Source organism: Rhodococcus sp. NPDC056960, from assembly GCF_042674125.1.
Lineage (GTDB): Bacteria > Actinomycetota > Actinomycetes > Mycobacteriales > Mycobacteriaceae > Rhodococcus_F.
This window is the reverse complement of sequence record NZ_JBHURF010000001.1, coordinates 1-228,741: the sequence shown is the minus strand read 5'-3', so window position 1 is coordinate 228,741 and position 228,741 is coordinate 1. Positions and strand designations below refer to the sequence as shown.

Sequence of the window (228,741 nt, the reverse complement as noted above, 5' to 3'; positions counted from 1 at the left end):
AGCGCCTGCCCATCGAACCGATCTCGCAGGCGTCCGCCCGCCAGCGTTCCGGACGCTGCGGCCGTGTGGCCGAAGGCATCTGCATCCGGCTCTACTCCGAGGAGGACTTCGAGGCGAGACCGGCGTTCACGGAACCGGAGATCCTGCGCACCAACCTCGCGTCCGTCATTCTCCAGATGACCGCGCTCGGCCTCGGCGACATCGCCGCGTTCCCGTTCGTCCAGCCGCCGGACCCGAGGGCCGTCCGCGACGGCATCGGCCTGCTCGAGGAACTCGGCGCGATCGAACGGAAAGCCCAGAACGAGCAACCCGTCCTCACCGCGGTCGGACGCGAACTCGCGCAGATCCCCGTCGATCCGCGGATGGCCCGGATGCTCGTCGAGGCGCACCGCAACGGCTGTCTGGCCGAGGTGCTCGTCATCGTCTCCGCCCTGTCGATCCAGGACGTGCGGGAACGTCCCGCCGAGTTCCAGCAGGCGGCCGACGAGAAGCACGCTCGATTCACCGTCGAGAATTCCGATTTCCTCGCGTTCCTCGAACTGTGGAAGTACCTGCGCGAGCAGCGGAACGAGCTGTCCTCCAACCAGTTCCGGAAGATGTGCCGCAACGAGTTCCTGCACTGGCTGCGGATCCGCGAATGGCAGGACCTGCACGGTCAGCTTCGTCAGATCACTCGCGGGCTCGGTTGGAACACCAGCGACACCCCGGGCGGCGAAGCGGCGATCCACCAGTCCCTGCTCGCGGGCCTGCTGTCGCACATCGGACTGCGCGAGGGCGACAAACGCGACTTCCTCGGGGCCCGGGGAAGCCGCTTCGCGGTGTTCCCCGGCTCCAGTCTGTTCAAGAAGCCGCCGCGGTGGGTCATGGCCGCCGAACTCGTCGAGACGTCCCGCCTATGGGCGCGGATGTCGGCCCGGATCGAACCCGAGTGGGCCGAGAAGCTTGCCCCCCATCTCGTGAAACGTACGTACTCCGAACCGCACTGGTCCTCCAAGCGCGGCGCGGCCATGGCCTATGAACGCGTGACGCTGTACGGGATTCCGCTCGTCGCCCGGCGCGCGGTCACCTACAGCACCATCGACCCCGAGACGTCGCGTGACCTGTTCATCCGCCACGCGCTCGTGCAGGGCGAATGGCAGACGCAGCACGCGTTCTTCCACGCCAACCGCGCGCTCCTCGACGATGTCGAGGAACTCGAGCATCGTGCCCGCCGGCGCGACATCCTCGTGGACGACGACACCCTCTACGACTTCTACGACCGGCGCGTCGGCCCGGAGGCAGTCTCGGCCCGGCATTTCGACTCCTGGTGGAAGGTCGCCCGCCGAACGACGCCCGACCTCCTCACGTTCACGCAGGCGACGGTCGTCAACGCCGAATCGGCCACGGTCCTCGGCGGCGCCTACCCCGATGCATGGCGTCAGGGCGACATGCAGTTTCCCCTCACGTACCAGTTCGAGCCGGGCAACGAGGACGACGGAGTCACGGCACGGATCCCGATCGCCCTGCTGGCGGGCCTGCGCCCGGTCGGCTTCGACTGGCTCGTCCCCGGCATGCGCGTCGAACTCGTCACCGCCCTCATCAAGACTCTCCCGAAGACCCTTCGCCGACAGGTCGTTCCGGCGCCGGACTTCGCGGCTGCGGCGCTGGCGGCCGTGAAACCCCGCTCCGAACCGCTGACCGCCGCGATGGCACGCGAATTGTCCCGGCTCGGCGCGTGCCGCATCGATCCCAAGGACTTCGACGTCACCGCTCTCCCCGATCACCTGCGGATGACGTTCGCCGCCGTGGACGAGAAGGGCGCCGTCCTCGGCCGGGACAAGGACCTCGTGTCGCTGCGCAAGGCGCTCGCCCCCCGCGTCCAGGTGGAAGTCGCGAAGGCGGCGTCGAATTCGGAGCGCCCGCCCGCACTCACGTGGACCCCCGCCACCCTCGGTTCCCTCGAGGCCACCGTGACACGCGAACTCGGCGGCCAGAAGGTCACCGGCTACCCCGCTCTGGTCCCGGAAGGTGACGGTGTCGCCGTCCGCGTCCTCAGTACCGCTTCCGCTCAACGAGCCGCGATGCGCGCCGGGACGCGCCGGTTGCTGCTCGCCGCCGTTCCCACCCAGGCGAAAACGGTCACGTCCGGTCTGAGCAATGCACAAAGGCTGGCGCTCGGGCAGAACCCCGACGGCAGCCTCGACGCCCTGATCGACGACTGCCGCAACTCCGCAGCCAACCAGTTGATCGCCGCACACGGCACGCCGGTGCGCACACCGGACGAGTTCGACGCGCTGGTGAAGACGGCGCGCGCGGAGATGGCCCGGGACGTGGCGGTGCTCCTGCGACTGGTGGCGCCGGTGCTGGAAGCGGACCATCGGCTGGCCGTCGTCCTGGACCGCGCCACCGGTGAGGCCGCCGACGACGTGCGGGAACAACGGCAGTCGCTGCTCTTTCCCGGATTCGTCGCCGACATCGGCGCGACTCGCCTCCGCGAACTGCCCCGCTACCTCACTGCCGCAGTCACCCGTCTCGAAGCGTTCCCCGGGAGCGCACTCCGCGACCAGAAGGGGATGGACACCCTCGACCGGGTGTACGCCGACTACGAACGCATGCTCGCGGCGCTACCGGAGGAGCGACACAATTCGCCGGAAGTCGACGCGATTCACTGGATGATCGAGGAACTGCGGGTCAGCCTGTTCGCCCAGACACTCGGCACGCCTGTCCCGGTCTCCGAAAAGCGTGTGACGAGCGCCATGCAGAAAGTGCGCTGACGGGCAGGCTCAGGCTTCGTCGCGGGACTCGCGGTGTTCGCGTAGTTCTTTGATCTCGCGGGCGAAATCCTCTGCGGACGAGAACGACCGGTACACGGACGCGAAGCGCAGGTACGCCACCTCGTCCAGATCACGGAGCGGACCGAGGATCGCGAGACCCACCTCGTTGCTCGGGATCTCCGCCGATCCCGAGGCGCGGACTGCGTCTTCGACCTGCTGGGCAAGAAGATTCAGCGCGTCGTTGTCGACCTGCCGGCCCTGGCAGGCTCGGCGCACGCCGCGCACCACCTTCTCGCGGCTGAACGGTTCGGTGACACCGCTGCGCTTGACCACCGACAGGACCGCGGTCTCGACGGTAGTGAATCGGCGACCACACTCGGGGCACGACCGGCGGCGGCGGATGGCCTGCCCTTCGTCGGCTTCTCGCGAATCGACCACACGTGAATCGGGGTGCCGGCAGAACGGGCAGTGCATGGCGATTCCTTCGTCGTAGCCGTCGTGGCCGCAACTGTTCGCCTCCCCCGATGGCGAACCGACGAAAACGGATTCACGCAGCGGATGCACGATCTCGACGCGACCACACGCAGTGGTGGGACTGACAGCATCCGAGACTACTCGTCCGTTCGATGGGACAGTCATGCAGCGCCTCCCCCGTCATCGGGTAGCGGACGAGGGAACGATCAGATTCTGCCCCGGGTGCAGCGCCGAATTGGACATGGCGTTCAGCTCCATGATCCGCTCGACCACCTGTGCCGCCGGCAGATCCGGCGCGACACGTCCGGCGATGGCGGCCAGGCTCTCCCCCTGCTGCACCTGCACGACCTCCGTGGCCGCCGAGTCGCCCACGCTGTCGGTGGTGGCCAGCTGCGCCAGCCCGACGAGCCCGCACAACACACCGGCAGTGATCACGACGCTCGCCAGAACCATCCGCCAGCCGACGTCGTTCGCCCCGCGGCGATGATCGGCACGCGAGACGCCCACGTGAGTGGGCCGGTACTCGACGGCACCGGACGACGGACGCCGCAGGTCGTACCCCGGCCCACGCCGGCGCGGCACGGTCCGGTACGGGCGTGCGGCCCCGGATCGCACGGCACCCCGGTCGAGCGCCTGCCGGTCCAGCACCGTCTGCCGGTTCACTACTGTCTGCCGGTTCACCACTGCCCGCCGAGGGAGAACTGCGTTGCTCATCGGTACCTCCGCTGTTCGTAGCCGATATCAGATCCGGGCTTGTCCGATCCAGGGTTGCCAGATCCGGTGTGGGATCCGATGTCGGATCCGTTCGCGACCCGGCAGGAGTCCGATCCGGCCGGGTGTTCGATCACGCGTTCGAAAGAACACATGTTCGATTTCTACCACGGCGGTCCGACAAAGTCTCTACTTCTCGCGACACGTGTCGAACAGATGTTTGATACTCCGAGGAAACAGGGATAGATTCGTGTCACGCGGCACAGCAGTCACATGCGACCCAGACCGGCAAGATCACACACAGACGGAGGCACCTCGCCATGAAGGACCACAGCTCGACCGACGGTTCGACTCCACGTGTGAGCGGTGGCGCCGCCGCCGGGTTGACCGACCGGCAGCGCCGTGTCCTCGAGGTGATCCGCACATCCGTGAACGAGCGCGGCTACCCGCCCAGCATCCGTGAGATCGGCGATGCCGTGGGGCTCACCTCCACGTCGTCCGTCGCGCATCAACTGCGCACGCTCGAGAGGAAGGGTTTCCTCCGACGGGATCCCAACCGTCCGCGCGCGGTGGACGTGCGCGGTCTCGACGAGGTGGCGGCAGGCGCCGCGGCCAACGCGGCAGGCGCCGCGGCCGGCACCGCCGGGTCGGCCGCGGTCAAGTCCGGCACCGCGGGCTCGCCCCTGCCGGAGCCCACGTTCGTCCCGGTCCTCGGCCGGATCGCCGCCGGCGGCCCGATCCTCGCCGAGGAAGCGGTCGAGGACGTCTTTCCGCTTCCCCGCGAACTCGTGGGCCAGGGCTCACTGTTCCTGCTCAAGGTCGTCGGGGAATCGATGATCGACGCCGCGATCTGCGACGGCGACTGGGTGGTGGTCCGTCAGCAGAACGTCGCGGAGAACGGAGACATCGTGGCGGCGATGATCGACGGCGAGGCCACGGTGAAGACGTTCAAGCGCACCGAGAACGAGGTGTGGCTGATGCCGCACAATCCGCTGTTCGATCCGATCCCCGGCAACGACGCAGTCATTCTGGGCAAGGTCGTCACGGTCATGCGCAAGATCTAGCCTGTCCGCCCGCAGACGCGAAAAGGCCCCACGGCGAGATCGCCGTGGGGCTTTTTCGCATCGCGCCTCGTCAGAGATTGAGTCCGCGCCCGATGATCTCCTTCATGATCTCGGTGGTGCCGCCGTAGATCGTCTGGACACGAGAATCCATGTACGCCTTGGCGATCGGGTACTCCTTCATATAGCCGTAGCCGCCGTGCAACTGCAGGCACCGGTCGATCAGCCGGACCTGCGCCTCCGTGGTCCACCACTTGGCCATGGCCGCTTCCTGTACCGACAGCTTCTCGTCGTTGAGCATCTCGATGAACTTGTCGACGAGGACGCGGACAGCCGTTGTCTCGGTGGCGAGTTCGGCGAGCACGAAGCGCGTGTTCTGGAAGCTGCCGATCGACTTGCCGAATGCCTTGCGGTCGCGGCAGTACTGGATCGTCATGTCCAGCGCCGACTCCATTGCGGCGGCGGCCACCACGGCGATCGACAACCGCTCCTGAGGAAGATTCTTCATCAGGTAGAGGAATCCCATTCCCTCCTCGCCGAGGAGGTTGGCAGCGGGGACACGGACATCGGTGAAGCTGAGTTCGGCGGTGTCCTGTGCCTTCATCCCGATCTTGTCGAGGTTGCGGCCCCGTTCGAAGCCCGGCATGTCTCGTTCGACGACCAGGAGACTGAAACCCTGGGCGCCCTTGTCGGGATCGGTGCACGCGACCACGATCACGAGGTCGGCGTTGATGCCGTTGGTGATGAAGGTCTTGGAACCGTTGAGAACCCAGTCGTCGCCGTCGCGCACGGCCCGTGTCTTGATGCCCTGGAGGTCACTGCCGGTTCCCGGTTCGGTCATCGCGATGGCGGTGATCAGCTCGCCCGATGCGAAGCCGGGCAGCCAGCGCTGTTTCTGCTCCTTGTTGCTCAGTTCGAGCAGGTAGGGCGCGACGACATCGTTGTGCAGGGTGAAGCCGATCCCGCTGTACCCGCCGCGGGTTGTCTCCTCGGTGATGATCGCGTTGTATCGGAAGTCTCGCACGCCGCCGCCACCGAATTCCTCCGGCACGGCCATTCCGAGGAATCCCTGCTTGCCTGCCTCGACCCACAGGCTGCGGTCGACGATGTTCTGCTCTTCCCACGCGGCGTGGTTCGGCTCGGCGTGCTGTGCGAGAAACTTGCGGTACGACTCCCGGAACAGTTCGTGCTCCGGTTCGAACAGGGTGCGCTCCACGCCGACTCCTCGTATCAACTGTCTGTTACGTTTCGTTCGAGATACGTCTCGTTCGACGGTAGAGGCGAGGATCTGCGGGGTGAATGACCCAGGTGATCGGGATTCGTGACCCATCCGGTCACGGTGTCAGGGCTTGCGGAACCCCGCGAGCCAGCGCATCACCGGGTAGGCGACGAGGATGCCCACCGAACCCCACGCGATGCCACCGAGTTCGACCGACCCGATCGTCAGCGTCAGGTCGCCGATGCCGGCGACGAGCGCGGCCGCGACCACGGTGAGGTTCACCGGGTCGGTGAAGTCCACCTTCGCATCCATCCAGATGCGTACCCCGAGGACGCCGATCAGGCCGTACAGCACGAGGGTGGCACCGCCGATGACGCCGTTCGGCACGGTGAACACGAGGGCGCCGAATTTCGGTGAGAACGCGAGAACCACGGCGGTGGCGGCCGCCACCCAGTAGGCGGCGGTGGAGTAGACCCGCGTCGCGGCCATGACTCCGATGTTCTCCGCGTACGTGGTGGTTCCGGAGCCGCCGCCGAACCCGGCGAGGGTGGTGGCCAGGCCGTCGGCGACGAGGGCGTCACCGGCGACGTCGTCGAGGGAGCGGCCCGTCATGGCCGACACCGCCTTGACGTGACCGACGTTCTCGGCGATCAGGACGATGACCACCGGCAGGGTCAGTGCGATCACGGACCACTCGAACGTCGGTCCCCGCAGCTCGGGCACCCCGAACCAGGCCGCGTCCCGCAGAGCCGTCACGCGCTCGTCGGCGAGCCCGCCGGTGACGGCGGCGAACACCCAGCCGACGACGACACCGACCAGGATGCCGAGGCGTCCCAGCAACCCCGGACCGAGGACCGTCACGAGCAGGATCGCCAGCAGCGTCACCCCGGCTATCAGCGGCTGCGATTCGAACGAATCCACCGCGGTGGGTGCGAGATTGAGTCCGATCAGCGCCACCACGGCACCGGTGACGACGGGTGGCATGACCGCGTCGATGACCCGTGAGCCTGCCAGTTTCACCGCGATACCGACCAGCAGCAGGAGCACGCCCGCCGCGGCCACACCGCCGAGTTGGGCTGCGGCACCGGAGCCCTGCGATGCGGTCAGCGGTGCGATGAACGCAAACGACGAACCGAGATAGCTGGGGATGCGGCCGCGCGTGATGAGCAGGAACAGCGCCGTCCCGATTCCGGAGAACAGCAGCGTCGTCGTGACCGGGAACCCGGTGATCGTCGGCACCAGGAGGGTCGCGCCGAACATCGCGATGACGTGCTGCATCCCGATTCCGACGGTGCGCGGCCAGGTGAGCCGCTCACCGGGAGCCACCACCTCACCCTCGCCGATCCGCCGGCCGTCACCGTGCAGCGTCCACCCGAAGGCTTTCGTCGGGGCGGACGGGTCGGTGGAGCCGCCGGGGGCGTCGGTTTCTTCTTTCGTCACAGTTGGCCAATAGTAGGGACTGTCTGGGAGTTTCGCGCCTTCTGGACGTGATCCGACGAACGTCGGAGGCTACGCGCCCAGAACGCGCACCGCCGCGGCGCGCGCCTCGGCGGGATCGCTCGTGGTGAGCACGTCCTCGGCGGCACGACGGCACTCGTCCAACGACACCGTGCCGACCTTCGCGCCCACGCCCGAGACGGCGGCACCGGCACAGGAGAGCGACGTGACACCGAGCCCGATCAGCACGCAGGCGAGCAGCGGGTCGGCGGCCGCCTCACCACACACACCGACCGGTTTGCCCGCGGCGACGCCCGCCGCGGCCGTGCGAGCGACGAGCGCGAGGACGGCCGGCTGCCAGGGGTCGGTGAGCGACGCCAGGTCGGACGACATCCGATCCGCGGCCATCGTGTATTGCGCCAGGTCGTTGGTGCCGATCGACAGGAAGTCGACGTGGCGCAGCAACCGGTCCGCCAGCAGCGCGGCGGCCGGAACCTCGACCATCACTCCGGGGACGAGACCGCGGGCGCGGACCTCGGCTCCGAACGATTCCGCCTCGGCGGGAGTCGAGATCATCGGTGCCATCACCCACGGCTGCGACTGCGTCTGCTTCGCCGCGGCGGCGATGGCGTCGAGCTGCCGGCTGAGGATGCCCGGGTTCTCGTCGGCGATCCGGATTCCGCGGACCCCGAGCGCCGGATTCGCCTCCTCGGCGTGGTTGGCGAATCGCAGCGGCTTGTCGGATCCCGCATCGAGGGTCCGGATCACCACCTTCTTTCCGGCGAACGCGTCCAGCACCTCACCGTAGATCTCGGCCTGCTCGTCGACGCCGGGCTCGGAATCGCGGTCCAGGAAGCACAACTCGGTGCGGAACAGGCCCACACCTTCGGCGGCGGTCGCGCTCGCCGACCGCGCGCCGGCCCCGTCCTGGACGTTGGCCAGGATCGACACGGAGTGACTGTCGCTGGTGCGGCCCGGCCCCTCCCACGACTGGATACGGAGTCGTTCCGCGCGCCCGTGTTCCACCGCGGCGCGGGCCTCGACCGGGTCGGGTTCCAGCACCAGTTCGCCCGCGGAGCCGTCGAGAAGCACGGGGGTGCCCCCGGCCACGGACTCGAGGTCACGCACCGCGACGACGCACGGGATTCCCAGTTGCCGCGAGATGATCGCGGTGTGGCTCGTCGGGCCGCCGAGGATGGTGACGAGACCGACGATCAGCTCGGGATCGAGTCCGGCGGTGTCCGCGGGCGCGAGATCCTGCGCGCAGAGAATCGACGGGGTCGCCGGGACCGGGATACCCGGCTCGGGCAGACCCAGGAGTTCCGACACGACCCGGTCGCGGATGTCGCGCAGGTCGGTGACCCGTTCCGCCATCAGCCCACCCATCTTGGTGAAGAGGGTGGCGAACTGCTCGGTGGCGTCGGCGGCCGCTTCGTCGGCGGGGGCGCCGCCCGCGATCAGCTTCTGCGCCGCACCGAGCCAGCCGCGGTCGGCGGCCATCGCCGCGTTGGCCTGCAGGACTTCTGCTGCGGCACCGGACACGGTCGATGCGCGGTCACGGAGCCGCTGCGAGACCACCGCGGCAGCTTCCTCGAAGCGGACCTTCTCCGCGTCCCGCGATGCTTCGTCGATCCGGGCAGACCCCGGCGCGACCTCGGGCCGCGGAGCCGGCCAGATCACCGGCGCGTAGGCAATGCCCGGTACCACCGGTGTACCTCGCACGATTTCACGGTCTTCGGTCATCGGGTCCTCCTGGCCGGCTCGTTCTGTCTTCACACAGTCGGAAATGCGAATCGACTATGTGACGGAGATTACTCTCAACTCTTGACATGTCAACACACTCGGGCGTAAAACAACATGACACAACATTTCGTGTGATGCAGACCATAACGGATTGCGTCACCGAACACTTCATCGACGAGACCAGGAACGGGGACACGGTGTATCCGGAAGAACGCCAGCAAGCGGTCACCACGCTGATCTCGCAGCGGGGACGCATGTCGGTCGCGGACCTGTCCGACACCTTCGGCGTCACCACCGAGACCGTGCGCCGCGACCTCGCCCTGCTCGAACGTCTCGGTCACGTCCGCCGAGTGCACGGCGGCGCGGTGCCCGCCGGTTCGCTCACCGTCACCGAGCCCGGCATGACAGAGCGCGACCACACCCGCGCCGAGCAGAAGGACCGGATCGCGAAGCGCGCCGCCGCATATCTTCCGCCGTCCGGCGGCAGCGTGTTGTTCGACGCGGGAACCACGACGGGGCGCATCATCCCGGAACTTCCGGCCGACCTCGACCTCACCGTGATCACCAACTCCGTCCCGATCGCGGCCCGGCTCGCGGGCCTCAACTCGGTGACGCTGCACATGCTGGGCGGCCGGGTGCGCGGGATCACCCAGGCCGCTGTCGGCGAGGAGGCGCTGCGCATCCTCGACGTGCTCCGCGTCGACGTCGCGTTCATCGGTACCAATGCGCTCAGCGTCGGCCACGGCCTGTCCACGCCGGACACCGAGGAGGCCGCCGTGAAACGCGCCATGGTCCGCTGCGCCAACCATGTCGTGGTGGTCGCCGATTCGTCGAAGGTGGGCCGCGAGCACCTCGTGAGCTTCGCGCCCATTCACAGCGTCGACATCCTCGTCACCGACGCCGAGATCAGTTCCGCAGACCGAGCCCACTTCCACGACCAGGGAATCGAGGTGGTGATCGCATGATCGTCACGCTGACCGCCAATCCGAGCATCGACCGCACCGTCAACCTGGTGGGCCGCCTCGAACGAGGCACCGTCCTGCGCGCGGCCGCAACCCACAGCGATCCCGGCGGCAAGGGCGTCAACGTCGCCCGCGCACTCACGTCGGCCGGTGTCGCCGCCGTCGCGGTGCTTCCGGGAAACGAGGGAGATCCGCTGCTCACCGCGCTGTCCGAGCACAAGATCGACTACGTCACCGTGGCGATGTCCGGAGCGGCACGCACCAACATCACCATCACCGAACCCGACGGCACCACCACCAAGATCAACGAACCCGGCGTGACGATGTCGGCCGCATCCCTCGCCGATCTCCAGTCGGAGATCATCGACCGCGGGTCCCGTGCCGAGTGGGTCGTGCTGTCCGGTTCACTGCCCCCCGGCATTCCCACCGACTGGTACGCCACCCTCGTCGAGGCGCTGCGTGCCTCGTCGTGCCGGGTTGCCGTCGACACGTCGGATGCGCCACTCCTCGCACTCGCGGAACGATTTCCCGCGGCCGCCCCCGACCTCGTCAAGCCCAACAGCGAGGAACTCGCACAACTCACCGGCGCCGACGGGCAGTTGCTCGAGGAGTCCGCACTGCGCGGAGACCCGACGGCCACCGCCCACGCGGGACGGCAACTGGTGGACCGCGGGGTCGAAGCCGTCCTCGCCACCCTCGGCGCCGCAGGGGCGGTACTCGTGACGGAGGCGGGCGCGTGGTGGGCCACGCCACCACCGATCGTCGCCCGCAGCACCGTCGGCGCCGGCGACTCGTCACTCGCGGGGTATCTGACCGCGCACATCTCCGGTGCACCGCCCGCCGACTGCCTCCGATCCGCCGTCGCCTACGGCAGCGCGGCGGCAGCACTACCCGGAACGACCCTCCCGACTCCCGAACACGTCGACCTCGACGCCGTCACTGTTACCGCCCTCAGCTCCCCCGCCCCCGATCCGGCCTGAACCAGAAGGAAACACCATGTCTCACTCGACACCCGACCGCGATTCGGGGCCGCAGATCATCAGCGAAGATCTGATCTCCCTGGACACCGACCTCGGAGCCTCCAAGGACGACGTGATCTCCGCGCTCGCCCGGCGTCTGGCCGACGCCGGTCGCGCCACGGACGCGGACGCTCTCCGCGACGCCGCGCTGGCGCGTGAATCACAATCGGCGACAGGCCTTCCCGGCGGGATCGCCATCCCCCACTGCCGTTCGGAAGCCGTCGCGGCGGCGTCGCTCGGGTTCGCCCGGCTCGCCCCCAAGGTCGACTTCGGCGCCCCCGACGGGCCCGCAGATCTGGTGTTCCTCATCGCCGCACCCGAGGGTGCCGGCGCGGAGCACATGAAGCTGCTGTCCTCGCTCGCCCGGGCCCTGGTGCGCCCCGCGTTCGTCGGCGCGTTGCGTGACGCGAAGTCGCCGGCCGAGATCGTCACCCTCGTGAACGACGTCCTGGCCCCCGCACCGGCACCCGCCGCGGCGGGATCAGCAGCAGCACCCGCGGCGGCGGCCGCAGCTCCGGCTCCGAAGCCCGAACCGGTCACCCCGCCCCCGGCCGCCGCGAAGGCACCCGAGCCAGAAGAGGGGCCCAAGCACATCGTGGCGGTCACGGCCTGCCCGACCGGCATCGCCCACACCTACATGGCCGCCGACTCCCTCGTCGCCGCCGGTGAGCGCGCAGGCGTGGTCGTCCACGTGGAGACGCAGGGTTCGAGCGGCAGCACGCCGCTGCCCGCCGGAGTGATCGCGGGCGCCTCCGCCGTCATCTTCGCCACCGACGTCGGGGTAAAGGGCAAGGAACGATTCGCGGGCAAGCCGGTGGTGGCGTCGGGCGTCAAACGCGCGATCAACGAGCCGGACACGATGATCACCGAGGCGCTGCGTGCGGGCCTGAACCCGTCCGCGGCCACGGTGGATGCGGGCAGCGCGGCCGGCGCCGCAGACGAACCGGCCGGGTCGATCGGCTGGGGCACCCATTTGCGTCAGGTTCTGCTCACCGGTGTGAGCTACATGATTCCGTTCGTCGCCGCCGGCGGTCTGCTGATCGCCCTCGGATTCCTGCTCGGCGGATACGAGATCTCGGGGCCGGCCAAGGACATCGTCCTCAGCAATTCGCTGGGGAACCTCCCGGACGGCGGCCTGACGACATACCTGGGTGCGGTGCTGTTCCAGCTGGGTTCGCTGGCATTCAGCTTCCTCGTCCCCGCCCTGGCCGGTTACATCGCCTTCGCCATCGCCGACCGACCCGGCCTCGCACCGGGCTTCACCGCGGGTGCTGTCGCGGTGTTCGTCGGCGGCGGTTTCATCGGCGGCCTCGTGGGCGGCCTCATCGCGGGTGCCGTCGCCCTGTGGATCAGCCGGATCCCGGTGCCGCAGTGGCTCCGCGGTCTGATGCCCGTCGTGATCATCCCGCTGTTTGCGACACTGATCGTCGGTGCGCTGATGTTCCTGGTTCTCGGCCGTCCGCTGGCGGCGATCACCAACGGCCTCACCGACTGGCTGAACGGACTGTCCGGGAGCTCCGTCATCTTCCTGGGCATCATCCTCGGCCTGATGATGTGCTTCGACCTCGGCGGCCCGGTCAACAAGGCCGCATACGCGTTCGCGGTGGCCGGCCTCAACGTCAACGATCCCGCCTCGCTCCGCATCATGGCGGCCGTGATGGCCGCGGGCATGGTCCCGCCGCTGGCCATGGCGCTCGCGTCGACCGTCCTGCGTCCCAGCCTGTTCAGTGAGGCGGAACGGGAGAACGGCAAAGCAGCCTGGCTGCTCGGCTCCGCGTTCATCTCCGAGGGCGCCATTCCGTTCGCCGCCGCCGATCCTTTGCGCGTCATTCCCTCGATGATGGCCGGCGGCGCCGTCACCGGCGCTCTGATCATGGCGTTCGATGTCACGCTCAGCGCACCGCACGGCGGAATCTTCGTCTTCTTCGCCATCGGCAACCTGCTGTGGTTCCTGGTGTCGCTGGCCGCCGGTGTCGCCGTCGCCGCACTCTGCGTCGTCGGTGCCAAGGAATTCATCAAGCCCGGCGCGTCCGACGCCGAACTCGACCCCGACGTTGCGACAGTCGCAGCGTAAGAGAAAACAGATCGACCCGCTCGACCCGCATCAACCCACCGACAGAGGAGAGAGTCCATGCCCAGCACCACAGTCGCCGTCGGTTCGTCCATCGGCCTGCACGCCCGTCCCGCCGCCGTCATCGCCGAAGCGGTCGCCGCCGCCGGTGTGCCCGTCACCCTGGCCGTGGCGGACAGCGAACCGGTGGACGCCGGCTCCGCGCTGCTCATCATGACGCTCGGCGCCACCAAGGGCACCGACGTCACGGTCACCAGCGACGACGCCGACGCCGTCGAGAAGGTAGCCCAGTTGGTCGCGGCCGACCTCGACGCCTGACCGGCTCCCGGCCGTCAGCTGGTGAGACCCAGCTGACGGCCGGTCCAGTCCATCTCCCGTTCGAGCGCGGCTCCCCACGTGGCACCCTCGTGCCCCCCGGGGAGCTCGTAGTACCGCACGTTCAGACCGGCCGCCCGCGCGGCAGCGAACATCCGCTGCTGCTGCGGGCGGTATTCGTCGTCGGTGGCCCCGGCGACGAACACCCCGGTCAGTTCCGGGAACTGACGGGTCTTCAGCAGATCGACCGGATTGACCGCCGCGAAGGCGCGCTCGTCACCAGCGAAGGTCGCCGCGACCGTCCCGGCGTGATCGCCCAGCGAGGGCTCGTCCTGGCCGAGGAAGTCGAGAAAGGTCGGGAAGATCTGCGGATAGTTCACCGCGAGCTGGATCGAACACGTCCCCCCGTAGGAGAATCCGCCGATCGCCCATTGCGCCGGGTCGTGGGACACCTGCAGGGTCTGCTCGATCCACGCGGGGACGTCGTGCGCCACGTATGTGGCGGCGTTTCCCAGCGCCGAGTCCAGGCAGAGGGGGTTCGCGTCCTGCGACCCCAGTGCATCGACCACCACGACGACGGGCGCGAGGCCGTCGTGGCGCGCCGCGTACGCGTCCACCGTCGACGCCAGCCGGCCACTGCTGAACCAGTCCTGCGGCCGCCCCGGCTGTCCGGCGATCATCACCATGACGGGGAGCACCGCCCGAGGTGACGTCAAATATGCCGGCGGCAGATACAGCACCGCGGGTCTGGCCGGGAAACCGGATTCGGCGCCGGGAATGTCCACTTCCGTCACCACCCCGGACCGGGGTGTGCGGACCGGTCGCGTCCAGTCGGAGTCCATCGGAACTCCCGACTGCACCGTGGGCTGGAACCCGGGAACGTCACCGAACGCGACGGGCGCGACCACCGCCTGCGGACGGTGTCCCACCAGCGACCCGACGGTCGGGAACGCGCCGAGCTGCGCATTCACCTGTCCCGCCGCGGCGGCGGCGACTACGGCGGACGCCACGGCGGCCACCACCGCACGCCGCGTTCCGGCGTTCCGGAGCCGAAGCGCGGCGAGAGCGACGACGGCCACCGCGAGCCAGATCCAGACGTATCCCGCCGGTGGCAGCTGATTGGGAAGCGGCCGGTACGCCGCCCACACGGCCCCCGCGATCACGCCGGTCACCGGAACCGCCGCGGCCGCGGCGCCGAGAATCGGCAACCCAGCGCGACGAGCGGTCGCGGCGAGCGCCGCGCCGATGCCCGCCAGAGCGGCCACGGTCAGCGCGACTTGGGCGCGACCGTGCTCGAGCGACAGGTGGGAGATACGTGACAACAACTCGTGGACCTGCACCGGCCCAGTAAACACTCCGCAGGGGCGGTCGAAAGAATCAGGCTCGCAACATTTCTCGCAAATCAGACCTATCGGGCACGACGGCGGAGCGCGACGGCGAGGATCGTCCCCAGCACCACCACGGCGCCGGCGACGCCGATTCCCCACACCGTTCCCGGCGCGTGCTCCGACACCTCGTCGGCGACCGACTGCGCCCGGGCATGCTCCTGCACCCGGGCCACCGCGCCCGGCAGCACCTGGATCGGCGGAAGCGGACCCTCCCGCGCCTCGGACGCGATCAACAGGTCGCCGGTCTCGGTGAACGCGACCGACTCCCCTTGTGGCTGCTCCGGCACGTGCGCGCGCACCACGGGACCCGCGGCGAACGCCGCGGCCACATCGCCGTCCGGCGCCGAGAACAGGAACACGTCGGAGTAGCTGCGGACGGCGGCGACGGTCCCGTCCGCGGACACCGCGCCGCCGGTGAACATCGTCGAATGCAGGGCTGGGGCGGTGGTGCCGCTGCCGGTCGTTGCGTTTTCGGCGCCGTTCGTCTCCGAGACGTCGAGTGTTCCCACCTTCTCGAGCGGGGTCGGACCGGGACTCGCGAGTTGGCCCACCGCGACCCCGCCTGCGGGCCGGTACACGTTGCCCGCCCCGAACACTTCCTTCGTGACGACGATCGGCGTGCCGTCGCGCTGGACGAGTACGGTCTCCGCGTCGTGGGGGCCGTCCGGATACGTCAGCCGGTGCAGTTCGCCCGCACCCGTCACCCGGTCCATCGCGATCAGGGCCACCGTGTCACGTCTGCGCCCGTTGTCTCCGGTGTCGGCCAGCCACAGCCGCCCGTCGGGACCGGACGCCGCGTCCTCCACGTCGTAGGGGTCGATCGGCAGCGGAAGCCACCGCTGCACGGCGCAGTTGCCGTCCATCACGGCGACGGCGCGATCGGAACCGCTGTCACCGACCGCATACAGAAGCCCTCCGGCGGAGACGAGCCCCGACAACTCCTCCAGCGAGGCCTCGTCCGGAGTTCCGACCGCGGAATCGTCGGGTGTGCAGAGTGGACCGAATTCCGACGCGTCGACGGTGGTCTGATCCCGGAAGAACGGCTCGGCGGATCCCACACCCGCCGCGGCGATCGGGGCGCACGCCGCGAGGACGGTGACCGCCACCCGGGCAGTCCACCGCGAGGGGTCAGGCACTGCCGTTGTACTGAACCAGTGCCGACGCCAGCGCTTCGGGCACCCGCGCGTGGACGCGCGTGCCGTCTTCCTCGTGGGACGAGTCGAGTATCTGACCGTCCGAATGAATTCGCGCCATCAGGTCTCCCCGGTTGTACGGGAGGAGAACGCTGACCTCGATCTCCGGACGGACCAGGACGTCGCTGAGATGCGCTCGCAACTCGGCGATGCCTTCTCCGGTCCGCGCGGAGACGAACGACGCACCCGGGAGGAGGCCGCGCAACTGCGTCAGCGTGACGGGATCGGCCGCGTCGATCTTGTTCACCACGATCAGTTCCGGCGGCGCCGCGGCGTCGTTCTCCCGGATCACCTCCGTGATGACCTCGTGGACCGCTTTGATCTGATCCGTGGGCAGCGGATCGGAGCCGTCGACGACGTGCAACAGCAGATCGGCGTCCGTCACTTCCTCGAGCGTCGAACGGAACGCCTCGATCAGCTGCGTCGGCAGGTGCCGCACGAATCCGACCGTATCGGTCAGGATGTACTCGCGGCCGTCGTCCAGCGCCGCCCGCCGGGTGGTGGGATCGAGGGTCGCGAACAGGGCGTTCTGCACCAGCACCCCGGACCCGGTCAGCGCGTTCAGCAGGCTCGACTTGCCGGCGTTGGTGTATCCGACGATCGCGATCGACGGTGTCTCGCTGCGCAGACGCCGGGTGCGTTTGGTGTCGCGGGCGGCCTTCATGCCCTTGATCTCGCGCCGCAACTTCGCCATCCGCTCGCGAATACGACGGCGATCGGTCTCGATCTTCGTCTCACCGGGACCACGCAGACCCACGCCGCCGTTGCTGCCGGCGCGACCACCCGCCTGCCGGGACATCGATTCACCCCAGCCGCGCAGTCGGGGCAGCATGTACTCCATCTGGGCCAGCGCCACCTGCGCCTTGCCCTCCCTGGACGTCGCGTGCTGGGCGAAGATGTCGAGGATCAGGGCCGTGCGGTCGATGACCTTGACCTTGACGACCTTCTCCAGAGCGGTCAGCTGCGCGGGCGTGAGCTCACCGTCGCAGATGACGGTGTCGGCGCCGGTGGACAGGACGACCTCGCGGAGTTCGTCGGCCTTGCCGGACCCGATGTAGGTGGCCGCGTCGGGTTTGTCCCGACGCTGGACGAGGCCTTCGAGGACCTCGGATCCGGCGGTCTCGGCCAGGGCCGCGAGCTCGGCCATACTGGATTCGGCCTGCGCCGCGGTGCCCTGCGTCCAGACCCCGACGAGGACCACGCGTTCGAGGCGCAGCTGCCGGTATTCGACCTCGGTGACGTCGGTGAGCTCGGTGGAGAGCCCGGCAACTCGGCGCAGCGCGCTGCGGTCCTCGAGTTGCATCTCGCCGACCGATGGGCGCCCGTCGTCGTAGGCGAACTCGGTGGAGTCGGAGATCGGCGATTCTTCAGTGCGATGTGTTTTCGTCATACACCCTCATGATCCCACGGAATGACGAGGTCATGCACGCGCATTTCGCGCAGGGCGATCACGCGAGGCCGTTCCACCAGCCGTCGTCGAGGTTCCCGGACGCCACCAGGACCGACGGTCCGCGCAGCGTCGCCCGGCCGGCGGACAGCGTCACGGTGACCTGACCACCGGGAATACGGACCTTCACTTCACCGGAGTCGGCGCCGTCGAAGCGCAGCGCAGCGGTGGCCGCGGCGACCGTGCCGGTGCCGCACGACCGTGTCTCGCCGACTCCGCGCTCGTGCACCCGCATGTCCACGGCCCCGGATTCGATGCGGGTGAGGATCTCGACGTTGACGCCGTGCGGGAAGAAACCGGGATCGAAGCCCGGCGCGGCCGTCAGGTCGAGGGCCGACAGGGACGCTGCGGTGAGATGCGCATCGACGCAGGCGAGGTGCGGGTTCCCGACGTCGATGCCGATCCCGTTGAAGACCTTGCCGTCGAGGGTCGCGGCGCTGGTGCCCAGATCGCGGACCACCCCCATGTCGACGGTGACCTCGCCGAATGCGCCGTCGGCCGAGTGCACGATCACCGGTTTGCCGCCGGCGCGGCTGCCGACGACGAACTCGTCGCGCGTCTCGAGGCCCGCCGACCGGAGATAGTGGGCGAAGACGCGGACACCGTTGCCGCACATCTCCGCGATCGACCCGTCGGCGTTGCGGTAGTCCATGAACCAGTCGTCCTCGGACGTGCCGTCGGGGAGCTCGGTGAGTACACCGGCCGCGGCCAGCGCACCGGCCTTGGCGACGCGCAGGATTCCGTCGGCGCCGAGTCCGCGCCTGCGGTCGCACAGCGCCGACACACGGGGGGCGGACAGATCGATGCGGACGTCGGGATCCGGGAGGACCACGAAGTCGTTCTCGGTGCCGTGTCCCTTGCTGAAATCCATGCGCACCACTCTATCCAACGGTCTACGGGGTGCAGCTCATCTACGCTGCCGGGCGATTTCGTAGAGGGCGACGGCGCCGGCGGAGGGGGCTCCGAGCGAACTCGCGGCACCCCCGATCGGGATGTTGACGACCGTGTCGCATGCTTCTCGCCACGCGGCGCTCATTCCGCGGGTCTCGTTGCCGATCACGAGGACGGTGCCACCGCCGAAGTCGTGGGCGTCGATGGTGACGGAACCGGTCTCGTCCGTCCCGACGATGTGCAGGTCGGTTCCGGACGTCCGCCGGGTGTCGCGGAAGGCGAGTACGTCGTCGACGGACGACACCGTGACGACGGGCATCGCGAAGAGGGAGCCGGTGGAGGCCCGGACGCTCCGGGGGTCGAACGGGTCGGCGCCGTGACCGACGACGACGACGGCGTCGGCTCCGAACGCGTTGGCCGAACGGACGAGGGTTCCCAGGTTTCCGGGCGAGGTGGGCCGGTCGAACACGACGATCAGGGGTACCGACTGCAGCCGCAGGTCCTTCAGCCGCGGGGCCCGTGTCTTCGCGACGGCGATCAGTTCCGGCGCCGTGGTGGTCTTCTCGCCCAGCTCGGCCATCAGTTCGGCGCTGACACCGATCTGTTCGACGGAGCGGGAGGCGAGCAGTTCGCGTGCCCAGTCGGACAGCGGAGGTCCGTCGATGCGGTGCAGCAGCGATTCGATCGGCCAGTCGTTTTCCAGCGCGAGGTTGAGCGGACGCACACCCTGGATCAGGAAGCGTCCCGCCTTCGTTCGTTTGGCACGATTGGTGAGGTACGACTGCCATTGCTGAAACTTCGCATTGCGGCTCGTCACCATCAGGGACGAGACCGGGCGGTTACGTCCGGACGGGGTGCGGCTCATCGTTCTCCCAGTGTTCGATTCTCGCCCAGGGTGCGGATCACGATGTCCGCGAGGTCGGGGGCGCGTCCGTCGACCCACCGGATGCGGGGGTCGCGGCGGAACCACGACCGTTGCCTGCGGACGTAGCGCCGGGTACCGATGAACGTGCGTTCCTGCGCCTCGTCCAGGTCGTATTCGCCGTCGATCCACGCGAGCACCTGTGCGTATCCGATGGCCCGGGGTGCGGTGACGCCCTCGCGCAGTCCCACGTCGATCAGCCCGCGCACCTCGTCGACGAGTCCCCGTTCGAACATCAGCCGGGTGCGGAGCCGGATCCGGTCGTCGAGTTCGGCCGTGTCGCGGTCGACGCCGACGATGTGTGCGCCCCATCGCGGTTCGCCGATGTGCGGGGCGGACGCCGCGAACGGCTTGCCGGTGATCTCCACGACTTCGAGGGCCCGGACGAGGCGCCTGCCGTCGGTGGGGAGGATCGACGCGGCGGCGTCGGGGTCCACCTTCTTCAACTCGGCGTGGACGGCCGCGACTCCGTGGTCGGCGAGGACGGCTTCCCACCGGGCCCGCACCGACGCATCGGTGGCGGGGAAGGCCCACTCGTCGAGCAGCGACTGCACGTACATCATCGATCCGCCGACGATGACCGGCACGGCGCCGCGGGCGGTGATCGCCTCCACGTCGCGGACTGCGGCCTGCTGATAGTTCGCGACGGTCGCCGTCTGCGTCACGTCGAGCACGTCGAGTTGGTGGTGCGGGATTCCGCGGCGTTCGGGCGGGGGGAGTTTGGCGGTGCCGATGTCCATGCCCCGGTACAGCTGCATCGCGTCGATGTTGACGATCTCGCCGCCGAGCCGTTCGGCCAGGTCCAGCGCGAGATCCGATTTTCCGGTGGCGGTCGGTCCGACGACGGCGATCGGGGTGGGTGACGTCACGGACGCCACTCCCCCACGTGGTAGCCGACGCCGTACGGAGCCGCGCTGTACAGCGTCCGGCAGGTCGTGGGCGGTCTGCCGAACACGCCGGCGAGCACCTGCCACGGGACTCGCCCGCCGATGCCGAGGACCGCGCATTCCGCGGCGTCGAGGGCCAGCAGCGCGTCACGGTCGCCGGAGTCGAGGGCCGCGTCGAGCCTGGCCTGCACTCCCTCCGCCCGTGGGTCGAACGCGCCGGGCGCCTTCGCCGTGAGGGTGTTCGCACCGTCCGCGACGATCACCAGCCCACGCGGCTCGGGGTCACGGTCGAGTTCGGAACGCAGTTCCGCGCCGTACGCGGAGCACTGCGCCGGAGTGAGGTCGGCGGCGAGGATCCGCGCGTCGACGACGGCGTCGGGCGCGCACGTCCCCCGGATCCATCCCGCCGTCAGCGCCGCCAGCGGCAGGTCGGGGTCGGGCTCGCCGGCCGGACCGGGCCGCAACGCGACCCGTACGTCCACGCCGTAGCCGCGATAGGTGCCCTGGGCGCCGGGCGGCACCTGCACCGCGGCCGGCGCCGCTCCGACCGCCACCCATTCGGTGGAGAGCGCCGACAACGCCTTCGCGACCGCCTGCACCGCGTCCCGCAGCGGCGCCGTCTCCGCGGCCGCCGACCCGGTCAGTTCGGGGACCAGGAGCGGGGGTGACGGCACGAGGATGGCGGCAGTGAACACACGCGACACGCTAGTCGACCGGCGGCGGCGGCCCGACATCCGATTCGGGCGCCGCCGTCAATCGGTACCAACGCGGACCGTCCGACCTGATTCAATAGTCCACAGGGCCCGTACCGGGTTGAATGGAGCCAGCACCCGACCCGGGTCGTATGGAGCCAGTATTGCGTTTCAGGCAGCCGTGACGCGCGGCAGAGATGAGGAACCGATGACCGACAGCAGCGACGCGAAGCCCGCCGTGGAGCCTGCCGCTCAGCAGCACGACACACCGAAGCCCAGCGTCCCGAAGCCCGGTGCAGCCGCCAAACCGAATGCACCCAAGCCCCACCCCACACCGACGCACGCTCTCTCCGCCCCCGCCGTCGCCGCACCCCCACAGAGCGATCCGAGCAAGTTCGGCCGGGTCGACGACGACGGCACCGCCTGGGTCACGACCGCGGACGGGGAACGGCAGATCGGCTCGTGGCAGGCGGGAGACGCGGCGGAGGGTCTGGCGCACTTCGGTCGGCGCTTCGACGACCTGGCGACGGAGGTGGCGCTGCTCGAAGCCCGGCTCAGTTCCGGCGCCGGCGATGCGAAGAAGACCAAGGCCGCCGCGATCGCGCTCGCCGAATCCCTCCCGACCGCCGCGGTGATCGGTGACATCGATTCGCTCGCGGCCCGTCTCGACGTCATCGTCGCCGGCTCCGACGAGGCCGCCGCCCACGCCAAACACGAGAAGGAACTGTCGCGGCAAGCTCACACCGAACGTAAGGAAGAACTCGCCGCCGAGGCCGAGCACATCGGCGCCGAATCCACGCAGTGGAAGGCGGCCGGCGACCGGTTGCGCGAGATCCTGGACGAATGGAAGACGATCCGGGGGATCGACCGGAAGGTCGACGACGCCCTCTGGAAGCGGTATTCGAAGGCGCGGGAGGCGTTCAACCGTCGTCGCGGTGCGCACTTCGCCGAACTCGATCGTGAGCGCGCCGCCGCGAAAACGAAGAAGGAAGAACTCGTCGCCCGGGCCGAGGCGCTGTCCGACTCCACCGATTGGGGTCCCACCGCAGGCGCGTTCCGGGATCTGCTCGCCGAGTGGAAGGCCGCCGGGCGCGCGCCCCGCGAAGCCGACGACAACCTGTGGAAGCGGTTCAAGGGCGCCCAGGACGTGTTCTTCGCGGCCCGCAACGCCGCGTCCTCCGAACGCGACGCCGAGTTCGAGGAGAACGCGGTCGCCAAGGAGGAGTTGCTGAAGAACGCCGGTCACATCGATCCGTCCAAGGACATCGACGCCGCACGGGCGGCCCTTCGCGACCTGCAGGAGAAGTGGGACGCCATCGGCAAGGTTCCCCGCGAGCGGATGCACGACCTCGAGGGCAAGCTGCGGGCCATCGAGAAGCGCGTCCGCGACGCCGCGGACGAGGAGTGGCGTCGCACCGACCCGGAGGCACTCGCCCGGGCTGCCCAGTTCCGTGAACGGGTCTCCCAGTTCGAGGAGCAGGCAGCCAAGGCCACCGCTGCGGGCAAGACGAAGGACGCCGAGAGCGCCCTCGCGCAGGCCAAGCAGTGGCGGGAATGGGCCGAGGCGGCCGAGGGCGCCGTCAGCGGCCAGTAGTCGCGACCGCTAGCCGACGTTCCAGTCGCCGCGTCGCTCCGCTTCGGCGGCAGCGGCGCGGCGTTCCTCTTCCGCGGCCAGTTGCAGCGCGGTCCGGCTCCAGACCACCTTCAACCAGTGGAACGTGAGCACGATGACCGTGAGCCAGCCGATGATCAGCCCGATTCCCGGTCCTGCCGCCTCGACCCCCGGCGCCGGCGTCTGCCGCGACCAGATGGCGAGCATGCCGAACACGATCGACACCGCGGTGCCGGCCAGGGCCACCCAGGCGAGGGCCCATCGGCGGGTGACGAGGGCCAGCATCGACACCACGACACCGAAGACCACCTCGAACCACACGAACAACCGTGACGGCAGGGCGATCGTCTCGGCCTGGGCGTCGTCGCCGTACACGAGGACCTCCCAGCCGTTGGCGACGCCGGAGTGCGGCAAGGTGAGCGAGCCGAGGAGCACCACGACCGCGATCGCGACGACGAGTGCACGCGCGCCGGGGTCGATCTCGCCGGCCACCTTCTTCTCGGCGTCGTCGAAATCCTTCAGGTAGCTCTCGATCGGCTCGTTCTCGTCACTCGGACCGGTGTCACCGGGCCGGTGTCCGTCGTTCCGCTTGTCGTCGGACGAGGAGGTCATGCGTTGCATCCCATCTGAGCGGGTAGTGGTGCGGGCGCACCGATCTGCGGTAGTCCGAGCCCGACGCCGATCGGCGGAGTCTTGGGGGTGACGCCCTTCTCGAAGGAGTCCCCCGCGCGGGTGCGGCGGTGGGTCAGGACCGGGGTGTCGGCGACGAGGTGGTGCGGGGCGGCGGCGCTGACGACGATCGTGACGACGTCGCCCGGCCGGATGTTCCCGTCGAGGTTTCCCTCCGGCCGGAAGTGGACGAGCCGGCCGTCGCGGGCGCGGCCGCTCATCCGGGCGGTCTCCGCGTTCTTGCGGCCCTCTCCGGCCGCGACGAGCAGTTCCACCTCGGCTCCGACGAGCTTCTGGTTCTCTTCGAGCGTGATGGCTTCCTGCAACGCGATGAGACGCTCGTACCGTTCCTGGACCACGGCCTTGGGCAGCTGTTCGTCCATCTCCGCCGCCGGGGTGCCGGGCCGCTTCGAGTACTGGAAGGTGAAGGCACTGGTGAATCGCGCCTGCCGGACGACGTCGAGCGTGTCCTGGAAATCCTGCTCGGTCTCACCGGGGAAGCCGACGATGATGTCGGTGGTGATCGCCGCGTGCGGCATCGCGGTGCGCACCTTCTCGATGATCCCGAGGAACCGCGACTTCCGGTAGGAGCGGCGCATCGCCTTGAGCACGCGGTCCGAACCGGACTGCAACGGCATGTGCAGCTGGGGGCACACATTGGAGGTCTCGGCCATCGCCTCGATGACGTCGTCGGTGAACTCGGCCGGGTGCGGAGACGTGAAGCGGACACGCTCGAGGCCGTCGATCTCGCCGCACGCGCGCAGCAGCGCGGCGAACGCCCCGCGGTCGCGGGGCTGGTCCGGGTCGGCGAAGGACACGCCGTACGCGTTGACGTTCTGTCCGAGCAGCGTGACCTCGACGACGCCTTCGTTCACCAGCGCCTGCACCTCGGCGAGGATGTCGCCCGGGTGGCGGTCGACCTCCTTGCCGCGCAGCGCGGGCACGATGCAGAACGTGCACGTGTTGTTGCAGCCGACGGAGATGGACACCCAGCCGGCGTACGCGGACTCTCGCTTGGCGGGCAGCGTCGACGGGAACGCCTCCAAGGCGTCGAGGATCTCGACCTCGGCCCGCTGGTTGTGGCGGGCCCGGTCCAGCAGGGCGGGGAGCGAACCGATGTTGTGGGTGCCGAAGACGACGTCGACCCACGGCGCCTTCTTCACGACGACGTCGCGGTCCTTCTGCGCCAGGCACCCGCCGACCGCGATCTGCATGTCGGGGTTCTGTTCCTTGGCCGGCGCCAGATGACTCAGGTTGCCGTACAGCTTGTTGTCGGCGTTCTCGCGCACCGCGCAGGTATTGAAGACGACGAGGTCCGGCGCCTGCCCGGTTTCCGCCTTCGTGTAGCCCGCGTCCTCGAGCAGCCCCGACAGCCGCTCGGAGTCGTGCACGTTCATCTGGCAGCCGTACGTGCGCACCTCGTAGCTGCGGCGAGGGTTCTGGTCGATCGTGTCCACGTATGCCAGGGTACGGCCCGCGCCAAATCGCCTCGTCGCGGCCGGTGTGCGCCAGGACACACGGTCGACGCCCGACAGTAAAGTTTCCGTGACATCCCGAGGATTCTCGGAGCAAATGGCAGGCCCACCCGCCCCCAGCACATAGGGTCATCGACTATGACGCAAGCCGACGACGCGACGCCGACACCCTCCACGGGCGCGGCCCCGTCCATGATCTCGATGAAATCGGTGAACAAACACTTCGGCGCCCTCCACGTCCTGCAGGAGATCGATCTCGAAGTCCCCCGCGGGCAGGTCGTGATCGTCCTCGGACCGTCCGGCTCGGGGAAGTCGACGCTGTGCCGGACCATCAATCGGCTCGAGCCGATCGACTCCGGCGAGATCGCCGTGGACGGCAAGGTGCTGCCCGCCGAGGGCAAGGCGCTGGCGGCACTGCGCGCCGACGTGGGCATGGTGTTCCAGTCGTTCAACCTGTTCGCCCACAAGACGATCCTCGAGAACGTGATGCTCGCACCGGTCAAGGTGCGGAAGAAGAGCAGCGCCGACGCGAAGACCAAGGCCTACGAGCTTCTCGAGCGTGTCGGCATCGCCAATCAGGCGGACAAGTATCCGGCGCAGTTGTCCGGCGGCCAGCAGCAGCGGGTGGCGATCGCCCGCGCGCTCGCCATGGATCCCAAGGTCATGCTGTTCGACGAGCCGACGTCCGCACTCGACCCGGAAATGGTCAACGAGGTTCTCGATGTCATGACCTCACTCGCCAAGGAAGGCATGACCATGCTCGTGGTGACCCACGAGATGGGCTTCGCCCGCAAGGCGGGCGACCGGGTCCTCTTCATGGCCGACGGCCAGATCGTCGAGGACTCCGAACCCGCCACCTTCTTCACCGCTCCCAAATCGGAGCGCGCGAAGGACTTCCTGGGCAAGATTCTCAGCCACTGACCTGCACGGGCGCCACCCCGGCGCTCGGTCGGTCCACCGTGCTCCACAGGCAACAACCGTCATTTTCAATGGGAGGAACTCGATGAGGATCAATCGCTCGATTCGTGTGGGAATCGGCGTCATGGCGCTCGCCGTCGTCGCATCTGCCTGCGGCGGAGGTGAGGAGAAGAGCGCGTCCCAGAGCGCGTCGGAGGGCAAACTGACGGTCGGCATCAAGTACGACCAGCCTGGCCTCGGGTTGCGCAACCCCGACGGATCCTTCAGCGGTTTCGACGTCGAGGTCGCCGAATACGTGGCAGGCAAGCTGGGCGTCGCCCCGGAGAACATCCAGTTCAAGGAGTCCCCGTCGGCTCAGCGCGAGACGCTGATCCAGAACGGCGAGGTCGACTACATCGTCGCCACATACTCGATCACCGACGCCCGCAAGGAGAAGGTCGACTTCGCCGGCCCGTACTTCATTGCCGGACAGTCGCTCCTGGTGAAGTCCGACAACACCGACATCACCGGACCCGATTCGCTCAACGGCGGAAAGAAGCTGTGCTCGGTCACCGGCTCCACCCCCGCGCAGAAGGTCAAGGACCAGTACGCGCAGGACGTGCAGCTGCAGGAGTTCGACACGTATTCGGCGTGCGTCGAGGCGCTGCGTAACGGTGCAGTCGACGCCGTCACCACCGACGACATCATCCTCGCCGGCTACGCGGCGCAGTACCCGGGCGAGCTGAAGGTGGTCGGCCAGCCGTTCACCGAGGAGCGCTACGGCATCGGCCTGGCCAAGGGCGACGACGAGACCCGCGCCAAGATCAACGACGCCATCGAGGCGATGATCGCGGACGGCTCGTGGGCGCGCGCGTTCAACGAGACCGTCGGCGCGTCGGGCTACCCGATTCCCGCCCCGCCGACCGTCGATCGGTACTGAGCAACTCACGCATCCGGGTCGGACGGCTCCCCTCCGGGGAACCGTCCGGCCCGTTCGACACCAACCACCGGTGACCTGGGGAGACGGTAAGTGGACCTACTGAGCAAGTACGGCGATCAGCTGATCGACGCGTTCTGGACGACGGTGCAGCTCACCGTCTTCTCGGCCGTCGGTGCTCTGATACTCGGCACCATCCTGGCGGCCATGCGGGTGTCGCCGATCCCCGTCGCACGGGGCGTCGGCACGGCCTACGTGACGATCTTCCGCAACACTCCCCTGACCCTCATCATCATCTTCTGCTCGTTCGGCCTCTTCCAGACGATGGGCGTCAAGCTCGCCCCCGAGCAGTCGCCGACCTTCTTCGAGCAGAACAACTTCCGGCTCGCCGTACTCGGACTCAGCGTCTACACCGCGGCCTTCGTCTGCGAATCGCTGCGGTCCGGCATCAACACCGTGCACGTCGGACAGGCGGAGGCCGGCCGGTCGCTCGGACTCACGTTCTCCCAGAACCTGCGCCTGATCGTGCTTCCGCAGGCGTTCCGGGCGGTCACGGCTCCGCTCGGCAGCGTGCTGATCGCCTTGACCAAGAACACGACGATCGCCTCGGTGATCGGCGTGGCGGAGGCATCGCTGCTGATGAAGGAAATGATCGAGAACGAGGCGGCAATCTTCGTCGTCGGTGGCATCTTCGCGCTCGGATTCGTGATCCTGACCCTGCCGATGGGGCTCCTGTTCGGCTACCTGAGCAAGCGATTCGAGGTTGCACGATGAGCAATTCCGCCACCGTCCTCTACGACGCGCCGGGTCCGAAGGCGAAGAACATCTATCGCCTGATCTCCGTCGCCGTCGCCGTCGTCTTGCTGGGAATCGGCTACCTCGTCTACGCGGCCCTCGACGACAAGGGACAGCTGACGTCGGCGAAGTGGGATCCGTTCACCGAGTCGACGTCGTGGACCACCTATCTGATCCCCGGTATCCGCGGCACCCTCGTAGCCGCCGCCGTGTCGATCCTGTTCGCGCTGATCCTCGGCGCGATTCTCGGCATCGGCCGCCTGTCGGACCATCGGCCGGTCCGATGGGTCGCCGGCGGGATCGTCGAACTGTTCCGCTCCATCCCGGTGCTGATCCTGATGATCTTCTCGTACCAGCTGTTCGCCGAGTACGAGGTCTTCAAATCGAAGTACCTTGCGCTCGCCGCGGTCATCGTCGGCCTCACGCTGTACAACGGCTCGGTGATCGCCGAGATCGTCCGGGCCGGCATCAACTCGCTGCCCAGGGGGCAGAGCGAGGCAGCCATGGCGCTGGGCATGCGCAAGAGTCAGGTCATGCGCACCATCCTGCTTCCGCAGGCCGTCACGGCGATGCTCCCCGCGATCATCTCGCAGATGGTGGTGGCCCTGAAGGACTCCGCGCTCGGTTACCTCATCGGCTACGTCGAAGTGGTGCGCTCCGGTCAGCAGCTCGGCGCGTTCTACGGCAACTACCTGCCCGCCCTGATCGTCGTGGCGATCATCATGATCGTGCTCAACTCCACCCTCACCGTGGTCGCGACCAAGGTCGAGAAGCGGCTCCGCGCCGGCAAGAAGGGGGGAGGCGGCCCCAAGGGCGCCGGCCCCGAACTGCCGGCGGTGTCGGTTCCGGGTATGGACATCACCGACAAACGGTTGATGTGACGTTCGCTTTGCACGAGCGACACGGTCGGACGGGGCCACCGCCCCGTCCGATCGTGTCGGTTCAGATCTCGTCGAACACGTCGTCGGTGTCCGTTCCGGCCCGATCGAGTTGCTCCTTGATCACCTCGAAGGCCATGCCCTGAGGGAACCCGCGGCGCGCCAGCATCGACACCAGGCGTCGCACCGCCCGGTCGCGGTCGTCCGCGGACACCGTGCGCAGCTTCTTCGCGACCAGTTCCGTGGCACGCGCTCGTTCGTCGTCGCTGTCGATCTGAGCGAGCGCCTCGGTGGCATCGTCCTGACCGATGCCCTTGCGGCGCAGTTCCAGGGCGAGCGCACGTTTCCCCTTGCCGGAGTACGTGTGTCGTGAATGCACCCACTGCTGGGCGAAGTCGGCGTCGTTGACGAGGCCGACCTCGGTGAGGCGGTCGAGTACACGCTCAGCGATGTCGGCCGAATAACCCTTCTTCGCCAGCCGCTCGGACAACTCCGCCCGACTCCGGGCACGGTCCGTCAGGAGACGCAGGCAGAAATCCTTGGCCTGCGTCTCCGTTCCACCTTCGCCCGTAGGACGCATGGCGGCGCCTTAGAATTCGACCGGGGCTGCGTCGTCCGTGGCAGCCGTGACGTCGGCGCCGATTCCGAGCTTTTCCTTGATCTTCTTCTCGATCTCGTCGCGGATGTCGGTGTTCTCCAACAGGAACTTGCGGGCATTCTCCTTGCCCTGCCCCAGCTGATCGCCTTCGTAGGTGTACCAGGAACCCGACTTGCGGATGAACCCGTGCTCGACACCCATGTCGATCAGCGAGCCTTCCTTGCTGATTCCCTGACCGTAGAGAATGTCGAACTCGGCCTGCTTGAACGGCGGCGCGACCTTGTTCTTGACCACCTTGACGCGGGTGCGGTTTCCCACGGCGTCGGTGCCGTCCTTGAGGGTCTCGATCCGCCGGACGTCGAGGCGCACGGACGAGTAGAACTTCAACGCCTTACCACCGGTGGTGGTTTCGGGGGAACCGAACATGACGCCGATCTTCTCGCGCAGCTGGTTGATGAAGATCGCGGTGGTGCCGGAGTTGCTCAGCGCACCGGTCATCTTGCGGAGCGCCTGGCTCATCAGGCGCGCCTGGAGACCCACGTGACTGTCGCCCATCTCGCCCTCGATCTCGGCACGCGGAACCAGTGCGGCCACGGAGTCGACCACGAGGATGTCGAGGGCGCCGGAGCGGATCAGCATGTCTGCGATCTCGAGCGCCTGCTCACCCGTGTCGGGCTGCGACACCAGGAGGGCATCGGTGTCGACACCGAGCTTCTGGGCGTAGTCGGGGTCGAGTGCGTGCTCGGCGTCGATGAAGGCCGCGATGCCGCCGGCCGCCTGAGCGTTGGCGACCGCGTGCAGGGCCACGGTGGTCTTACCCGAGGATTCCGGGCCGTAGATCTCGACGACACGGCCGCGGGGCAGTCCGCCGATACCGAGGGCGACGTCCAGCGAGATGGAGCCGGTCGGGATGACGGCGATGGGCTGACGGACACCTTCGCCCAGGCGCATCACCGAACCCTTGCCGAAGTTCTTGTCGATCTGCGCCAGCGCCAGGTCGAGCGCCTTGTCTCGATCGTGTGCCTGTGGTGCCATCGTCGTCCCCATTCTCGAGTCTCATCAGTGATCTGCGGTCAGATTAGATCCAGGTACCGACAAGAATCGTGACCACCGAACATCTCCAGCATAGGGGAACGTGTGTTCGATAGATATGACCGGCCCGATCGACACGCCGGCTTTCTATCGTCGCTTCGGCGGGACGTCGAACTCGACGCACAGTTCCCGCCACACCTCGCGGGGTTCCCGGCCGTCCTCGATCGCCTCGGCGGCAGTCTTGCCACCGAGACTGAGCAGCACATGGTCGACGAGCAGCGCATCGCCGCGCATCTGCCCGAATTCGTCGCGGACGAGTTGGTGAAATTCGGTCAATCGCACACGACCACGCTAGCCGAACCGCAGGCCCAGGTCTCACCGCAGCGCGTCGCGGCACACCTCCACCGGATCGGCGACCTCGACGATGCTCCGCGCGGCCCGCTGCGCGGCGTCGACGTGAGCACCGTTCGAGAGCACCTGCTCCACCGCGTCGCGGAGGGCGTCGGCACTCGGGGGCCGCACCACGAGGGCGCTCCCCTGCCGCGCGGCCCGATTCGCGAGTTCCCACTGATCTCCGCCGCCGGGAACCACCACGGCCGGGACACCCGCCAGCAGCGCCTTCGCGAGCATTCCGTGGCCCCCGCCGCAGACGACGACCGAGGCTTCGCGCAGCATCGCGTCCTGGCGGCCGAGTCCGGCTCGCGCCCAGGACGGAACGATGCGCGGCGCCCCCTCCAGAATCGACGCGACCACCCGGACGCCGGCCCCGTCGAGCCCGGCCAGCGCGGTCTCGAGCATCCCCTCGGCGCCGGTGAATGCGGTCGAGGGGGCCACCATGACCAGCGGGTCGGTGCCGTCCGGCGCCGCCAGCACCTCGTTCGTGGGTTCCCACAACAGTGGTCCCACCACGTGCGCCTCGGCAGGCCAGTCCGGCCTCGGGACCTCGAGCGCGGGGAGCGTCGCGATCAAGCGGCGCACCGGTCCCGGGTCCGTCGCCGGCAGTCCGACACCGATGCGGGCCTCCGAGCGTTGCCGCTCACCCTGCCGGATCGACCGGGCCGTCGCGGTGCGCATGAGCGTGTCGCGGAGCCTGCCACGGAGACCCTCCCCCGGCGCCAATCCGCTTCCGATGGGCGGCAGACCCCGGGACGGGGCGTACAGCGGGTGCGGCGACAATTCGACCCACGGGATCCCCAGCCGCTCGGCGGCCATGCCGCCACCGGCGGTGAGGATGTCGGAGACCACGAGGTCCGGTTCCATTGCGCGCAAGTCGGGCAGCAATTCGGTGGAGATGTGCGCGGCCCGGGCGTGAATGCGCGCGCCCGCGTCGAGGTCGTCGTCCGTCGGCCGGGGCGCGAGACCTTTCAGCAACTCGGCAGACACGCCCGCCGCCCGCGCGGGCTCGATCCACCGTGCGCCGGTATACAGGACCGGATCGTCGCCTGCCGCCAGGAAGGCGAGGCACAACGCAAGGGCGGGAAAGGCATGTCCGGGATCCGGCCCGGCGACCACGGCGACTCGCACGAGCACAGGGTGTCACACGGTCGGCGTCACCGTTTCTCGAACACGGCTTCGGCGGCATCGAGGGACCGCGCCCGGTCGGCGGGGACGAGACCGATCCGGGTGCGACGGTCGAGGAGGTCGTCGACGTCGAGTGCGCCCTCGTGCGTCACCGCGAACTCGAGTTCGGCGCGGCTGACGTCCACGCCGTCGGCGATCGGCGCCAGCAGTTCGGGGCCGGCGGCGGCGATCAGCGCCGCTTCCGTTCCGAAGCGAGCCAGCAGCGTCGGCGGGGCCGAAACGTTCCGCAGCGCTTCGGGTGTCGCGGCGCCGACGAGCGGGAGGGCACGCGTCCGGCACCGGCCCGCGTCCAGCCCCGCCACCTCCACGGCGGCGTCGACGGCGTCCTCCGCCATCTTGCGGTAGGTGGTCAGCTTGCCGCCGACGACACTGACGAGACCCGTGTCCGACCGGAGGATGGCGTGGTTGCGGGACAGGTCCGCGGTCGACCCGTCCCCGGTGTCGAGCAGAGGGCGCAGACCCGCGAAGGTGCCGAGGACGTCCGCGCGGGTCAGCGGATCCGCGAGCGCGGTGTTGACCGTGTCGAGCAGGAAGTCGACCTCCTGCTCGGACGCCGCCGGGACGTCCGGTACCGGGCCCGGTGCGGCCTCGTCGGTCAAGCCGAGGTACACGCGGCCGAGCTGCGCGGGCAGCGCGAAGACGAAGCGATTGGTCTCACCGGGAATCGGGACAGTGAGCGCTGCGGTCGGGTTGCCGAGTCGTTCGGCGGGAAGCACCAGATGTGTGCCGCGGCTGGGCCGCAACGTGATGGCGGGATCGATCTCCCCCGACCACACACCCGCGGCGTTGACGACGGCGCGCGCCCGGATGGGCAGCTCCGAACCGGTCAGCTCGTCGCGCAGCGTCGCCGACGTTCCGGTCACGTCGTATGCACCCGTTCGCGTGAGCATCTTCGCACCGAAGAGCGCGGCGGTGCGGGCGATCGCGACGACGAGCCGGGCGTCGTCGATCAGCTGACCGTCGAACGCCATCAGTCCGCCCCGCAGGCCCTCGCGCCGCACGGCCGGGGTGAGTTCGACCACCCGGTCGGCCCCGACGGTGCGCGACCGCGGCAGGACCGCCGACGGCGTGCGCGCGCCGGCCCGCAACAGGTCGCCGGCCAGGAACCCCGTGCGGACGAGGGATTTCCCGAACAGGGTCGTCGAATCGAGCACCGGGACGAGCTGGGGCAGGGCCCGGACGAGATGGGGGGCGGTGCGGGTCATGAGGATTCCGCGTTCGACCGCGCTCTCGCGAGCGATCCCGACGTTGCCCGACGCGAGGTACCGCAGTCCGCCGTGGGCGAGCTTGGAGCTCCACCGGCTGGTTCCGAAGGCGAGGTCCCGCTTCTCGGCCAGCACGACGCGGAGGCCACGCGACGCGGCATCCAGCGCGACGCCGGCTCCGGTCACGCCTGCGCCGATCACCAGCAGGTCTACGGCTGCGCCGCCGGACAGCTCGTCGAGCTCGCGTGCTCGTCGTGCAGCATTCAGCGCCGACGATCGTCTCGTCGGCGGGGTGTACGGGTGGTTCACCGGTCTCCTCGGGTCGTCGGCTGTTCGTCGGCGGCGTCCGGCGCCAGGTAGGCGCTGACGGCGTGTCGGAGTTGTTCCGTCAACGCGTCGCCGGGAAGTTCCTCCGCCACCATCACTGCCGACTGGACCGCCGACTGCGCGATGAGCAGCACCATCGTGGCGATCTGACGGCTCTCCCCTGCGCGAATGGAACCCTGATGTTGACCTGCCGACACCGCGACGGCCACCTGGTCGATGATCGCCCGCTGGCTGGTACCGAGCCGCTCCAGGATGTACGTGGTGAACAGTTCCTGATCCGAACGCAGGATCTTCACGAACAGCGGATGGGTGCGCACCTCGGTGGACACGCGCACCACGGCGTCGACCAATTGGCGGTGGACCGACTCCTCGGCGGAGAATTCGGGCATCACCGCGGCGATCTCGCGGGTCATGAGATCGGCGACCACTGACCGCGTATCCGCCCAGCGACGGTAGACGGTCGGCCTGCTGACGCCGGCGCGCCGGGCGACCTCGGCCAGGGTGGTGCGGCGGAGACCGAAATCGAGGATGCACGTGCGGGCGGCGTCGAGAATCGAGTCCTCGACGCTCGCCGGGCTGTCGTCACGCGCTGGAGAATTACGAATAGACATTGTGTGTAACACCGTAACGCATGAATCCCCCACCGGCACCCGAAGCCCATACCGCATGGGACCCGCCACCCCTCGCGTCGGGGATTCGACCGGTGGCGGCAACTGGAACGCGCGTTGACGGGACGAGTGTCGAGGTCAGACGCCGACCGTCCGGGACACCTGGATTATTCGATTAATTATGCTGTTCCGTCACGGCCCGATTCTTTACCGATGTAGAGCAGGCGGTCCCGCCGTGCGGGCCCCGTCAGCTCCGCGTGATGTCCGACTTGTCGCCGGATCCGGACATCGCCTTGATCAGCAGGTAGACACCGAACACCACGGCGCTCACGACGAGGATCCAGAACAAACCCTTGACCAGTGCACCGACCACCGCCAGTGCAATCCAGATCACCGCAACCGCCAGAACAATCTTCCAGAACATGATGTCCTCCACTCACGTCTCCCCGATCGATTTCTGCGCCCGACATCTGGTCGACCCCACTTATCGGGTACGCACACAAGCCTGACACGACGGAGGCAGTAAATCACCAGGTCAGCGCAAAGATCAGGGAAAGATCAGGGTTCTCCCCCACTTCCCGGGCCGAGTGCGTCACGGCGGCATGGAGCGCTGTCAGCGGTAGCGGCGGACGATGTCGTCGATCTCGCCGAGAGCGGCCGCGAGGCCGGCGAGCTTCTCGGTGGCCGACACCAGTTCGGCACGTTCGTAGGCCAGTTCGCCGACGGCGCTCGCCGTTCCGGGGACGGCGACCTCGGCGGCCGCGGCCACCAGTTGTTCGAACTGCTCGACCCCGTCGTCGAGTTGCGCGGCGGCGGAGCCTATCGCGCGGTGGAGCGGCTCGGCTGCCGCCCGACTCCCCCTCGCCGCATCCTCCATGGAGGTGATGTCGAGCGCGACCGCCTGCAGCGCCGCTGCCGCGGAACGCGCCGTGGTGTGGGTGTCTTCAATGTCTTCGCCGCTGATGGTTCCGGAGCGGGACAGCACACCCAGGATGCCGTGCAGTGCCCGCTCGCTGTGCACGAGCCGCTCCATCGATTCCCTTGCGGCCGAGGACGGCGCCGGCAGCACACGGCGCGCCGGCAGCCCCGGCGGCAGGGTGACGGCGTCGAGCTTGCGGTAGCGGCTGACGGCCAGCACCGCCGGAACCGCGAACACGACAGCGCCGCCACCGGCCATCAGCATCGACCATTCCGGTGCGGCCATCAGGGCCAGACCCGCCGCGCCGGTGGCCGAAGACCCGGACACGATGCCGTAGCGCTTCGCGCGGCGCCTGGCCCGTCTCTTCTTCCGCAGCAAGCGTTCCCGCGGGTCGCGCCACTTCTGCGCCGCATCCGCGACGGACTCGCCGGCCTGCTGCAGCGCCCCCTGGATCCCGGCGAGGCCGGACACGACGGTGGCCGACCGGACTGCTCGTCCAGGTCGGCCACCTCGGGTGGAACTCATGCGAATTCTGTTCGGCTACTGCGCGGCGCCGGTCTGGCCTGCGGCAGGCGGCTGCTTGTCGAGGTTCGGGTTGGCGGGCGCCGCCGGCGCACTGGCGGCACCGCCGGACGGCAGGGCGTCGCCCTTCATCGAGGCCCGAATCTGCTCGAGCCTGCTGTGCCCGGCCATCTGGATGCTCGCCTGCTGAACCTCCATCATGCGACCGGACACCGAGTTCTGGGCGAGCTCGGCGGAACCGAGTGCATCGGCGTAGCGGCGCTCGATCTTGTCCCGCACGGCGTCGAGGCTGGGCGTGTTGCCGGGGGCCGAGAGGGTGCTGTCCATCGAGCGCAGCGATTCGCTGACCCGCTCCTGCATCTTGGCTTGCTCGAGCTGGCTGAGCAGCTTGGTGCGTTCCGCGACCTTCGCCTGCAGGGCCATCGCGTTCTGCTCGACGGCCTTCTTGGCCTGCGCGGCCGCCTGCAGCGACTGGTCGTGCAGTGCCTTGAGGTCTTCCACGCCCTGCTCGGCGGTGACGAGTTGCGCGGCGAACGCCTCGGCGGCGTTGGTGTACTGGATGGCCTTCTCGGTGTCGCCCGCGGCCTGCGCCTGATCGGCGAGGTTGACGGCCTGGCGCGCGTTGGCGTTGAGCTTCTCCACCTCGTCGAGCTGACGGCTCAGCTTCATCTCGAGCTGGCGCTGGTTGCCGATGACAGACGCGGCCTGCTGCGACAGAGCCTGGTGCTGACGCTGCGCATCCTCGATCGCCTGCTGAATCTGAACCTTGGGGTCAGCCTTCTCATCGATCTTGGAATTGAAGAGCGCCATCAGGTACTTCCATCCCTTGACGAAAGGATTAGCCATGGGTTTGATCCTGCCTCCATCTGTTGCGCCGCGCGTTGCGCGACCCGATGCGCGACCGTCACGCACCGGAACAAGGGCTGCGCCCCGACTGTCTGTCTGGCTCACCGCCGACGAGATCGGCGGTTACGAGAAATCTATCGGTTCGGCACGGGTGTTGCTATGCGGCAGCCAGGGCCTGCGCAGGCGCGGGGATGACGACCCGCGTGTCACGGGCGATGGTCGTCGATCCCGGTCGTGCACTCGCGGCAGGAGCGTCGGTGGGCGCGGATTCGGCCGCGGGCCGCTCGGTGTTCCCACGCTTGGCCGAGGAGCCGTCGGACAGTGATTCGCTGACGTCGACGAGCACATCGGAGAGTGGAACCTCCAGCGCATCGCAGATCGCCGCCAGGAGCTCACTCGAAGCTTCCTTGCGCCCCCGTTCGACCTCGGACAGGTACCCGAGGCTCACACGAGCACTGTTGGAGACCTCCCGCAGGGTCCGGCTCTGCGAAACGCGCGTACGCCGAAGACTGTCACCGATTGCCTCACGCAATAGCAGCGCCATCTCGCTCCTCCTTCATCCGTCACCTGTCTCGCCTATCTCAACGCGCGAACAGGACCGATTGGTTCCCGACCTTAGCCTGCGGATGTTTCCTGCACACGATCGAGGAGTCCCGACACGGCGGTGGAAACCGCAGATTTGCGGATCTGCCACCGGTCCCCCGCCAATCCGAGCTCGTGCACCGACGTTCCGGAGGCCCCGGAAATGCTCAGGAACACGGTTCCCACCGGGTGTCCGTCCTGCATGTCCGGGCCCGCCACGCCGGTCAGGCCGACGCCCCAGTCGGCGCCGCAGCGGGTGCGGGCGCCGTCCGCGAGAGCGCGCGCCGTGGACTCGGCCACGGGTCCGTCCTCGGCGAGTCGGGTGCGGTCGACCCCGGCCAGGGTGGCCTTGAGGTCGGTGGCGTAGACGATCAGCCCGCCTCGCAGGACGTTGCTGGCCCCGGGCACTCCCGCGATGGTCGCGGTGAGCAGGCCCGCGGTGAGCGATTCTGCGGTGGCCACGGTCTCGCCGCGGGCGGTCAGCACGGCCACCAGTTCGGCGGCCCGCGTGCCGTCGACCAACGGGTCGGTCACGCCCCCGTGCTCGCGTTCGCCTCGACCTTGTGGACACCGGCCCGCAGCCGCACGGCCTGCACGACGTAGTCCAGCCCGGTCACCACGGTCAGCAGTACGGCGGCGCCCATGAGGACCCAGCCGACGACCTCGAACCCGGCCGGCAGGGGCAGCAGGTAGAAGCCGATGGCAACAGTCTGCACGAGGGTCTTCAGCTTGCCTCCCCGGCCCGCGGGGATGACGGCATGCCGCAGGACCGCGAACCTGAGGAGGGTGATGCCCAGTTCCCGGACCGCGATCACCGCGGTCACCCACCACGGGAGGTCGCCGAGAATCGACAGTCCGACGAGGGCGGCGCCGATCAGCGCCTTGTCGGCGATGGGATCGGCGAGCTTGCCGAAATCGGTGACCAGGCCGTACTTGCGTGCGAGTTGCCCGTCGATCCGGTCTGTGATCGCTGCGACCGCGAACACGCCGGTGGCGATCAGGCGCCAGGTCGTGGAAAGTCCGTCGCCCGCGAACAGCACGACGAGGAAGACGGGCACCAGCACGATTCTGAGCATCGTCAGGATGTTTGCGATGTTCAGGAGCGGTACGGCCGTCTCACTCGCGGGCTCGACCGCCCGCTCCGGGACGACCGAGTCGTCGGCTGCCGTCCAATCCTCGCGCTGCGCGCTCATCGCAGCACCGCAGCGTCGAACTGCACCCCGGGACGCTTCGGGGAGTGGGGAGGATTCGTTGGTCGTACCGGCACGTGCCTAAGAATATCGGTACGGCCGTTGGCTAATGTGCACGACATGACTTCTCGGACGCCGGACACCGCCGACAATCAGCTGATCGTGCGGCGAGCACGAACTTCCGACGTCCCCGAGATCAAGCGCCTGATCGACATCTATTCCGGCAAGATCCTGCTCGAGAAGAACCTCGTCACCCTGTACGAATCCGTCCAGGAGTTCTGGGTGGCCGAACGCGAGGGCACCGTGATCGGCTGCGGCGCAATGCACGTGCTGTGGGCCGACCTCGGCGAGATACGCACGATAGCGGTCGATCCGGCGGCCAAGGGCCGGGGCGCCGGCCACCACGTGGTCGCCAAGTTGATCGAGGTCGCGCGGGAACTCGAACTCGAGCGCCTCTTCGTTCTCACGTTCGAGGTCGACTTCTTCGGCAAACACGGATTCGTCGAGATCGACGGCACACCCGTGACCGCCGAGGTGTACGCCGAGATGTGCCGCTCGTACGACACCGGTGTCGCCGAATTCCTCGATCTGAGCTACGTCAAGCCGAACACCCTCGGCAACACCCGAATGCTTCTCACCCTCTGACATCCATCGTGCATCTCGCCGTGGATCCCATTGTGTGAGAGAGATGTGCCCGTGTTCCCCGTCAATCCGACAACCCGTCACCAGAGAGCGAGAACATGTCCCTGTTCGTAGTGGAGTACACGTATTCGGCCGATACCGTCGCGGGGCGCGACGAGCATCGCCCCGCCCACCGGGAATGGCTCGGTGAGCTCGCAACCGAGAAGACCGTCGTGTCGTCCGGCCCCTTCGCCGACGGTAGCGGCGCGTTCATCATCGTCGACGCCGCCGACCTGGAGACCGTCGAACAGCTCTTCACCCACGACCCGTTCGCCCGCCAGGGCCTGGTCACCGCCACCCGGATCGTCGAATGGGTGCCGGTCCTCGGCGAATTCAGTTCCTGAACTCGCCGGGAAACCGGCACCCGTCGAACACGACGTGCGGCGGATTTACTTCGCCGGCGTCGTGTTCCGCGTCTTGAGGAGGCTGGCGACGGTGGTCACGGCCAGCACACCGATGATGACGGTGAGCGACAACACCGTCGACACCTCCGGTACCGCCACGTGCTCCCCGCCGTTGACGAAGCCGAGGGTGTTCTCGTGCAGCGCGTGCAGGACCAGCTTCACGCCGATGAACGCGAGAATGATCGACAGACCGTACGACAGGTACACCAGGCGGTCCAGCAGGCCGCCGATCAGGAAGTACAGCTGCCGCAGACCCATCAGTGCGAACGCGTTGGCCGTGAAGACGAGGTACGGCTCCTGGGTGAGCCCGTAGATCGCGGGGATCGAGTCGAGCGCGAACAGCACGTCGGTGAAGCCGATGGCGACCAGCGCGAGCAGCAGCGGAGTCACGACGCGCTTGCCGTCGATCCGCGTGACGAGCCGGTCGCCGTCGTAGGTGTCCGTGGTGGGCAGGAACTTCTTCGCGACGGCGACGATCTTGCTGTCGCGTTCCTCCTCGGCTTCCTTCTCGTTGCCGTGATCACGCAGCAGCGTGTAGGCGGTGTAGATGAGGAACGCGCCGAACAGGTAGAACACCCAGCTGTACGTGTTGATCGCCGCGGCACCGACCGCGATGAAGATCCCGCGCATCACCAGCGCCATCACGATGCCGATCAACAGCACCTTCTGCTGGTACTCCCTCGGCACCGCGAACGTTCCCATGATGATGACGAACACGAAGAGGTTGTCGACCGACAACGCCTTCTCGGTGACGTACCCGGCGAAGTATTCGCCGCCGTATTGACTTCCCCACAGCCACATCACGATCAGGCCGAAGAGGATCGCGATGCCGATGTACACCGACGACCAGAACGCGGACTCCCGGAAGGTCGGGGCGTGCGGGGTGCGCACGTGCGCGAAGAAGTCGAAGACGAAGAGTCCGAGGATCACCACACAGGTGATGACCCAGACCAGCGGTGAAACGTGCATGAAAATAGACCTCCGGTATACCTAGTCGGTACCGGAGGTCTCTCCCGCCGCGCCGGAACCATTGTCCGAACGACTGACGGCACCGGATCGGCAATGGTGCCGATCGTGTTGACGATGCCGTCACAGAGGTGGGGATACTCCCCTCCAATTCGCTGCCCATTCAACCACACCGCGCGCGAACCGCCCATATCGGACACGCGCGATGCGCCTTCAGTCCTGGTCGGGCGGGGCTTCGCTCGGATCTCCGCCACGGATGGACCACAGCAAACCGTCGAGTTCCTCGGGTTTGATGAGCACTTCGCGGGCCTTCGAGCCCTCGCTGGGGCCCACCACTCCCCTGGTCTCCATCAGGTCCATCAGACGTCCGGCCTTCGCGAATCCGACGCGCAGTTTCCGCTGCAGCATCGACGTCGACCCGAACTGGCTGGAGACGACGAGTTCCACCGCCTGCAACAGCACGTCCATGTCGTCGCCGATGTCGGGATCGACGTCCTTCTTCTCTCCGACCTTCGCGGCGGTGACGCCGTCGGTGTACTCCGGCTCCGCCTGGTTCTTGGTGAAATCGACGACCGCCGAGATCTCTTCGTCGGTGATGAACGCACCCTGCAGGCGCGTCGGCTTGCCCGCGCCCATCGGCAGGAACAGCCCGTCACCCATACCGATCAGCTTCTCGGCGCCGGGCTGGTCCAGGATGACCCGCGAGTCGGTCAGCGAGGACGTCGCGAACGCGAGCCGCGACGGCACGTTCGTCTTGATCAGCCCCGTCACGACGTCCACCGAGGGCCTCTGCGTGGCCAGCACGAGGTGGATACCGGCGGCACGCGCCTTCTGCGTGATGCGGACGATCGCGTCCTCGACGTCACGCGGCGCGGTCATCATGAGGTCCGCGAGTTCGTCGACGATGGCGAGAATGTACGGATACGGCCGGTACACGCGTTCGCTGCCGAGCGGCGCGGTGATCTCACCCGACTTCACCTTGGAGTTGAAGTCGTCGATGTGGCGCACCCGGTTGGCCTGCATGTCCTGGTAGCGCTGCTCCATCTCCTCCACCAGCCAGGCCAGCGCGGCGGCGGCCTTCTTCGGCTGGGTGATGATGGGCGTGATGAGGTGCGGAATGCCCTCGTACGGTGTCAGCTCCACCATCTTGGGGTCGATGAGGATCATCCGGACCTCGTCGGGTGTGGCGCGGGACAGCAGCGACACCAGCATGGAGTTGACGAAACTCGACTTACCGGAACCGGTGGAGCCGGCCACCAGGAGGTGCGGCATCTTCGCGAGGTTCGCGCTGACGAAGTGGCCCTCGATGTCCTTGCCGAGACCGATCACCAGCGGGTGGTGGTCCTTGCGGGTACTCGGGGCGGTGAGCACGTCGGCGAGGCGCACCATCTCACGGTCGGAGTTGGGGACCTCGATACCGACGGCGGACTTGCCCGGGATCGGGGCGAGGAGGCGCACGTTGTCGGTGGCGACGGCGTACGCGATGTTGCGGGCGAGCGCGGTGATCTTCTCGACCTTCACACCCGGGCCGAGTTCCACCTCGTAACGGGTGACCGTCGGGCCGCGGGTGAACCCGGTGACGGCGGCGTCGATCTTGAACTGTTCGAGGACCTCGGTAATGGCCTCGATCATCGCGTCGTTGGCCGAACTGCGCATCTTCGGCGGATCGCCGTCGATGAGCAGGGACGTCGGCGGCAGCGTGTAGTCGCCCTCGACCACCCGGTCGGTGACGAACTTGTCGACGTCGGGCAGCGGTTCCGGCTCGGGTTCCGGCTTCGGGGCGACGACGGGCTTGGCCTTGGCGCGCGCCGGCTTCGGGGCCGGCGCCGGGACGGGTTCCGTGGCGGGCTCGGTGTCCCACAGCCCGAGAACCTCCGTCTTCGCGGTGTCGCCGACGTCGTATTCGTCGGTGGGATAGTTGTCGGCCGGGGCACCCCGCACCCCGGACTTGTAGTCGTCGACCGGGTACCCGTCGGCGTCGAACAGGGTGGGGTCGTATTCGCCTTCCTCGTAGTACTCGCTGTCGTAGTCGGCGTAGTGGTCGCGGCCGAACGACGTTCCGAAGTAGGACTGGAGCTTGCCGGGCACCTCGCGGATCGTGGTCCCGGTCAGGAGCAGGACACCGAACAGTGCCGCCATCAGCAGCAGCGGCGCGGCGAGCCACACGGTGAGACCGTCGGTCAGCGGACCGCCCGCCGCATACCCGACGAAACCCGCGCCGTGAGCCCTGCCGTCGGCGTCGGTGGGTGAACCGGTCGCGATGTGCCACAGGCCCAGGACCGGCAGACCGACCAGCAGCGAACCCAGGACCAGCCTCGGCCGGATCTCGGGTTTCGGCTCGGTCCGCATCAGGATCACCGCGACGGCGACCCCGATCAGCGGCAGGACGGCGGACGCCCCGCCGACCACCGCACGGACTCCGGTCTCGATCCACTCGCCCACCGGACCGCCTGCGGAGAACCAGATCCCGCCGGCGCCCACGACGCTGATCGCGATCAGCCCGAGCGCGATGCCGTCGCGCCGGTGACCCTGCTCGATCTCGGCCGCCTTGCCGACGGTGCGCGTGGTGGCCCCGACGCCCTTCGCCACGAGCGACCACCCGGCGCCCATTCCCCGGCCCACCGACTTCAGGGGACCGGATGCAGACGCCTTCTCGGCGGCGGGCCTGCGGGCGCCGCCGCGGGAGCCGCCACCTCGTGACGAGGTGGACTTGCGCGGAGCGCTGACCGTCCGGGTCGTGCGGGACTTGGGCTTGGACGTGGTCGAGCCGCCCCGGACGCCCGTTCTCGCCGTGGACGTCGTGCTCGAACCGCGGGCGCTCGCCTTACCTGCCATGGCTCTCAGATTAGTCGCTACGGCACCTTCCGGACCATCCGCAACACCCGTAACACGGGGCGACCTGGGTGGGTGTGTCGTCAGAACCCGCGGTCGAGGGAGGTCACGGCCGCGACGTCGGCCGCGTCACCCTCGGGCTCGATCCGCACCTGGTCCCGTCCGAACGCGTGCAGGGCGAGTTCGGACGGTTCACCGCGCAGGATCACCCGGCCGGCGCCGGCCGTGCGGACGGTGGCCTGCTCACCGGACGGCCGCTCGAGCACCACCGACACCGGTGAGTGGCGGTAGCCGAGCTTGCCGACCTTCTTCGCGAGACCCCACAGCGCGTCTTGACGGGATTCGGGCAGGACCCGCGGCTCCCACCCCTCGTGCGCGCGACGGACGTCCTCGTGATGGACGAACATCTCCCCCAGGTTGACCTGGGCGTCCACCCAGTACATGGGCGACCACATCGGCGGACCCGACCGGACCTCGTCCAGGAGGCGGCTCCACGGACGCGTGGCCGTCTCGTTCTGGACTTTCTCGGTGTATCCGGCGAGACGACCCACGACGATGCCGGGAGCAGCGTCGAGGCGTCGTTCACGCACGATCAGGTGGGCGGCCAGATCCCGGTTGGTCCACGTCCCGCAGAGGGTCGGGGCGTCGGGACCGAATTCGGCCATCGAATCGACGAGGGCGAGGCGTTCATCTCGGGCGAAGGTCACCCGACCGAATCTACCTGTCGGAGAACTACTTGCCCTCGGCCGACGGCACCGCAATGACGGTCGGGACGATCATCGGACGGCGACGGTACTTGTCGGCGACCCATCGGCCGACGACACGCCGGATCGCCTGGGCGATGCGGTGGGCGTCGTTGACGCCTTCGGTGGCGAGGCGAAGCAGTTCCGCCTCGACCAGCTGTGCCGCATCCTTGAGCGCGGTCGGGTCGTCGGAGAATCCGCGCCCCGACACCTCGGGGGTGCTGACCGCGCGACCCGTGTGGTCGTCGATGACGACGTTGATGGCGATGAACCCGCCCTCGCCGAGAACCAGACGGTCCGACAGGGTGGAGTCGCCGACGTCGCCGACCGACAGCCCGTCGACGTATACGTGTCCGACAGGGACCTGCCCGACGATCTCGGCGAGACCGTCGACCATGTCGACGACCACGCCGTCCTCTGCGAGCACGATCCGTTCCTCGGGCACGCCGGTGGCCTTCGCGAGGGCGGCGTTGGCGCGCAGGTGACGCCATTCGCCGTGCACCGGCATGGCGTTGGTGGGCCGCACCGCGTTGTACAGGTACAGCAACTCGCCCGCCGAGGCGTGTCCGGAGACGTGCACCTTGGCGCTCTGCTGCGTGACGACGGTGGCGCCGCGCTTGGCGAGCCCGTTGACGACGGCGAACACGGAATTCTCGTTGCCCGGGATCAGCGACGAGGCCAGCACCACGAGGTCGTTGGCCCGGATGTTGATCTGCCGGTGCTCACCGCGCGCCATCCGGGACAGCGCCGACAGCGGCTCACCCTGCGATCCGGTGGAGATCAGCACGAGCCGGTCGTCGGGCAGGTTGGCCGCGGTGTCGATGTCGACGACCAGACCGTCGGGCACGCTCAGGTACCCGAGGTCCTGCGCGATCTGCATGTTGCGGACCATCGACCGGCCCACGAATGCCACCCGCCGGTTGTACCGGTGCGCGACGTCGACCACTTGCTGGATGCGGTGCACGTGGGAGGCGAAGGAGGCCACGATGACGCGCTGTCTGGCCTTGCCGATGACGTTGTCGAGCACACCCCCGATCTCACGTTCGGGGGTGACGAATCCCGGCACCTCGGCGTTGGTGGAGTCGACGAGGAACAGGTCGACGCCCTCGTCGCCCAGGCGGGAGAAGCCGGCGAGGTCGGTGAGCCTGCCGTCGAGCGGCAGCTGGTCGAGCTTGATGTCGCCGGTGTGCAGCACGACTCCGGCGTCGGTCCGGATCGCGACGGCGATCGCGTCGGGAATCGAGTGGTTGACGGCGAAATATTCGCACTCGAACGGGCCGTGCTCGGTGCGCTGCCCCTCCACGACCTCGACGAGGTTGGGGCGCTGGCGGTGCTCCCGGCACTTGGCCGCGACCAGCGCGAGCGTGAACCGCGAACCCACCACGGGAAGGTCCGGGCGGAGACGCAGGAGGAACGGGATGGCACCGATGTGGTCCTCGTGACCGTGCGTGAGAACGACGGCCTCGACGTCGGCCATCCGGTCCTCGATGTGCCGGAAGTCCGGCAGGATCAGGTCGACACCGGGCTGCTGGTCTTCCGGGAACAGCACGCCGCAGTCCACGATGAGTAGCTTGCCCTGGTGCTCGAACACGGTCATGTTGCGACCGATCTCGCCGATGCCGCCGAGCGCCACCACCCGCAGTCCCTTGAACGGGGCCTTCGGTGGGGTGCCGAGCCGGGCCGTCGGATCGACCGTGGCGGGCCGCGAGTCCTGACGCTTGCTGCCGCCGCGACGACCGGAGCGGGACCCCGACTTGTTCGCGGCGCCGCCCTTCGTGGACGCGGCCTTCACGGGCGCGGTCTTCGCCTGCTCCGACTTCGGGGCGGCCGGCTCGTCCGCGACGACGGGCGCCGACTCGGCGACGGGGGGTGCCGCCTGGGGTGGCTGACTTGCTGTGGGTGAAGGGGGACCGGCCTGGCGGCTGGCGCTGCGGCGACGAGGCGGTCGGGTCACGCGAGCACCCCCGCGGCGTGCAGATCGGCGGCGAGGAGATCTATCTGGTCGTGCGTGGGCGCGACCTGTGGCAACCGGGGCTCGCCGACGTCGAGACCGATCAGACGCAGACCCGCCTTCGACGCGCTGACGCCGCCGAGACGCGCCACCGAGCGGATGACCGGGATCAGGCTGAGGTTGATGGCGCGGGCGCGGGCGATGTCACCGGCCGCGAAGGCGGTGTGGAGTTCCCGCAACCGGCCGGGCACGAGGTGCCCGATGACACTGACGAATCCCGTCGCGCCCACCGCGAGCCACGGGAGGTTGAGCGGATCGTCACCCGAGTAGAACTGGAGGTCGGTGGTGCCGATCAGCTCGGCGCCCGCGTTGAGGTCGCCCTTGGCGTCCTTGACCGCGACGATGCGCGGGTTCTCGGCGAGGCGCCGGATGGTCTCCGTTTCGATGGGGACCACGGAGCGGGGTGGAATGTCGTAGAGCATGACCGGCAGGTCGGTGGCGTTGGCGACGGCGGTGAAGTGCGCGAACAGGCCGGCCTGCGGCGGACGCGAGTAGTAGGGGGTGACGACGAGGAGGCCCTGCGCGCCGGCACGGGCCGCGTCACGGGCGAGCTCCACGCTGTGCGCGGTGTCGTTGCTGCCCGCGCCTGCGATGATCTTCGCGCGGTCGCCCACCGCGGCGATGACCGCCCGGAGCAGCTCGAGCTTCTCGTTCTCGGTGGTCGTCGGCGACTCACCGGTGGTGCCGGCAAGCACGAGGGAGTCGCATCCGTTGTCGACGAGGTACACCGCGAGGCGGACACCGGCGTCGACGTCCAGCTTTCCGTCCGAGGTGAACGGCGTCACCATCGCTGTGGACACGGTGCCGAACGGACGCTCGACGGGAGAAGCGGAATCACCGTAGGTCATGGTCAGAAGGCTACCCGGTGACGCAGGTACTTTTGCACACCAGTCACGCGTCGGCGGCAAACGTGCTCCGTGCTACCTCTGTGCCGTCGCCCCAGTCCAGTACCTCGAAGTCGCCGAAGACATTCGGTGCGGCCGCCTGCAGCTGTCGCAGGCATTCGACCGCGACACGGCGGATCTCCACGTCGGCATGCTCGGTGGCACGCATCGTCACGAAGTGCCGCCACGCCCGGTAGTTGCCCGTGACCACCACGCGAGTCTCCGTCGCGTTGGGCAGTACCGCCCTCGCCGCCTGCCTCGCCTGCTTGTTGCGCAGCGGCACGCTGGAGGTGCCCGCCAGTTTCTCCTCGAGCGCCTCGAGGAGTTCGCCGTACGCCGCCCGGCTCGCGTCCGTGGCCTTCGCGAACAGAGCCTCGAGCTCCGGGTCGCCGGCGACGGCGGGCGGGACGACGACGTTGGCGTCGTTCTCGCGCACGAACCGCTGCGACAACTGCGAGTAGGAGAAGTGGCGGTGCCGGATGAGCTCGTGAGTGCACGACCGCGAGATGCCGGTGATGTAGAAGCTCACCGTGCCGTGTTCGAGCACCGACTCGTGCCCGACCTCGAGCAGATGACGCAGGTAACCGGCGTTGGTCGCCGTCCGCGGGTTGGGCTTGGACCAGCTCTGATAGCACGCCCGGCCCGCGAACTCCGCCAGGGCTTCGCCGCCGTCGGCGTCGGTCTCCCACGGAATGTCCGCCGGCGGAAAGAACTCCGTCTTCGCGACGAGTTGCACCCTGAGCGGCACGGTCTGCGGCACTGCGCTGTTCCTCCTACCGAACTCCCTGGTCGGAAGTCCCTCCTGAATGCATCGACCCTAGTCGCAGCGTCGGCGGGGGTCGCGGCGTGCCCCGGCCCGGCCCCTGGGCCGTGAAGTCACGACCGCTTGACTGACGTCACATTTGACGTCAAGATGGCGTCATGGATCTCGGCATCTACGTCTCCCGGTTGCGGGACGACCTGAACGCGGCGGCCGCACTCGGCGACGAGCAGACTCGGGCGACCGCTGCCGCGCTCGCCGCCGCGGTCGAACCCGCCGCGCGCCTGCTCCTCCTGTCGGTGCTCACCGATTTCGCCGGTGAGGTGTCGTCCAACCTGGGCAATCGCACCGTCGGTGTGCGCCTGGACGGCACCGAGGTCGCCGTCGACGTGCACCGCACTCCCACCGCACCCGGGCCGGACGGCGAACGAGCTGCGACGGCCGACGATCTCGGCGCTGCGTTCGATGACGTCACCGGTGACATCAGCCGCGTCACCCTGCGTCTGATGGATCAGATCAAGTCGAAAGCCGAGGAGGCCGCCTCCCAGAACGGTGTGTCGCTCAATTCCTGGGTGTCGCAGGCGGTCCAGGGTGCACTCAAGGATCAGATGCGGCGCAGCGGTCGCGACAATTTCTGAGCCCCACAGCACTCACTCCACGCTCCGCTCGGCGGCGGTGATGTAATTACGTCGCATCAGCCACACGATGAGAGTCGCCACAGGCTCGAAGGAGCGAAGAACATGGCCGTTTCCGGCGTCAAGGAATTCGAGATCAAGGCCGACCCGGCCACGGTGATGGCCGCCATCGCTGCGGTGGATCGCCTGCCCGAGTGGTCCTCGGCCCACAAGTCGGTCACCATCGAGAGCACACACGACGACGGCCGCCCCCACCGAGTCCGGATGAGCGTCTCCATCCTCGGCATCAGCGACGAGCAGGTTGTCGATTACACGTTCGAGGGCGACAACACCGTGTCGTGGCACCTCGTCGAAAGCGGCCAGCAGAACGCCCAGGACGGCTCGTACGTCCTCACCGAGTCCGGCGCCGGCACCAAGGTCACGTTCGAGTTGACGGTCGACCCGAAGATCCCGCTGCCCGGGTTCCTCGTGAAGAAGGCGCAGAAGACGGCGCTCGAGACCGCGAGCAAGGGCCTGACGAAGTTCGTCGAGAGCCTGTAGTTTCTCACTCTCCTCGCGGCCGCGCCGCCGCAGCCGCGAGGAGGGCGCCGAGGTTGCCGCGATCGTCCACCCGGACGTCGTCGAGCCCCAGCCACGTTGCCATTCTTCGCAGTTCCGGGACCAGCGACTCCACCACGCGGCCCGGATTCCGGTCGGGTTCCACGAACGCGGATCGCACGTCGAGCGTTCCCGACGCGCGGTCGGCCTTGAGGTCGACCCTGGCGACCAGTTCACCGTTCAGCAGGAACGGAAACACGTAGTACCCGTGGACGCGTTTGTGCGCCGGGGTGTAGATCTCGAGCCGGTACCGGAAGTCGAACATCCGCTCGGTCCGGGGACGGCAGAAGACGAGCGGATCGAACGGGCACAACAGCGCCGCCCCCTCCACCTTCCGGGGAACCCGCACGTCGCGGTGAACGAACGCCGGCCTGTCCCACCCCCGGACCGTCACCTGCTCGAGCACCCCGTCCTCGACGAGTTCGGCGACCGCCGGCGTGGTCTGCGCCGGGGACAGTCGGTAGTAGTCACGCAGATCGGGTTCGGTGGCCACCCCGAGCGCCCGCGCCGACTTCTGCACGAGGCCGCGGACGGCGTCCGGCTCCGAGACGTGATCGGAGAGAATCGCTTTCGGCAGTACACGTTCGGTGAGGTCGTAGTGGCGGGTGAACGCGACCCGTTTGTCGACCGCCAGCGCGCCGGACGCGAACAGTTGCTCGCACACCACCTTGGTGTCGCTGCGATCCCACCACGGACCCTTGCGATCGGGACGGTCGACCTCCAGGTGTTTCTCCACGTCACCCGCGCTGCACGCACCGACGGCGCCGATCACGTCGAGCACGTCGGCGGCCAGGGTGGGGTTGCGGTCGAGCACGCGGGATTCGCCGGACCACCGGCCGTGCCGGTACCGGTGCATCCGCCAGCGCATCAGGGGCCAGTCCTCGACGGGGATGAACGCCGCCTCGTGCGCCCAGTACTCGGCCAGCATGCGGGGTGCGCGGGCGGAGTGCGACCAGGCCGCCGAGTCGACCAGGCCGCGGTCGTACACACCGAGCCGGCTGAACAGCGGAACGTAGTGGGCGCGCACGGCCACGGAGACCGAGTCGATCTGGAACAGACGCACGCGGTCGAGAACCGACCGGACGTGCCTGCGCGTCGGCGCGCCCGCCGGCTTCTTGTCGGCGAATCCCTGCGCCCAGAGCGCCGATCTCCGGGCCGCGGCAGCGGTCATCTCACGCATACCCGCAGCCTGCCATCCACCACCGACACGGTCACGACCGCGTGGTCAGGCGTCCTCGGCGAGCGTCACCGCGACCGTCGCGCCGAGTTCGTAACACCGCTCCCGCGCGCTCGCGTCGAGCGATCCGGTCAGTTCCAGGATCTCGGCCACCTGGGTGAGCGCCAGCCCGGTCACGATCTTCTGCACCGACGTCACGGCGCCTGCGGTGTCGTTGTTGCCGTGCACCCACAATCCGTAGGGGCGGCCGGCGACCGCGTCGAGGCAGGGGTAGTAGACGGTGTCGAAGAAATGCTTGAGCGCGCCCGACATGTAGCCGAAGTTGGCCGAGGTCCCGAAGAGGAAACCGTCGGCGCCGAGGACGTCGGGCACGGTCGCGCCGAGTGCGGGAACCGACTTCACGTCGACCCCTTCGATGTCGGGGTCGCGCGCACCCTTCAGCACGGCTTCCAGGCACTCCCGGGTCACCGGCGACGGTGTGTGATGGACGACGAGTAGCGACTTCACAGTCGTCAGCGTACGACCCGTTCCGTGCCCTACCGGCCGGGCTCGCCTTCCCGCTCGGCGCGTTCGAGTTCGACGGCGCGTTTCATCGTTTCCCGGGCCCGTCCGCGGTCGCCGGCGTAGTCGTACGCCCGGGCGAGCCGGTACGAATTGCGCCAGTTGTCCGGGTCAGCTTCCCATTCCGTTTTGACCTGCTGGAACAGGGCGTCGGCGGCGTCCCGGTCGATGCGTCCCGACGGCCGCTTCGGAAGATCGGTGACATCCAGTTCGAGGTTCTCGTCGGCGATGCGACGGGACAGGTGCTGATGCTGGAATCCGGCGCGGAGCGTCGCGTAGACGATCCAGACACCGAGGAACGGGAGGATCAGTACGCCGATACCGAGGCCGATCGCCGCTCCCCCGCCGTCCTGGATGAGCTCGATCCCGCGACGGCCGAGGAGGACGAAGTAGAACGCCAGGGCGGCGACCAGCAGTCCGATCGTGACGACGGTCTTCGTCGAGCCGTTTTTCACAGGTCGAGAAGAGGGTCGATACCAATGGTGAGACCCGGGCGGGTGCCGATCTGCCGCACACCGAGCAGCACTCCGGGAGCGAAGGAGTTGCGGTCGATCGAATCGTGCCGGATGGTCAGCGTCTCGCCCTGCGTGCCGAGGATGACCTCCTGGTGGGCGACGAGGCCTGCGAGCCGCACGGAATGCACCCGCACGCCGTCCACGTCCGCGCCGCGGGCGCCGTCCAGTTCGGTGGTTGTGGCGTCCGGGCTCGGCCCGACCCCGGCCTTGCGCCGCGCCTCGGAGATGAGGGCGGCGGTCCGGTAGGCGGTGCCGGACGGCGCGTCCGCCTTGTTCGGGTGGTGCAGTTCGATGACCTCGACGGAATCGAAGAACCGTGCGGCCGCCTCCGCGAAGCGCATGGACAGGACTGCGCCGATGGCGAAGTTCGGAGCGATCAGGACCCCGACGTCGGGTCGCTCCGACACCCACGACCGCACCGTGTCGAGCCGGGCGTCGTCGAACCCCGTGGTGCCCACGACCGCGTGAATGCCGTTGGACACGAGGAACTTCAGATTGTCCATCACCACGTCGGGGTGGGTGAAGTCGACGACGACCTGCGTGCCGGCCTCGACGAATGCCTCCAGCCGGTCGCCGTGATCGACCTCGGCGACGAGCTCGAGGTCCGGTGCCTGCTGCACCGCCTCGCAGATCGCCCGGCCGACCTTGCCCTTGGCCCCGAGGACCCCGACCCTGATGGGTGCTGCTGCGCTCACTTCTCCACGCTCCGTCCAGTTCCAACGATTCGTCCGAAAGCCTACGCAATCGACCGGCGCCGACCGGTGCGGAGGGGCGGGGCGGGAGACCTGCGTCTCGTCGTCAGACCCGTCCGGGCGGGTCCGCGGGGCGCCACCCCGGCGACCGTCCGAGCAGCGACAGCACCGCGCCGAAATCGGCGGAGTTCCTGTCGACGGGCAGGCCGGGTGCGAACGCGGCGCCGTCGCGGAGGCGGTCGGACCCGTCCGGAACGAGACGGGCGATGGGGAGAACCGTTGCCAGCACGTCGGATTCGGGTGCGAAGTCGAGCCCGAGCGACCGTGCGACGTCCCACGAATGGACGACGTAGTCGAGGAAGTGGAACCCGATGGCGGTGGCCGCGGGGAACGGGAACTCGGTGCTGACCTCCGGCAGCCAGAACCGCCGCTCCCCGACGCCGTCCCGGGCGAAGGCCTCGACGACGACGCCCGCCGCCGCGCCGTACGCGGCAACGGGATTCGCCGACGCCTCGGGTTGCCAGTTCGCGAGGTCCGGACCGTTGCCGGCGGCCGCCGCGGCGAACCCCAGGTGCTGCACCGTCATGTGCGCCAGCAGTTGCCCGAGATTCCACTGCGCGCAGGGTGTGGGGCGTTGCAGGTCACCGCGCGTCACGCGCGACACGATCTCCACACTCGTCTGCACGGCGCGGGCATCCCGGCGCCGGACCTCGTCCACATTCATCGTCGACACCTCTGTCCGTCACAACACATTGATACGCTCATGCTTATCATCTACCCGAGTAGATGATCGGTCAAGGTGTATTTTCTGCGATATGCCCAGCCACGACCCGAAAAGCGGACAGCACGAGCGCACCCGCCCCGACCTCGCGGCGATGACTACCGCCCTGAACCGTTCGCTGGTCGCGGCCGAACTCCCGGTGCTCGCAGAGCACGGGCTGACCATGTGGGGATACGTCGTACTGCTCGCACTCGACGAGCATCCACTGCGCACACAGGCTGCCCTCGCGGAGGCGATCGGCGCAGACAAGACCCGGATCATCGGCGTGCTCGACGCGCTACAGGACCGTGGTCTGATCGATCGTCAGCGTGACCCCGCGGACCGGCGGGCTCGACTGCTGTCGCTCACCGCGGAGGGGCACGTCGTGCGCGATGCGGCGCAGGCGGCGATCCGGCGGGGTGAGGAGCGTCTCCTCGCCCGTTTGCCGGAGCGCGACCGTGCTGCTTTCGTATCCGGCCTGATCACGCTGTCGGCATTGCCCGTCGACGACGTGGCCGGCGGGCCGGGCGACGCCACGTAGAGGGGCCGCGCCGATTCGCCTCGCCGGTCCGATCAGTCGAACACGATGATCTGACGGATCGCCTTGCCGTCGGCGAGTTCATCCATGCCGCGGTTGATGTCGTCCAAGGTGATGCGTGAGGAGATGAGCTTCTCCACTGGCAGCTTGCCGGAGCGCCAGAGGTCCTCGTAGATCGGGATGTCCCGGGACGGGACCGCCGACCCGAGGTAGCTGCCGATGATCGTGCGGGCCTCGGCCACCAGCGTGAGCGGGGAGATCGACGACCGTGCGTCGGGGGACGGCAGTCCGACGGTGATCGTCTTCCCGCCGGGTGAGGTTGCGCGAACCGCGGATTCGAATGCCCGCGCGTTCCCGGCGGCCTCGATGACGATGGGCGCCCGCACGCCTGCCTCCTCGAGTTCAGCCGGGGTGTAGACCGCCGTCGCACCCAGTTCCCGCGCTGTCTGCAGCTTCTCGGGAACGGCGTCGACTCCGATCACCTCGCCGGCACCTCGTGAGACCGCGGTGAGGATGGCCGCCATCCCCACCCCGCCGAGCCCGACGACCATGACTGCCTGGCCGGGTCGCGGGTCGCCCGCGTTGAGGACGGCACCGCCGCCGGTCAGGACGGCGCATCCGAGCACGGCCGCCACGTCGGCGGGTACGTCGTCGCCGACGGGAACCACGGAGCGGCGGTTGACGACGGCGTGCGTCGCGAAACCGGATACCCCGAGATGGTGGTGCACGGCGTCGTCGCCGCGGTGCAGCCGCGCTCCCCCGTCGAGCAGCGTTCCGTCGTTGTTGGCGCTGGTGCCGGGCCCGCACGGCATGCGGCCGTCGGTGGCGCAGCCCTCGCATTCTCCGCAGCGTGGGAGAAACGTCATGACGACGCGCTGTCCGACCGCGACGTTGTCGACCCCGGCCCCGAGTTGCGTGATCCGCCCCGCGGCCTCGTGCCCGAGCAGCATCGGGACCGGGCGGACCCGGTTGCCGTCGACGACGGACAGGTCGGAGTGGCACAGGCCCGCGGCCTCGATCCGAACGAGGATCTCGCCCTCTCCGGGCTCGTCGAGATCGAGTTCGGCGATCGAGATGGGGGTCGACTCGGCGAATGGGCGTGCTCGTCCGATCTCTTCGAGTACCGCTCCACGGATCTTCATCTCGGGGCTCCTCCTCCTGGTTCGGCGATCCCTAGTCAGCGCACGATGCCGCGCACGGAGGCCGGCAGGTCACGCTTGCGACGATACGGTCCGACCACGGAGGCCCCGAACGGGCGCTGCAGCAGGACTCTGGCGACGTCGCGAACCTCGTCGGTGGTGACCGCGTCGATCTTCGCGAGGGTTTCGGTGATGCTGCGGTGATTGCCGTAGTTGAGCTCGCTGCGACCGATGCGGTGCATCCGGGAACCCGAATCCTCCAGTCCCAGAACCAGTCCGCCTCGCAGGGACCCCTTGGCACGGGCGCATTCGGCATCGGTGATGCCCTCGGCCGCCACGTTCGCGAGGACCTCGCGGATCACGGTGGTGACCTCCCCGAGGTTCTCGGGCTGACACCCGGCGTAGATCGAGAAGGCACCTGTGTCGGAGAACGTGTCGATGCCCGAGTACACGGAGTACGCCAGCCCGCGGATCTCCCGCACCTCCTGGAAGAGCCGGGAACTGAGCCCGCCGCCGACGGCGGCGTTGAGTACCGACAGCGCCCAGCGGTGCGACTCGTGCCGCCCGAACGCGCGCACCCCGAGCGAGAGGTGGACCTGCTCGCTGTCCCGGTTGGTGAGGCTGAGTGTCGGCTGCGTCCGCAGTCGCAGGGTCCCGGCGCGGCGGGGCGCGGGTTCGGACACCGAGTCGAGATGCCCGGCGAACGCGCGCCGCACCAGTTCGACGGTGGATTCGTGCTCGACGTTGCCCGCGACGGCCACCACCATCCGCTGCGGCGTGTAGCGCCGCACGTGGAAGGAATGGAGTTGGGTGCGGGTCATCGATTCGATGGATTCGACGCTGCCGATCACGGGGCGTCCCACGGGATGGTCGCCGTAGAGTGCAGTCAGGAACGCGTCGCCGAGGAGATCTTCGGGGTCGTCGTCGCGCATCGCGATCTCTTCGAGCACCACCTGACGTTCCACGTCGACGTCCGCGGACCGGCAGCGGCCCCGCAGCACGACGTCGCTGACCAGGTCGACGGCGAGGGGTAGATCCTCGTCGAGGACGTGCGCGTAGAAGCAGGTGTGCTCCTTGGACGTGAAGGCATTGAGCTCGCCTCCGACCCCGTCCATCACCTGTGCGATGTCGAGCGCACTGCGCGACGGTGTCGCCTTGAACAGAAGGTGCTCGAGGAAATGCGCCGCCCCGGCCACGGTCGGCTGCTCGTCGCGTGATCCGACGCCCACCCAGACGCCCACGGACGCGGATCGGACGCCGGGAACGTATTCGGTGACCACCCGGAGCCCGCCGGGGAGCACGGTGCGCCGGACGCCGGTATCCGGCTCGTGCAGGGTCGGCGCTTGGGTCAGTGCTGCAGTGCGGCTGCGATCGATCTTGGCCATGTAGTGGTTCAGCAGTCCTCGGAGGCTGGGCGTCGTCGAACGGCAAACTCTACACGCGGCACCCGACCGGCGTTTGCCAGCCTCGACGATGCGGTTGCGAGTCGATCAGGACCATCGGCGAGAGGTACCGGACCGCAGATCGGTCGCCGCCAGCACCGCGATCCGCTCGATCCGCTGCCCCGGCCGGATCATGTCCCGATTTTCCAGCATCCGCGTGCGGGACGAGAGCGCGGGGCCGAACGGCACACTCTCCGACGCGACCACGTCCACCCGCAGCCCTCGTTCCTCCAGCATCGTCCGCGTCTTGTCCACACCGTTGAGCGTCGACTGGACGAGCAGCAGTGTGCCGTCCGCAGCGAGGAGGTCGGGGGTGTCGGTGCAGATCCGATCGAGCACTGCGCGCCCGTCCACGCCGCCGTCCCACGCCCGGGCGAGGACCCGGCCGGGTCGGCCGTCGTCGGCCGTGGGTGCGTAGGGCGGATTCGCCACGATCATGTCGAAGCGCAGAGTCCGGACGGAATCGACGAGATCGCCCCGGACGACACGGATCGTGCGACGGTTCAGTTTCGCGTTGAGCCAGGTGCTGAGTGCGGCCCTGCGCGACACGTCGACCGCGGTAACCCAGCCGGCTCCGGCCGCACATGCCTGCACGCTCAACGCCCCTGTGCCGCAACACAGGTCGAGCACACGGGTGCCCGGACCCAGGTCGTGGGACGCCAGCACCTCGGCGAGCAGCCAGGTGTCGCGCTGGGGGCGATACACCCCCGGTAGTCGGAATAGCATGATCGGCCCCCTCCCACGCCGTTCCCCTCCAGCGTGTCCGGTACCCCGAGTTACACGCAAGTCGACACGGGCCAATTCACCCACTGTTCACCTCGGAGCAGGCCGGCGTCCCCTGCCGGTGTCAGGACTACTGCTTTCGCAGATACAGATCGCGGAGCAGTGCCACCTCGGCGCCGTGATGGATGACCTCGCGATGGACGTGCAGCACCAGCGTCGCCATCGGGCGGTCGGCGTACCACCCCTCACTGGGGCCGCACGGCCGGGCGAGGCCGTCGGCTCCCAGGCTCAGCACTCCGGCGCACCAGGCGTCGTACTGCTCGTCGAGTTGGGTGAGCGCCTCCGCCGCGGTGCCGGCGTACTCGAACGACTGGTAGTCGACGGGCGGCCCGCCGAAATGATTGCCGATCCGGGCGCCGAACACGCCCACGACGATGTGGGCGAGCCGCCAGGCGATGGTCGTGATCGGGGCCGGGTCCGGCTCGGGGAACGCGAAATCGATGGTGAAGTCCCCGCTGCCGGCCTGAACCGGGGCCTGCGACCGTCCTCTCGGGCGCACGCTCCAGCTATCCGGTGCGGGCTCCCAGAAGTACTCTTCGTCGGTCAGTCCGTCCAACCGGGGACGCAGCTGATGCTCCCAGTGCCATCTCAGCTGATCGGCGAGTTCCTGCGGCCAGTCCATGTCGCGCTCCCCTCTCTCGGCGCGACGGGCACGCGGCCGCCGGCGCCCTGTTTCCGGCTTCATCGCCGACGCTAACCGGTACCGGGAACACGGCCGGGAACCTCACTGCCGTGTCGCGCCGAACATTCAGTCGGCCAGGTGGCGTTCGACCGTCGCGACCTTCGCGTGCAGCTGGTCGGTGCGACCCGGCCGGATGTCCGCCTTGAGGACCAGACTGACTCTCGGAAACTGTTCCAGCAGAACATCCGTGGCACGCTTCACCACGGCCATCACTTCGTCCCACTCCCCCTCGACGGTTGTGAACATCGACGTGGTCTCGTTGGGCAGCCCGGATTCGCGCACCACGCGGACGGCCGCGGCGACCGCGCCACCGACGCTGTCCGAATCGCCCCCCATCGGGCTGACACTGAATGCCACCAGCATGCTCACTCCTTCGTCACAGATTCCGACGACTCGAGCATGTCATGCCGGAGTCACGTCCGCCCCCCGGCGAGTGCCGAGTCAATACACGGAGATCTCGGTGATGCTGGGGAGGTGTGGACGATCGGTCGTCAGCGTCACCTGGACTCCGCCGGACCCCGTTTCCAGGTGTGTCCACGGCTCCGCCGGAAAATCGGTCAGCCCTCCGCTGACGACTGCGGACCAGGATCCCGCAGCGCCGGTATCGAGGTTGCGCCAGTGAAGAGTTGCCGACACCGAGCACAGCACACCTGGGTTCGCCGAGATGCCCACGAACGTCGCGTTCAATCGCACGTAGGCCAAGCCGGGCAAGCTGTCCGTGGAAACGGTGACCCCGCCGATTCGGCCGCCGCAGGCGATCCCGTCAGCGACGGTGGCGGTGTCGGGAAGATTCACCCACCGATCTCGCGTCTGATCCGCCGCAGCCGGGGCCCCGGCGCAGAACACCCCGGCCAGCACCAGACCGCTGACCGCGATCGACTTGCCCAGCGTAGGAAGAGGCACAGCGCTCCAGTTCGCGATCCGACAATGGTTCGACGGTACAGCTGAATACAGTTGCGTGGGAGCCGGTTCAGCTCGACGATGTGTAACGCATCCCATTCCGTCTCCGACATCGAAAGAGGCGGCGAACATCTCAATTTCCGCGACAGCAAACGAAAGGGAGTGCTCATGAGCGCACAGTGGGGGCGCCGGACAGGCGCGGCGGCAGTCACCGCCGTCGGCCTGGTGACGGCGGTGGCGGCCGGCGGGGGCGCAGTCGCACATGCTCAGCCCGCACCGCCGACGTCGACGACGATGACGTGCGCGAGCGGCAATCCTCTCGCCTGGGCACCGGGTTTCACGTGGACCGTCAACGCCGCGTCGGGGGAATCGCTGCGGCCGGGCGGATCCGCGCTGGAGCCGGCAATTCTGTTGAGCGGCGGGAACGAACTGCCCGCACCTCCCGGCGGTCTCTTCCCGAGCATCGGGCTCAACTGGTACGGCACCCGGGTGTCGGTCGACTGGCACAACGCGACAACCGGAGCATCCGGCCACAGCGTCAGCGATGAGGCAGCCTGGCAGCAGAAGCCCGGAATCCCGATCAACCGGACGTGGACAGGAACCGGGACGGTGTCGTTCACCGTGACCGTTCAGACCGGCGCGGGATGGTGGTTCGTCAATCCTCAGAACGCCGTCTGTCAGGGGACGATTTCCGTCGTGCCGGGGAGGTGAGCCGGAACGCCCCGGCTACCCGTCAGAGGGAGGCGGGGCGTTCTCGGCCTCGGCGAGTTCGGCAAGTCTGACAACGGAACCCAGAAGTTTCTCCGACGTGGTCACGCGGGCGCGCTCGACGCGCTTCGCATCGGTCAATCGCGACCAATCACAGGTGTGGGTGACCCGGACGTGCGCGTCGTCGAGCCGCTCGAGTTCCCGCCGCCAGAGATGACCGACGCCTGACGGCCTCGTTCCGAAGGCAGCCAGGCGATCCGGCTCCCCTCCTCGAACTCCACGATCCCACAGCGGCTGTCGCGCAGGATCGGCGATCAGTTCGAAGACCGTCCGCGCCGGAGCCGCGACAACGCGGCTGGCAGTCACGACGGTGGGAATCCCGTTCTCCTCGGTCATCACCCGATCACACCACAGGATCGGTGGCGGAGTTCGACATCGAACCGACGCCGCCTCCCTGATCGGCCGGCCCACGATCACGGACTCAGCGGGTCACCGTGGTTTCCCGCTCGACCCTCGACAGCTTCTCGGGATTACGCACGATGTAAAGACCGGTGATCAGGCCGTCGTCCATCCGCACCGCCACGACGTCGTCGATCTCGCCGTCGATTCGGACGATGAGGGCCGGGCACCCGTTCATCTGCACCGGCTCGACCGACACCTCGCCGTCGATCCTCGGCAGTCCGGCCGTCAGCAAGCGCGAGACCCGGTCGGCCCCGACGATGGGCCGCAGCACAGCCTGTTTGACGCCGCCACCGTCACCCAACAGGACGACGTCCGGCGCAAGCAGGTCGAACAGGCTCTGCAGATCGCCTGTTTCGAGTGCTCGTTGAAACGCGTGCAACGCATCTCGCGACTCGGCAGGCGACACGACCCCGCGCGGCCGCCGCGCCGCGACGTGTTCCCGCGCCCGGTGCGCGATCTGGCGGACGGCCGCCGGACTCTTGTCGACGGCGGCCGCGATCTCGTCGAACCCCAGATCGAACACTTCACGCAGCACGAATACCGCCCGCTCCGTCGGCCCGAGCGTCTCCAGCACGAGCAGCATCGCCATCGAGACGCTGTCGGCCAATTCGACGTCCTCTGCCACATCGGGCGCGGTCAGTAGCGGCTCGGGCAGCCACGGACCGACGTACGACTCCTTGCGCCGGCCGAGCGTCCGCAGCCGGTTGAGCGCCTGACGGGTCGTGATCCGGACCAGATACGCACGTTGATTCCGCACCGTGTCGAGATCGACGCCCGCCCATCGCAGCCAGGTTTCCTGGAGTATGTCCTCGGCGTCGGCGGCGGAGCCGAGCATCTCGTAGGCGACGGTGAACAGCAGGTTGCGGTGGGCGACGAACGCCTCGGTAGCGGGATCCGACCGGGCATCGCGGCCGCTGCTCCCTCCGCACTCGTCCGGTGTGGTCTGCGACGTGCCGGCCATGGGTGGCTCCTCTTCGCTCTCGACTGTGTCACCCACCAGACACCGAACCCAGCCGTTGTGTGACACCGAGGTTGTTGTAACACACCGTACGGAGCTCCCACTGTCACAACCGTCGTGTTTCCGGCGTCTCATGTTCGTTCGACAAAGGAGCACCCACCATCTCGAGTGAGGACGACATCATGGACGCCCGATTCACCATGTTCGACAACGAGATCGCCGCGAAGTTCGCCAAGCGGTTCGTCGGCGCCAGTCTGGTGATCCAGCAATCGCCGCTGCAGAAGACCACCCAAGAGCTGGTCAGCCTCCGGGTGAGCCAGATCAACGGCTGTGGTTTCTGCACCGACATGCACACCAAGGATGCCGCGGCCGCCGGCGAAACCCCGGTCCGGATCAACCTGGTCGCCGCCTGGCGTGAGGCCACCGTGTACACGGACGCCGAGCGGGCCGCGCTGGCTCTCGCCGAGGAAGGTACCCGGCTCGCCGACGCCCACCACGGCGTGTCCGACGAGACGTGGGCCGAAGTTCGGGGGCACTACGACGACGACCAGATCGCCGCGCTGATCTGCCTGGTGGCCCTGGTCAATGCTGCCAACCGGATGAACGTGATCGTCCGGACCCCCGCAGGGTCCTACGAGCCCGGCATGTTCGCGGCCATGACGAGCTGATCGGCAGACGAACCCCGCCCCACGGGGCGGGGTCCACGCGCCCGCAGTGTCACGGGCACTGCAGTGTCACGGGCACTGCAGTGTCACGGGCACTGCAGTGTCACGGGCACTGCAGTGTCACGCGGACTGCAGTGTCACGCGGACTGCAGTGTCACGCGGACTGCAGTGTCACGCGGACTGCAGTGTCACGCGGACTGCAGTGTCACGATCAGCGAGCGTCACAGGCGTCGGTCTGCCCGTCGCACAGGCACCTGCCACTCGATTCCGTACCCCCGAACAGTGCGACCGACAACCCCACGACCCCGATACCACCGGCCGACACCGCACAGAATATGAACAGGTCACTCATCAGCGCTCTCCCCCTTCTCGTGTTCCCATTACAACAGGTCGCCCGAGCCCGGCCTCGGGGGCGGGGTCTTCCGGAGGGCCTGCCCATAGAGTGGGCACCATGGTCGATACCTGGGACGCCGACGCGCCGGGAGTACTGCGCCTTCCGTCCGGTCGACTCGTCCGCGGTCGTGGACTGCGGCGACCACTCCCGGAAGGTCCCCTTCCCGATTTCGCCGTCTACCTGCTGGGGAAGAATCCGCCGCCGGCGCAGTGGAATACCCGGTGGGTCCGTTGGCCCGACTTCCGGCTGCCGCGGGATCACCGCGACGCTCGGGATGCATTGGGTGAGGTGTGGCGACGGGCCGCCACCGAACGGGTGGAGGTGGCGTGCGGCGGCGGACGCGGCCGCACCGGCACCGCCCTCGCCTGCCTCGCCGTACTCGACGGGGTCCCGGCGCGGGACGCTGTCGCGTTCGTCCGGCAGCACTACCACCGCCACGCGGTCGAGACCCCGTGGCAGCGGCGGTACGTCGAACGGTTCGCCTGACCGATAGACCGGCGGCCCCGCACGAAACATCGTGCGGAGCCGCCGGTTGCGAGCTGGGAGAAGGTTACTTCTCGGCAGCCGCCTCTTCGCTCTGCTCGGCCGGAGCCGCAGCGCCGTCTTCCTCGACGGGGATCAGCGAGATCTTGCCGCGGTTGTCGATGTCGGCGATCTCGACTCGCAACTTCGAGCCGACGCTGACGACGTCCTCGACCTTGGCAATCCGCTTGCCGCTGCCCAGCTTCGAGATGTGCACCAATCCGTCGCGGCCCGGGAGGAGCGACACGAACGCACCGAAGGCGGTGGTCTTGACGACTGTGCCCAGGAAGCGCTCGCCGACCTTCGGGAGCTGCGGGTTGGCGATGGCGTTGATCATGTCGATCGCGGCCTGCGCGGACGGGCCGTCCGCAGCACCGACGAACACGGTGCCGTCATCTTCGATGGAGATGTTGGCGCCGGTCTGCTCGGTGATCGAGTTGATCATCTTGCCCTTGGGGCCGATGACCTCACCGATCTTGTCGACGGGCACCTTGATGGCCGTGACGCGCGGGGCGAACGGGCTCATCTCGTCGGGGGTGTCGATGGCCTCGGCCATGACCTCGAGGATCGTTGCCCGCGCATCCTTGGCCTGCGACAGCGCGCCGGCGAGGACCTTCGACGGGATGCCGTCGAGCTTCGTGTCGAGCTGGAGAGCCGTGACGAAGTCCTTGGTGCCCGCGACCTTGAAGTCCATGTCGCCGAACGCGTCTTCGGCGCCGAGGATGTCGGTCAGCGCCACGTAACGGGTCTCCCCGTCGACCTGGTCGGACACGAGGCCCATGGCGATACCGGCAACCGGAGCCTTCAGCGGCACACCGGCATTGAGCAGTGCGAGCGTCGACGCGCACACGGAACCCATCGACGTGGAGCCGTTGGAGCTGAGGGCCTCCGACACCTGACGGATGGCGTAGGGGAATTCCTCGACGCTGGGCAGCACGGGCATGAGCGCCCGCTCGGCCAGCGCGCCGTGACCGATCTCGCGACGCTTCGGCGAACCGACGCGTCCCGTCTCACCGGTGGAGTACGGCGGGAAGTTGTAATGGTGCATGTACCGCTTGGTGGTCTCGGGCCCGAGCGAGTCGACCTGCTGCGCCATCTTGACCATGTCGAGGGTGGTCACACCCAGGATCTGGGTCTCGCCGCGCTCGAACAGGGCGGAACCGTGTGCACGCGGGACGAGGGCGACCTCGGCCGACAGCGACCGGATGTCCGTGATGCCGCGGCCGTCGATGCGGAACTGGTCCCGCAGGATGCGCTGACGCACCAGCTTCTTCGTCAGCGAGCGGAACGCCGCGCCGATCTCCTTCTCGCGACCCTCGAAGTTCGGGGCGACCTGCTCGAGGACCTCGACCTTCACCTCGTCGGTCTTGTCGTCGCGCTCCTGCTTGCCCGCGATCGTCAGGGCGGCGCTGAGCTTCTCGGCTGCGGCGGCCTCGACGGCGGCGAACACGTCGTCCTGGTACGCCGGGAAGACGGGGAACTCGCCGGTCGGCTTCGACGCCTTGGCCGCGAGCTGCTGCTGCGCGGTGCAGAGGCGGGCGATGAACGGCTTGGCGGCCTCGAGGCCCTCGGCCACGATCGCCTCGGTGGGAGCCTGTGCGCCACCGTCGATCAGGGAGATCACGTTGTCGGTGGCCTCGGCCTCGACCATCATGATCGCGACGTCGGCGTCGTCACCGGAACCGGAGACGATGCGGCCGGCGACGACCATGTCGAAGACGGCGTTCTCGAGCTGCTCGACGGTGGGGAACGCCACCCACTGGCCGGCCTTGTTCTCGTCCGACGTGATGAGCGCGACGCGCACACCGCCGACGGGGCCGGAGAACGGCAGTCCGGCGATCTGCGTGGAGGCGGACGCGGCGTTGATCGCGACCACGTCGTACAGGTCCTGCGGGTTCAGGCTCATCACCGTGACGACGACCTGGATCTCGTTGCGCAGTCCGTCGACGAACGACGGGCGCAGCGGACGGTCGATCAGGCGGCAGGTCAGGATGGCGTCCGTGGAGGGACGGCCCTCACGACGGAAGAAGGAGCCGGGGATGCGGCCCGCTGCATACATGCGCTCCTCGACGTCCACCGTGAGGGGGAAGAAGTCGAAGTGCTCCTTGGGGTGCTTGCTGGCGCTCGTCGCGGACAGCAGCATGGTCTCGTCGTCCAGGTAGGCGACGACGGCGCCGGCGGCCTGCTGGGCGAGGCGACCGGTCTCGAATCGAATGGTGCGGGTTCCGAAGGACCCGTTGTCGATCACGGCGGTGGATTCGAACACGCCCTCATCGACCTCTACTGCGGAATTCTCTGTCATCTCTTCTTTTCACTTCCCTCTCGTCTTCGCCGTACCCGCGGGGGCGTTCTCACCCTCCTGGCGAGAACTGCGCACCTGAGGGACATCCCCCTCTCGAGTTCTCGGGATGTCGCTGTGCGGAGGCGGTCGTCGATCGAAGTCCCCCGGACCGTGTCCGGACGACCACTACCGAAGACCGACACCACATTCTCGGGTGCATACGGTAGTGCTGCCCTCGGCAGCTAACGCCGATAGCCAGCGAGGCCCAGTCTAAGCAAGGCCCCGCCGGCTACCGGAGTGATTCGCGATCGAAATGATCGCGGTGTGCGAAACTCAGCGACGCAGGCCGAGACGCTCGATCAGCGAGCGGTAACGCTCGATGTCGACCTTCTGGACGTACTTGAGCAGACGACGACGGCGTCCGACCAGCAGCAGGAGGCCGCGGCGGGAGTGGTGGTCGTGCTTGTGCATCTTGAGGTGTTCGGTGAGGTCGACGATGCGCTTGGTGAGCATGGCCACCTGCGCCTCCGGCGAACCGGTGTCGGTCTCGTGCAGGCCGTACTCGCTCAGAACCTGCTTCTTCTCTTCGGTGGTCAAAGCCACTTGTTCACTCCTGGTGATGACGTTCGCGTGAAAGGATCGAAACTCGGCGTGGCCACCGCGAACCGCAGCGCACGCCAGCGATCTACTCTACCAGCTGAAATGCGGCGCTCTTACCGCACGTCCTCCGATGCCGCGAGGATCCCGCGCGCACGCTCGGCGTCCTTGCCCATCGCGACGATCAGGTCGTCGACGGAGTCGAACTTCTCCATGCCGCGCAGGCGTTCCACCAGGTCGACGGCCACATGCTGCCCGTACAGGTCGGCTTCCCGGTCGAGCACGAAGGCCTCGACCGTGCGGGTCCGCCCGGAGAACGTGGGATTGGTGCCCACCGACACGGCGGCCATGTAACGCTCACCGGAGGTGACCGTGCCCAGATCGACTCCGTGGCCGAGCACCGTGAACCACGCGGCGTACACGCCGTCCGCGGGAATCGCGGCATACATGGGTGGGGCGACGTTCGCGGTCGGATAGCCGAGCTGACGGCCGCGACCGTCACCGTGGACGACGACTCCTTCGACGCGGTGCGGACGGCCCAGGGCCTCCGTCGCGGCGGCCATGTCGCCCGCGTCCACGCACGACCGGATGTAGGTGGACGAGAACGTCACGGCGTGCTCTGCGAGCAACGTCACACCGTCGACGGCGAAACCGAACCGGTCACCGATCTGACGGAGCAGGTCGACGTTGCCGGCGGCCTTCTTGCCGAACGTGAAGTTCTCGCCGACAACTACGTCCGCCACGTGCAGGCGCTCCACGAGGATCTCGTGGGCGTACCGCTCCGGCGTCAGCTTCATGAATTCGGCGGTGAACGGCATGACGCAGAACACGTCGATACCCAGTTCCTCGGCCAGCTCCGCCCGGCGGGCGAGCGTCGTGAGCTGGGCGGGATGACTGCCCGGGCGAACCACTTCCATCGGATGAGGATCGAAAGTCATGAGCACGCTGGGTATTCCACGCGTGCGGGCAGCCGCCACCGCTCGACTGATCAGTTGGGCGTGACCTCGGTGCACGCCATCGAATACGCCGATCGTGAGAACACAACGACCCCAGTCGGCAGGAACCTCGTCGAGACCACGCCATCTCAGCACGAGTGGCAGCCTACGGTGCCGCGCGCCGATGTTCATCTTCGGACCGGGTGTCTGTCGCCCACGCGCCCCGCCGAAAGGTCGTCACCTCGCCGTTCACGGCGGCCGGGTGCGTCCCTCGGGAGCCGAACAGGTGTGTCGATGTGTCTCGCCGGTAAGACTTGCCTAAGCTCGTTGGCGTGGCCGTGAACAAGAATGACCAGAGCGTGACCGAGGACTCCGCCTCCGACACCGGGGCACTCTCGGCAGTGGCGCAGGACTACCTCAAGGTCATCTGGACCGTTCAGGAGTGGTCGCAGGAACGGGTGTCCACCAAGTTGCTCTCCGAGAAGATCGGGGTGTCGGCGTCCACCGTGTCGGAAGCCATCCGGAAGCTGTCCGACCAGGGCCTGGTCGATCACGCCCGCTACGGGTCCATCGCGCTGACGGAGGCGGGCCGCGTCGCTGCCGTCGGGATGGTCCGCAGGCACCGCCTCATCGAGACGTATCTCGTGCACGAACTGGGATACGGCTGGGACGAGGTGCACGACGAGGCGGAGGTCCTCGAACATGCCGTCTCGGATCTCATGATCGCCCGGATGGACGCCAAGCTGGGCCATCCCGAGCGCGACCCGCACGGCGATCCAATTCCGTCGGTCGACGGCTCGGTGCCCACTCCCCCGGCGCGTCAGCTCAGCGACTTCGTCAACGGCGAGAGCGGCCGCATCGCCCGGATCTCGGACTCCGACCCGGCGATGCTCCGCTACTTCGACTCGGTCGGTGTCGCACTCGACGTCACGGTCACGGTGCTGGAGCGACGCGACTTCGCGGGAACCGTGTCGATCCGGCTCGACTCGCAGGACGACTCGATCGAGCTCGGAAACCCGGCAGCCCAGGCCATCTGGCTGGTGTGAGCCGTTATCTCAGCGTCGCGGGGCGGACCACCATCACCGAACTCGCCCGCCGCCCGCGTTCCTGCAGCAGCGCGATGGTGTGCCCGCTCGGGTCGATCGCGGCGTACACGCCCTTGATTCCGATCGGTTCGAGCCACCTTCCCTGACTGATCGATTCGGCCTCGTCCGCGTCGATCTGCCGGTGTGGAAACGCGGTCTGTGCGGCCGCGTCGATGTCGAGGCTGACCCCCGGTTCGTCGGCGAGCTGTTCCAGCGTCCGCGCGTGCTCGAGCGTGAACGGACCCACCCGGGTCCGCCGCAGCGAGGTGAGGTGCCCGCCCACACCGATCAGCGCGATGCCCAGGTCACGCGCGAGCGCCCGCACGTACGTGCCGGACGAGCATTCCACCTCGACGTCGAGGTCGGTGAACGTGCCGTCGGTCCGCCGGCCGACGACCTCGAACCGCGACACCGTGACCGAACGCGGCGAGAGTTCGAACTCCTCGCCCGCACGGATCAGGGCGTGTGCCCGCCGCCCGTCCACCTTGATCGCGCTGACGCTCGACGGGATCTGCTGGATGTCGCCGGTGAGAGCCTGCACCTGCGCGGCGACGTCGTCGTCCGTCACGCCGGAGGCATCGGCCGACGCGACGACCTCACCCTCGGCGTCGTCGGTGGTCGTGGCCTGCCCCAGCCGGATCGTGGCCGTGTACGCCTTGGTGGTCAGCGCGAGGAGCCCCAGCAGTTTCGTCGCCCGCTCGACACCGAGGACGAGCACACCCGTGGCCATCGGGTCCAGCGTGCCGGCGTGCCCGACCTTCCGGGTTCCGAGCAGCTTGCGGCACCGGGCCACCACGTCGTGGCTGGTGATGCCCGCGTCCTTGTCGACGATGAGCAGTCCGGCGCCGACGAGACCGGAAGAGGGCTTTTCACGTGCAGACACGAGGCCCGATTCTGCCAGCCGACGTCACCGCACCGAAATCAGTGCACCGCAATGGCCGTGATGATGAGACCGTCCGACACCATCCACCGTCCGTCGAACGATGCGAGTGGTGGTCCGGCGACGGTCTCCCCGGAGATGAGGAGATCCGAATGGAACGTGCCGGTGCCGTCCCCGGACGCCTCGAACGTGATGTGTGCGTCCTCGAATCCGAGCCATCGGCCGGTGAGCGGAAACCACGCCTTGTACGTGGCCTCCTTGGCGCAGAACAACAGCCTGTCCCGGTGTACCGGACCGCCGGTGGCCGAGCGCCACTGCGCGGCGTCCGCCGTGCCCGCCAGCCAGTCCCGTTCGGAGGCCAGGCTCACGGCGTCGAGCACACCGTCGGGCAGCGCCTCGTGCGGTTCCGCGTCGATTCCCACGGACCGCACCTGCATCGCGTAACCGAGCACCGCGCCGCGATAACCGTCGCAGTGGGTGAGGCTCCCGACGACGCCGCGCGGCCACACCGGGGAACCCTTGTCGCCCCGGAGAACCGGGGCCTGGTCGACACCCAGCTTCGTCATGGCCAGTCGTGCGCAGTGGCGGGCGGTCGTGAACTCGCGGCGGCGCTTCTCCACCGCCCGGCCGATCAGGGCTTCCTCCTGCGGGTGCGGGCGCAGTCCCGGCGGATCCTCGAACAGTTCCGAGGACACCACTCCGGCAGGCAGGATTCTCTCGATCACAGGGTCCCCCTCGCCCTCATCTTCTCCACTTCGGCTTCCTGTTCGGGTGTGACCTTGAAGTGGCCTCCCCACTTGTTCAGGGTCCCCGGCGGATACTCCGGCACCGGGAGGATCTGCCGCAGCAACCGGTCGGGCAGTCCGCGCCGCTGCCACTCCCGCGGGTAGCCCAGCGACACCTCCTCGAACCGCACCCCGTCGTAGTAGGTGGTGCGCGGAATGTGCAGGTGCCCGTACACGGCGCAGACGGCGTTGTACCGGGTGTGCCAGTCCGCGGTCAGTTCGGTGCCGCACCACAGGGAGAACTCCGGGTACCACAGCACCTGCGTCGGTTCACGGACCAACGGGAAATGGTTGATCAGGACGGTTCGCGTTCCCGCAGGCAGGGCGTCCAGGCGCGCCTTCGTCGTCGCGACACGGTTGCGGCACCAGGCGTCCCGGGTCCCGTACGGTTCACTCGACAGCAGGAATTCGTCCGTGGCGACCACGTTCTTCTCGCGTGCGATCGCGAGACCCTCCTCCTTCGTGGTGGCGCCCTCGGGCAGGAACGTGTAGTCGTACAACAGGAACATCGGGACCAGCGTCACCGGGCCGTCCTCGGCCTCCCACACCGGGAACGGATCTTCCGGGGTGACGACGCCGATCTCGCGGCACATGGTGACCAGGTAGTCGTACCGGGCGGCGCCGTGGATCTGCACGGGATCCTTCGCCGTCGTCCACAACTCGTGGTTGCCGGGCACCCAGATGACCTTGGCGAACCGGCTGCGCAGAAGTTTCAGCGCCCACCGGATGTCGTCGGTCTTCTCCGACACGTCGCCCGCGACGATCAGCCAGTCCTCCGGCGAGTCGGGGTAGATGTCCTCGGTGATCGGCCGGTTTCCCCGGTGCCCCACATGGGTGTCGCTCACCGCCATCAGTTTCGGTGCCACGTCAACCACCTTTCCGATCGAGTTCCGCTGCCGGAGCACTGTCCGATCCGTGCCGCGCCTGCAGGTCGGTCCCGACCACGGCCCAACGGCCCGAACCGACGCGCCACACGACCGCGAGCATCCGAAGAACTATGAACACCGTGAGGCCCGTCCAGATTCCCGCGAGGCCCCAGTCCCGCAGCATCGACAGCCAGATCAGCGGCAGGAACCCGACCAGCGCGCACGACAGCGTCGCGTTCCGGAGGAAGGCGACGTCGCCGGCCCCGAGCAGTACCCCGTCGAGAGCGAACACGACTCCGGCGACGGGCATGATCGCGACGAAGAACCACCAGGCCACCGCCATCTCGTCGAGCACAGCCCGGTCGGAGGTGAACAGTTCGGGTATCACCCCGTGGCCGAGAGCGAAGAACACGGCCAATCCGGTCGCGAAGATCGTGGACCACCGCGTGATCCGCCACGACAGCCGCGTCGCACCCTGTGCGTGCCCCGCTCCCAGCGCGGCTCCGACCAATGCCTGTGCGGCGATCGCGAGGGAGTCGAGGGTGAGAGCGACGAGGTTCCACAACTGCAGCACCACCTGGTGCGCGGCGACCGCGGCCGCCCCGAAGCGGGCAGCGACGGCGGCGGCCGAGAGGAAGCACGCCTGGAACGCGAGGCTCCGCAGGATCAGATCCCGGCCGAGCACCATCTGCGCGCGCATGACGCGCCATTGCGGACGCAACGGCACCCGCTCGACCATCAGCGCACCGACGAACAGGCTCGCGGACACCGCCTGCCCGACGACGTTGGCGACGGCCGACCCCTCGAGTTCCAGACGCGGGGCGCCCCACAGTCCGTGCACCAGCACCGGGCAGGCCACGGCCGACACGACGAGGCCGGCGAGAACGAAACGCAGTGGTCGCACCGTGTTCTGCACTCCGCGCATCCACCCGTTCCCGGCCATCGCGACGAGGATCAGCGGCGCTCCGAACACGGCGATCCGCAACCAGCTCTCGGCGGCCGCCGCGATGTCGGAGCCGCCGGCGATCGCCGACGTGACCGGTCGCGCACACAGGTGGGCGATCGCGATCACGAGGGCGCCGATGCCGAGCGCCAGCCACGTGGCCTGGACGCCCTCCCGCACCGCGCCGCGCTCGTCGCCGGCCCCGTGCATCCGGGACGCACGCGCTGTCGTGCCGTAGGACAGGAACGTCAGCTGCGTGCTCACCTGCGCGAGGATGAGTCCGCCGACGGCAAGTCCGGCGAGCGCCAGCGCACCCAGGCGCCCGACGACGGCGATGTCGAAGAGGAGATAGATTGGTTCGGCGGCGAGAACGCCGAGCGCGGGCAGCGCCAGCCCGAACACCGTCCGGGCAGTGGCGTCGCCCGTGACTTCAGAGACGTCGGTCAAGGAATTCGGACCTCAGCCGAGCGACTCGACGAGCGAGGCCACGATCTCGTCTGCGGAGGTGTCGGCCGTGTAACCCGCCGCGAACCGGTGCCCGCCGCCACCGAGATACCCGGCGACGAGCGAGACGTCCACATCGGACTTCGAGCGCAGCGACACCGACCAGGTGCCGTTCACCGCCTCCTTGAGGACGGCGGCGACCTCCGCCTCGGACGTCGTCCGGACGATGTCGATGACGCTCTCGATCTCCTCGGAGCGCAGATCGCCGACGTAGGACTGCCGGATGACCGCGTAGACCAGTCCGCGCCCGCCCGCCGCTTCGGGGACGAGCGTCGCCGAGCCGAGTACCGAGGACAGCATGGGCAGCCAGCCGAACGGATGGGTGTCGAGCAGGCGTCGCGCGATGCGGGCGCCGTCGATGCCGGTGGCGAGGAGTCTCTCCGCGAGGGTGTGGGTGCCCGGTTGCACCCAGCGGAACGAACCGGTGTCGGTCACGAGCCCCGCATACAGGCAGTGCGCGAGGTCGGCGTCGATGTCCACACCCCACACGTCGAACATCTGCGCCAGGACCGCAGTGGTCGATTCCGCGGCTTCGTCGATCAGGTTCATGCGGCCGAACCGGGTGTTGGAGCGGTGATGATCGATGACGAGGGTCTCCCCCGCCGTCGCGAGCCGGTCGGCGAGCTTCCCGAGACGCCCGGCGCTGCCGCAGTCGACCGTCACCAGCAGGTCGACGTTGCGGCGCACCTGATCCGCAGGCACCAGCAGGTGGGTGCCCGGCAGTTCGCGCATCGACTCCGGCAGTTCGTCCGGCGCACCGAACGCGACCTGCACAGGAATTCCCTTGCGCTCGAGCACCAAGGCCAGCGCGAGACCGCTGCCGATCGTGTCGGCGTCGGGTTGGACGTGACACAGAATCGTCACCGACGTCGCGTTCTCCAGAACGGCGACCGCCTGCGGCAGGAACACCTCGTGACGATCGAGATCAGACAGGGACGTCTCCTGAGTGTGGGTCATGTCGGTTCGCGTCAGTCCGCCTGGCGCGAACCGGACGGCTCGTCGACGTCGACGTCGTCCGCGTCCTCGGCTCGGGGCTCCTTGTAGGGATCGGGGTCGCCGGCCGGAGACGCACCGGCCGCGACACGCGCGACCTCGTCGTCGGCGGCGCGGGCGCGGGCGAGGAGTTCCTCCATGTGCCGTGCCGTGTCGGGGACCGTGTCCGCGACGAACGTCAGCGTCGGCGTGAAACGGACTCCGGTGCCTGCACCCACCTTCGAACGCAGCACCCCCTTCGCCTTCTCCAGCCCCGCGGCGGCGGAGACGAGATCGGGTTCGGACTCGAGGTCAGCGCCCATCACCGTGTAGTACACCGTGGCGTCGTGGAGGTCGGCCGTCACCTTCGTGTCGGTGATGGTGACGAACGCCAGGCGAGGGTCCTTGATTTCGTGGTCGATCGCCGTCGCGACGATCGTTCCGATGCGCTTGGCGAGTTTGCGTGCCCGGGCGGGATCCACCATGACAATCAGACTCCTCTCCCTGGCCGCTCGATAAGTTGTGAAGTTGCGTGTGTAGCTGTAGTTCATTCTGCACGCCGGGCCGCGTGGGCGACGGGACGGGCAGGGCGCTCCGAGTCAGTCCTCGGGGCCGAAAATCCTTCGCCGGACCGCAAGAAGTTGCAGTTCCGGCAGCTCGGCGACGTGCCGTTCGCACGTGTCGAGCACCTCGTGCACATGATCGACCGCCGAACTCGCCATGGTGACACCGAGCATGGACCGGCGGTACCGATCCTGTTCGCCGGTCTCGGCCGCCGAGACGCCGTAGCGCCGCAGCTCCGCCAGAACCGGCTTGACCATTGCACGCTTCTCTTTCAGAGATCGCACGTCACCGAGCAAGATGTCGAGCTCGAGCGCACCGACGTACAAACTTTCCTCCTTCGGGGAGACGTGCGCTCCCCCGGCCGATCGCTCGGCCGGAGAAGCGCACGCCGGATGACGCTGCTACGTCACCCCAAACGGATGGGGACTCAGTCGCGCGGCTTTTCCCGAAGCTCGTAGGCCTCGATGACGTCACCGACCTTGATGTCGGAGTAGGTGAGCGTCAAACCGCACTCGTAACCCTCGCGTACCTCGACGGCGTCTTCCTTCTCCCGCTTGAGCGAGGAGATGGTGACGGTCTCGGCGACAACCGTGTTGTCACGCAGCAGCCGGGCCTTCGCATTGCGACGGATGGTACCCGAGGTGACGAGGCAACCGGCGATGTTGCCGACCTTGGACGAACGGAACATCGCACGGATCTCCGCCTTGCCCAGCTCGACCTCTTCGTAGATCGGCTTGAGCATGCCCTTGAGCGCCTTCTCGACCTCGTCGATGGCCTGGTAGATCACCGAGTAGTACCGGATGTCGACGCCCTCGCGGTTCGCCAACTCGGTCGCCTTGCCCTCGGCGCGAACGTTGAACCCGATGATGATCGCGTTCGACGCAGCGGCCAGGTTGACGTTGGTCTCGGTGACACCACCGACACCACGGTCGATGACCCGCAACTGCACCTCGTCGTCGATCTCGATGCCGTGCAGGGCCTCTTCCAGGGCCTCCACGGTTCCCGAGTTGTCGCCCTTGAGGATGAGGTTGAGCTGCGACGTCTCCTTGAGAGCCGAATCCAGGTCCTCGAGGCTGATGCGCTTGCGGCTCTTCGCGGCCAGCGCGTTGCGCTTACGCGCATTGCGCCGGTCGGCGATCTGCCGGGCGATCCGGTCCTCGTCGACCACGAGCAGGTTGTCGCCTGCGCCGGGGACGGACGTGAAGCCGACCACCTGGACGGGACGCGAGGGCAGGGCCTCGAGCACGTCGTCGCCGTGCTCGTCGACCATGCGGCGCACACGACCGTATGCGTCGCCGGCGACGATCGAGTCGCCGACCCGCAGCGTTCCGCGCTGGATGAGCACGGTCGCGACGGGGCCGCGGCCACGGTCGAGGTGCGCCTCGATGGCGACACCCTGGGCGTCCATGTCCGGGTTGGCCCGCAGGTCCAGGGCAGCGTCCGCCGTCAACAGCACGGCTTCGAGCAGTGCATCGATGTTGGTGCCCTGCTTCGCCGAGATGTCGACGAACATGGTGTCTCCGCCGTACTCCTCGGTGACCAGTCCGTACTCGGTGAGCTGCTGCCGGATCTTGTCCGGGTTCGCGCCTTCCTTGTCGATCTTGTTCACCGCGACCACGATCGGCACGTCGGCCGCCTGGGCGTGGTTGATCGCTTCCACCGTCTGCGGCATGACGCCGTCGTCGGCGGCGACGACCAGGATCGCGAGGTCGGTGGCCTTGGCACCACGGGCACGCATGGCCGTGAAGGCCTCGTGACCGGGGGTGTCGATGAACGTCACGAGACGCTCGTTGCCGTCGAGCTCGGTGAGCACCTGGTAGGCACCGATGTGCTGCGTGATGCCGCCGGCCTCGCCCTCGCGGACGTTGGCCTTACGGATCGTGTCGAGCAGTCGGGTCTTACCGTGGTCGACGTGGCCCATGACGGTGACCACCGGCGGACGGGACTCGAGGTCCTCTTCGCCACCTTCGTCTTCGCCGTAGGTGAGGTCGAAGCTGTCGAGCAGCTCGCGGTCCTCGTCCTCCGGGCTGACCACCTGGACGACGTAGTTCATCTCGCCGCCGAGCAGTTCGAGCGTCTCGTCGTTGACCGACTGGGTCGCCGTCACCATCTCGCCGAGGTTGAACAGTGCCTGCACCAACGCCGCGGGATTCGCGTCGATCTTCTCCGCGAAGTCCGACAGGGAGGCGCCGCGGGCGAGGCGAATGGTCTCGCCGTTGCCACGGGGCAACCGCACGCCGCCGACGGCGGGCGCCTGCATCGAATCGTATTCCTGGCGCTTCTGACGCTTCGACTTGCGACCACGACGCGGGGCGCCACCGGGACGACCGAACGCACCTGCTGCCGCACCACGCTGACCGGGGCGGCCACCGCCACCGGGACGACCGCGGAAACCACCGGCGGGTGCTCCGCCACCGGGCGCACCTGCGCCGGCGCCGGGAGCTCCGCCACCGCGGTATCCACCGCCGCCGCCACCGGGACGACCACCGGGTGCTCCGCCGGGACGGCCGGGACGGCCGCCGGGGGCGGGACGTGCCGAACGAGCAGGCATCGCGCCCGGGTTCGGGCGGGGAGGCATCGAGCCGGGGCTCGGACGGGGACCGCCCTGACCGGGAGCCGGACGGGGACCGCCCTGACCCGGTGCCGGACGGGGTCCACCCTGACCGGGAGCCGGACGGGGACCGCCCTGGCCGGGAGCCGGACGGGGACCGCCCTGGCCGGGAGCCGGACGGGGTGCACCGGGACGCGGTGCGCCGGGGGCGGGACGGGGTGCCGGACGCTCGGCGGGAGCCGAGGAGTACGGGTTGTTACCGACGCGCGGGGGCTTCGGGCCGGGGCGGGGTCCGCCGGGCTTGGCGCCCGTGGACGGAGCCGCCGGGGTGGCAGCCGATGCGGGCGGGGCCGCGGGTGCGGCCGGAGCCGGTGCAGCCGGGGTGGGGCGACCGGGCTTGGGAGCGTTGGTCGCCGGTGCAGCCGGGGTGGCTGCGCTTGCCGCGGGGGCCGCCGGTGCCGGGGCCGGAGCCGCGGGGGTGGGCGCCGGGGCTGCAGCAGCGGGCGCTGCCGGAGCCGGGGCTGCGGGCTTGGGACCCGGACGGGGTCCGCCCGGCTTGGCCGAGGTCGCCGGTGCGCTCGGCGCGGGGGCGCCGGGCTTGGCAGCCGGACGGGCTGCGGAATCGGACTTCGACGACGGGAACGACTCCCGCAGACGCCTGGCGACGGGCGCCTCCACCGTGGAGGACGCCGACTTCACGAACTCGCCCTGCTCCTTGAGCGTTGCGAGTAGTTCTTTACTTGTGACACCGAGTTCTTTAGCCAACTCGTGCACGCGGGCCTTGCCTGCCACTGCTCTCCTCACTGATGAGGTCGAGCAGGAGGCTCCCCTGAGAGGGGCCCGCACGACCTCGGGTTATCTCCGATGGACGATCATCGCTGGTGCTTCACGGTGTGCTCATGAGTGCTTGTGCCTGTTCTGTTCGAGAGGTACTGCTCTGGGTGGGTGCCCTGCGCGTACCCAGTGGTCGACTTCTGACACGTCGACACTTCCGGACACTCGTAGAGCTCTGCCGAATGCTCGGCGTCTTTCCGCGAGGTTCAGGCAATCCTCGACGGGGTGCAGCCACGCACCTCGTCCGGGAAGCCTGCGCCCCGGGTCCGGAGTGAGAACGTGACCTTGCGGCCCGCACTCGCCCACTACAACCCTGAGCAGATCGACAGCCAGCGCGCGCTCCCTACATCCTATGCACGTTCGCACCGGTGAACCGGTAGGAACGCGCGCGGAATCAGGGTGCTCATGCTGAACCATTGACCACTCTACCGCCGACTCGCCCCGATCTCCGCATTCCCGACTCAACGACTGGTCGCGGCGGGTCCGCCTGCCGACTCGGGGGCCGGAGCGGCGTCGCTGCGGATGTCGATCCGCCACCCGGTCAAGCGCGCTGCAAGGCGGGCATTTTGCCCTTCCTTGCCGATGGCGAGGGACAGCTGGAAGTCGGGGACGACGACGCGTGCAGCCCGGGCCTCCGGGTCCACGACAGTGACGGAGACCACTTTCGACGGCGACAGCGCGTTGCCGACGAACCGGGCGGGGTCGTCGTCGAAGTCGATGATGTCGATCTTCTCGCCGGCGAGCTCACTCATCACGTTGCGCACGCGCTGACCCATCGGCCCGATGCACGCGCCCTTCGCGTTGAGTCCCTGCACCCGCGACTGGACCGCGATCTTCGAGCGGTGACCGGCCTCCCGCGCGACCGCGATGATCTCGACCGAACCGTCCGCGATCTCGGGCACCTCGAGCGCGAACAGCTTGCGCACGAGGTTCGGGTGGGTGCGCGACAGGGTGATCTGTGGTCCGCGCTGCCCGCGGGCCACTCCGACGACATAGCACTTGAGCCGCTCGCCGTGTTCGTAGTTCTCGCCGGGCACCTGCTCCGCCGGCGGGATCAGCCCCTCCGCGCCGCTGGCTTCGCTGCCGATCCGCACCACGACCATTCCGCGCGAGTTCGCCCGGGTGTCGCGCTGGATGACGCCGCCGACGATCTCACCCTCGTGGGTGGAGAACTCGCCGAAGCTCCGCTCGTGCTCGGCGTCACGCAGCCGCTGGAGGATGACCTGCCGGGCGGTGGTCGCGGCGATCCGGCCGAACCCCTCCGGGGTGTCGTCCCACTCCTCGCCGACCATGTTGCCGTCGGAGTCGACGTCGTGCGCCATCACCCGCACGATGCCGCTCTTGGTGTCGACGTCGATCCGTGCGTGCTGCTGATGACCCTCGGTGTGCCGATAGGCGGTGAGCAGTGCCGTCTGGATGGTCGAGATGACCGTTTCGATCGAGATGCCCTTGTCGGCCTCGATGGCGCGCAGCGCCGCGATGTCGATATTCACTTGTCCAACCCCTCTACTACTTCTTCATCTTCCGACGCATCTGCGTCCGCGGGCGCAACGCGCCCCTCGGGAATTCCACCCGCGAGTTCCAGTTCCCTCGGATCCGCTTTCGAGAATTCCACCTGCACAACAGCTTTCTGAATGTCCGCCAGCGCGACGCGGCGAACATCCGGGCCCGTCCGGGAGCCGATCACGACGGCGACCGAATCACCGTCGAGGGCTCCGATCCGGCCCACGACCGTCTCGTGCGCGAGATCGATGCGCGCTTTGCGTCCGCGGGCGCGTCGCCAGTGCCGCTCGTGTGTGAGCGGCCGGTCGATGCCCGGGGACGTGACCTCGAGCGTGTACGGGGACTCCCCGAAATCGGAGACCGAGTCGAACACCTCGGAGATCTCGTGGCTCAGCTTCGCGACCGCGTCGAGTTCGAGTCCGGCGTCGCTGTCCACCATGATCCGGACCGCGCTGTGCCTGCCCGCGAGGGTGACCGCAACGTCCTCCAAGTCGTAGCCCTGGCGTTGCACCAGATCGGAGATGAGCTCCGTCACCCTCTCCTTGGATGGAACCGGCATCGGGGAAGCTCCTCGTTTCAGTTGTCACTCGTCGGTCGGTCAGGTTCTCGTGCTGCGCACGCAGCACCACGAACCCGTCGTGACGGGTTCGAGCATCTAAGAGTAACGCCGATTCGACGCGCCCGTGACCAGCCCCGGTGCTCGATTCCCGGGATCGCCGCCCGACCTGGCACCATGGACCGGTGCTCATGCCCACCGTCTCCCGGCCCCCGACGTCCGGTCCGGCCGTGTCCCGGCGCGCCGCTCTCCGGTTCGCAGCAGCCTCGGCGTTCGGTATCGCGGCCGTCCCCGTCCTGACGGGGTGCGCCGGCGACGGCGACTCCGCCGTCGAGGTCGATTCCCTCGTCGCGCAGTCGCGCCTGGCGCGCCGTGACGCCGCCGGCGCGGCCGCAACGATCGCGCTGCTCCCCGACCGGGCCGCCGCACTCGAACTGGTCCGTGCGCAGCGCACCGCGCACGCCGACGCCCTGGACGCCGAAATGGCCAGGGCTGCAGGAACTTACCCGGACGGAACCACGCCGACCACATCGTCCGCGGCGTCCACGACACCGACCGAACCCGCACCTCCGCCCGGTCTCGATCAACTGCGCGCCGACCTGGCCGAGTCTCAGCGCAGCGCAGCCGATTCGGCGCGCACCCTGACTGCCCACCGGGCGGGTCTGTGCGCGTCGATCAGTGCCGCCTGCGGAACGTATCTGGCGGTGGTGCTGCCGTGACCACTCCGACCGAAGCCGAGGGCCGGAGCCTCGCCGACGCGTTGACCGCCGAACATTCCGCGGTGTTCGCCTACGGCGTGGTCGCAGCCTTCTCCAACCCGGCCCGGGCCACGCAGGTCGCCACGTCGGCGGCCGCCCACCGCGCCCGCCGGGATTCACTCCTGGACACGCTGACGTCGGCGGGCATGGCCGCCCCTGTCGCCGAAGCGGGCTACACGCTGCCGTTTCCGGTCACCGACCCGATCACGGCGGCGCAACTGGCCGCCGAGGTGGAGGCCGACACGGCCGTCGCGTGGCGGGCGGTGGTCGAACACGGCGAGACCGAGGACACGCGCACGCTCGGCGTGACGGCACTGACCGAGGCGGCCGTCCGGGAAGCCACGTGGCGCGCGGCACTCGGAACCGATCCGGTGACCGACCCGTTCCCCGGACAGCCCTGACGACACGCAGGTTCCCGCCCACCGGGATTTTGCACCCGCGCGGATCGTCCGCACCCTAGCGTCGTCCCCGACACCACTGACGGGGACGAGAGGACGGCGGCGTGGACGGAAGTTCGGTGGAGCAGCGGTTGGCGAACCTGGAGCGGATCGGGGCGATCAAGGCGCTCAAGTACCGATACTGGCGAGCGTGCGACGGCAAGGATCCGGACGCATTCCGAGCGTGCTTCGTCTCGTCCGGGGCATCCGTCGACTTCGGCCCACTCGGCCGGTTCGACGACGCCGACCGGCTCACCGACCTCTTCCGGACGATCGCGCTCCACGAGGTGGACGGCAAGCACGTGATCCTTGACATGCACCACGGCTTCCATCCGGACATCGTGCTGCACGGCGACACCGAGGCGTCGGGTAGGTGGACGCTGCAGTTCCGCCAGGTCGACCTGACGAAGGGAACGGAGACGGTGTCGTCCGGCGAATACGACGACACCTATCGCTTCGAGGACGGCGAGTGGCGAATGTCGCGGTGCCACTTCACCACTCGGTGGTCGATCACCCGCCCGCTCACACCGGACACGGTGGTCGCGCAGTGAGCGCCCGGGTCGCTCTCGTCACCGGCGCGAGCCGCGGCGTCGGGAAGGGTGTGGCCACGGCGCTGGGCTCTGCCGGCTGGACCGTCTACGTCACCGGACGCGGGCCGCTGACCGAGGACAGCCCCCTGTCCGTGTCGGCGCGAACGGTGACCGACGCCGGTGGCACCGGCGTCGCCGTGGCCTGCGATCACCGCGACGACGCCGACGTGCGTGCGCTGTTCGCCCGCATCGCCGACGAGCAGGCGGGCCGGCTCGATCTGCTGGTCAACAACGTGTGGGCTGCTCCCAGCGGATTCGGCGGGTTCGACACGCCGTTCTGGGAGCGGCCCCTGGACGACTGGGATTCGTTGATCGGCGTCGGTCTGCGCGCACACTACGTCGCGTCCGTGGAGGCGGCGCGCCTGATGGTGCCGCGAAGGTCCGGGCTGATCGTGAACATCTCGTCGTTCGGGACCCGCGGGCATCTGCATTCGGTGCTGTACGGAATGTCCAAGGCCGGGTTGGACAAGATGGCCAGCGACATGGCGGCGGAACTGGCTCCGCACGACGTGCGCGCGGTCTCGCTGTGGCCGGGGATCGTGCGGACGGAGATGATCGTCGCCAGCGGCCTCGAGACCATCGCCGGATTCCCGGTCGCCGACGCCGAATCCCCCGAGTTCGTCGGCGAGGTGATCCGCGCCCTGACGGCGGACCCCACCCTCGCGGAGCGCAGCGGTCACACGTTCGTGACGGCGGAGCTCGCCGTCGAATACGGCATCACCGACACACAGGGCCGGACCCCGCCGTCGCACCGGGAACCGTTCGGCGGCGGCCCGCTGTTCTGAGCTGCAGCCGCGCGGTCAGTTCACGTCGCACCGGCGGACGAGCCAGACCGTCCCCAGCGCGAACGCGGCGACGTACCCGGCCAGGAGGACCACCGAGGTGCCTCCGCCGAGGATGTGCAGGACGCCGGGGGTGGTGTCGCCGCCGAAGTCGCGGAGAGATCCGGCCAGCGAGCCCGCGGCGGTGCCGGGCAGGACATCCGTCACCACGGACAGGGGGTCGAGGACGGCCGCGACTCCGCGGAGAAGGTTCTCGACCACCAGCACCCACACGAGACCGAGCCCGACCGCCAACGCCGGCCCCCGCGCCAGGGCGCCGACGAGGACACCCGCCGCGGTCCACATCCCGAGGATCAGCAGCCCGGAGACGAGCGCCTTCAGCATCGCCTCCGCGGACGGCAGGCTCGCCGACTCCGATTCGGCCGCGGCGATGACCGAGGCGACCCCGAGATCGACGGCCGCCACCGTGAGGACGAGACCGATCACGACGATCAGCAGCGCGAGGAGGGTTCCGGCGAGTGCGGCCGATCGCGAAGGGCCCTGGGTGAACACGGTCTTCCACGTCCCCCACCCGTAGCCGCTGCCGATGGTGAGGGCGCCGAGGATGAGCATCAGAGCGCCCCCGAACATGGCCATGCCCTGGGTGAACACCTGGGGCACCGCCGACGGCAGCATCTGCGCGAGCAGCACGTCCGGAGGCGCGGACGACGCCATGTCGGTGGTGCCGCCCGTCTTGACGGTGATGTAGCTGAACAGGTAGACGAAGACCAGGTTCAGCACGATCCAGGCGGCGAGCAGCACCCACATCGACGGCCATTTTCGCAGTCGGAGAATCTCGGCTCGGGTACTGGCGATCACGGCATTCACGACATTCTCCTCGCATCGTCGGTCGCGGTGCGGCCACTGTCCGACGTCATCGCGAAGAAGACGTCCTCGAGCGATCGTTCCCGCCGGGACAGTTCGTGCACGTCGATTCCCGCGTCGACGAGAACACGGGCCACCTTCGGTGCCAGATCCGGCGACACCGCGACGGCGAGGGCGTCGCCCACCGTGTCGACGACGGCGCGACCCAGCAATTCCGCGAGTACCGTCGCGGCGCGCTCCTGCGGATCGGCGCGCACCAGCAGGCTGGTACCGCCGCGTAGTTCGGCCATGGTCGACTGCACGATCAACTTTCCGCGCGAGATCACCCCGACGCGATCGCAGATCTCCTGGACCTCGCTGAGCATGTGGCTGGAGAGCATCACGGAATGCCCGGAGTCCGCGAGTTCGACTATCAGTTCCCGCATCTCGGCCATGCCGGCCGGGTCGAGCCCGTTGGTGGGTTCGTCGAGAATCAGCAGATCGGGTTCGCCGAGGAGGGCGGCGGCGACACCGAGCCGCTGCTTCATCCCCAGTGAATAGGTGCGAAAACGGTCCCGTCCCCGATCGCGCAGCCCGACCCGGTGCAGCGCGGACTCCACCGCGTCGTCCGGCAACCGGCGGTACCTGCTCAGCACCCGCAGGTTGTCGCGACCGGACAGGTAGGGGAAGAAGCCGGGTCCTTCGATCAGCACACCGGTGCGCGCCGCGACCGCGCTGTCGCCGGGCGCGCGCCCGAAGAGCGTCGCGGTTCCGGAGGTCGGCCGGACCAGGCCCGTGAGCATGCGCAGGGTGGTGGTCTTGCCTGCACCGTTCGGTCCGAGGAACCCGTACACCTCCCCGGCCCGCACGGTCAGGCTGACCGCACCGACCGCCGTGTGTTCGCCGTAGCGTTTGGTCAGCCTGTCGGTGACCACGATGTCGGAAGTCATGCCTCCAGAGTCGGCTCGGCGCGAGCCGCGCACATCGGTCTGCGCGCGTCTCCTCGGGTACGTGTCGCGGACGATGACAGGTGCGCGGAATCGGGTCTACGTTCGGGTGGTGCGCACTGACCGGAGGGACACGTCGATCGCCCCGCGAGACCTCCTGATCGCTCTGGGCGTCGCGATCGTGCAGGTCGGCGGCAGTGTCGGCGCCAACCACAACCAGCCGTGGGCGGAGCCGCTGGACGCCGCGGGGTTTGCGTTGCTGGTGTGTGGCCCCCTCGCGCTGGTCTTCCGGCGACAGCGTCCTGTTCCGGTCCTGCTGGTCGTCCTGATCGTCACGGTCCTGTACGTCGCGCGGGGTTACGGGTACGGCCCGGTGTTCCTGTCGCTCGTCGTCGCGTTCCTCGGCGCCGCGACGGCCGGGTCGAGGTGGCTCACCTACCCGCTCCTCGCCATCGGCTACGTCCTGATCGTCTTCGCCGTGCCTGCCGTGTCGTCCGCCGAGTCGCCGTCCCTGCCCGCCCTCACCGGCATCGCCGCGTGGCTGCTGGTGCTCCTCGCCGCCGCCGAGATCATCCGGCAGCGGCGCGGGACGCTCGACGCCCGCAGGCAACGCGCCGAGGCGGCGCGGCGCAGCGCCCAGGACGAGCAGCGTCGTCGGGCGAGCGAGGAGCGGCTCGCGATCGCCCGGGAGCTGCACGATGTTCTGGCACACAGCCTTTCGCTGATCAACGTGCAGGCGTCGGTCGCGCTCGAGCTGTGGGACAGCAGACCCGAACAGTCTCAGGAGGCGCTGTCCGCGATCAAGGTCGCCAGCCGCGACGCGATCGGCGACGTTCATGCGCTGCTGGCGTCGCTGCGGGGCGGCGAGGACAGCCCGCCCGTCGCACCCACCGCCGGAATCGGGAATCTGGACGGTGTGGTCGAGCGTGCCCGCGCCGCAGGTCTCACCGTGACGACCGTCGTCGAGGGATCCCCAACGCCGCTGCCGACGGTGGTCGACGTGGCTGCGGCGCGGATCGTCCAGGAGTCGCTGACCAACGTGGCCCGCCATTCCGGGGGCTCGTCGGCCGATGTGACGGTGTCGTACGCGCCCACGTTCGTCCGCGTCCGGATCGACGACGACGGCCGTGGTCCTGCCGGCACGTCGGCCGGTGGCGGCGGAAACGGCATCCCCGGGATGCGGGAACGCGCACGCGCTCTGGGTGGTGAGCTGACCGCCGGAAGCGGGCCGGGCGGCGGCTTCCGGGTGCAGGCGACGCTCCCCTTCGCCGCCGGCACGGCGGGCCGGTCATGACTGTCCGGGTGCTCGTCGCCGACGACCAGGCCCTGGTGCGGGCGGGGTTCGCCGCCCTGCTCGACGCCCAGGACGACATCACCGTGGCCGGTCAGGCCGCGGACGGTGAGGAGGCGGTGAGCCTGACGCGATCTCTGGTCCCCGACGTGGTTCTCATGGACATCCGGATGCCGGTGCTCGACGGGTTGGAGGCGACCCGGCGCATCGCCGCCGATCCCGCGCTGTCCGGCGTGCGGGTGGTGGTGCTCACCACGTTCGAACTGGACGAGTACGTCTTCGAGGCGATGCGCGCGGGGGCGACGGGTTTCCTCGTCAAACACACCGAACCCGCCGAACTGGTGCGGGCGGTCCGCGTGGTGGCGGATGGGGACGCCCTGCTGTCGCCGTCGGTGACCCGGAAGCTGATCGCGGAGTTCGCGACCCACGCCAAACCGCCGCCGCGCACCAGCCGCCTCGACGACCTGACCGAGCGCGAGCGCGAGGTGATGGCCTTGATCGCGGAGGGACTCACCAATGCCGAGATCGGCTCGCGGCTGTTCCTCAGCCCGGCCACCGCCCGCACCCACGTCAGCCGAATTCTGCTGAAACTCGGCGCCCGGGACCGCACGCAACTGGTGGTGCTGGCGTACGAGTGGGGGCTGGTCCGGCCGGGCTGGCAGGAGTGACTACGGCTGCAGACGTACACCGGTCGGCGTCTGCAGCCCGATGCGCCGGCACGGCTCCCCGCGGCACGCTCGAAGTCATGACTACTTCCACGATCTCCGTCGCCGTGGTGGCCACGCCCGCCACGAGCGGCGCCGCCTGGGCCGGCAGCATCCGGCGGATCGAGGACCAGGGCTATTCGGCCGTCCTGGTCCCCGACACGCTGTGGACCGTCTCACCGTTCCCGGCGCTCGCCGCAGCGAGTGCGGTGACCACGACGCTGAGGTTGCGCAGCTGGGTGCTCGCCGCGCCCCTGCGCGGCCGGACCGCGCTCGTCCGCGAGGTGAAAGCCCTGCATGTGCTGTCGGACGGCCGCTTCGAACTCGGGATCGGGGTGGGCCGCCCGGACGCCGAGGCCGAGGCGGAACGACTCGGTTTGCCCTGGCCGTCCGGGGCCGAACGCCGACGCCAGCTCGAGGACGCCGTCCGGGCGGTCCACGAGGAGGTCGACCCGGACCTGCCGGTGGTCGTGGCGGCGAGCGGGCCCCGCATGCTCGCGACGGCCGGGCGAGTGGCGGATCGCATCTCGCCGGCACTGGGGCCGCCGGCCACCGAAAGCGATCTGGCCGATTCCCTTGCGCGCGTTCGTTCTTCGACCGATCGCCCGATTCGACTCACGCAGTCGCTGGTCGGCTTCGGCGAACACCTACCTGCCTGGTACACGCGGTCGGGTTTCGACGCGGCCCGGCTGATCGAGGCGGGCGCCGTGGGATTTCCGGCCGGCGACGCCGACCAGGTCGCGCAGGCGCTGGTCGACCGAAGCCGTCGATACGGGATCGACGAGTTTACCGTTCCCGGCGAACTCGCCGACGCGTTCCTCCCCGTACTGGAACGGGTGCGGGCCTGGACCTGACGGCCCGGGCCCGCACTCCGACAGGGTCACGTCGACGCCAGGACCGCCTTCGACCGTCCCGGCATGAGGGCGGCTGCGACGACCGCGACCGCGACGAATCCGGCGCCCACGTACAGGGCGGGTGCGAGGGCGCCGATGTACCCGGTCGGGGTCAGGCTGCCGCCCGCCCCGAGGAACACCGCGGTCAGGAGCGCGATTCCCAGCGCGACACCGATCTCGCGGAGTGTCGCGTTGGTCGAACTGGCGGTGCCGTGATCGGCCTCGGGCATGTCGGCGAGGACGGCGGTCGCGTTGGGCGCGAACGTCAGTCCCATCCCGGCGCCCGCCATCACGAACGCGGGAATCATGCTGCCGTACGTGGCGCCGGGGACGATGAGGGACGCCATCCAGAGCAGCGACAACCCCTGCAAGACCAGTCCGGCGACGAGGAGTGTCCGGACCCCGAGCCGCGGCGCGAGCAGTCCCGCGATCGGCGCCACCAGCATGGGGGCGGCCGTCCACGGCAGCGTCCGCAGTCCGGCCTCGAACGGGGAGTACCCCATCACGATCTGGAGGTACTGCGACAGGAGGAAGACGGCGCCCATCATTCCGAGGGTGAACGTCAGCCCGATGACGTTGGCCAGGGCGAACTGACGCGACCGGAACAGCCGCAGCGGCATCACGGGGAAGGGTGTGCGCACCTCGCGCACCACGAACGCCGCGAGCAGCACCACCGAGGCGACGAGAGCACCGAGCACCGTGGCGCTGGTCCAGCCGTCGTCGTTGCCGTGCACGATGCCCCAGACTCCGACGAAGACGGCGGCTCCGGCGAGGACGACGCCGAGCGGATCCAGCGGCTGACGCTTCCCCCTCGACTCACCGAGCGCGTAGAGCGCCAACGGGATCGCGACCGCCGCGACGGGAACGTTGATCCAGAACACGGCCTGCCACGACACCCCGTCGACGACCGCGCCGCCGACCACCGGCCCGAGGGCGACACCCAGTCCCGAGACGCCGCCCCAGACCCCGATGGCGAGGGCGCGCTTGGTGAGCGGCACGGCACCGGCGAGCAGGGTGAGGGAGAGCGGCATGATCGCGGCCGCGCCGACGCCCTGGACGGCCCGCGCGGCGATCAGCATCCCGGACGTCGTCGAGAGTGCCGACGCGATGGACGCCAGCGCGAAAAGCATTATTCCCCAGAGGAACACGCGCCGCCGACCGAGCCGGTCGCCCAGCGCGGAGAGGGTGAGCATCAACGTCGCGAAGGCGAGTGTGTAGGCGTTCATGAACCATTGCAGCTGCCCCACCGACGCACCGAGGTCGCGCTGGATCACGGGCAGGGCGCTGGTCATCACCAGGTTGTCGAGTGTGGCCATGAACATCGGTATCGAGGCGGCGACGATCGCCAGCCAGACCGGGACGACCCGGCTGCGTCCTCGCCGCGAGGGCGGCGCCGATTCGTGTTCCAGGCGTTCGGAGAGTGTCGTCATGACGGGTCCTCATATCCGAGTCGTGGGGGCGGGCACGTGCGGGAAGTTTTTGTAAGCATCGGATGATTACTTATTTCGAAGACTAGTAATCGACTGATAACATGTCAACATGGCATCGCCCGTGAAACAGACCCGGATGAGCGCGACCGAGCGTCGCGAACTCGTACTGGCCGCCGCCTCCCGCGCGTTCGCCCGGGACGGATATCACGGCACCAGCACCGACGCCGTCGCACGCGAGGCGGGAGTGTCCCAGCCCTACGTGGTCCGGATGTTCGGTTCGAAGTCGCGACTGTTCGCCGACGTCTTCGACCGGGCGATGCGCCGGATCATGGACGCCTTCGAACCCTGCTTCGACGACGTCGCCGCCGACCCGGAGAACGACGAGGCGTGGCTTCCGCTGGGCATCGCGTACACCCAGCTGCTCGAAGACCGCGATCTCCTGCTCGTCATGATGCACGGGTTCACGTCCGGCGCGAACCCGGAGATCGGCGCCCTGGCGCGCGACTGGATGTCCCGGCTCTACACACAGATCCGGACGCGCACCGGGTGCAGCCCCGAACGGGCCCGCACCTTCATCGCCAACGGAATGCTGCTCAACACCCTGCTCGCCATGCAGGTGCCCGAGCATGCCGGGCAGGATCCGGCGCTCGAGGAACTGGCCGTGTGCGCGTTCGGCAGCACCCTGGACGCGGCGGCAACCGAGAACTGATCGGTGATCGGCGATTTCCGCTCTTGATCTTGCTCATCCGACCGCAGCCGGGGCACGATGGAAGCGTGCGGAAGGGGTGTCGCCGTGGACCGAGCCGTTGAGTCTCGACTGAGCTATTCCGACCGGGAGGGTCACCACCACACCGTGGACCTCTCCCCCACTTCCGCGCGCGTCACGATCGGACGGTCGCCGGGATCCGACCTGCTCCTGACCGAGGACGACGAGGTCTCCCGGCTGCATGCGGTGCTCGAATGCGTCGGATCGCACTGGACCATCCTCGACGACGGACTGTCCCGCAACGGCACCTTCGTCAACGGCGAGCGGCTCGCGGGGCGCCGGCGGCTCCGGCAGGGCGACAGCATCCGGATCGGCGGCACCAAGATCCGGTACCTGGAATTCGGCGGTGCACTCGACGAGGCCACCCGAATGGGCAGCGACATGCCCGACGTCCGATCGCTCACCGACACCCAGCGGGCGGTCCTCACGGCGCTGTGCCGGCCGTACAAGCACGGCGCCGCGTTCGCGAATCCCGCCTCGAATCAGCAGATCGCCCAGGAACTGTTCCTCAGCGTCGATGCGATCAAGACCCACCTTCGTGCGTTGTTCGCGAAGTTCGGCGTCGGCGATCTCCCCCAGAATCAGAAGCGGGTCAGCCTGGCCGAGCGGGCCATGCGCAGCGGCATCATCAACGAGCGCGACCTCTGATCAGCTGGCCGCCATCAGTTCGCGGTCGAGCGCGGCGGTCTCGCCGTGGGCGATCCGCTCGACCAGGCCGATGATGGCGAGGGCGACGTCGGCCGCACGCTCGAGGATCACCGAGTGCCCCGCCCCGTCGACGCTCACGAGCTCCGAAGCGGGGAGTTCCGAGGCCATCGCGACCGAATGCTGGAGCGGGGTGAGCATGTCCACCGAGCCGCACAGGATCAGGGACGGGATGTGAGCCAGCGCGGCGAGGGAATGCCGCTCGTCGAACCCGAGCAGCGATTCGAGGAAACTCGACATGGTCACGACGGACGTGGTGTTGGCCATTGCCGCTACCAGCGCCGCCAGGCGGGGATCGACGGCCCGGTTGCGGGCGCCCGCTGCGCGGGCGATGGCCGTGCAGACGGTGCGACCGACCCGTTTCGATCCGTGCACGACCCGGGGCGCGCGGCGGACCGCGGTGCGGAACAGCGACACCGCGGGGCTGCGCAGGTGACGACCGAGACCGGCCTCGGCGAGGTCGCACGCCGCGGTGGAGATCAGGGCCATGCCCACGATCCGCGAACCGATGGTGTGCGGATTCTGCCGGGTGTACGACAGTGCGGTCATCCCGCCCATCGAGTGCCCGACGAGGACGACCGGGCCGTGCGGCGCGACGGCGTCGAGGACGGACCCGAGATCGCGGCCGAGCTGATCGATCGTGTAGGTGGCGGCGGGCGCCTCCCCCGACTCACCGTGTCCGCGGTGATCGTAGAAGACCATGCGAACGTCGTTGCGCCAGAAGCGGACCAGCTGTTCGCGCAGCGCCCACCAGGACTCCGTACGCAGGCAGTGACCGTGAACGAACACCACCGTGGTGGCGGCGTCGGGCGAGCCGAACTCGCGGACCGCGAGCGGGACCCCGTCGTCGGTCCTGACCGTGAGGCGACGGCCTTCGTGCTCGTGTGCAACCGAAGTGTTCGACATGATGGCCTCCTCGGTTTCTTCGCTCGCGGCCTGTGAAGCGTTACGTTCTTGCACGTCCTCTACTGTGCCGCTCCTCCGCGGCCCCGGACAGGACCCCCAGTGGTGGCCCGTGCACCCTGAGGTGTTGCCGTTCCCACCCCTCGGGTGGGGTGGACGCGGACACACGGAGAGCCCCCTCGACGAGGGGGCCCGTCCCCCGGAATCGGCACCTCGTGAGTACCGATTACGGGGTCTCGCCGCGAAGAAGCGACCGGTCGGGACCGCTCACCCCCAGGGAAGGCCGGGGCCACCTCCTCCACCGAAGTCGTAGCCGCCGACGTTGGCTCCGCCGGGTCCGGCCTTGACGCCGTCCACGGCGATCGGTCCGACGTGAGGGCCGCCGATGTCGACGTTTCCGCCCTGAGCGTTCGGTCCGGGAGCGACGGTGGCGACGGAGGAATCGGACGAGGGGGCATCCGCGCCCGGTGCGGCGGACGCGATACCTGCGCCGGCAGCGAGGACGAAGCATGCTGCCGCGACGGTGGCACCCGTGCGTGTCAGCAGGGTGGAGAATTCGAATGAAGCCGGCATGGGGAAACCTTTCGCAAAGCGGTGGCGCCGGGGAGGCAGGGAGGGCAGTCCGGGTGCCGAGGGGCCGGCACCCGCAGGTGACGGCCCCTCGGCACTGTTCAGTGAGATCGAGCGATCACGACTCGGTCACCAGCAGATGATGAACCCGCAGTTCTGGGTGTTGTCCGTAGTGGTCGTGTCGCCCGCACCCGCGCCTCCGTTGGCGCTGCCGCCGTTGGCGTCACCGGCGTTGCCGCCGTTGGCATCCCCGGCGTTGCCGCCGTTGCCGCCGTTGCCGCCGTTGCCGGCGTTCTGCGGCCCGGTGGTGGTGCCCGGACTGCCGATGACCGGCCCGCCGAGGACGACGTTTCCACCGGCGCCGTTGCCGCCGGCGCCGCCGGCGCCGCCCTGCGAGGTGCCACCGTTACCGCCCTGCGAGGTCCCGCCCGGAGCGGTGCCGCCGTTGCCTCCGGGATCGGCGGAGGCGATTCCCGCTCCCGCGGTGAGCGCGAATCCCGCAATGGCCAGAGCGGAAAGGGTGCGCTTGAGGGTGTGTGCCATGTGTGAATCTCCCTGTGTGGGTGGGGGTTTTGCTTGCCACATAAGAATGCGGTTCCCGCACCCACCGAAACAGGTACCCCAGGGGGAGCAACCGGCACCCCGAGGGATGCCCCCTCCCCACCCTGAAGAACCCTCGCTACGGCCGCATCTCGTACGCGCCGTCGTAGCCTTCCGCCTGCGCCCATACCCGCGCGAATCGCTCGGCGTCGACCACCGGGCGGCGAATCGCGCCGAGCGCCCACTTCTGCTGCGCCTCGGTGGCAGACGATTTGCCGTGCAGCGCAACGGCGTAGCCGGAGAAGTCGCGAATCTGGAAGTCGAAGATCTGATCGATCAGATCACGGTCGATGCCGGCGATCGCGGCCTGCTCGAGGATCAGGTGCCCGTAGACGACGAGAGAGAACAGGTGCCCGAGGTCGAGCAGGAAGTCGAGGTCCTTCTGCTGGTCCGCGTCGGGTGGGGCGGTGGTGAGCAGTTCCCGCAGGGCGGTCGCCTGTTCGTGGAACCGGGCCACGTTGGGGACGTCCGAGTGCGCCTCGTAGGTCGTCGTCCAGTCGTGGAACCGGATCTTGCCCGCACCGCGGGTCGGGCCCTGAGCCCAGAAGAAGGCGTCGTCGGCGGAGTCGAGCCGGGTGCCGATCTCCGGATATTCCGCCGGATTCAGCAGGTAGTTCGGCATGAACTTGAGGATGAGACCGACGTTGACGTGCACCGTGCCCTCGAGCTTCGGTAGGGTGCCGATCAACTGGGCGGCCTCCCGGAAGTAGGTGTTCTTCTCGTACCCCTTCGCCGCGATCACGTCGTGCAGCAACGCGATCACCTTCTCCCCCTCGGAAGTGACCTTCGCCTTCGTCATCGGATTGAACAGCAGGTACCGGCGGTCATCGAGACTCGCGCTGCGGAAGTAGTCGACGGAGCGCGCGCTGAACAACTTCATCGCGATCAGCCGGCTGAAGGCGTCGACGAAGTTCCCCCGCACGTGCGGGAAGTCGGTTACGGGGTTCCCGTACAGAATCCTGTTGTGCGCGTGGGTGATCGCCTCATAGAAGGCGTGTTCGGAGATTCCGATGGAGCCGGTGCACAGGTTGAACTTGCCGACGTTGACCGTGTTCAGCGCCGCCTCGAACGCCGCGACCCCGGTGTGGAGGATGTCCTCCTCCCGCACCGGGTAGTCCTCGAGTCGGAACGTACTGACGTACATCTGGCCGTGCACCACATTGCCCTGCAGGTGGTATGCGGGATGGCGGCTGTCCGCGACGAAGAAGACGTACCCGTCGCTTCCGTCGACGTCGGTGCGCCGACCGAACACCGACACCATGCCCGCCACGTTGCCGTTGCCGATGTAGTACTTGTCACCGGTCGCGGTGAACGCGAGATCCGGGTCGTCCCCGGCCGGCATCAGCAGCATGTCCGTCGAATAGACGTCCGCGCCGTGCTCCTTCTCCGACAGGCCGAAGGCGAGCACCCCGCCGTCGTCCAGGAGCCGCGCGGCGCGTTCCTTCGCCGCGCGGTTCTCGCTCATCCAGACGGGGCCGAGACCCAGGACGGTGACCTGCCACGCGTACCAGTACGCCAGCCCGTAGAACCCGAAGATCTCGCTGAGGGCGGCGTTGCGCGCGGCGTCCCAGCGCTTGTCCGGATCGCCGCCCGCGAGCTCGGCAGGGGTGAGGAACGTGGCGAACAGCTTTTCGCGTCTGACGAACTCGAGGAAGTCGTCGGGCCAGACGGCGGCCAGATCGTCCTCGAGCAGCTGCTTCTTACCCCGCGCCTCGAACCAGTCGATCAGCGCCCGCAGCAGTCTGCGCGTCTCCGGATCGAAATGTTCGGGATCGTAGGAGGTCGGATCGAACAGCAGGAAGTTCGTCACAACAGGCCTTTCGTCCGGACGTGTCAGGCCAAGCTAACAGTCCGGACGAAAGGAATGGGGCGGTTTGATCAGCCCCTGACGGTCTGGACGATCTCGGTCAGCGCCGACTCGGCGGCCACCTCACGGCTCTCGCCGGTGAAGCGGTCACGGACCTCCACCTTGCCCTCGCTCCAGCCTCGGCCGACGACCACGACCAGCGGAACACCGAGCAGTTCGGAGTCCTTGAATTTCACCCCCGGGGACGCCTTGCGATCGTCGAGGATCACCTCGAGTCCGGCCTTGTCGAGCTCGGCGGCGAGACCCTCGGCCCCTTCCCGGGCGGTGTCGTCCTTGTTGGCGATCACCACGTGCACGTCCGCGGGCGACACCTCGGCAGGCCAGCGCAGACCCTTGTCGTCGTGATGCTGCTCCGCGATCACGGCGACGAGACGCGAGACACCGACGCCGTAGGAGCCCATGGTGGGGCGGACGGGTTTGCCGTTCTCGCCGAGCACGTCCACGGAGAACACGTCGGTGTACTTGCGGCCGAGCTGGAAGACGTGCCCGATCTCGATGCCGCGTGCCGCGACGAGCGCCCCGGCTCCGTCGGGCGACGGGTCGCCGTCACGGACCTCGGCGGCCTCGATGGTGCCGTCCGGGGTGAAGTCGCGGCCGGCCACCAGCCCGACGACGTGCTTGCCCGTCTCGTCGGCTCCGGTGATCCAGCTGGTGCCGTCCACGATCCGGGGGTCGACGAGGTAGCGAACTCCGTTGGCTTGCAGCGCCTTCGGTCCGACGTAGCCCTTGACCAGGAACGGATTGGCCGCGAAGTCCGCTTCGGTGAGCAGTTCGAACTCCGCGGGCTCGAGCGAGGCGCCGAGACGCTTGTCGTCCACCTCGCGGTCACCGGGAACACCGATGGCGAGCAGTTCCCACTTCCCACCGGGCTGCCGGGTCTTGACGAGGAGGTTCTTCAGGGTGTCCGCGGCGGTGACGGTCCGGCCCAGGTCGGCGCCGTTCGCCCAGTCGACGAGCGTCGCGATGGTGGGGGTGTCCGGCGTGTCGTACACCTTCGCGGCGGGCAGCCCGTCGAACGGAATGGGTGCGGGAGCCAGCGTCTTCACGGCCTCCACGTTGGCGGCATAGCCGGACTCGAGGCAGCGGACGTAGGTGTCCTCACCGATCTCGCTCTCGGCGAGGAACTCCTCCGAGGCGCTGCCGCCCATCGCACCGGACGTCGCCGACACGATCACGTATTTGACGCCGAGCCGGGCGAAGATCTTCTCGTACGCGTCGCGGTGCGCCTGGTACGACTCGGTGAGACCCTCGTCCGTGAGGTCGAAGGAGTACGAATCCTTCATGATGAACTCGCGGCCACGCAGAATGCCGGCCCGCGGGCGCTCCTCGTCGCGGTACTTGGTCTGCACCTGGTACAGGGTGACCGGGAAATCCTTGTACGAGTTGTACTCACCCTTGACGGTGAGCGCGAACAACTCCTCGTGGGTGGGGCCGAGCAGATAGTCGCCGCCCTTGCGGTCCTTCAGACGGAACAGTCCGTCGCCGTACTCGGTCCACCGGTTGGACGCCTCGTACGGTTCCCGCGGCAGCAGGGCGGGCAGGGAGATCTCCTGCGCGCCGATCGCGTTCATCTCTTCCCGCACCACCCGCTCGACCTCGCGGAGCACCCGCAGACCCAGCGGCAGCCACGAGTAGACGCCGGGCGCGATACGACGCACGTAACCGGCGCGGACCAGCAACTTGTGGCTCGGGACCTCGGCGTCGGCGGGGTCGTCACGCAGAGTGCGGAGGAACAGGTGGGACAGGCGGGTAATCACGGGATACCAGAATAGTCGGCTGGGACCGCGACGGGCGCGTCGGTAGGGTTTCGTGCGTGCTGGTGCTACTTCCCCCTTCCGAAACCAAGTCCGACGGCGGCGCCGACGCGCCCCTCGACCTGGCCGAGCTGTCCATGCCGCAGCTCACCGAAACCCGCGAAATGCTGGTCCAGGCGCTGGTCACGCTGGCCGCGGATGTGGAGGCGTCGCAGGTCGCGCTCGGCCTCGGCCCCACCCAGGCCGACGAGATCGAGCGGAACGCCAAACTGTGGGTCTCCCCCACCCGCCCCGCGCTCGAGCGCTACACCGGCGTGCTGTTCGACGCGCTCGACGCCGGATCGTTCACCAGGGCGCAGAAGTCCAAGGCGCACTCGCGGCTGGCGATGGGGTCCGCACTGTTCGGTGCGGTCCGCGCGGACGATCTGATTCCCGCCTACCGGCTGTCGGGCGGATCGAAGCTCCCCGGGCTCGGCACCCTCCGGGCCTTGTGGAAGCCGGAACTCGGCCGGGCGATCACCGCCGAGGCGGACGGTCTCGTCGTCGACCTGCGGTCGGGGACGTACCAGCAACTCGGACCGATTCCGGACGCCGTGATCGCGACCGTGCTCACCGAGAAGCCGGACGGCACCCGCACCGTCGTCAGCCACTTCAACAAGCATCACAAGGGTCTGCTGGCCCGCGCGCTCACGGTCTCGCGTGCCGAACCGCACGACGTCCGGGGTGTCGCGCGGGTGGCGTCGAAGGCGGGGCTCCGGGTCGAGGTGGCCTCGGAGCGCGAACTGATCATCCTCACCGCCTGACCCGTGAGTACTTGTCAACCGCGGGCGGTTGACAAGTACTCACGAGCCTCAAGCAGGCTTGACGGCCAGCACCGGTTTGCGGCAGGACAGCAGCAGTCGCTGGGCGGTGCTGCCCATCAGCAGCTTCCCGACGGGGGTGCGGTCGCGGATGCCGATGACGAGGAGCTCGGCGTTCGGCGCCGTCATCGCCTCGAGGATCACGTCGACGGTCTCGTCTCCCACGATCTGCCGGACCTCGTGGTCGACCCCGCTCGCCGACAACGTGCCCTCGAGTTCCTGGAGCTGCGCGTTGTCCGCGAACGACTGATCGGCGAGGGAGTCGCCCTTCGACGTGTTGATCACGAGCAGCGACGTCCCGCGCAACCGCGCCTCCGCGACGCCGTGGTCGAGTGCCGCACCCCCGAACTGGTCGGGGGTGTATCCGACGACGATCATGCGTGTGCCTTCTCTCTGCTGTCGGTGGAGTCGCCACCGGCCGGTCCGTCCGGAAAATCGGGCGCCGCGACGGGGTAGTGCGAGCGGACGACCTTGGCGACGAGGGGTGCGATGAGGAGCACTGCGATCACGATATAGACGATGATCGCGACGGGCTCGGTGAACAGGCTGCCCCAGTCGCCGCCGCCGAGTTGCAGGCTCTGCCGCAGCTGCCGTTCGATGCGCGGCCCGAGGATGACGCCGATGATGAGCGGCAGCACCGGCAGGCCGAACCTGCGCATCATCAGACCCATCAGCCCGAACGTCAGCAGCAGCGCGAGGTCGAGCCACTGGAGGTTGACAGCGAATGCGCCCAGTGCGGCGAAGAACAGGATCCCGGCGTAGAGGTAGGGACGCGGGGTGCGGAGCAGCTTCGCCCACAACGGCGCGAGCGGCAGGTTGAGCACCAGCAGCAGGAAGTTGCCGATGAACAGGCTCGCGATCAGCGTCCAGATCAGGAGCGGTTCCTTCTCGAACAGCGTCGGGCCCGGCTGGATTCCGTACGACACGAACGCCGTCAACATGACCGCGGCCGTTGCGTTGGTCGGGAGGCCCAGCGACAGCATCGGCACGAGTGTGCCTGCCGCCGAAGCGTTGTTGGCGGCCTCGGGCCCGGCGACGCCTTCGATGGCGCCCTTGCCGAATTCGTCCTTGTGCTTCGACAGCTTCTTCTCGGTGATGTAGGAGAGGAAGGTGGGCAGTTCGGCGCCGCCTGCGGGAAGCGCACCGAACGGGAACCCGAAGGCGGTGCCCCGCAACCACGGTTTCCACGACCGCTTCCAGTCGCTCCTGCCCATCCACGGCCTGCCGACCGGGATGACCTCGGCCGGTCGGCGCCGGAGGTGCGCGGCCACCCAGAGAGCCTCACCCAGCGCGAACACGGCGACCGCGACGACGACGATGTCGATCCCGTCGGACAGCTGCGGGATGCCGAACGTGGCACGCGGCTGACCGGTGAGGAAGTCGATGCCGACGAGGCCGATCGCGAGACCGAGCAGCAGGGAGATGCAGCCGCGGAGCTTCGAGGTTCCGAGGACCGCCGTGACCGCTACGAGGGCGAGCAGCATGATCGCGAGGTAGGAGGGCGCGCCGAGGGTGACGGCGAAACTCGACACCATCGGTGCGAACAGCACCAGGAGCATCGTGCCGATCGACCCGGCGACGAACGACCCGATCGCGGCGGTTGCCAGGGCCTGCGCGGCCCTGCCGGCCTTCGCCATCTTGTTGCCCTCGATCGCCGTGATCACCGACGAAGATTCGCCCGGCGTGTTCAGCAGGATCGACGTCGTGGATCCGCCGTACATGCCGCCGTAGTAGATGCCGGCGAACATGATGAACGCGGCACTCGGGCTGACGTTGTACGTGACGGGAAGCAACAGGGCCACGGTCATGGCCGGCCCGATACCCGGGAGTACGCCGACGGCCGTGCCCAGCAGGACGCCGATGCACGCGTACAGCAGGTTCATGGGGGTGGCCGCCTGCTCGAATCCTTGCAGCAGCCAGTTCAGATTGTCCATGTCAGAGGATTCCGTCCAGAATGCCTGCGGGCAGCGGGATTCCGAGCCCGACGTAGAACGCGTAGAAGCTGCCGAATCCGAGCACCGCGCCGATCGCGATGTTGCGGATCCAGTGCCGGCTGCCGAGGATCGTGGCGGCACCGGCGAACAGGAACGTTCCGACGATCGCCCAGCCGAGGAAGTCGATCAGGGCGATGGTGGCGACGAACAGGGCGACGAGCAGTCCGACGGTCCGCCAGTCACCCGAGGAATCGAGGTCGACGTCCTCGCCGCCGTCGGCTTCACCGGTCGACCCACGCAGGATCGCGACACCGAGCGCCGCGGCGAAGACCACCAGGGCACCCCCGATGACGAGCGGGAACAGCCGCGGACCCACCGGGTCGACCTTCGCGAAGCCGTCGCTGAGCGACAGCGCGTCGACGATGAGGAACACCCCGACGGCCACCATCACGGCGCAGACGACGAACTGCGCGAGGTCCCTCCGCTTCGGGGCCGGGGCCGTGTCCGCCGCGGCGGCGGACGGTTCGGCGGGCGCGCTCATGTCAGCCCCAATTCGGCCAGGGTGGACGAGACCCGCTCGTCCTGGTCCCGGAGGAACTGCTCGAACTCCGGTCCCGTCATGAAGGCGTCACTCCAACCGTTCTTCACCAGGGCCTCCTTCCATTCCGGTGTGTCGTGCAACTTTTCGAGCGCCTCGACCATGTCCGCCTTGGCACCGTCGGACAGTCCGGGCGGGGCGAGCACACCCCGCCAGTTGGTGAACGTCAGGTCCACGCCGGCCTCGGTGAGGGTCGGCGCGTCGATGCCCTCGACCCGCTCGTTCCCGGAGACGGCGAGCACGCGCACCTGGCCGGCCTCGATCTGGTCGACGTACTCACCGAGTCCCGATGTGCCCGCGGTGATCTTCTGGCCGAGCAGTGCGGTCAGCAGGTCGCCGCCGCCGTCGTACGACACGTAGTTCACCGCGTTCGGGTCCACTCCGACCGCGCGCGCCGTCTCCATCGGGAACAGGTGATCCGGTCCGCCGGGCGACGAACCGCCGCCGATGGTGATCGATGCCGGGTCGGCGCGCCACGCGGCGACGAAGTCGTCGATGGTCCGGAACGGCGAATCCGCGGGCACGAGAATGCCCTCCTGCTCCTCGACCACCTTCGCCAGGGCGGTGGCGTCGGATACCCGCGCGCTGGACCCGTTGGTGTACCCGGCGCCGACGACGCCCAGGCCCATCATCATCATGAGGTCGTCGTTGCCGGCCTCGTTCATCAGCCTGGCCATCGCAACGGTTCCACCTGCGCCGATGACGTTGAATACCTCGACGCGACCGGTGATGCCCTCGTCTTCCATGATCTTCACCGCGGTCCGCGCCGTGAGGTCGTAGCCGCCGCCCGGACTGTTCGGAACCATCATCCGCACCCTGTGCAGACCCTCGTCGTCGCCGCGGGTGACGCCGCAGCCGGCCACGAGGAGACCTACGAGCGCGAGCAGGAGCAGCGCGCGTACGCTGCCCCCGCTACCTGTTCTCGACATCGTTCCCCATTTCGCCATGAATGTGATCTTCGGCAATACTGGACCCGACCGGTGATGCACGTCACCTATGCGAACGAAACGGAACTTAAGTTCATTGTGGTCACCACTTCACCCCCGCGTGCGTAGCCTCGCGGGCCAGGTCCTGCTCCTCCAGCTCGTCGTCGTCGGCGTCGTGCTGCTCGCGGTGGCCGCGGTGTCCGTTCATCAATCGACCGTGGAGTTCCGCGACCTGCAGGGGCAGCGCATGATCGCGGTCGCCGAGAACGTCGCATCGACGCCGGTGGTACGCGACCAGCTGTCGGATCGGTCGGTCGAGCGCGTGCTGGCACCCGAGGTCGATCGCGCCGTCAATCTGTCGGGTGCCACGCTCGCCGAGATCGTGGCGCCGAACGGGACCGTGTCGGTGTCGTCCGATCCGACCCGGCTCGGGGCACCCGCGGAACTCGGCGCCAGCGATGTGATGACCGGACGGGCTTGGTCGGGCGACGTGGACGTCGACGGACGCCACGCCATCGTCGGGCACGTCCCGATCCTGTCCGCCACCGGGGACGTGCTGGCGGTGGTCGCCGTCAGCGACGACTACCCGTCGCTGTGGGACCTGCTCAGCAGCGCCGGTGCGCGCCTGCTGCTGTATCTGGGGATCGGTGCCGGTCTGGGGCTTCTCGGCTCGTGGCTGCTGTCGCGCCGCATCAAGACCCACACCCGCGGGCTCGAGATCGCCGAGATCGCAAGCCTCGCCGACCATCGCGAGGCCCTGCTGCACAGCATCCGTGAGGGGGTGGTCGCGGTGAACACGGACGGCGTGATCACCGTCCTCAACGACAGCGCCCAGGAACTCCTCGACCTCACCGGCGACGCCGTCGGCAGGCACGTCGACGACGTCGCGCTCGAGCCCGCCGTCCGGCAGTACCTCCTCAACGGGGAGGACGGCCGGGACGTGGTGCTGTCGACGTCGTCGCGCATGCTGGCGCTGAGTCGCCGCGCGGCCACCAGCCAGGGGCACAAGATCGGCACCGTCACCACCATGCGCGACAGCACCGAACTGGCGTCGCTGCAGAGCCAGCTCTCCTCGCACAAGAGCGTCACCGACACCCTGCGGGCGCAGACGCACGAGTTCGCGAACCAACTGCACACCATCTCCGGCCTGACCCAGCTCGGCGACTACGACGCCGTCACCGATTTCGTCGGCACTCTCACCCGACGCCGCGCAGAGATCAGTGATGCTGTGACACAGCACATCTCGGATCCTGCCGTCGCGGCACTGCTGATCGCGAAGACGTCGCTGGCCGCCGAGACCGGGGTGTCGCTGGCGCTGGAACCCGATTCGCATCTGCACGCCCTCGATCCCGAACTCGCCACCGATGTCATCACCGTCGTCGGCAATCTCATCGACAACGCCGTCGACGTGTCGGAAGGTGGGCAGGACGCGCGGATCTCGATCAGGATCACCGACGACGACGGAATTCTCATCGAGGTCGCCGACTCCGGCCCCGGTGTGCCCGAGACGATGCGGGAGGAGATCTTCTCCCGCGGCGTCACCTCGAAGCCCGGTACGCCGGGCGGCCGCGGAATCGGGCTCGCCCTGGTCCGGCTCGTCAGCGCCCAGCACGGCGGGTCCGCGGCCGTGTCGGACGCGCCGGACACCGGCGGTGCCTTGTTCACCGTCCACGTTCCGCGTAGTTAGACTCTCCGATCATGACGGGACGGCGCGGCGATGTATGAGGTCCTGGTCGTCGACGACGACTTCATGGTCGCGGAGATCCACCGCCGATTCGTCGACAAGACACCGGGGTTCACCACCGTCGGCGTGGCGCGAACCGCGGCCGAGGCACTCGAATCCGTACGCACCGGCAACCCCGACCTGGTCCTTCTCGACGTCTATCTGCCGGACATGTCCGGGCTAGACGTCCTGCAACGACTACGTGCCGAGGGCAACGCCGTCGGCGTCATCATGATCACCGCGGCCCGGGAGATCGACACCGTCAGCCGGGCGCTGCACGGCGGTGCCTCCGACTATCTGGTCAAACCGTTCGACTACACGCAGCTGCAGGAGAAACTCGAAAACTTCCGGCGTCGTGCCCGCGCCCTCGAATCGCAGTCCGGTGCAGACCAATCGCTGATCGACTCCCTGTTCGGGGGTCAGAGCAAGACCCCGGAACCGAGCAGGCTCCCGAAGGGCCTGAGCGCCGAGACGGGTCGCCTGGTGCTCGACATCCTGCGGTCGAAGGGCGAACTGTCGTCGACCGAGTGCGCCGAACTCGCCGGACTGTCCCGCGTGAGCGTGCGCCGGTACCTCGAGCACTACCTGTCCGAGGGACTGCTGGAAGTGCGGCTCGAATACGGGGGCGCGGGCAGGCCCGTGCGCCGGTATCGCCCCGTCCCGCGGTGACCCGGTCCGTCAGGATCGGGTGCAGGTGCCGGTGAGGGCGAACGGTGTCGCGTCGCCGGCGTCGCGTCGCTCCGCGCGGTCCAGCAGGGCGAGCGTGTCCGGCCCGAAGGCCGGCGAATAGGACACCGAGTCGGTGCACCCGCCGTGGTCGAGGCCGCCGACGAGGCCGACGACCCTCGAACCCATCGCCCACGGACCCCCGCTCGTTCCCTCGCCGAGACCGTCGCAGACCACGGTGGGATAGCTGTCCGTCGACGTGGTGGGAGCGGTGCACGACACCGGGCCGTCGCCGAGGGTGGGGTAGCCGGTCACCGTCACGTCGCTTGCGGTGGCCGGGGCGCTGGCCAGCTCGAATCCCCCGCCGACCGCCGATTCGACGGTGGTCGGCAGCGTGGCCCCGGCCGGGGCCACCCGGAGGACCGCGTAGTCGTGTTGCGGGTCCTGCGACCGAAGCCAGGCCGGGTCGACGTAGATCTGCGACACCGACCACAGTCCGAACGGCGGCACGCCGCGGTCGTATCCGGGCGCGAACGACAACGCGCCGCCGGACCCCGCGATGCAGTGGGCGGCGGTCAGCACGAGTTCGCCGTCCGTGCTGTCCAGTACCGATCCGGTGCAGACGTGGATCGGCGTGCCGGCCAGGAACAGCGGACCGACGCGAGGATCCTGCGCGGCGGACACAGGCGCGGCAGACACAGGCACGGCGGAGGCCGATCCCCCGGCTGCGCAGACAGCGAGAAGCAACCCCACCGCGGCTGCCCGGGCGACGTTCGTGCGGAAGGGCGTGGCCACACGATCATCATGCTCCGCTCGTCGCGGGCAGGCGGGCCGAATCCGGCGACAGCCGTCGCTCAGCTCCGTTGCGGGAGCTGCTGCAACGCCCACTCGTTGCCGTCGGGATCGGCGAAGTACACGAACCGACCCCATGCCAGATCCTGCACCTCGCTGACCGGAACACCGCGGCCGGACAGCTCCGCGTGGGCGGCATCGGCGTCGGCGACGACGATCTGCAACCCGTGCACCGACCCGGGCGGGGTGTCGACGAGACCCTCTCCGACAGCGATCGAGCAGGCCGAGCCGGGTGGGGTGAGCTGGACGAACCGCACGTTCTCGTCGACCCGGTGATCGTGGTCGACGACGAAGCCGACCTGGTCGGCGTAGAAGGCTTTGGCCCGGTCCACGTCCGACACCGGCAGGATGATCAGCTCGATTTTGTAGTCCATGACCGGATGGTATCGACGGTCCCCGACGACGGCGGCGAAACCGGCCCGACCGCGCTCACGCCTGTTGCGCCGCCTTCTCGGCGGCCTGCGCCTGGGCGACCTGCTGCGGCGTGAAGCGGATGAACAGTGCGGCCAGCCCGGCGATGAGGGCGCAGCCGGCACTGCCCACGAGGGCGAAGGTGTACCCGTTGCCCAGCGCCTCGAGTTGCGCCGGATTCATGTCGGCGACCTTCCCGGAGACGCCGCCGAGCGACAGTGTGCGCGACGTCGCCATCGCGCCGATGACGGCGAGGGCGAGGGGCCCGCCGAGCGTCTGGGCCACCTGGGCGATGGCGGCGAGCGGTCCGATCTCCGTCTCCGAGACACCGGCGATCGCGCACAGCGGGAGGGGCACGACGGCCAGTCCGACGCCGAATCCGATCCCGATCACGGGCACGAACAGGTTGGCGAGGTAGGTGGCGGAACCGTCGAGGGTCGAGCCGTAGAGCAGCCCGATCACCATGATGGTGGCGCCGGCGATCACCAGCCACCGGGGCTGGATCCGCACGGCGAGCTTGGATGCGACAGCGGCCGCGCTGCCGAGGCCGAACGCGAACGGAATGAACGCGAGACCTGCCTCGAGGGGGCTGTAGCCCAGAATGTCCTGAACGAACAACGCCACGAACGCGGCGACCGTGAACATGACGGCACCGGCGAAGAAGATCGCGACGAGGGTGGCCACCCGGTTCTTGTCGGTGAACAGGGAGAACGGCAGCAGCGGATTGTCGGCGGTCCGTTCGACGTACAGGAACGCGCCGAACAGCACCAGCCCGGCGACGAGCGCACCGATCACGTACGGACTGTTCCAGCCGAGTTCCGGACCTTCGGTGAGCGCGAACACCACCCCCGTGGCCGCGACCGTCGCGAGGACCGCGCCCGGGACGTCGAGCGCCAGGCGCTCGCCCGCCGTCTCCTTCAACGCCACGAACGCGCACCCCACGATGACGACGCCGATGGGCACGTTGATGAGGAAGATCAGACGCCACGACACCTCGGTGAGAGCACCGCCGATGATGAGGCCCGCGATCGACCCGATGCCCGTCATGGCAGCGAAGATGGCGATGGCCTGGTTCCGGGCAGGTCCCGCCGCGAATGTGGTCGCGACCAGGGCCAGCGCCGTCGGAGACGCCACCGCGGCGCCGACTCCCTGCAGGAACCGGGCGGCGATCAGCATGAACTCGCCCACCGCGAGACCGCACAGCAGTGAGGCGACGGTGAACAGGGCGACACCGCCGACGAACATCTTCTTCCGGCCGAACGCGTCGCCGAGCCGGCCGCCGAGGAGCATGAGACCACCGAAGGCCAGCGCGTACGACGTGAGCACCCAGTTGCGACCGCTGTCGCTGAGACCGAGGTCCGCCTGCAGCGGCGCGAGCGCGAGGTTGGCGACGGTGCCGTCGAGAACCACCATCATCTGCAGCCCGCTCAGCACGATGATCGCCAGACCCATCACACGGGTGGCGGCGGGCGGGTTCACCGTCGAGGACTTCTTCGACGCCGAGGTGGTTTCGGGCATTCCGGGATCAGACACGAGGGTTCACGTTACCCAGCGTCCACAGAAAACCCGGCCACGGGCCCGATGACCACGATGGCGGGCGGGCGGATCTGCTCTTCCTTCACCCGGGCGGCGACGGACTGCAGATCGGCGCGCAGCGTGCGCTGCGTGCGCAGGGTGCCCTCCTGGATGACGGTGACCGGCGTGTCCACGGGACGGCCGCCCTGCATCAGGACCGTCGCGAACGCCTCGATGCGTTCGACGGCCATCAGCAGCACGATCGTGCCCTTCAGCCGGGCCAGCGCAGCCCAGTCGACGAGAGAATCCGGGTGGTCGGGCGCAACGTGCCCGCTGACGACGACGAACTCGTGGGTGACGCCGCGGTGGGTGACCGGGATGCCGGCGGCGGACGGCACCGAGATGGCGCTGGTGATCCCGGGCACGACGGTGACGGGCACACCCGCCGCGGCACACGCCTCGAGTTCCTCGTATCCGCGTCCGAACACGTACGGGTCGCCGCCCTTGAGCCGCACCACGAACTTGCCGGCCTTCGCGCCGTCGATGAGGGCGGCGTTGATCGCCTCCTGCGCCATCGCACGGCCGTACGGGATCTTGGCCGCGTCGATCACTTCGACGTCCGAGCCCAGTTCGGCGAGTAGTTCCGGCGGGGCGAGGCGGTCGGCGACCACCACGTCGGCCCGGGCGAGCAGCCGGCGGCCGCGCACCGTGATGAGGTCGGGGTCGCCCGGGCCGCCGCCGACCAGTGCGACACCGGCCGCCGGGGACTCGGCGGTGTCCGCGATGGCACCCGATTGCAGACCCTCCACGAGTGCGGTGCGTACCGCGGCGGATCGCCGGTGGTCGCCGCCCGCCAGCACGCCGATGCTCATGCCGTCGTAGCTCGCGCTCGCGGGGGTGACGGCGGTGCCGTAGCGGGCATTGTCGGCGCGGACGCAGAAGACCCGGTTGCGTTCGGCCTCGGCGACGATCGCCGCGTTGGTGTCCGGTTCGTCGGTGCACGCGATGGCGTACCAGGCATCGGCGAGGTCGCCGTCCCGGTACTCGCGGAGTTCGACTGTGATCTGTCCGGCCGTGGCCATGCCCTCGACCGCCGGTGTGACCGTGCGGCTGATCAGGTGCACCCGGGCGCCCGAGGCGATGAGGAGGCCGAGCCTGCGCTGCGCTACCGTTCCGCCACCGATCACGACCACACGACGATCGGCCAAGTTGAGTCCGACCAGGTAGTTGGTCTCGTCTCCGGTGGCAGCAGTCACGCGCTCTCCCCGTTTCTCCAGAAAATTCGTGCAGGTCTCGTCTCGAACCTACGAAACTTTACGGGCTGCCGCGACGACGACGCCATTCGCGGACCACTTGGTCACGATCAGGGGTCCGCCGCCCGCGCCGAGCACCGCCGCCGCTTCCGCGACGCTCGGCGATCCGGTCGCCGAGCGCACCCGCTCCGACGGGTTGGCCACCTCGACGGCGGCGAGTTCCCCGGCGGCGAATCCGCGGACGGGGACACCCAGCGCCTGCGCGGCGTCCACGAGGGCAGGCTCCCCCGCCTTCCGGTCGAGGGTGCTCAGGCAGTGCAGTGTCGTCTCCGAGGCCGTCTCCGAGCCCGGGTTCGCGGACGTCAGCACCTGCCGGACGGCGGCGACGATGTCCTCGCTGCCCGCGGCCGCCCGGAACCCGACGCCGACGCAGACCTCAACCATGCGCCGCGAACGTGCGGGCCGCGGCCACGAAGCGCGCGATCGCCTCCGGATGACCGGCGGGGTGCGTGTGCAGGTACGAGGCGTGCACGCCACCACGGACGAAACCCTCGCGGGCAGCGACGCCGTCCCAGGGCCGCCAGCCCCAGGCGGGCGCGAAACCGTCCGCCGCGGCCGTGTCGAGCGATGTGCGATGGAACTCGTGACCGACCACCCGCTCACCCGCCGAGAACAGGGCGGAGTCCGAGACCGCCACCGCCTCGCGGTATCCGAGCGTGAGTCGTGACCCGAAGGAGGCGTCGACCCCGACCACCGAGGCCATTGCGTGACCGTCCAGGCTGCGGGCGAGATAGAGCAGACCGGCGCACTCCGCATGGATCGGTGCCCCCGCCGCGGCGAGTTCGCGGATCTGCATCAGGAGCGCGGTGTTCCCGGCGAGGGCGACCGTGTGCTCCTCGGGGAACCCGCCGGGCAGCACCACACCGCTCGTGCCGGTCGGCAACGGGTCGTGCAGGGGGTCGAACGTGGTCACGTCCGCACCGGCGGCGTCGAGCAGTTCGCGGTGTTCGGCGTATCCGAACGTGAACGCCCGGCCCCCGGCGATCGCCACGGTGGGCCGATCGCCGGCCGGCGGTGGGCCGACCTCGACGGCCGGATCCCATTCCGGGCCGTCGACGGTCGAGGAGGCCAGCGCGCGGATGGCGGGCAGGTCGAGGTGGCGGGCGGCGAGCCGGGTCATCGCGTCGACGGCGTTCACCGCGTCGGCGCCGTGTTCGGCCGCGGGGATCAGCCCGAGGTGGCGGGACGGGACCTCCAGTTCGGCCATCCGCGGCACGGCGCCGAGCACGGGAAGGCCGACGCGCTCGCACGCCTGACGGAGCACCTCCTCGTGGCGGGGGCTGCCCACCCGGTTGAGGATCACCCCGCCGATGCGGACCCCGGAGTCATACGTCGAGAAGCCGTGCAGCACCGCCGCGAGGCTCTGGCTGTGCCCGCGGGCATCGACTACGAGCACGACGGGGGCGCCGAGCAGTGCGGCCACCTGAGCCGTCGACCCCTCGGCGGACGGCTCCTGCGAGGCGGCGTCGATCTTGCCGTCGAACAGACCCATCACGCCCTCGACCACGGCGAGGTCGCAGCCCGCGCTGCCGTGCCGGTACAGCGGGCCGATCCGCCGGGCCCCCACCATGACCGGGTCGAGATTGCGTCCCGGACGTCCGGCGGCGAGCCCGTGGTATCCGGGATCGATGTAGTCGGGCCCCACCTTGAACGGTGCCACCGCGCAGCCCGACTCGCGCAGCGCCCCGACCAAACCGGTTGCGACGGTGGTCTTTCCGCTGCCCGATGCCGGGGCGGCGATGACCACCGCGGGCACGGCGGGGAGCGTCGTCACCACTCGATGCCTCGCTGGCCCTTCCGGCCGGCGTCCATCGGATGCTTGATCTTGGTCATCTCCGTCACCAGATCGGCCGCGTCGATCAGCGCCTGCGGGGCGTCACGGCCGGTGATCACGACGTGTTGGTTGCCCGGCCGGTTCCGCAGGACCTCGACCACCTCGTCGACATCCACCCATCCCCATTTCAGCGGGTACGTGAATTCGTCGAGAACGTAGAACCGGTGCTCCTCGGCGCCCAGCCGGCGGGCGATCTCACGCCATCCCTCTGCGGCCGCGGCGGCGTGGTCTTCCTCGCTGCCGTGCTTGCGCGTCCACGACCAGCCCTCACCCATCTTGTGCCACTGCACCGCCCCACCGACACCGCTGTCGTCGTGCAACCGGCCGAGGGCGCGGAACGCCGCTTCCTCCCCCACCTTCCACTTGGCGCTCTTGACGAACTGGAACACCCCGACGTCGAATCCCTGATTCCAGGCCCGCAGCGCCATGCCGAACGCGGCCGTCGACTTCCCCTTGCCGGGTCCGGTGTGGACCGCGAGCACGGGAGCGTTGCGTCGTTGACGTGTGGTGAGGCCGTCGTTCGGAACGTTCTCGGGAACACCCTTGGGCATGTCTCGTCTCTCTCCTACCGAATTCCGCGGGACAATTACGCCGCAGCGCGGACGACGCCCGCGACCTGCTGCGCGGACAGTTCGCCGAGGCGGACGTACCCGCCCCGCAGCTGCCGGGACAGTTCCGCGGCCAGTCCGAGCCGGACCATGCCGGTCTCGCAGTCGACGACCACCGACGCGACCGAGCTGTCGGCGAGCAGTCCCGCCGCGACCTTGGCCCGGTGGAGCGCGTCCTTGCCGCCGGTCGCCCGTCCGTCCGTCAGCGCGACGACGAGGGCGCGCCGCTGCGGGTCGCGGAGGCGTTCGCGCAACACGACCTCTCGGGCGCGCAGGAAGCCTTCCGCCAGTGGCGATTTGCCCCCGGTCTTCATTCCGCGCAGGCGCCGGACCGCGATGTCGACCGAGGAGGTCGGGGGCAGGACCAGTTCCGCGGTCCGACCGCGCACCGTGATCACGGCCACCTTGTCGCGGCGCTGGTACGCGTCGCGCAGCAGGGAGACGACGGCACCGGTGACGGCCGACAGACGGTCGCGGGCCGCCATCGATCCGGACGCGTCCACGACGAACACCACGAGGTTGCCCTCGCGGCCCTCCCGGATCGCCCCGCGCAGGTCGGCGGAATCCAGGATCATGCGGCCGGCGGTCCGGCCGCGGTCCACCTGACGGCCCGCGGCCGCGAACAGCGTGCCCACCAGGTGGAGGCCGTGCCCCCGCTCGGCGGTGGAGCGTACCGCGCGACCGCGGGACGAGCGCGAACGCGAACGCCGGCCCGGTGCGCCCTCTCCGACGCCGGGCACCTCGAGGAGTTTGGTGGTGAACTGCGTGCCGGTCGGCCCGGCCGGACGCTCCGGCGGCGGTGGGGCGCCGCCGCCGGGTCCGTCGGGATCGTCGGGTCCATCGGGGTCGGGATCGTCCGTGTCCTTCGCGCCCGGGGGACTGTCGGGCGGAGATCCGGGTTCCGGCTCCTCCGGTTCCCCGGCGCCGGCCCTGGCGTCCTCGTCGGCCTGGCGGAGAGCCTCGTCGAGTTGCTGCTCGTCGAGACCGGGTTCGTCGAACGGATCCCGGCGACGACGGTGCGGCAGGGTCAGTTCCGCGGCAATCCGCACGTCCTCCGCGGTGACCGCCGCGGCGCCCCGCCACGCGGCGTGCGCGGTGGCGGTACGGGCGAGGACGAGATCGGCGCGCATGCCGTCTACATCGAATGACGCACAGAGAGAGGCGATTCGGCGTAATTCGACATCGTCGAGGACGACGGAGTCGAGCCGGTCGCGGGCCGCGAGGATCGCGGCGGCGAGCGCAGCGTCCTGCTCGGCGTAACGCCCGGCGAACCGGGCGGGGTCCCGCTCGAACTCGAGGCGGCGCCGGACCACCTCCATCCGCACGTCCACGTCCCGCGACGCCGAGACGTCGACGGCCAGCCCGAACCGGTCCAGTAGCTGCGGCCGGAGTTCACCCTCTTCGGGATTCATGGTGCCGACCAGCACGAACCGGGCGGCATGCGAGTGCGAGATGCCGTCGCGCTCGATGTGGACCCGGCCCATCGCCGCCGCGTCGAGGAGCACGTCGACGAGATGGTCGTGCAGAAGATTGACCTCGTCGACGTAGAGGACACCCTGATGGGCGGCCGACAGCAGTCCCGGCTGGAACGCGCGTTCGCCGTCGCGCAGGACCTTCTCCAGGTCGAGGGAACCGACGACCCTGTCTTCCGTGGCACCGACCGGCAACTCGACGAGGCGCGCCGGCCGCGTCCCGTTCTCGTCGTGCACCGCGGGCAGCAACGCGGTGAGGGCGCGGACCACCGTCGACTTGGCCGTCCCCTTCTCGCCGCGCACCAGGACGCCACCGATACCGGGGTGGACCGCGCAGAGGATGAGCGCCAGCCGCAATCGGTCCTGACCGACCACCGCGCTGAACGGAAATCCCCACGAAAAGTCGGGTCGAGCCTGGTCCACTTCACGATCCGTGCGCACGCTGCATCCCTTCACGTCCCGGTTTCCTCGCCGAGAGCTTTGGCCGGTACGAACGCCGCGGCAATCTGGCTGGGAGACCGGGTCGGCAACCAGGACGATGGCAGCCGGATCGGGGATCCGTCACAGTGGCGGGACCGCGCCTGATTCGAACAGGACTTCCCCGCGGACATTCACCTGACGACCCTAGTCGGCGCTCACTGCGCCCCGACCGACGGGGCCGCCCCCGCAACCTCATGGACGGCACCGCCGCCGACACCATGGGCGGCAGCGCCGCCGACACCATGGACGGCACCGCCGCCGCGCCGCATGGGGACGTGCGGGATACCGTCCTCGACGAACTCTTCACCGTCCAGCTTGAAACCGTGCTTGGCGTACATGTCCACCAGGTACGTCTGTGCGTTGATCCGGCACGGCGCATCCCCGACCTCGGCGAGCGCGGCGCGCAGAAGACGCGTGGTGTGACCCTGCCCCCGAGCGGGCCGCGACGTGCAGAGCCGCCCGATGCGGAACGACTTGGTGCCGTCGGCGTGCTCCTCGAGCAGGCGGAGCGTGCACACCACCTGACCGTCCTGCTCCAACCAGAAGTGCCGCGTCTCGACGAGCAGATCACGACCGTCGAGTTCCGGGTACGGGCACGCCTGCTCGACGACGAAGACCTCTACGCGAAGCCGGAGCAAATCGTAGAGCGTCTTGTTGTCGAGATCGAGAGCCCACGAACGCTTGAGTGCTGCGGTTGCCGTCATGACAGGCAACTATCGCACAGCGCCTGCGAGTGTGCGCGGCCGCCGACCCGGGCCGGGCGGTGCATCAGACCGCGACCGACGCGTCCTCCACCTTGCTGGTGTCGAGTTGCAGGACCTTCGACGTCCAGTCCCACACCTGAGAGAACAGTTCGGTGTCGTCGGACAGCTTCACGCCCAGCGACGGCACCATTTCCTGCAGCTTCGGCTTCCACGACTCGTACTGGGTCGGGAAGCACCGCTGCAGCACGTCGAGCATGGCGGGCACCGCGGTCGACGCGCCCGGTGAGGCGCCGAGCAGGCCCGCGATGCTGCCGTCGCCGGCGTTGACCACGGCGGTGCCGAATTCGAGAACGCCGCCCTTGCCCTTGGCGCGGCGGATGACCTGAACGCGCTGGCCCGCGGTGATGAGCTCCCAGTCCTTGCCGAGCGCCTTCGGAACGAATTCGCGGAGGGTGTCGATCCGCCCGGCCTCGGACATCGCCAGCTCACTGATCAGGTACTTGACGAGGCCGAGTTCGCTGACGCCGACCCCCAGCATCGACAGCAGGTTGTTCGGCTTCACCGAACTGGGCAGGTCGGTGACGCGACCCTGCTTGAGGAACTTGGGCGACCAGCCGGCGTACGGACCGAACAGCAGTCCGGGCTTGCTGCCGATCACCCGGGTGTCGAGGTGGGGAACCGACATGGGCGGTGCGCCGACCGCGGCCTTGCCGTACACCTTGGCGCGGTGCTCGTCGATGAGCTGCGGGTTCGTGCAGCGCAGGAACGCGCCGCTGACGGGGAAACCGCCGAAGCCCTTCGCCTCGGCGATGCCGGACTTCTGCAGCAGGTGCAGCGCACCGCCGCCGGCGCCGACGAACACGAACTTGGCGCGCACGACCTTCTTCGCACCGTTGCGACGGTTGGTGACCTTCACCACCCAGCTGCCGTCGGACTGCTTGGTGAGGTCGGTGACCTCGTGACCGAAGTGGACGATGCCGCCGGACGCGCCGACATATCCGAGGAGCTGCTTGGTGAGGGCGCCGAAGTCGACGTCGGTGCCGTCCTGGGTCCAGTTGAGCGCGATCGGGTCGCTGAAGTCGCGGCCCTTCGCCATCAGCGGCAGGCGTCGGGTGAACTCGGCGGGGTCGTCGATGTACTCCATGCCGGCGAACAAGGGGTGGCCGGCGAGGGCGTCGTAGCGGGCCCGCAGGTACTTCGCGTTGGCCTCGCCGTGCACGAAGCTGACGTGCGGGATCGGGTTGATGAACTCCTTGGGCTTGGTCAGCACACCGCTCTCGACGCCGTGCGCCCAGAACTGCCGCGACACCTGGAACTGCTCGTTCACGTTGACGGCCTTCGCGATGTCCACGCTGCCGTCGGGGTTCTGCGGGGTGTAATTGAGCTCACACAGCGCGGAGTGGCCGGTACCGGCGTTGTTCCACGGGTCGCTGCTCTCGGCGGCTACTGCGTCGAGCCGCTCGAATGTGGTGATCGACCAATCGGGCTGCACCTGACGCAGGATCGCTCCCAGCGTCGCGCTCATGATGCCCGCGCCCACCAGCACTACATCCGTTTTCGTCTCTACCGCATTCTGATCTGACACTGGAGTATCGACTTCCTTGTCCATAGCCGTACGCGCATACGCCTGCCGTGTTCGCCGGATAGGTTACCCGCGCGTATGAGCGAGAATCACCTGCCCCAATTGTGCGCCTCCCCGCGCCCCCGAAACGCACATTAGATTGTGATCTGTGACTACATGGGCTCCGGACGTCCTCGGCGACGGATATCAACAGTTGACCATCCCTCTCGGGACCGACCCCGACGGCGAGGGCGAGGTGAAGGCCACGCTGATCCGCTACCAGCCCGCGCAGGAGACGAAGAGGACGGGCCGCGCCGTGCTCTACGTCCACGGGTTCACCGACTACTTCTTCCAGAAGCACCTCGCCGAGCACTTCGCCGAACAGGGTTACGCGTTCTTCGCGCTCGACCTCCGCAAGTGCGGCCGCTCACTCGAACCGGGTCAGACGGCGCACTTCGTCTCCGACCTCTCGTTGTACGACTCCGAACTGAACGAGGCGTTGCGCCTGGTCCGCGAACAGACCGGGGACGGCGAGGTGCTGCTGGTGGCGCACTCGACCGGCGGTCTGGTGCTGCCGCTGTGGCTGCATCGGCTGCAACGCACGTCCGGCGGCGGCGCCGCACTCGGCATCAGCGGGGTCATCCTCAACAGCCCGTGGTTCGATCTGCAGGGTCCGTCGTACCTGCGGAACGTCGGGACCGTGGCCGTCGACGCGGTGGGTCGCGTCAAGCGCAAGTCGATCATCCCGAAGACGGGCCTCGACACGTACGGCGTCAGCCTGCACGTCGAGGGCAACGGCATCTGGAACTACAACCTGGACTGGAAACCGCTCAGCGGCTTCCCCGTCACGTTCGGGTGGCTGCGCGCGGTGCGCCGCGGGCACGCGCAGCTGCACCGGGGACTCGACATCGGCGTCCCCGCCCTGATCCTCCGGTCCAAGGCGTCGTATTTCGCGCCGCGATACGACCCCCGGGTCGACACGGCCGACGCCGTCCTCGACGTCCGGCAGATCGCACGCTGGGCGGGATGCCTCGGCGACCGCACCACGATCGTGCCCATCCCGGGCGCCCGGCACGACGTGTTCCTGTCGTCCGACGAGCCCCGGGCCCAGGCATTCGCCGAGGTGGACCTGTGGCTCGACTGGCTGCACGGCCACCACGCTGCCGAGGCCGAGCGGTGACGCATTTCGATCTCGCCATCGTCGGTTCGGGGTCCGGCAACTCGCTGCCCGACGACCGTTTCGCGGACAAGACGATCGCGATCCTGGAGGAGGGCACGTACGGCGGAACGTGCCTGAACGTGGGCTGCATCCCGACGAAGATGTTCGTCTACGCCGCCGAGGTGGCGCGCACGGTCACGGGTTCCGCGAAGTACGGCATCGACGCGCAACTCGAGGGTGTGCGCTGGCCCGACATCGTGAAGCGGGTGTTCGGCCGCATCGATCCGATCTCGGCGGGTGGGGAACGCTACCGCGCGGAGGACAGCCCGAACACCACACTGTTCCGGGGACACGCGACGTTCGTGGGACCGCGGACCCTCGACACCGGGACCGGGGAGATGATCACGGCCGATCAGGTGGTGATCGCCGCCGGGTCCCGACCGATCATTCCCGACGTCGTGCGCGAATCGGGTGTGCGGTTCTACACCAACGAAGACATCATGCGGCTGCCGGAGTTGCCCGAGCGCATGGTGATCATCGGCGCGGGATTCATCGCCGCCGAGTTCGCGCACGTGTTCTCCGCGCTGGGCACCCGGGTGTCGCTGATCGCGCGGGGTTCCCACCTGCTCCGGCACCTCGACGAGGACATCTCCCACCGATTCACGGATCTGGCCGAGCAGAAATGGGACGTGCATCGCGGCCACTCCGTCGCGGCCGTCCGCCCGGACGGCGACGGCGTTGCGGTCGAACTCGCGGACGGTTCCGTCGTCTCCGGTGACGTGCTCCTGGTGGCGACGGGGCGGCAGCCGAACGGGGACACCCTGTCGGTCGCCGCGGCCGGTGTCGAACTCGACGACGAGGGACGCGTCGTGGTGGACGAGTTCCAACGAACAACTGCCGAAGGCGTTTTCGCACTCGGCGACGTGTCGTCGCCGTATCAGCTCAAGCACGTCGCCAATCACGAGGCGCGCGTCGTCCAGCACAATCTGCTGCAGGACGCCTGGAAGGACACCTCGGGGCTGCGCTCGACCGACCACCGGTTCGTGCCGGCGGCCGTGTTCACCGACCCGCAGATCGCGCACGTCGGGCTGACCGAGGCGGAGGCCCGGGAGGCCGGCTGGGACCTCACCGTGAAGGTGCAGGCCTACGGCGACGTCGCCTACGGGTGGGCCATGGAGGACAACGAGGGTCTCTGCAAAGTCGTCGCCGAGCGGGGCACCGGGCGACTGCTGGGTGCACACGTGATCGGCGCCCAGGCGCCCACGGTGATCCAGCCGCTGATCCAGGCGATGAGCTTCGGGGTGACGGCGCAGCGGATGGCGCGGGGGCAGTACTGGATCCACCCGGCGCTGCCCGAGGTGGTCGAGAACGCCCTCCTCGGTCTCGATCTTCCGTCCGAGTGACGCTCGCCAAGTCCGTCGCGCTGTTCGCCGTCGCGGCGCTGTTCGAGATCGGCGGCGCGTGGCTGGTGTGGCAGGGCGTCCGCGAGCACCGGGGCTGGATCTGGATCGGCGCCGGTGTCGCGGCGCTCGGTGCGTACGGGTTCGTCGCGACGATGCAGCCCGATGCCAACTTCGGCCGCATCCTCGCCGCTTACGGCGGGGTGTTCGTGGCGGGCTCGCTGATCTGGGGCATGGTGGCCGACGGGTTCCGCCCGGACCGCTGGGACGTGTCGGGCGCCCTGATCTGCCTGCTGGGTATGGCCGTCATCATGTACGCCCCACGCTGAGCACCGTCGTGCCCGGCGTGGGGCGTCATCCCCGACGGGAAGCGGTTACCAGGGGCTGGTGCGGAGCACGATCTCGGTGGCCAGTTCGGCGGCCGCCGTGGCCGGGACGTTCGTGACGCCGTCGAGTTGCACGACCCGGAAGTCGGAGTAGACGAAGCGTCCGCTCGCGTCCGCCTCGGCCCGCCGGTCGGCGCTCGAGACCATGACGGTCGTGGGGAGTTCGACCGGCGGACAATCGGATCCGCGCACGGCCCCCTGCGCGTCGGGTGCCGCCGGATGGCCGCGGTCGGCCACTACCAGGCTGGCGAATCGTCCGAACTGTCGGGCCGCCAGCGACCAGGCCAGCTCCGCCCCCTCCCGGCTGCCTACGAGGTTCACCCACCCCACCTTCAGTTCGTCGAGCAGAGCCATGATCGTCGATTCGTCGAGCCCGGCGATGTCCTCGGGCACGATCGTGCGCAGATCCGAATTGTGGAGGCGCTCGCACACGCCGTCGTAGACATCCGGTCCGTCGCCGGCCCCCGGGAGCAGGAGGACGGTGTGTTTGCTCGCCGGCCCGTCGATGCGGACCGTGCAGTCTCCATCTCCCACCGCCACGTGCGTCAGTTCCATGGGCTAAAAACTACGCGATCGGGGACGTCTTGCGCTCGCACCTCCCTGGTCCTATGGTTCATTACATGAGTAATGAACCGATCAACCGACGAGGCGGGTGTCGATGATCGACAACGGCAAACCGCTGTTCCAGCAGATCGCGGAGCTCATCGAGAATTCGATCATCGACGGAACCCTTCCCGAGGAAGGCCAGGTGCCGTCCACCAACGAGCTCGCCGCCTTTCACCGGATCAACCCGGCGACCGCGGCCAAGGGGCTGAATCAGCTCGTCGCCGACGGGATCCTCTACAAGAAGCGGGGTATCGGGATGTTCGTCACCTCGGGTGCCCGGAATGCGCTGCGCTTCCGGCGCCGCGAGCGGTTCGCCCGTCAGTTCATCGATCCGCTCGTCACCGAGGCGGACAAACTCGGCGTCAGCATCGCCGAACTCAAGACCATGCTCGACCAACGGGAGGGAGCACGATGATCGGCACAGTGTTCGACACGGAGACGGTCGCCTCGGCGCGGGGCCTCGGCAAGCGATTCGGCGACTTCGTCGCACTCGACGGGATCGACGTCTCCCTGCAGGAGAACAAGATCTACGGCCTCCTCGGCCGTAACGGCGCCGGCAAGACCACCCTCATGCAGATCCTCACCGGGCAGGAGTTCCAGACTTCGGGGGCAGTCGAGATCTTCGGCCGGGCTCCGCACGAGAACTCCCGGGCGCTCACCGACATCTGCTTCGTCAAGGAGAGCCAGAAATACCCGGACGACTTCAAGGTTCGGCACGTCCTCGCGGCCGCACGGCACCTGCTCCCCCACTGGGACGAGGAATTCGCGCAGACACTGCTGGAGGATTTCGATCTTCCGCCCTGCCGCAAGGTGAAGAAACTCTCGCGGGGCATGACGTCCGCGCTCGGCGTGACGGTCGGGCTGGCCTCCCGCGCGCCGCTCACGTTGTTCGACGAGCCGTATCTCGGACTCGACGCGGTGGCACGGCACCTGTTCTACGACCGGCTTCTCGCCGACTACGCCGAACACCCCCGCACGGTCGTCCTCTCCACGCACCTCATCGACGAGGTCGGTGACCTGATCGAACACGTGATCCTCATCGACAAGGGGCGGATCGTCCTCGACGAGGACGCCGACACGCTCCGCCAGGGCGCCCTCGTCGTCTCCGGCCTGACGTCGCTGGTCGAGGATTTCACGTCGAACAAGACTGTCCTGCATCGTGAATCGCTGGGCAACCAGGCACGGGCGACCGTGCAGACCGCCCTGTCGGATGTCGAACGCAGCCGGGCCGTGGGCGACGGCCTGCACTTCGAACCACTCAGCCTTCAGCAACTCGTGGTCCGCAGCACCACGGCCACCCGCCCCACGGCAAGCACGGAGGATGCACGATGACGAACCGGATCCTGACCGTCTCTCGCATTCACACCGTCGCCTGGCCCCTGCTCGTCGCCTGGCCGCTGGGTGTGCTGCTCGCCTCGTTCACGATCGGAGCCGCCATCTTCGCGCTGGTCGGCGACACCGGCAGCGACATCAACTTCACCGGCGGCGTCTTCTCCCTGTTCGGATTCGCCCTGGTGTTCTATCTGCAGGCCATGACTCAGACGTTCCCGTTCGCACTGGGGATGAGTGTCACCCGGCGCGACTACTTCGCGGCCACGCTGATCGTCGCCGCCGTCCAGGTCGCCGTGTTCGGGGTGATGCTCTACGGACTGTCGCTGATCGAGGAGGCCACCGGCGGCTGGGGTGTCGGGATGCGGATGTTCGCGATACCGAACTATTTCACGTCCGCCCCGGCGATCCAGCTGGCAACCTATTTCGCCTTCCTGTCACTGACCGCGGCGACGGGAATGTTCCTCGGCGCCCTGCATCACCGGTGGCGGGTGGTGGGCCTCTTCACGCTCGGTGTCGGGACTCTGCTCGCCGCGGGCGCCTGCGCGTTCGTGATCACCTGGCAGAAGTGGTGGCCGGACATCGGCCACTGGTTCACCGACGTGCCCCGTTCCGTCCCGATGGTGTGGCTGCCCGCACTGGTCGCCGCGGCGGGGATCGCCGCGGCATGGGCTGTCGTCCGCCGCGCGACGGCCTAGCGCACCAGGCCCGACACAATGGCCGGAAGACCCTTCGGAGCGCCCCGGCCGAGGATGTCCTCGACGGCGCGGAGATCGAGATTCTGCTCCACCAGGTCCGCCAGCAGATCGAGTTGGGCGGTCCGGATCGCGGCGACATCCGTGTCCGGGGCGGTCACGAATCCGGTCCGCCCCGCGTGTTCGGCTACGTCGTCCAGCAGGATCCGGCGGAAGCGGTCGGTCTCTAGGAGGCCGTGCCAATGCGTTCCGTAGACGGCGCCGCGGATGCTTCCCTCCGCGGCGCCGCTGCGCGCGTGGAGCAGCGGCGCATCGCCGTTGCGCCGGACGCGGCCGTGATGGATCTCGTACCCGGACACCGGGACTCCGTGGGCGTCGCCGCGGACCTGGGCGAGCACCTTGTCCGGGGCGAACTCCACCTCGAGATCGAGCAGCCCGAGCCCGGCCACCGCACCACGGCCGGATTCGACGTCGTCGACGATGACGGACCCGAGCATCTGGTAGCCCCCGCACACACCGAGCACCGGGCGGCCGCGCTTCGCGTGTGCTGCGATCGCGTCCGCGATGCCGTTGCGGCGCAACCATTCCAGATCCGACACGGTCGACTTGCTGCCGGGCAGGACGATCAGATCGGTGTCCTCCAGCCGCGAGGGATCGGTGACCCACCGCACCGACACCCCGGGTTCGCACGCGAGCGCCTCGACGTCCGTCGAATTGGAGATGCGGGGCAGGCGGATCGCGGCCACCCGCAACCAGTCGTCCCCGATCGGCGGCGCCGGACGTCCGACCGGAGCGTCGCCCACCACGCCGAGCGAATCCTCGGCGTCGAGCCACAGGTCCTCGGCGAAGGGAACCACCCCGAGCGTCGGGCGTCCCGTCAGGGCCGTCAGTTGGTCGAGTCCCGGGGCCAGCAATGACACGTCGCCGCGGAACTTGTTGATCACGAATCCCGCGATCAGCGCCTGATCCTCCGGTTCGAGAACGGCAACGGTGCCGAACAGGTGGGCGAGCACCCCGCCGCGGTCGATGTCGCCGACGACGACCACCGGGAGGTCGGCGGCGCGGGCCAGTCCCATGTTCGCCAGGTCCGTGGCACGCAGATTGATCTCCGCGGGTGAGCCGGCCCCCTCACAGATCACCACGTCGTAGTCGGCGCGCAGCGACTGCAGTTCCTCGGCGACCACCGCCCGCAGGTGCTCCCGGTGCTCGATGTAGTCGCGGGCTCCGACGGACGTGACCGCGCGGCCGCGCACCACCAGTTGCGACGTGCGGTCGCTGCCCGGCTTCAGCAGCACGGGGTTGAAGCGGACGCTCGGCGCGAGTCCGCAGGCCTCCGCCTGCAGAGCCTGCGCCCGGCCGATCTCGCCGCCGTCGAGCGTGACGACGGAGTTGTTCGACATGTTCTGCGCCTTGAACGGCGCCACCCGGACACCCCGCCGCGCCAGCATCCGGCACAGTCCCGCCACGAGCACACTCTTGCCGGCGTCGGACGTGGTGCCGGCGACGAGCAGCGCGCCCTTCCACCGGCTCTCGCTCAAGGCAGGGTGAGAATCTCGTTGCCGGTGTCGGTGACCACGATGGTGTGCTCGAACTGAGCCGTCCACTTGCGGTCCTTCGTGACCACGGTCCACTCGTCGTCCCAGATCTCCCAGCCGATGTCGCCGAGGTTGATCATCGGTTCGATCGTGAACACCATGCCCGGTTCGATGACCGTGTCCACGGACGGCTCGTCGTAGTGCAGGATGACGAGACCGTTGTGGAATGTGGTGCCGATACCGTGACCGGTGAAGTCGCGGACCACGCCGTAGCCGAAACGGTGCGCATACGACTCGATCACGCGGCCGATGACGTTGAGCGCGCGACCCGGTTTGACGGCCTTGATGGCGCGCATCGTCGCCTCGTGGGTCCGCTCCACCAGCAACCGGTTCTCCTCGGCGACGTCCCCGGCGAGGAACGTCGCGTTGGTGTCGCCGTGCACGCCGTCGATGTACGCGGTGACGTCGATGTTGACGATGTCCCCGTCCTGGATCACGGTCGAGTCGGGGATGCCGTGGCAGATCACCTCGTTGAGCGAGGTGCAGCACGACTTGGGGAAGCCCTTGTAGCCGAGCGTCGACGGATAGGCGCCGTGATCGATCATGTACTCGTGGGCGATGCGGTCGAGTTCGTCGGTGGTGACGCCGGGCGCCACCGCCTTACCGGCCTCCTGCAACGCCTGCGCGGCGATCTTGCTCGCCACCCGCATGGCCTCGATGGTCTCGGGGGTCTGGACCCACGGCTCGTTGCCTTCCTTCGCCGTGGGCTTCCACGCGTACTCGGGACGCTCGATCCCTGCCGGTACGGCGAGGACGGGAGACACGGTTCCGGGGCTCAGTGCTGTGCGGACAGACATGGGTACCAGGTTAGACCCGCGCACGGTCCGGCCGTGTCAGGACCCGTCGTGCGGGTGGTGTCACTCCCGGAGCGTGGCAAGGAAGGCGATCCGGTCGCCGCGGTAGAGGGAACGCACCCGCTCGATCGGGAGGCCGCCGGTGTCGAGCGAGACGCGGTGCAGCAGCAGCATCGGCATCGCGGTGGTCGAGTCGAGCAGGGCGGCCTCCCGTGGCGAGGCGAGCACGGTCTCGATCCGCTCGGTCGCCGACGCGAACACCACCCCCTTCTCGCGGATCGCCGCGTACAGCGACGTGCCCGGGTCGAAATGCCGCGCCATCTCGCCGAACCGGTCGGCGGACAGATGGGTGCTCTCGAGGCCGATCTTCTCGTCGTCGGCGAGCAGGACGCGTTCGAGGTGGATCACCGGCGCCCCGACCGCGACATCGAGCGCCTCGGCGAGATCCGCGTCCGCGCCGAGTTCCTCGAACGTCACCAGTTCACGACCGGGCACCCGCCCCTGACTGACCGCGCCCTCGGTGTAGGACCTCAGCGAGAGCGGCTGGACCAGTTTGGGGCTGGCGACGACGGTGCCGCGGCCGCGACGCTCGACGCGTCCCTCGACCAGCAATTCGTGGATCGCCTGCCGCACCGTCTCCCGCGACACCGTGCACCGCACGGCCAGTTCCCGCTCCGCCGGAACCGGATCCCCCACCTCGAGTTCGGCGAGGATCGCCTCGAGTTCGGTGCGGACCCGGTAGTACTTGGGGACGTTCGGCGTCTCCGTCATCGCGTCGGTGTCACCGCGACCCGAACTCGGCGCGCGACGGCGATCACGTCGTCGACGGTGGGAGCCTGCGCCCCGGAGATTTTCGCGGCGTCGTCGTAGCGGCGGAGCCGGACGGCGTCGGGCCAGTACGGGTGGCCGGTGAATCCGGCGTCCGCGGCCGCGCCGCCCTGAACTTCCAACATCGACACCGACTGCGCGGAGAGGGTTGCCGCATAACCGGATTCGGTGGCGGCGAGATACCGCTTCGCGGCGACGTGTGCCCCGGCGAGCCATCCGACGCGCGCCCCGAAGCGCGGGGTGAGCCAGTCGCGGGCCTCGCGGTCGTGCGCGCAGTCGGCCGGCAGCCCGAGTGCGGGACTGCGGGCGATGTCGTGCAGCGCGGCGGCGAGGACCAGTTCGTCGTCGGCGCCGTCGTCCATCGCCCGCCCCGCGGACTGGAGGGCGTGGTCGAGTTCGTCGATCGCCTCCCCGTCCCAGATGTCCCGCAGCGACCACAGCGCGGCGGCAGTGTCGTGCAGCACGGACTCTCCGGACGCGATGCTGTCGTCGTTCATGCGGCAGAGCGTACCCGAAAAATGGTCTATACCAATTGTTCACCCGCCGTTCTCCTCACGGTGGCCCGTTGGTCTAGACCAAACGTCATGATTCTTCGCACTGCCCCCTCATCGTCAGGAGAACGCCATGCGTCTTCGCCCCCGGATCGCCGCGGCAGCCCTCGCCGCGGCCGTCCTCACCCTCGGAACCGCGTGCGGCGGAACCGGCACGGCCGCCGACTCGGGCACCGACACCGTCACCGTGTACAGCGCCGACGGGCTCTCCGGCTGGTACCAGTCACGGTTCGACGCGTTCACCGCCCAGACCGGGATCGCCGTGAACCTCGTGGAGGCAGGATCCGGCGAGGTCGTCTCACGCCTCGAGAAGGAACAGTCCAACCCCCAGGCCGACATCGTCGTGACGCTGCCGCCGTTCATCCAGAAGGCAGACGCCCAGGGACTGCTCGTGCCGAGCGGGGTCGACACCTCCGCCGTCCCCACGGACGAGAAGGACGCGGCGGGCCACTACGTTCCCGTCGTCGAAAACTATCTGTCGTTCATCGCGAACCCCGCCGCGTCGCCCGCCCCCACCACCTGGGACGCCCTGCTGTCCGACCAGCTCAAGGGCAAACTCCAGTACTCCACCCCCGGCCAGGCCGGCGACGGCACCGCGGTCCTGCTGCTTCTCCAGCACCTGATGGGCAAGGACGGCGCACTCGACTACCTCGCGAAGTTGCAGGCCAACAACGTCGGACCGTCGTCGTCGACCGGCAAGCTGCAGCCCAAGGTCAGCAACGGCGAACTGCTCGTGGCCAACGGCGACGTCCAGATGAATCTCACGTCGATCGCCGAGGACGGCTCGAAGTTCGACCTGTTCTTCCCCGCGACCGCCGACGGCACCCGCACCACCGTTGCCCTGCCCTACGTGATGGGTCTCGCGAAGGGCGCCCCGCGCAGCGAGCAGGGCACGAAACTGATGGAATTCCTGCTGTCCGAGGAATCCCAGAAGACGATCGCGGACGAGGCACTGGGCGTGTCGGTCCGTGACGACGTGCGCGCCGCTGCGGGCGAGAGCGCACCGGCACGCGCACTGCAGGGCGTCGAGGTGTGGTCGCCGAACTGGAACAACGTTCTCGCCGAACTCGATTCGGATGTCGCCGCATACCAGAAGGTCACCGGGAGCTGATCGTGTCGGGAATTCGATCCAGCCGGCCGCACCCGTCGCACTCCCCCGCAGACAAAGTATCTGGACGTCCGGGCGTCCTCGGGGCCACCGCACACTCCGCACCCGCCATCACCTTCGACCGCGTCACCGTCGGCTACGGCCGCGGCAAGAACGTCACCCACGCCCTGATCGACTTCAACCTCCGCGTGGGCCGCGGTGAGACGGTGGCCCTGCTCGGCCCGAGCGGGTCCGGCAAGTCCACCGCACTCAAGGCGCTCGCCGGATTCGTCCGTCCCACTTCGGGTTCCGTGCGTCTCGGAACCCGCGACGTCACCGACCTTCCGCCCGCGAAACGTGGAATCGGCGTCGTCGTGCAGTCGTACGCACTCTTCCCGCACATGCGGGTCGCCGACAACGTCGCGTTCGGGCTCCGCTCCCAGCGGGTGCCACGCGCGGAGATCGGTGCCCGCGTGGCCGAGGCGCTCGACATGGTCGGCATGGCCGCGTACGGCACCCGCCTGCCGCGCGAACTGTCCGGCGGGCAGCAGCAGCGCATCGCGATCGCGCGGGCCCTGGCGATCCGGCCCGCGGTCCTGCTGCTCGACGAACCGCTCGCCGCACTCGACGCGCAGCTACGCGAGAGCATGCTCGGGGAGCTCGCCGCATTACGGGCGGCGCTGCCCGACACCGCCATGCTCTACGTCACCCACGATCAGAGCGAGGCGCTCGCGCTGGCCGACCGCATCGCCGTCATGCGGAACTCCCGGCTCGCCGACGTCGACACCGCCGAGAACCTCTGGAAGCGGCCGCCGAGCAGCTTCACCGCGCAGTTCCTCGGCGGAGCGAACCTGCTGCCGTGCACCGTCACCAGGGTGATCGGGACGTCGGCACTCGTGTCGGTCGGCGGCGTTCCCGTCACCGCCACCGCCCCACAACCCGACATCGGGCACGTCGAGTGGGAGTCGGACCTCGGTGCCTTCCTCTGCGTTCGCCCGCACGAGGTCGCCCTCACGGCGGCCGGCGCGCGGGGTTCGTTCCCTGCCCGGATCGTGTCCACGGTGTGGCGCGGATCGACCACCCGGATCACCCTCGACGTCGACGACGTCGACGGAGTGCAGGTGGCCGCCGACGTACCCGGTCACGATCAGCGCACACCCGGCACCGTCGTCGGCGTGCAGTTCCCGTCCGACGGCAGCGTCCTGGTGCCCGCGACATGACCGTGACACTCGAGCGTCCACCCGCCGGAACGGCGGCGCCCCGCCCCGAGCCGTTCCGGTGGCGGGGCATCGCGTGGACGCTTCCTCCGTTGCTGCTCGTCCTCGGATTCGCCGTCTATCCGATGGCGCGGGTTCTCACCGAATCGCTGGACTCCGAGACCGGTTCCGGCCTGGACAACTGGTCCGGCGTGCTCGGCTCCGCGCTGTTCCGCACAGCCTTGTGGCGGACGGTGCAGATCGCCGCGCTCTCCACCCTCGGCTGCCTCGTCCTCGGCACGTTCGTGGCGCTGGTGCTGGCGTTCGTGCCGTTTCCGGGATCGAAGGTCGTGGGACGGCTGATCGACGCGGTGCTGTCATTGCCGTCGTTCCTGATCACCCTCGCGTTCACCTTCCTCTACGGCACGGCCGGGGCGGTCAACGCACTGATCGCCGGGATCACGGGAGACCGGACCGGGCCGCTGAACTTCCTCAGCACCCCGCTCGGGGTGATCGCCGCGGAAATCACGTTCTTCACCCCGTTCGTCGTCCGTCCGCTGCTCGCCGCGTTCACCCAGATTCCGCGCGAGCAACTCGACGTCGCCGCCAGTCTCGGGGCGTCGCCGCTGCGGGCCCTGCGGAGTGTGGTGATTCCCGAGGCGTGGCCCGCACTCTTGGCGGGCGGTTCACTCGTGCTGCTGCTGACCCTCAACGAGTTCGGCATCGTCCTGTTCACGGGCGCCAAGGACGTGGTGACGCTGCCCGTCCTGATCTACACGCGCGGCATCGTCACGTTCGACCTGCCGGGCGCGGCCGTGATCGCCACCGTCCAGGTGGCGCTGTCGCTGTCGCTGTACTGCACGTACCGATTCGTGTTCGCCGAGCTGACGGGAGGCAGCCGTGCTGCTGTGGACGAGACGATCTAGAGCGCTGGCCCTGAGCCTGTTCGCCCTCGTGGTAGCCGTCGTGTTCGTGGCACCGATCGCCACCGTGGTGGCGGCCGGACTGGCCGGTTCCTGGACCGGCCCGCTGCCCTCGGACCTCGGGGGCCGGAACTTCGCGGCGGCACTGTCCGACGAGAATCTCGCCAGTCTCACCGTCAGCCTGCAGACCGCTTTCATCGCGGGGGCACTGGCGCTGGTCGTCGGGACGTGGGCGGCACTGGCGGCGCGGGAGGCGCCGGCGTGGTTGCGGCGGGTCACCGACGCGGTGTTCCACCTGCCGATCGCCGTCCCGTCGGTGGCCATCGGTCTGGGGCTGCTGATCACGTTCAACGAGCGCCCGTTCCTGCTCGGCGGAACCAAGTGGATCGTGATCCTGGCGCACACCGTTCTCGTGCTCGCCTTCGCGTTCAGCGCCGTCTCCGCGGCGCTGGACCGCCTCGATCCCGCCTACCGTCAGGCCGCCGAATCGCTCGGCGCGGGGCCTGCCCGGGTCTTGTTCCGGATCACGCTGCCGCTGCTCCTCCCGGCGCTCGGGGCGGCCGCCGGTCTGTCGATCGCGCTGTCGATGGGCGAACTGGGCGCCACCGTGATGGTCTATCCGGCCACCTGGAAGACGTTGCCGGTGAGCATCTTCGGACTCACCGACCGCGGGCAGGTGTTCCTCGCCGCCGCCGACACCACCCTGCTGCTGACGGTCACGCTCCTCGCTCTGCTGGTCGTCGGCCGCCTCCGGAGGCGCTGACGCACCCGTGCGCCTTTCTGGTCGTTCCCGCAACCAGAAGGGCGCACGGGCGGCGGAGCCGCCTATCGCTGGCGGAGCAGGTACCGCTGCACCTTGCCGCTGGGGGTCTTCGGCAGGCTCGGGACGAAGTGCACGGTCCGCGGATAGGCGTGCGCGGCGAACTTCTTCTTCACCAGGGTCTGCAGTTCGGCCTCGAGTTCGCCCGTCCCGTCCACGCCGTCACGCAGGACGACGAAGGCCTCGAGGACCTCACCGCGCAGTTCGTCGGGCATCCCCACGACTGCGGCCTCGACGACGTGGTCGTGCATGACGAGCACACTCTCCACGTCGAAGGGTCCGATCCGGTAGCCGGCCATGATGATGACGTCGTCGTCACGGGCGGAGAAGAAGTAGAAGCCGTCCTCGTCGGTCTGACCGGCGTCGCCGGTGAGGTACCACCGACCGTCGGCGGTGAACCGCTGCGCGGTCTTCTCGGGGGCGTCGACGTAGCCGGTGAACCACATCAGCGGACTGTTGTGGGTGTCGATGGCGACCCGGCCCGGGGTCCGCGGCGGGGCGACGGCGTCGGACTCGTCCTCCAGCACGGCGCACGCCCAGCCCGGCAGCGGCTTGCCCATGGACCCTTCGCGGACCTCCTCCTGCAGGCCGTCGGCCCACGCGTTGGAGATGAACATGCCGTGCTCGGTCTGGCCGTAGTGGTCCCGGACGAGGACGTTCAGGTTGGCCGTCGACCACGAGATCACGTCGGGGGTGAGCGGTTCGCCCGCCGACGACGCGCGGCGCAGCTTCACCGTGTCGGGGATCGGCGTGGGGTCGGCACGCAGGCTGCGGTAGACGGTGGGTGCGGCGGCGAAGTTGGTGACGCCGAACCGCTCCATCACCTGCCATGTGAGGGGCGCCGAGAATCCGGCGTGCAGGAGGATGCTGCGGGTGCCGGCGGCCATCGGTCCGAGCAGCGCGTAGTAGAGCCCGTACGCCCATCCGGGGTCGGCGGCGTTCCAGAAGACGTCGTCCTTGCGGACGTCCAGCCCGAACTCCAGGTAGGCGTGGAACGACGCGAGGGCGCGCAGCCGCACCGGCACACCCTTCGGGGTCCCCGTCGTGCCGCTGGTGAACAACTGGACGAGGGGTCCGTCGCCGCCCACCGTGACGGCTGCACCCGTCGGGTCCGTGGCGTCGTGCGACGCCACGAGCGTCGCGAAGTCGAGTGCCTCGGAGCCGGCGCCGCCCACGACCACGACCTGCCAGGGCGCATCCGCGGGAATGTCGTCCCCGGGGGCGAGCTTGTCGAGCTGGTTGGCGTCGGAGACGACCACCTTCGCTCCGCTCGCGCCCAGCCGGAACGCGATCGCGGGCGGTGCGAACGCGGTGAACAGGGGCACGTGGACGGCGCCCCGCCGCCAGATGCCGAGCAGCGCGACGACGAGTTCGGCCGACTTGCCCATCAGTGTCGCGACGTGGTCACCGGGCTCGACGCCGAGGTCCGCGAGTGCGGCCGCGAATCGCGTCGACTGTTCGCGCAGGTATCCGTACGTGAGCTCGGTCGACGACAGGTCCGCTTCGACGACGGTGAATGCCACGTCGTCTGCGGGGTGGCGATCACACAGCAGTTCCGCGGCGGACGCAGTCGGGGTGTCGTACTGGCCGAGTAGCTCACGAACGCGTGCGGCGGGATCGGTGGTCATGCGGTACTCCTCGTGTTCTCATGGCCAGGTAAAGAGGTCGGGCCGTCGCCCGAACTCACTACGGTTATGATCTAGCTCACAGACCGCCGTGACTACCCCCGGAAAGGGGTGACGACTTGGTTGCTCGTGCACCGTCGCTGCTGCGCCCTCGGGACGGGGACGCATTGCGTGGTGAGCTGCGCACCATCGCAGCTCACGGCGTCGCGCCGGTTCTCTTCGGTGGTGAGGTCCAGAACGACACCCTGCACCTCAGCGAGTTCGTCGGCACCCGCACCAACAATCTCAAGGGCCTGGCCATCCCCTCGCTCTCCGGACTCGGCGGCCGGGTGGTCGCCCAGCGCGCACCTGCCTCGGTGCACGACTACGGCAACTCCTCGACCATCACGCACCACTACGATCGACCCGTCCTCAGTGAAGGACTGCGGTCGATCCTCGCGGTGCCCGTCATGGTGCGGGGCACGTCGCGCGCCGTGCTGTACGCCGCCATCCGCGACTGCGCCCCGATCGGCGATCGCACCGCCGACATCGTCGTCGCGGCCTCGCGGCGGCTCGGCACCGAAATCGCCATCCGCGACGAGGTCGATCGCCGCCTCGAGATGATGCAGACGCTCGATGTGAACGCCGCCGGGGGCGCCACGTCCGAGGAACTCCGCGACATTCACGCGGAGTTGCGCAGCGTCGCGCAGACCGTCACCGATTCCTCGTTGCAGGCCCGCCTCCGCGGGTTGTCGCAACGGCTGGCCGGGATTCTGCGGCCCACCGCCGACGGCTCGGACGACGAGCCCGCCGTCCACCTCACTCCGCGCGAAGTCGACGTCCTGTCGCACGTCGCACTGGGTTGCACCAACAGCGAAGCAGCGCAACGACTTTCGGTGGGGCCCGAGACGGTGAAGAGTTATCTGCGCAGTGCCATGAGCAAGCTCGACGCACGGTCGCGGCACGAGGCGGTGGTCACCGCGCGCAGGCTCGGGCTGCTCCCCTAGCGGACACCGTCCTCTCGAACGAGGGACGCAGGCGGTAGCGAAAGGCGGTGGGTCATGGGTTCGACAGCGGACGCGACGGATTCGAACGCAGCTGGTTCGAATTCGCCCGGACAGCCGAGCCTCAAGCGGGTGATGGGCCCGGGACTGCTCCTGTTGTTCATCGTCGGCGACATCCTGGGCACCGGGATCTACGCCCTCACCGGCAAGGTGGCCAATCAGGTCGGGGGCGCGGTATGGCTGCCGTTCCTGGTGGCGTTCGTCGTCGCCATGATCACGGCCTTCAGCTATCTGGAGCTGGTCACCAAATTCCCCAAAGCCGCCGGCGCCGCGCTGTACACGCACAAGGCGTTCGGGGTGCACTTCCTCACCTACATGGTCGCGTTCGCGGTGATGTGCTCGGGAATCACGTCCGCGTCGACGGCGTCCCGGGCCTTCGCCGCCAACTTCGTGGAAGCGTTCCATCTCGACTTCTCCACCGGAGTCGGCATCACCCTCCTCGGGCTGGCGTTCATGACGCTCGTCGGTCTCGTCAACTTCCGCGGGGTCAGCGAGAGCGTCAAGACCAACGTGGTGCTGACCTGCATCGAATTGTCCGGCCTCTTGATCATCATCATGATCGGCCTGTGGGCGCTCGGGGTGGGTGACGGCGACTTCTCCCGGGTGACCACGTTCGACACCGGCGACCGGTCGGCGCTCGGCGCGGTGATCGCCGGTACCGCCCTGGCCTTCTTCGCGATGGTCGGCTTCGAGGACTCGGTGAACATGGCCGAGGAATGCAAGGAACCGAGCCGCATCTTCCCCAAGGTCCTGTTGACGGGTCTGATCATCACGGGTGCCATCTACGTCTTCGTGTCGATCACGGCGATCGCGCTGGTGCCGGTGGCCGAACTCGGCGAGGGCGACACTCCGCTGCTGAAGGTCGTCCAGGCCGGGGCGCCCGGGTTCCCGATCGGCATCTTCGCGTTCATCACCATGTTCGCCGTTGCCAACACGGCGCTGATCAACATGCTGATGGCGAGCCGGTTGTTGTACGGGATGAGCCGCGAGGGCGTGCTGCCTCCCCCGCTCGGCAAGGTGCACGCCAGGCGCCGCACTCCGTACGTGGCCATCGTCTTCACGACGCTGCTCGCGTTCGGGCTCATCACGTTCGTCGGTGAGGTACCCGAACTCGGCGGCACGACCGCGTTGCTGCTGCTGTGCGTGTTCACCATCGTCAACATCACCGTGCTCGTCCTGCGCAGGCAACCGGTGGAGCACAAGCATTTCCGGGTGCCGACCATTCTGCCGGTCATCGGCGCGCTCACGTGCGGCTTCCTCGTCACGCCGTACGCCGACCGCCCGGCGGTGCAGTATCAGATCGCGGGCATCCTCCTCGGTATCGGTGTCGTGTTGTGGGCCGGGACCGTCCTCGTGAACAAGAGGCTCGGCAAGGGCGGTCCCGAAATCGATCCCGAGAAACTCGCCGAGCACGAGTGACCCGGCCGGTCGCCGGTCAGCGGAGCGAGAGGAACAGTTCCGCCGACCCGTCCGGATGGTGCACCTCGAGGTCCTCGGTGAAACCGCGTTCGATCCGGCCCCGGGCGGCCGCGTAGTCGGCGACGCTCCAGGTCTCGGCGAGCGCGTCCGGTTCGGTTTCGTCCTCGCAGCGGAATCGCGCGAAGTAACCGGGCCGCACCCGCACCAGAACGTCGCCCGGCTCCATCTTGTCGGTCGAATCGCACGGGTACCCGACCACCACGGTGAACGTCCGCGGCGGCGGGGATGCCGCGTACACGACGAAGACCTCGGAGATCCCCCGATCCCTGATCCGCTCCACCGTGTAGTCGACGAGTTCCCGGCCCGGCCGGGGACGTCCGGGCCTTCCGTCCGGGATGGTCAGTCCCACAAACGATTCGGCTTGCCTCTTCACTATCTCGATCATTTCTTCTCACCTGATGCGCTCGACGGACCGCGGGGCTCGTCCACGAGAATCGGAATGTACAGATCCACGGCGTAGGCGTGCGGATACGCCTCGAGGTCGCCGGTGTACGCCCGCTCGATGTCACCGTTCGACTCCGCCTCGCTCACCTGCGCCCACAGCCGCAGCATCACGTCGGGAAACATTCCCCGCGAGGAGAACTTGGCGTACGTGCCGGGCGGGATCCGTGAGACGACATGACCGCGCGTCGCGTCCGCCACGGTCGCGCACTGGTACCCGACGATCTGGGTGTAGTACGACTCGACGTCGGGCGCGAAATCGATGTAGGTGGACGCCAGCGGTCCGCCGACCTCGTGATGCAGGACCCTCGTCCACGCCCGGTCGAGGCGCGGGTCGCTCAGTTTGCCCAGCGCACGCTGGGGACTTCGGACGGGCAGACCGGCCACCAGGGTCTCGCCGCGCTCCATGATCTCGAAGGCCATGTCAGATCGCCGCCTCCAGAAGATGTGCGTCGCGAACGCCGACGCAGGGCACCCCTCGAGCCCGCGCCAGCTGCATCGCCATCGCATCCGATGGCGTGCAGAGTCCGTCCAGAACGTCCTCGGTCGCGATCGCGCAGACGACGTCGCCCTCACATTCACTGATCGATTCCATACCACGGTCGGAAGCCCACTGCCGCAACACAGCCCACTGCGTCCGCTCGGTGCCGGCGCCCGGATTCCCGACGAACAACACCCGACGCGTGCCGGTCGGTATCTCCGTGCAGTTCACGTCTGCGCTGATGGTCATCACGTCTGCACTGATGGTCATGGTCTGACTTCCTGTCCACGTTGGCTTTTCGATCCCGCCCGTGCGGGTTCTTCCGTCTGCAACCAACTATGGACCGTGCCGACGGCAGCGTCTGTCCGCCGATCGGCCCTGGAACAGGATGAATTCCGCGTCCCCCGATCGGCGGACAGCGGGTGTCAGTACCCTTCGGGCAGCGCGGCGAACATGTCGCGGGTGACGGCGACGGCGTTGTCGGAACTGCCGCCGCGCACCACGAGCGTCGCGAACGCGAGGTCGCCGCGGTAGCCGACGAACCAGGCGTGCGAGCCGCCCTCGACCTCGGCCTCACCGGTCTTGCCGTACACCTCGCCCTGATCCTCGATCCGCTCGGCGGTTCCGCTGGTCACCACGAGACGCATCATGCCGCGCAGTCCGTCGACCATCTCCGGGCTGATCTGCGGATGGTTCCCGTCGATCGTGGTCTCCCGCCCGGCGATCAACCGGGGCACGGGCGTCGAACCGTGGGCGATGGTCGCGGCGGCCAACGCCATCCCGAACGGGCTGACCACCACCTTGCCCTGACCGAACCCGTCCTCCGTCCGCTGCACCAGGTCGTCGGCGGGCGGTACCGAACCCGAGTCCGTGGGCAGGCCCACCACGTCGTAATCGGGGCCGATTCCGTATTGCGACGCCGCGACGGTCAGTGCGTCGGGCCGCATCTCGCTGGCGAGTTTCGCGAACGACGTGTTGCACGAGCGGGCGAATGCCGTGGCCATCGGCACGGTGCCGAGCGCGAACTCGTTGTAGTTCGGGACGCTGCGCTCTCCGATCTCGATGCGCCCGGGGCACGGCACCATCGTGTCGGGGGTCGCGAGGCCCGAGGAGATCGCGGCGCCGGCGGTGATGATCTTGAACGTCGAACCGGGCGGGTACAGACCGGTGAGGGCGACGGGACCGTCCCTGTCCGCCGCCTTGTTCTGCGCGACGGCGAGGACGTCGCCGGTCGACGGCTGGATGACGACCATCATCGTCTGGTCGGTGCGGGCGTTGACCGCATTCTGTGCCGCGATCTGAATCGGACGGTCGAGGCTGATCGAGAACGACGGGGACGTCTGCGGCGCGGTCTCGGTGAGCACGTCGGTGTCCACACCGTTCTGGTTGACGGTGACGACGCTCCACCCGGCCTTGCCGTCGACCTCGTCGATCACGGTCTTCTTCACCTGGCCGACCAGATCGGGGGCGAAGTTCCGGTCGGTGGCCACGAGATCTGCTTCGTCGGACACCGTCACACCGGGAACGGCGGCGAGGACGCCGGCGACTTGTTCGTAGTCGTCCGACCGAAGCCGGGTCACCAGATAGTCGCCCTTGACGGCCGTCGCGGATTCGGCGATCGACTGCGCCGTGAGGGTGTTGTCGAACGCGGCGAGAGCCGACGCGAGAGCCTGGGCGCTGCCGATCACGTTGCCCGACTGCGCCGCATCGAACTTCACGCGGTACACCACTCCGGGCACGAGAACGTCCGACCCGGAATGCTCGTTGACCCGTGCCCGGGGGGCGGCGGTGGAACGCAACGACATCGTCTGCCGGTCCCCCAGTCGCGGATGGACGTTGGTGGAACTCCACCGCACGGCCCAGTCGCCGCCGCGCCGCCCCATCTGGAGTTCTCCCGAGTACGTCCACACCCGATTCTTCGGCAGATGCCATTCGTAGGTGTACCCGACCGTGGCCGTGTCACCGCTGACGTGGACGTCCGTCGTCCGGGCGTCGAGAGATTCGGCCTGAAGCGACGTCCAAGCCGAGTCGAGGGTCTGGCGGGCGACATCGGGACGATCCGACAGATCGGCGGCCTGTTCCGAATCCTGCTCGGCGAAGGCGGTGAGGAACGCCTGCGCGGCCGGTTCCGGACCGTCCGGTCTCGGCGTGCACGCCGTCAGACCTATCGTCAGCACAGCGGCGCCACAGAGGGCGATCGACTGGACGACACGGAAGCGAGGATGTGGCCGCAGGTTCATCGCCGCCCATGTTATGTCGGCGGACACCGCCGACACGGTAGGCGGCCCAGCGAGTCAGTCCAGGAGAATTGTGGCGAACGTCGCGACCTGGCTGAAGCCGATGCGCGCGTATGCGCTGCGGGCCACGGTGTTGAAGCTGTTGACGTAGAGGCTGGCGATGCGGCCCTCCGCGATGACGGCCTCCGCGACCGTCGCGGTGCCCGCGGCACCGAAGCCGTGCCCGCGGTACATCGGATGCACCCAGACCCCCTGGATCTGGCCGACCCGGGACGACACCGACCCCACCTCGGCCTTGAACACCACCTGACCGTCGTCGAATCGCGCCCACGCCCGGCCTGCAGCGATCAGGTTGGCGACGCGGCGGCGGTACCCCCGCCCCCCGTCGTTGGCGCGGGGGTCGATGCCGACCTCCTCGATGAACATCGCGACCGCGGCGGGCAGGTACTGCTCGAGTTCGTGCATCCGCACCTGCCGGACCAACGGATCCGGGCGGCACTGCGGCGTGCTCGCCAGCGCCAGCAGCGGCTGGTCTGCCCGCACCTCGCGGGCCGGCCCCCAATCCATCTCGAGCATCTCCCACAGCGGCAGCGTCAACTCGGCCCGGCCGACCAGCGACGAGCACATGCGCGGCGTGCGGCAGGCCCGGTCGGCGAACGCCCGCATGTCGTCGATGCTGCCGCGGAGCGGCACGAAATTCGCGCCCGAGAAACACAACGATTCGAGCGGCCCGCCCCGACTCCACAACTCTCCGTGGATCATCCGGGGATCGACGCCGCCCTCTTCGACACGAGCGGCGACCATGCAGGTGGCGACAGGATCGGCGTCGAGAACGCGAAGCACGTGTGCCGCGTCCCGACTGCTCAACTGTTTGGCACCGAGGAGCTTGAGCATCTACCCAACCTTGTCAGCTAGTGGACCTGCCCACCAGATTGCCACGAACTCGCCGGAAACGGGAGACGTTTCGCTGCCCGCTGCCGGTGCCGGGTCAGCTGACCGTCACGACGGGTGATCCGGACGTCGAATCGCCCTCCATCTCCTCCGCGATCCGCATCGCTTCCTCGATCAGGGTTTCGACGATCTGCGCTTCCGGCACGGTCTTGATGACCTTGCCCTTGACGAAGATCTGGCCCTTGCCGTTGCCGGACGCGACCCCCAGGTCGGCTTCGCGGGCTTCACCGGGACCGTTGACGACGCACCCCATGACGGCGACGCGCAGCGGGATCTCCATCCCTTCGAGTCCGGCGGTGACCTCGTCGGCGAGGGTGTACACGTCGACCTGGGCTCGCCCGCACGACGGGCAGGACACGATCTCGAGCTTGCGGGGACGCAGGTTCAGCGACTGCAGGATCTGCGTGCCGACCTTGATCTCCTCGGCGGGCGGCGCGGACAGCGACACGCGGATGGTGTCGCCGATGCCCTCGGCGAGCAGGGCGCCGAACGCCACCGCCGACTTGATGGTGCCCTGGAACGCGGGACCGGCCTCGGTCACCCCGAGATGCAGCGGGTAGTCGCATTTCGCGGCGAGCTGCCGGTAGGCCTCGACCATGATCACCGGGTCGTTGTGCTTCACGGAGATCTTGATGTCGCCGAACCCGTGTTCCTCGAACAGGCCGGCCTCCCACAGCGCGGACTCTACGAGCGCTTCGGGGGTCGCCTTGCCGTACTTCTGCATCAGCCGCGGGTCGAGGGAACCGGCGTTGACGCCGATGCGGATCGGGATGCCCGCGTCGCCCGCCGCCTTCGCGACCTCCTTGACGCGTCCGTCGAACTCCTTGATGTTGCCGGGGTTGACGCGGACCGCCGCGCAGCCCGCCTCGATGGCGGCGAAGATGTACCGGGGCTGGAAGTGGATGTCGGCGATGACCGGGATCTGGCTCTTCTTCGCGATGGTCGCGAGTGCGTCGGCGTCCTCCTGCCGGGGGCAGGCGACGCGGACGATGTCGCAGCCGGACGCCGTGAGTTCGGCGATCTGCTGCAGGGTGGCGTTGACGTCGTGGGTCTTGGTGGTGCACATCGACTGCACGGATACCGGGAAGTCGCTGCCGACACCGACCGTTCCGACCTGGAGCTGGCGGGTCTTGCGACGGGGTGCGAGAACGGCGGCCGGGCCTTCGGGCATTCCCAATCCGACAGGGCTGGTCACGTGGGTGCCTTCTTTCGTAGCTTCGAGACCGAGTTTAGCGATCACTGGAAGAGCTTGATCGGGTTGACGATGTCGGCGGTGAGGGTGAGGAGCATGTACGCGCCGCCGATGACGATCACCACATAGGTGACGGGCAGCAGCTTCAGGTAGTCGACGGGTCCACCGCCCGGCAGGCCGCGCCTGGCGCGGAACCAGTCCCGGACCCGTTCGTAGAGGGTGACCGCCATGTGTCCGCCGTCGAGCGGCAGCAGGGGCAGGATGTTGAACATCCCGAGGAAGAAGTTCAGGCTCGCGAGCAGCAGCACGAACGCTTCCCAGATGCCCTGTTCAGCGATCTGCCCGCCGATGACGCTCGCGCCGTACACCGAGATCGGGGTCTCGGGGTCGCGTTCGCCGCCGGTCACGGCGTGCCACAGGTCGACGGCCTTGCTCGGCATCTGGACCAGCCGCTCGGCGGTCATCACGAACATGTCGCCGGTGAACTCGAACGAGGCGGGCACCGCCGAGAGGGCCGAGTGCTCGACGACGCTCGGGGTCGCTCCGATGCCGATGGCGCCGACCGTCGCCTCGTGGGGTTCGGTGTCCCCCTTCTCCTGGACCCAGCGCTGCACCTGCTGGACCGGGACGACGATCGTCTGCTCCTCACCGTCGCGTTCGATCGTGAAGTCGACCGGACCGGACAGTGAGCGCGTAGCGGCGGCCACGTCGGCGAAGGTGGCGGTGTCCTTGCCGTCGACCGCGGTGATGACGTCGCCGGTGCGGATCCCCGCCTGCTCGGCGGGTCCGGGACCGGTGCACTCGGACAGCGCGTAGTCGGGACCGGGGCCCTGGCTCGGCGCGGCGCACCCCACCGACCCGACCACCGCGTCGGTGGACCGGTTGAGGTCGGGTAGTCCCCACCCGACGGCGAGGACATAGACCAGGACGAGTCCGAGGACGAAGTTCATGCCGATGCCGCCGGACATCACCGCGAGGCGCTTCCACGTCGGCTTCTTGTACATCGCCCGGTCTTCTTCGTCCGGTTCGAGCTCGTCCAGCGCCGTCATGCCGGCGATGTCGCAGAAGCCGCCGAGGGGCAGCGCCTTGAGCCCGTATTCGGTCTCACCGCGGCGGAACGAGAAGATCTTGGGTCCGAAACCGATGAAGTACCGGCGGACCTTCATGCCGGTGGCCTGCGCCACCCACATGTGACCCGCTTCGTGAAGCGCGATCGACAGCGCGATCCCGAGGGCGAAGAGAACAACGCCCACTGCGAACACCATGCAGTTCTAGCCTTCCTGCTTCACGAGCTGTCGTGCTCGATCACGTGCCCAGCCGTCGGCGGCCAGTACGTCTTCCACGGTAGCCGGTGGAGCCGCCCACTCGTCCGCCTCGGACAGCACGGAGGCGACGGTGCGGACGATGCGCGGGAACCGGATGATCCCGTCCAAGAATGCCTGAGCCGCGACCTCGTTGGCAGCGTTGTAGACGGCGGTGAGGCATCCGCCACGTTTCCCCGCCTCCCGGGCGAGATCCACGGCGGGGAACACCGTCGCGTCGAGTGGCTCGAACTCCCAGGTGGACGCCGTGCTGAAGTCGCAGGCCGGAGCCGCGCCCGCGACGCGGTGCGGCCAGCCGAGCGCGAGGGCGATCGGAAGTTTCATGTCGGGCGGGCTTGCCTGCGCCAGCGTCGAGCCGTCGGTGAACGTCACCATCGAATGCACGATCGACTGCGGGTGGACGGTGACGTCGATCCGGTCGTAGTCGACGCCGAACAGCAGGTGGGTCTCGATCAGCTCGAGCCCCTTGTTGACGAGTGTCGCGGAGTTCAGCGTGTTCATCGGTCCCATCGACCACGTGGGGTGGGCGCCCGCCTGCTCGGGTGTCACCCAGTCGAGCCGGTCGGTCGTCCACCCGCGGAACGGGCCGCCCGAGGCCGTGAGGACCAGCCGGTCCACCTCGTCCGCGCTGCCGCCGCGCAGACACTGGGCCAGCGCGGAATGCTCGGAGTCGACCGGCACGATCTGGCCCGGCGCCCCGGCGGCGGTCACCAGCGGCCCGCCGGCGACGAGCGACTCCTTGTTGGCGAGCGCGAGCCGGGCACCGGACTCGAGCGCGGCCAGCGTGGGCTCGAGTCCCAGAGACCCGACGAGAGCATTGAGCACGACGTCCGCTTCCGTGGCGCGGACCAGCTCGGTGACCGCGTCGGGACCGCTCAGCACCCCCGGCAGATCCAGCGCCGCCGCAGCCCCCGGATCCGCGACCGCGACGGACGACACCCCCGTCTCCCGGATCTGCTGCGCCAGCAGGTCGACGTTTCCGCCGCCCGCCGCGAGCCCCACCACCGTGAACTTGTCCGGGTTGGCGGCCACCACCTCCAACGCCTGGGTGCCGATCGAACCTGTGCTGCCGAGCAGCAGGACGCGAGTGGGCCTGTTTTCATCCACCCACCCATTGTTCCTGATGCACAGCGGACTGCCCGCCACGGATGGCCCCACTACATACGACGGGCAGTCGTATGTCACGATATGTCGAGTAGCGCAACCGAATCTGCAGGAGGATCGATCGTGGCCGGTACCCAGTTGGAGCCCTCGTCCAGCGACCCCATCGTGGCCGCACACATCGACACCGCGGAGGTCCCGTCGGCCGCGTGGGGCTGGAGCGGTGAGGCGCCCAAGACGTTCCGCTTCCTCGGATGGTTCTTCGCCGTGTTCCTGCTGCTCATGATGATCGGCAACCACACCGGCAAGGTCGAGGACCTGTGGCTGTTCGGCTGCGCGGCCCTGATGGTCGTGATCCTCGTGCGCGACATCGTCCTGCGGCGCAAGCCCCGGTAACACCCGAACCACGACGAACCCCTCGCCCTGATTCCCCGGGGCGAGGGGTTCGTCGTTTCCGGCGACCGCGCGAGCTCAGTTCTCGGCGGCGAGCTGGCCGCAGGCGGCGGCGATCTCCTGGCCGCGGGTGTCCCGCACGGTGCAGGACACACCCTGCGCCAGGACGCGCCGGACGAATTCCTTCTCCACCGGCTTCGGGCTCGCATCCCACTCGCTGCCCGGGGTGGGATTCAGCGGGATCAGGTTCACGTGCACCAGCGGGCCGAGGGCCTTGCGGAGTTTCTTGCCGAGCAGGTCGGCGCGCCACGGCTGATCGTTGACGTCCCGGATCAGCGCGTACTCGATCGACACCCGGCGGCCGGACTTGTCCGCGTAGTAGCGGGCGGCGTCGAGGACCTCCGCCACCGACCAGCGGTTGTTCACCGGGACCAGGGTGTCGCGCAGTTCGTCGTCCGGCGTGTGCAGCGACACCGCCAGCGTCACGCTGAGGTCTTCGTCTGCGAGCTTGCGGATCGCGGGGGCCAGACCCACCGTCGACACCGTCACCGACCGTTGCGACAACCCGAGTCCGTCCGGGGCCGGCGAGGTGATGCGGCGCACCGCGGCGACGACCCGCTTGTAGTTGGCGAGCGGCTCCCCCATGCCCATGAACACCACGTTCGACAACCGGCCCGGACCGCCGTGGACGTCCCCGTCGCGGAGTGCGGCCGCGGCGGCACGCACCTGGTCGACGATCTCGGCGGTCGACAGGTTGCGCTGCAGCCCGCCCTGACCGGTCGCGCAGAACGGGCACGCCATACCGCACCCCGCCTGACTGGAGATACACAGTGTGGCGCGGTCCGGGTAGCGCATCAGGACGCTTTCGAGCAGAGTGCCGTCGTTCGCCTTCCAGAGCGTCTTCCGGGTGTCGCCGTTGTCGCACGCGAGATGCTTGACGGGCGTCAGGAGCGTCGGGAAGAGCGCGGACCCCACCTGCTCGCGCACGGCGGCGGGGAGATCGGTCATCTTCTCCGGATCCGCCTCGAGCCGCGCGTAGTACTGCCGGGCCAGCTGGTCGGCCCGGAACCCGGGCAGACCCAGCTCCTTGACGGCCTCCCGCCGCTCGGTGGAGTCGAGGTCCGCGAGATGCCGAGGGGGCATCCCACGCCGGGGCGCGGTGAAAACGAGGGGAAGCGAGACAGCCATAGTTTCTCCATTGTCCCATTGATTCGGGGGTCGTTGTCGTGCGGATGCCTGATCGACGTTGTTTCGCCGCCCGATGCGCCTGCGGAACCCGCCCAGGTGGGTGAAGATCAACTCATGTCGACAACACCGGACGACCCCTCGAACTTCCCACCGGACGTCCCGGCCGGCCGTGGTCCCGGTACCGGACCGGTGCCCACCGATCCGTCGCACCCCGACACCGTGTCCGCGGGAACCGAGCATCCCGACGTGGCCCGCCGCAAGGGCATCAAGCACACGCGGGTGGGCGCCACCTGGACCGGCCTGGTGATCGGAATCATTGTCCTGGTACTGCTTCTCGTGTTCATCCTGCAGAACCTCGACAGCGTGACCCTCGAATTGTTCGCGTGGGATTTCACTCTCCCGCTGGGCGTCACGCTGTTGTTCGCAGCCATCGCGGGCGCGGTCATCATGGCCCTGGCGGGCGGTGTCCGCATCCTCCAGATCCGCCGGGCCGCCAACCGTCAGCGGCGTCTGAACAGTAATTTCTAACTGAACAATAGTTACGCAAGTGGATTGTGTGGACACCGAGCGAGCAGAATCATTGTCGTGGATATCACCGGAACGGCACGACTGTGAAGGCCGACATGGAGACGACTGTGGCACCGCGTATCGCGGCCGAGCAAGCACGATCCTGGCTGCTGGTTCCCGCCGGCAAGCCCGAGGGATTCGAGGCGGCACATGTGAGCGCCGCCGACGCGGTGATCCTCGACCTCGAGGACGCCGTCACTCCCGACCGCAAGCCCCGGGCCCGCGCGGACGTCGTCGCCTGGCTCGGCGAGAACCGCCGAGCGTGGGTGCGGATCAACGACGCCACCACCCCCTACTGGGCCGACGACCTGGCAGCCCTGAACGGAGTTCCGGGTCTCGAAGGCGTCATGCTCGCCAAGACCGAGAGCGGCATGCAGGTCGACGCCACGGCCGAACGACTCCCCGACGGCACCAAGGTGCTCGCCCTCGTCGAGTCCGCGGTCGGGCTCGAGGCCGCACCGGAGATCGCCCGGACCGACGCCACGTTCCGGCTCGCATTCGGCAGCGGCGACTTCCGCCGCGACACCGGGATGGACGATTCGCCGTTGGCGATGGCCTATCCCCGTGCGCGGCTGACGGTCGCCAGTCGTGCCGCCCGGATCGCACCGCCGATCGACGGGCCCACCCTCGGCACCGACGTCGACGCCCTGGTCCGCGCGTCGGCGCTCACCCTGTCGATGGGGATGAGCGGCAAGCTGTGCATGACCATCGCGCAGACGGCGCCGGTCAACGACGCCCTGAGCCCGTCCCCCGCCGAGGCGGAATGGGCGCGGGACGTGATCGCGGATCTGGGCGAGGACGGTTCCCGGGTGCGGGACGGCAGCGACCTCCCCAAGCTGGCGAAGGCCAAGAAGATCAACGCGCTCGCGAAGCTCTTCCACATCGCGCCGCGGGAGTAGCAGCGCGTCAGACGATCTCGAGACCGGCGGGCTTTCGGCGGACGTGGACGCGGTAGCGCACGTCGAGGGCCACGCCGGGTGTCTGCGCGAACGCCGCCGACGCGGTCTTCTTGCTGAATTCGATACCGAGGACCCCGCGCAGTGATTCCCGGTCGGGGAAGAGCCATCGCGTCTCCACGCGTACCAGGTCGAACCCCTGGGCGGTGAAGAATGCCTCGACGGACGGCGGGTGGTACTGCGGCAGGTCGGCGCGCATCCATTCGCCGTACGGGTGGGCCGTCGCGTCGAGATCGACGACGACGAGCGCGCCGCCGGGGCGCAGGACGCGCATGGCCTCCCGAATTCCGCGGCCGCAGCCGGGACCGAAGAAGTACGCGGTCCGCGCGTGCACGACGTCCACGCTCGCATCACCCAGGGGTATGCCCTCGGCCGAGCCGTCGAGCACCCGGACGTTCGGCAACTGCTCCACCCGTGCGCGGGCACGGTCCAGCAGCGGCGGATGCGGCTCGATTCCGAAGACCGTCGCCGCAGACTCGGCGAAGACCGGGAGGTGGAACCCCGAGCCGCAGCCCACGTCCGCAACGGTGCCGCCCGTCCAGTCCGCGACCCGGCGCAGGTGCCGGAAGATCGCCCCGTCCACGTCCTGGGCACGATTCTCGATCTCGTACTGCTCCGGCCAGTGCCAGATGTTGGGGCTGGGGATGGTCACGGCCGAGCGGTCACACGAGGACCGTGAGCACCAGCCACGTCACGAACGCCGACGGCAGCAAGGAATCCAGGCGGTCCATGATCCCGCCGTGGCCGGGCAGCAGCGTACCCATGTCCTTGATGCGCAGCTCCCGCTTGACCTGGGATTCGATGAGGTCGCCCAGCGTGGCAGTGATCACGAGGACGACGCCGAGGAGCACACCGATCATCGAGTTCTCGTCGAGGATCAGGGTGACGGTGAGCAGGCTGCCGATGACGCAGAACAGCAGCGAACCGAAGAACCCTTCCCACGACTTCTTGGGGCTGATCGCCGGCACCATGGGATGTTTGCCGAACAGCACACCCGCCGCGTAGCCGCCCACATCGGAACAGACCACGCCGATCATCAGGCACAACACCCGGCCAGCGCCGTCGTCCTGCAACACCATCAGAACGGCGAACGACGCCAGCAGCGGGATCCAGGAGGCCACGAACACGGTGATCGCGGTGTCGCGCAGGAAGTTCTGCGGCGTCGCCTTCAGCCCGTGGTCGAACAGCCGCCAGACCATGCAGACCAGCACAGTTCCCGCGAAGGCACTGAGCACACCGACGGGGCCGAACGGCCACCCGAGCCACAGGATGGCCTGCCCGCCGGCGAGCAGCGGAATCCGGGGGGCACTGATGCCGGCCTCGCGGAGCCGCTTCGTGACCTCCCAGGTGGCGACGGCCATCGCGACCGCCACCACCCCGATCCACACGAGCGGCACATAGACGAGGATCAGGATCAGCGCGACGCCGAGACCGACGCCCACACCGATCGCCGCGGGGAGGTTTCGACCGGCCTTCGACTTCGCGGCCGCCTCCGGCGCGGGCTTACCCTCCGAGACCGGTCCCGAGGGATCGCCCTCGGATAGGGGTCCCCCTGGGGTCCCGTGTTCTGCTGGCACGGTCACTGTCCCCGATCCACTCCTCGTCTCGTGACTAAACTTCGAGCAACTCGGCTTCCTTGTGCTTCACCAGCTCGTCGACCTGTGCGACGTACCGGGCGGTCGTCTTGTCGAGTTCCTTCTCGGCGCGCCCCACCTCGTCCTCGCCGGCCTCGCCGTCCTTCTGGATCCGGGACAGCTCGTCCATCGCCTTGCGGCGCACATTGCGCACGGACACCTTCGCGTCCTCACCCTTGGACTTGGCCTGCTTCACCAGTTCACGGCGGCGTTCCTCGGTGAGCTGGGGAACGGAGATGCGGATCAGGTTTCCGTCGTTGGACGGGTTCACGCCCAGGTCGGAGTTCCGGATCGCCGTCTCGATGGCGTTCAGCTGTGAGGCCTCGTACGGCTTGACGACGACGAGCCGCGCTTCCGGCACGTTGATGCTCGCGAGCTGCGTGATCGGGGTGAACGCGCCGTAGTAGTCGATGCCGATGCGGTTGAACATGCCAGGATTCGCGCGGCCCGTGCGGATCGATCCGAGATCGTCCTTGGCCACCGTGACAGCCTTTTCCATCTTCTCCTCGGCTTCGAAGAGAGCTTCATCAATCACGGCTGTTCCTCCATGTCGTTCTGCATCGATTCGTCACTGCCTCTGTTTCGAGAAAACCCTGTGTCAAAGCGTGGCACGCGTGTCATGACTTGACGAGCGTTCCGATCTTCTCACCGGACACCGCCCGAGCGATATTCCCCTCGGTCAGCAGATTGAACACCATGATCGGCATCTCGTTGTCCATACACAGGCTGAACGCGGTCGCGTCGGCGACCTTCAGCCCCTGTTCGATGACCTCACGGTGGGTGATCTGCGTGTACATCGTGGCGTCCGGGTCGAGGTTGGGGTCGGCGGTGAACACGCCGTCGACGGCCTTGGCCATCAGCACCACCTCGGCGCCGATCTCGAGAGCGCGCTGCGCCGCGGTGGTGTCGGTCGAGAAGTAGGGCATTCCCATGCCGGCGCCGAAGATCACGACGCGTCCCTTCTCGAGGTGACGCTGTGCGCGCAGCGGAATGTAGGGCTCCGCCACCTGCCCCATCGTAATCGCCGTCTGGACGCGGCTGTCGATGCCTTCCTTCTCCAGGAAGTCCTGCAGAGCAAGGCAATTCATGACGGTGCCGAGCATGCCCATGTAGTCGGAACGCGCGCGGTCCAGGCCTCGCTGCTGCAGTTCGGCGCCACGGAAGAAGTTGCCGCCGCCGATGACGACCGCAACCTGGACCCCGGATCGCACGACTCCGGCGATCTGCTCCGCGACCTTGGTCACCACGTCGGGGTCGAGACCGACCTTGCCACCACCGAACATTTCTCCGCCGAGTTTGAGAAGGACTCGATGGAATCCCGGACGTTCGTTGGCAGGTTCGGACATTGCTCTCCTCAGTTCCACAGCACTCGTCGATGTCGACGGCGGCCGAGCGCGCTCAGTGCCCACCCGGCCCATTCAGACGGCCATCTTTCATCCTGCCTCATCAGGATGGTGGCGGTATACGTAGGCCCCGCCGGGCGAGCGCACTCGTCCGACGGGGCCATACGGTTCACACGACTAGCTCGAAGCACCGACCTCGAAGCGGACGAAACGCTTGATGGTCACGCCGGCCTCGTCGAGGATCGCCTTGACGGACTTCTTGGAGTCCTGGACCGAGGACTGCTCGGTCAGCACGACGTCCTTGAAGTAGCCGTTGACGCGGCCTTCGATGATCTTCGGCAGAGCCTGCTCCGGCTTGCCCTCGGCGCGAGCGGTCTCCTCGGCGATGTGACGCTCGTTGGCGACGATGTCCTCGGGGACCTCGTCACGCGTGACGTACTTGGCCTTGAGTGCCGCGACCTGCATGGCGGCGCCGCGAGCGGCCTCCGCTGCAACGTCACCCTCACCGGTGTACTCGACCAGGACGCCGACGGCGGGCGGCAGGTCTGCGCTGCGCTTGTGCAGGTAGACCGCGACCGGTCCGTCGAACGAGGCGATCTTGCTGAGGACGAGCTTCTCGCCGATCTTCGCGGACTGCTCCTGGATGACGGTGTCGACCGTCTTGCCGTCGAGTTCGAGCGCCTTGAGGGCGTCGACGTCGGCGGGCTTCGCTGCCGCGGCGACCGTGACGATCGACTCGGCGAGCTTCAGGAAGTCCTCGTTCTTCGCGACGAAGTCCGTCTCGCAGTCGAGTTCGAGCAGGACGCCGTCCTTGGAGACGACCAGGCCCTCGGCCGTGGTGCGCTCGGCACGCTTGCCCACGTCCTTGGCGCCCTTGATGCGCAGCTGCTCCACAGCCTTGTCGAAGTCGCCCTCGGCCTCAGCGAGAGCGTTCTTGCAGGCCATCATTCCGGAGCCGGTGAGCTCGCGGAGCCGCTTGACGTCAGCGGCGGTGTAGTTCGCCATGGTGAGCGAGCCTCCTCATATGTCTGTCGGGACGTAAGTCAGGGTAGTACTCGGGCAGACCGTGAAACGGCCCTGACCAAAGATTTCTGGTCAGGGCCGTTTGCATCGGATCAGGCCTCGGTGGAGGGTGCCTCTGCTGCGGGGGCCTCGGCAGCCGGAGCCGCCTCTGCCTCAGCTGCGGGAGCGGCCTCTGCTGCGGGCGCTGCCTGCGAGAGCAGTTCCTGCTCCCACTCGGCGAGGGGTTCGCCGGCGCCGGCCTCGGGCTTCGCGTCCTTGTCGGCGCTCAGTCCGGCACGGGCCTGCACGCCCTCGGCCACCGCGGAAGCGACAACCTTGGTGAGCAGGGCTGCGCTGCGGATGGCGTCGTCGTTGCCCGGGATCGGGTAGTCGACGAGGTCGGGGTCGCAGTTGGTGTCCAGGATCGCGATGACCGGGATGTTCAGCTTGCGAGCCTCGGCGACCGCCAGGTGCTCCTTGTTGGTGTCGACGACCCACACGGCGGACGGAACCTTGGCCATGTCGCGGATACCACCGAGCGTGCGGTCCAGCTTGGTCATCTCACGCGTGAGCATGAGGATTTCCTTCTTGGTGCGACCCTCGAAGCCACCGGTCTGCTCCATTGCCTCGAGCTCCTTGAGGCGGAGAAGACGCTTGTGGACGGTGGTGAAGTTGGTGAGCATGCCGCCGAGCCAACGCTGGTTGACGTAGGGCATCCCGACGCGAGTGGCCTCGGCCGCGATGGACTCCTGGGCCTGCTTCTTGGTGCCGACGAAGAGGACCGTGCCGCCGTGGGCAACGGTCTCCTTGACGAATTCGTACGCCTTGTCGATGTACGTCAGCGTCTGCTGCAAGTCGATGATGTAGATGCCGTTGCGGTCGGTGAAGATGAACCGCTTCATCTTCGGGTTCCAGCGACGAGTCTGGTGACCGAAGTGCGTGCCGCTGTCGAGCAGCTGCTTCATTGTTACGACAGCCATGGCTGTGTATCTCTCTTTCATTGCCGGTTGATGCCGAACGTCGGTGACGTTCCGCCCTGGCGCCCGTGAACCGTCGGACTCACATCGAAATGCGAGACCAGCCGACGATCCGTACACTGCGCGGACGCGCGAAGTCGGACTGTGCGAACACAGACCGCTCGATCAGTGTACGGCCTCGGGCTCGTACGCCCTAACCGCCCTGTCACACGGCGGCCGCCCCTGCAAGGGTTTCGCGAAATCTGTGGACAAGTCGCCGTCGATCCACAGATTCTCCCCGGCGCCGCTCGTCGGCCCGGACGTGCGGGATCGTCGAACCATGACGAGGTTCGGGACGATTCTGCGGGCGCTCACAGCGACGGCCACGGCCATCACCGTGCTGACCGCGGCGGCCCTCCTCGCGCCGCCCGCCGACGCCGCGCCGACCGGCAACTTCGACTGGCCGCTGCATCCACGACCGCGGGTCGTGCGGCCGTTCGACAACCCGGAGCACGACTGGCTTCCCGGCCACCGCGGCGTGGATCTGGGCGGCGTACCCGACGAGGCGGTGTTGTCGGCGGGGGCCGGTGTGGTGGTGTTCGCCGGCACAGTGGCGGGCAAACCCGTCGTCTCCGTCGACCATCCGGGCGGGCTCCGCACCACGTACGAACCGGTGACCGCCCGCGTCACTCCCGGTCTACGCGTCGGTCGTGGCACCGTCCTCGGGACGCTCGAGCCCGGTCACCCGGGCTGCATCTCCCCCGTCGCGGCGTGCCTGCACTGGGGTCTTCGCCGCGATCGCGAGTATCTCGACCCACTCGGACTCGTCCGGGTGGCACCGGTCCGGCTCGAACCCGTCGGGCGTCGTGATCGCGGCGGCTAACGCCATTCCGCGACGGCGTGCCTGCCCGCCGACTCGGGGAAATCGTCCGCCACCATCGCCGCGAGTTCGACGAATGCCTTCCGTGTCTCGGGCCGCAGCAGGTCCAGATCGACCACCGAGCCCTCCGCGAGATGCTCGTCGAACGGCACCACCTTCACCGCCCGGCACCGGAGCAGGAAGTGGTTGGTCAGTTCCGTCATGTCGACCATGCTCGACCCCGGCCGGGCCGCGCTGATCACGACGACGGTCCGCGATACGAGATGCCCGTACCCGTGGTGCTGCAACCAATCCAGCGTGGCGGCGGCGCTGCGGGCGCCGTCGATCGCCGGCGAACTCACCAGCACCAGCGAATTGGCGAGTTGCAGAACACCGTTCATCGCCGAATGCATGATGCCCGTGCCACAGTCCGTGAGGATGATGTTGTAGTACACCTGCAGGATGTCGATCACCCGCCGGTAGTCGTCCTCGCTGAACGCCTCGGAGATCGCCGGATCCTGTTCGCTCGCGAGCACCTCGAGGCGGCTCGGCGCCTGCGACGTGTGCGCGCACACGTCCGAATACCGCCGGATCGTCGACTCCGCCGCGATCAGGTCGCGGACCGTCGAATGCGTCTGGATCGGCACCCGCTGCGCGAGCGTCCCGAAGTCGGGGTTGGCGTCGACCGCGATCACACAGTCACCCCGTAGCGACGCGAACGTCGATCCCAGCCCGATCGTGGTCGTCGTCTTACCGACACCACCCTTCAAGGACAAGAACGCGATCCGGTAGTCACCGTGGATCGGCTGCCGAATGCGGGCGAGAAGCGCCGCGTCGCGCGCCGCGCCCGCCGACTCCCCCGGATTCAGCGTTCCCCCGGTTAGTCGGTGCAGCCCGCGTCGCCACCCTCGGCTCGGCGCCGCGCGGGCGCGCTTCAACAGCGCATCAGCCACCAGATCCTGGTTGGTCACCTGATGCGGGCTCGGTTCCGGAACGAGATCGGCCCACGGCTGCCCCCACGGATCCGCCGGGGCGGCGGCGCCGTCGTTCAGCCAGGACGGCTGCGGTCGAGTCACGTCTTCGCGATCCACTATTTCCCCCAGGACAGTGCAGAACAACGGCAGATTCGTGGGGCGACGCTACCAAACCGGGTCAGGCCCGGGGATGCGCCTGATCGTGCACCGCGCGCAGCCTCGCCACGGAGACGTGGGTGTACAGCTGGGTGGTCGCGAGGCTGGCGTGTCCGAGCAGTTCCTGCACGACGCGCAGGTCGGCGCCGCCCTCGAGGAGATGGGTGGCCGCCTTGTGACGCAGACTTGCGGGAGATGAATCAAGCGCCTGCGCCGCTAGAGTTCTTTCGTGCAGCGAACGATCCCCATCCCGATGTTGTGTGTCCTGGCGTTGTTGTCCGCGATCGCCCCGCTGGCCACGGACATGTATCTCCCCGGTCTGCCCCTGATGACCGAGAGCCTGAACACGTCGGCGCCGAGCGTTCAGCTGACTCTGACCACGTTCATGGCAGGACTCGGCATCGGCCAGCTCGTGGTCGGGCCACTGTCCGACGGCCTCGGGCGACGGCGTCTGCTGATCGGCGCCACCGTGGTGACGACGCTCGCGGCGATGGCCTGCGCCCTGTCCCCCACCGTCGAAATCCTCATCGCTGCACGACTTTTCCAGGGGCTCAGCGGTGGCGCCGCGATCGTGCTCGCCCGCGCCTCCATCGCCGACCGGGCCCGTGGCGACAACGCCGCCCGGCTCTTCAGCATCATGATGATCATCGGCGGGGTCGCGCCGGTGGTGGCCCCACTGCTCGGTGGCGCCCTGCTCGGTCCCGTCGGCTGGCGGGGAATCTTCTGGGTGCTCACCGTCGCCGGGGTCGTGATGTTCGCGGGAGTGCTGATCCTGGTCCCGGAGACGCTTCCCGTCGAGCACCGGCACGGCGGCGGCCTCGCGGCACTGGTCCACAATCTGCGGTACGTGGTCGGCAACCGGGTGTACCTCGGCTATGCGTTCACGTTCATGTTCGGGTTCGTCGCACTCTTCTCGTACATCTCCGCGTCACCGTTCGTCGTGCAGAACGTGCTCGGTTTCAGCCCGGGGCAGTTCTCCATGGTGTTCGCCGCGAACGCCGCAGGCATGGTGAGCGCCGCCATCGTCAACACCAGGCTCGTCGGTACGTTCCACGCCCGGCAGCTGCTCGGTTTCGGGGTGACACTGCTCCTCGCCGCCGGCATCGTGTTGCTGCTCGCCGCGACACTCGTCGACTCCCCCCAGTGGTGGGCGATCCTCGTTCCGTTGTTCGTCTCGGTGTCGAGCATCGGGTTCGTGATGGGCAACGCCACGGCCCTGGCGCAGGGCGAGGTGACCCGGGCGTCGGGAACCGGGTCCGCGCTCCTCGGTGCCGGCCAGTTCGGTCTCGCCGCGGTGGTCTCGCCGCTCGTCGGCATCGCCGGCCCCGACACGGCCGTCCCGATGGCGGTGGCAATCCCCGCCGCCGGCGCCGTGGCCATGACGTCGTTGGTGGTGCTGACGCGGCGGACGCACACGTCGTGACGCCCGCCGCACCGGGTCAGCGGGAGGCACCCTCGCTCGCGGCGAGCTCGGACTTCCACACCCGGAAGCCCTCCTCGGTGCGGCCGCGACGCCAGTACCCCGAGATCGACGCCGCCGACGCCGGAACGCCCCGTTCCTTGCGCAGGTAGGACCGCAGATTCTGCATCACGGCCTGCGCCTCGCCGTGGATGAACACCTGAACCGTTCCGGGCAGCCAGCTGATGTCGCGCACCGCCGCGACGAGGGGCGCGTTGTCCCCCGACACCTCCGCCCCGGCCCGGTCCGCGGTGTCCCCACGGTGGAGCCAGGTGACGTCGACGCCCGCGGGCGAGTCGAAGGCGATTTCGTCGTCAGGGCCGGCGACCTCGATGATCACTCGTCCCACAGCCGACGCGTCGAGCTTCTCGACGGCCGCGGAGATCGCGGGGATCGCCGTCTCGTCGCCCGCGAGCAGGTACCAGTCGGCGTCCCGGTCCGGTGCGAACGCCCCACCGGGACCGCGGAGGCGGAGGACGTCGCCTGCCACCGCGGATGCCGCCCACGGTCCCGCGACCCCGGCGTCGCCGTGTACCACGAAGTCGATGGCGATCTCCCGTGCCACCGGATCCACGGACCGGATGGTGTACGTCCGCAGGACCGGCTCGTCGGGGCTTCCGAACTCGAGTTTCGCATACGCGTCGGTGAAGGCGTTGGGAACGAAACTGTCGAATCCCGGGTCGCCGAGGATCACCCGCACCATGTGCGGGGTCAGCCACTCGGTCCGGATCACGGTCAATGTCGCAGTCGGCTTTGCCACAGGCATCTCTCCAATGAACTCAAATTGGTTAGTGTTACCTAACTACGGTACAGGAGTGACGGCCGCCGGCGGCGCGAGTGGAATCCGGGACGCCGGTCACCCGGACAGATCGGCGGAGAGATCACGGACCTCCACACCGGCGGGAATCTCGACCTCGGCGACTGGCTCGGGTCGGTCGTCGAATTCGAGACGAAGGGCGCGACACATGGTCGCGTGCATGTCGTAGAGGCAGGTGATGTACGTCAGCTGCAGGATCTCGGAGTCCGTCAGGTTGGCCTTCAGGACCGTGAATACTTCGTCCGGCACTCGGCCGCCGTCGTAGACGAGGCCGTCGGTGTAGGCCAGCACGGCCCGCTCGAGTTCCGAGAAGCGATCGCTGATCTGCCAGTGCGGGACGGCCGTAATCTTCTCCTCGTCCATCCCGAGAGAGCGCATCTGCTTGCAGTGCTGGGAGAAGACGAACTGGCTTCCGCGCGCATACCCGGCGCGGCTCTGCCCCAATTCGCGGAGCAACGGGTCCAGGGTGGCGTTGCGGTAGAGCGAGAAGCCGCGCACGGCGTGCCGGAACACGTCCGGCGACTGGGCGAACACGGTCCACCAGTCGCCGGGGGTGGCATGGATCGTGCCGTGATCGACGGCCGGATCCCTGTCGGGCCCGAACAGCCGGTCGTAGAAGAAGAGGATCTTCTCGTCGGTCACTTCGACTCGGGGAACCTCACGAAGGCGGGGCACGGTGAACTCCTTTCGGACGTCGGGTCTCAGGATGCGGCGGGCACGCGCCGGTCGGCAGCGGTCTTCGGTTCGTGTGACACATCGGTGTCGGTGAAGGTCCTCGTCCAGCAGGCGAATTCGAGCAGGACACCGTCAGGGTCCTGGAAGTAGAACGAACGCACGAAGGTCCCCGGGTGCACGTCGCGCGACACGCCGGCGCGACTGTCGTCGTGGTTGAGCACGCGGCTCACCTTGATCCCCTCGGCCTGGAACCGGGAGTAGTACTCGTCGAACTGCTCCGGCGGCACTGCGAACGCGACGTGGTTCATCGACCCCACCGCACTGGCCAGTTCGCCCTCGTCGGGCAGACCCTTGGGCGCCGCGAGACCGGGCGCGGCGTCGGGGGCGTCGGCCAGCCAGAAGAACGCGATGGTGTTGCCGTTACCGCAGTCGAAGAAGAAGTGCTGCCCCAGATTTCCGGGCAACTCGATGGTCTTGACCAGCGGCATCCCCAGGGTGCCCGAGTAGAAATCGATCGTGCGTCGCATGTCCGAGCACACCAGCGCGAGGTGGTTGATTCCGCGAAGGTCGTACTTCGAGTTCGAAGCGCTCATTGCTGTCCTTCCGATGTGGTGAAGTGGGCGCGAGAATGACGCAAAAATGACTTGACAGTCATGTCATCTATTGCGATAGTTTGTCCGTGGCCAAGTCATCTGTCAATACCCCGTCCGCGACCCCGTCGGCGCCGGTCGAGACGCTCACCGCCCGAGGTCGCAAGACCCGCGACGCACTGCTCGACGCCGCCCAGAAGGTGTTCGAGACGGTCGGATTCCCCGACACACGCGTGGAGCAGATCGCCCAGGAGGCGAACGTCGCGTACGGAACCTTCTACCGATACTTCGAGTCGAAGGAAGAAGTGTTCCGGGAGTTGAGCACCCGCCTGTTCGAGGACGTGCACCGACGGGAACCGGCCGATGCCGACCTGTCCCCCGCCGAGAAGCTGATCGCCTCCAACCGCTCGTACTACCAGGCATACCGGCGGAACGCCCGGATGATGGCGATCGTCGAACAGGTCTCGACGTTCAACGACGAGTTCCGCGAACTGCGCCACGAGCATCGCCGTCAATTGATCGACCGGACGTCCCGCGCCATCGCGCGGTGGCAGCAGGACGGTCTGGCCACCGCCACCCTCGACCCGGTCCTCGCCGCGCGTGCCATGGCCGCCATGGTCGACCACACCCTGTACCTGTGGTTGATCCAGGGCGACGATGCCGACGAGGAAGCCCTTCTCGACACCCTCGATCAGATGTGTCTCGGAGCACTCGGACTGGACCGCGGGTGAGCACCGAATAATTCATCCCTCATTCCCTAAGGCAAGCACCATGACAACGCATGCGCCGCACTCGTCCGCCCCCACCGAGGTCCCGGAGGGAGCACTCGACGGCCTCCGGGTACTCGAATTGGGCACCCTGATCGCCGGTCCGTACTGCGGACGCCTCCTCGGCGACATGGGGGCCGACGTCATCAAGATCGAGGCCCCGGATCGCCCCGACCCGCTGCGGGACTGGGGCCAGGCCGAGGGCGGACACCAGTACTTCTGGTCGGTGCACGCCCGCAACAAGCGGTGCGTGAACCTCGACCTCCGGACCGAGGCAGGCCGGCAGATCTTCCTCGACCTCGCCGCCGGCGCCGATGTCGTCGTCGAGAGTTTTCGGCCCGGCACCCTCGAGCGCTGGGGCCTCGGCTACGACGTCCTCCGGACGGTCTCCCCGCGTCTGGTCCTGGCCCGGGTCTCCGGCTACGGGCAGACCGGGCCCTACGCTGCGCGTCCCGGCTACGCCTCGGTCGCCGAAGGCATCAGTGGGTTGCGCCATCTCAACGGATTTCCCGGTCAGGCGCCACCGCGGATCGCCCTGTCGCTCGGCGACAGCCTCGCCGGCATGTTCGCCTTCCAGGGCGTCCTCGCCGCACTGATCGCGCGCGAGCGCACCGGGCGTGGGCAGGTCGTCGATGCCGCTCTCACCGAGGCCGCGCTCGCCATCCAGGAGTCGACCGTCCCGGACTATCACAAGACGGGACACATTCGGCAACCGTCCGGCACCCGCCTCGACCGCGTCGCCCCGTCCAACCTATATCGGACGCAGGACGGGCTGTGGGTCATCATCGCGGCCAACCAGGACACCCTGTTCACGCGCCTGGCCGCCGCGATGGGCCGACCCGGCCTGGCCACCGATGCCCGGTATGCCACCCACACGGCGCGCGGCGATCACCAGGACGAACTCGACACGCTGATCACCGAGTGGGCGGCCGCCTTCCCCGCCGCCGACCTGATCGAGTTGCTGACCAAGTTCGAGGTCGTCACGGGACCCGTCAACACCGTCGCCGAAGTGATGGCCGACCCCCAGTTCAACGCCCGCGAGATCTTCGTCGACCACGTCGATCCGTCCGTCGGGCCCGACGACGACGGATTCGACCCTGCCCCCGTGAAGGGCGTCGGGGTGATACCGAAGCTCAGCGAGACCGCAGGCGGCGTCCGCTGGGGCGGGCCCAGCCGGCCCGGCACCCACACCGACGAGGTACTCACCGCGCTCCTCGGCTACGACGCCGACCATCTCGCCTACCTGCGCACGCAGGGCACGATCTCGTGAGCACCCCGGCAGCCGGCGTCGACATCCGCGAGGTCGGTCCCCGCGACGGATTACAGAACGAGAAACCGATTCCCACCGCCGCCAAACTCGAACTGATCGACGCGCTCGCCGCGACCGGTGTCGGACGAATCGAGGTCACGTCGTTCGTCTCACCGCGGGCGATTCCGGCACTGGCCGACGCCGAAGCCGTCGCCGCCCACCTCGACCGCTGGCCGCAGGTGACGTTCTCGGCCCTCGTCGCCGGACTCGGCGGAGTTCGTCGAGCACTCGCGGCCGGTCTCACCCGCCTCGAGTACGTCGTGTCGGCATCCGACGGCCACAGCCGGGCCAATGTCGGTCGCAGCAGCGAGGAGTCGATCGCCTTGATCGCACCCGTCGCCGAATTGGTCCACCGGGCCGGCGGCCAACTCGAGGTGATCGTCGCGATCGCTTTCGACTGCCCGTTCGACGGGCCCACGCCGCCGGAGCGGGTGGCCGAGATCGCCCGCCGCGCCGTGCTTTCGGGGGCCGACGTGCTGTCGGTCGCCGACACCATCGGCACCGCGACACCCGTGCGGGTCGGCGACGTACTCACCCGGGTCCGCGACGCCGTACCCGCGATGGACCTCGGCCTGCACCTGCACGACACCCGCGGTCAGGGCCTGGCCAACGCCTGGGCGGCCTACACCCTGGGCATCCGCCATTTCGACGCCTCGGTCGGCGGCCTCGGGGGCTGCCCCTTCGCGCCCGGCGCCGGCGGCAACATCGCCACCGAGGAACTGGTCTACATGTTCGAGGACGGCGGCATCGCCACCGGCATCGACGTCGACGAGACCCTCACGGCCGCCCGACTGGCCGGGAAACTGCTCGACACACCCCTGGGCAGTGGGCTGCTCCGGGCCGGCGGCCGACCGGTGCCGGTGACTGCCGCCGATTGACCACCCTGTGATCCACCTCGACTGATCCACCTCGACGGCATCACCGCACGGAGGAGACAAATTTTCCCATGAACGACCTGGCCGATCGCTTCTTCGCCGCCGTCAGCCGCGGCGACGAGGCGACATTGACCGAACTGTACGCACCGGACGCGCTCATCTGGCACAACGACGACGGGCAGGAGCAGACGGTGACCGAGAACCTGCGCGTGCTGCGCTGGCTTTCGCGCACCCTCGACGACATGCGCTACGAGGACATCCGCCGCCACCGGCTGCCGGACGGCTTCGCCCAGCAGCACGTCCTGCGCGCCACCCTCCCCGGCCACGGTCCGCTGGAGGTACCGGCAAGCCTGTTCGTCCGTGTGGTCGACGAGCGGATCAGCCGCATCGACGAGTACGTCGACTCCGCCGCCACCCGGCCGCTGCGCGCGCCGGCCGCGCACCCCCGGGAGCACTGACATGACCGACACCCCATCAGCTGTCCCGCTGGCCGAATTGTGCACGCGGATGCGCTCGTTCATCGACGAGGTCGTGATCCCCGCCGAGCCGGTCCTGGCAAACGAGGACGACGACGCCCGCGCGACCCTCGCGCACCTGCGGGACCGCGCCAGGGAACGCGGCCTGTGGGCGCTCGGGCACCCCGCCGAGGTCGGCGGCGGGGGCGTCCCGTTCCTCGACTTCGTCTACCTCAACGAGATCATCGGGCGTTCGGAATTCGGTCAACTGGCCGTCGGGTCGGTGTCCATGCAGGACACCCTCATGCTGCGCGAACACGGCACCGAGGAGCAGCGGCGACGGTGGATCCCACCGCTGGTCGCCGGGGAGTTCCTGCCGTCCGTCGGTCTGACCGAACCCGACGCGGCCGGCTCCGACCCCACCCTCATCGAGACCCGCGCCGAACTCGACGGAGACACCTGGGTCATCAACGGACACAAGTGGTTCACCACCGGAGTGCAGGACGCCGGATACTGTTCGGTCTTCGCACGCACCGAACCCGACACCGCTCCGCGGCACGAGCGCATCAGCGCGATCATCGTGCCGACCGACACGCCCGGATTCGAGATCGTCCGCTCCATCCCCACGATGGGCCACAACCCGAGCGACCATTACGAGGTCCGGCTCACCGACGTGCGGGTCCCGGCCGCCAATCTCCTCGGCAGGCGCGGCAAGGGTTTCGCCGTCGCCCAGGACCGGCTCGGCCCTGGTCGGATCTTCCACTGCATGCGGTGGCTCGGGCAGGCTCAGCGTGCCTACGAGCTGATGTGCGCTCGCGCGAACACCCGCTTCGCTCACGGTTCCGTGCTCGCCGAGAAGGGTGAGGTGCACCGCTACATCGCCGAATCCGCCGCCCAGATCCACGCCGCGCGGTTGATGACTCTCGACGCCGCCCGCGCGATGGACGCCGGCGAGGACGCCCGCGTCCGCATCGGGCTGGTGAAGTTCTGGGGAGCCCGCATGCTCCACGACGTCGTCGACCGCGCCATCCAGATCCACGGTGCCCTCGGCCTGACCGCCGACACACCCCTCGAGCGGATGTACCGGCAGGCGCGGTACGCGCGCATCTACGACGGTCCCGACGAAGTGCACCGCATGTCCACCGCCCGCCGTCTGCTGCGCGATCCGGGGGCCGCACCATGGCGATGACCCACGCCCCCGGCACCCTCCAGGACGGCATCCGCGCCGTGTTGAATTCCGTCTGCGGCACCGCGGTCACGGTCGGGGAACCCCGGCAGCTGACCGGCGGCGCGAGCAGGGAGGTGTGGGCGCTCGACGCCGACCGCCCGGATGGGCGACCCCTGCCCGTGGTGCTGCGCCGCGACCCGCCCGGCCACGGTGACGCCGCCCGGATGCGGGCGGAGGCGGCGTGCCTGCGGGCAGCAGCCGCGGCCGGGGTGCCGGTGCCCACCGTCCTCGCGTCGGGCGACTCCGCCCCGGGCATCGACGCCCCCTACCTGCTCATGAGCAAGGTGGAGGGGGAATCGTTTCCCCGGACACTGCAGCGGAACCCGGTCTTCGAGGAGGTGCGCGGCCACCTCGCCGAGGACATGGGCTACGTGCTCGGCCTGATCCACCGCACTCCCCTGGACACACTCGGCATGCTCGACGCCACCGATCCGGTGGACGCGATCGAGGTGATCTACCGCGACCTCGACGATCCCCGGCCCGCGGTCGAGCTGGGACTGTGGTGGTTGCGCGAACACCGCCCTCCGCAGCGCCCGAACACCCTGGTGCACGGCGACTTCCGGATCGGCAATCTCCTCGTCGACGGCACCGGCATCCGCGGGGTGCTCGACTGGGAACTCGCCCACCTCGGCGACCCCGTCGAGGACCTGGGCTGGCTGTGCGTGCGAGCGTGGCGATTCGGCGCGCCTGCCCCGGTCGCCGGTATCGGGACCCGCGACCAGCTTCTCGACGGCTACGAGCGGGCCACCGGGTTCCGGCCGTCGGCGTCCGAACTTCACTGGTGGGAGACGTTCGGAACCCTGAGATGGTTGGTACTGAGCAGGTTTCAGGCCGAACGCCACCTCGGTGGCGCGGAGAAGTCCCTCGAACTGGCGGCGATCGGCCGCCGGGTGTGCGAATCCGAGTACGACCTGCTCGACATCCTGGGCCTGCTCGACGACTCCGTGGCCTTGCCGCCACCTGCCTCGCCGGGGCCCACCGTGCACGACCGGCCGAGCGTCCCCGAGATCCTCGACCTCGTCGCCGAGACACTGGTCGACGACATCGGTCCTGCCCTGGAGGGCAACCAGGAGCGGCAGCGTTATCTGCTGCGGATCTGCGTCAACCTGCTGCGCACCGCCGGACGCGAACTCGACGACGGCGCCGGCGCCGATTCTCTGCTCGGTGACGCGCTCGGTGCGGTCGGTTGCGACTCCGAGGCGGAGCTGTCGGCACGGTTGCGCGAGGGTGCACTCCCCTACCGTGACGACGGCGTGCTCCGCGCGGTGTCGATCGCTGTGTCTGCCCGGCTGCGTGTGGCAAGTCCTCGTCATCTGAACGGATAACCCACCACGACGATTGGAGCCCCGGCCGGATCGACGGTCGGGGCTCCACCCTTGTGGCGCGTGAGCAGTCAGCGGGAGACGACCAGCTCCTTGGGATCCTCGCCCGCCCGTGTCGCCCGCCGGACGTCGCGGCGCGTCCCCGGAATCCTGCTCACCAGCGGCCCCAGTGCCCATCGGACGAGGCTGATCAGACCGTAGGGGAGCACGAAGGTGAAGACGATCAGCGCCGCTCCGTACGCCATTCCCGCCGCCGACTGGTTGATCTCCGCCGTCCACTGCGGCACGTACTGCACGAAGAACGCCCCGAACACGACACCCGGAACGGTGCCGAGCCCACCGATCACGATCATGGTGATGAACGCGATCGCCAACGGGAGGCCGAACGCCTCGGGGCCGACGTACTGGACCACGAAGCTGTAGAGCACGCCCCCGACCCCGGCGAGGGCCGCGCTGAACGCGAAAACCGTCGTCTTCGTGCGGGTGGCCGGGACACCGAGCGTGGTGGCGACGGCTTCGTAGTCCCGGATTCCGATCAGCGACCGCCCGATCCGGCCGGTGGCGAGCCGCCGCACCACGAGGTAAGCGAGCGACGCCACCACCAGGCACAGGTAGTACACCCACTGGTCACGCTCGAGCCCGGTGAACGCCGGCGGCTCGGCGCCGGCGATGTTGATTCCGGCCTGCCCGTCGGTGACGTGTTCGAACCGCTTGATCACCGCGGGGGTGACGAGCGCCAGACCCAATGTGGCGAGCGCCAATTGGAGTCCGTGCAGGCGCAGCGCCGGCAGGCCGAAGAGGTACCCGATCAGATAGCAGACCACGAACGCCACGGGAATCAGCAGCAGATAGGGCACGTCGTGGTTCTCGACCAACACGGCGCTGAGATAGGCGCCGACTGCGAAGAAGAAGCCGTGCCCGAGTGATATCTGACCGGTGTTGCCGGTCAGCAGGTTCAGTCCCAACCCGACCACCACATACACCAGCACCATCGAGCGGTCGAAGTTGACGTACGGCGCCGACACCAGCGGCGCCACCGCGGCGACGAGGATCACCGATGCGACCGCCGACCTCGCCAGCCACCGAGGTGGGTCGAGCTCGGCACGGGGCTGACGAAGCAGTTCGACGATTCTCATACGCGGGCCACCTTCCGTGCGCCGAACAGGCCCTCGGGTTTGAGGAGCAGGACCCCGAGGATCAGGGCCAACGCCACAGCCTGCTTGAAGTCGTGACCGATCCACGAGATATAGGTGCCGGCAAGGTTTTCCGCGACACCCACGCACAGCCCGCCGACGAGTGCACCAACCGGGCTGTCGAGCCCACCGAGGACCGCCGCCGCGAACGCATAGATCAGCGAGGCGGCGAGCATGTTGGGTTGCAGGAACAGTTGCGGCGCCGCGAGTGAGGCGGCGAGGGCCCCGATCGCCGCGGCCAGTCCCCAGCCGATCATCAGCATCCGGCCGACAGGAACACCGATCAGTTGCGCCGAGTCCGGATTGGCGGCCGCTGCCCGCATCGCCAGGCCGATCCTGGTTCGCTGGAACAGAATGAACAGCAGTGCCGCGACCACGGTGACGGCAGCGACGACGACCAGCGACTGCTGGGAGATCGCGACCGGGCCGACGGTGAGCACCGGCCCGGAGACCATCGAGGGGAACTCTTTGCTCTGCACGCCCCAGATCCACCCGGCGGCGCTGTTGAGCACCAGCATCAAGCCGAGGGTGATGATCACCAGCGGCATGTGATTCGGCGCGGACGCCAGCGGCCGGATGAGAACCCGCTCGGCTGCCGCGCCGCCGAGGAAGGCCACCACCATCGCGCCGAGGACGGCGAGATACAACGGCGCACCCCACTGGTGGAACTGCCACGCGAAGAACGCCGAGAACATCGCCATCTCGCCCTGAGCGAAGTTCACGATCCCGGAGGCCCGGTAGACGAGGACGATGCTCAGCGCGAACGCGCCGTACAGCGCACCCCACATGAGCCCGTCCGCCAATTGTTGGAGGAAAACGTCCATGACCACTCTCCTGTGTTCAGTAGCCGAGGTAGGCACGACGCACCGACTCGTCGTGCGCCAATCCGGCGGCGGGGCGTTGGGCGACGACGCGACCGGCGTCGACGAGGACCGCGGACGTGCCGATGTCCAGGGCCAGGTGCGCGTTCTGTTCCACGACGAGGATCGTGGTCTCCGTCTCGCCGCTGATCTTGTCGAGCGCGCGGAACACTTCCTGGGTGATGCGCGGCGCCAGGCCGAGGGACGGCTCGTCGAGCAGCAGCAGTCGCGGCCGGGCCACCAGGGCGCGGGCGATCGCGAGCATCTGCTGTTCTCCGCCGCTGAGCCCACCCGCCTGTTGCCGGCGTCGTTCCCGCAACCGCGGAAAGAAGTCGAACCAGTGCTCGATCGCGCGGGCGGTGGTCGCGGCCGTGGTCGTGTATCCCCCGACGCGGAGGTTCTCCTCCACCGTCAGGTCTGCGAACGTGCCGCGTCCCTGAGGGACGTGGGCCACGCCGAGCCGGGCGATCCGATCCGTGCGCATGCCGGTGATGTCGCGGCCGTCGAAGACGATCTGCCCACTGGTGCGGACCAACTGGCAGATCGATCGCAGGATGGTCGTCTTTCCGGCGCCGTTCGCGCCGAGGACCACGGTCACCTCCCCCGCCGGTACCTCGAAGTCGATGCCGTGCAACACTTCCGCGCGCCCGTACCGGGCGTGCAGGTTCCGGACGGTGAGCAGGTTCATGCCGCACCACCCAGGTACGCCTCCACGACCTCGGGATGGGCGGCGACCTCGGCCGGTTCGCCCTCGGTCACCTTCTGCCCGAAGTTCAGCACCACCACCCGGTCGGAGATCGACATGACCATGGCCATGTGGTGCTCGACGAGCAGCACCGAGAATCCCCGCTCGTCGCGGAGCCGGCGGACCGTCTCCGCGAGTTCGAGAACCTCCTCGTGGATCAGGCCGTTCGCCGGTTCGTCGAGCATCAGCAGCCGCGGTCGCTGCATCAGCGCCCGCGCCAGCTCGACACGTTTGAGGGTGCCGTAGGGCAGGTTGCCGACCGGTTCGCGGGCGACCTGCGCCAGATTCATCGATTCGAGCAGCTGCCATGCCTCGTCGCGTTCGCCGCGTTCCTCCCGCCGGGTGCGCGGAAATCCCAGCGCGGTGGCGAGGAAACCCGCCCGGGTCCGCGCGTAGGCGCCGGTGAGGATGTTGTCGAGCACCGAGATCGTCGGAAACAATCCGATGTTCTGGAAGGTGCGGGCGATGCCGGCCTCCGCGATCGCGTCCGCCGACAGCGCGAGCAGATCGGTGTCACCGAAGGTGATCTGCCCCGAATCCGGTTGGTAGAGCCTGCTGATGCAGTTGAACAGGGTCGTCTTCCCGGCGCCGTTCGGACCGATCAGCCCGACGATCCGGCCCGGCTCGAGGGTGAACGACGGCCCGTCGAGGGCGACGACTCCGCCGAACCTCAGCCGGACGTCGCGCACCGTCAGCGCCGCGCCGGGCCGTCCCGCCGTCATCGTTCGGCGCTGCGCGTCACCACAGCGTCGTAGTGCCAGCTACCGTCGCGGAACGTCATCGGTGCCATCGAAGTGATCGCGTACGGGTACTCCGCGCCGGTGTCGAAGGTGACACCGTCGATGGACAGGTCCGTGGTGACCCCGTGCAGGTTCTGGACGGCGTCGAGCAGGTCGGCGCGCGTGCACCCCTTCATCTGTTCGAGGGCCGCGACCAGGAGCTGAGCGGTGTTGTATCCGGTCGCGGCAATGGTGTCGGTGGACTTCAGCGCACCGGCGTGCCGTTGGGCGAACTCCCTCCACTTCTGCACACCCGGCAACTGGTCGTGGTCGGTGCTGCTCACGTCGTAGATCCAGTAGAACGAATGGACCCCCTCGGCGGCGTCGGGACCGGCGGGTGCGAGGACGAAGTTGGTGTCGGTGGCGCCGGAGTAGATGTACGTCTCCGGTTTCCAGCTCAGCTCGTGCGCCTTCTTCAGTGATTGAGTCACGAAACTTGCGGTGGCGAAGTTGACGAACACGTCGGCGCCGGAGTTCGCGAGGTTGACCACCTGGGAATCCACCGAGGGAGTGGTCTGTTCGTACGACTGCTGCGCGACGATCTGTGTGCCGCTGCCTGCGAGGGCGGATTTCAGAGCGTCGAGGCTGCCGTTGCCCAGACTGTCGTTGGAATACAGCACCGCGATCTTCGCCTGCGGATGATCGCGCAGGATCTGCTTCGCCCGTTCGCCGACCTCCCAGCCGGTCTGAGGATTGACCGCTCCGGCCACGACGGGGCGGGCGTCGAGCGTGGCGAGGAGTTCGTCGGTGCCGGTCATGGGGAACACGAGCGGGACGTTCTTCTGTGTGAGGTAGTCGGCGACGGCGAGGGTCGAGGCGGTGCCGATCAGGTTGTGGATCGCGAATACCTGCTGTTGTTCGACCAGTGACCGGACGTTGCTGACGGTGCGCGCCGGGTCGTATCCGTCGTCGAGTGCGGTGTAGGAGATCGTGCGCGACTTGCCGTCTCCCATGGCCACACCCCCGACGGCGTTGATGTCGTCGAACAGGGCGGATGCGGCGGTCGCCTGCGGTCCGGCGATCGATTGCACCAGGCTGGTGCCCAAGCGGATCTCGCTGTCGGTGATGCCGGGGTCGCAGTCACCTGCGGCGGCCGCGGTGTCGCGGCCCGAACATGCGGTCAGAGCCGCGGTGGCGCACAGGGCGGTCACGCCCACGGCGAGGATACGGTTCACAGTCGCTCCGTAACGGTGAGGGGTGAGTCCGGAAACAGTTCCGGTTCAGGTGTTTTGGGCACCGCTGCGCGGCGGCGACGGGATTCGTCGCCGCCGGTCGGTGGCGTGAGTCAGACGGTCGCGCGGGAGAAGCGTTCGCGCAGATCGCGTTTGAGAATCTTGCCGGTGACGTTCTTGGGGAGGGTGTCGACGAAGACGACCCGCCGGGGCACCTGGAATCCACCGAGCTGTTCCCGGCAGGCGGTGATGATGTCGTCGGCCGTGGCGCCGGCGCCGTCGCGAAGAACGACGACCGCGCAGACCAGTTCGCCCCAGGTGTCGTCCTCGACGCCGATGGCCGCGGCCTCGGCCACCGCGGGATGCCGGTACAGAGCCTGCTCGACGGTCAGGGAGGCGACGTTCTCGCCGCCGCTGATGATCAGATCCTTCTTTCGGTCGACGATGTAGACGAATCCCTCGTCGTCGCGGCGCACCAGGTCGCCGGTGTGGAACCAGCCGTCCGTGAACGCGGCGGCCGTCGCGTCCGGATCCTGCCAGTAGCCGGCCATCACCTGGTCGCCGCGGACCACCATCTCCCCCACCTCGCCGGCGGCCACGTCCCGCATCGTGTCGTCGACGATGCGGATATCCGCCAGCCGCATGGGTTTCCCGGCCGCCGCGAGCAGCTCACTCTCACCACCGGCGGCCCGCCTGTGCGCCTCGTAGTCGAGATGAAGCACGTTGCCGGCCAGTTCCGTCATCCCCATGCCCTGGTAGAAATCGCAGCCGAGGCGTTCGAGTCCCTGACGCAGCACCTGCGCCGGGATCGCCGAGGAGCCGTATCCGATCGCCTGCAGCGTGCTGAGGTCGTGCGCCTCGAGCGTGGGATCCTGGAGAAGGAAGTTGATCATGGTGGGTGCCAGTCCGGTCTGCGTGACCTGCCACCGCTCCACCAGACGCAGGAACGTCGCATTGTCGTAGGTCCGCAGAATGCCGACGGTGCTGCCCATCAGGTGGTTGAGCAACGTGACGTACCCACCGACATGGCAGAGCGGGAAGCAGAACAGGAACACCGTGTCCTCCGGCAACGCCCATTGCAGCGCGGACGAGGTGATCCCGCTGACGAGATTGCGGTGGCTGATCATCACACCTTTCGGTGTGCCGGTGGTACCGCTGGTGTACACCAGCCATGCGAGGTCGTCGGGCGTCGGACGCACCGACGGCGGGTCCGCGGGGCCGGTACCGACGAACTCGTCCCAGCCGATCGTTCCCGGGGTCGCGCCGATCGAGACGACGGTGTGCACCGACGGGATCTGGTCCCGGATCTGCTCGACCACGGTCGCGAACTCGGCGGCCACGATCAGCACCGTCGCGCCGGAATGTTCGATCAGGGCCGCGATCTGGCCGGGGTGCAGCCGGAAGTTGAGGATGGTCAGCGCCATCCCCGCCATCGGCACACCGTAGTAACAGTCGAAGTACTCGGTGCAGTTGGTGGACAGGATCGCCACCCGGTCGCCGGGCGCGGCGACACCGAGCAGAGCGCCCGCGAGCCGCCGGCTGCGATCACGCAGCTCGGCGTAGCTGACCGTGTCGTCCTCGAACCGCAGCGCGATCCGATCGGGATGCTTGCGCGCGCCGTACTCGACGATGTCGCTGACCAGCATTCAGTTTCTCCTCGAGGCAGGTGGGGTGGCGGCGCCGACGGCGGTGTTCACCGGATCGCGAGCGGGTTGATCGGGGACCCGACCCCGCGGGTGAATTGCAGGGGCGGTCCGGCATAGAAGAAGTCATACGTTGAGTCGGCGGCGCAGGCGGCGGAGAGCTCCTCGAAATCGAGCAGCTCGGCGAGCGTCATGCCCATGTCCCGGATGAGCACCATGTGCAGTTCGAACAACGCCCCGGGGTTCTCGCCGGGCATCACCTCGACCGCCCAGTTGTCCGATCCCACCACCGCGACGTCCCGATCGCGCAGCCAGGAGGCGCACGACAGACTCAGGCCCGGCTCACCGGCCATGAACCCGGCCGGGTCGCGATCGGCGAGGAATTTTGCGCGCCACCCGGTTCGGATCAGCACGATGTCGCCGGGGCCGATCTCGACGTTCTGAGCGGCGGCGACGGCGTCGAGTTCGTCCGGTGTGATCGCGGACCCGGCCTCGAGCCAGTCCACTCCACGCGCCCGTGCGACGTCGAGCAACACGCCGCGCCCGGCGATTCCCTTCGCCTGGGTATGGATTCCGCACTTGTCGGCGCCCTTGACGGTGACCCCCGTGCCCGGATGACCGTTGTACAGCTGATCGTCGTAGTGGACGTGGGACAGGGAGTCGTACTGCGAACCGGCCTGCAGCGGCATGAAGACGTAGTCGTCCGCCCATTTGAAGCCGCCGGGAAGCACCTGTTCCTGCCCGTTCTCGGCCATCAAGCGGATCGGGTTGATCCGATTGCCTCCGGGTTGCGGGCCCTCACTGTCGAGGGGAATGCCCAGTTCGTAGATCGTGCCGGTCCGAATCAGCGCCGCGGCGGCCGCCACCCGCTCGGGCGTGATGAGGTTCGTGGTTCCGCGCTCGTCGTCTGCGCCCCACCGCCCCCAGTTGCTCACCCGTCGGCCCAGTTCTCGCATATCGGAAATGGACGTGGTCATCCTGCCTCCTCCGGCATCACAACAATTATGACGTGACAGTCATGTCAACTACGCAGAATTGTGACGCCCAACACCACCGCTGTCAACACCGAGGCGCTCGGACACCTGCGCAGCGTTGAGCGCCGAGCCGAATCCACTGTTCTCAGACACATCCACCGGTGCGCGGGCGTGCAGAACCGCCCGCCGGCAGAAGTGCCGCACGGAGTCACGAACGTCGAGACATGTTGTGGCTCAGTGGCAAGCGTCTGTCACGGCGGAGCGCAATGAGGGGGGTCGCGGGCGCCTGTGAATTGGGGCGCCCGCGACCCGGTGATTGCCGGCGGGTCTCCCCTACGAGCCGGCGCCGATCAACAGGTTCAACACCTGCGCGACGAAGTTCCGCCACAAATCCTCGGCCGACCCCATATCTCACTCCTAACGTGACGCTGGACTGCTGATGTCGCAAGCGGTTGTGAGGTGCGCTATACAAAGGTTCTACTCCAGATCCCCGTCCATCCGGCGCTTCGACGCGCACTTCGGTCACCTCACCTCTGCCGCGACCATCCCGTGTCGTCCGACGCGACGAAGCCGTCCATTTCCAGCAAGGGCAGCACGGCCCGCACCTGCTCGACCGCGACCCCGGACAGCTCGGACAGTTCCCGGACCCCGAGCGGCCCGGCTGCCGGCAGCGCCTCGTACACCAGCAACGCGTCGCCGGACAGCGCATCCAGATCACGCACCACGTCGACGCCGTCCCGCAACCCGATCGGACCGGCCTCCTCCACCACGTCACCGGCGTTCGTGACCAGCCGCGCCTCCCCCTCCCGGATCATCCGGTTGCACCCGGTCGACGACGCCGACGTCACAGGCCCCGGCACGGCCATCACCGGACGCCCGAGTTTGCGCGCCCAGCTCGCCGTGTTCCGCGCACCGCTGCGCCACCCTGCCTCCACCACGACCACCCCGTCGGACAGGCTGGCCACCAACCGATTCCGCGCCAGGAACCGATGCTTGGCCGGTGTCGTACCCGGCGCGTACTCGCTGACTACCGCACCGTTCTGGGCGATCTGCCGCAGCAGGCGGGCATGACCCGCCGGATAGGCACGATCGACCCCGCAGGCCAGCACCGCGACCGTCAGGCCACCGACACCCAGCGCGGCGCGGTGCGCGGCGCCGTCGACCCCGAACGCCGCACCCGACACGACGGTCCAGCCGTCGACGGCGAGGTCACCCGCAATCTCCGCGGTCACGTGCTCGCCGTACCCGCTCGCCGCGCGGGTGCCCACGATCGAGATCGCCCGATCCGTCAGCTCGTCCACCGGCCGCGAACCCAGCACCCACAACGCCAGCGGAGGTCCCTCGTCGCGTGATCGAGACAGGTTTCCGAAACCGAGAAGCCGCCACTGCGGCCATTCGTCGTCGTCCGGGGTCACAAGCCTGCCACCCATTCCCGCCACCAGTTCGAGATCGTGCGCGGCCGTATCCACGTGTGCACGCGCGACGGTGCGCTCCCCCAGCACCTCCGACAGATCACGCTCCCGCACGGCCCGCGCCGCCTCCTCCGGCCCCACCGCCTCGACGAGCCGCGTCAGCGCCGGGCACGGCCCCTGCACCACCTTCGACAGATACGCCCACGCCACCCGGCGCGGGTCGACAGCACCCCCCGAACCGATTGCGCCACTCCGACTTTCCACCGTCACTGAAAGCTCCTGTCCCGAAATCCCAACGCGGTGACGACCTGTTCCGGGCCCGGCATGTCCAACCCCGCCAGATCGCTGACGGTCCACGCGACTCGCAACGCACGGTCGGCCCCTCGGGCCGTGATCAGCCCCTTCCGCAACGCACGTTCCACCGGTGCCAGTGCGGGGCGCGCCAGCCGGAACTTCTGCCGCAGGGCCGGGCCGGGCACCTCGGCATTGGTGCGCCACCCGTAGTCGCTCCACCGCTCACCGGCCGCGGCCCGCGCCTGCGCCACCCGCAGACGGACGTCCTCGGTGCTCTCCCCGACCTCGTCGATGAACGCTCCGGTCGCGACGGCCTGCATCCGCACACGGAGATCCACCCGGTCCATCAGCGGTCCCGACAGCTTCCCGAGGTAACGCCGCCGGGCGGTCGGTGCACACACGCAGTCGGCCTCCCGGGCCGGCGCGCACGGACACGGATTGGCCGCGAGGATCAGCTGGAAACGCGCGGGGTACCGCGCGACTCCGTCGCGTCGCGCGATCCGGACCTCGCCGTCCTCGAGCGGGGTACGCAGGGCCTCGAGCACCTTGGTGCCGATCTCGGCGCACTCGTCGAGAAACAGCACCCCCCGGTGGGCGCGGCTGACCGCGCCGGGCTTCGCGACACCGCTTCCGCCTCCGACGAGCGCGCTGACGGACGCGGTGTGATGCGGTGCGATGAACGGCGGCACGTCGATGAGCGGACGCTCCGGCGGAAGGAGCCCGGCCACCGAGTGGATTGCCGTCACCTCCAGCGATTCGCTCTCGGTGAGGGGCGGCAGGACACCGGGAAGGCGCTGTGCCAGCATCGTCTTCCCCACCCCCGGTGGCCCGGTGAGCATCAGGTGATGCGCTCCCGCCGCCGCCACCTCGATGGCCCAGCGCGCCTCCGCCTGACCGACCACCTCACTCAGATCCGCGCGCACCGGTTGCGCGACCCAGTCCACCGGCTCCGGATACTCGAGATCACGCTCCTCGCGCAGCCACGCGACCGCCGCCTTCAGATCGTGCGCGCCGAGCACCTCCACACCGCCCACCAGCCCGGCCTCGGGCAACGACTGCGCCGGAACCACGACCGTGGCCCAGCCCGCGTTCTTCGCGGCCAGCACCGCGGGCAGGATCCCGCGCACCGACCGCAGCCGCCCGTCCAACGCCAGTTCCCCGAGCAGCACGGTCTCGCGCAGCCGCTGCCGCTTCACCTGTTTGGCCGCGTCCAGTACCGCTGCGACGAGCGCGAGGTCGTACACCGACCCGACCTTCGGCAGCGTCGCCGGCGACAGCGCGAGGATCACCTTCGAATCCGGCCACTCCTCACCCGAATTCGCCACCGCGGCGCGGATCCGGTCGCGCGCCTCCTGCAGCGCGGTGTCCGGCAACCCGACCAGATGCACGGCGGGGAGACCGCGGCCGATGTCGGCCTCGATCTCGACCAGTTGGCCGTCCACCCCCGTCACCGCGACCGAATGCGCGCGCCCCAGCGCCATCAGAACGCGTCCCGGACATGCTCGATCTGCGGCTGCGGACCGTGCCCGATCATGATCGCGACCACGTCGAACCGCACCCGCGACCAGTGCCGGCCGGAGTCCCGCAACCACTCCACCGCCAGTAACCGGATCCGGCGCTGCTTCGAGAACGTCACCGCTTCGGCCGGGGTGCCGTACCCCAGGCCGCGCCGCGTCTTCACCTCGACGAAGACGAGCCAGTCACCCTCCGCCGCAATGAGATCGACCTCGCCGTATCGGGATCGCCAGTTGCGGTCTATGATTTCCATCCCCGCCTCGGTGAGATACCGGGCGGCCAGATCCTCCCCATGTGTACCAAGCGCGAGATTGTGCGCCACGGCAGCCTCCACCCCGTCCCCCGGCGGCCCACCGATGCGAACCGCGCCTCGCATCACCGTGCCCGACAGGAACTGCGGAGGTATCCGCTCGAACTGGGCGAACACATCGGGCTGTGGATGGATCGCAGGTTGTGGACAACTCGGCCCCACAGCGCGAATCCTTACGCGAAACGCACAGGTCAGGCCTGTCAAGCCTGCATACGCCGGGTCAGCCGACGGCGGGCATCCACCGGCGTGCGAGAGCCCCGACCCACTCGGCCGCCGCATCGGGATCCTCGGGTGGCGACTCGACGAGGACGAGTTCGTCGATTCCCACACCGGTCAGCGCCCCGACGTCGGCGGGGTCGGCTTCCCGCAGCGCGACGGCCAGGCGCAATGCCCCGGGGTCGCGCCCCACGTCCCCGCACAGGCGGTGCAATGTCCGGACACGTTCGGCGACCGCGTCGACGTTGTCCAGATTGAACCCGTACCAGCCGTCGCCCCACTCCGCGACCCGCCGCAGCGCCGCGTCGCTGTTACCCCCGAGAACGACGGGAAGGCGGCGCTCGCGCGGGGGTTTCGGATTGACCCGCACCGAATCGAAGCGGACGAAGTCGCCGTCGAACGACGCCACGTCGTCACGCCACAGTGTGCGCATCGCCGCGACGTACTCGGCGGTGCGCTCGCCGCGGCGAGCGAAGGGAATGCCGAGGGCGTCGAATTCTTCCTTGGACCAGCCGATGCCGACCCCGAGCGTCAGCCGGCCGCCACTCAACCGGTCCAGCGTCGCCGCCTGCTTGGCCATGAGCACGGGATTGTGCTCGGGCAGCAACAACACTCCCGTCGCGAGGCCGATCGTGTGGGTCGCAGCAGCGGCGAAGCTCAGCCCGATCATCGGGTCGAGCCAATCCGCCACGGCGGGGACGGCTATCCGGCCGTCGTCCGCGTACGGGTACCGGGAGGCCGACCTGTCGACCATCACCACGTGCTCGCCCGACCACAGCGTGGCGAATCCGTTGCTCTCGGCGGCAACGGCGACCGCGTCGATCACCGAGCGCTGGGCGCCGGCGCCGATTCCGAGTGCGTGCAACCCGAGGCGCATCGGCCGATCGTCCCACAGGTGACCGGCCGGGGTGACCCACTTCCGACACGCTCCTATCCACGCACGTCGAGCTGCGGACATAGTGCTCCTTGAACACCTCGAGATGAGTCCACGTCTCCAGCGCCACGACGCCGTCAATCGTGCGAATGTGCTCCGCGAGGGAATGCAGGTCGCCGGGGAGTCGGCGGTGACGGTACCCATCAGGTCGAATCTGCCGAGCGTGCGCGCCAGGAATTCGATGCCGGGGCAGGGCCACGGATAGCGGCGATCGCGTCGTACAGGTCCCGCTGACCGGGGACGCGAAGTTCGGCGATGATGTTGTACCGCCCGCTCACGGCCGAGATGTAGACGGCGGACTCCGACTCGCAGAGCACCTCGGCCGCCGGGGCCACCGGGCCCGCTACCGCGACCGACACGTGTGCCATCGCCTCGAGACCCAGCAGTTCGGGGTGTGCGACGGCGACGCTGCTCACCGTGCCCGTGTCGAGCAGGGTCTGCACGCGTGGGCAGCAGCTCCCGGCAAGCGCGCCGATTTCGTGGTCCTCGGCGCCGACCCTCTCAGCGTCGACCCGCACACCATCGCCGACATCGAGGTCCGGGAAACCTGGCCACCCTCGCGGTTGCGTGGCTCGGCGACAAGGTCGGCCGGATCCGCGTGGTGATCTAGGGACTGCTGGCCGTCGCCGTGCTCGCGGCACCGCGGTTCCTGGTGCTGACGTCCGGTTCCGTGTTTCTGATCTTCTCGACGTTCGCCGTCATGCGGCTCGTCCTCGCCGCGACGACGTACGGCCCGATCGCGGCGGTGCGGTCGCAGATGCTCCGCCCACCGGCGCGGTACACCAGCATCTCGCTCGCCTATCAGGGTGCGGGCGCGATCTTCGGTGGGCTGTCGCCGCTGGTGTACCAGGCGACGGGCAGCGTGTGGCCGGTGATCGGCCTCCTGATCGGAATGTGCGCGGTCAGCATTCTCTGCCTCCGGGTGGCGCCGCAACACGTGGATCACGTGGACGGTGACACGTCCGTCACGCCGGGTCGCGTTCCGAATTCGCCGGAGACGCACGCGCTGTCGTCGTGGTGAGTCCTGCGTCGTCGAGGGCACGCTGTGTGAGCACACGACCGAGTTCGATCATTTCGGTCGCGCGATGGAAGTCGAGACTCCGGCACGCGGCCCGGGGCACCCGGACCTGGACGTCCGGCGGGTACGCGGCGAGCTGGTAGCGGGCCAGCGTCGCCTGCATCACGTCGAGCGAACGGTTCATCACCGCGAACCGACTGAACTTCGGGACGGCCACCGCCTCTCCCTCGAGCACGGTCTGATCGGCGAGCACCTGGCCGTCCTGTTCGTCCGACGGATCCGGTTCGGTGTGCGGGGCACCGAACCGTCCGACGACAGACCGGACGATGTCCAGGTCACGGAGCTGCGCGGCGCTGCGCCGGAATCGGGACATCCATTCGTCGACGGGCCGGGAGTCCGCGCTGACGTTCTCCGGGGCCGGTGACCGACCGTCCCGATCCTCGGCGCCCAGGCTGATCCCGACGGTCAGGTCGGCGCTCACGGAGACGAGCGGTGCCATCGGCAGAGGGTCGAGGATTCCGCCGTCCGCGAGGACCCGGCCGTTCAGCACGTACGGCGTGATGACGCCGGGAATGGCGATCGACGCGCGGATCGCCGCATCGACGGGTCCGCGCTGGAACCACACAGACCGGCCCGCGGCGAGGTCGGTGGCGACGGCGGTGTACGGAATGGGAAGGTCTTCGATACGGACCTCGCCGAGGATCTCCCGAACCCGCTGCAGGATCTTCTCCGCGTGGATGGCCCCGGGCGCAGACACCGACAGGTCGAGAAGCCGCACCACGTCGAGCTGCGTCAGGCTCACCGCCCACCGGGTGAAGTCGTCGAGCCTTCCCGCAGCGTGGAGGCCACCCACCAGGGCACCCATCGACGATCCGGCGACGCCGACGATCTCGAATCCACGCTCCTCGAGTACCTGGATCGCTCCGATGTGGGCGTACCCGCGGGCGCCACCGCTACCGAGAGCCAGCGCCACGCGCCTCCGTCCGGTCATCGGACGATCCTACGCGGGTGCGAGTTCCGGGCGGTCAGGACAAACCGTTGTCCGGCAGCCGCAGGTCGGGCTTGTCGAGCTCCTCGATGTTCACGTCCTTGAACGTGATGACGCGGACGTATTTCACGAACCGGGCGGGACGGTACATGTCCCACACCCACGCGTCGGACATCCGCAGCTCGAAGTAGATCTCACCGTCGGCGTTGTGCGGCAGCAACTCCACCGAATTGGCCAGGTAGAACCGGCGCTCGGTCTCCACGACATAGGAGAACTGACCGACGATGTCCCGATACTCGCGGTAGAGCGACAGCTCCATCTCGGTTTCGTACTTCTCGAGATCCTCGGCACTCATCGGTCTCGGAGTCCTCCTGCTCTGGTGTGAATTGTCATCATCTCGCACTTCCGGAACTCTTATCCACCCGGTGTAGCAGCGCCGCGATGTTCGACCACGAGCGGCGGTGTTCCGGGCACGGGCCCAGCACCTCGAGCGCCGCCAGGTGGCCCGGCGTGTTGTACCCCTTGTGGATCGCGAACCCGTAACCGGGGTGCGTCTCGTCCATCGCGACCATCACCCGATCACGCGACACCTTGGCCAGCACACTCGCCGCCGCAATGCACGCCGCCGCGGCGTCACCGCCGATCACCGGCAACGACGGGGCCGGAAGCCCCGGGACCCGGAAGCCGTCCGTCAGAACGTAACCGGGGGTGGTCGACAGCCCGGCGACGGCGCGCCGCATGCCTTCGATGTTGGCGACGTGCACACCCATCCTGTCCACTTCCTCGGCGGGAAAGGACACGACGCTCCACGCCACTGCCAATCTCGTGATCGCCGGGAACAACTCTTCCCGGGTCCGCTCCGTGAGCTTCTTCGAATCGTCGAGCCGTGCCAGCGCCGGATACGGCTTCGGCGCGAGCACGCAGGCCGCCACGACCAGCGGTCCCGCGCAGGCCCCCCGGCCGGCCTCGTCGACACCGGCTACCGGTCCGAGGCCGCTGCGGACCAGGGCCGACTCCATCGTCCGCAGACCGGACGACCTGCGAATGATGGTGCGTGGCGGCCAGGAAGTCACTTGCCCTGGATATCGGGTGAACTGATCGTGCCCATCCGCGACGGCGGCAACGCAATGAACACGGCTTTGCCGATGACGTTGTCGAGCGGGATGGTGCCTTGCATGTCGTCACCGACGTGGTACCGCGAGTCCGCGGAATTGCTGCGGTTGTCGCCCATCACCCAGAAGTGTCCCTCGGGCACGGTGACCGGACCGAAACAGCGCGCCGACTTCAGTGCCGTGTCGCACGTCTGGGAGCCAGGGACGAACGGGAAGTCCATGACGACGTAGGGCTCGTCGAGCGGCTTGCCGTCGACCAGGATGCGTCCCTGGTCGTCGCAGCATTCGACGGTCTGACCGCCGGTAGCGATGACACGCTTGACGAGGTCGTTCTCGTCCGGGGGGACGAGTCCGACGAGTGAGCCGAGTTCCTGTGCCCCGCGGATCACCACGTTCGACGACCGCGTCGACACGAAGTCCTGCGACCACGAATCGGGGCCGCGGAACACGATGACATCGCCGGGTTGCGGATCACCGAAGTGGTAACCGATCTTCTCGACGACGATCCGGTCGCCGGTGCAGCCCGCGCACCCGTGCAGCGTCGGCTCCATCGACTCCGACGGGATGAGATACACCCGGGCGACGAACGTCTGCAACAGGAAACTCAGAACGAGCGCGACCAGAATCAGGATCGGCAACTCGCGAAGAAAGGAGCGGGGCTTCTTCTCGGGCTTCGCCGCACCACCGTTCTCGGCGGAAGTGGCGGCCGAATCGCCGGTGGTCTCGGATTCCGACGACAATGCCCGCTCCTTCGAAGAATCTGTCACGAAATCAGATTAGCCCGGCACCGCGAGTACGCAGTGCCGGGCTCATCGGAAAGATCAGCGCTTTTCCTTGATCTTGGCGGCCTTGCCACGCAGATCGCGGAGGTAGTACAGCTTGGCGCGACGCACGTCACCACGGGTGACGACCTCGATCTGCGCCAGGTTGGGGCTGTGGACCGGGAAGGTGCGCTCGACGCCGACACCGAAGGAGACCTTGCGGACGGTGAAGGTCTCGCGGACGCCGCCGCCCTGGCGGCGGATCACGACGCCCTTGAAGACCTGCACGCGCTCCTTCGAGCCTTCGATGACCTTGACGTGCACGTTGAGGGTGTCGCCGGGACGGAACTCGGGAATGTCGTCGCGGAGGGACTTCTTGTCCAGGAAATCGAGAGTGTTCATCGGTGTTCCATCCTTGCGTTTTCGCAGGAGCAGAGGAACCGAGCGGCACCCGGACGTTCGGAGAACACCGGTGCTCGTCTGGTTCGTGCCCAGATCAAGTACTGCTGCCTGGTCCAGGCAACCCGTCCATTGTGCCAGACGGCACCGGGTGAAGAGAAATCGGCGGTGGTGCCGCGTGCACCACGTGGTCGAGTTCCACCTCCGCCGCCACCCTGGCGTGCTCTGCGGCTTCCTTCACGTGCACGGCGCTCGGCGTCCCCGCGATGAAATCCTGCACGAAGATCTTGGCTCGGATCACCGGTCTGCGCCACTTTCGTTCCCGCTCGAGAGCCCGGAGCATCCGCTTCGGCTTGGACGTGTAGCGCCACCGTGCCCACGGCGCGCTCGGCCGACTCAGTCGGAGCGCCCCGATCACCAGGATCGGGAAGACGAACAGGCCCAGCAGCCCGGTCCAGATCTTCCCCTTCAACAGCACCACGGCCGCGATGAGCAGGTTGATCACGGACGACACCGCGATCGCCACCCGAACCCAGGGATCCGGGGAGTCCCGGAAGTCGGTGACGTTGATCAGTTCCAGCGGTCGGAGACCGAGCAACAGCAGACCGGTGACGGCGATCGCCACGAACACCGCGTCGACCGACGTCCTGCCCTCATCCGCCCAGTACACGTCCTGCAGGTAGAAGATCAGCGCGAATTCGTCGAGCACCAGCGCCGCACCGATCCCGAACAACGTGGCGAGGACGGCTCCGGTGGTCTGGGTGCCGTCCACGTACACGGCGATGAGGGAGACTCCCGACACCAGCATTGTCACGACGCCGAACACCACATGGTGAACGTGGTGCCCGCCGGGTTTCACGTTGCCCGGCCACCACGACACCTCCGCGCGGATCATCCGCACACTCAAGCGGATGAACAGGAACGCCGCCAGGAAGCCGAGCAGGAAGAAGAGCAGAGGCAGCCGCCCGTGCCCGACGATTTCCCTATCCAGCCATTCGTACATCGGCATCCACTATCCCAGTAAAGAACTGGTCACTCCACGGGAAAGCGCGGGCTCGTGTCGCGATGGTGACCTCCTATTTGCCGAACCCCGCCTTCCGAAGAGCGTCGGCCATCGAACCGCCCGGCGCCGGCCGGGAGTCACGCCCGCGATCGCGTCCACCCTGCTGCTGCGGCTTGCCGCCCCGCCGATCCTGCCGCTGCCCGCCGCCCCGATCCTGGCGCTGCGCGCCGCCGCCCCGGGGACCGTCGTTCTTGCGGCCGGCCCCGACCTCGTCGTCGAGGCGCAGCGTCAACCCGATGCGCTGTCGGGCCTCGTCCACCTCGAGAACCTTCACCTTCACGACATCGCCCGACTTCACGACATCACGCGGGTCCTTGACGAAGTTGTGCGACATCGCCGACACGTGCACGAGACCGTCCTGGTGGACACCGATGTCGACGAACGCGCCGAACGCGGCGACGTTGGTGACGACGCCCTCGAGCGTCATCCCCGGCTTCAGGTGCGCCACCTTCTCGATGCCCGCCGCGAACGTGGCCGTCTTGAATTCGGGGCGGGGGTCGCGACCGGGCTTCTCGAGCTCGCCGATGATGTCGGTGACGGTCGGGAGACCGAACCGGTCGTCGACGAAGTCTGCCGGGTTCAGGCTGCGCAGCGCGGACGTGTTGCCGATGATCTCGCGCACACCGGTGCCGCTGGCGTCGACGATCTTGCGCACCACCGGGTAGGCCTCCGGGTGGACACTGGACGCGTCGAGCGGGTCGTCGCCGTTGGGGATGCGCAGGAACCCGGCGCACTGCTCGAACGCCTTCGGGCCGAGCCTCGCGACGTCCTTGAGTCCCTTGCGGCTGCGGAACGGACCGTTCTGGTCGCGGTGCGCGACGATGCTCTCCGCCAGGGATCCCGCGATGCCGGACACGCGGGACAGCAGCGGAACCGACGCCGTGTTCACGTCGACGCCGACTGCGTTCACCGCGTCCTCGACCACCGCACCCAGGGACCGCGCGAGCAGCGTTTCCGACACGTCGTGCTGGTACTGGCCGACGCCGATCGACTTCGGGTCGATCTTCACCAGTTCGGCGAGGGGATCCTGCAACCGGCGGGCGATGGACACGGCGCCGCGGATCGACACGTCGAGGTCGGGCAGCTCCGCGGACGCGTACGCGGAGGCCGAGTACACGGACGCACCGGCCTCGGACACCACGATCTTCGTCAGGTTGCCTGCGCCCGATTTCGCGATGAGCTCGGTCGCGAGCGCGTCCGTCTCACGGGAGGCGGTGCCGTTGCCGATCGCGATGAGCTCGACCCCGTGCCGGGCGACGAGGCCCGCGAGCGTGGCCAGCGAGGCGTCCCACTTGTTCTGCGGCTGATGGGGGTAGATCGTCTCGTGCGCGACCACCTTGCCGGTGGCGTCGACGACCGCGACCTTGGTGCCGGTCCGGAAGCCGGGGTCGAGTCCCATCGTCGCGCGGGTTCCGGCCGGCGCTGCGAGGAGCAGGTCGCGCAGGTTGGTGGCGAACACGTCGACGGCGTCCTTCTCCGCCGACTGTCGCAGGCGCATCCGGGTGTCGATGCCCAGGGTGACGATCATCTTGGTGCGCCACGCCCACCGCACGGTGTCGAGCAGCCATCTGTCGGCGGGCCTGCCGCGGTCGGCGATGCCGAACCGCCCGGCGATCCGGCCCTCGTAGACGGTGGGCTCGCCGGGGACGGGTTCCTCCGTGTCCGGCGCCAGGGTGAGGGTGAGCACCTCTTCCTTCTCGCCGCGAAGCACGGCGAGGATCCGGTGCGAGGGAAGCCTGCCGAACGGCTCGGAGAACTCGAAGTAGTCGGCGAACTTCGCCCCTTCGGTCTCCTTGCCCTTGCGGACCGCGGACACCAGCTGACCGCGGTTCCACATCAGGTCGCGCAGCTCGCCCACCAGGTCGGCGTCCTCGGCGAAGCGTTCGACGAGGATCGCGCGCGCGCCCTCGAGTTGCTCGGCCGTGTACGACGCGGGGTCGGTCGAGGGATCGGTGATCAGCGCATCGGCGACGGGCTCGTGACCGGCCTCGCGCGCGATCTGCGCCTTGGTGCGCCGCTTCGGCTTGAACGGCAGGTAGATGTCCTCGAGGCGCGCCTTCGTGTCGGCGGTCATGATCTGCCCACGCAGCTGATCGTCGAGCTTGCCCTGCGAGTCGATCGACTCGAGCACGGCAGCCCGGCGCTCGTCCAGTTCCCGCAGGTACCGCAGGCGTTCCTCGAGCTGGCGGAGCTGTGCGTCGTCGAGCGTTCCGGTGACTTCCTTGCGGTACCGGGCGATGAAGGGCACGGTGGCTCCGCCGTCGAGGAGGTCCACGGCCGCCGCGACCTGTCCCTCCCGGACGTCGAGCTCCTCGGCAATGCGCTGGTTCACGGTCTTGAGAGTCACGGAAATGGACCCTACCGCTACTCTGAGACAATATCGTCGGCGGTGAGGCCGTCAGGGAAATCCCGGGAGAATTTCATGTCCAGGCTGATCCAGTGCCTGACGGTCATGGCCTTCCTGCTTGCGACGACGACGGCGTGCACCATCCCGACCGAGACGAACTCGGTGGTCGACATCCCGGTGACGTCGCCGGCGGTCGCCACTCCCCCACTCCTCCCCGCCGAGGACCCGCCCGCGGGTGACGGCGTCACCGCGAGCCCGGAGCCCGCCGCGGTGAGTCCGGAGCCCTTCCCGTCGGCGCAAGTTCCGGTCTCCGCGCCGCTCGCCGAGCGGATCACGGCGGCGGTCGCGACCGCGGCCGCGGATCGCGGGGCCGACGTGTCGATCGCCGTCCTGGATCGCGCCACCGGTAACTACCTCGCCGCCGCCGACACCGAACCGGTCGAAACGGCGTCGTTGGCCAAGCTCTTCATCGCCGCCCAGATGTATCACCTCGACGCCCTCGGTGAGCGTCCGCTGTCCGACTACGACCGTCTGCTGCTGGCGCGGATGCTGGAATCGTCCGACGACGACGCCGCCAACACGCTCTGGGACGATCTCGGCGGGCCGGATCTCGTCGTCGACGTCGCCGGGCGGTACGGACTCGCCGCCACCACACCGCCCTGGGACGGGTTGTGGTGGAACACCGAGACGACCGCCGCCGACCTCGTGACGTTCTACGCCGGACTCCTGGGCGACCGCGACGGGCTCGGTCAGGGCCGGATCGACGAGTTCGTCGGCTACCTGCGCTCGTCGACCCCCGAGGGAATCGACGGTTACGACCAGCGGTTCGGCGTCCCCGACGGGTTGCCCGGCGAGACCGTCGCCGGGGTGAAGCAGGGATGGATGTGCTGTGTGGGTGACCGGTGGATTCACGTGTCCACCGGTGTGATCGGTGCGGACAGCCGCTACATCGTGGCCGTCGCGTCGCGGGAGGACATCCGCTACGAGGACGACGAGGAGTCGTATCCGGACACCGCGATCACCGATGTCACCGAGGATTCGAGTGCGCAGCATGCCCGGGACACGATGACCGGGGTCGTGAAGTCGGTGTTCCCCACGGGCGTCGTCGACGACTGGGCGCAGCCCCAGGGGTGACGCCTCACCGGCCCGGAAACAGGTTCAGGGCAACAGGTCCGGGCGGCGTTCGGTGGTGCGGAGGAGGGACTGTTCGCGTCGCCACGCAGCAACCTTCGCATGGTCGCCGGAGAGTAGTACGGGTGGGACGTCGAGTCCTCGCCACGTGGCCGGCCGGGTGTAGCTGGGGCCTTCGAGTAGGCCGTCGGAGAACGAATCCTCTTGGTGCGACTGCTGATTGCCCAGCACTCCGGGAATCAGGCGCACGAACGCCTCGGTCATCACGAGCACGGCCGCCTCGCCCCCGATGAGGACGTAGTCGCCGATGCTGACCTCTTCGACGCGGACGCGGCGGGCGGCGTCGTCGAAGACCCGCTGATCGATGCCTTCGTACCGTCCGCAGGCGAAGACGATGTGCCGCTCCCCCGCCCAGCGTTCGGCGGTGGCCTGCGTGAACGGGACACCTGCCGGCGTGGGAACGACGAGCAACGGGTCCGCGTCTCCGTCGCCCGCGGCGAGCACGTCGTCCAGGGCGGGGCCCCAGACCGTCGGTTTCATGACCATTCCCGGCCCACCCCCGTACGGTGAGTCGTCGACGGCCTTGTGGACGTCGTGCGTCCACTTCCTCAGGTCGTGCACCTCGACGGCGATGAGGCCCTTGTCGATGGCCTTGCCCAGCAACGCCGCCCGGAGCGGCTCGAGGTATTCGGGGAAGATGGTGACCACGTCGAGACGCACGGCTACCGACTCACTTCCCGTCGGCGGAGTCACCGAAATCGGGATCCAGCAAGCCTTCCGGCGGGTCGATCTCGACGACGCCGTCGGCTACGGACACCGACGTGACGATGGCGGCCACGAAGGGGACGAGGAGTTCGCCGGGCTGTTCGCCTGCCCGGCGGACCGACAGCAATTCGCCTGCCGCGGAATGCAATACCTCGATGACCGTGCCCACCTCGGTGCCGTCGGCGAGTCGCACCGCCAGTCCCTCGAGTTCGTGATCATAGAACTCGTCGGGGTCGTCGGAGGGTTCGAGTTCCGCGCTGTCGATGACGAACAACGTGCCCCGCAGCGCATCCGCCCCGGTGCGATCCGACACACCCTCGAGGCGCAGCAGAAGCCGCCCGGAATGCTCCCGGGCGGCTTCCACCGTGTACGTATTCACAGCCTGCTCGCGCGGCTTGTGTCCCCGCAGCACGGCACCGACGGCAAATCGATCCTCGGGTTCGTCGGTACGAACCTCGACCACGATCTCACCCTTGATGCCGTGCGACTTGGCGACACGGCCCACCACGAGCTCCACTACGGTGCGGCCTCTACTGATCGGTGTCGATGACGTCGACCCGGATACCGCGGCCACCGATACCGGAGACCAGCGTGCGCAGAGCGGTCGCGGTGCGACCACCGCGGCCGATGACCTTGCCGAGATCGTCAGGGTTGACGTGCACCTCGACAGTGCGCCCCCGACGCCCGGTGATCAGCTCGACACGAACGTCGTCGGGGTTGGCGACGATGCCACGAACGAGGTGCTCCACGGCATCGGCGACGACGGCACTCACTTCTCAGCAGCCTCGGACTCTGCAGCAGCCTCGGCGGGAGCGTCGGCAGCAGCCTCGGCGTCCTCGGCCTTCGCCTTCTTCTTCTTGGGCGTGATGGCCTCGCCGACGGGCTCGTTCTCGGCCTGCGCGAGCGCAGCCTGGAACAGCTCCAGCTTGGTGGGCTTGGCTTCCTTGACGCGGAGGGTGCCCTCGGCGCCCGGCAGGCCCTTGAACTTCTGCCAGTCACCGGTGATCTTCAGGATGGCCTCGACGGGCTCGGTGGGCTGGGCGCCGACGCCGAGCCAGTACTGTGCGCGCTCCGAGTCGACCTCGATCAGCGAGGGCTCTTCCTTGGGGTGGTACTTGCCGATGGTCTCGATCGCACGGCCGTTGCGGCGGGTGCGGGAGTCGGCGACGACGATGCGGTACTGCGGGTTCCGGATCTTGCCGAGCCGGGTGAGCTTGATCTTGACAGCCACTGCTGTACTTCTCCTTCAGTGCGCACACGAGTGTGCCCACGTGTCACGTGCAATTCGGCGACGCGCAGGAATAGCGCGCCCGGTTTTGCCTCCAACCTGTGACCGCCGCGCGGTACGGAACCGGATGCGACGAACAGCGGTTCATTCTGCCAGACGAACACCGCGAGGGGGAAACCAGGTCATCGGGTCTTGACGACGGTCCCCCGCAACACCACGACGTCGGGCGCGGCGAGGGCGTCGCTGCTCGCGCGCGGGTCGTTCCGGAACACCAGCAGATCCGCGGGCGCGCCCGCCTCCACACCGGGATGTCCGAGCCAGGTCCGCGCGTCCCAGCACGCCGCGCCCAGCGCCTCGGCCGGCGACAATCCGACGGCTTTCAGTGCCTCGACCTCGTCGGCGATGCGTCCGTGGACGATCGATCCGCCTGCGTCGGTGCCCGCGTAGATCGGGATTCCCGCGTCGTGAGCGGCCCCGATCGTGTCCTTTACCCGGGAATGCAGGTCGCGCATGTGCGCGGCATAGACCGGGAACCGCGAGGCGGACTCGGCGATCTCCGGGAACGTGGCGATGTTGATCAGCGTCGGGACGAGCGCCGTCCCGTGCGACACCATCAAGTCGATCGTTTCGTCGGTGAGCCCGGTGCCGTGCTCGATGCAGTCGATTCCGGCGTTGATCAGGCCGGGAAGAGCGTCTTCGGCGAACACGTGCGCGGTGACGCGTGCACCTTCACGGTGCGCGGCCGCGATCGCCTCGGCCAGGATGTCGTCGCTCCACAACGGCGTCAGGTCACCGACGGATCGGTCGATCCAGTCGCCGACGAGCTTGACCCACCCGTCGCCGGCCCGGGCCTGCCTCACCACCTCGTCGGGCAGCTGGGACTCGTCCTCGAGGTCGACGGGGAGCCCACGGATGTAGCGCTTGGGCGCCGCGATGTGCTGCCCGGCCCGGATGATCCGCGGGAGGTCGGGGCGGTCGTCGACGAACCGGGTGTCGACGGGCGAACCCGCGTCGCGGATCAACAGCACTCCGCAGTCCCGCTCGGTCTCCGCCTGCGCGATCAGTCCTTCGACGGTCTCGCCGCCGCCACCGCCGAACCTGATCCCGACGTGGCAGTGGGCGTCGACGAGACCGGGGACGATCCAGCCCGAGTCGCAGACGGTCTCGGCGCCGGGAATCGGTTCGGCCGAGATCACACCGCGATCGACCCAGAACTCGACGGGCTGGTCGTCGGGCAGACCGGTGCCCCGGAAGTGCAGTGCACCCATCGGCTAGTTCTTCGGCCGCTTGAACTGGGACAGGTCGATGCCCTCGAGTCCGGGCGGCAACTCGTCGAGGCCCTTCGGCATGTTCGACAGGTCCGGCATCCCCGCGGGGAGACCTCCCGGGGGCATGCCCGGGAACCCACCCGGCAGACCGCCGGGGAAGCCGCCGCGCACCTTCGGCGGGGTCGGCCCCTTGCCGCCCTTCTTGCCCTTCTTGCCCTTCTTGCTGCGCTGCGGCTTGCGCGAACCCGGCATGCCCATCCGCCCGGCCATCGCCGCCATCATCTTGCGGGCCTCGAAGAATCGGTCCACGAGCTGGTTGACGTCGGACACCTTGACACCCGAACCGTTGGCGATCCGCAGCCTGCGGGACGCGTTGATGATCTTGGGGTCGTCCCGCTCGGCGGGGGTCATACCGCGGATGATGGCCTGCACCCGGTCGAGTTGCTTCTCGTCGACGTTCGCGAGAGCGTCCTTCATCTGCCCCGCACCGGGGAGCATGCCCAGGAGGTTGCCGATGGGGCCCATCTTGCGCACGGCCATCATCTGCTCGAGGAAGTCCTCGAGCGTCAGCTGGCCGGAGCCGATCTTCTGGGCGGTGGCCTCGGCCTGCTTCTGGTCGAAGACCTGCTCGGCCTGCTCGATGAGGCTCAGGACGTCGCCCATGCCGAGGATGCGGCTGGCCATGCGGTCGGGGTGGAAGATGTCGAAGTCTTCGAGCTTCTCACCCGTGGACGCGAACAGGATCGGCTGGCCGGTGACCTCGCGGACGCTGAGTGCGGCACCACCGCGGGCGTCGCCGTCGAGCTTCGTGAGCACGACACCGGTGAATCCGACACCCTCACGGAACGCCTCGGCGGTGCTGACCGCGTCCTGACCGATCATCGCGTCGAGCACGAAGATCGTCTCGTCCGGATTCACGGCGTCGCGGATACCCGCCGCCTGCGCCATCAGGTCGGCGTCGATACCGAGGCGACCCGCGGTGTCGACGATGACCACGTCGAACTGCTTGGTACGCGCTTCCTCGACACCCGCCCGGGCCACCTCGACCGGGTCGGCCGCGGTGATGCCCAGCTCGTTGTCGCCGCCACCGATGGACGTGCCGGGGTGCGGCGCGAAGACCGTGGCGCCCGCCCGCTCGCCGACGATCTGCAGCTGGGTGACGGCGCCGGGGCGCTGAAGGTCGCAGGCCACGAGCAGCGGGGTGTGCCCCTGGTCGCGCAGCCACTTGGCGAGCTTGCCGGCGAGGGTCGTCTTACCGGAACCCTGGAGACCGGCGAGCATGATGACCGTCGGCGGTGTCTTCGCGAACACCAGCCGGCGGGTCTCGCCGCCGAGGATGCCGACGAGTTCCTCGTTGACGATCTTGACGACCTGCTGCGCCGGGTTGAGGGCCGCCGAGACCTCGACGCCCTTGGCGCGTTCCTTGATCTTGGCGATGAACGAGCGGACGACGGGCAGCGCGACGTCTGCCTCGAGCAGGGCCAACCGGATCTCACGGCAGGTGGCATCGATGTCGGCTCCGGAAAGGCGACCCTTGCCACGCAGATCCTTGAGGGCTCCGGTCAACCTGTCGGAAAGGGATTCGAACACCGAGTGCGCTCCTGAAGTCATGCGAGTGTGCGGTGGATATTCTCGGGCACCAGACTAGCCGCTCACGCGCGCTCGTTCATTCTCCCCCGCTGCCCTCCTGCTTCTTCGGCTTCGCGAGGGGAACGACACCGAGGATCGCACTCTCGACCTCTTCCCGGCTCGCCCGGGTGTCCCCTCCCCCGAGATCGAGGCAGAACGAGTCGATCACCGACGAACCGAGGGTGGTCACCCGCGCCCACCGGACGTCGGCTCCGCACGTGTCGAACGCGTCGGCCAGCCTCGACAGCAGCCCCAGCCGGTCCTCGGCCCTGAGCTCGAGAATGATCTCCCCGGGGGAGTTCGTGTCGAACCAGATGACCCGCGGCGGCGCCTGCGCGTACTGGACCGGAACCGCGGCCTCGCCCCGCTCCTCCACGGCCGCCACCCGCTGGCTCTCCCGGGTCTCGTCCTCCTTGGCGGTGAGCATCTCCAGCAGGTCCAGCTCGCCCGCGAGGGCACGGATCAGTTCCTGCCGCAGCAGTCCCGCCTGCGGCGGCGCCCCGAACCGCGGGGATACGACGAACGAGTTGACCGCCGACCCCTCGGCGCTGCCCAGCGACGCGGAGAAGACCCGCAGGGAGTGCAGTGCGAGCACGCCCGCCGCCTTCGACAGCAGGCCCCGCTGGTCGGGTGCGATGACCGTGACCACGAAGTTGTGGGGACTGTCGGCGGGGACGAGTGCGACATGCACACCGCCCGTCGCCGCCAGTGCGACGTGTTCCGGGTCGAGTGGATCGGGAGCGGGAAGAACCTCCCCGGCCATGACCAGCCGGCAGCGACGGACGAGTTCCCCGATCAGCGACGACTTCCAGTCGCCCCACACACCGGGACCCGTCGCGAGAGAATCCGCCTCCGCCAGCGCGTGCAGCAACTCCAGCAGCACGCCGTCACCGCCGAGCGTCTCTACGACTTTCTTCACCGTCTCGGGATCGTCGAGGTCACGGCGCGTCGCGGTGTGCGGCAGCAGCAGGTGGTGGCGGACGATCGCGGTGAGGAGCACCACGTCCGACGGCCACAATCCGAGCCGCCTGCCGATCTGCGTGGCCAGTTCGGCGCCGACCACGCTGTGGTCGCCGCCGCGTCCTTTGCCGATGTCGTGCAGCAACGCGCCCAGCATCAGCAGGTCCGGGCGGGCCACACGGGTGGTGAACTCGCTGGCGCGGGCGGCGGTCTCGACCAGATGGCGATCGACCGTCCACGTGTGCACCGCGTCCCGGGGCGGCAGATCCCGGACGGCGCCCCACTCGGGGAGAAGCCGGCCCCATAATCCGGTGCGATCGAGAGCCTCGATCGCCGCGACGGCCCGGCTGCCCGATCCGAGCATCACCAGCAGGTCGTTGAGCGCCTCTTTCGGCCACGGCTCCCGCAGTTCGGGGGCGTTGTCGGCCAGGCGATTCAGGGTGGACGCCGACATCGGCATCCCCGTGGTCGCCGACGCCGACGCCACCCGCAACACCAGGCCGGGATCCTTGGCCGGCCGCGCGTCGCGGGCCAGCACCACTTCACCGGCGTGCTCGACGACGCCCTCGTCGAGGGGCCGCCGAACCGGGGGCCGGCGCAACCGGGCGAGACCGCGCCGCGGCAGGGCATGACCCGCCGTCCGCACTCCGACGTCGACGGAGTAGCTGATGGTGCGCGCGGCCTCGCTGAGCATGCGTGCGAGGTCGAACCGATCCCCGATCCGCAGTGCGGCGCCGATCTCGTCGGCGTCCTGCGCGCGCAGCTGATCGCGCGAGCGGCCGGCCACCCGGTGCAGTTCGGTGCGGACGTCGAGGAGCCGGCGATGCGCGAGGGCCAGTCCCCCACCCGGAGAATCCGGGCCGAGTCCGGGCATGCCGTCGGTGAGCTGCGCGATGGACAGCGCGTTCAGCAGCTGTACGTCCCGCAGTCCACCGCGACCGCTCTTCAGGTCGGGCTCGGCGCGGTGGGCGATCTCGCCGCTGCGTTCCCACCGCGACTTCGTCTGGTCGACGAGCCCGTCGAAGCGGTTGCGGATGTCGGTGCGCCACTGCCGGCGAACCCCGCTGATGAGGAGATTGGTGAGCTCGACGTCGCCGACGATGTGACGTGCCTCGAGCATGCCCAGGGCGGCGGTGATATCGGTGTCCGCCACCTGGAGCGCCTGCGGGATGGTCCGGACGCTGTGATCGAGCTTGATGTGCGCGTCCCACAACGGATACCAGAGTTGGTCGGCGACCTGGGCGACGACCGCCGGGTCCATGTCGTCGTGGAGCAGGAGGAGGTCGAGATCCGAGTACGGCAGTAGCTCGCGGCGACCGAGCCCGCCGACCGCGACGAGCGCGAACCCGCTGTCCGGCTTGATCCCGAGCTCGGCTCCCTTTGTGGTCAACCAGAACTCGTGCAGATCGACGAGCGCGTGCCGGAGCGCCGCGGCGTCGAGCCGCCGTCCGTGACCTGCGGGATTCCTTGCGCCGGGCCCGGTCTCGGGACCTCCGGCGAGCAGTTGTCTGCGTGCGCGGGCCAGGTCCGCCGCTTCGTTCGATCCGCCTGACGCAACCGGCCCTGGTTCCCTCGCCTTGGCGAGGGAACCAGGGCCGGTCTTACCGGACCCGTTGGGGTCAGAGTGCATCCGCGCCGCGTTCCCCGGTACGTACCCGGATGACCGACTCGACCGGCGACACCCACACCTTGCCGTCACCGATCTTGCCGGTGCGCGCCGCCTCGACGATCACCTCGACGACCTTGTCGACAGCGGCGTCGTCCACGACGACCTCGACCCGGACCTTCGGCACGAAATCGACCGAGTACTCCGCACCCCGGTAGACCTCGGTGTGGCCCTTCTGCCGGCCGTACCCCTGAACCTCGCTGACAGTCATTCCGAGAACGCCCGCCTGCTCGAGTCCCGTCTTCACGTCCTCCAGAGTGAACGGCTTGACAATTGCTGTGATCAGCTTCATTTCCTCATCCCTCCTTGCCGGATACACGAGCGGGTGCCGAGGTTCCGCCGAGAGCGGCGAAATCGTAGGCGGTCTCTGCGTGTTCCGACTCGTCCACTCCAAGTGATTCACCCTCGTCGCTGAGCCGCAGACCGATCGTGAACTTCACGATCACTGCGACGACGGCTGTACCGACGAGCGAGTAAAGCAGTACTGCTCCGGCGCCCACTGCCTGACGCCAGAGTTGGTCGAGGCCTCCACCATAGAACAGACCCACCACACCCGCGGGCGCCTCCGACGTTGCGACCAGGCCGACCATCAGGGTTCCGACGATGCCGCCGACCAGGTGGACACCGACGACGTCGAGCGAGTCGTCGAATCCGAAGCGGAACTTCAGACCGACGGCGAGGGCGCAGAGTGCGCCGGCCACGACGCCGATCGCGAGGGCGCCGACGACGTTCACCGAGGAGCAGGAAGGCGTGATGGCAACCAGGCCGGCCACGATTCCGGACGCCGCGCCGAGCGTGGTGGCGTGGCCGTCGCGAATGCGCTCGACCAGCAGCCAGGCGAGCATGGCCGCGCACGTACCGATGACCGTCGTGATGAACGTTGCTCCGGCGATGCCGTTGGAACCGACCGCGGAACCGGCGTTGAATCCGAACCAGCCGAACCAGAGGAGTCCGGCGCCGAGCATCACGAACGTCAGGTTGTGCGGGCGGAAGGGAGTTCCCGGCCATCCCCGGCGCTTACCGAGGATGATGCAGAGGACGAGACCGGCGGCGCCGGCGTTGATGTGGACGGCGGTACCACCCGCGAAGTCCACCGCGGCGAGCTTGTTGGCGATCCACCCGCCCGTCTCGGAGGTGACGCCGTCGAAGGCGAAGACCCAGTGCGCCACGGGGAAGTACACGATCGTCGCCCAGAGACCGGCGAACAGCAGCCACGAACCGAAGCGCAGGCGATCCGCGACGGCACCCGAGATCAGGGCAACCGTGATGATCGCGAACATGGCCTGGAAGGCAACGAACACCGTCGCGGGGATCGTGCCGACGAGCGGGATCGCAGCATCGGCGACGACGGAGCCGGCGTCGTTGGTCTCGGCGAGGTAGGAACCGCCGAACAGGCCCTTCAGTCCGAAGTACTGGAACGGATCACCGATGAAGTTCCCTTTGTCCTCCCCGAATGCCATGGAGTAGCCGTAGAGCACCCAGAGGATGCCGACGACACCCATCGCGCTGATGCTCATCATGACCATGTTGAGCACGCTCTTGGCCCGCACCATGCCGCCGTAGAAGAACGCAAGACCCGGAGTCATGAGCAACACGAGCGCGGCGCTGGTCAGCATCCACGCTGTGTCCCCGGTGTCCGGTGCACCGATAGTGGGGAAATCCACCTTGAGCCTCCTCCTTCTCTGCCCAGCCGGTTGCGGCTGACGACCTGAGAAGAAGATTGCTCAGTTGGTGTTTCGGCTGTGCCACTGGACTGTTTCGCGCTCGTGAACGCATCGGCCTATTTTGTTGCGTCCACGTTTCGCCAGGCGATTTGCAGTCGGTTTCGGACGTCCGGAGCCGTCCGAGACCCCGAGACGGCCGCCGATCCGCCGCTACCCGAGCAGCGCGTCGACGAAGGCGCCCGGCTCGAACGGTGCCAGATCGTCGGCGCCCTCGCCGAGACCGACGAGCTTCACCGGAACACCGAGTTCGTGCTGGACCTGGAACACGATGCCACCCTTGGCGGTGCCGTCGAGCTTGGTGAGCACCACCCCGGTGATGTCGACGACCTCGGCGAACACCCGGGCCTGGGCGAGGCCGTTCTGCCCGATGGTCGCGTCGAGGACGAGGAGGACGTCGTCGACCGACGCCTTCTTCTCGATGACCCGCTTGACCTTGCCGAGCTCGTCCATCAGTCCTGTCTTGGTGTGCAGCCGGCCTGCGGTGTCGATCAGCACGACGTCGACGCCGTTGTCGATGCCCTTGGACACGGCGTCGAACGCGACGGCCGCCGGATCGGCCGCCTCTTTGCCCCGGACCACTTCCGCGCCCACCCGCTCGGCCCACGTCTGCAACTGGTCCGCCGCGGCCGCGCGGAACGTGTCGGCGGCGCCCAGCAGGACGCGCCTGCCGTCGGCGACGAGGACGCGGGCGAGCTTGCCGGTGGTCGTTGTCTTGCCGGTGCCGTTTACGCCGACGACCAGCAGGACAGCCGGGTGGTCGTCGTGCGGGAGTGCACGGATCGAGCGGTCGAGTTCCGGCCGGAGTTCGGCGACGAGGACCTCGCGCAGCAGCGCTCGGGCATCGGCCTCGGTGCGGACGCTGCGCGACGCCATCTGCTCACGCAGCGACGTGACGATCTTCGTGGTGGTCGCCGAGCCGAGGTCGGCGATGAGGAGGGTGTCCTCCACCTCTTCCCAGGAGTCTTCGTCGAGGTCGCCGCCGCCGAGCAGTCCGAGCAGACTCTTGCCCACCGCGGACTGGGACCGGGACAGCCGTCCGCGCAGACGGTCGAGCCTGCCCTCGGTGGGAGCGATGACGTCGAGCGCCGGCTTGGCGGGGGCCGGTTCCGGCTCGGGCGCGACCTCCGGTTCCGGTTCGACCTCGGGCGCGACGACCGGTTCGTAAGTGACCGGCTCCGGCGGCGCCGACGGCTTCTCCGGTGCTTTTTCCGGCGCGGGCGCCGTCTCCGCCGCCGGGGGCGTCACGACCTCGGGTTCCGGTGTGACAGCGGGTTCCGGCAGCACGGGTTCCGGCAGCACGGGTTCCGGCAGCACGGGTTCCGGAAGTACCGGCTCCCGCGGCGGGGCCGTTGCCGTCGCCCCCTGGCTGAAGTTGAACCCGCCGTCCGCCTTGTAACTGCCCGAACGGTCCTTTTCCGCCGTGGTGACCTGTGGTGTGTCCGGCGCCTTCAGCGAGATCTGGCGACGGCGATACAGCAGGGATCCGACGACGAGAACGACGAGAAGTACGGCGAGTGCGGCCGCGATGGCAATCCAGGCTCCGGTAGTCACGCCGCCCATTGTTTCAGGCCGCGGAATTCGGCGCGCACTGCCTTCCCCCGCACACGGTCCCGGCCGGGACCGGGATCAGGCGTCCGCCGCCGCCATGTCCTGGCCACGGAGCCGCTGCGAGATGACGGTGGTGATGCCGTCGCCCCGCATGCTCACGCCGTACAGCGCGTCGGCGACCTCCATCGTCGGCTTCTGGTGCGTGATGACGATCAGCTGCGACTTCTCCCGCAACTGCTCGAACAACCCGATGAGACGGCGCAGATTGGTGTCGTCCAGCGCGGCCTCCACCTCGTCCATCACGTAGAAGGGGGACGGCCTGGCCCGGAAGATCGCCACGAGCATCGCCACCGCCGTCAGCGACTTCTCGCCACCGGAGAGCAGCGACAGGCGCTTGACCTTCTTGCCCGGCGGGCGGGCCTCCACCTCGATGCCGGTCGTCAGCATGTCCGACGGCTCGGTGAGCACGAGCCTGCCCTCGCCTCCGGGAAACAGCTTCGCGAAGACCTGTACGAATTCGCGTTCGACGTCCGCGTACGCCTCGGTGAACACCTGCAGGATGCGGGCGTCGACGTCGGCCACCACCCCGAGCAGATCCTTGCGGGCGGTCTTCACGTCCTCGAGTTGCGTCGACAGGAAGTTGTAGCGTTCCTCGAGCGCGGCGAACTCCTCGAGCGCCAGGGGGTTGACCTTGCCCAGCGTCGCCAGGTCCTTCTCGGCGCGTTTGGCGCGACGTTCCTGGGTGGTGCGGTCGTACGGAATCGGCGCCGGCACGGTGACCTGTTCGCCGCGCTCCTTCGCCTGCTCGTACTCCTCCATCTCCAGCGCGGACGGCGGCAGGGCGACGTCCGGACCGTATTCGGCGATCAGATCGTCCAGTCCGATCCCGTGCTGTTCGAGGATCGCCTCCTCCAGTTGTTCGATCCGCAGCGCGGCCTGAGCGCGGGCGACCTCGTCGCGGTGCACGGCGTCGGTCAGCGACGCCAGCTGTCCGGTCAGCTGACGCACCTTCTCTTTCACCTGTTCGAGTTGCGCGGTCCGCTCGGTGCGGGCCCGCGCGAGTTCGTCGCGGTGCGCCATCGCGGAATCGACGACCTCGCCGAGGTGCTCGGCGACCCGCTGCCCGGATTCGGCGACCGCCGCGGCGACGGCCGCAGCGTTCTGGCGGGCCTTCATCGCACGTTCCGCGCGAGCGCGGGCGTCCCGTTCCACCTGTGCGGCGCGGCGCAGGGAGTCGGCCTTGCCGCGCACCGACTCGGCCCGCTCCTCGGCCGTGCGCACGGACAGCCGGGCCTCCACTTCGACGGCCCGCACCTCCGCCAGCGCCGCGGCAGCCATCTCGCGATCGATGCTCGTCGAGTCGGAACCACCCGTCTCGGCGCCGTCGGGCGATCCGTCCTGTTCCGCAATGCGAAGCCGTTCCTCGAGTTCGGCCAGTGCGGTCAGTGTGTCCTCGCGACCGCTCTCGGCCTTGTCCCGCTGCGCGATGAGCCGATCGGACTCGGCGTGCGCGGCCCGCGCCGCCTGTCCGAGACGGCCGAGGCGTTCGTAGATCGCGGACATCGCGGCGTCGGACTCGTTGAGCGCGGCCAGTGCCTGCTCGGCGCTCTCCTGGCGATCGGCCTGCTCCGCGACCGCACCGGACAGTGCCGCCGACAGTTCCTCCGACCGCCGTTCGGCGCGGGCCAGATCCTGCACCGAGTTGTCGATGGCGGCCTGGACCTCGAGGGTGCTCGGTTGACGGTCCGAGCCGCCGCTCATCCAGCCGGCACCGAGCAGATCGCCGTCGCGGGTGACGGCGCGCACGTCGGGCCTGCGCCGGACGTGCGCGACGGCGTCGTCGAGGGAGTCGACCACGACCACGCCGCCGAGGAGCGCGGCAAGTCCGGTGCGCAATTCGTCGGGGCAGTCGATGACGTCGACGGCCCACCGGGCGCCGGAATCGAGGTGCCCACCGCTCGGTGGGGCCTGATCGGTTCCGATGACGAGGGACGCGCGCCCGTTGTCGGTCTCCTTCAGTGCGCCGACCGCGGTGCGTGCGGCGTCGAGAGATTCGGCGACGACGGCGTCCGCGGCGGGACCCATGGCGGCCGCGACGGCGCCCTCGTAGCCCTTCTCGACCGTGATGAGTCCACCGATCGACCCCCGAATACCGTGCGAGCTGCGGTTTTCGACGAGCCACCCGGCGCCGTCCTTGCGTTCGAGACCCATCGACAGGGCATCGATCCGGGCGCGTAGCGACGCCACTTCCTGCCCGGCGGCGCGCTCCTCGCCCTGGAGTTCCGTGACGCGTTCGGTGATGAGGCGCAATGCCTCGACGGCCCGCTCGTGGTGGGAGTCGAGTCCCAGTTCACCCGCGTCGAGGTCGCCGATCTCGTCCTGGACGACCTCGAACTCGGACTGCGCCGCGTCGCCGCGGCGGCGGGCCTCGTCGATCGCGACGGTCAGCCGGGAGACCTCGGCATCGACGGAATCGGCGCGGGTGCGCAGCGTGTCGACCTGCCCGGACAGCCGGGCCAGGCCCTCGCGACGGTCGGCGATCGCCCGGACCGCCGCCATGTGAGCCCGTTCCGCCTCGGCGGCGGTCTCCTCCCCCAGTGCCAGCTGCTCCTTGGCCGCGTCGAGCGCCGCGCGGGCCATCTCGACGGCTTCGACGAGTTCGAGTTCCTCCGCAGCGATCCGATCGGCGCGGGCCTCCATCTCGTCGGGGTCCTGTCCACGATTGGCGGACGGCTCCGAATCGAGGTGGCGGGCTCTCTCCCGGGCGATGCGGATGGTCGCGTTGACGCGCTCCGCGAGCGCCGACAGCTGGAACCATGTCTGCGCGGCCGCTTCCGCCCCGGGGGTGAGCCGCGACAGTTCCTGCTCATGCCGCCCGAGCTCGAGATTGGCGTCGTCGAGTGCCTCGGTGACCTGGTCGTGCTGCTCCCGTGCCACCTTCTCGTCCTGGGCCTGGTCGGCCAGTTCCTCGCGCCGCGTCACCAGGTCGTCCGCGGCCAGCCGCAGCTTCGCGTCGCGGAGGTCGGCCTGCACGGTCTGCGCGCGGCGCGCCACCTCGGCCTGACGACCGAGGGGTTTGAGCTGCCGTCGCAACTCCGCGGTGAGGTCGTTCAGCCGCGCCAGATTGGCCTGCATCGCGTCGAGTTTGCGGACCGCTTTTTCCTTGCGTTTGCGGTGCTTGAGAACGCCGGCCGCTTCTTCGATGAACGCGCGCCGGTCTTCCGGGCGGGATTCGAGGATCGCGGCGAGGCGGCCCTGACCGACGATGACGTGCATCTCCCGGCCGATACCGGAGTCGCTGAGCAGTTCCTGCACGTCCATCAGCCGGCAGGAGCTGCCGTTGATCTCGTATTCGCCGGCACCGTCGCGGAACATGCGCCGGGTGATCGACACCTCGGAGTAGTCGATCGGCAGGGCGCCGTCGGAATTGTCGATGGTCAGCGTGACCTCGGCGCGTCCGAGAGGGGCCCGCCCGGCGGTGCCCGCGAAGATGACGTCTTCCATCTTGCCGCCGCGCAGGGCCTTCGCCCCCTGCTCGCCCATGACCCAGGTGAGCGCGTCGACCACGTTGGACTTGCCCGACCCGTTGGGCCCCACGACACACGTGATCCCCGGTTCGAACCGCAGAGTCGTTGCGGACGCAAAGGATTTGAATCCCTTCAGCGTCAGACTCTTCAGATGCATGACGGAGAACTTTACCTGCGGTTCACCGTTCGACGAACCCGACGAGGTCGCCGCGCGCGGAATCCCACTGCTCCACGACGAGATCCACCGCGCCCGGCGTGTCGCCGGAACGGAGCAGCGTCAACAGCGCATCCAGCTTGTCGCGCGGTCCCTCAGCGATCACGAGCACGCGTCCGTCCTTCTGGTTGGCCGCGTATCCGACGAGGCCGAGCTCCAGCGCGCGGGCACGGGTCCACCACCGGAATCCCACACCCTGCACGTATCCGTGCACCCACGCGGTCATTCTCTCCATGTCCGTCACGACCGTTCGAGCTTGTAGATCTTCCCGGTGAAGCTGGTGGCGTACAGCGCGGCCGGATCCCAGCCCGGTCCGGCGCCGAACCGCACCGAAGACACGAGGGGCAGCCCCGACGCCAGGGCGCAACTCTCCCCGGTGGCGGGATCGACCCGCACCACCTTGCCGCCGCCGTTGTAGGCGACGTACACGATGCCGTCCGGTCCGACGGTGAGGTCGTCGGCCGCGTTGAGGGGCCCGGAGCCAGGCAACTCGACCGACACGACCGGGCCGCCGAGGTCGTCCTCTCGCAGGATCCGCAACGTGGTGGTCGTGTCGAACGTCGTCACCGTGTAGACGTTGCCGTCGTGGACCGCGAGACCGTCGACGGTTCCGAGATCGGTGCGCACCACCTCGGGTGTGTGGGGATCCGCCGCGGGGACGCGTGTCAGTCCCGCCCCGGAGCCCAGGTTGCGGGCCGTGAGGATATCGCCGTTGCTCAGCCGGACCAGCCCGTTGGGCATGACGAGACCCTCCGCCACCGTCTCGGACTCGCCCGTGTCGAGGTTCACGACGTCGACCGTGCCGTTCGCCGACCCGGTGACGCCCGCCGCGAACGAGTTCCCGGTGGCGAAGTACGCGTCGGTACCGTCCACGGCGATCCCGCCCGGCGCCTCCACCTCGGGCACGACCGGAGTGACCGTGCCGTCGGGGTGGACCCCGTCGAGGGCTCCACCGCCCACCAGTCCGGTTCGCGAGACCAGCATGGTTCCCGAGCCGTCGAAGGCCAGGTTCTCGAGAACGCCCGCCCCGGACGCCACCTCGGACACCGACCACGGGGTGCACGCCCCACCCGGAGGCGAGAACGCCGGCCCGGCCGCGGCCGGCGCGACCACGAGCAGACCCGCGCAGAGCGCCACTCCGCCCGCGAGCGCCGCCAGTTCTCGCCGCATCATGCTTCTTTCTCGACGGTCAACGTCACCGTCGTTCCCGCCTTCAGCGTCCGCCCGACCGTGCAGACCTTGTCGACCGACCGCTCGACGAGCGCCACCAGGCGCTCCTGGGCGTCGGCGTCGAGTTCGCTGAGGTCCAGCTCCATCACCTCGTCCAACTGCGGATACACCTCGTTCTCGCGGTCGGCGGCGCCGGACACCCGGATGGTGGCGTCGTAGTCGTCTCCCAGGCGGCGCGACAGCGGGAAGTCCGAGCTCATTCCACTGCACGCGGCGAGAGCGATCTTCAGAAGTTCCCCGGGGGTGAACACGCCTTCCACGCCCTCGGAGCCGATCAGGACCTCGGCGCCGCGCGAGCTGCGACCGGTGTAGCGCCGCGTGCCCGTCCGCTCGACCCACAGAGTGGTGGGCGCTGCCGTGTCGGAAGTCTGTTCTGCCATGCGGTCAATCCTGCCACCGGCCGGCGCAACGCCAGGTAGGCGGGTGGGGGCACCGGTTTCGCCGCACTTGTGAACGCAGATTCTCGGCAGAGAAAACCGTTGGGCCGTAGGGTGAACCGACCAATGACGCCGAGACGTAGCGGGGAAATACAGATGGGCCAGATCGGTAGTGCGGGAGAGCGCCGGCTTCAATCCGAGCACGGCACCGAGGATCGTGCCGCCAGATTCTACTCGGATCAGGTCCTGGACCATCTCAATCCGACGATGATCGAGTTCGTCGGACGACAGGAGATCGCGTTCATCGCCACCGCCGACGCATCCGGCGAATGCGACAACAGCCTGCGTGCCGGGACGCCCGGGTTCATGCACGTCATCGATCCGAAAACCCTCACGTACCCGGAGTACCGCGGCAACGGAGTCATGGCGAGCCTCGGCAACATCTCGGAGAACCCGCACGTCGGCATCATTCTCGTGGACTTCGTCCAGGATCTGATCGGTCTGCACGTCAACGGCTCGGCCCGGATCGTCGAGGACGCCGTTCTCCGGTCCGAGATCGCCGATCTGCCCGCGGATCACACGAACGGCCGGATCCCGGAACGCTGGGTGGTCGTGGAGGTCGAGGAGGCGTACATCCACTGCCGCAAGCACATTCCGAGAATGGCGCCGGTTCCGCGGCACCGGGAGTGGGGCACCGACGACGTGAAGCGCAAGGGCGGCGACTACTTCGATGCCAAGGCGACACCGCGGCACGACACCGACGGTGACACGTCCGAGGAGAGCGTGACCGCCGAACTCACGCAGGTGATTTCGCCGGGCTTCTCCGCGGCGCCGGCTGGCACCTGGGGCAACTGAACGACGAGCGATTCATGAACTTCTCCCGGCGGATCGCGGTGCCGCACCGTGGGCACGGACGGTCTTCCTGACCGTAGGCGGACAGCGAACGGTCGAAATACCCCGACTCGCCGTTGACGTTCACGTACAACGCATCGAAGGACGTGCCGCCCTGGGTCAGCGCCTCGCGCATGACATCCTGAGCGGCGGTGAGCAGTTCGCGGATCTTGGGACCGCTCAGCCGGTCGGTGAGCCGGTTTCCGTGGACCTGTGCACGCCACAGAGCCTCGTCCGCGTAGATGTTTCCGATGCCGGACACCACGGTCTGGTCCAGCAGCGCGCGCTTGATCTCGGTGTGCTTGCCGCGCATGACCTTCACGGTGGCCGCGAGGTCGAAACGCGGGTCGAGTGGGTCGCGGGCGATGTGCGCGACCGAATCCGGAACGAGCGAACCGTCGACCTCGACGAGCGGCGCGAGCGCCCACCCCCCGAACGTCCGCTGGTCGACGAACCGGAGGTCGAGACCCGAATCGAGCCGTGCCCGGATGCGCAGATGCTTCTCGGTCGGCAATTCCGGTGGCTGGACCAGCATTTGACCGCTCATACCGAGATGCACCACGAGGGCGACCGTGCTGGGTTCGAGGACCAGCCACAGATACTTGCCCCGACGGTCTGCGCTCGCGATGCGTTCGCCGGTGAGCTGCCCGGTGAGATCGGCCGCTCCGGGGAGGTGCCGCCGGATCGCCCGGGGGTGGAGAATGTCGACCGAATCGATCGACGCCCCCACGATGTGGCGTTCGAGTCCGCGCCGGACCACCTCGACTTCGGGTAGTTCAGGCACTGACGTCGTCGGCGGCTACGTCGGGACCGGCGTCGGACAACGCGTTCCACGCCGTGCTCGCGGCCTTCTGCTCGGCCTCTTTCTTGGAGCGGCCGATGCCGACGCCGAGGGGTTTGCCGCCCACGATCACCGTGGCCGTGAACTCCTTGTCGTGGTCCGGTCCGGTCGCGGTGATCTCGTACGCCGGAACACCGACGCCACGCTCCGCGGTCAGCTCCTGCAGACTCGTCTTCCAGTCGAGGCCCGCGCCGAGGCGGGGGGCCCGCTGGAGGAGATCGCTGAACAGGTCGAGCACGACGCGTCGCGCCGTCTCGATACCGTGCTCGAGGTGGATGGCGCCGAGAATCGACTCCATGCCGTCTGCGAGGATGCTCGGCTTGTCGCGGCCACCGGTCATCTCCTCGCCCTTGCCGAGCAGGAGATGGGCTCCGAGTCCGCCCTCGCCGAGGCTGCGGGCCACCTCCGCGAGCGCGTGCATGTTCACGATGCTCGCCCGGATCTTCGCGAGGTCGCCCTCGGACTTGTCGGGGTGCGCGAGATAGAGCTTCTCCGTGACGGTGACTCCGAGGACGGAGTCACCGAGAAACTCGAGACGCTCGTTGGTGGGCAGACCACCGTTCTCGTACGCGTACGAGCGGTGCGTCAACGCCAGGGTGAGCAGCGAAGGCTCGATTTCTACGCCGAGGGCGGCGAGGAGGGACGCATGATCCTCCTCGCCGCCGGCGGGTGTAGTACTGATGTCGCTCGTCACAACGCCTCTCCGTGGAGAACTAGACGGCGGCAGTGACCTGGCGGCCCTTGTATGTGCCGCACGACGGGCACGCGACGTGGGGCAGCGTCTTCTCGCCGCAGCCACGGTTGGGGCAGGTGACGAGGGTAGGCACAGTGGTCTTCCACTGGCTGCGACGCGACCTCGTGTTGGACCGCGACATTCTGCGCTTGGGGACAGCCACTTCTACTTCTCCTCGGCTTCGTTGTTCACAAGATTCTTGCTGGGTTCCGAATCCACGCCAAATTTGGCTGCAAGACCAGCCCAGCGAGGATCAAGTATGTCATGCCCATGGCCAGATTCGGCAATCGCCAGGCGAACGCCACATTCTGGGCACAATCCTTGGCAGTCGTCACTGCAGAGCGGCTGCAATGGCAGTGCAAGGCCGACGGCGTCGATCACGACGGGCTCGAGGTCGATCTCGTCGTCGACGACGTGATAGACCTCACCCTCCTCCGTGGTCTCTTCCGTCGTGCTGTCCGGGTACGCGAACAGCTCCGTGAGAGTGAGGTCCACCGTGCCGGAGAACGGCTCGAGACATCTCGAGCACTCCCCGGCGGTGTCGGCTCGCAGCGAACCGGTGACCAGGACCCCCTCGGACACGGCCTCCAGTCGGAGATCGAGATCGATCTCCGACCCTTCCTCGATGGCGATCAGGTCGAGACCGATGCGCTGTGGCGCCGTCACCACCCGTTCCACGGTGCGCATCGAACCGGGACGACGGCCGAGTTTGACCGTGTCCAGCACGAAGTCCGCGTCCCGACGGGAACGCGATGAGCTGTGGCGATGGGATGACAACAAACTTCACTTTCGAGAAAAGGGAAACGACAAAGGGCAACCACTCCACGATACGCAATCTGCGCGGTGGAGCCAAATTCGATCGCGTGCGCCGTCCGGTGGGACGCTTAGCGGCGACGCTCGGCCCGGCGGTCGTCGACGTCGTAGTCGGACGCGTAGTCGGGCACACCCGAACCCGTCCGCAACTGCTGACGTCCGCGGCCCACGGACCTGATGGTGCCGTTCAGGAAATCCTCGAACTCCGCGAGCTTCGTATCGACGTAGAGGTCGCAGTCCGAGCGGAGACGATCCGACTCGGCGTGCGCCGAGTCGATCACGCGAGCCGATTCCGCGTGCGCCGCCTGCACGACCTCCGTCTGGGACACGAGCCGCTCCTGCTCCGCGGTGCCCTCCGCAACCGACCTCTCGTAGGACGCCTTACCGGACTCGATCATCCGATCCGCCTCCGACCGGGCCCGGCCGGTGAGCGAGTCGTATTCGCGCTGGCCCTCCGCGACGGAGGATTCGGCCTCGGCGCGCGCGTCGGTGACCAGCTGCTCGGCGTGGGCGCGAGCCTCGGCGACCATCCGGTCCGCCTGCGCCTTGGCGTCCGCCAAAATACGATCGGCGTCGTCGCGGGCGTTTTCGATGGTGGAATTCGCCTCGGCGTCGGCACTGGAGATGGTCTTCTCCGCGTTGGACCGCGCCTCCCCCACCAGCTTGTCCTTGTGGTCCAGGACATCCTGGGCGTCGTCGAGTTCACCGGGGATCGCGTCGCGGACGTCGTCGAGCAGTTCGAGGACGTCGCCGCGGGGAACCACGCAGCCGGCGGTCATCGGTACGCCGCGCGCCTCTTCGACAATCGCGACAAGTTCGTCGAGCGCCTCGAATACCCGGTACACAAGCAACCCCAATCGTCATGACCCTCAGTAGGTCGGCGCAGCCGTCTCCGTGCAAGTCTGCCCGACCGGACGCCGAGGGTGCGTCGTGGCAGCCGGTGTGTCGGGTATCAGCTGCTCTCGGCGGCGCGCTCGGCGATCCGTGCGAGGAGCCGCGCGTGGACCTTCTCCGGCAGCATGTCGGAGACGTCGCCGCCGAACGTGGCCACTTCCTTCACGAGCGAACTCGACAGGTAGCTGTACGTGGGGTTGGTCGGGATGAACAGGGTGTCGACACCACTGAGCTTCTGGTTCATCTGCGCCATCTGCAGTTCGTAGTCGAAGTCGTTGGCACCGCGAAGGCCCTTGACGATCGCCGTGATCCCTTGCTGCTTGGCGTAATCCACCAGCAGGCCGTGCCACGAGGACACCCGGACGTTGGGCAGCTCGCTTGTGGAGTCTTCGAGCATCTCGATGCGCTCGTCGACGGTGAACAGGCCACGCTTGTTCTTGTTGACCATAACCGTGACGATGACTTCGTCGAACTGCGCAGCAGCTCTGCCGATCACGTCAAGGTGGCCGTTGGTCACAGGGTCGAAGGATCCGGGGCAGACAGCGCCAGTCATGAGTCCAGACCGTAGCAGGTCGCCAATTCGATTCTCGCCTCGCCGTACTTCTTCGCCTTGACGGGCGCGAAGCCGTCGGGCCAGGCGGTCTCGGGCGATCTCGAGGACCGCTCCAGCACCACGATCGAGCCGTCGCCGACCCAGCCGTTGGACCGTAGATGGCCGAGGACCGTCTGCACCGCCTCGTCGCCGACGGCGTACGGCGGATCCGCCATCACCAGGTCGTACAGGCGGTCGGCGGCGCCCGCCAGCACCGCCGCGACCGGAGCGCCGCGCACTTCGGCGCCGGGCAGACCGACCGCCGTGACATTGTGCTTGATGATCCCGGCGGCTTTGGAATCGGACTCGACGAGCACGACCCGGTCCGCGCCGCGGGACAGCGCCTCCAGGCCGAGCGCCCCCGACCCCGCGTAGAGGTCGAGGACGGATGCGCCGTCGAGGTCCATCCTGGCGTGCAACGCACTGAACAACGCCTCGCGGACCCGGTCCGAGGTGGGCCGGGTCCCGCTCGGCGGAACTCGCAGGCGTCGACCGCCCGCGAGTCCCGCGATGATCCGAGTCACTCGCTCGCGGACTCCCCCGTCGCCACGACGGCGAGGAGGTCGCCGCCTTCCACCTGCTGGACCGACCCGATCGCCAGTCGCGAGACGGTGCCACCGCGAGGTGCGGTGATGGCCGCTTCCATCTTCATGGCCTCGATGGTGGCGATCGTGTCGCCGGCGGCGACGTGTTGACCCTCGGTGACGGCGAGGGTGACCACCCCGGCGAACGGTGCCGGCACGTGGCCGGGGTTGTTCTTGTCAGCCTTCTCCGCGGCGGGAATCTCACTGGAGATCGACCGGTCACGCACCGACACCGGGCGCAGCTGCCCGTTGAGGATGGCCATGACGGTGCGGTATCCACGCTCGTCGGGTTCGGAGATGGCCTCCAGCCCGATGAGCAGCTCGACACCCTGCGCGAGGCGGACCCGGTGCTCGTCGCCGCGGCGCAGTCCGTAGAAGAACTGGTTCGCCGACAGCTGCGAGGTGTCGCCGTACTTTTCCCGGTGCTCGAGGAATTCCTTCGTCGGGCCGGGGAACAGCAGCCGGTTCAGCGTCGCGCGACGTTCCGCGGACGTGCCCGCGAGGGCCTTCTCGTCCTCCGCGGACAGCGGCACCTCGGGCTTGGCGTCGCCACGGCCTTCGAGCGCCCGGGTGCGGAACGGTTCCGGCCAGCCACCGGGCGGGGTGCCCAGTTCGCCGCGCAGGAATCCGACCACCGAGTCGGGGAGGTCGAACTTCGCGGGGTTCTCCTTGAACTCCTCGGTGGAGGCACCGGAGCCGACGAGGTGCAGGGCGAGGTCGCCGACCACCTTGGACGACGGGGTGACCTTCACGAGACGGCCGAGCATCCGGTCGGCGGCCGCGTACTTGGCCTCGACCTCCTCGAACTTGTCGCCGAGCCCGAGGGCCACGGCCTGCGTGCGGAGGTTCGACAGCTGACCGCCCGGGATCTCGTGGGTGTACACGCGCCCGGTCGGAGCGGGCAGCCCGGACTCGAACGGCTTGTACACCTTGCGCAGCGCCTCCCAGTACGGCTCGAGGTCGCACACGGCCTGCAGGTCCAGGCCGGTGTCGTGCTCGGAGTGCGCGGCCGCGGCCACGATCGCCGACAATGCCGGCTGGCTGGTGGTGCCTGCCATCGCCGCCGAGGCGCCGTCGACTGCGTCCGCGCCGGCCTGCCACGCGGCCAGGTATGTCGCGAGCTGACCACCGGGGGTGTCGTGGGTGTGCACGTGCACGGGCAGGTCGAAGTTCTTGCGCAGCGCCGTCACCAGGGTGGTGGCGGCCGGGGCGCGGAGCAGTCCGGCCATGTCCTTGATCGCGATGATGTGCGCACCGGCCTCGACGATCTCCTCCGCCAGGCGCAGGTAGTAGTCGAGGGTGTACAGCTTCTCGTTCGGGTTCGAGAGGTCGCCGGTGTAGGACAGGGCGACCTCGGCGACCGAGGTGCCGGTCTCGCGGACGGCGTCGATGGCCGGCCGCATCTGGTCGACGTTGTTGAGGGCGTCGAAGATGCGGAAGATGTCGATGCCGCTGTTGGTGGCCTCCTCGACGAATGCCCGCGTCACCTTCTCCGGGTACGGGGTGTACCCGACGGTGTTCCGTCCGCGCAGCAGCATCTGCAGGCAGATGTTGGGCACGGCCTCACGCAGCGCCGACAGCCGGTACCACGGGTCCTCGTGCAGGAACCGCAGCGCCACGTCGTAGGTGGCACCGCCCCACGCCTCGATCGAGAGCAGTTCCGGGGTCAGCCGTGCCACGTGCCCGGCGACGTCGAGCAGACCGCTGGTGCGCACACGGGTAGCGAGCAGCGACTGGTGTGCGTCGCGGAACGTGGTCTCGGTGACGGCAAGAGCCTTCTGCTCACGCAGTGCCTTGGCGAATCCCTCGGGGCCGAGGGCGAGAAGCTTCTGGCGGCTGCCGTCCGGCGGCGTGGTGGACAGGTCGATCTGGGGCAGCTTGTCGCGCGGGTACACCGCCGACGGCCGCTCGCCGTGCGGCTTGTTGACCGTCACGTCGGCGAGGTAGGACAGGATCTTGGTGCCACGGTCGGCGGAGCTGCGCAGCGTGAGCAGTTCGGGGCGCTCCTCGATGAACGAGGTGGTGACCCGTCCCGCCTTGAAATCGGGGTCGTCGAGCACGGCCTGCAGGAACGGGATGTTCGTCGACACGCCGCGGATGCGGAACTCGGTGACCGCGCGGCGGGCCCGGGCGACGGCGGTTTCGAGGTCGCGGCCGCGGCAGGTGAGCTTGACGAGCATCGAGTCGAAGTACGCGCCGACCTCGGCGCCGAGGGTGGCACCGCCGTCCAGACGGATGCCGGCGCCGCCCGGGGTGCGGTACGCGGTGATCCGGCCGGTGTCCGGACGGAAACCGTTGGCCGGGTCCTCGGTGGTGATGCGGCACTGCAACGCCGCCCCGCGCAGGGTGATCTTGTCCTGGCTCAGGCCCAGATCGGCGAGGGTCTCCCCCGACGCGATCCGCAGCTGCGACTGCACCAGGTCGACGTCGGTGACCTCTTCGGTGACGGTGTGCTCGACCTGGATGCGCGGGTTCATCTCGATGAACACGTGGTTGCCGCGGGTGTCGAGGAGGAACTCGACGGTGCCCGCGCAGGCGTAGTTGATCTCCTTCGCGAACGCGACGGCGTCGGCGCAGATCTTCGCCCGCAGCTCTTCCGGCAGGTTCGGCGCCGGCGCCATCTCGATCACCTTCTGGTGACGGCGCTGCAGCGAGCAGTCCCGCTCGAACAGGTGGATGACGTTGCCCTGACCGTCGGCCAGGATCTGCACCTCGATGTGCCGCGGGTCGACGACGGCCTGCTCGAGGAACACCGTCGGGTCACCGAACGCCGACTCTGCCTCGCGGGCGGCGGCCTCGATCGACTCCTTGAGCTGCGCCCGCTCGGCGACCCGGCGCATGCCGCGGCCACCGCCGCCGGCGACGGCCTTCACGAAGAGCGGGAACTGCATGGTCTCGGCCGCGGCCAGCAACTCGTCCACATCGGCGGACGGCTCCGACGACGCCAGCACCGGCAGACCGGCCGCCTTCGCCGCGGCGATCGCGCGCGCCTTGTTTCCGGTCAGCTCGAGCACCTCGGCGGAGGGACCGACGAACGTGATGCCCGCCTCGGCGCACGCGGCGGCGAGATCCGGGTTCTCGGAAAGGAAGCCGTAGCCGGGGTAGATGGCGTCGGCGCCTGCCTGCTTGGCCGCGGAGACGATCTCGTCGACGGAGAGGTACGCCCGAACCGGGTGGCCCTCCTCGCCGATCTGATAACTCTCATCAGCCTTCAGACGGTGGATCGAGTTCCGATCCTCGTACGGGAACACCGCAACCGTTCCAGCACCTAGTTCGTAGGCGGCACGGAAAGCGCGGATCGCAATTTCGCCACGGTTGGCGACCAGGACTTTGGAGAACATTGGAGCAAACTACCCCGCCGAAGACAGCCGTGGAGAACAGGCATCCCACAATGCAAGATTCTCCACAAACTTCACAAAGACCCCCCTGACGTGTGCAAATTCTGCAACAGACCCGAAACAGACGTGTGAAGATTTACGTGAAGCGAAGTAAGTTCTCACGTTTTCTCCAGGTATTCGATGCGGTCGGCGTCGAGCGCCGACGTCACCATCGCCGACAGCCCTGGATGGTTGTCGAGTCGCGGGTCCTCCGCGATCACGGACCGCGCGAACTCGGACGCCGCGGCGATGACCTCCTCGTGGCCGAGCAGCGACAACAGCCGCAGCGTGGACGTCGTGCCCGACTGCGCCGCACCGAGGATGTCGCCCTCGCGGCGGGTGGCGAGGTCGAGTTGCGCGAGCTCGAACCCGTCGTTGGTCGACGCCACGTTCGACAGTCGCTCGTAGGCGGGACCGCCCGGATTCATCTCCGTGACGAGAATGCACAGGCCCTGATGTTTGCCCCGGCCGACGCGTCCGCGCAGCTGGTGCAGCTGACTCACACCGAACCGGTCCGCGTCGACGATCACCATGACCGTCGCGTTGGGGACGTCGACACCGACCTCCACGACCGTGGTGCACACGAGGACGTCGATGTCGCCGGCGGTGAAGTCGCGCATCACCGCGTCCTTCTCATCGGAGGGCAGCCGGCCGTGCAGCAGTCCCACCCGCAGGTCCGGCATGATGTCGCCGCTCAGCTCCTCGAACACGTCGACGGCCGATTTCGTGTCGGGCGCTTTCTCGTCGAACGCGTCCTCGCCGTCGCCCTTCTGGCCGTCGCCGATGCGCGAGCAGACGACGTACGCCTGCCGCCCCTCGGCGACGTCCTCCCGGATCCGTTCCCACGCCCGCGTGACCCACTGCGGCTTCTGGGACGCAGGTACCACACTGCTCTTGATCGGCGACCGCCCCTTCGGCAGCTGGCGCAGCGTCGACACCTCGAGATCGCCGAGCACGGTCATCGCGATCGTGCGGGGAATCGGCGTCGCCGTCATCACCAGCAGGTGCGGGCTCAGCCCCTCCCGTGCCCGCGACCGCAACCGGTCCCGCTGCTCGACACCGAACCGGTGCTGCTCGTCGACCACCACCATCCCGAGGTTGAAGAATTCGACGTTGTCCTGGATGAGGGCGTGGGTGCCGATGACGATCCCGGCGTCGCCGGTGACCGCCTCGTTCATGGCCGTTCGTTTGGCGGCGACGCCCATCGATCCCGTCAGCAACGCCACCCGTGTCGCCTTCTCGTGCGCCCCCAGCTCGCCCGCGGTCGCGAGGGAGCCGAGCATCGCCCGCAACGACCGCGCGTGCTGCGTCGCGAGCACCTCGGTGGGAGCGAGCAGTGCGCACTGATAGCCGGCGTCGACCACTTGAAGCATCGCGCGCAGCGCCACGATCGTCTTGCCCGACCCCACCTCGCCCTGCAGCAGCCTGCTCATCGGGTGCGGTTGCGCGAGGTCGGCGGAGATCTCGTCGGCCACGGCGTGCTGCCCGTCGGTCAGCTGGAACGGCAGCATGCTCTCGAACACGTCGGCGATCCCGCCGGGCACCGGCGGGCACTCCGGCGCCAGCCTTTCCGCATTGTCGTGGCGGCGGCGCGCGAGAACCAGCTGGAGCGCCGTCGCCTCGTCGAACCGCAGACGGTCGTGGGCGTTCTCGACGTCCTCGCGGGTGTCGGGCAGGTGGACCGATCGGAGGGCTTCGTCGAGACCGATCAGGTCGCGTTCGGCGCGGATGTTCTCGGGCAGCGGGTCGTCGACGTGATCGAGCTGGTCCAGGATCTGCCGGACGCATTTCATGATCGTCCAGCTCTCGACGTCCCGGGTGGCCGGATAGAGCGGGATCAAGGCACGGTCGAACACGGACATGTCGACCCCCGCACCGGCTTCCTGCGACGCCCGGGCGATGCCGGCGAGGTCGCCGGCCCCGCGGATCCTGCCGACGTTCACGACGGGATCCTCACTGCCCGCATGTGGTTCGGGGAGGATGAGGTAGCTCGGGTGGGTCAGGCTCCACTTCTGACGGAAGTACTTGACCGTTCCCGAGAACATCGCACGCACCCCCGGCTTGATCACGTGCTTGACCTTCTGCGGGCTGAAGAACGTGACGTCCACGTTCTGGGTGTCGGTCGCGAGGACCACCTTGAGCATGCTGCCCGGGCGGTTCTTCATCTTCACGACGGCCGCCGACGTGACCCGGGCGATGATCGTGATGTGCTCGCCCTCCGGCGGGTCCTTCTCCGCGAGCTCGCGGCCCTGCGAGGCGTAGCGGTGCGGGTAGTGCCGCAGCAGGTCTTCGACCGTGCGGATGTCGAACGCCGCCTCCAGTGCGTCGGCGGTCTTCTTCCCCAGCAGATGATCGAGCCGGTCGGACAATGTGGCCATCGAATTCCTCATTCCACCCCGAGTTGCAACAGATCTCCCGGCTGTCCACCCTGGTAGATCATCACCTCGACGCCGGGGTGCCGCTGCGAGATGTGATCGGCCAGATGCGTGTCGAGCCCTTCCGGTGCCTCCGACCCCATCAGGAGGGTCACCAATTCTCCACCGGCACCGAGGACGAGGTCGACGAGTCGACGTCCGGCCGCGACCGCGTCGGGTTCGATCACGATCACCTCGTGCCCCATCAGTCCGATGCCGTCACCGGGTTCGCAGGTGCCCACGTAGGTGAGGGCGCGTTCCCGGGCGATCCGCAACGACCCCCAGCGGGTGGCGGCGGCCGCCTCCGACATGGCGAACGCATCGTCGACGGCTTCGCGCTCGGGATCGTGCACCGCGAGCGACGCGAGCCCTTGCACCATCGCGGACGTCGCGAGGAGGAGGACCTCGTGGCGGGCGTCCCGCGCGGCCGCGCTGACCGCGACCAGTTCCTGGGCCGTCAGCGCGCCGTTGGGGAGGACGAGCACCTCTGTGCGCCCCATCTGCCGGATGATGCCGAGGAGCTGAGCCCGGGTGACGGGGGCGTCGTCGCAGCGGAGGACGGTCGCGCCCTCACTGGCGAACAGTTCGGCCGCGCCGTCTCCGGCCACGACGGCGACGATTCCGCGTTCGCCCTGATCCGGCCTCGTCCGGACCTGCGGCACGAGCAAGCCTTGGTCGCGGGCGTCCACGAGGAAGCTGCTGACCCGGATGCCGTGGATTCGTCCCGCCGCGAGTCCGGCCTCCACGGCCGCGCCGGCGTCCGTGCAGTGCACGTGTACCGACCAGCCGCCGTCGCCGTCGCCGACGATCACGATCGAGTCCCCGAGGTCGTGCAGTGTCGTGCGCAGGTCCGCCATGCGGGACTCGTCCGATTCGGACACCAGGTACATCACCTCGAAGTCCTGAGCCGAGCCGTCGTCGCAGTCGGGTCCGGGTCCCGGATGCAGGTGCGCTGCCTGCGACGCGGCAACGACGACGGGTTCGGGGCGGCGCGCGGACGGTGTCCGTCGCGGAACGTGGAGTGCGATCGGTGGGCGATCCGGCGGCGCACCCGTCACCGCCATGACGAGAGCGTCGAGAATCACCACGAGTCCGAGTCCGCCCGCGTCCACCACCCCGGCGGTGCCCAGCGCCTCGAGCTGTGACGGCGTCCTGGTCAGAGCCGCGGCCGCGGCATCGGCGGCGGCGCGCGCGGTGTCCGCGATCGGCGTCTCGTCGGAAAACTCCGCGGCGGCATCGGCCGCACAGCGCAACACGGTGACGATGGTCCCCTCCACGAGGTAACTCACCGCGTCCGTCACCAGGTTGGTGGCCATCAGCAGTCCCGTCCGGACAGTCCGGGTGTCGACGGCCGGGGTGACCGCTGCTTCCGCGACGCCTCGCAGCACCTGGGACAGGATCACCCCGGAGTTGCCCCGCGCTCCGGCGACGGCGCCCCTGGCGAGTGCGATCGCCACCTGCCGGACATCCTTCGTGCCGCCGTCGGTCCCCGCGTACTCGTCGACCGCACCCAGCGCCGCGCGCATCGTGAACAGAAGATTCGTGCCGGTGTCGGCGTCGGGGATCGGAAACACGTTGAGGCTGTTGATCTCCTCGCACCGCTTTTCCAGTCCCGCAACGGCGGTCCGCGCCCACAACTCGAGGACTCGACCGTCCATCGGGAGCTCAGGGGCCACTGTCGTCCTCTCCGGCCGCAGGTATGGGAAGGTGCCGCCAGACTAGTCGGGGGACGATGACGGGGCCTGCGGTCCGAGCCGTTCCGGACCGGGTTTGGCCAATTCGCACTCGAGCGGCTACTCTTGAACGGTTGCCCCGTACAGGGCGCGCTTGCTGTGTCCTGCCACCATGAGGCCAGCAAATTTCACAGTTCACTATCTTGAAGGAGTTCGCGACTATGGCTGCCGTCTGCGACGTATGCGCCAAGGGGCCCGGCTTCGGTAAGTCGGTCTCGCACTCGCACCGGCGTACCAACCGTCGCTGGAACCCGAACATCCAGACTGTTCGTGCCGAGGTTGCCCCCGGAAACACCCGGAAGGTCAACGTCTGCACCTCCTGCCTGAAGGCTGGAAAGGTTGCTCGGGGCTGACCCGACGCTGCGTGCGATGTCACTGCGCCCCCGACACTTCGGTGTCGGGGGCGCAGTCTTTTTCTGTCCCGGCACCTGCTCGATTCGGCATCGTCGCAACGCATCGGGGCACGACGGGCACCGATCCGGGCCCACGTAGGGTGCAACGGTGACTTCTCTCGATGGACTCAGCAAAGTACAGCTCGAAGACGGCGTCCTGCGCATCACGATCGCGACGGCGGAGAACGGCACCTCGCTCGACGGCGAGGGCATGGAGCAGGGCGCCCGCGCACTCGAAGCGGTCGGCCACGAGATCGGCAGTGTGCTTCTCGTCGGTGAGGGCCCCAACTTCTGCGCGGGCGGCAATGTGCACGCCTTCGCGTCCGCGCCGGTGCGGAGCGACTACGTCGCCGAGGTGGCGCGTGTGTTCCACGTCTTCGTTCGCGCGCTCGATGCCGTGACGGTCCCGGTGATCGCCGGCGTACACGGGTGGGCGGCAGGGGCCGGAATGAGCCTCGTGTGCCTGACGGACGTCGCGATCGGCGGTCCGGGCACCAAGATGCGTCCGGCGTACCCGTCCATCGGTTTCACCCCGGACGGTGGCATGTCCTGGACCCTCCCGCGCATCGTCGGGGACGCCCGCGCACGCGAGATGCTGATCAGCGATACCGTCATCAGCGGTGACGAGGCAGTCCGCCTGGGCATCCTCAGCCGCCTCGTCGGCGACGACGTCGTCCAGGACGAGGCGCTCCGGCTCGCCCGCACCCTCGCCGCCGGCCCGACGTCCTCGTACTCGGGGATCAAGAAGCTCGTCCGCGAGTCACGGTCGCGCACACTGTCGGAGCAGCTCGACGCCGAGGCCGCGTCGATCGCCGCTGCCGCCGACAGTGCGGTGGGACGCGAGGGCGTCGACGCCTTCGTCGAGAAACGGCGTGCCGATTTCGCGTCGGTGAAGTGAAACCGGGACTTACGGCAGCTGCCAGTTCACGGGTTCGGCGCCCAGACCGTCGAGGAGTTCGTTCGCGCGACTGAATGGCCGCGATCCGAAGAATCCGCGCGACGCGGACAACGGTGAGGGGTGGGCCGACTCGATCGTCGGCACTGCGCCGAGCATCGGTTTGAGCGTGGACGCGTCCCGGCCCCACAGAATCGCGACGAGGGGTTCGGGGCGCGCCACGAGAGCGCGGATAGCCTGCTCGGTCACCGCCTCCCAGCCCTTCTTCCGGTGTGAGGCAGGAAGTCCCGGCTGCACGGTGAGGACCCTGTTCAGCAGGAGTACGCCCTGGCGCGACCACGGTGTGAGGTCCCCGGTGGACGGCGTCTGGTAGCCGAGGTCCTCGGTGTACTCGGTGAAGATGTTGCCGAGACTGCGCGGCACCGGGCGCACGTCCGGTGCCACGGAGAAGCTGAGTCCGACGGCGTGACCGGGTGTCGGGTAGGGGTCCTGACCGACGATGAGGACCTTGACTTCGGAAAACGGGTGGGTGAATGCCCGCAGCACGTTGTCGCCCGCGGGGAGATACTCACGCCCGTCGGCGATTTCCGCACGGAGGAACGCGCCCATTTCCGTGATCCGTTCCGACACCGGTTCGAGCGCTTCGGCCCACCCGGCCTCGACGAGGTCCGACAGCGGCGCCGCCATCAGTCGAGCCTGCGGAGGGAGTCGCGGTAGTGGGCCGCGTTGGCGGCGTACATCTTCACGTTCATCTCGAGGTGTCCCTCGGGAACCTCGTAGCCCTGGCGGATTTTCGCGGGGACGCCGAGTGCCATGCTGTGCGGGGGCACCTCGAACCTGAACGGGACGACGGCGCCGGCACCGACCACCGAGCCCGCTCCGATGATCGACCCGTTGAGTACGACCGACCCGGACGCGATGAGGCAGTGGTCGCCGATCGTGGAGCCCTCGACGTGTGCGGCGTGCCCCACGACGCAACCCGCGCCGATGACAGTGGGATCGATCATCGTGCAATGGATCACGGTGCCGTCCTGGATGTTCGTGTCGGCGCCGACGGTGATGGTGCCGTAGTCGGCGCGGAGCACGGCCTGCGGCCACACCGAGGTCCCCGCCGCCAAGGTGACGTTCCCGATCACGACGGCGTCGGGATGGACGTAGGCGTCCGGATGGATGTCGGGTACACGGTCCCCGAGCGCGTAGATAGCCATGCGTGCAACCTATACCGCGAAACTCTGCCAGCCTCCGGCCCCCGGCCGGGTCTCGCCGTCGACCGAGATGCCCGATCCGTCGTGGACCCCGCCGATCCTGGTCCACCCCGCGGGGAGGGGGACGTCTGCCGGGAAGGTCGCGGCGAAGCCGTGGTCCTCTCCCCCGGTGAGCACCCATTCCCAGTAGTCGGCGCCGAGGGCCTCCGCAGCCGCCACCACCTGGGGTGACACGGTCAGGGCGGCCCGGGTCAGGGACATTCCGACCCCGGACGCATCGCAGATGTGCCCGAGATCGGCGAGCAGTCCGTCGGAGATGTCGGTCATCGAGCGCGCGCCACCGTCGGCGGCCGCCCAGGCGGCGGCGTACGGCGGAACGGGAACCCGGTGGACGGCGCGAAGGTCCGGAAAATCCGAGGACCCGCCGAGATGCAGAGCGAGCCCGGCTGCGGATCGGCCGAGGTCCCCGGCCACCGCCACGACGTCGCCGGGTCTCGCTCCCGACCGCTGGATCGGATTCCGGCCACCCAGATCACCGAGGACGGTGACCGAAATCACGACCTGCCCGGCCTGCACCAGGTCGCCGCCGACGACGCCGGCCCCGAGTTCCTCCGCGGCCTCCCCGAGGCCCGCGGAGATGCCGTCGGCGACGTCGATCGGAGTATCCGGAGGCAGACCCAGGGACACCAGGAACGCTGTCGGCCGCGCACCCATCGCCGCGACGTCGGCCGCGTTCTGTGCGACCGCTTTCCGGCCCACCTCCCGCGGCGAGGACCAGTCGAGGCGAAAGTGCCTGTCCTGCACCAGCATGTCGGCCGACACCGCAACCCGGCCGTCCGCCGCACGGACGAGGGCGGCGTCGTCACCCGGACCGATCAGTGTCGACTGCGGCTGCACCCGGCCCTCCACCGCTCGGCCGATCACGGCGAACTCGCCGACGTCGGCGACGGTGAGGGACGGGGTGTGGTCCGGGGAGTCCGTCGATGTGATGGTGTGCCTCCGTGCGCGCCGTAGTGTCGGGTGCCCGCGCATCGGCCGTGGGTCCGGTCGACGGAATGTGCGACTGCGGTACCTTCTAGCTGTGCCGGGACTTCTCGGCACGTGACCGATCAGCGCGCCGAAAGCACCCGCGACTCTACCGAGATCCATGCGGCGCGGAGCAGGGAAGGGCTGGAGCGAGAGTGCAAGCGTTCATCCTGATCCAGACGGAAGTCGGCAAGGCGGCGACGATCGCGAGCGAGATCGCGAAGATCACGGGAGTCCGGACGGCCGAGGACGTCATCGGACCGTACGACGTGATCGTGCGGGTGTCCGCGGACGAGGTCGCCCCCGTCGTGCACGAGATCCGTCAGGTCGCCGGCATCACCCGCACCCTCACCTGCGACGTCCCCGAAAAGTCTGCGAACAAGAACTGAGTATGTCCGACCGCGAACCCGAACAGACCCCACCCGCCCGCAACTCCGACGCGGCGCCACCGGAGCGCCGGAATCCGGCACTCATCGCCACGGCGGTGGCGCTGCCGGTGGCCTTGATCATCGGCATCGTCGTCGCCGCCGTGTTCGCCGGACGGAATCCGGTGAAGGAACCGGTGTCACTGGGCCCGGTGCCCGCGCCGGCGTCCGGCTCGGCGGAGTGCGCCACCCTGATGGCCGGTCTGCCCGATTCCCTGGGCGACTACACGAGGGCGGAGCTCACCGAACCCGCACCGGAGGCGACGGCCGCGTGGCAGCCCGCCGAGGGCGAGCCCCTCGTGCTGCGGTGCGGTCTGGACCGTCCCGCCGAATTCGATCAGGCCTCGCCGCTCCAGGTGATCGACGGGGTCCAGTGGTTCGAGATCTCGGGTGAGAGCGCGGGCATCGATGCGAGCAGCTGGTTCGCCGTCGACCGCGGCGTCTACGTCGGACTGACGGTTCCGACCGGTGTGGGCCCGACGCCGCTGCAGGACATTTCCGGTGCGGTGTCGCAGGCGCTGCCGCAGAAGCCGCTCGATCCGGCGCCCGTCGCGAATCCCTGAGCGCCGGACCCGCCGCGACCCTAGCGCAGGCCGGTGCCGCGTGCGAGGGCCGTGTCGACGAGGGTCGCGACGAGCGTGCCGTAGTCGACGCCGACCGCATCCCACATGCGCGGATACATGGAGATCGACGTGAATCCCGGCATCGTGTTGATCTCGTTGATCACGGGACCGTCCTCGGTCACGAAGAAATCGACGCGGGCGAGACCCTGGCAGTCGAGCGCCGAGAAGGCGCGCACCGCGAGTTCGCGGATCTCCTCGCTGACCGATTCGTCGAGTTTCGCGGGCACGTCGAATTCGCACACGTCGTCGAGGTACTTGCTGTCGAAGTCGTAGAACGCCTCGTCGTCGGCGGAGCTGTCCGGCATCCGGATCTCGGCGATGACGCTGGCCCGCACGTCGCCGTTCGGGAACTCGAGCACTCCGCACTCGACCTCGCGGCCGGAGATCCCCGATTCGACGATCACCTTCGGGTCGTGCCGGCGCGCGTGGGCGACGGCATCGTCCAGCGCGGCCCAGTCGGCCACCCGGGTGATGCCGATGGACGACCCGCCGCGGGCCGGTTTCACGAACACCGGGAGGTGCAGCCGGGCTTTCTGCTCGTCGGTCAGCGTGGCGGTTCCGGGACGCAGGACCACCTGGAACCCGATGGGCAGTCCCTCCGCGGCGAGCAGTTTCTTCGTGAACTCCTTGTCCATGCCCGCGGCGCTCGCCAGCACGCCGGGTCCGACGTACGGGACGCCGGCGAGCTCGAGCAGGCCCTGGATGGTGCCGTCCTCGCCGTAGGCGCCGTGGAGGACGGGGAAGACGACGTCGACCGAGGCCAGGATCTTGCCCGCCTCGCCGTCGTCGAGGGCGACGAGGGCGCCGGAACGGGTGGGATCGGCGGTGAGTGCGAGTGCGGATCCGTCGGCGTCGACGCTGGGCAGTGCCCGGCCGCGGATGGACAGGGTGTCGGGGTCGGTGGACCCGAGAACCCACGAGCCTTCGGTGGTGATGCCGATCGGCACCACCTCGTACCGTTCCGGGTCGAGATTCCTCAGGACGCTTCCGGCCGACACACAGGACACGGAATGCTCGTTGCTGCGGCCACCGAAGATGACGGCTACCCGGGTACGCGGTTTACTCACGACACAGACCGTACCGCCGACGCGCCCCGCTCACCGCACCCACCCACGCCCTCACAGTGCGGAGAGCGCCTGCTCGAGGTCTGCCACGAGGTCCTCGGTGTCCTCGATCCCACACGAGATCCGCACGAACCCGTCGGGCACGGGGTCGCCCCACCGCGCCCGACGGTCGGCGCTGGTGTGGATGCCGCCGAAGCTCGTCGCGGGCACGAGGAGCTCGCTGCCGGCGACGAGCCGATGGAACTGCTCGGCGGAATCGAGCTCGAAACTCACGAGGCCGCCGAATCGTCGCATCTGACCGGCGGCGACACCGTGCGCGGGATCGCCCGGAAGCCCCGGGTACCGCACCCGGTGCGCGGCCGGATGCGAGTCGAACAGACCCGCGAGTGCGAGGGCGTTGGCGCACTGGCGCTCGAACCGCAGGCCCGCCGTTCCGAGACTCCGGTGGGCGAGCCACGTCTCGAACGGCCCCAGCACCGTGCCCGACAGCGCCCGCTCGCGCTCCATCCCGGCCAGGAAATCCGCATCCGATGCGGCGATGTAGCCCATGAGAAGGTCACTGTGACCACTCAAAGCCTTTGTGCCGCTGGCAACTACAACGTCTGCGCCCAGCGCGAGCGGTTGCTGGCCGAGCGGGGTCGCGGTCGTGTTGTCCACCACGAGAACCGCGCCGGCGTTCGCGCACTGCTCCGACACCGCGCGCAGATCCACCACGTCGAGGGATGGGTTGGACGGGGTTTCGGCCACCACGACCGTCGTCCCCTCGGCGGCGGCCAGCAGCGCGGCGGCAGTCTCGCCCGCCATGTCGGCCGTCTTCAGTTCGTGCACGGTGATGCCCATCGGTTCCAGCCGCTCCCGGGCGTACGCGCGCACCTGGTAGTAGCCGTCGGACGGAACGATCACGGTGTCGCCCGCGGTGAGCAGGCTCCTCAGCACGACGGTGACCGCCGACATCCCGGAGCCGACCACGAGAGCGCCCGCGGCGCCCTCGAGCGTCGCGAGTGCCGCCTCGAGATCCCGCCACCCCGGGTTGGAGGCACGCGCATAGGTGTCGGACTCGGTGCCCTCGTCCGCGCTCAACTGGTAGGGCGCCGCGAAGACCGGCCCCCGCTGCATCGGCGAACCGGGAATCTTCTCTGCCGCGACCGCTTTGACGCAGCGTGTCGAATCACCACTCACGCGCTCACTCCGGCTTCGTACGGCGGCCGAGCAACTGGCCGATCGCGTCCTGCACCACGAGACCCTCATGGCACACCCGGTGCACCGCATCGGTGAGTGGCATCTCGACGTCGTAGCTCGCCGCGAGAGCCCGCACCGACGAGCACGACTTGACACCCTCGGCGACCTGCCCGTGGGTGGCCGCCTGGGCGCTCTCGATCGAACCGCCCTGACCGAGACGCTCGCCGAACGATCGATTTCGCGACAGCGGCGACGTGCAGGTGGCAACCAGATCGCCCACCCCGGCGAGGCCCGCGAGCGTCGCGGGCTTCGCACCGAGCGCGACTCCCAGCCGGATGATCTCGGCGAGACCGCGAGTGATGATGCTGGCGATCGTGTTCTCTCCCAAACCGATTCCCGACGCCATACCGCACGCGAGGGCGATCACGTTCTTGCAGGCACCGCCGATCTCGCAACCGATGACGTCCGAATTCGTGTAGGGGCGGAAGTACCCGGTGGCCGACGCCTTCTGCAATGCGAGCGCCCGCGTCGAATCCGTGCACGCGACGACCGTGGCCGCCGGCTGACCGATCGCGATCTCCCGGGCCAGGTTGGGCCCGGACAGCACGGCGACCCGCCCGGGGTCCGCGCCGGTGACCTGAATGATCACCTGACTCATCCGCATGAGGGTGCCCGTCTCGATTCCCTTGGCGAGGCTGAGCATCGTGGCATCCTCGGGAATCATCGGACTCCACACCTGCAGGTTGTCGCGCAGGGACTGCGACGGCACCGCGAGGACGACGATGTCGGCGCCGTCGAGTGCCGCGCGGGCGTCGTCGGTGGCGGTCAGCGACGGCGGCAGGGCGATGCCCGGCAGATAATCCGTGTTCTCGTGCCGCGTCACGATCGACTCGGCGACCTCACCGCGTCGCGCCCACATGGTGACATCCGTCCCGGCCTCGGCCAGGACCTTCGCAAATGCCGTCCCCCATGAACCCGCTCCCAGCACCGCAGCCTTGCTCACACAGCACCCCTCGTCGTTCGTTCCCGATACATCGCCCACAGTATTGCCGATGCCGAGGTCGCACGCTGCCCCGCTACCGAACCGTGGTCGCCGCCCGGCCGGATGCGGGCGCTCGGAGCACCGCCGCGCGCGGACTGGCAAGATATCCACATGAGCACAGCGACCCGAGCCGTGGCGCCGCGCGCCCACGTACTCGTCGCCGTGAAGGAACTTCACGCAGCCAAGACACGCCTTTCGGGCGTCTTCGACACGGCCGACCGCACCGGGCTGGTGCTGTCGATGCTCCGCGACACCCTGTCGGTCGTCCGCGACGTGGCCACCGTCGTGGGTGTCACCGTGGTCACACCGGACCCCGCCGTGGCCCGGCTCGCCCGCAGCGTCGGCGCGCACGTCTACGCGGACCCCGCGCCCGCGGAGAATCGAGAGGGCGAGGCCGGAACCGAGCACAGTCTCAACGCGGCGCTGTCGGCGGCGGCCGACCACGTCCGGCGCACCGAGCGCGGAGTGGACGTCGTCGCCCTGCAGGCCGACCTTCCGTCCCTGCGCGAAGGGGAATTTCGCGAAGCACTCGCGGCCGCGAGAACAGGTGGCCGGTCGGTGGTCGTCGATCACCACGGCACCGGAACCGCTGCGCTGTTCTCCTGCGACCCGGCGGTTCCGCTCGATCCCCGATTCGGACCGGGATCGGCGAAGCGGCATCTCGAGTCGGGGGCGCGGCGCCTCGACGGGCACTGGCCGGGACTGCGCACCGACGTCGACACCGCCGACGATCTCGACACCGCGCAGGCTCTCGGCGTCGGACCCGCGACGCGAGCCGCACTCGACGCTCTCGCACACACCGCCCCCTCCCGCTGCGGAAACGACTAGCTCCGCGCGGTATCGCATTGCGGGTTCCGCACGGTGGAGATGTACCGCACCGCCGAGGGTGTGAATTTGTGCCATCGATTGTCCGTGGCCGAATTCTCGAGGGATGATCATGGAGTGAGTAATCGTGAAGCACTCGACCAGCAGACCGACGTCGACAACACGGAAGGCAGGAACGGAACCGGCGACGGCACCGTCTCACCGAACCCCACCAACGTTCCGATGGCTCCCCCCGCTGCGACCAGTGCACTCACGAGCGCCCTCACCGACGGTCTCCCCGAAGATCGTTATCTCAACCGCGAACTCAGCTGGCTCGATTTCAACGCCCGGGTTCTCGCACTCGCCGAGGACACGTCGCTGCCACTGCTCGAGCGCGCCAAGTTTCTCGCCATCTTTTCGTCCAATCTGGACGAGTTCTTCATGGTCCGGGTCGCGGGACTCAAGCGCCGCGACGAGACCGGACTGTCCGTGCGGTCCGCCGACGGCCTCTCCCCGCGCGAACAGCTGTCGCTGATCGCGACCCGGACGCAGGAGATCTCGGAGAAGGCCGCGCGGGTGTTCCTCGACTCCGTGCGCCCGGCGCTTGCCTCCGAAGGGATCTCCATCATCGGATGGGCCGATCTCACCGACGACGACCGGGCGCGACTGTCCCTGCATTTCCAGGACCAGGTGTTCCCCGTCCTCACTCCCCTCGCCGTCGACCACGCCCACCCGTTCCCCTACATCAGCGGTCTGAGCCTCAACCTCGCGGTGACGGTGAAGGATGCGGTGACGGGCGGCGAACACTTTGCGAGGGTCAAGGTTCCGGACAACGTCGGACGGTTCGTCCGGGTCCGCCGTGACGAGACTCCGTCCTCCATCGACGCGTTCCTGCCCATGGAAGATCTGATCTCCGCGCACCTCGACATGCTCTTCCCCGGCATGGAAGTGGTGGAGCACCACGCGTTCCGGATCACCCGGAACGCCGATTTCGAGGTCGAGGAAGATCGCGACGAGGATCTCCTGCAGGCGCTCGAACGGGAACTGGCGCGCCGTCGCTTCGGGTCCCCGGTGCGGCTCGAGGTCGCGGACGACATGACCGAGCACATGCTCGAACTGCTGCTGCGCGAACTCGACGTCGATCCCGGCGACGTCATCCAGGTTCCCGGACTGCTGGATCTGTCGTGCCTCTGGCAGGTGTACGCCGTCGACCGCCCCGCACTCAAGGACGCGCCGTTCGTTCCGGCAACGCATCCGGCGTTCGGCGAGCGGGAAACTCCCAAGAGCGTCTTCTCCACTCTCCGCGACGGCGACGTGCTGGTCCACCACCCGTACGACTCCTTCTCCACGAGCGTCCAGCGCTTCATCGAACAAGCCGCCGCCGACCCCCAGGTGCTGGCCATCAAGCAGACCCTGTACCGCACCTCGGGCGACTCGCCCATCGTCGACGCGCTGATCACCGCCGCCGAGGCGGGCAAACAGGTTGTGGCGCTGGTCGAGATCAAGGCGCGATTCGACGAGCAGGCCAACATCAAGTGGGCCCGCAAACTCGAACACGCGGGCGTGCACGTGGTCTACGGACTCGTCGGGCTCAAGACCCACTGCAAGACGTGCCTCGTCGTTCGTCGTGAAGGGTCCACCATCAGGCGTTACTGCCACATCGGAACCGGCAACTACAACCCGAAGACCGCCCGGCTCTACGAGGACATCGGCCTGCTCACGGCTGCGCCCGAGATCGGCGCCGACCTCACGGACCTGTTCAATTCCCTGACCGGCTATTCACGGAAGACGCAGTACCGCAATCTCCTCGTCGCGCCGTACGGTGTGCGCCGGGGAATCGTCGAGCGAATCGACGCCGAGGTGGCGCACCAATTGCGGGGCGACGTCGCCGGAATCCGCCTCAAGGCCAACGCCCTGGTCGACGAACAGGTCATCGACGCGCTGTATCGCGCGTCCAAGGCCGGCGTGCGCGTCGACATCGTCGTCCGCGGCATCTGCGCTCTCAAACCCGGGGTTCCCGACCTGAGCGAGAACATCCACGTCCGCTCCATTCTCGGACGGTTCCTCGAGCATTCCCGTGTGTTCCACTTCCGCGGCGCGGACGAATACTGGATCGGCAGCGCCGACATGATGCACCGCAATCTCGACCGTCGGGTCGAGGTCATGGCACAGGTGAAAGATCCTCGGCTCACCGGTCAGATCGGCGAGATCCTCGATTCGGCGCTCGACCCGTCCACGCGATGCTGGGCACTCGGACCCGACGGCCGCTGGGTTCCGTCCCCGGCGCACGGCCAGGAGGTGCGCGACCACCAGGAGGCCATGATGCGGAAGCGGATGGGCACCGGATCCTGAACGCGCGAATCCGCGGCACAAGGAAGGAACTCGGTGAGCAGTTCACCCGGCAAACCGGTCAAAGCCAATATCTTCGCCGCGGGGGCAGTGCTGTGGCGGAAGTCTCCCGATAATCCCGACGAGATCGAAATCGCACTCATTCACCGGCCCAAATACGAGGACTGGTCGTTTCCCAAGGGAAAACTCGACCCGGGCGAGACCGCCGTCGTCGCGGCATTGCGGGAAGTACAAGAGGAGACGGGTATCCGCGGGCGACTCGGGCGGCACCTCGGCGCATTGACGTACCCGATTCCCGGGCATCGCCGATTGAAACGAGTGGAGTACTGGGCGGCAGAGGTCCGTGACGGTGAATTCGCCGCCAACAGCGAAGTCGACGAAATGCGGTGGCTTCCGGTGTCCGAGGTCGCCGATGAATTGTCCTATCCCATGGATCGCAGAATGCTCCGCCGGTTCACGGCGCAGCCGCCCGATACCGCAACCTTGCTTCTCGTGCGGCATGCGAAGGCGGGGAGCCGTAAACGCTACAAAGGCGACGACACCACCCGGCCCCTGGATGCGAACGGCCGGCGGCAAGCCGACGCACTCGTCGCACAACTCGACGCGTTCGGAGCCACCGACATCACCTCGGCCGATCGGACGCGATGCATCCAAACCGTGGAGCCGCTGGCACGCATGCTGGACACGACCGTCCGGTTGGATTCGCTGCTGTCCGAGGAGAGTTACTCCGCCGACCCTGCGGCCGCCCGCACCCGGGTCCGCAAGATCGCCGCTCGCGGCGGAGTCCAGGTGATCTGCAGTCAGGGCGGTGTCATTCCGGATCTTCTCGAGTGGTGGGCCGACGTCGACGGTATCGCCCTTCCCCCGGCACGGAACAGAAAAGCGAGCACCTGGGTGCTGTCGCTGTCCGGTGGCAAATTGATCGCCGCCGACCACATCGACAGTCCCCTCCCCCCTTCCCGCAAAGAGAATTGACACCGCGGACCGGGGGTCTCACTAGACACAGACAGGCGCCGACCCCAGGGGTCGGCGCCTGTCTGTGTTCGGGCGGTCCTGCGTTGTGCTGGTATTACTTGGCGCGCTTCGCGGGGGCCTTCTTGGCTGCGGTCTTCTTTGCTGCCGTGGTCTTGGCCGGAGCCTTCTTTGCGGCGGTCTTCTTCGCTGCCACGGTCTTGGCCGGAGCCGCCTTCTTCGCCACGGTCTTCTTTGCTGCCGTGGTCTTGGCCGGAGCCTTCTTGGCGGCGGTCTTCTTCGCTGCCACGGTCTTCGCGGGAGCCGCCTTCTTGGCGGCAGTCTTCTTCGCCGCCGTCTTCTTGGCAGCCTTCTTCGCGGCGGCCTTGGTGGCGGGCGCCGCTGCGCCGCGCTTGACCGCGGGACCGGTGGCCGGAAGCTTCTGGCCGCCAGCGATAACCGCCTTGAACTGAGCGCCCGGACGGAACGCCGGCACCGACGTCGGCTTGACCTTCACGGTCTCACCCGTGCGCGGGTTACGTGCGACACGTGCCGCACGACGACGCTGCTCGAAGACACCGAAACCGGTGATGGTGACGCTGTCGCCGCGGTGCACCGCTCGGACGATCGTGTCCACGACATGCTCGACAGCTTCTGTTGCCGTGCGCCTGTCCGTCCCCAGTTTCTCGGTCAGAACATCGATGAGCTCTGCCTTATTCATTGAAATTCCTCCGCGAACTAATGGCCCATCATCGGACCGACTACGAACTACGGTAAACCTGAATACCGCAGGAGTCTATGTGCCACGCCAATTCTCATACAACGCGGCACCATTCTCAGGAACTTATTATCTGGGAGACAGGGCTCCGATTCCAACTTTCAGTCGGTCGAAGCAGGCTCCGGAAGTGTCGTTGGTTTCCAAGAAGGCCTTGACTTTTCGAACTCGGAAATGGCTTCTACCTGCCGTAATGTCAATCCAATGTCGTCCAGACCCTCGATCAGACGCCACCGCGTGTAGTCATCAATCTCAAAGGGCACCACGGTGGTTCCGGCGGTCACCGTCTTGTTCTCGAGGTCGACGATCAATTCGAGACCGGGCTGCTCGTCGAGCAACTTCCAGAGCAGTTCGACGTCCGACTGGGCCACCTGAGCGGCCAGCAGACCTGCCTTGCCGGCGTTGCCCCGGAAGATATCCGCGAAGCGAGACGCGATCACGACCCGAAATCCGAAGTCGGATAGCGCCCACACGGCATGTTCCCGGGAGGAGCCGGTACCGAAGTCCGGTCCGGCCACCAGAACGCTGCCCTTGTCGTACGGGGCGACGTTGAGGACGAAGTTCGGATCGTTGCGCCACGCGGCGAACAGACCGTCCTCGAAACCGCTGCGGGTCACTCGTTTCAGATAGACCGCCGGAATGATCTGGTCCGTGTCCACGTTGGATCGCCGCAGTGGGACGCCGATACCTTTGTGTGTGCTAAAGGATTCCATCGAAAAATCTCCTAAATTCCTTGAGTCCTAGACCAGATCTGCCGGCGCGGACAGCGTTCCCCGGACCGCGGTCGCGGCGGCGACGAGAGGCGAAACCAGGTGAGTCCGGCCGCCCTTGCCCTGCCGTCCCTCGAAATTGCGGTTGGACGTGGAGGCCGAACGCTCGCCGGGCGCGAGCTGATCCGGGTTCATGCCGAGGCACATCGAGCACCCCGCCTGCCGCCATTCGGCGCCCGCGGTGGTGAAGATCTCGCCGAGACCCTCCTTTTCGGCCTGCGCGCGAACACGCATCGAGCCCGGGACGATGAGCATCCGGACCCCGTCGGCCACGTGGCGGCCCCGCAGCACGTCGGCCACGGCCCGCAGATCCTCGATCCGGCCGTTGGTGCACGAACCGACGAACACCGTGTCGATCGCCACCTCACGCAACGGAGTTCCGGCCTCGAGGCCCATGTAGGTCAACGCCTTCTCCGCGGCCTGACGCTCGCTCTCGTCGGCGATCTCGGCCGGATTCGGCACCGCCTCACCCAGGGGCAGCCCCTGCCCCGGATTGGTGCCCCACGTCACGAACGGCGTCAGGGCGCTCGCGTCGATGTGGACCTCGTTGTCGAAAACTGCACCCTCGTCGGTCTTCAGCTGCTCCCACGCCGCCACCGCGGCGTCCCAGTCGGCGCCCTGCGGAGCGTGCGGGCGCCCCTTGATGAATTCGTAGGTGATCTCGTCCGGGGCGATCATTCCGGCGCGGGCACCCGCCTCGATGGACATGTTGCAGATCGTCATCCGCGCTTCCATCGACATCCGGCGGATCGCTTCGCCGCGGTACTCCAGGACATAGCCCTGGCCTCCACCCGTTCCGATCTTCGCGATGACGGCCAGAATGAGATCCTTACTCGTCACCCCTTCCGGCAATACACCGTCGACGGTGATCGCCATCGTCCGGAAGGGACGCAACGACAACGTCTGGGTCGCCATGACGTGCTCGACCTCACTGGTGCCGATACCCATCGCGATCGCGCCGAAGGCGCCGTGCGTGGACGTGTGGCTGTCGCCGCACACCACCGTCATACCGGGCTGGGTGAGACCGAGTTGCGGACCGACGACGTGGACGATTCCCTGATCGATGTCGCCCATCGGGTGCAGCCGGACACCGAATTCCTCACAATTGCGCCGCAGCGTGTCCACCTGAGTCTTGGAGACGGGGTCGGCGATAGGCTTGTCGATGTCGACGGTGGGGACGTTGTGGTCCTCGGTGGCGATCGTCAGGTCGGGGCGGCGCAGCGGACGCCCGGCGAGCCGAAGTCCGTCGAATGCCTGCGGGCTCGTCACTTCGTGAACGAGATGCAGATCGATGTAGATGAGGTCGGGGTTGTCTCCCTCACCCCGGACCACGACGTGGTCGTCCCACACCTTCTCTGCCAGGGTGCGTGCTTTCTCCGCCATCTTCTCCACCTCTGTGTGTCCTCTCGCACGGCGAGCTTCGGGCTGGTCCGCTGTGCGCTCGATGTCGTTACCCTCTTCTCGGACACGCACTCGACGTTTGGACGAGGTGCGCTATGATCCCAATATGCGAGAATGTGGTATCGACCTATGAGACAGCATAGCGGCATCGGAGTCCTTGACAAAGCGGTAGGCGTGCTTCATGCCGTGGCCGAGAAGCCCTGCAGCCTCACCGAACTGTGCTCACGCACCGGGCTCCCCCGGGCCACCGCCCATCGGCTGGCCGTCGGGCTCGAGGTCCACCGCCTCCTGACGCGCGATTCCGACGGGCTGTGGTGCCCCGGTCCCGGGCTCGCCGAACTGGCTGCCACGGCCAACGATCCGCTCGTCTCGGCGGCGGCGCTCGTGCTGCCACGACTGCGCGAGATCACCGGTGAAAGTGTGCAGCTGTACCGGCGGGAAGGCACGCAACGCATCTGTGTGGCGGCGATGGAACCGCCCACGGGCCTCCGCGACACCGTTCTCGTCGGAGCGCGTCTGCCGATGAGCGCCGGTTCGGGTGCCAAGGTCCTTCTCGCCTGGGCCGACCCGCAGACGCAGCGCACGGTGCTCCCCGACGCGGCATTCGGCGAGCGTGTACTCCTCGAGGTCCGTCGGCGCGGCTGGGCCCAGAGCGCCGCCGAGCGCGAACCCGGCGTCGCCAGTGTCGCCGCGCCCGTGCGGGACTCCTCCGGTGCCGTCATCGCGGCGATTTCGGTGTCCGGACCCATCGACAGAATGGGCAGACGCCCCGGCGCCCGGTGGGCGGCCGACCTTCTCGCCGCCGCGGAGGCGCTGCACAAGAGGCTCTGATCACGCGCGGCACTTGCGACCGATGCTCACTTGCGACAGGAGAGGCCGATGGGGAAGAACCAACGCTCACAGATCACGATGACGGATTCGGAGATCGCCGAATTCATGGATCGGAGCCGGATCGCCACGCTCGCAACGGTGGCAGCGGACGGCAGATCCCACCTCGTCGCCATGTGGTACGGCTTGATCGAGGGCGAGATCTGGTTCGAGACCAAGTCCAAATCGCAGAAGGCCGTGAACCTGCGACGCGACGACAGGGTCACCGTCCTCATCGAGGACGGTGACACCTACGACACGCTGCGCGGGATTTCGGTGGAGGGCCGGGCCGAGATCGTGGAGGACCCGGACGCGATGTTCGCCGTCGGGGTCAGCGTCTGGGAGCGCTACACCGGGCCGTACACCGACGACCTCCGCCCCGCCATCGATCAACTTCTGCACAAGCGGGTGGTCGTGCGGATCGTTCCCGAGCGCATCAGGAGCTGGGACCACGCGAAGCTCGGCCTCCCCGCCATGCCGGTGGGCGGGACCACGGCCGCATACCTGGCTGCGGCCGACCGCCGCGGCTGATCCTGCCCCCGGCGAAAAAAACGGGAGCATTCCCGGAGCCCGCGGCGTAGCTTCACTGAGTGAACCGACTACCGAGGGAGTTCACCGTGACCGACGCCAGTAACGAGGACACGAAAAAGAAATTCCGCGAAGCACTCGAGCGGAAAAATCATCAGGCCGGGATGTCCGCCGATCACAAGGACGGGCATTCCAAGGTGCACGAGGTGCACGGGCCTGCCGACCACAAACGCGAATTCCGCCGCAAGAGCGGATAAACGACGAATCGTGCGGATAAAAGAAACACCCTCCAACGAATTGGAGGGTGTTTCTCTTTGTAGCCCCGACGGGATTCGAACCCGCGCTACCGCCTTGAGAGGGCGGCGTCCTAGGCCGCTAGACGACGGGGCCAGGAACTTCGTGTTGCTGTGGAAGCTCAGCAAGCATAGCTTCCAGAAGTTCGGAGTCAAAATCGGCCGAACTTCCGCTGGGGTACCAGGACTCGAACCTAGAATGGCGGTACCAGAAACCGCTGTGTTGCCAATTACACCATACCCCAATGGCCGTTCTCGAACCGCTGAGCTTCTGGGCTCTGCGGCCCGCCTCGGGCCGAAGAAGAGATTACCAGCCTACTGCCTGGATTTACCAAATCGTATGGTCAGGGACTGTTTTTGCGCTCTTCTCGGCCCGAGGGCGACGCCTAATCGGCGATGCCGGCCCGTGCCGAGCGCAGACGCGACAGCGAGATATCGCGTCCGAGGAGTTCCATCGACTCGTAGAGCGGCGGGCTGATGTGCGAGCCCGTGAGGGCCACCCGGACCGGAGCGAATGCCTTACGCGGCTTGAGGCCCAGTTCGTCCACGAGAGCGGTCTTGAGGGCCTCTTCCAGTGACGCCGCGTCCCACCCGTCGACCGCGTTCACCGCCGCGAGGGCGGCGTCGAGGACCGGCGCCACATCGGCCCCGAGGTTCTTGGCCGCAGCGGCCGGGTCGATCGCGAAGTCGGCCTCGTCGACGAACAGGAACTTCAGCAGATCCCACGCGTCGGACAGGACCACGATGCGCGTCTGGACCAGTTCTGCAGCGGTTGCGAAGACGGACTCGTCCACGGTCTCCCCGAGATGGCCGTGGAGCGTCAGGAACGCGCGCAGGCGCGCGGCGAAATCTTCGGGCTCGAGCAGCCGGATGTGCTCGGCGTTGATCGCGTCGGCCTTTTTCTGGTCGAACCGCGCCGGATTGGAGTTGACCTTGGAGATGTCGAAGGCCGCCACCATCTCGTCCAGCGAGAACACGTCGTGGTCGTCGGAAATACCCCAGCCGAGCAGCGCCAGGTAATTCAGCAATCCCTCGGGGACGAAACCGCGGTCGCGGTGGATGAAGAGGTTCGACTCGGGGTCGCGCTTCGACAGCTTCTTGTTGCCCTGCCCCATGACGAACGGCAGATGCCCGAATCGGGGCGTGAAATCGGCCACGCCGATCCGCTGCATCGCCTCGTAGAGGGCGAGCTGGCGGGGTGTCGACGACAGCAGGTCCTCACCGCGGAGGACATGTGTGATCTTCATCAACGCGTCGTCGACGGGGTTGACCAACGTGTAGAGCGGAATGCCGTTTCCGCGGGTGAGCGCGAAGTCGGGCACGGTTCCCGCTTTGAACGTCGTCTCGCCGCGCACGAGGTCGACCCACGTCAGGTCGTGATCGGGCATGCGGAGCCGCACGACCGGTTTGCGTCCCTCGTCGAGGAATGCCTGCCGCTGTTCCGGAGTCAGATCGCGATCGAAGTTGTCGTAGCCCAGCTTGGGATCGCGGCCGGCGGCCTTGTGCCGCTCCTCGACCTCCTCGGGCGTGGAGAACGACTCGTAGGCCTCGCCGGCCGCGAGCAGCTTGGCGACGACGTCGAGGTGCAGATCACGTCGCTGCGACTGACGGTAGGGCTCGTACGGTCCCCCGACCTCCGGTCCCTCGTCCCAGTTCAGCCCGAGCCAGCGCAGCGCGTCCAGGATCGCCTGGTACGACTCCTCGCTGTCACGGGCGGCATCGGTGTCTTCGATGCGGAACACGAACGACCCGCCGTTGTGTCGGGCGAACGCCCAGTTGAACAGGGCGGTTCGGACGAGCCCCACGTGCGGGGTTCCGGTGGGAGACGGGCAGAAACGGACGCGAACTTCGCTTGTGGTCATGGCTCACTTGGGTCGACGCTGGGAAAACGGACTCCTACAGGCTAGTCCGCTCCCGATCCCGACACGAGAGCCGTCAGCGCTTGGCGGTCACCGGGTTCGTGAGGGTGCCGATGCCACCGATGGTGACGCTCACGCTCTGGCCGTCGACGATCGGACCGACGCCTTCGGGGGTGCCCGTGAGGATCACGTCGCCCGGGAGCAGCGTCATGACGGCGGACACCCACTCGATGATCTTCGGAATGTCGTGCAGCAGAAGCGAAGTGTTGCTGCGCTGCTTTACTTCGCCGTCCACCTCGGTGGTGATGTCGACGTCGGACGCGTCGAGCTTGGTCTCGATCCACGGCCCGAGCGGGCAGAACGTGTCGTGCCCCTTGGCCCTCGTCCACTGCCCGTCGTGGCGCTGGTGGTCACGGGCCGACACGTCGTTCGCTGCCGTGTATCCGAGCACGACGTCGAGCGCCTTGGCGGCGGGCACGTCCTTGCAGGGACGTCCGATGACAACCGCCAGTTCGCCTTCGTAATGAACTTCGTTGGAGGACTTCGGTAGGACGATCGCGGCGTCGGGGCCCACGATCGAGGTGTTGGGCTTGAGGAAGATCACAGGATCGGCCGGCGCCTCTCCCCCCATTTCGGCGGCGTGGGCGGCGTAGTTCTTTCCGATGGCCACGACCTTGCTGGCAAGGATCGGGGCCAGCAGTCGCACATCGGCGAGCGGCCAGCTCCGGCCGGTGAAAGTGGGAGTGCCGAAGGGGTGCTCGGCGATCTCCTTCGCGATTCGGGACTCCCCGTCTCCCTCGATACTGACGAACGCAACACCATCGGGACTTGCCACTCGACCAAGACGCATGGCGCCGAGTCTATCGGCCCGGGTCCACCGTCGTGCCGGGACGCCGGGGTCCGCGGGGTATAGACTCCACATGTTCCCCAATATATGAGAAGCAAATCCTAGATATTGAGATGACATGACCGCATCGATCGACACGCCGTCCTCCGTCGGAACCGCCCGCAGATGGTGGATGCTCGCACTCGGGATGTTCGCCCAGGCCGCACAGGCGGTGTTCGTCAACGGCGTCGCCTTCCTCATTCCCGAACTGCAGGAGAACCACGGGCTCAGCCTCGCCCGCACCGGACTCGTCGTCGCCGCACCCACGCTCGGCGTGATGCTGACGCTGATCGCGTGGGGTGCACTCGCGGACCGCTACGGCGAGCGCACGGTCCTGGCCGCCGGGATGGCGACGACTGCGGCGGCGGGACTGGGCGCGGCACTGTCCGGATCGCTCACGGCCACCACACTCTTCCTCCTGCTCGGCGGCATGGCGGCGGCCTCGGCGAATGCGGCCAGTGGGCGCGTCGTCGTCGGCTGGTTCCCGCCCGAACGCCGCGGACTCGCGATGGGTATCCGGCAGATGTCGCTGCCCCTCGGCATCGCCTGCGCGGCGCTGACACTTCCCTCGGTCGCGCACGATCACGGTATCGGCTGGGCGCTCGCCCTGCCCGCGGCCCTGTGTGCGAGCGCGGCGCTGGCCTGCGCACTCTGGGTGGTCGATCCGCCCAGACCGAGCCGCAGCGCCGCGGCGGATCTCGGCATGCTCGCCAATCCCTATCGCGACAGCGGCACGCTGTGGCGCATCCACGCCGTCTCGGTCCTGCTCGTCGTGCCGCAGTACACGGTGTGGACCTATGCGCTGGTGTGGCTGATCTCCGAAAGGCATTGGGAAGCAACGGCAGCGGGGCTGATCGTGACCGTCGCTCAGATCCTCGGCGCGCTCGGCAGGATGGGAGTCGGGTTCTGGTCCGACGTGGTCGGCAGTCGCATGCGCCCGCTCCGCTGGGTCGCCGTCGCCGGCGGTCTGTCGATGGCTGCCCTCGCCGTGACGGACTCGGTCGATTCACCACTGGCGATCGCGGCGTTGCTCGCAGCGTCCGTCGCGACGGTGGCGCCGAACGGCCTCGCCTTCACCGCCGTGGCCGAGATCGCCGGACCGTTCTGGGGCGGACGAGCACTCGGCGTCCAGAACACCGGGCAGTTCGTCGCCGCCTCGATCGTTCCTCCGGCGTTCGGCGCACTGATCGGGATCGTCGGCTTCCCGGTGACTTTCGCGATCGCCGCCGTGTTCCCGGCGGTGTCGATACCACTGATCCCCGTGGCCCGGTCCGAAGACCGGTCCACGGGGATCGAGGACGACAGGGTCGAATCGCGGCCCTAGAGGGCCGATGCGATCCGGTCGCCGACCTCCGAAGTCACAACTTTCGAGTCCCCGCGGGACGCCAGATCCGCTTCGACGGCAGCCTCGATCCGCGCTGCATCGCCGTCGCGGCCGAGGTGCCGCAGGAGCAGCGCCGCGGACAGGATGGCCGCCGTGGGATCCGCGATCCCCTGGCCGGCGATGTCCGGGGCGCTGCCGTGCACCGGCTCGAACATCGACGGGTTCGTGCCCGAGGCGTCGATGTTTCCCGACGCCGCCAGGCCGATGCCCCCCGTGACCGCACCCGCGAGGTCGGTGATGATGTCGCCGAACAGGTTGTCGGTGACGATCACGTCGAAGCGCGACGGGTCGGTGACCATGTAGATGGTGGCCGCGTCGATGTGGCAGTAGGCCGTCTCCACGTCCGGGTATTCGGCCGACACGGTCTCCACCGCACGCGTCCAGATCGCGCCGGCGTTGGAGAGGACGTTCGTCTTGTGGATCAGGGTGACGTGCTTACGCCGGGTCTGTGCGAGCGCGAACGCGTAGCGCACCACCCGCTCGGCGCCGAACCACGTGTTGATCGAGACCTCGGTCGCGATCTCGTGCGGGGTGCCGACGCGAATCGCGCCGCCGTTGCCGGTGTACGGCCCCTCGGTGCCCTCGCGCACGACCACGAAGTCGATGTCGGGCTGCGCCGCGAGCGGCGACTTCGAACCCGGATACAGCTGTGACGGACGCAGATTCACGTGATGATCCAGCGCGAATCGCATGTTCAGCAGCAGCCCCCGCTCGAGCACGCCCGGCGTGACCGACGGATCGCCGATGGCGCCCAGCAGGATCGCGTCGTGCTCACGGATCGCCGCGAGATCGGCGTCCGGGAGCAGCTCCCCCGTCGCGTTGTATCGACGGGCACCGAGGTCGTACTCGGTGGTCTCGAGATCGGGGACGAGTTTGCGCAGCACTTTCAGCGCCTCGGCCGTGACCTCGACACCGATGCCGTCACCCGGAATGACCGCAAGCTTCATGAACGCCTCACTTCACATAGAGCTGTGCGCGTGCCACGACGACGGGGTCGTGGCACGCGCACAGTGGGGATTAGGCCAGGTTGACGAGCTCGATCTTGGTGGCGCCGACGGCGGTGGAGATCGCCTCGCGCACCTCGCTCGGCACCTCGCGGTCGACGCGGAGGAGGATGGTCGCACCCTCACCCTCGGCGTCCTGGCTGAGCTGGGCAGCCTGGATGTCGATGCCCGCGTTGCCGAGCTGCGTGCCGATCTTGCCCAGCGCACCGGGCTGATCGGTGTAGTTGATCACCAGGTTGAGACCCTCGGCGCGCAGTTCGAAGTTGCGGCCGTTGATGTTGACGATCTTCTCGACCTGCTGCGGGCCGGTCAGGGTGCCCGACACGTTGATGACACTGCCGTCGCCGAACACGGCGCGCAGGTCGACCACGCTGCGGTGGTTGGGGCTTTCGGCCGCCTTGGTAACCTCGGCCGTGACGCCACGCTCCTCCGCGAGCGCGGGAGCGTTGACGAACGTGACCGCGTCCTCGATGACGGCGGAGAACACACCGCGCAGAGCCGAGAGCGCGAGCACCTCGACGTCCTCGGACGCGAGCTCGCCGCGCACGTCGACCGACAGGTTGACGGGCAGTTCACCCGACAGCGCGCCGATCAGCACGCCCTGCTTGCGGACGATCTCGAGCCACGGGGCAACTTCCTCGCCCACGGCGCCACCGGAAACGTTGACGGCGTCGGGAACGAAATCGCCTGCGAGAGCGAGCAGTACGGACTTCGCGACGTCGGTTCCGGCGCGGTCCTGCGCTTCGCTGGTGGACGCACCGAGGTGCGGCGTCACGACGACCTCGGGCAGGTCGAACAGCGGGCTGTCGGTGCACGGCTCGGACTCGAACACGTCGAGGCCGGCGGCGCGGACGTGACCGGACTTGATAGCCTCGGCCAGCGCGGACTCGTCGATCAGACCGCCGCGGGCGGCGTTGACGATGACGACGCCCTTCTTGGTCTTCGCCAGGTTCTCCGTGCCCAGCAGACCCTTCGTCTCGGGGGTCTTGGGCAGGTGCACGGAGATGAGGTCTGCGCGCTCCAGCAGTTCGTCGAGGGTGACGAGCTCGATGCCGAGCTGCGCGGCGCGGGCGGCCGACACGTAGGGGTCGTACGCGATGACGTGCGTCTCGAATGCGGCGAGACGCTGCGCGAACAGCTGGCCGATGCGGCCGAGGCCGACGACACCGACGGTCTTGCCGAAGATCTCCACACCGTTGAACTTGCTGCGCTTCCACTCGCGGTCGCGCAGGGTGGCGTCGGCGGCGGGGATCTGGCGGGCGGTGGCGAGCATCAGCGCGACCGCGTGCTCGGCGGCCGTGTGGATGTTGGACGTCGGAGCGTTGACGACCATGACACCGCGCTCGGTGGCGGCGGGCACGTCGACGTTGTCGAGGCCGACGCCGGCGCGGGCGACGATCTTGAGCTTGGTGCCGGCCGCCAGGACCTCGGCATCGACGGTGGTGGCGGAGCGGACGAGGATCGCGTCGGCCTCGGGCACCGCTGCGAGCAGGGCCGGGCGATCAGGTCCGTCGACCCAACGCACCTCCACACCGTCGCCCAATGCCTCGACGGTGGACGGCGCGAGCTTGTCGGCGATCAGAACTACAGGACGGCCTGGCTGGCTCACGTGCAAACTCCCTGAATCGGTGGGTGTGGGGTGTTTTGACCACACACAGCTTAGTCCGCCCTCACAGGGAAAATGCATCCTGGTCTGCGATACCACATAGTGGACGCCTGCGACAACGGAATCGGACACCGAACGCCACCGGCCCAATGTCACATCGGGGGCCTCGAACGAGACCGATGCGGCATCGGGCCGGTGGTGCGGTGGATCTGTAAAGCAGTGAAACCTAGGCGGTTTCGGTGATCGGCCGGTCGACCCAGCTCATCAGGTCGCGCAGCTTCTTGCCGGTGACCTCGATCGGGTGCTCGGCGTTCGCCTTGCGCAGGCCCTCGAGTTCGGTGTTGCCGTTCT

Annotated in this window: 229 protein-coding genes, 2 tRNA genes and 4 pseudogenes (1 of these 235 only partly in view); 69 read left to right on the top strand and 166 right to left on the bottom strand. The window is 68.5% G+C overall.

Translation table 11 applies throughout. The annotated features are described in order from the left end of the window. On the top strand, positions 1-2,753 hold the 3' portion of the coding sequence (gene hrpA / locus ACFTWF_RS01175; protein WP_378459470.1) for an ATP-dependent RNA helicase HrpA. 1,135 nt of this gene lie to the left of the window's left edge; only the last 2,753 of its 3,888 coding nucleotides appear in the window; its start codon lies off the left edge, out of view; its stop codon occupies positions 2,751-2,753. 9 nt (positions 2,754-2,762) lie between these two features. On the opposite strand, the gene nrdR is transcribed toward hrpA, so the two are convergent. Next, complete coding sequence (nrdR, locus tag ACFTWF_RS01170; RefSeq protein WP_005567362.1) at positions 2,763-3,227, bottom strand: transcriptional regulator NrdR; 465 nt, start codon at positions 3,225-3,227, stop codon at positions 2,763-2,765. Positions 3,228-3,407: 180 nt separating this feature from the next. After that, entirely contained in the window at positions 3,408-3,941 is a 534-nt protein-coding gene (locus ACFTWF_RS01165) for a LysM peptidoglycan-binding domain-containing protein (RefSeq protein WP_378459469.1), read from the bottom strand. Between the two features lie 317 nt (positions 3,942-4,258). Between ACFTWF_RS01165 and lexA the strand changes: the two genes are divergently transcribed. Next, positions 4,259-5,002 carry a transcriptional repressor LexA gene (gene lexA / locus ACFTWF_RS01160; RefSeq protein ID WP_378459468.1) on the top strand — a complete coding sequence of 248 codons (744 nt, stop codon included), beginning with the start codon at positions 4,259-4,261 and terminating at the stop codon, positions 5,000-5,002. Between the two features lie 70 nt (positions 5,003-5,072). Here lexA and ACFTWF_RS01155 read toward each other — a convergent pair whose 3' ends face one another. The 3 genes from ACFTWF_RS01155 to ptsP form a co-directional block, all read right to left on the bottom strand. Then, positions 5,073-6,215 carry an acyl-CoA dehydrogenase family protein gene (locus ACFTWF_RS01155; protein WP_378459467.1) on the bottom strand — a complete coding sequence of 381 codons (1,143 nt, stop codon included), beginning with the start codon at positions 6,213-6,215 and terminating at the stop codon, positions 5,073-5,075. Between the two features lie 126 nt (positions 6,216-6,341). Beyond that, positions 6,342-7,658 (bottom strand): uracil-xanthine permease family protein, encoded by a 1,317-nt coding sequence (locus ACFTWF_RS01150; RefSeq protein WP_378459466.1) that lies wholly within the window; start codon positions 7,656-7,658, stop codon positions 6,342-6,344. Between the two features lie 69 nt (positions 7,659-7,727). Next, positions 7,728-9,398: a phosphoenolpyruvate--protein phosphotransferase gene (ptsP, locus tag ACFTWF_RS01145; protein ID WP_378459465.1), complete on the bottom strand. Its 1,671-nt coding sequence runs from the start codon at positions 9,396-9,398 to the stop codon at positions 7,728-7,730. Positions 9,399-9,595: 197 nt separating this feature from the next. Between ptsP and ACFTWF_RS01140 the strand changes: the two genes are divergently transcribed. The 4 genes from ACFTWF_RS01140 to ACFTWF_RS01125 are packed head-to-tail and all read left to right on the top strand — an operon-like array spanning position 9,596 to position 13,768. Next, positions 9,596-10,363, top strand: coding sequence for a DeoR/GlpR family DNA-binding transcription regulator (locus ACFTWF_RS01140; protein WP_185730126.1), 768 nt, complete (start codon positions 9,596-9,598; stop codon positions 10,361-10,363). Next, entirely contained in the window at positions 10,360-11,340 is a 981-nt protein-coding gene (pfkB, locus tag ACFTWF_RS01135; RefSeq protein ID WP_378459464.1) for a 1-phosphofructokinase, read from the top strand. The genes ACFTWF_RS01140 and pfkB overlap by 4 nt, the downstream gene beginning before the upstream one ends. Positions 11,341-11,356: 16 nt before the next feature. After that, the gene (locus tag ACFTWF_RS01130; RefSeq protein WP_378459463.1) at positions 11,357-13,453 is read left to right on the top strand and encodes a fructose-specific PTS transporter subunit EIIC; all 2,097 of its coding nucleotides are present in this window, start codon (positions 11,357-11,359) and stop codon (positions 13,451-13,453) included. 57 nt (positions 13,454-13,510) lie between these two features. After that, positions 13,511-13,768: an HPr family phosphocarrier protein gene (locus tag ACFTWF_RS01125; RefSeq protein ID WP_005240765.1), complete on the top strand. Its 258-nt coding sequence runs from the start codon at positions 13,511-13,513 to the stop codon at positions 13,766-13,768. 14 nt (positions 13,769-13,782) lie between these two features. Here the strand turns inward: ACFTWF_RS01125 and ACFTWF_RS01120 are convergent, their stop codons facing one another. From ACFTWF_RS01120 to ACFTWF_RS01090, 7 genes are all read right to left on the bottom strand, one after another. Beyond that, the gene (locus tag ACFTWF_RS01120) at positions 13,783-15,105 is read right to left on the bottom strand and encodes an alpha/beta hydrolase (protein ID WP_378459462.1); all 1,323 of its coding nucleotides are present in this window, start codon (positions 15,103-15,105) and stop codon (positions 13,783-13,785) included. 68 nt (positions 15,106-15,173) lie between these two features. After that, positions 15,174-16,289, bottom strand: a complete 1,116-nt coding sequence (locus ACFTWF_RS01115; RefSeq protein WP_378459461.1) for a hypothetical protein — start codon at positions 16,287-16,289, stop codon at positions 15,174-15,176. Next, on the bottom strand, positions 16,282-17,736 hold the full coding sequence (gene hflX, locus ACFTWF_RS01110; RefSeq protein WP_378459460.1) for a GTPase HflX: 1,455 nt from the start codon (positions 17,734-17,736) through the stop codon (positions 16,282-16,284). The genes ACFTWF_RS01115 and hflX overlap by 8 nt, the downstream gene beginning before the upstream one ends. A 58-nt stretch (positions 17,737-17,794) precedes the next feature. Beyond that, positions 17,795-18,664, bottom strand: a complete 870-nt coding sequence (gene dapF / locus ACFTWF_RS01105; protein WP_378459459.1) for a diaminopimelate epimerase — start codon at positions 18,662-18,664, stop codon at positions 17,795-17,797. A gap of 36 nt (positions 18,665-18,700) precedes the next feature. After that, the gene (locus ACFTWF_RS01100; protein ID WP_378459458.1) at positions 18,701-19,549 is read right to left on the bottom strand and encodes a TrmH family RNA methyltransferase; all 849 of its coding nucleotides are present in this window, start codon (positions 19,547-19,549) and stop codon (positions 18,701-18,703) included. After that, positions 19,546-20,475: a tRNA (adenosine(37)-N6)-dimethylallyltransferase MiaA gene (gene miaA, locus ACFTWF_RS01095; RefSeq protein ID WP_378459457.1), complete on the bottom strand. Its 930-nt coding sequence runs from the start codon at positions 20,473-20,475 to the stop codon at positions 19,546-19,548. Before miaA ends, ACFTWF_RS01100 begins: the two co-directional genes overlap by 4 nt. Then, complete coding sequence (locus tag ACFTWF_RS01090) at positions 20,472-21,188, bottom strand: class III extradiol dioxygenase subunit B-like domain-containing protein (RefSeq protein WP_378459456.1); 717 nt, start codon at positions 21,186-21,188, stop codon at positions 20,472-20,474. Before ACFTWF_RS01090 ends, miaA begins: the two co-directional genes overlap by 4 nt. A 205-nt stretch (positions 21,189-21,393) precedes the next feature. Between ACFTWF_RS01090 and ACFTWF_RS01085 the strand changes: the two genes are divergently transcribed. After that, a complete protein-coding gene (locus tag ACFTWF_RS01085) occupies positions 21,394-22,779 on the top strand; it encodes a DUF349 domain-containing protein (RefSeq protein ID WP_378459455.1) in 1,386 nt (461 codons plus the stop codon). A gap of 9 nt (positions 22,780-22,788) precedes the next feature. Here ACFTWF_RS01085 and ACFTWF_RS01080 read toward each other — a convergent pair whose 3' ends face one another. Together ACFTWF_RS01080 and miaB are read right to left on the bottom strand one after the other, a co-directional pair. Continuing rightward, complete coding sequence (locus tag ACFTWF_RS01080) at positions 22,789-23,409, bottom strand: hypothetical protein (protein WP_378459454.1); 621 nt, start codon at positions 23,407-23,409, stop codon at positions 22,789-22,791. Beyond that, positions 23,406-24,923: a tRNA (N6-isopentenyl adenosine(37)-C2)-methylthiotransferase MiaB gene (miaB, locus tag ACFTWF_RS01075; protein ID WP_378459453.1), complete on the bottom strand. Its 1,518-nt coding sequence runs from the start codon at positions 24,921-24,923 to the stop codon at positions 23,406-23,408. The genes ACFTWF_RS01080 and miaB overlap by 4 nt, the downstream gene beginning before the upstream one ends. A gap of 210 nt (positions 24,924-25,133) precedes the next feature. Here miaB and ACFTWF_RS01070 point away from each other — a divergent pair, with 210 nt between their 5' ends. From ACFTWF_RS01070 to ACFTWF_RS01055, 4 genes are all read left to right on the top strand, one after another. Next, positions 25,134-25,862, top strand: a complete 729-nt coding sequence (locus ACFTWF_RS01070; RefSeq protein ID WP_378459775.1) for an amino acid ABC transporter ATP-binding protein — start codon at positions 25,134-25,136, stop codon at positions 25,860-25,862. Positions 25,863-25,944: 82 nt separating this feature from the next. Next, positions 25,945-26,778: a glutamate ABC transporter substrate-binding protein gene (locus ACFTWF_RS01065; RefSeq protein ID WP_378459452.1), complete on the top strand. Its 834-nt coding sequence runs from the start codon at positions 25,945-25,947 to the stop codon at positions 26,776-26,778. A gap of 90 nt (positions 26,779-26,868) precedes the next feature. Then, positions 26,869-27,549, top strand: coding sequence for an amino acid ABC transporter permease (locus tag ACFTWF_RS01060; protein ID WP_378459451.1), 681 nt, complete (start codon positions 26,869-26,871; stop codon positions 27,547-27,549). Next, complete coding sequence (locus ACFTWF_RS01055) at positions 27,546-28,451, top strand: amino acid ABC transporter permease (RefSeq protein ID WP_378459450.1); 906 nt, start codon at positions 27,546-27,548, stop codon at positions 28,449-28,451. Before ACFTWF_RS01060 ends, ACFTWF_RS01055 begins: the two co-directional genes overlap by 4 nt. Before the next feature lie 61 nt (positions 28,452-28,512). On the opposite strand, the gene recX is transcribed toward ACFTWF_RS01055, so the two are convergent. The 12 genes from recX to pgsA form a co-directional block, all read right to left on the bottom strand. After that, the gene (recX, locus tag ACFTWF_RS01050) at positions 28,513-29,028 is read right to left on the bottom strand and encodes a recombination regulator RecX (RefSeq protein WP_378459449.1); all 516 of its coding nucleotides are present in this window, start codon (positions 29,026-29,028) and stop codon (positions 28,513-28,515) included. A gap of 9 nt (positions 29,029-29,037) precedes the next feature. Further along, positions 29,038-30,081 (bottom strand): recombinase RecA, encoded by a 1,044-nt coding sequence (gene recA / locus ACFTWF_RS01045; protein ID WP_185729301.1) that lies wholly within the window; start codon positions 30,079-30,081, stop codon positions 29,038-29,040. Positions 30,082-30,225: 144 nt separating this feature from the next. Continuing rightward, positions 30,226-30,420: a DUF3046 domain-containing protein gene (locus ACFTWF_RS01040; protein WP_185729300.1), complete on the bottom strand. Its 195-nt coding sequence runs from the start codon at positions 30,418-30,420 to the stop codon at positions 30,226-30,228. Positions 30,421-30,453: 33 nt separating this feature from the next. After that, complete coding sequence (locus ACFTWF_RS01035; RefSeq protein WP_378459774.1) at positions 30,454-31,602, bottom strand: glycosyltransferase; 1,149 nt, start codon at positions 31,600-31,602, stop codon at positions 30,454-30,456. A gap of 26 nt (positions 31,603-31,628) precedes the next feature. Then, positions 31,629-33,173, bottom strand: coding sequence for an FAD-dependent oxidoreductase (locus ACFTWF_RS01030; protein ID WP_378459448.1), 1,545 nt, complete (start codon positions 33,171-33,173; stop codon positions 31,629-31,631). Continuing rightward, entirely contained in the window at positions 33,170-33,802 is a 633-nt protein-coding gene (locus ACFTWF_RS01025; RefSeq protein ID WP_378459447.1) for a TetR/AcrR family transcriptional regulator, read from the bottom strand. The genes ACFTWF_RS01030 and ACFTWF_RS01025 overlap by 4 nt, the downstream gene beginning before the upstream one ends. Positions 33,803-34,046: 244 nt before the next feature. Next, entirely contained in the window at positions 34,047-34,223 is a 177-nt protein-coding gene (locus tag ACFTWF_RS01020; RefSeq protein ID WP_378459446.1) for a hypothetical protein, read from the bottom strand. 189 nt (positions 34,224-34,412) lie between these two features. After that, the gene (locus ACFTWF_RS01015; RefSeq protein ID WP_378459445.1) at positions 34,413-35,243 is read right to left on the bottom strand and encodes a hypothetical protein; all 831 of its coding nucleotides are present in this window, start codon (positions 35,241-35,243) and stop codon (positions 34,413-34,415) included. Positions 35,244-35,258: 15 nt separating this feature from the next. Further along, entirely contained in the window at positions 35,259-36,086 is an 828-nt protein-coding gene (locus ACFTWF_RS01010; protein WP_378459444.1) for a PspA/IM30 family protein, read from the bottom strand. 157 nt (positions 36,087-36,243) lie between these two features. Next, the gene (locus tag ACFTWF_RS01005; RefSeq protein ID WP_378459443.1) at positions 36,244-36,630 is read right to left on the bottom strand and encodes a helix-turn-helix domain-containing protein; all 387 of its coding nucleotides are present in this window, start codon (positions 36,628-36,630) and stop codon (positions 36,244-36,246) included. 71 nt (positions 36,631-36,701) lie between these two features. After that, positions 36,702-37,202 carry a CinA family protein gene (locus tag ACFTWF_RS01000; RefSeq protein ID WP_378459442.1) on the bottom strand — a complete coding sequence of 167 codons (501 nt, stop codon included), beginning with the start codon at positions 37,200-37,202 and terminating at the stop codon, positions 36,702-36,704. Then, positions 37,199-37,861: a CDP-diacylglycerol--glycerol-3-phosphate 3-phosphatidyltransferase gene (gene pgsA, locus ACFTWF_RS00995; RefSeq protein WP_378459441.1), complete on the bottom strand. Its 663-nt coding sequence runs from the start codon at positions 37,859-37,861 to the stop codon at positions 37,199-37,201. Before pgsA ends, ACFTWF_RS01000 begins: the two co-directional genes overlap by 4 nt. A 117-nt stretch (positions 37,862-37,978) precedes the next feature. On the opposite strand from pgsA, the gene ACFTWF_RS00990 reads away from it, so the two are divergent. After that, entirely contained in the window at positions 37,979-38,503 is a 525-nt protein-coding gene (locus ACFTWF_RS00990) for an amino-acid N-acetyltransferase (RefSeq protein WP_378459440.1), read from the top strand. A gap of 95 nt (positions 38,504-38,598) precedes the next feature. Continuing rightward, positions 38,599-38,883 (top strand): YciI family protein, encoded by a 285-nt coding sequence (locus ACFTWF_RS00985; RefSeq protein ID WP_378459439.1) that lies wholly within the window; start codon positions 38,599-38,601, stop codon positions 38,881-38,883. A gap of 45 nt (positions 38,884-38,928) precedes the next feature. On the opposite strand, the gene ACFTWF_RS00980 is transcribed toward ACFTWF_RS00985, so the two are convergent. From ACFTWF_RS00980 to thyX, 6 genes are all read right to left on the bottom strand, one after another. Beyond that, complete coding sequence (locus tag ACFTWF_RS00980; protein ID WP_378459438.1) at positions 38,929-39,912, bottom strand: TerC family protein; 984 nt, start codon at positions 39,910-39,912, stop codon at positions 38,929-38,931. A 210-nt stretch (positions 39,913-40,122) separates the two neighbouring features. Then, complete coding sequence (locus tag ACFTWF_RS00975) at positions 40,123-42,744, bottom strand: DNA translocase FtsK (protein WP_378459437.1); 2,622 nt, start codon at positions 42,742-42,744, stop codon at positions 40,123-40,125. A gap of 80 nt (positions 42,745-42,824) precedes the next feature. Beyond that, positions 42,825-43,448 (bottom strand): TIGR03085 family metal-binding protein, encoded by a 624-nt coding sequence (locus tag ACFTWF_RS00970; protein ID WP_378459436.1) that lies wholly within the window; start codon positions 43,446-43,448, stop codon positions 42,825-42,827. A gap of 25 nt (positions 43,449-43,473) precedes the next feature. Further along, positions 43,474-45,438, bottom strand: coding sequence for an RNase J family beta-CASP ribonuclease (locus tag ACFTWF_RS00965; RefSeq protein WP_378459435.1), 1,965 nt, complete (start codon positions 45,436-45,438; stop codon positions 43,474-43,476). After that, positions 45,435-46,343: a 4-hydroxy-tetrahydrodipicolinate synthase gene (gene dapA, locus ACFTWF_RS00960; protein ID WP_378459434.1), complete on the bottom strand. Its 909-nt coding sequence runs from the start codon at positions 46,341-46,343 to the stop codon at positions 45,435-45,437. The genes ACFTWF_RS00965 and dapA overlap by 4 nt, the downstream gene beginning before the upstream one ends. A 43-nt stretch (positions 46,344-46,386) precedes the next feature. Next, on the bottom strand, positions 46,387-47,139 hold the full coding sequence (thyX, locus tag ACFTWF_RS00955; RefSeq protein WP_378459433.1) for an FAD-dependent thymidylate synthase: 753 nt from the start codon (positions 47,137-47,139) through the stop codon (positions 46,387-46,389). A gap of 161 nt (positions 47,140-47,300) precedes the next feature. Between thyX and ACFTWF_RS00950 the strand changes: the two genes are divergently transcribed. Continuing rightward, positions 47,301-47,777 (top strand): toxin-antitoxin system HicB family antitoxin, encoded by a 477-nt coding sequence (locus ACFTWF_RS00950; protein WP_378459432.1) that lies wholly within the window; start codon positions 47,301-47,303, stop codon positions 47,775-47,777. A gap of 102 nt (positions 47,778-47,879) precedes the next feature. Next, the gene (locus ACFTWF_RS00945; RefSeq protein WP_015890414.1) at positions 47,880-48,314 is read left to right on the top strand and encodes an SRPBCC family protein; all 435 of its coding nucleotides are present in this window, start codon (positions 47,880-47,882) and stop codon (positions 48,312-48,314) included. A gap of 4 nt (positions 48,315-48,318) precedes the next feature. Here the strand turns inward: ACFTWF_RS00945 and ACFTWF_RS00940 are convergent, their stop codons facing one another. From ACFTWF_RS00940 to ACFTWF_RS00920, 5 genes are all read right to left on the bottom strand, one after another. Further along, positions 48,319-49,551: a winged helix-turn-helix domain-containing protein gene (locus ACFTWF_RS00940; RefSeq protein ID WP_378459431.1), complete on the bottom strand. Its 1,233-nt coding sequence runs from the start codon at positions 49,549-49,551 to the stop codon at positions 48,319-48,321. Positions 49,552-49,596: 45 nt separating this feature from the next. Continuing rightward, positions 49,597-50,055 (bottom strand): flavodoxin family protein, encoded by a 459-nt coding sequence (locus ACFTWF_RS00935; protein WP_185729283.1) that lies wholly within the window; start codon positions 50,053-50,055, stop codon positions 49,597-49,599. Positions 50,056-50,084: 29 nt separating this feature from the next. Further along, positions 50,085-50,564, bottom strand: coding sequence for a hypothetical protein (locus ACFTWF_RS00930; protein WP_185729282.1), 480 nt, complete (start codon positions 50,562-50,564; stop codon positions 50,085-50,087). Continuing rightward, the gene (gene dapB, locus ACFTWF_RS00925) at positions 50,561-51,319 is read right to left on the bottom strand and encodes a 4-hydroxy-tetrahydrodipicolinate reductase (RefSeq protein ID WP_378459430.1); all 759 of its coding nucleotides are present in this window, start codon (positions 51,317-51,319) and stop codon (positions 50,561-50,563) included. The genes ACFTWF_RS00930 and dapB overlap by 4 nt, the downstream gene beginning before the upstream one ends. Before the next feature lie 103 nt (positions 51,320-51,422). Continuing rightward, positions 51,423-52,040: a TIGR03086 family metal-binding protein gene (locus ACFTWF_RS00920; RefSeq protein ID WP_378459429.1), complete on the bottom strand. Its 618-nt coding sequence runs from the start codon at positions 52,038-52,040 to the stop codon at positions 51,423-51,425. A 91-nt stretch (positions 52,041-52,131) separates the two neighbouring features. Here ACFTWF_RS00920 and ACFTWF_RS00915 point away from each other — a divergent pair, with 91 nt between their 5' ends. Beyond that, entirely contained in the window at positions 52,132-52,617 is a 486-nt protein-coding gene (locus ACFTWF_RS00915) for a MarR family winged helix-turn-helix transcriptional regulator (RefSeq protein ID WP_378459428.1), read from the top strand. Between the two features lie 32 nt (positions 52,618-52,649). On the opposite strand, the gene ACFTWF_RS00910 is transcribed toward ACFTWF_RS00915, so the two are convergent. The 6 genes from ACFTWF_RS00910 to ACFTWF_RS00885 form a co-directional block, all read right to left on the bottom strand. Further along, complete coding sequence (locus ACFTWF_RS00910; RefSeq protein ID WP_378459427.1) at positions 52,650-53,756, bottom strand: alcohol dehydrogenase catalytic domain-containing protein; 1,107 nt, start codon at positions 53,754-53,756, stop codon at positions 52,650-52,652. 35 nt (positions 53,757-53,791) lie between these two features. Continuing rightward, on the bottom strand, positions 53,792-55,138 hold the full coding sequence (locus tag ACFTWF_RS00905; RefSeq protein WP_378459426.1) for a M16 family metallopeptidase: 1,347 nt from the start codon (positions 55,136-55,138) through the stop codon (positions 53,792-53,794). 105 nt (positions 55,139-55,243) lie between these two features. Continuing rightward, positions 55,244-55,921 carry a HemK2/MTQ2 family protein methyltransferase gene (locus ACFTWF_RS00900; protein WP_378459425.1) on the bottom strand — a complete coding sequence of 226 codons (678 nt, stop codon included), beginning with the start codon at positions 55,919-55,921 and terminating at the stop codon, positions 55,244-55,246. A 127-nt stretch (positions 55,922-56,048) separates the two neighbouring features. After that, positions 56,049-56,600: a DinB family protein gene (locus tag ACFTWF_RS00895; protein WP_378459424.1), complete on the bottom strand. Its 552-nt coding sequence runs from the start codon at positions 56,598-56,600 to the stop codon at positions 56,049-56,051. Positions 56,601-56,726: 126 nt separating this feature from the next. Next, the gene (locus tag ACFTWF_RS00890; protein ID WP_378459423.1) at positions 56,727-57,023 is read right to left on the bottom strand and encodes an MTH1187 family thiamine-binding protein; all 297 of its coding nucleotides are present in this window, start codon (positions 57,021-57,023) and stop codon (positions 56,727-56,729) included. A 78-nt stretch (positions 57,024-57,101) separates the two neighbouring features. Continuing rightward, positions 57,102-57,563: a hypothetical protein gene (locus tag ACFTWF_RS00885; protein ID WP_378459422.1), complete on the bottom strand. Its 462-nt coding sequence runs from the start codon at positions 57,561-57,563 to the stop codon at positions 57,102-57,104. A 165-nt stretch (positions 57,564-57,728) separates the two neighbouring features. Between ACFTWF_RS00885 and ACFTWF_RS00880 the strand changes: the two genes are divergently transcribed. After that, positions 57,729-58,271, top strand: coding sequence for a hypothetical protein (locus ACFTWF_RS00880; protein WP_378459421.1), 543 nt, complete (start codon positions 57,729-57,731; stop codon positions 58,269-58,271). Positions 58,272-58,286: 15 nt separating this feature from the next. Here ACFTWF_RS00880 and ACFTWF_RS00875 read toward each other — a convergent pair. Further along, positions 58,287-58,664, bottom strand: a pseudogene (locus tag ACFTWF_RS00875) (polyketide cyclase). Positions 58,665-58,749: 85 nt separating this feature from the next. Continuing rightward, positions 58,750-59,691: an RNA polymerase sigma-70 factor gene (locus ACFTWF_RS00870; RefSeq protein ID WP_378459420.1), complete on the bottom strand. Its 942-nt coding sequence runs from the start codon at positions 59,689-59,691 to the stop codon at positions 58,750-58,752. Between the two features lie 179 nt (positions 59,692-59,870). Here ACFTWF_RS00870 and ACFTWF_RS00865 point away from each other — a divergent pair, with 179 nt between their 5' ends. Together ACFTWF_RS00865 and ACFTWF_RS00860 are read left to right on the top strand one after the other, a co-directional pair. Further along, complete coding sequence (locus ACFTWF_RS00865) at positions 59,871-60,356, top strand: carboxymuconolactone decarboxylase family protein (RefSeq protein WP_378459419.1); 486 nt, start codon at positions 59,871-59,873, stop codon at positions 60,354-60,356. A gap of 448 nt (positions 60,357-60,804) precedes the next feature. Then, positions 60,805-61,233 carry a protein-tyrosine phosphatase family protein gene (locus ACFTWF_RS00860; protein WP_378459418.1) on the top strand — a complete coding sequence of 143 codons (429 nt, stop codon included), beginning with the start codon at positions 60,805-60,807 and terminating at the stop codon, positions 61,231-61,233. A 64-nt stretch (positions 61,234-61,297) separates the two neighbouring features. Here the strand turns inward: ACFTWF_RS00860 and ACFTWF_RS00855 are convergent, their stop codons facing one another. From ACFTWF_RS00855 to ACFTWF_RS00845, 3 genes are all read right to left on the bottom strand, one after another. After that, entirely contained in the window at positions 61,298-63,571 is a 2,274-nt protein-coding gene (locus tag ACFTWF_RS00855) for a polyribonucleotide nucleotidyltransferase (RefSeq protein WP_185729268.1), read from the bottom strand. Between the two features lie 312 nt (positions 63,572-63,883). After that, positions 63,884-64,153: a 30S ribosomal protein S15 gene (gene rpsO, locus ACFTWF_RS00850; protein WP_005240682.1), complete on the bottom strand. Its 270-nt coding sequence runs from the start codon at positions 64,151-64,153 to the stop codon at positions 63,884-63,886. A 110-nt stretch (positions 64,154-64,263) separates the two neighbouring features. Beyond that, a complete protein-coding gene (locus tag ACFTWF_RS00845; RefSeq protein ID WP_185729267.1) occupies positions 64,264-65,238 on the bottom strand; it encodes a bifunctional riboflavin kinase/FAD synthetase in 975 nt (324 codons plus the stop codon). A 176-nt stretch (positions 65,239-65,414) separates the two neighbouring features. Here ACFTWF_RS00845 and ACFTWF_RS00840 point away from each other — a divergent pair, with 176 nt between their 5' ends. After that, positions 65,415-66,128 carry a metal-dependent transcriptional regulator gene (locus tag ACFTWF_RS00840; RefSeq protein WP_378459417.1) on the top strand — a complete coding sequence of 238 codons (714 nt, stop codon included), beginning with the start codon at positions 65,415-65,417 and terminating at the stop codon, positions 66,126-66,128. Between the two features lie 4 nt (positions 66,129-66,132). Here the strand turns inward: ACFTWF_RS00840 and truB are convergent, their stop codons facing one another. From truB to rimP, 11 genes are all read right to left on the bottom strand, one after another. Next, positions 66,133-67,050 carry a tRNA pseudouridine(55) synthase TruB gene (gene truB, locus ACFTWF_RS00835; RefSeq protein WP_378459416.1) on the bottom strand — a complete coding sequence of 306 codons (918 nt, stop codon included), beginning with the start codon at positions 67,048-67,050 and terminating at the stop codon, positions 66,133-66,135. Positions 67,051-67,088: 38 nt separating this feature from the next. Further along, complete coding sequence (npt, locus tag ACFTWF_RS00830; RefSeq protein ID WP_378459415.1) at positions 67,089-67,772, bottom strand: 4'-phosphopantetheinyl transferase Npt; 684 nt, start codon at positions 67,770-67,772, stop codon at positions 67,089-67,091. Beyond that, the gene (locus ACFTWF_RS00825; protein ID WP_378459414.1) at positions 67,769-68,698 is read right to left on the bottom strand and encodes a metallophosphoesterase family protein; all 930 of its coding nucleotides are present in this window, start codon (positions 68,696-68,698) and stop codon (positions 67,769-67,771) included. The genes npt and ACFTWF_RS00825 overlap by 4 nt, the downstream gene beginning before the upstream one ends. A 1-nt stretch (position 68,699) precedes the next feature. Then, a complete protein-coding gene (locus tag ACFTWF_RS00820; RefSeq protein ID WP_378459413.1) occupies positions 68,700-70,088 on the bottom strand; it encodes an MATE family efflux transporter in 1,389 nt (462 codons plus the stop codon). Positions 70,089-70,100: 12 nt separating this feature from the next. After that, positions 70,101-71,102 (bottom strand): bifunctional oligoribonuclease/PAP phosphatase NrnA, encoded by a 1,002-nt coding sequence (locus ACFTWF_RS00815; RefSeq protein ID WP_378459412.1) that lies wholly within the window; start codon positions 71,100-71,102, stop codon positions 70,101-70,103. An 11-nt stretch (positions 71,103-71,113) separates the two neighbouring features. Next, positions 71,114-71,602: a 30S ribosome-binding factor RbfA gene (rbfA, locus tag ACFTWF_RS00810; protein WP_378459411.1), complete on the bottom strand. Its 489-nt coding sequence runs from the start codon at positions 71,600-71,602 to the stop codon at positions 71,114-71,116. Positions 71,603-71,716: 114 nt separating this feature from the next. Further along, positions 71,717-72,007: a DUF503 domain-containing protein gene (locus ACFTWF_RS00805; protein WP_005240674.1), complete on the bottom strand. Its 291-nt coding sequence runs from the start codon at positions 72,005-72,007 to the stop codon at positions 71,717-71,719. Between the two features lie 101 nt (positions 72,008-72,108). Then, positions 72,109-75,024, bottom strand: coding sequence for a translation initiation factor IF-2 (infB, locus tag ACFTWF_RS00800; RefSeq protein ID WP_378459410.1), 2,916 nt, complete (start codon positions 75,022-75,024; stop codon positions 72,109-72,111). A 105-nt stretch (positions 75,025-75,129) separates the two neighbouring features. Beyond that, on the bottom strand, positions 75,130-75,483 hold the full coding sequence (locus ACFTWF_RS00795) for a YlxR family protein (RefSeq protein WP_378459409.1): 354 nt from the start codon (positions 75,481-75,483) through the stop codon (positions 75,130-75,132). 44 nt (positions 75,484-75,527) lie between these two features. Then, positions 75,528-76,559, bottom strand: a complete 1,032-nt coding sequence (gene nusA / locus ACFTWF_RS00790) for a transcription termination factor NusA (protein ID WP_378459408.1) — start codon at positions 76,557-76,559, stop codon at positions 75,528-75,530. Further along, positions 76,556-77,128, bottom strand: a complete 573-nt coding sequence (gene rimP, locus ACFTWF_RS00785; protein WP_378459407.1) for a ribosome maturation factor RimP — start codon at positions 77,126-77,128, stop codon at positions 76,556-76,558. The genes nusA and rimP overlap by 4 nt, the downstream gene beginning before the upstream one ends. Before the next feature lie 188 nt (positions 77,129-77,316). On the opposite strand from rimP, the gene ACFTWF_RS00780 reads away from it, so the two are divergent. The 4 genes from ACFTWF_RS00780 to ACFTWF_RS00765 all read left to right on the top strand — a co-directional run bounded on the left by ACFTWF_RS00780 (position 77,317) and on the right by ACFTWF_RS00765 (position 79,695). Further along, a complete protein-coding gene (locus ACFTWF_RS00780; RefSeq protein ID WP_378459406.1) occupies positions 77,317-77,844 on the top strand; it encodes a hypothetical protein in 528 nt (175 codons plus the stop codon). Beyond that, the gene (locus ACFTWF_RS00775; RefSeq protein ID WP_378459405.1) at positions 77,841-78,284 is read left to right on the top strand and encodes a ferritin-like domain-containing protein; all 444 of its coding nucleotides are present in this window, start codon (positions 77,841-77,843) and stop codon (positions 78,282-78,284) included. The genes ACFTWF_RS00780 and ACFTWF_RS00775 overlap by 4 nt, the downstream gene beginning before the upstream one ends. A 101-nt stretch (positions 78,285-78,385) precedes the next feature. Continuing rightward, a complete protein-coding gene (locus ACFTWF_RS00770) occupies positions 78,386-78,871 on the top strand; it encodes a nuclear transport factor 2 family protein (RefSeq protein ID WP_378459404.1) in 486 nt (161 codons plus the stop codon). Then, positions 78,868-79,695: an SDR family NAD(P)-dependent oxidoreductase gene (locus tag ACFTWF_RS00765; RefSeq protein ID WP_378459403.1), complete on the top strand. Its 828-nt coding sequence runs from the start codon at positions 78,868-78,870 to the stop codon at positions 79,693-79,695. Before ACFTWF_RS00770 ends, ACFTWF_RS00765 begins: the two co-directional genes overlap by 4 nt. Positions 79,696-79,710: 15 nt before the next feature. On the opposite strand, the gene ACFTWF_RS00760 is transcribed toward ACFTWF_RS00765, so the two are convergent. Both ACFTWF_RS00760 and ACFTWF_RS00755 read right to left on the bottom strand, forming a co-directional pair. Continuing rightward, complete coding sequence (locus ACFTWF_RS00760; protein ID WP_378459402.1) at positions 79,711-80,559, bottom strand: ABC transporter permease subunit; 849 nt, start codon at positions 80,557-80,559, stop codon at positions 79,711-79,713. Continuing rightward, on the bottom strand, positions 80,556-81,485 hold the full coding sequence (locus ACFTWF_RS00755) for an ABC transporter ATP-binding protein (protein WP_378459401.1): 930 nt from the start codon (positions 81,483-81,485) through the stop codon (positions 80,556-80,558). The genes ACFTWF_RS00760 and ACFTWF_RS00755 overlap by 4 nt, the downstream gene beginning before the upstream one ends. 109 nt (positions 81,486-81,594) lie before the next feature. On the opposite strand from ACFTWF_RS00755, the gene ACFTWF_RS00750 reads away from it, so the two are divergent. The 3 genes from ACFTWF_RS00750 to ACFTWF_RS00740 all read left to right on the top strand — a co-directional run bounded on the left by ACFTWF_RS00750 (position 81,595) and on the right by ACFTWF_RS00740 (position 84,331). Next, positions 81,595-82,776 (top strand): sensor histidine kinase, encoded by a 1,182-nt coding sequence (locus ACFTWF_RS00750; RefSeq protein ID WP_378459400.1) that lies wholly within the window; start codon positions 81,595-81,597, stop codon positions 82,774-82,776. Further along, positions 82,773-83,441: a response regulator gene (locus ACFTWF_RS00745; protein ID WP_378459399.1), complete on the top strand. Its 669-nt coding sequence runs from the start codon at positions 82,773-82,775 to the stop codon at positions 83,439-83,441. Before ACFTWF_RS00750 ends, ACFTWF_RS00745 begins: the two co-directional genes overlap by 4 nt. Positions 83,442-83,518: 77 nt before the next feature. Beyond that, positions 83,519-84,331 carry an LLM class flavin-dependent oxidoreductase gene (locus ACFTWF_RS00740; RefSeq protein ID WP_378459398.1) on the top strand — a complete coding sequence of 271 codons (813 nt, stop codon included), beginning with the start codon at positions 83,519-83,521 and terminating at the stop codon, positions 84,329-84,331. Positions 84,332-84,357: 26 nt separating this feature from the next. On the opposite strand, the gene ACFTWF_RS00735 is transcribed toward ACFTWF_RS00740, so the two are convergent. Next, positions 84,358-85,800, bottom strand: coding sequence for a DHA2 family efflux MFS transporter permease subunit (locus ACFTWF_RS00735; protein ID WP_378459397.1), 1,443 nt, complete (start codon positions 85,798-85,800; stop codon positions 84,358-84,360). Between the two features lie 109 nt (positions 85,801-85,909). Between ACFTWF_RS00735 and ACFTWF_RS00730 the strand changes: the two genes are divergently transcribed. Next, the gene (locus tag ACFTWF_RS00730) at positions 85,910-86,509 is read left to right on the top strand and encodes a TetR/AcrR family transcriptional regulator (RefSeq protein WP_378459396.1); all 600 of its coding nucleotides are present in this window, start codon (positions 85,910-85,912) and stop codon (positions 86,507-86,509) included. 57 nt (positions 86,510-86,566) lie between these two features. Next, positions 86,567-87,214, top strand: coding sequence for an FHA domain-containing protein (locus ACFTWF_RS00725; protein ID WP_185729246.1), 648 nt, complete (start codon positions 86,567-86,569; stop codon positions 87,212-87,214). Here the strand turns inward: ACFTWF_RS00725 and ACFTWF_RS00720 are convergent, their stop codons facing one another. The 5 genes from ACFTWF_RS00720 to ACFTWF_RS00700 form a co-directional block, all read right to left on the bottom strand. Beyond that, entirely contained in the window at positions 87,215-88,177 is a 963-nt protein-coding gene (locus tag ACFTWF_RS00720) for an alpha/beta fold hydrolase (RefSeq protein ID WP_378459395.1), read from the bottom strand. It abuts the gene before it with no gap. Positions 88,178-88,441: 264 nt separating this feature from the next. Then, the gene (locus ACFTWF_RS00715; RefSeq protein WP_378459394.1) at positions 88,442-88,747 is read right to left on the bottom strand and encodes a hypothetical protein; all 306 of its coding nucleotides are present in this window, start codon (positions 88,745-88,747) and stop codon (positions 88,442-88,444) included. 126 nt (positions 88,748-88,873) lie between these two features. Next, the gene (locus ACFTWF_RS00710) at positions 88,874-89,287 is read right to left on the bottom strand and encodes a hypothetical protein (RefSeq protein ID WP_378459393.1); all 414 of its coding nucleotides are present in this window, start codon (positions 89,285-89,287) and stop codon (positions 88,874-88,876) included. 136 nt (positions 89,288-89,423) lie between these two features. After that, positions 89,424-91,154 (bottom strand): acyl-CoA dehydrogenase family protein, encoded by a 1,731-nt coding sequence (locus ACFTWF_RS00705; RefSeq protein WP_378459392.1) that lies wholly within the window; start codon positions 91,152-91,154, stop codon positions 89,424-89,426. Positions 91,155-91,222: 68 nt separating this feature from the next. Next, entirely contained in the window at positions 91,223-92,968 is a 1,746-nt protein-coding gene (locus tag ACFTWF_RS00700; RefSeq protein ID WP_378459391.1) for a proline--tRNA ligase, read from the bottom strand. 56 nt (positions 92,969-93,024) lie between these two features. Here ACFTWF_RS00700 and yaaA point away from each other — a divergent pair, with 56 nt between their 5' ends. Next, the gene (gene yaaA, locus ACFTWF_RS00695; RefSeq protein ID WP_378459390.1) at positions 93,025-93,768 is read left to right on the top strand and encodes a peroxide stress protein YaaA; all 744 of its coding nucleotides are present in this window, start codon (positions 93,025-93,027) and stop codon (positions 93,766-93,768) included. Between the two features lie 48 nt (positions 93,769-93,816). On the opposite strand, the gene ACFTWF_RS00690 is transcribed toward yaaA, so the two are convergent. From ACFTWF_RS00690 to ACFTWF_RS00675, 4 genes are read right to left on the bottom strand one after another with little or no spacing between them, the layout of a single operon-like run. Further along, complete coding sequence (locus ACFTWF_RS00690) at positions 93,817-94,203, bottom strand: universal stress protein (protein WP_378459389.1); 387 nt, start codon at positions 94,201-94,203, stop codon at positions 93,817-93,819. Next, positions 94,200-95,759, bottom strand: a complete 1,560-nt coding sequence (locus tag ACFTWF_RS00685; protein WP_378459388.1) for a tripartite tricarboxylate transporter permease — start codon at positions 95,757-95,759, stop codon at positions 94,200-94,202. The genes ACFTWF_RS00690 and ACFTWF_RS00685 overlap by 4 nt, the downstream gene beginning before the upstream one ends. 1 nt (position 95,760) lies before the next feature. Continuing rightward, entirely contained in the window at positions 95,761-96,300 is a 540-nt protein-coding gene (locus tag ACFTWF_RS00680) for a tripartite tricarboxylate transporter TctB family protein (RefSeq protein WP_378459387.1), read from the bottom strand. Next, on the bottom strand, positions 96,297-97,286 hold the full coding sequence (locus ACFTWF_RS00675) for a Bug family tripartite tricarboxylate transporter substrate binding protein (RefSeq protein WP_378459773.1): 990 nt from the start codon (positions 97,284-97,286) through the stop codon (positions 96,297-96,299). Before ACFTWF_RS00675 ends, ACFTWF_RS00680 begins: the two co-directional genes overlap by 4 nt. A gap of 67 nt (positions 97,287-97,353) precedes the next feature. Between ACFTWF_RS00675 and ACFTWF_RS00670 the strand changes: the two genes are divergently transcribed. Both ACFTWF_RS00670 and ACFTWF_RS00665 read left to right on the top strand, forming a co-directional pair. After that, positions 97,354-98,970 carry an ATP-binding protein gene (locus ACFTWF_RS00670; protein WP_378459386.1) on the top strand — a complete coding sequence of 539 codons (1,617 nt, stop codon included), beginning with the start codon at positions 97,354-97,356 and terminating at the stop codon, positions 98,968-98,970. Between the two features lie 30 nt (positions 98,971-99,000). Further along, positions 99,001-99,675, top strand: coding sequence for a response regulator (locus ACFTWF_RS00665; protein WP_185729234.1), 675 nt, complete (start codon positions 99,001-99,003; stop codon positions 99,673-99,675). A gap of 9 nt (positions 99,676-99,684) precedes the next feature. Here the strand turns inward: ACFTWF_RS00665 and ACFTWF_RS00660 are convergent, their stop codons facing one another. The 10 genes from ACFTWF_RS00660 to mqo form a co-directional block, all read right to left on the bottom strand. Next, complete coding sequence (locus ACFTWF_RS00660) at positions 99,685-100,467, bottom strand: trypsin-like serine peptidase (protein WP_378459385.1); 783 nt, start codon at positions 100,465-100,467, stop codon at positions 99,685-99,687. Between the two features lie 59 nt (positions 100,468-100,526). Continuing rightward, entirely contained in the window at positions 100,527-100,898 is a 372-nt protein-coding gene (locus ACFTWF_RS00655; RefSeq protein WP_378459384.1) for a glyoxalase superfamily protein, read from the bottom strand. Positions 100,899-100,953: 55 nt separating this feature from the next. Then, positions 100,954-102,453: an MFS transporter gene (locus ACFTWF_RS00650; protein WP_378459772.1), complete on the bottom strand. Its 1,500-nt coding sequence runs from the start codon at positions 102,451-102,453 to the stop codon at positions 100,954-100,956. A 26-nt stretch (positions 102,454-102,479) separates the two neighbouring features. Continuing rightward, positions 102,480-103,706, bottom strand: coding sequence for a uroporphyrinogen-III C-methyltransferase (cobA, locus tag ACFTWF_RS00645; protein WP_378459383.1), 1,227 nt, complete (start codon positions 103,704-103,706; stop codon positions 102,480-102,482). Positions 103,707-103,754: 48 nt separating this feature from the next. Further along, positions 103,755-104,147 carry a cobalamin biosynthesis protein gene (locus ACFTWF_RS00640; RefSeq protein ID WP_378459382.1) on the bottom strand — a complete coding sequence of 131 codons (393 nt, stop codon included), beginning with the start codon at positions 104,145-104,147 and terminating at the stop codon, positions 103,755-103,757. Beyond that, positions 104,140-105,540, bottom strand: coding sequence for a cobyrinate a,c-diamide synthase (locus ACFTWF_RS00635; protein WP_378459381.1), 1,401 nt, complete (start codon positions 105,538-105,540; stop codon positions 104,140-104,142). Before ACFTWF_RS00635 ends, ACFTWF_RS00640 begins: the two co-directional genes overlap by 8 nt. Continuing rightward, complete coding sequence (gene cobO, locus ACFTWF_RS00630; protein WP_378459380.1) at positions 105,534-106,148, bottom strand: cob(I)yrinic acid a,c-diamide adenosyltransferase; 615 nt, start codon at positions 106,146-106,148, stop codon at positions 105,534-105,536. Before cobO ends, ACFTWF_RS00635 begins: the two co-directional genes overlap by 7 nt. Positions 106,149-106,183: 35 nt before the next feature. Then, positions 106,184-108,100, bottom strand: coding sequence for a VWA domain-containing protein (locus ACFTWF_RS00625; protein ID WP_378459379.1), 1,917 nt, complete (start codon positions 108,098-108,100; stop codon positions 106,184-106,186). A gap of 212 nt (positions 108,101-108,312) precedes the next feature. Continuing rightward, positions 108,313-108,861, bottom strand: coding sequence for a GNAT family N-acetyltransferase (locus ACFTWF_RS00620; RefSeq protein ID WP_378459378.1), 549 nt, complete (start codon positions 108,859-108,861; stop codon positions 108,313-108,315). A gap of 64 nt (positions 108,862-108,925) precedes the next feature. After that, entirely contained in the window at positions 108,926-110,470 is a 1,545-nt protein-coding gene (mqo, locus tag ACFTWF_RS00615) for a malate dehydrogenase (quinone) (protein WP_378459377.1), read from the bottom strand. Between the two features lie 121 nt (positions 110,471-110,591). Between mqo and ACFTWF_RS00610 the strand changes: the two genes are divergently transcribed. Genes ACFTWF_RS00610 through ACFTWF_RS00600 form a run of 3 tightly spaced genes read left to right on the top strand, consistent with a single transcriptional unit; the run spans position 110,592 to position 113,310 of the window. After that, positions 110,592-111,602, top strand: coding sequence for an alpha/beta hydrolase (locus ACFTWF_RS00610; RefSeq protein ID WP_378459376.1), 1,011 nt, complete (start codon positions 110,592-110,594; stop codon positions 111,600-111,602). Beyond that, positions 111,599-112,984: a mycothione reductase gene (gene mtr / locus ACFTWF_RS00605; protein WP_378459375.1), complete on the top strand. Its 1,386-nt coding sequence runs from the start codon at positions 111,599-111,601 to the stop codon at positions 112,982-112,984. Before ACFTWF_RS00610 ends, mtr begins: the two co-directional genes overlap by 4 nt. Beyond that, the gene (locus ACFTWF_RS00600) at positions 112,981-113,310 is read left to right on the top strand and encodes a YnfA family protein (protein WP_378459374.1); all 330 of its coding nucleotides are present in this window, start codon (positions 112,981-112,983) and stop codon (positions 113,308-113,310) included. Before mtr ends, ACFTWF_RS00600 begins: the two co-directional genes overlap by 4 nt. A gap of 45 nt (positions 113,311-113,355) precedes the next feature. Here ACFTWF_RS00600 and ACFTWF_RS00595 read toward each other — a convergent pair whose 3' ends face one another. Then, positions 113,356-113,922, bottom strand: a complete 567-nt coding sequence (locus ACFTWF_RS00595) for an alpha/beta fold hydrolase (protein ID WP_378459373.1) — start codon at positions 113,920-113,922, stop codon at positions 113,356-113,358. 103 nt (positions 113,923-114,025) lie between these two features. Here ACFTWF_RS00595 and ACFTWF_RS00590 point away from each other — a divergent pair, with 103 nt between their 5' ends. Genes ACFTWF_RS00590 through ACFTWF_RS00580 form a run of 3 tightly spaced genes read left to right on the top strand, consistent with a single transcriptional unit; the run spans position 114,026 to position 116,000 of the window. After that, a complete protein-coding gene (locus tag ACFTWF_RS00590; RefSeq protein ID WP_378459372.1) occupies positions 114,026-114,388 on the top strand; it encodes a GntR family transcriptional regulator in 363 nt (120 codons plus the stop codon). After that, positions 114,385-115,305: an ABC transporter ATP-binding protein gene (locus ACFTWF_RS00585; protein ID WP_378459371.1), complete on the top strand. Its 921-nt coding sequence runs from the start codon at positions 114,385-114,387 to the stop codon at positions 115,303-115,305. The genes ACFTWF_RS00590 and ACFTWF_RS00585 overlap by 4 nt, the downstream gene beginning before the upstream one ends. Then, positions 115,302-116,000, top strand: coding sequence for an ABC transporter permease (locus ACFTWF_RS00580; RefSeq protein ID WP_378459370.1), 699 nt, complete (start codon positions 115,302-115,304; stop codon positions 115,998-116,000). Before ACFTWF_RS00585 ends, ACFTWF_RS00580 begins: the two co-directional genes overlap by 4 nt. Here the strand turns inward: ACFTWF_RS00580 and ACFTWF_RS00575 are convergent. The 4 genes from ACFTWF_RS00575 to ACFTWF_RS00560 are packed head-to-tail and all read right to left on the bottom strand — an operon-like array spanning position 115,997 to position 119,711. Further along, on the bottom strand, positions 115,997-117,535 hold the full coding sequence (locus ACFTWF_RS00575; RefSeq protein ID WP_378459369.1) for a cobyric acid synthase: 1,539 nt from the start codon (positions 117,533-117,535) through the stop codon (positions 115,997-115,999). The two genes, ACFTWF_RS00580 and ACFTWF_RS00575, sit on opposite strands and share 4 nt — an antisense overlap. Next, positions 117,532-118,389 carry a type I methionyl aminopeptidase gene (map, locus tag ACFTWF_RS00570; protein WP_378459368.1) on the bottom strand — a complete coding sequence of 286 codons (858 nt, stop codon included), beginning with the start codon at positions 118,387-118,389 and terminating at the stop codon, positions 117,532-117,534. Before map ends, ACFTWF_RS00575 begins: the two co-directional genes overlap by 4 nt. Positions 118,390-118,449: 60 nt before the next feature. Beyond that, a complete protein-coding gene (locus ACFTWF_RS00565) occupies positions 118,450-119,157 on the bottom strand; it encodes a GntR family transcriptional regulator (RefSeq protein ID WP_378459367.1) in 708 nt (235 codons plus the stop codon). Continuing rightward, positions 119,154-119,711, bottom strand: a complete 558-nt coding sequence (locus ACFTWF_RS00560; RefSeq protein ID WP_378459366.1) for an HD family phosphohydrolase — start codon at positions 119,709-119,711, stop codon at positions 119,154-119,156. Before ACFTWF_RS00560 ends, ACFTWF_RS00565 begins: the two co-directional genes overlap by 4 nt. A 127-nt stretch (positions 119,712-119,838) precedes the next feature. On the opposite strand from ACFTWF_RS00560, the gene ACFTWF_RS00555 reads away from it, so the two are divergent. From ACFTWF_RS00555 to ACFTWF_RS00540, 4 genes are read left to right on the top strand one after another with little or no spacing between them, the layout of a single operon-like run. Continuing rightward, complete coding sequence (locus ACFTWF_RS00555; protein ID WP_378459365.1) at positions 119,839-120,876, top strand: 2-aminoethylphosphonate ABC transporter substrate-binding protein; 1,038 nt, start codon at positions 119,839-119,841, stop codon at positions 120,874-120,876. An 11-nt stretch (positions 120,877-120,887) separates the two neighbouring features. Next, entirely contained in the window at positions 120,888-122,072 is a 1,185-nt protein-coding gene (locus tag ACFTWF_RS00550; protein WP_378459771.1) for an ABC transporter ATP-binding protein, read from the top strand. Next, positions 122,069-122,974 carry a 2-aminoethylphosphonate ABC transporter permease subunit gene (locus ACFTWF_RS00545; protein WP_378459364.1) on the top strand — a complete coding sequence of 302 codons (906 nt, stop codon included), beginning with the start codon at positions 122,069-122,071 and terminating at the stop codon, positions 122,972-122,974. Before ACFTWF_RS00550 ends, ACFTWF_RS00545 begins: the two co-directional genes overlap by 4 nt. Beyond that, complete coding sequence (locus ACFTWF_RS00540) at positions 122,949-123,734, top strand: ABC transporter permease (protein WP_378459363.1); 786 nt, start codon at positions 122,949-122,951, stop codon at positions 123,732-123,734. The genes ACFTWF_RS00545 and ACFTWF_RS00540 overlap by 26 nt, the downstream gene beginning before the upstream one ends. 62 nt (positions 123,735-123,796) lie before the next feature. Here ACFTWF_RS00540 and ACFTWF_RS00535 read toward each other — a convergent pair whose 3' ends face one another. Beyond that, positions 123,797-125,419, bottom strand: coding sequence for an AMP-binding protein (locus tag ACFTWF_RS00535; RefSeq protein ID WP_378459362.1), 1,623 nt, complete (start codon positions 125,417-125,419; stop codon positions 123,797-123,799). 116 nt (positions 125,420-125,535) lie between these two features. On the opposite strand from ACFTWF_RS00535, the gene ACFTWF_RS00530 reads away from it, so the two are divergent. Beyond that, positions 125,536-126,402, top strand: a complete 867-nt coding sequence (locus ACFTWF_RS00530) for a response regulator transcription factor (RefSeq protein ID WP_378459361.1) — start codon at positions 125,536-125,538, stop codon at positions 126,400-126,402. Between the two features lie 54 nt (positions 126,403-126,456). Beyond that, entirely contained in the window at positions 126,457-127,878 is a 1,422-nt protein-coding gene (locus ACFTWF_RS00525) for an APC family permease (RefSeq protein WP_378459360.1), read from the top strand. Between the two features lie 16 nt (positions 127,879-127,894). Here ACFTWF_RS00525 and ACFTWF_RS00520 read toward each other — a convergent pair whose 3' ends face one another. From ACFTWF_RS00520 to dxr, 8 genes are all read right to left on the bottom strand, one after another. Beyond that, entirely contained in the window at positions 127,895-128,323 is a 429-nt protein-coding gene (locus ACFTWF_RS00520) for an AraC family transcriptional regulator (RefSeq protein WP_378459359.1), read from the bottom strand. Next, positions 128,320-128,802 carry an effector binding domain-containing protein gene (locus tag ACFTWF_RS00515; protein WP_378459358.1) on the bottom strand — a complete coding sequence of 161 codons (483 nt, stop codon included), beginning with the start codon at positions 128,800-128,802 and terminating at the stop codon, positions 128,320-128,322. Before ACFTWF_RS00515 ends, ACFTWF_RS00520 begins: the two co-directional genes overlap by 4 nt. Before the next feature lies 1 nt (position 128,803). Continuing rightward, positions 128,804-129,130, bottom strand: a complete 327-nt coding sequence (locus ACFTWF_RS00510; protein ID WP_378459357.1) for a hypothetical protein — start codon at positions 129,128-129,130, stop codon at positions 128,804-128,806. Positions 129,131-129,285: 155 nt separating this feature from the next. Next, entirely contained in the window at positions 129,286-131,100 is a 1,815-nt protein-coding gene (locus ACFTWF_RS00505) for a penicillin-binding transpeptidase domain-containing protein (RefSeq protein WP_378459770.1), read from the bottom strand. Between the two features lie 54 nt (positions 131,101-131,154). Next, entirely contained in the window at positions 131,155-131,991 is an 837-nt protein-coding gene (locus tag ACFTWF_RS00500) for a GNAT family N-acetyltransferase (protein WP_378459356.1), read from the bottom strand. A 94-nt stretch (positions 131,992-132,085) separates the two neighbouring features. After that, the gene (gene ispG, locus ACFTWF_RS00495; protein ID WP_378459355.1) at positions 132,086-133,243 is read right to left on the bottom strand and encodes a flavodoxin-dependent (E)-4-hydroxy-3-methylbut-2-enyl-diphosphate synthase; all 1,158 of its coding nucleotides are present in this window, start codon (positions 133,241-133,243) and stop codon (positions 132,086-132,088) included. 41 nt (positions 133,244-133,284) lie between these two features. After that, positions 133,285-134,505, bottom strand: a complete 1,221-nt coding sequence (locus ACFTWF_RS00490) for a M50 family metallopeptidase (RefSeq protein WP_378459354.1) — start codon at positions 134,503-134,505, stop codon at positions 133,285-133,287. A 6-nt stretch (positions 134,506-134,511) separates the two neighbouring features. Further along, positions 134,512-135,669, bottom strand: coding sequence for a 1-deoxy-D-xylulose-5-phosphate reductoisomerase (gene dxr, locus ACFTWF_RS00485; protein WP_378459353.1), 1,158 nt, complete (start codon positions 135,667-135,669; stop codon positions 134,512-134,514). A gap of 120 nt (positions 135,670-135,789) precedes the next feature. Between dxr and ACFTWF_RS00480 the strand changes: the two genes are divergently transcribed. Then, positions 135,790-136,059: a DUF2631 domain-containing protein gene (locus ACFTWF_RS00480; protein WP_378459352.1), complete on the top strand. Its 270-nt coding sequence runs from the start codon at positions 135,790-135,792 to the stop codon at positions 136,057-136,059. Positions 136,060-136,134: 75 nt separating this feature from the next. On the opposite strand, the gene rlmN is transcribed toward ACFTWF_RS00480, so the two are convergent. Next, complete coding sequence (gene rlmN, locus ACFTWF_RS00475) at positions 136,135-137,244, bottom strand: 23S rRNA (adenine(2503)-C(2))-methyltransferase RlmN (protein WP_185729213.1); 1,110 nt, start codon at positions 137,242-137,244, stop codon at positions 136,135-136,137. A 114-nt stretch (positions 137,245-137,358) separates the two neighbouring features. Between rlmN and ACFTWF_RS00470 the strand changes: the two genes are divergently transcribed. Together ACFTWF_RS00470 and ACFTWF_RS00465 are read left to right on the top strand one after the other, a co-directional pair. After that, positions 137,359-137,772, top strand: coding sequence for a lipopolysaccharide assembly LapA domain-containing protein (locus ACFTWF_RS00470; RefSeq protein ID WP_378459351.1), 414 nt, complete (start codon positions 137,359-137,361; stop codon positions 137,770-137,772). Positions 137,773-137,855: 83 nt separating this feature from the next. After that, positions 137,856-138,710, top strand: coding sequence for an HpcH/HpaI aldolase/citrate lyase family protein (locus tag ACFTWF_RS00465; RefSeq protein WP_378459350.1), 855 nt, complete (start codon positions 137,856-137,858; stop codon positions 138,708-138,710). Between the two features lie 7 nt (positions 138,711-138,717). On the opposite strand, the gene ACFTWF_RS00460 is transcribed toward ACFTWF_RS00465, so the two are convergent. From ACFTWF_RS00460 to rpsB, 6 genes are all read right to left on the bottom strand, one after another. After that, on the bottom strand, positions 138,718-139,419 hold the full coding sequence (locus ACFTWF_RS00460) for a class I SAM-dependent methyltransferase (RefSeq protein ID WP_378459349.1): 702 nt from the start codon (positions 139,417-139,419) through the stop codon (positions 138,718-138,720). A gap of 10 nt (positions 139,420-139,429) precedes the next feature. Beyond that, a complete protein-coding gene (locus ACFTWF_RS00455; RefSeq protein ID WP_378459348.1) occupies positions 139,430-140,350 on the bottom strand; it encodes a phosphatidate cytidylyltransferase in 921 nt (306 codons plus the stop codon). 28 nt (positions 140,351-140,378) lie between these two features. Further along, the gene (gene frr / locus ACFTWF_RS00450) at positions 140,379-140,936 is read right to left on the bottom strand and encodes a ribosome recycling factor (protein ID WP_015890301.1); all 558 of its coding nucleotides are present in this window, start codon (positions 140,934-140,936) and stop codon (positions 140,379-140,381) included. An 82-nt stretch (positions 140,937-141,018) separates the two neighbouring features. Continuing rightward, positions 141,019-141,747 (bottom strand): UMP kinase, encoded by a 729-nt coding sequence (gene pyrH, locus ACFTWF_RS00445; protein WP_378459347.1) that lies wholly within the window; start codon positions 141,745-141,747, stop codon positions 141,019-141,021. Positions 141,748-141,921: 174 nt separating this feature from the next. After that, positions 141,922-142,749: a translation elongation factor Ts gene (tsf, locus tag ACFTWF_RS00440; RefSeq protein WP_378459346.1), complete on the bottom strand. Its 828-nt coding sequence runs from the start codon at positions 142,747-142,749 to the stop codon at positions 141,922-141,924. Positions 142,750-142,859: 110 nt separating this feature from the next. Next, positions 142,860-143,726, bottom strand: a complete 867-nt coding sequence (gene rpsB / locus ACFTWF_RS00435; protein WP_378459345.1) for a 30S ribosomal protein S2 — start codon at positions 143,724-143,726, stop codon at positions 142,860-142,862. A gap of 241 nt (positions 143,727-143,967) precedes the next feature. On the opposite strand from rpsB, the gene ACFTWF_RS00430 reads away from it, so the two are divergent. Then, complete coding sequence (locus tag ACFTWF_RS00430) at positions 143,968-144,585, top strand: M23 family metallopeptidase (protein ID WP_378459344.1); 618 nt, start codon at positions 143,968-143,970, stop codon at positions 144,583-144,585. On the opposite strand, the gene ACFTWF_RS00425 is transcribed toward ACFTWF_RS00430, so the two are convergent. Beyond that, positions 144,582-145,637 (bottom strand): MinD/ParA family protein, encoded by a 1,056-nt coding sequence (locus ACFTWF_RS00425; RefSeq protein WP_378459343.1) that lies wholly within the window; start codon positions 145,635-145,637, stop codon positions 144,582-144,584. The two genes, ACFTWF_RS00430 and ACFTWF_RS00425, sit on opposite strands and share 4 nt — an antisense overlap. 76 nt (positions 145,638-145,713) lie before the next feature. After that, positions 145,714-146,013 (bottom strand): annotated as a pseudogene (locus ACFTWF_RS00420) (tyrosine-type recombinase/integrase); the annotation flags it as partial. On the opposite strand from ACFTWF_RS00420, the gene ACFTWF_RS00415 reads away from it, so the two are divergent. Next, complete coding sequence (locus ACFTWF_RS00415) at positions 145,945-147,114, top strand: multidrug effflux MFS transporter (RefSeq protein ID WP_378459769.1); 1,170 nt, start codon at positions 145,945-145,947, stop codon at positions 147,112-147,114. The pseudogene ACFTWF_RS00420 and the gene ACFTWF_RS00415 sit on opposite strands and share 69 nt — an antisense overlap. A gap of 16 nt (positions 147,115-147,130) precedes the next feature. On the opposite strand, the gene ACFTWF_RS00410 is transcribed toward ACFTWF_RS00415, so the two are convergent. The 3 genes from ACFTWF_RS00410 to ACFTWF_RS00400 all read right to left on the bottom strand — a co-directional run bounded on the left by ACFTWF_RS00410 (position 147,131) and on the right by ACFTWF_RS00400 (position 149,235). Continuing rightward, positions 147,131-147,910, bottom strand: coding sequence for a siderophore-interacting protein (locus tag ACFTWF_RS00410; RefSeq protein ID WP_378459342.1), 780 nt, complete (start codon positions 147,908-147,910; stop codon positions 147,131-147,133). A gap of 96 nt (positions 147,911-148,006) precedes the next feature. Continuing rightward, the gene (locus tag ACFTWF_RS00405; RefSeq protein WP_378459341.1) at positions 148,007-148,642 is read right to left on the bottom strand and encodes a carboxymuconolactone decarboxylase family protein; all 636 of its coding nucleotides are present in this window, start codon (positions 148,640-148,642) and stop codon (positions 148,007-148,009) included. A gap of 26 nt (positions 148,643-148,668) precedes the next feature. Continuing rightward, positions 148,669-149,235, bottom strand: coding sequence for a VOC family protein (locus tag ACFTWF_RS00400; RefSeq protein ID WP_378459340.1), 567 nt, complete (start codon positions 149,233-149,235; stop codon positions 148,669-148,671). Between the two features lie 86 nt (positions 149,236-149,321). On the opposite strand from ACFTWF_RS00400, the gene ACFTWF_RS00395 reads away from it, so the two are divergent. The 6 genes from ACFTWF_RS00395 to ACFTWF_RS00370 all read left to right on the top strand — a co-directional run bounded on the left by ACFTWF_RS00395 (position 149,322) and on the right by ACFTWF_RS00370 (position 155,191). Further along, positions 149,322-149,963: a TetR/AcrR family transcriptional regulator gene (locus tag ACFTWF_RS00395; protein WP_378459339.1), complete on the top strand. Its 642-nt coding sequence runs from the start codon at positions 149,322-149,324 to the stop codon at positions 149,961-149,963. 40 nt (positions 149,964-150,003) lie between these two features. Next, positions 150,004-151,269, top strand: coding sequence for a CaiB/BaiF CoA transferase family protein (locus ACFTWF_RS00390; RefSeq protein ID WP_378459338.1), 1,266 nt, complete (start codon positions 150,004-150,006; stop codon positions 151,267-151,269). Beyond that, the gene (locus ACFTWF_RS00385) at positions 151,266-152,186 is read left to right on the top strand and encodes a hydroxymethylglutaryl-CoA lyase (protein WP_378459337.1); all 921 of its coding nucleotides are present in this window, start codon (positions 151,266-151,268) and stop codon (positions 152,184-152,186) included. Before ACFTWF_RS00390 ends, ACFTWF_RS00385 begins: the two co-directional genes overlap by 4 nt. 68 nt (positions 152,187-152,254) lie before the next feature. Then, complete coding sequence (locus ACFTWF_RS00380) at positions 152,255-152,641, top strand: nuclear transport factor 2 family protein (protein ID WP_378459336.1); 387 nt, start codon at positions 152,255-152,257, stop codon at positions 152,639-152,641. Between the two features lies 1 nt (position 152,642). Continuing rightward, positions 152,643-153,827 carry an acyl-CoA dehydrogenase family protein gene (locus tag ACFTWF_RS00375; protein WP_378459335.1) on the top strand — a complete coding sequence of 395 codons (1,185 nt, stop codon included), beginning with the start codon at positions 152,643-152,645 and terminating at the stop codon, positions 153,825-153,827. Continuing rightward, complete coding sequence (locus ACFTWF_RS00370; RefSeq protein ID WP_378459334.1) at positions 153,818-155,191, top strand: phosphotransferase family protein; 1,374 nt, start codon at positions 153,818-153,820, stop codon at positions 155,189-155,191. Before ACFTWF_RS00375 ends, ACFTWF_RS00370 begins: the two co-directional genes overlap by 10 nt. Positions 155,192-155,259: 68 nt before the next feature. Here ACFTWF_RS00370 and ACFTWF_RS00365 read toward each other — a convergent pair whose 3' ends face one another. From ACFTWF_RS00365 to ACFTWF_RS00310, 12 genes are all read right to left on the bottom strand, one after another. Continuing rightward, positions 155,260-156,324 carry a branched-chain amino acid ABC transporter permease gene (locus ACFTWF_RS00365; protein WP_378459333.1) on the bottom strand — a complete coding sequence of 355 codons (1,065 nt, stop codon included), beginning with the start codon at positions 156,322-156,324 and terminating at the stop codon, positions 155,260-155,262. Next, positions 156,321-157,205, bottom strand: coding sequence for a branched-chain amino acid ABC transporter permease (locus tag ACFTWF_RS00360; RefSeq protein ID WP_378459332.1), 885 nt, complete (start codon positions 157,203-157,205; stop codon positions 156,321-156,323). Before ACFTWF_RS00360 ends, ACFTWF_RS00365 begins: the two co-directional genes overlap by 4 nt. A gap of 16 nt (positions 157,206-157,221) precedes the next feature. Beyond that, positions 157,222-157,929, bottom strand: a complete 708-nt coding sequence (locus tag ACFTWF_RS00355) for an ABC transporter ATP-binding protein (protein ID WP_378459331.1) — start codon at positions 157,927-157,929, stop codon at positions 157,222-157,224. Continuing rightward, positions 157,926-158,708: an ABC transporter ATP-binding protein gene (locus ACFTWF_RS00350; RefSeq protein WP_378459330.1), complete on the bottom strand. Its 783-nt coding sequence runs from the start codon at positions 158,706-158,708 to the stop codon at positions 157,926-157,928. The genes ACFTWF_RS00355 and ACFTWF_RS00350 overlap by 4 nt, the downstream gene beginning before the upstream one ends. Then, entirely contained in the window at positions 158,705-159,940 is a 1,236-nt protein-coding gene (locus ACFTWF_RS00345) for an ABC transporter substrate-binding protein (RefSeq protein WP_378459329.1), read from the bottom strand. The genes ACFTWF_RS00350 and ACFTWF_RS00345 overlap by 4 nt, the downstream gene beginning before the upstream one ends. 110 nt (positions 159,941-160,050) lie before the next feature. Then, positions 160,051-161,583: a long-chain-fatty-acid--CoA ligase gene (locus ACFTWF_RS00340; RefSeq protein WP_378459328.1), complete on the bottom strand. Its 1,533-nt coding sequence runs from the start codon at positions 161,581-161,583 to the stop codon at positions 160,051-160,053. 47 nt (positions 161,584-161,630) lie between these two features. Next, positions 161,631-162,557: a cyclase family protein gene (locus ACFTWF_RS00335; protein WP_378459327.1), complete on the bottom strand. Its 927-nt coding sequence runs from the start codon at positions 162,555-162,557 to the stop codon at positions 161,631-161,633. Positions 162,558-163,081: 524 nt separating this feature from the next. Then, on the bottom strand, positions 163,082-164,236 hold the full coding sequence (dprA, locus tag ACFTWF_RS00330; protein WP_378459326.1) for a DNA-processing protein DprA: 1,155 nt from the start codon (positions 164,234-164,236) through the stop codon (positions 163,082-163,084). Continuing rightward, on the bottom strand, positions 164,233-165,741 hold the full coding sequence (locus tag ACFTWF_RS00325; protein WP_378459325.1) for a YifB family Mg chelatase-like AAA ATPase: 1,509 nt from the start codon (positions 165,739-165,741) through the stop codon (positions 164,233-164,235). The genes dprA and ACFTWF_RS00325 overlap by 4 nt, the downstream gene beginning before the upstream one ends. Next, complete coding sequence (locus ACFTWF_RS00320) at positions 165,741-166,097, bottom strand: YraN family protein (protein WP_378459324.1); 357 nt, start codon at positions 166,095-166,097, stop codon at positions 165,741-165,743. Before ACFTWF_RS00320 ends, ACFTWF_RS00325 begins: the two co-directional genes overlap by 1 nt. A 208-nt stretch (positions 166,098-166,305) precedes the next feature. Continuing rightward, positions 166,306-167,178, bottom strand: coding sequence for an LLM class F420-dependent oxidoreductase (locus tag ACFTWF_RS00315; protein WP_378459323.1), 873 nt, complete (start codon positions 167,176-167,178; stop codon positions 166,306-166,308). A 200-nt stretch (positions 167,179-167,378) separates the two neighbouring features. Beyond that, positions 167,379-167,753, bottom strand: a complete 375-nt coding sequence (locus tag ACFTWF_RS00310) for a hypothetical protein (RefSeq protein ID WP_378459793.1) — start codon at positions 167,751-167,753, stop codon at positions 167,379-167,381. Positions 167,754-167,782: 29 nt separating this feature from the next. Here ACFTWF_RS00310 and ACFTWF_RS00305 point away from each other — a divergent pair. Further along, positions 167,783-168,256: pseudogene (locus ACFTWF_RS00305) on the top strand (MFS transporter); the annotation flags it as partial. Here the strand turns inward: ACFTWF_RS00305 and ACFTWF_RS00300 are convergent. From ACFTWF_RS00300 to ACFTWF_RS00270, 7 genes are all read right to left on the bottom strand, one after another. Further along, a complete protein-coding gene (locus ACFTWF_RS00300; RefSeq protein ID WP_378459322.1) occupies positions 168,201-169,244 on the bottom strand; it encodes a patatin-like phospholipase family protein in 1,044 nt (347 codons plus the stop codon). The pseudogene ACFTWF_RS00305 and the gene ACFTWF_RS00300 sit on opposite strands and share 56 nt — an antisense overlap. Before the next feature lie 34 nt (positions 169,245-169,278). Next, a complete protein-coding gene (locus tag ACFTWF_RS00295; protein ID WP_005240496.1) occupies positions 169,279-169,596 on the bottom strand; it encodes a DUF2469 domain-containing protein in 318 nt (105 codons plus the stop codon). A 37-nt stretch (positions 169,597-169,633) separates the two neighbouring features. Further along, complete coding sequence (locus ACFTWF_RS00290) at positions 169,634-170,314, bottom strand: ribonuclease HII (protein ID WP_378459321.1); 681 nt, start codon at positions 170,312-170,314, stop codon at positions 169,634-169,636. After that, positions 170,311-171,093, bottom strand: coding sequence for a signal peptidase I (lepB, locus tag ACFTWF_RS00285; protein WP_378459320.1), 783 nt, complete (start codon positions 171,091-171,093; stop codon positions 170,311-170,313). The genes ACFTWF_RS00290 and lepB overlap by 4 nt, the downstream gene beginning before the upstream one ends. Positions 171,094-171,174: 81 nt before the next feature. Beyond that, positions 171,175-171,516 (bottom strand): 50S ribosomal protein L19, encoded by a 342-nt coding sequence (rplS, locus tag ACFTWF_RS00280; protein ID WP_005240490.1) that lies wholly within the window; start codon positions 171,514-171,516, stop codon positions 171,175-171,177. Positions 171,517-171,610: 94 nt separating this feature from the next. Beyond that, positions 171,611-172,516, bottom strand: a complete 906-nt coding sequence (locus ACFTWF_RS00275; RefSeq protein WP_378459768.1) for a hypothetical protein — start codon at positions 172,514-172,516, stop codon at positions 171,611-171,613. Positions 172,517-172,589: 73 nt separating this feature from the next. Beyond that, positions 172,590-174,923, bottom strand: a complete 2,334-nt coding sequence (locus ACFTWF_RS00270; RefSeq protein WP_378459319.1) for a Tex family protein — start codon at positions 174,921-174,923, stop codon at positions 172,590-172,592. Between the two features lie 75 nt (positions 174,924-174,998). On the opposite strand from ACFTWF_RS00270, the gene ACFTWF_RS00265 reads away from it, so the two are divergent. Beyond that, positions 174,999-176,057 (top strand): hypothetical protein, encoded by a 1,059-nt coding sequence (locus ACFTWF_RS00265; protein WP_378459318.1) that lies wholly within the window; start codon positions 174,999-175,001, stop codon positions 176,055-176,057. 24 nt (positions 176,058-176,081) lie between these two features. Here ACFTWF_RS00265 and trmD read toward each other — a convergent pair whose 3' ends face one another. The 14 genes from trmD to ACFTWF_RS00195 form a co-directional block, all read right to left on the bottom strand. Continuing rightward, entirely contained in the window at positions 176,082-176,774 is a 693-nt protein-coding gene (gene trmD, locus ACFTWF_RS00260) for a tRNA (guanosine(37)-N1)-methyltransferase TrmD (RefSeq protein ID WP_378459767.1), read from the bottom strand. Positions 176,775-176,784: 10 nt separating this feature from the next. Continuing rightward, a complete protein-coding gene (rimM, locus tag ACFTWF_RS00255) occupies positions 176,785-177,336 on the bottom strand; it encodes a ribosome maturation factor RimM (RefSeq protein WP_378459317.1) in 552 nt (183 codons plus the stop codon). A 13-nt stretch (positions 177,337-177,349) separates the two neighbouring features. Next, entirely contained in the window at positions 177,350-177,592 is a 243-nt protein-coding gene (locus ACFTWF_RS00250; RefSeq protein WP_185729181.1) for an RNA-binding protein, read from the bottom strand. Beyond that, positions 177,589-178,050 (bottom strand): 30S ribosomal protein S16, encoded by a 462-nt coding sequence (gene rpsP, locus ACFTWF_RS00245; protein ID WP_185729180.1) that lies wholly within the window; start codon positions 178,048-178,050, stop codon positions 177,589-177,591. The genes ACFTWF_RS00250 and rpsP overlap by 4 nt, the downstream gene beginning before the upstream one ends. A gap of 179 nt (positions 178,051-178,229) precedes the next feature. Further along, positions 178,230-179,315 (bottom strand): amidohydrolase family protein, encoded by a 1,086-nt coding sequence (locus tag ACFTWF_RS00240; protein ID WP_378459316.1) that lies wholly within the window; start codon positions 179,313-179,315, stop codon positions 178,230-178,232. Positions 179,316-179,318: 3 nt separating this feature from the next. After that, a complete protein-coding gene (gene ffh, locus ACFTWF_RS00235; RefSeq protein ID WP_378459315.1) occupies positions 179,319-180,905 on the bottom strand; it encodes a signal recognition particle protein in 1,587 nt (528 codons plus the stop codon). 76 nt (positions 180,906-180,981) lie between these two features. Next, positions 180,982-183,534 carry a [protein-PII] uridylyltransferase gene (locus ACFTWF_RS00230; protein ID WP_378459314.1) on the bottom strand — a complete coding sequence of 851 codons (2,553 nt, stop codon included), beginning with the start codon at positions 183,532-183,534 and terminating at the stop codon, positions 180,982-180,984. After that, the gene (locus tag ACFTWF_RS00225; RefSeq protein WP_005240467.1) at positions 183,524-183,862 is read right to left on the bottom strand and encodes a P-II family nitrogen regulator; all 339 of its coding nucleotides are present in this window, start codon (positions 183,860-183,862) and stop codon (positions 183,524-183,526) included. Before ACFTWF_RS00225 ends, ACFTWF_RS00230 begins: the two co-directional genes overlap by 11 nt. Positions 183,863-183,866: 4 nt before the next feature. Then, positions 183,867-185,234, bottom strand: coding sequence for an ammonium transporter (locus ACFTWF_RS00220; protein WP_378459313.1), 1,368 nt, complete (start codon positions 185,232-185,234; stop codon positions 183,867-183,869). A gap of 210 nt (positions 185,235-185,444) precedes the next feature. Next, entirely contained in the window at positions 185,445-186,854 is a 1,410-nt protein-coding gene (ftsY, locus tag ACFTWF_RS00215) for a signal recognition particle-docking protein FtsY (protein ID WP_378459312.1), read from the bottom strand. Positions 186,855-186,920: 66 nt separating this feature from the next. Continuing rightward, positions 186,921-190,526 carry a chromosome segregation protein SMC gene (gene smc, locus ACFTWF_RS00210; RefSeq protein ID WP_378459311.1) on the bottom strand — a complete coding sequence of 1,202 codons (3,606 nt, stop codon included), beginning with the start codon at positions 190,524-190,526 and terminating at the stop codon, positions 186,921-186,923. Between the two features lie 22 nt (positions 190,527-190,548). Then, on the bottom strand, positions 190,549-190,818 hold the full coding sequence (locus ACFTWF_RS00205) for an acylphosphatase (protein WP_378459310.1): 270 nt from the start codon (positions 190,816-190,818) through the stop codon (positions 190,549-190,551). Positions 190,819-190,823: 5 nt separating this feature from the next. After that, positions 190,824-191,753 (bottom strand): hypothetical protein, encoded by a 930-nt coding sequence (locus ACFTWF_RS00200; RefSeq protein WP_378459766.1) that lies wholly within the window; start codon positions 191,751-191,753, stop codon positions 190,824-190,826. Beyond that, a complete protein-coding gene (locus ACFTWF_RS00195) occupies positions 191,753-192,193 on the bottom strand; it encodes an OsmC family protein (RefSeq protein ID WP_378459309.1) in 441 nt (146 codons plus the stop codon). The genes ACFTWF_RS00200 and ACFTWF_RS00195 overlap by 1 nt, the downstream gene beginning before the upstream one ends. 153 nt (positions 192,194-192,346) lie before the next feature. On the opposite strand from ACFTWF_RS00195, the gene ACFTWF_RS00190 reads away from it, so the two are divergent. Beyond that, the gene (locus ACFTWF_RS00190) at positions 192,347-193,045 is read left to right on the top strand and encodes a pyridoxamine 5'-phosphate oxidase family protein (RefSeq protein WP_378459308.1); all 699 of its coding nucleotides are present in this window, start codon (positions 192,347-192,349) and stop codon (positions 193,043-193,045) included. Here ACFTWF_RS00190 and mutM read toward each other — a convergent pair. The 10 genes from mutM to ACFTWF_RS00140 form a co-directional block, all read right to left on the bottom strand. Next, positions 192,987-193,865, bottom strand: a complete 879-nt coding sequence (mutM, locus tag ACFTWF_RS00185; protein WP_378459307.1) for a bifunctional DNA-formamidopyrimidine glycosylase/DNA-(apurinic or apyrimidinic site) lyase — start codon at positions 193,863-193,865, stop codon at positions 192,987-192,989. The genes ACFTWF_RS00190 and mutM overlap by 59 nt on opposite strands. After that, the gene (gene rnc, locus ACFTWF_RS00180) at positions 193,858-194,616 is read right to left on the bottom strand and encodes a ribonuclease III (protein ID WP_185729170.1); all 759 of its coding nucleotides are present in this window, start codon (positions 194,614-194,616) and stop codon (positions 193,858-193,860) included. Before rnc ends, mutM begins: the two co-directional genes overlap by 8 nt. A gap of 19 nt (positions 194,617-194,635) precedes the next feature. Continuing rightward, a complete protein-coding gene (rpmF, locus tag ACFTWF_RS00175; protein ID WP_005240446.1) occupies positions 194,636-194,818 on the bottom strand; it encodes a 50S ribosomal protein L32 in 183 nt (60 codons plus the stop codon). Between the two features lie 2 nt (positions 194,819-194,820). Further along, positions 194,821-195,432 carry a YceD family protein gene (locus ACFTWF_RS00170; RefSeq protein ID WP_378459306.1) on the bottom strand — a complete coding sequence of 204 codons (612 nt, stop codon included), beginning with the start codon at positions 195,430-195,432 and terminating at the stop codon, positions 194,821-194,823. A gap of 107 nt (positions 195,433-195,539) precedes the next feature. Beyond that, the gene (locus tag ACFTWF_RS00165; RefSeq protein ID WP_378459765.1) at positions 195,540-196,313 is read right to left on the bottom strand and encodes a DivIVA domain-containing protein; all 774 of its coding nucleotides are present in this window, start codon (positions 196,311-196,313) and stop codon (positions 195,540-195,542) included. Positions 196,314-196,420: 107 nt separating this feature from the next. Further along, entirely contained in the window at positions 196,421-196,915 is a 495-nt protein-coding gene (gene coaD, locus ACFTWF_RS00160) for a pantetheine-phosphate adenylyltransferase (protein ID WP_378459305.1), read from the bottom strand. Further along, positions 196,912-197,478: a 16S rRNA (guanine(966)-N(2))-methyltransferase RsmD gene (gene rsmD / locus ACFTWF_RS00155; RefSeq protein ID WP_378459304.1), complete on the bottom strand. Its 567-nt coding sequence runs from the start codon at positions 197,476-197,478 to the stop codon at positions 196,912-196,914. Before rsmD ends, coaD begins: the two co-directional genes overlap by 4 nt. After that, complete coding sequence (locus ACFTWF_RS00150; protein WP_378459303.1) at positions 197,475-200,879, bottom strand: pyruvate carboxylase; 3,405 nt, start codon at positions 200,877-200,879, stop codon at positions 197,475-197,477. The genes rsmD and ACFTWF_RS00150 overlap by 4 nt, the downstream gene beginning before the upstream one ends. 155 nt (positions 200,880-201,034) lie before the next feature. After that, complete coding sequence (gene recG, locus ACFTWF_RS00145) at positions 201,035-203,293, bottom strand: ATP-dependent DNA helicase RecG (RefSeq protein WP_378459302.1); 2,259 nt, start codon at positions 203,291-203,293, stop codon at positions 201,035-201,037. A gap of 8 nt (positions 203,294-203,301) precedes the next feature. After that, complete coding sequence (locus ACFTWF_RS00140; protein ID WP_378459764.1) at positions 203,302-204,987, bottom strand: DAK2 domain-containing protein; 1,686 nt, start codon at positions 204,985-204,987, stop codon at positions 203,302-203,304. 236 nt (positions 204,988-205,223) lie between these two features. On the opposite strand from ACFTWF_RS00140, the gene rpmB reads away from it, so the two are divergent. Together rpmB and ACFTWF_RS00130 are read left to right on the top strand one after the other, a co-directional pair. After that, positions 205,224-205,415: a 50S ribosomal protein L28 gene (gene rpmB / locus ACFTWF_RS00135; protein WP_005240429.1), complete on the top strand. Its 192-nt coding sequence runs from the start codon at positions 205,224-205,226 to the stop codon at positions 205,413-205,415. A gap of 148 nt (positions 205,416-205,563) precedes the next feature. After that, entirely contained in the window at positions 205,564-206,352 is a 789-nt protein-coding gene (locus tag ACFTWF_RS00130; RefSeq protein ID WP_378459301.1) for an enoyl-CoA hydratase/isomerase family protein, read from the top strand. Between the two features lie 9 nt (positions 206,353-206,361). Here ACFTWF_RS00130 and ACFTWF_RS00125 read toward each other — a convergent pair whose 3' ends face one another. From ACFTWF_RS00125 to ACFTWF_RS00115, 3 genes are read right to left on the bottom strand one after another with little or no spacing between them, the layout of a single operon-like run. Continuing rightward, the gene (locus ACFTWF_RS00125; RefSeq protein WP_378459763.1) at positions 206,362-207,039 is read right to left on the bottom strand and encodes a uracil-DNA glycosylase; all 678 of its coding nucleotides are present in this window, start codon (positions 207,037-207,039) and stop codon (positions 206,362-206,364) included. Next, positions 207,036-207,557: a gamma carbonic anhydrase family protein gene (locus ACFTWF_RS00120; RefSeq protein ID WP_378459300.1), complete on the bottom strand. Its 522-nt coding sequence runs from the start codon at positions 207,555-207,557 to the stop codon at positions 207,036-207,038. The genes ACFTWF_RS00125 and ACFTWF_RS00120 overlap by 4 nt, the downstream gene beginning before the upstream one ends. A gap of 9 nt (positions 207,558-207,566) precedes the next feature. Then, complete coding sequence (locus ACFTWF_RS00115; RefSeq protein ID WP_378459299.1) at positions 207,567-208,586, bottom strand: thiamine-phosphate kinase; 1,020 nt, start codon at positions 208,584-208,586, stop codon at positions 207,567-207,569. A gap of 149 nt (positions 208,587-208,735) precedes the next feature. Here ACFTWF_RS00115 and ACFTWF_RS00110 point away from each other — a divergent pair, with 149 nt between their 5' ends. Both ACFTWF_RS00110 and ACFTWF_RS00105 read left to right on the top strand, forming a co-directional pair. After that, positions 208,736-208,969 (top strand): Lrp/AsnC family transcriptional regulator, encoded by a 234-nt coding sequence (locus ACFTWF_RS00110; RefSeq protein ID WP_378459298.1) that lies wholly within the window; start codon positions 208,736-208,738, stop codon positions 208,967-208,969. Between the two features lie 2 nt (positions 208,970-208,971). Beyond that, positions 208,972-209,568: a DUF3515 domain-containing protein gene (locus ACFTWF_RS00105; protein ID WP_378459297.1), complete on the top strand. Its 597-nt coding sequence runs from the start codon at positions 208,972-208,974 to the stop codon at positions 209,566-209,568. Positions 209,569-209,588: 20 nt separating this feature from the next. Here ACFTWF_RS00105 and ACFTWF_RS00100 read toward each other — a convergent pair whose 3' ends face one another. The 3 genes from ACFTWF_RS00100 to ACFTWF_RS00090 are packed head-to-tail and all read right to left on the bottom strand — an operon-like array spanning position 209,589 to position 212,874. Then, positions 209,589-210,695, bottom strand: a complete 1,107-nt coding sequence (locus ACFTWF_RS00100) for a D-alanine--D-alanine ligase family protein (protein WP_378459296.1) — start codon at positions 210,693-210,695, stop codon at positions 209,589-209,591. Positions 210,696-210,746: 51 nt separating this feature from the next. Next, positions 210,747-211,871 (bottom strand): cystathionine gamma-lyase, encoded by a 1,125-nt coding sequence (locus tag ACFTWF_RS00095; RefSeq protein ID WP_378459295.1) that lies wholly within the window; start codon positions 211,869-211,871, stop codon positions 210,747-210,749. 4 nt (positions 211,872-211,875) lie between these two features. Further along, on the bottom strand, positions 211,876-212,874 hold the full coding sequence (locus ACFTWF_RS00090) for an NAD(P)H-dependent glycerol-3-phosphate dehydrogenase (protein WP_378459294.1): 999 nt from the start codon (positions 212,872-212,874) through the stop codon (positions 211,876-211,878). A gap of 150 nt (positions 212,875-213,024) precedes the next feature. Between ACFTWF_RS00090 and cofC the strand changes: the two genes are divergently transcribed. The 3 genes from cofC (at position 213,025) to ACFTWF_RS00075 (ending at position 217,041) form a co-directional block, all read left to right on the top strand. Continuing rightward, positions 213,025-213,741 (top strand): 2-phospho-L-lactate guanylyltransferase, encoded by a 717-nt coding sequence (gene cofC, locus ACFTWF_RS00085; RefSeq protein WP_378459293.1) that lies wholly within the window; start codon positions 213,025-213,027, stop codon positions 213,739-213,741. Between the two features lie 114 nt (positions 213,742-213,855). After that, positions 213,856-216,069 (top strand): RNA degradosome polyphosphate kinase, encoded by a 2,214-nt coding sequence (locus ACFTWF_RS00080; RefSeq protein ID WP_378459292.1) that lies wholly within the window; start codon positions 213,856-213,858, stop codon positions 216,067-216,069. 33 nt (positions 216,070-216,102) lie between these two features. After that, positions 216,103-217,041 carry an NUDIX domain-containing protein gene (locus tag ACFTWF_RS00075; protein WP_378459291.1) on the top strand — a complete coding sequence of 313 codons (939 nt, stop codon included), beginning with the start codon at positions 216,103-216,105 and terminating at the stop codon, positions 217,039-217,041. A 94-nt stretch (positions 217,042-217,135) separates the two neighbouring features. Here the strand turns inward: ACFTWF_RS00075 and ACFTWF_RS00070 are convergent, their stop codons facing one another. The 3 genes from ACFTWF_RS00070 to leuC form a co-directional block, all read right to left on the bottom strand. Continuing rightward, positions 217,136-217,738 carry an HU family DNA-binding protein gene (locus ACFTWF_RS00070; RefSeq protein WP_378459290.1) on the bottom strand — a complete coding sequence of 201 codons (603 nt, stop codon included), beginning with the start codon at positions 217,736-217,738 and terminating at the stop codon, positions 217,136-217,138. 158 nt (positions 217,739-217,896) lie between these two features. Further along, positions 217,897-218,505 (bottom strand): 3-isopropylmalate dehydratase small subunit, encoded by a 609-nt coding sequence (gene leuD / locus ACFTWF_RS00065; RefSeq protein WP_378459289.1) that lies wholly within the window; start codon positions 218,503-218,505, stop codon positions 217,897-217,899. Between the two features lie 27 nt (positions 218,506-218,532). Further along, positions 218,533-219,954 (bottom strand): 3-isopropylmalate dehydratase large subunit, encoded by a 1,422-nt coding sequence (gene leuC, locus ACFTWF_RS00060; protein WP_378459288.1) that lies wholly within the window; start codon positions 219,952-219,954, stop codon positions 218,533-218,535. Positions 219,955-220,092: 138 nt separating this feature from the next. Here leuC and ACFTWF_RS00055 point away from each other — a divergent pair, with 138 nt between their 5' ends. From ACFTWF_RS00055 to ACFTWF_RS00045, 3 genes are all read left to right on the top strand, one after another. After that, on the top strand, positions 220,093-220,794 hold the full coding sequence (locus ACFTWF_RS00055) for an IclR family transcriptional regulator (RefSeq protein WP_073359163.1): 702 nt from the start codon (positions 220,093-220,095) through the stop codon (positions 220,792-220,794). A gap of 48 nt (positions 220,795-220,842) precedes the next feature. After that, positions 220,843-221,361, top strand: coding sequence for a pyridoxamine 5'-phosphate oxidase family protein (locus tag ACFTWF_RS00050; protein WP_378459287.1), 519 nt, complete (start codon positions 220,843-220,845; stop codon positions 221,359-221,361). An 86-nt stretch (positions 221,362-221,447) separates the two neighbouring features. Next, positions 221,448-221,615 (top strand): DUF5302 domain-containing protein, encoded by a 168-nt coding sequence (locus ACFTWF_RS00045; RefSeq protein ID WP_185729148.1) that lies wholly within the window; start codon positions 221,448-221,450, stop codon positions 221,613-221,615. A gap of 60 nt (positions 221,616-221,675) precedes the next feature. Here ACFTWF_RS00045 and ACFTWF_RS00040 read toward each other — a convergent pair. The 4 genes from ACFTWF_RS00040 to ACFTWF_RS00025 all read right to left on the bottom strand — a co-directional run bounded on the left by ACFTWF_RS00040 (position 221,676) and on the right by ACFTWF_RS00025 (position 224,360). Then, positions 221,676-221,748 (bottom strand) — tRNA-Glu (locus ACFTWF_RS00040). 76 nt (positions 221,749-221,824) lie between these two features. Further along, positions 221,825-221,896, bottom strand: a tRNA-Gln gene (locus ACFTWF_RS00035). Between the two features lie 141 nt (positions 221,897-222,037). Continuing rightward, positions 222,038-223,513, bottom strand: coding sequence for a glutamate--tRNA ligase (gltX, locus tag ACFTWF_RS00030; protein ID WP_378459286.1), 1,476 nt, complete (start codon positions 223,511-223,513; stop codon positions 222,038-222,040). 73 nt (positions 223,514-223,586) lie between these two features. Further along, positions 223,587-224,360: a fumarylacetoacetate hydrolase family protein gene (locus tag ACFTWF_RS00025; RefSeq protein WP_378459285.1), complete on the bottom strand. Its 774-nt coding sequence runs from the start codon at positions 224,358-224,360 to the stop codon at positions 223,587-223,589. A gap of 115 nt (positions 224,361-224,475) precedes the next feature. Here ACFTWF_RS00025 and ACFTWF_RS00020 point away from each other — a divergent pair, with 115 nt between their 5' ends. Then, entirely contained in the window at positions 224,476-225,720 is a 1,245-nt protein-coding gene (locus tag ACFTWF_RS00020) for an MFS transporter (protein WP_378459284.1), read from the top strand. Here the strand turns inward: ACFTWF_RS00020 and ACFTWF_RS00015 are convergent. The 3 genes and pseudogenes from ACFTWF_RS00015 to ACFTWF_RS00005 all read right to left on the bottom strand — a co-directional run. Next, positions 225,717-226,727 carry a 3-isopropylmalate dehydrogenase gene (locus ACFTWF_RS00015; RefSeq protein WP_378459283.1) on the bottom strand — a complete coding sequence of 337 codons (1,011 nt, stop codon included), beginning with the start codon at positions 226,725-226,727 and terminating at the stop codon, positions 225,717-225,719. The two genes, ACFTWF_RS00020 and ACFTWF_RS00015, sit on opposite strands and share 4 nt — an antisense overlap. Before the next feature lie 70 nt (positions 226,728-226,797). Beyond that, positions 226,798-228,393, bottom strand: coding sequence for a phosphoglycerate dehydrogenase (serA, locus tag ACFTWF_RS00010; RefSeq protein WP_378459282.1), 1,596 nt, complete (start codon positions 228,391-228,393; stop codon positions 226,798-226,800). 223 nt (positions 228,394-228,616) lie between these two features. Then, positions 228,617-228,741, bottom strand: a pseudogene (locus ACFTWF_RS00005) (ketol-acid reductoisomerase); the annotation flags it as partial.

Coding starts and splice junctions, on each gene's coding strand:
- ACFTWF_RS00350 (WP_378459330.1), bottom strand. CDS start 158,708: ATGACGGCGGGACGGCCCGGCGCGGCGCTGACGGTGCGCGACGTCCGG.
- ACFTWF_RS00415 (WP_378459769.1), top strand. CDS start 145,945: ATGTTGTGTGTCCTGGCGTTGTTGTCCGCGATCGCCCCGCTGGCCACG.
- ACFTWF_RS01055 (WP_378459450.1), top strand. CDS start 27,546: ATGAGCAATTCCGCCACCGTCCTCTACGACGCGCCGGGTCCGAAGGCG.
- ACFTWF_RS00555 (WP_378459365.1), top strand. CDS start 119,839: ATGCGTCTTCGCCCCCGGATCGCCGCGGCAGCCCTCGCCGCGGCCGTC.
- ACFTWF_RS00295 (WP_005240496.1), bottom strand. CDS start 169,596: ATGAGTGCCGAGGATCTCGAGAAGTACGAAACCGAGATGGAGCTGTCG.
- ACFTWF_RS00715 (WP_378459394.1), bottom strand. CDS start 88,747: ATGCCGGCTTCATTCGAATTCTCCACCCTGCTGACACGCACGGGTGCC.
- recX (WP_378459449.1), bottom strand. CDS start 29,028: ATGCGTCCTACGGGCGAAGGTGGAACGGAGACGCAGGCCAAGGATTTC.
- ACFTWF_RS00325 (WP_378459325.1), bottom strand. CDS start 165,741: ATGGCGCTGGGGCGCGCGCATTCGGTCGCGGTGACGGGGGTGGACGGC.
- ACFTWF_RS00665 (WP_185729234.1), top strand. CDS start 99,001: ATGTATGAGGTCCTGGTCGTCGACGACGACTTCATGGTCGCGGAGATC.
- cofC (WP_378459293.1), top strand. CDS start 213,025: ATGAGCACAGCGACCCGAGCCGTGGCGCCGCGCGCCCACGTACTCGTC.
- ACFTWF_RS00265 (WP_378459318.1), top strand. CDS start 174,999: ATGTCCAGGCTGATCCAGTGCCTGACGGTCATGGCCTTCCTGCTTGCG.
- pyrH (WP_378459347.1), bottom strand. CDS start 141,747: ATGTCCGAACCTGCCAACGAACGTCCGGGATTCCATCGAGTCCTTCTC.
- ACFTWF_RS00895 (WP_378459424.1), bottom strand. CDS start 56,600: ATGGACTGGCCGCAGGAACTCGCCGATCAGCTGAGATGGCACTGGGAG.
- ACFTWF_RS01100 (WP_378459458.1), bottom strand. CDS start 19,549: ATGAGCCGCACCCCGTCCGGACGTAACCGCCCGGTCTCGTCCCTGATG.
- ACFTWF_RS00400 (WP_378459340.1), bottom strand. CDS start 149,235: ATGAGCGCTTCGAACTCGAAGTACGACCTTCGCGGAATCAACCACCTC.
- ACFTWF_RS00980 (WP_378459438.1), bottom strand. CDS start 39,912: ATGCACGTTTCACCGCTGGTCTGGGTCATCACCTGTGTGGTGATCCTC.
- ACFTWF_RS00755 (WP_378459401.1), bottom strand. CDS start 81,485: ATGACTTCCGACATCGTGGTCACCGACAGGCTGACCAAACGCTACGGC.
- ACFTWF_RS00020 (WP_378459284.1), top strand. CDS start 224,476: ATGACCGCATCGATCGACACGCCGTCCTCCGTCGGAACCGCCCGCAGA.
- ACFTWF_RS00815 (WP_378459412.1), bottom strand. CDS start 71,102: ATGACCCACACTCAGGAGACGTCCCTGTCTGATCTCGATCGTCACGAG.
- ftsY (WP_378459312.1), bottom strand. CDS start 186,854: ATGGGCGGCGTGACTACCGGAGCCTGGATTGCCATCGCGGCCGCACTC.
- ACFTWF_RS00025 (WP_378459285.1), bottom strand. CDS start 224,360: ATGCGTCTTGGTCGAGTGGCAAGTCCCGATGGTGTTGCGTTCGTCAGT.
- ACFTWF_RS00105 (WP_378459297.1), top strand. CDS start 208,972: ATGTCCGACCGCGAACCCGAACAGACCCCACCCGCCCGCAACTCCGAC.
- ACFTWF_RS01070 (WP_378459775.1), top strand. CDS start 25,134: ATGATCTCGATGAAATCGGTGAACAAACACTTCGGCGCCCTCCACGTC.
- ACFTWF_RS00515 (WP_378459358.1), bottom strand. CDS start 128,802: ATGGCCTTCGAGATCATGGAGCGCGGCGAGACCCTGGTGGCCGGTCTG.
- smc (WP_378459311.1), bottom strand. CDS start 190,526: ATGCATCTGAAGAGTCTGACGCTGAAGGGATTCAAATCCTTTGCGTCC.
- map (WP_378459368.1), bottom strand. CDS start 118,389: ATGTCTGTCCGCACAGCACTGAGCCCCGGAACCGTGTCTCCCGTCCTC.
- lexA (WP_378459468.1), top strand. CDS start 4,259: ATGAAGGACCACAGCTCGACCGACGGTTCGACTCCACGTGTGAGCGGT.
- ACFTWF_RS00685 (WP_378459388.1), bottom strand. CDS start 95,759: ATGGACAATCTGAACTGGCTGCTGCAAGGATTCGAGCAGGCGGCCACC.
- ACFTWF_RS00140 (WP_378459764.1), bottom strand. CDS start 204,987: ATGGACGGTCGAGTCCTCGAGTTGTGGGCGCGGACCGCCGTTGCGGGA.
- rlmN (WP_185729213.1), bottom strand. CDS start 137,244: ATGGCTGTCTCGCTTCCCCTCGTTTTCACCGCGCCCCGGCGTGGGATG.
- ACFTWF_RS00545 (WP_378459364.1), top strand. CDS start 122,069: ATGACCGTGACACTCGAGCGTCCACCCGCCGGAACGGCGGCGCCCCGC.
- ACFTWF_RS00730 (WP_378459396.1), top strand. CDS start 85,910: ATGGCATCGCCCGTGAAACAGACCCGGATGAGCGCGACCGAGCGTCGC.
- ACFTWF_RS00985 (WP_378459439.1), top strand. CDS start 38,599: ATGTCCCTGTTCGTAGTGGAGTACACGTATTCGGCCGATACCGTCGCG.
- ACFTWF_RS00300 (WP_378459322.1), bottom strand. CDS start 169,244: ATGACCGGACGGAGGCGCGTGGCGCTGGCTCTCGGTAGCGGTGGCGCC.
- ACFTWF_RS00190 (WP_378459308.1), top strand. CDS start 192,347: ATGGGCCAGATCGGTAGTGCGGGAGAGCGCCGGCTTCAATCCGAGCAC.
- ACFTWF_RS00380 (WP_378459336.1), top strand. CDS start 152,255: ATGAACGACCTGGCCGATCGCTTCTTCGCCGCCGTCAGCCGCGGCGAC.
- leuD (WP_378459289.1), bottom strand. CDS start 218,505: ATGGAATCCTTTAGCACACACAAAGGTATCGGCGTCCCACTGCGGCGA.
- ptsP (WP_378459465.1), bottom strand. CDS start 9,398: ATGACCGAAGACCGTGAAATCGTGCGAGGTACACCGGTGGTACCGGGC.
- ACFTWF_RS00580 (WP_378459370.1), top strand. CDS start 115,302: ATGACGAACCGGATCCTGACCGTCTCTCGCATTCACACCGTCGCCTGG.
- ACFTWF_RS00650 (WP_378459772.1), bottom strand. CDS start 102,453: ATGCCCGAAACCACCTCGGCGTCGAAGAAGTCCTCGACGGTGAACCCG.
- ACFTWF_RS00855 (WP_185729268.1), bottom strand. CDS start 63,571: ATGACAGAGAATTCCGCAGTAGAGGTCGATGAGGGCGTGTTCGAATCC.
- tsf (WP_378459346.1), bottom strand. CDS start 142,749: ATGGCGAACTACACCGCCGCTGACGTCAAGCGGCTCCGCGAGCTCACC.
- ACFTWF_RS00230 (WP_378459314.1), bottom strand. CDS start 183,534: ATGCACTCTGACCCCAACGGGTCCGGTAAGACCGGCCCTGGTTCCCTC.
- recA (WP_185729301.1), bottom strand. CDS start 30,081: ATGGCACCACAGGCACACGATCGAGACAAGGCGCTCGACCTGGCGCTG.
- ACFTWF_RS00680 (WP_378459387.1), bottom strand. CDS start 96,300: ATGAGCGCGCCCGCCGAACCGTCCGCCGCCGCGGCGGACACGGCCCCG.
- ACFTWF_RS00150 (WP_378459303.1), bottom strand. CDS start 200,879: ATGTTCTCCAAAGTCCTGGTCGCCAACCGTGGCGAAATTGCGATCCGC.
- ACFTWF_RS01065 (WP_378459452.1), top strand. CDS start 25,945: ATGAGGATCAATCGCTCGATTCGTGTGGGAATCGGCGTCATGGCGCTC.
- ACFTWF_RS00585 (WP_378459371.1), top strand. CDS start 114,385: ATGATCGGCACAGTGTTCGACACGGAGACGGTCGCCTCGGCGCGGGGC.
- ACFTWF_RS01010 (WP_378459444.1), bottom strand. CDS start 36,086: ATGGCTAATCCTTTCGTCAAGGGATGGAAGTACCTGATGGCGCTCTTC.
- ACFTWF_RS00505 (WP_378459770.1), bottom strand. CDS start 131,100: ATGAACCTGCGGCCACATCCTCGCTTCCGTGTCGTCCAGTCGATCGCC.
- ACFTWF_RS01080 (WP_378459454.1), bottom strand. CDS start 23,409: ATGACCTCCTCGTCCGACGACAAGCGGAACGACGGACACCGGCCCGGT.
- ACFTWF_RS00115 (WP_378459299.1), bottom strand. CDS start 208,586: ATGCGCGGGCACCCGACACTACGGCGCGCACGGAGGCACACCATCACA.
- ACFTWF_RS00910 (WP_378459427.1), bottom strand. CDS start 53,756: ATGAAGATCCGTGGAGCGGTACTCGAAGAGATCGGACGAGCACGCCCA.
- rplS (WP_005240490.1), bottom strand. CDS start 171,516: ATGAACACTCTCGATTTCCTGGACAAGAAGTCCCTCCGCGACGACATT.
- ACFTWF_RS00620 (WP_378459378.1), bottom strand. CDS start 108,861: ATGACGGCAACCGCAGCACTCAAGCGTTCGTGGGCTCTCGATCTCGAC.
- ACFTWF_RS00990 (WP_378459440.1), top strand. CDS start 37,979: ATGACTTCTCGGACGCCGGACACCGCCGACAATCAGCTGATCGTGCGG.
- ACFTWF_RS00205 (WP_378459310.1), bottom strand. CDS start 190,818: ATGGAGAGAATGACCGCGTGGGTGCACGGATACGTGCAGGGTGTGGGA.
- ACFTWF_RS00595 (WP_378459373.1), bottom strand. CDS start 113,922: ATGGAACTGACGCACGTGGCGGTGGGAGATGGAGACTGCACGGTCCGC.
- ACFTWF_RS00070 (WP_378459290.1), bottom strand. CDS start 217,738: ATGAATAAGGCAGAGCTCATCGATGTTCTGACCGAGAAACTGGGGACG.
- ACFTWF_RS00590 (WP_378459372.1), top strand. CDS start 114,026: ATGATCGACAACGGCAAACCGCTGTTCCAGCAGATCGCGGAGCTCATC.
- ACFTWF_RS00240 (WP_378459316.1), bottom strand. CDS start 179,315: ATGGGTGCACTGCACTTCCGGGGCACCGGTCTGCCCGACGACCAGCCC.
- rbfA (WP_378459411.1), bottom strand. CDS start 71,602: ATGGTGGATCCCGCCCGGGCACGCAAACTCGCCAAGCGCATCGGAACG.
- ACFTWF_RS00655 (WP_378459384.1), bottom strand. CDS start 100,898: ATGGACTACAAAATCGAGCTGATCATCCTGCCGGTGTCGGACGTGGAC.
- ACFTWF_RS00525 (WP_378459360.1), top strand. CDS start 126,457: ATGGGTTCGACAGCGGACGCGACGGATTCGAACGCAGCTGGTTCGAAT.
- ACFTWF_RS00920 (WP_378459429.1), bottom strand. CDS start 52,040: ATGAATGTGGACGAGGTCCGGCGCCGGGATGCCCGCGCCGTGCAGACG.
- mqo (WP_378459377.1), bottom strand. CDS start 110,470: ATGGACAAGGAAGTCGATACTCCAGTGTCAGATCAGAATGCGGTAGAG.
- ACFTWF_RS00880 (WP_378459421.1), top strand. CDS start 57,729: ATGAGCGCACAGTGGGGGCGCCGGACAGGCGCGGCGGCAGTCACCGCC.
- dapF (WP_378459459.1), bottom strand. CDS start 18,664: ATGGATTTCAGCAAGGGACACGGCACCGAGAACGACTTCGTGGTCCTC.
- gltX (WP_378459286.1), bottom strand. CDS start 223,513: ATGACCACAAGCGAAGTTCGCGTCCGTTTCTGCCCGTCTCCCACCGGA.
- ACFTWF_RS00890 (WP_378459423.1), bottom strand. CDS start 57,023: ATGCTGGTGGCATTCAGTGTCAGCCCGATGGGGGGCGATTCGGACAGC.
- ACFTWF_RS00915 (WP_378459428.1), top strand. CDS start 52,132: ATGCCCAGCCACGACCCGAAAAGCGGACAGCACGAGCGCACCCGCCCC.
- ACFTWF_RS00740 (WP_378459398.1), top strand. CDS start 83,519: ATGACTACTTCCACGATCTCCGTCGCCGTGGTGGCCACGCCCGCCACG.
- ACFTWF_RS00870 (WP_378459420.1), bottom strand. CDS start 59,691: ATGGCCGGCACGTCGCAGACCACACCGGACGAGTGCGGAGGGAGCAGC.
- ACFTWF_RS00390 (WP_378459338.1), top strand. CDS start 150,004: ATGACAACGCATGCGCCGCACTCGTCCGCCCCCACCGAGGTCCCGGAG.
- ACFTWF_RS00335 (WP_378459327.1), bottom strand. CDS start 162,557: ATGACCACGTCCATTTCCGATATGCGAGAACTGGGCCGACGGGTGAGC.
- ACFTWF_RS01130 (WP_378459463.1), top strand. CDS start 11,357: ATGTCTCACTCGACACCCGACCGCGATTCGGGGCCGCAGATCATCAGC.
- ACFTWF_RS00560 (WP_378459366.1), bottom strand. CDS start 119,711: ATGAACGACGACAGCATCGCGTCCGGAGAGTCCGTGCTGCACGACACT.
- ACFTWF_RS00725 (WP_185729246.1), top strand. CDS start 86,567: ATGGAAGCGTGCGGAAGGGGTGTCGCCGTGGACCGAGCCGTTGAGTCT.
- ACFTWF_RS00055 (WP_073359163.1), top strand. CDS start 220,093: ATGAGACAGCATAGCGGCATCGGAGTCCTTGACAAAGCGGTAGGCGTG.
- coaD (WP_378459305.1), bottom strand. CDS start 196,915: ATGACTGGCGCTGTCTGCCCCGGATCCTTCGACCCTGTGACCAACGGC.
- ACFTWF_RS00945 (WP_015890414.1), top strand. CDS start 47,880: ATGGCCGTTTCCGGCGTCAAGGAATTCGAGATCAAGGCCGACCCGGCC.
- ACFTWF_RS00520 (WP_378459359.1), bottom strand. CDS start 128,323: ATGATCGAGATAGTGAAGAGGCAAGCCGAATCGTTTGTGGGACTGACC.
- ACFTWF_RS00355 (WP_378459331.1), bottom strand. CDS start 157,929: ATGAACCTGCTCACCGTCCGGAACCTGCACGCCCGGTACGGGCGCGCG.
- ACFTWF_RS00900 (WP_378459425.1), bottom strand. CDS start 55,921: ATGCTATTCCGACTACCGGGGGTGTATCGCCCCCAGCGCGACACCTGG.
- ACFTWF_RS00500 (WP_378459356.1), bottom strand. CDS start 131,991: ATGCTCAAGCTCCTCGGTGCCAAACAGTTGAGCAGTCGGGACGCGGCA.
- ACFTWF_RS00795 (WP_378459409.1), bottom strand. CDS start 75,483: ATGGTTCAGCATGAGCACCCTGATTCCGCGCGCGTTCCTACCGGTTCA.
- ACFTWF_RS01015 (WP_378459445.1), bottom strand. CDS start 35,243: ATGAGTTCCACCCGAGGTGGCCGACCTGGACGAGCAGTCCGGTCGGCC.
- ACFTWF_RS00940 (WP_378459431.1), bottom strand. CDS start 49,551: ATGCGTGAGATGACCGCTGCCGCGGCCCGGAGATCGGCGCTCTGGGCG.
- ACFTWF_RS00490 (WP_378459354.1), bottom strand. CDS start 134,505: ATGGTGTTCGCAGTGGGCGTTGTTCTCTTCGCCCTCGGGATCGCGCTG.
- ACFTWF_RS00735 (WP_378459397.1), bottom strand. CDS start 85,800: ATGACGACACTCTCCGAACGCCTGGAACACGAATCGGCGCCGCCCTCG.
- ACFTWF_RS00670 (WP_378459386.1), top strand. CDS start 97,354: ATGCGAACGAAACGGAACTTAAGTTCATTGTGGTCACCACTTCACCCC.
- ACFTWF_RS00365 (WP_378459333.1), bottom strand. CDS start 156,324: ATGAGAATCGTCGAACTGCTTCGTCAGCCCCGTGCCGAGCTCGACCCA.
- ACFTWF_RS00225 (WP_005240467.1), bottom strand. CDS start 183,862: ATGAAGCTGATCACAGCAATTGTCAAGCCGTTCACTCTGGAGGACGTG.
- rpmB (WP_005240429.1), top strand. CDS start 205,224: ATGGCTGCCGTCTGCGACGTATGCGCCAAGGGGCCCGGCTTCGGTAAG.
- cobO (WP_378459380.1), bottom strand. CDS start 106,148: ATGCCCAAGGGTGTTCCCGAGAACGTTCCGAACGACGGCCTCACCACA.
- ACFTWF_RS00675 (WP_378459773.1), bottom strand. CDS start 97,286: ATGTCGAGAACAGGTAGCGGGGGCAGCGTACGCGCGCTGCTCCTGCTC.
- ACFTWF_RS00690 (WP_378459389.1), bottom strand. CDS start 94,203: ATGATCGTCGTCGGATACACCCCCGACCAGTTCGGGGGTGCGGCACTC.
- ACFTWF_RS00200 (WP_378459766.1), bottom strand. CDS start 191,753: ATGCGGCGAGAACTGGCGGCGCTCGCGGGCGGAGTGGCGCTCTGCGCG.
- ACFTWF_RS00710 (WP_378459393.1), bottom strand. CDS start 89,287: ATGGCACACACCCTCAAGCGCACCCTTTCCGCTCTGGCCATTGCGGGA.
- hflX (WP_378459460.1), bottom strand. CDS start 17,736: ATGACGAAAACACATCGCACTGAAGAATCGCCGATCTCCGACTCCACC.
- ACFTWF_RS00370 (WP_378459334.1), top strand. CDS start 153,818: ATGGCGATGACCCACGCCCCCGGCACCCTCCAGGACGGCATCCGCGCC.
- ACFTWF_RS00905 (WP_378459426.1), bottom strand. CDS start 55,138: ATGGCCAAGATCGATCGCAGCCGCACTGCAGCACTGACCCAAGCGCCG.
- ACFTWF_RS00340 (WP_378459328.1), bottom strand. CDS start 161,583: ATGCTGGTCAGCGACATCGTCGAGTACGGCGCGCGCAAGCATCCCGAT.
- nrdR (WP_005567362.1), bottom strand. CDS start 3,227: ATGCACTGCCCGTTCTGCCGGCACCCCGATTCACGTGTGGTCGATTCG.
- ACFTWF_RS00195 (WP_378459309.1), bottom strand. CDS start 192,193: ATGGCAGAACAGACTTCCGACACGGCAGCGCCCACCACTCTGTGGGTC.
- ACFTWF_RS01025 (WP_378459447.1), bottom strand. CDS start 33,802: ATGTCTATTCGTAATTCTCCAGCGCGTGACGACAGCCCGGCGAGCGTC.
- ACFTWF_RS00470 (WP_378459351.1), top strand. CDS start 137,359: ATGTCGACAACACCGGACGACCCCTCGAACTTCCCACCGGACGTCCCG.
- ACFTWF_RS00720 (WP_378459395.1), bottom strand. CDS start 88,177: ATGTCGAACACTTCGGTTGCACACGAGCACGAAGGCCGTCGCCTCACG.
- dapA (WP_378459434.1), bottom strand. CDS start 46,343: ATGACCTACGGTGATTCCGCTTCTCCCGTCGAGCGTCCGTTCGGCACC.
- ACFTWF_RS00050 (WP_378459287.1), top strand. CDS start 220,843: ATGGGGAAGAACCAACGCTCACAGATCACGATGACGGATTCGGAGATC.
- ACFTWF_RS00360 (WP_378459332.1), bottom strand. CDS start 157,205: ATGGACGTTTTCCTCCAACAATTGGCGGACGGGCTCATGTGGGGTGCG.
- ACFTWF_RS01005 (WP_378459443.1), bottom strand. CDS start 36,630: ATGGCGCTGCTATTGCGTGAGGCAATCGGTGACAGTCTTCGGCGTACG.
- ACFTWF_RS00535 (WP_378459362.1), bottom strand. CDS start 125,419: ATGACCACCGATCCCGCCGCACGCGTTCGTGAGCTACTCGGCCAGTAC.
- ACFTWF_RS00565 (WP_378459367.1), bottom strand. CDS start 119,157: ATGACGGAGACGCCGAACGTCCCCAAGTACTACCGGGTCCGCACCGAA.
- ACFTWF_RS00375 (WP_378459335.1), top strand. CDS start 152,643: ATGACCGACACCCCATCAGCTGTCCCGCTGGCCGAATTGTGCACGCGG.
- ACFTWF_RS01165 (WP_378459469.1), bottom strand. CDS start 3,941: ATGAGCAACGCAGTTCTCCCTCGGCGGGCAGTGGTGAACCGGCAGACA.
- ACFTWF_RS00510 (WP_378459357.1), bottom strand. CDS start 129,130: ATGACCATCAGTGCAGACGTGATGACCATCAGCGCAGACGTGAACTGC.
- pfkB (WP_378459464.1), top strand. CDS start 10,360: ATGATCGTCACGCTGACCGCCAATCCGAGCATCGACCGCACCGTCAAC.
- ACFTWF_RS00120 (WP_378459300.1), bottom strand. CDS start 207,557: ATGGCTATCTACGCGCTCGGGGACCGTGTACCCGACATCCATCCGGAC.
- ACFTWF_RS00315 (WP_378459323.1), bottom strand. CDS start 167,178: ATGCGCCTCGGGTTGCACGCACTCGGAATCGGCGCCGGCGCCCAGCGC.
- rimP (WP_378459407.1), bottom strand. CDS start 77,128: ATGCCGGTTCCATCCAAGGAGAGGGTGACGGAGCTCATCTCCGATCTG.
- recG (WP_378459302.1), bottom strand. CDS start 203,293: ATGGCCACATTGTCCGACCGGCTCGATCATCTGCTGGGGAAGAAGACC.
- ACFTWF_RS00780 (WP_378459406.1), top strand. CDS start 77,317: ATGCCCACCGTCTCCCGGCCCCCGACGTCCGGTCCGGCCGTGTCCCGG.
- ACFTWF_RS00015 (WP_378459283.1), bottom strand. CDS start 226,727: ATGAAGCTTGCGGTCATTCCGGGTGACGGCATCGGTGTCGAGGTCACG.
- ACFTWF_RS01125 (WP_005240765.1), top strand. CDS start 13,511: ATGCCCAGCACCACAGTCGCCGTCGGTTCGTCCATCGGCCTGCACGCC.
- ACFTWF_RS00275 (WP_378459768.1), bottom strand. CDS start 172,516: ATGTACGAATGGCTGGATAGGGAAATCGTCGGGCACGGGCGGCTGCCT.
- ACFTWF_RS01020 (WP_378459446.1), bottom strand. CDS start 34,223: ATGTTCTGGAAGATTGTTCTGGCGGTTGCGGTGATCTGGATTGCACTG.
- ACFTWF_RS00865 (WP_378459419.1), top strand. CDS start 59,871: ATGGACGCCCGATTCACCATGTTCGACAACGAGATCGCCGCGAAGTTC.
- ACFTWF_RS00745 (WP_378459399.1), top strand. CDS start 82,773: ATGACTGTCCGGGTGCTCGTCGCCGACGACCAGGCCCTGGTGCGGGCG.
- ACFTWF_RS00950 (WP_378459432.1), top strand. CDS start 47,301: ATGGATCTCGGCATCTACGTCTCCCGGTTGCGGGACGACCTGAACGCG.
- rpsB (WP_378459345.1), bottom strand. CDS start 143,726: ATGGCTGTCGTAACAATGAAGCAGCTGCTCGACAGCGGCACGCACTTC.
- ACFTWF_RS00975 (WP_378459437.1), bottom strand. CDS start 42,744: ATGGCAGGTAAGGCGAGCGCCCGCGGTTCGAGCACGACGTCCACGGCG.
- ACFTWF_RS00640 (WP_378459382.1), bottom strand. CDS start 104,147: ATGGTTGAGGTCTGCGTCGGCGTCGGGTTCCGGGCGGCCGCGGGCAGC.
- ACFTWF_RS00860 (WP_378459418.1), top strand. CDS start 60,805: ATGGTCGATACCTGGGACGCCGACGCGCCGGGAGTACTGCGCCTTCCG.
- pgsA (WP_378459441.1), bottom strand. CDS start 37,861: ATGAGCGCGCAGCGCGAGGATTGGACGGCAGCCGACGACTCGGTCGTC.
- ACFTWF_RS01085 (WP_378459455.1), top strand. CDS start 21,394: ATGACCGACAGCAGCGACGCGAAGCCCGCCGTGGAGCCTGCCGCTCAG.